Source organism: Flavobacterium sp. SLB02, assembly GCF_009664855.1.
In the GTDB taxonomy this organism is placed as follows: Bacteria; Bacteroidota; Bacteroidia; order Flavobacteriales; family Flavobacteriaceae; genus Flavobacterium.
This window is the reverse complement of sequence record NZ_CP045928.1, coordinates 2,755,426-2,986,111: the sequence shown is the minus strand read 5'-3', so window position 1 is coordinate 2,986,111 and position 230,686 is coordinate 2,755,426. Positions and strand designations below refer to the sequence as shown.

Annotated in this window: 192 protein-coding genes (2 of these 192 running past the window's edge); 114 read left to right on the top strand and 78 right to left on the bottom strand. The window is 34.7% G+C overall.

The window, feature by feature from the left end:
* From GIY83_RS11415 to GIY83_RS11395, 5 genes are all read left to right on the top strand, one after another.
* On the top strand, positions 1-1,479 hold part of the coding region annotated (locus GIY83_RS11415; RefSeq protein WP_208686984.1) for a gliding motility-associated C-terminal domain-containing protein (this coding region is incomplete at its 5' end). 605 nt of the annotated region lie to the left of the window's left edge; 1,479 of 2,084 annotated nt are visible.
* Between the two features lie 45 nt (positions 1,480-1,524).
* Positions 1,525-2,457, top strand: coding sequence for a type IX secretion system membrane protein PorP/SprF (locus tag GIY83_RS11410; protein ID WP_194616526.1), 933 nt, complete (start codon positions 1,525-1,527; stop codon positions 2,455-2,457).
* A gap of 12 nt (positions 2,458-2,469) precedes the next feature.
* A complete protein-coding gene (locus GIY83_RS11405; RefSeq protein WP_208686982.1) occupies positions 2,470-4,407 on the top strand; it encodes an OmpA family protein in 1,938 nt (645 codons plus the stop codon).
* Between the two features lie 247 nt (positions 4,408-4,654).
* The gene (gene ligA, locus GIY83_RS11400; RefSeq protein WP_208686980.1) at positions 4,655-6,661 is read left to right on the top strand and encodes an NAD-dependent DNA ligase LigA; all 2,007 of its coding nucleotides are present in this window, start codon (positions 4,655-4,657) and stop codon (positions 6,659-6,661) included.
* Positions 6,648-7,343 (top strand): lysoplasmalogenase family protein, encoded by a 696-nt coding sequence (locus GIY83_RS11395; protein WP_208686978.1) that lies wholly within the window; start codon positions 6,648-6,650, stop codon positions 7,341-7,343. The genes ligA and GIY83_RS11395 overlap by 14 nt, the downstream gene beginning before the upstream one ends.
* Here GIY83_RS11395 and GIY83_RS11390 read toward each other — a convergent pair.
* Entirely contained in the window at positions 7,329-8,240 is a 912-nt protein-coding gene (locus tag GIY83_RS11390) for a bifunctional UDP-sugar hydrolase/5'-nucleotidase (RefSeq protein WP_194616530.1), read from the bottom strand. The two genes, GIY83_RS11395 and GIY83_RS11390, sit on opposite strands and share 15 nt — an antisense overlap.
* A gap of 159 nt (positions 8,241-8,399) precedes the next feature.
* Positions 8,400-9,179 carry a 5'-nucleotidase C-terminal domain-containing protein gene (locus GIY83_RS11385; RefSeq protein ID WP_208686976.1) on the bottom strand — a complete coding sequence of 260 codons (780 nt, stop codon included), beginning with the start codon at positions 9,177-9,179 and terminating at the stop codon, positions 8,400-8,402.
* A gap of 101 nt (positions 9,180-9,280) precedes the next feature.
* On the opposite strand from GIY83_RS11385, the gene GIY83_RS11380 reads away from it, so the two are divergent.
* The 17 genes from GIY83_RS11380 to GIY83_RS11300 all read left to right on the top strand — a co-directional run bounded on the left by GIY83_RS11380 (position 9,281) and on the right by GIY83_RS11300 (position 26,067).
* On the top strand, positions 9,281-9,739 hold the full coding sequence (locus GIY83_RS11380) for a hypothetical protein (RefSeq protein ID WP_228520436.1): 459 nt from the start codon (positions 9,281-9,283) through the stop codon (positions 9,737-9,739).
* A 16-nt stretch (positions 9,740-9,755) separates the two neighbouring features.
* The gene (gene dapA / locus GIY83_RS11375; RefSeq protein WP_208686974.1) at positions 9,756-10,637 is read left to right on the top strand and encodes a 4-hydroxy-tetrahydrodipicolinate synthase; all 882 of its coding nucleotides are present in this window, start codon (positions 9,756-9,758) and stop codon (positions 10,635-10,637) included.
* A gap of 137 nt (positions 10,638-10,774) precedes the next feature.
* Positions 10,775-11,569, top strand: a complete 795-nt coding sequence (locus GIY83_RS11370) for an outer membrane protein assembly factor BamD (protein ID WP_194616534.1) — start codon at positions 10,775-10,777, stop codon at positions 11,567-11,569.
* A 9-nt stretch (positions 11,570-11,578) separates the two neighbouring features.
* Positions 11,579-11,896 (top strand): DNA-directed RNA polymerase subunit omega, encoded by a 318-nt coding sequence (locus GIY83_RS11365; protein ID WP_008463064.1) that lies wholly within the window; start codon positions 11,579-11,581, stop codon positions 11,894-11,896.
* Between the two features lie 11 nt (positions 11,897-11,907).
* On the top strand, positions 11,908-13,122 hold the full coding sequence (gene coaBC / locus GIY83_RS11360; RefSeq protein ID WP_194616535.1) for a bifunctional phosphopantothenoylcysteine decarboxylase/phosphopantothenate--cysteine ligase CoaBC: 1,215 nt from the start codon (positions 11,908-11,910) through the stop codon (positions 13,120-13,122).
* A gap of 70 nt (positions 13,123-13,192) precedes the next feature.
* Positions 13,193-14,077, top strand: coding sequence for a DUF4835 family protein (locus GIY83_RS11355; protein ID WP_194616536.1), 885 nt, complete (start codon positions 13,193-13,195; stop codon positions 14,075-14,077).
* Between the two features lie 57 nt (positions 14,078-14,134).
* Complete coding sequence (gene recN / locus GIY83_RS11350) at positions 14,135-15,787, top strand: DNA repair protein RecN (RefSeq protein WP_194616537.1); 1,653 nt, start codon at positions 14,135-14,137, stop codon at positions 15,785-15,787.
* Positions 15,788-15,894: 107 nt separating this feature from the next.
* Positions 15,895-17,085, top strand: coding sequence for an enoyl-ACP reductase FabV (gene fabV, locus GIY83_RS11345; RefSeq protein WP_194616538.1), 1,191 nt, complete (start codon positions 15,895-15,897; stop codon positions 17,083-17,085).
* 124 nt (positions 17,086-17,209) lie between these two features.
* Positions 17,210-18,208, top strand: a complete 999-nt coding sequence (locus GIY83_RS11340) for a glycosyltransferase family 2 protein (protein WP_194616539.1) — start codon at positions 17,210-17,212, stop codon at positions 18,206-18,208.
* Between the two features lies 1 nt (position 18,209).
* On the top strand, positions 18,210-18,806 hold the full coding sequence (gene coaE, locus GIY83_RS11335) for a dephospho-CoA kinase (RefSeq protein WP_194616540.1): 597 nt from the start codon (positions 18,210-18,212) through the stop codon (positions 18,804-18,806).
* A gap of 59 nt (positions 18,807-18,865) precedes the next feature.
* On the top strand, positions 18,866-20,452 hold the full coding sequence (locus tag GIY83_RS11330) for a sensor histidine kinase KdpD (protein WP_194616541.1): 1,587 nt from the start codon (positions 18,866-18,868) through the stop codon (positions 20,450-20,452).
* A 3-nt stretch (positions 20,453-20,455) separates the two neighbouring features.
* Complete coding sequence (locus tag GIY83_RS11325) at positions 20,456-21,172, top strand: response regulator transcription factor (RefSeq protein WP_026985497.1); 717 nt, start codon at positions 20,456-20,458, stop codon at positions 21,170-21,172.
* A gap of 938 nt (positions 21,173-22,110) precedes the next feature.
* Complete coding sequence (locus GIY83_RS11320; protein WP_194616542.1) at positions 22,111-22,857, top strand: hypothetical protein; 747 nt, start codon at positions 22,111-22,113, stop codon at positions 22,855-22,857.
* Positions 22,858-22,860: 3 nt separating this feature from the next.
* Positions 22,861-24,252, top strand: coding sequence for an RtcB family protein (locus GIY83_RS11315; protein ID WP_194616543.1), 1,392 nt, complete (start codon positions 22,861-22,863; stop codon positions 24,250-24,252).
* A gap of 12 nt (positions 24,253-24,264) precedes the next feature.
* Entirely contained in the window at positions 24,265-24,876 is a 612-nt protein-coding gene (locus GIY83_RS11310; protein WP_194616544.1) for a hypothetical protein, read from the top strand.
* Positions 24,864-25,553: a peptide chain release factor H gene (gene prfH / locus GIY83_RS11305; RefSeq protein WP_194616545.1), complete on the top strand. Its 690-nt coding sequence runs from the start codon at positions 24,864-24,866 to the stop codon at positions 25,551-25,553. Before GIY83_RS11310 ends, prfH begins: the two co-directional genes overlap by 13 nt.
* Positions 25,540-26,067, top strand: a complete 528-nt coding sequence (locus GIY83_RS11300) for a hypothetical protein (protein WP_194616546.1) — start codon at positions 25,540-25,542, stop codon at positions 26,065-26,067. The genes prfH and GIY83_RS11300 overlap by 14 nt, the downstream gene beginning before the upstream one ends.
* 601 nt (positions 26,068-26,668) lie before the next feature.
* Here GIY83_RS11300 and GIY83_RS11295 read toward each other — a convergent pair.
* The 7 genes from GIY83_RS11295 to GIY83_RS11265 form a co-directional block, all read right to left on the bottom strand.
* Positions 26,669-27,412, bottom strand: coding sequence for an acyl-[acyl-carrier-protein] thioesterase (locus GIY83_RS11295; protein WP_194616547.1), 744 nt, complete (start codon positions 27,410-27,412; stop codon positions 26,669-26,671).
* A gap of 76 nt (positions 27,413-27,488) precedes the next feature.
* Positions 27,489-28,409 (bottom strand): tRNA (adenosine(37)-N6)-dimethylallyltransferase MiaA, encoded by a 921-nt coding sequence (gene miaA / locus GIY83_RS11290; protein ID WP_208686972.1) that lies wholly within the window; start codon positions 28,407-28,409, stop codon positions 27,489-27,491.
* Between the two features lie 152 nt (positions 28,410-28,561).
* Positions 28,562-29,401: an ion transporter gene (locus tag GIY83_RS11285; protein WP_208686970.1), complete on the bottom strand. Its 840-nt coding sequence runs from the start codon at positions 29,399-29,401 to the stop codon at positions 28,562-28,564.
* 29 nt (positions 29,402-29,430) lie between these two features.
* On the bottom strand, positions 29,431-30,792 hold the full coding sequence (locus GIY83_RS11280) for an exonuclease domain-containing protein (protein WP_208686968.1): 1,362 nt from the start codon (positions 30,790-30,792) through the stop codon (positions 29,431-29,433).
* 82 nt (positions 30,793-30,874) lie between these two features.
* Entirely contained in the window at positions 30,875-31,534 is a 660-nt protein-coding gene (locus tag GIY83_RS11275; RefSeq protein ID WP_194616551.1) for a YggS family pyridoxal phosphate-dependent enzyme, read from the bottom strand.
* 12 nt (positions 31,535-31,546) lie between these two features.
* Positions 31,547-32,440 (bottom strand): 3-hydroxyacyl-CoA dehydrogenase family protein, encoded by an 894-nt coding sequence (locus GIY83_RS11270; protein ID WP_194616552.1) that lies wholly within the window; start codon positions 32,438-32,440, stop codon positions 31,547-31,549.
* Between the two features lie 89 nt (positions 32,441-32,529).
* A complete protein-coding gene (locus tag GIY83_RS11265; RefSeq protein ID WP_208686966.1) occupies positions 32,530-33,495 on the bottom strand; it encodes a Gfo/Idh/MocA family protein in 966 nt (321 codons plus the stop codon).
* Positions 33,496-33,638: 143 nt separating this feature from the next.
* On the opposite strand from GIY83_RS11265, the gene GIY83_RS11260 reads away from it, so the two are divergent.
* Positions 33,639-34,280, top strand: a complete 642-nt coding sequence (locus tag GIY83_RS11260; RefSeq protein WP_194616554.1) for a protein-L-isoaspartate(D-aspartate) O-methyltransferase — start codon at positions 33,639-33,641, stop codon at positions 34,278-34,280.
* A 120-nt stretch (positions 34,281-34,400) separates the two neighbouring features.
* Here the strand turns inward: GIY83_RS11260 and GIY83_RS11255 are convergent, their stop codons facing one another.
* The 3 genes from GIY83_RS11255 to smpB form a co-directional block, all read right to left on the bottom strand.
* On the bottom strand, positions 34,401-35,450 hold the full coding sequence (locus GIY83_RS11255) for a Fic family protein (protein WP_208686964.1): 1,050 nt from the start codon (positions 35,448-35,450) through the stop codon (positions 34,401-34,403).
* A gap of 88 nt (positions 35,451-35,538) precedes the next feature.
* On the bottom strand, positions 35,539-36,189 hold the full coding sequence (locus GIY83_RS11250; RefSeq protein WP_194616556.1) for a membrane lipoprotein lipid attachment site-containing protein: 651 nt from the start codon (positions 36,187-36,189) through the stop codon (positions 35,539-35,541).
* Between the two features lie 81 nt (positions 36,190-36,270).
* Positions 36,271-36,726, bottom strand: coding sequence for an SsrA-binding protein SmpB (gene smpB, locus GIY83_RS11245; protein ID WP_042564375.1), 456 nt, complete (start codon positions 36,724-36,726; stop codon positions 36,271-36,273).
* Positions 36,727-36,796: 70 nt separating this feature from the next.
* Between smpB and GIY83_RS11240 the strand changes: the two genes are divergently transcribed.
* Complete coding sequence (locus GIY83_RS11240) at positions 36,797-37,027, top strand: VF530 family DNA-binding protein (protein ID WP_194616557.1); 231 nt, start codon at positions 36,797-36,799, stop codon at positions 37,025-37,027.
* Here the strand turns inward: GIY83_RS11240 and GIY83_RS11235 are convergent, their stop codons facing one another.
* From GIY83_RS11235 to GIY83_RS11225, 3 genes are all read right to left on the bottom strand, one after another.
* Entirely contained in the window at positions 37,028-37,582 is a 555-nt protein-coding gene (locus tag GIY83_RS11235) for a DUF3575 domain-containing protein (RefSeq protein ID WP_208686962.1), read from the bottom strand.
* Between the two features lie 132 nt (positions 37,583-37,714).
* Positions 37,715-38,266: a GNAT family N-acetyltransferase gene (locus tag GIY83_RS11230; RefSeq protein WP_208686960.1), complete on the bottom strand. Its 552-nt coding sequence runs from the start codon at positions 38,264-38,266 to the stop codon at positions 37,715-37,717.
* Between the two features lie 10 nt (positions 38,267-38,276).
* Entirely contained in the window at positions 38,277-39,128 is an 852-nt protein-coding gene (locus GIY83_RS11225) for an aldose 1-epimerase family protein (protein ID WP_208686958.1), read from the bottom strand.
* Between the two features lie 186 nt (positions 39,129-39,314).
* On the opposite strand from GIY83_RS11225, the gene GIY83_RS11220 reads away from it, so the two are divergent.
* The 11 genes from GIY83_RS11220 (at position 39,315) to argH (ending at position 53,138) form a co-directional block, all read left to right on the top strand.
* Complete coding sequence (locus GIY83_RS11220) at positions 39,315-41,585, top strand: M1 family metallopeptidase (protein WP_194616561.1); 2,271 nt, start codon at positions 39,315-39,317, stop codon at positions 41,583-41,585.
* 563 nt (positions 41,586-42,148) lie between these two features.
* Positions 42,149-42,790 (top strand): GNAT family N-acetyltransferase, encoded by a 642-nt coding sequence (locus GIY83_RS11215; RefSeq protein WP_065449613.1) that lies wholly within the window; start codon positions 42,149-42,151, stop codon positions 42,788-42,790.
* 65 nt (positions 42,791-42,855) lie between these two features.
* Entirely contained in the window at positions 42,856-44,049 is a 1,194-nt protein-coding gene (locus GIY83_RS11210) for an argininosuccinate synthase (RefSeq protein ID WP_116754117.1), read from the top strand.
* Positions 44,042-45,019: an N-acetyl-gamma-glutamyl-phosphate reductase gene (gene argC / locus GIY83_RS11205; protein WP_208686956.1), complete on the top strand. Its 978-nt coding sequence runs from the start codon at positions 44,042-44,044 to the stop codon at positions 45,017-45,019. Before GIY83_RS11210 ends, argC begins: the two co-directional genes overlap by 8 nt.
* A gap of 79 nt (positions 45,020-45,098) precedes the next feature.
* The gene (locus tag GIY83_RS11200) at positions 45,099-46,238 is read left to right on the top strand and encodes an aspartate aminotransferase family protein (protein ID WP_194616563.1); all 1,140 of its coding nucleotides are present in this window, start codon (positions 45,099-45,101) and stop codon (positions 46,236-46,238) included.
* A gap of 86 nt (positions 46,239-46,324) precedes the next feature.
* Positions 46,325-47,518, top strand: coding sequence for a glutamate-5-semialdehyde dehydrogenase (locus tag GIY83_RS11195; RefSeq protein WP_194616564.1), 1,194 nt, complete (start codon positions 46,325-46,327; stop codon positions 47,516-47,518).
* Between the two features lie 234 nt (positions 47,519-47,752).
* Positions 47,753-48,514 carry a glutamate 5-kinase gene (gene proB, locus GIY83_RS11190; protein WP_194616565.1) on the top strand — a complete coding sequence of 254 codons (762 nt, stop codon included), beginning with the start codon at positions 47,753-47,755 and terminating at the stop codon, positions 48,512-48,514.
* Positions 48,515-48,601: 87 nt separating this feature from the next.
* The gene (locus tag GIY83_RS11185; protein WP_194616566.1) at positions 48,602-49,549 is read left to right on the top strand and encodes an N-acetylornithine carbamoyltransferase; all 948 of its coding nucleotides are present in this window, start codon (positions 48,602-48,604) and stop codon (positions 49,547-49,549) included.
* 94 nt (positions 49,550-49,643) lie between these two features.
* A complete protein-coding gene (argB, locus tag GIY83_RS11180) occupies positions 49,644-50,420 on the top strand; it encodes an acetylglutamate kinase (RefSeq protein ID WP_194616567.1) in 777 nt (258 codons plus the stop codon).
* Between the two features lie 277 nt (positions 50,421-50,697).
* Positions 50,698-51,768, top strand: a complete 1,071-nt coding sequence (locus GIY83_RS11175; protein WP_194616568.1) for a M20 family metallo-hydrolase — start codon at positions 50,698-50,700, stop codon at positions 51,766-51,768.
* 89 nt (positions 51,769-51,857) lie between these two features.
* Positions 51,858-53,138 (top strand): argininosuccinate lyase, encoded by a 1,281-nt coding sequence (argH, locus tag GIY83_RS11170; RefSeq protein WP_194616569.1) that lies wholly within the window; start codon positions 51,858-51,860, stop codon positions 53,136-53,138.
* Between the two features lie 68 nt (positions 53,139-53,206).
* On the opposite strand, the gene GIY83_RS11165 is transcribed toward argH, so the two are convergent.
* Positions 53,207-54,268, bottom strand: coding sequence for a polysaccharide lyase family 1 protein (locus GIY83_RS11165; protein WP_208686954.1), 1,062 nt, complete (start codon positions 54,266-54,268; stop codon positions 53,207-53,209).
* 206 nt (positions 54,269-54,474) lie between these two features.
* Between GIY83_RS11165 and GIY83_RS11160 the strand changes: the two genes are divergently transcribed.
* On the top strand, positions 54,475-55,476 hold the full coding sequence (locus GIY83_RS11160; RefSeq protein ID WP_208686952.1) for a DUF2157 domain-containing protein: 1,002 nt from the start codon (positions 54,475-54,477) through the stop codon (positions 55,474-55,476).
* Complete coding sequence (locus tag GIY83_RS11155; RefSeq protein WP_208686950.1) at positions 55,473-56,648, top strand: hypothetical protein; 1,176 nt, start codon at positions 55,473-55,475, stop codon at positions 56,646-56,648. Before GIY83_RS11160 ends, GIY83_RS11155 begins: the two co-directional genes overlap by 4 nt.
* Before the next feature lie 75 nt (positions 56,649-56,723).
* Here the strand turns inward: GIY83_RS11155 and ytxJ are convergent, their stop codons facing one another.
* Positions 56,724-57,113 (bottom strand): bacillithiol system redox-active protein YtxJ, encoded by a 390-nt coding sequence (gene ytxJ, locus GIY83_RS11150; RefSeq protein ID WP_194616573.1) that lies wholly within the window; start codon positions 57,111-57,113, stop codon positions 56,724-56,726.
* A gap of 207 nt (positions 57,114-57,320) precedes the next feature.
* Between ytxJ and clpB the strand changes: the two genes are divergently transcribed.
* The 4 genes from clpB to GIY83_RS11130 all read left to right on the top strand — a co-directional run bounded on the left by clpB (position 57,321) and on the right by GIY83_RS11130 (position 63,135).
* A complete protein-coding gene (gene clpB / locus GIY83_RS11145) occupies positions 57,321-59,924 on the top strand; it encodes an ATP-dependent chaperone ClpB (RefSeq protein WP_208686948.1) in 2,604 nt (867 codons plus the stop codon).
* A gap of 424 nt (positions 59,925-60,348) precedes the next feature.
* The gene (locus tag GIY83_RS11140; protein WP_208686946.1) at positions 60,349-61,236 is read left to right on the top strand and encodes a DUF808 domain-containing protein; all 888 of its coding nucleotides are present in this window, start codon (positions 60,349-60,351) and stop codon (positions 61,234-61,236) included.
* A gap of 354 nt (positions 61,237-61,590) precedes the next feature.
* Entirely contained in the window at positions 61,591-62,004 is a 414-nt protein-coding gene (locus GIY83_RS11135; RefSeq protein ID WP_194616576.1) for a hypothetical protein, read from the top strand.
* A 243-nt stretch (positions 62,005-62,247) separates the two neighbouring features.
* A complete protein-coding gene (locus GIY83_RS11130) occupies positions 62,248-63,135 on the top strand; it encodes a carbon-nitrogen hydrolase (RefSeq protein WP_194616577.1) in 888 nt (295 codons plus the stop codon).
* Positions 63,136-63,267: 132 nt separating this feature from the next.
* Here the strand turns inward: GIY83_RS11130 and GIY83_RS11125 are convergent, their stop codons facing one another.
* Both GIY83_RS11125 and GIY83_RS11120 read right to left on the bottom strand, forming a co-directional pair.
* Positions 63,268-64,533, bottom strand: coding sequence for an OmpA family protein (locus tag GIY83_RS11125; protein ID WP_194616578.1), 1,266 nt, complete (start codon positions 64,531-64,533; stop codon positions 63,268-63,270).
* 218 nt (positions 64,534-64,751) lie between these two features.
* Positions 64,752-66,278 carry a choice-of-anchor I family protein gene (locus GIY83_RS11120; RefSeq protein ID WP_194616579.1) on the bottom strand — a complete coding sequence of 509 codons (1,527 nt, stop codon included), beginning with the start codon at positions 66,276-66,278 and terminating at the stop codon, positions 64,752-64,754.
* A 186-nt stretch (positions 66,279-66,464) separates the two neighbouring features.
* On the opposite strand from GIY83_RS11120, the gene GIY83_RS11115 reads away from it, so the two are divergent.
* Positions 66,465-67,505 carry an agmatine/peptidylarginine deiminase gene (locus tag GIY83_RS11115; protein WP_194616580.1) on the top strand — a complete coding sequence of 347 codons (1,041 nt, stop codon included), beginning with the start codon at positions 66,465-66,467 and terminating at the stop codon, positions 67,503-67,505.
* Between the two features lie 377 nt (positions 67,506-67,882).
* Here GIY83_RS11115 and fahA read toward each other — a convergent pair whose 3' ends face one another.
* Positions 67,883-69,166: a fumarylacetoacetase gene (gene fahA, locus GIY83_RS11110; RefSeq protein ID WP_194616581.1), complete on the bottom strand. Its 1,284-nt coding sequence runs from the start codon at positions 69,164-69,166 to the stop codon at positions 67,883-67,885.
* A 108-nt stretch (positions 69,167-69,274) separates the two neighbouring features.
* On the opposite strand from fahA, the gene glyA reads away from it, so the two are divergent.
* The 5 genes from glyA to GIY83_RS11085 all read left to right on the top strand — a co-directional run bounded on the left by glyA (position 69,275) and on the right by GIY83_RS11085 (position 74,117).
* A complete protein-coding gene (gene glyA, locus GIY83_RS11105) occupies positions 69,275-70,549 on the top strand; it encodes a serine hydroxymethyltransferase (protein ID WP_194616582.1) in 1,275 nt (424 codons plus the stop codon).
* 102 nt (positions 70,550-70,651) lie between these two features.
* Positions 70,652-71,245 carry a tRNA-(ms[2]io[6]A)-hydroxylase gene (locus GIY83_RS11100; protein ID WP_055097892.1) on the top strand — a complete coding sequence of 198 codons (594 nt, stop codon included), beginning with the start codon at positions 70,652-70,654 and terminating at the stop codon, positions 71,243-71,245.
* A 253-nt stretch (positions 71,246-71,498) separates the two neighbouring features.
* Positions 71,499-72,539 carry a GMP reductase gene (locus GIY83_RS11095; RefSeq protein ID WP_194616583.1) on the top strand — a complete coding sequence of 347 codons (1,041 nt, stop codon included), beginning with the start codon at positions 71,499-71,501 and terminating at the stop codon, positions 72,537-72,539.
* Between the two features lie 23 nt (positions 72,540-72,562).
* Positions 72,563-73,060, top strand: coding sequence for a GNAT family N-acetyltransferase (locus GIY83_RS11090; RefSeq protein ID WP_194616584.1), 498 nt, complete (start codon positions 72,563-72,565; stop codon positions 73,058-73,060).
* A gap of 82 nt (positions 73,061-73,142) precedes the next feature.
* Positions 73,143-74,117, top strand: a complete 975-nt coding sequence (locus GIY83_RS11085) for a hypothetical protein (RefSeq protein WP_194616585.1) — start codon at positions 73,143-73,145, stop codon at positions 74,115-74,117.
* Positions 74,118-74,194: 77 nt separating this feature from the next.
* Here the strand turns inward: GIY83_RS11085 and GIY83_RS11080 are convergent, their stop codons facing one another.
* Positions 74,195-74,773, bottom strand: coding sequence for a pentapeptide repeat-containing protein (locus tag GIY83_RS11080; RefSeq protein ID WP_194616586.1), 579 nt, complete (start codon positions 74,771-74,773; stop codon positions 74,195-74,197).
* Between the two features lie 332 nt (positions 74,774-75,105).
* Here GIY83_RS11080 and aspA point away from each other — a divergent pair, with 332 nt between their 5' ends.
* The 8 genes from aspA (at position 75,106) to GIY83_RS11045 (ending at position 82,735) form a co-directional block, all read left to right on the top strand.
* Positions 75,106-76,515: an aspartate ammonia-lyase gene (gene aspA, locus GIY83_RS11075; RefSeq protein ID WP_194616587.1), complete on the top strand. Its 1,410-nt coding sequence runs from the start codon at positions 75,106-75,108 to the stop codon at positions 76,513-76,515.
* A 160-nt stretch (positions 76,516-76,675) separates the two neighbouring features.
* A complete protein-coding gene (locus GIY83_RS11070) occupies positions 76,676-77,941 on the top strand; it encodes a BamA/TamA family outer membrane protein (protein ID WP_208686944.1) in 1,266 nt (421 codons plus the stop codon).
* A 165-nt stretch (positions 77,942-78,106) separates the two neighbouring features.
* Positions 78,107-78,526 (top strand): hypothetical protein, encoded by a 420-nt coding sequence (locus GIY83_RS11065; RefSeq protein ID WP_229029298.1) that lies wholly within the window; start codon positions 78,107-78,109, stop codon positions 78,524-78,526.
* Between the two features lie 36 nt (positions 78,527-78,562).
* The gene (locus tag GIY83_RS25100) at positions 78,563-78,688 is read left to right on the top strand and encodes a hypothetical protein (protein WP_255474397.1); all 126 of its coding nucleotides are present in this window, start codon (positions 78,563-78,565) and stop codon (positions 78,686-78,688) included.
* Between the two features lie 171 nt (positions 78,689-78,859).
* The gene (locus GIY83_RS11060; RefSeq protein ID WP_194616589.1) at positions 78,860-79,534 is read left to right on the top strand and encodes a response regulator transcription factor; all 675 of its coding nucleotides are present in this window, start codon (positions 78,860-78,862) and stop codon (positions 79,532-79,534) included.
* A 1-nt stretch (position 79,535) separates the two neighbouring features.
* Positions 79,536-80,939: a HAMP domain-containing sensor histidine kinase gene (locus tag GIY83_RS11055; protein ID WP_194616590.1), complete on the top strand. Its 1,404-nt coding sequence runs from the start codon at positions 79,536-79,538 to the stop codon at positions 80,937-80,939.
* A gap of 77 nt (positions 80,940-81,016) precedes the next feature.
* Positions 81,017-81,739, top strand: coding sequence for a hypothetical protein (locus tag GIY83_RS11050; RefSeq protein ID WP_194616591.1), 723 nt, complete (start codon positions 81,017-81,019; stop codon positions 81,737-81,739).
* 48 nt (positions 81,740-81,787) lie between these two features.
* A complete protein-coding gene (locus tag GIY83_RS11045; RefSeq protein WP_194616592.1) occupies positions 81,788-82,735 on the top strand; it encodes a bestrophin family protein in 948 nt (315 codons plus the stop codon).
* A gap of 224 nt (positions 82,736-82,959) precedes the next feature.
* Here GIY83_RS11045 and GIY83_RS11040 read toward each other — a convergent pair whose 3' ends face one another.
* Positions 82,960-84,378, bottom strand: coding sequence for a PLP-dependent aminotransferase family protein (locus GIY83_RS11040; RefSeq protein WP_194616593.1), 1,419 nt, complete (start codon positions 84,376-84,378; stop codon positions 82,960-82,962).
* A gap of 390 nt (positions 84,379-84,768) precedes the next feature.
* On the opposite strand from GIY83_RS11040, the gene GIY83_RS11035 reads away from it, so the two are divergent.
* A complete protein-coding gene (locus tag GIY83_RS11035) occupies positions 84,769-85,692 on the top strand; it encodes an EamA family transporter (protein ID WP_194616594.1) in 924 nt (307 codons plus the stop codon).
* A 320-nt stretch (positions 85,693-86,012) separates the two neighbouring features.
* On the top strand, positions 86,013-88,274 hold the full coding sequence (locus GIY83_RS11030) for an acyl-CoA dehydrogenase (protein WP_208686942.1): 2,262 nt from the start codon (positions 86,013-86,015) through the stop codon (positions 88,272-88,274).
* A 364-nt stretch (positions 88,275-88,638) separates the two neighbouring features.
* Here GIY83_RS11030 and GIY83_RS11025 read toward each other — a convergent pair whose 3' ends face one another.
* Positions 88,639-88,983: a 5-carboxymethyl-2-hydroxymuconate Delta-isomerase gene (locus GIY83_RS11025; protein WP_194616596.1), complete on the bottom strand. Its 345-nt coding sequence runs from the start codon at positions 88,981-88,983 to the stop codon at positions 88,639-88,641.
* Between the two features lie 207 nt (positions 88,984-89,190).
* Between GIY83_RS11025 and GIY83_RS11020 the strand changes: the two genes are divergently transcribed.
* The 3 genes from GIY83_RS11020 to GIY83_RS11010 all read left to right on the top strand — a co-directional run bounded on the left by GIY83_RS11020 (position 89,191) and on the right by GIY83_RS11010 (position 94,724).
* A complete protein-coding gene (locus GIY83_RS11020; protein WP_194616597.1) occupies positions 89,191-90,834 on the top strand; it encodes a DUF6377 domain-containing protein in 1,644 nt (547 codons plus the stop codon).
* Positions 90,835-91,046: 212 nt separating this feature from the next.
* A complete protein-coding gene (locus tag GIY83_RS11015) occupies positions 91,047-93,263 on the top strand; it encodes a glycoside hydrolase family 3 C-terminal domain-containing protein (protein ID WP_208686940.1) in 2,217 nt (738 codons plus the stop codon).
* Positions 93,264-93,590: 327 nt separating this feature from the next.
* On the top strand, positions 93,591-94,724 hold the full coding sequence (locus GIY83_RS11010; protein WP_194616599.1) for an acyltransferase: 1,134 nt from the start codon (positions 93,591-93,593) through the stop codon (positions 94,722-94,724).
* A gap of 394 nt (positions 94,725-95,118) precedes the next feature.
* Here GIY83_RS11010 and GIY83_RS11005 read toward each other — a convergent pair whose 3' ends face one another.
* Together GIY83_RS11005 and GIY83_RS11000 are read right to left on the bottom strand one after the other, a co-directional pair.
* Complete coding sequence (locus GIY83_RS11005) at positions 95,119-96,225, bottom strand: NADH:flavin oxidoreductase (RefSeq protein WP_194616600.1); 1,107 nt, start codon at positions 96,223-96,225, stop codon at positions 95,119-95,121.
* 6 nt (positions 96,226-96,231) lie between these two features.
* Positions 96,232-96,534: a helix-turn-helix transcriptional regulator gene (locus GIY83_RS11000; RefSeq protein WP_055097872.1), complete on the bottom strand. Its 303-nt coding sequence runs from the start codon at positions 96,532-96,534 to the stop codon at positions 96,232-96,234.
* Between the two features lie 264 nt (positions 96,535-96,798).
* On the opposite strand from GIY83_RS11000, the gene GIY83_RS10995 reads away from it, so the two are divergent.
* The 3 genes from GIY83_RS10995 to GIY83_RS10985 are packed head-to-tail and all read left to right on the top strand — an operon-like array spanning position 96,799 to position 98,270.
* Positions 96,799-97,293 (top strand): TlpA disulfide reductase family protein, encoded by a 495-nt coding sequence (locus tag GIY83_RS10995; protein WP_208686938.1) that lies wholly within the window; start codon positions 96,799-96,801, stop codon positions 97,291-97,293.
* Positions 97,294-97,342: 49 nt separating this feature from the next.
* On the top strand, positions 97,343-97,774 hold the full coding sequence (locus tag GIY83_RS10990) for a lysozyme inhibitor LprI family protein (protein WP_208686936.1): 432 nt from the start codon (positions 97,343-97,345) through the stop codon (positions 97,772-97,774).
* Between the two features lie 22 nt (positions 97,775-97,796).
* On the top strand, positions 97,797-98,270 hold the full coding sequence (locus GIY83_RS10985) for a hypothetical protein (RefSeq protein ID WP_208686935.1): 474 nt from the start codon (positions 97,797-97,799) through the stop codon (positions 98,268-98,270).
* A 321-nt stretch (positions 98,271-98,591) separates the two neighbouring features.
* Here GIY83_RS10985 and GIY83_RS10980 read toward each other — a convergent pair whose 3' ends face one another.
* From GIY83_RS10980 to GIY83_RS10960, 5 genes are all read right to left on the bottom strand, one after another.
* Positions 98,592-99,347 (bottom strand): SDR family oxidoreductase, encoded by a 756-nt coding sequence (locus GIY83_RS10980; protein ID WP_194616604.1) that lies wholly within the window; start codon positions 99,345-99,347, stop codon positions 98,592-98,594.
* A gap of 199 nt (positions 99,348-99,546) precedes the next feature.
* Positions 99,547-100,953: a dihydrolipoyl dehydrogenase gene (gene lpdA, locus GIY83_RS10975; RefSeq protein ID WP_194616605.1), complete on the bottom strand. Its 1,407-nt coding sequence runs from the start codon at positions 100,951-100,953 to the stop codon at positions 99,547-99,549.
* A 170-nt stretch (positions 100,954-101,123) separates the two neighbouring features.
* On the bottom strand, positions 101,124-101,624 hold the full coding sequence (locus tag GIY83_RS10970; RefSeq protein ID WP_194616606.1) for a hypothetical protein: 501 nt from the start codon (positions 101,622-101,624) through the stop codon (positions 101,124-101,126).
* 58 nt (positions 101,625-101,682) lie between these two features.
* A complete protein-coding gene (locus tag GIY83_RS10965; protein WP_208686933.1) occupies positions 101,683-102,549 on the bottom strand; it encodes a chromate resistance protein ChrB domain-containing protein in 867 nt (288 codons plus the stop codon).
* Positions 102,550-102,572: 23 nt separating this feature from the next.
* A complete protein-coding gene (locus tag GIY83_RS10960) occupies positions 102,573-102,962 on the bottom strand; it encodes a hypothetical protein (protein ID WP_194616608.1) in 390 nt (129 codons plus the stop codon).
* 211 nt (positions 102,963-103,173) lie between these two features.
* Between GIY83_RS10960 and galA the strand changes: the two genes are divergently transcribed.
* Positions 103,174-106,008, top strand: a complete 2,835-nt coding sequence (galA, locus tag GIY83_RS10955) for a beta-galactosidase GalA (RefSeq protein WP_194616609.1) — start codon at positions 103,174-103,176, stop codon at positions 106,006-106,008.
* Positions 106,009-106,139: 131 nt separating this feature from the next.
* Here galA and GIY83_RS10950 read toward each other — a convergent pair whose 3' ends face one another.
* From GIY83_RS10950 to GIY83_RS10940, 3 genes are all read right to left on the bottom strand, one after another.
* Positions 106,140-107,690, bottom strand: a complete 1,551-nt coding sequence (locus GIY83_RS10950; protein WP_208686931.1) for a DHA2 family efflux MFS transporter permease subunit — start codon at positions 107,688-107,690, stop codon at positions 106,140-106,142.
* Between the two features lie 356 nt (positions 107,691-108,046).
* The gene (locus GIY83_RS10945) at positions 108,047-108,496 is read right to left on the bottom strand and encodes a PaaI family thioesterase (RefSeq protein WP_194616611.1); all 450 of its coding nucleotides are present in this window, start codon (positions 108,494-108,496) and stop codon (positions 108,047-108,049) included.
* A gap of 72 nt (positions 108,497-108,568) precedes the next feature.
* Positions 108,569-109,159, bottom strand: coding sequence for a TetR/AcrR family transcriptional regulator (locus GIY83_RS10940; protein WP_194616612.1), 591 nt, complete (start codon positions 109,157-109,159; stop codon positions 108,569-108,571).
* A gap of 172 nt (positions 109,160-109,331) precedes the next feature.
* Between GIY83_RS10940 and GIY83_RS10935 the strand changes: the two genes are divergently transcribed.
* From GIY83_RS10935 to GIY83_RS10910, 6 genes are all read left to right on the top strand, one after another.
* Positions 109,332-110,204 carry an AraC family transcriptional regulator gene (locus GIY83_RS10935; protein WP_194616613.1) on the top strand — a complete coding sequence of 291 codons (873 nt, stop codon included), beginning with the start codon at positions 109,332-109,334 and terminating at the stop codon, positions 110,202-110,204.
* 189 nt (positions 110,205-110,393) lie between these two features.
* Positions 110,394-110,810, top strand: coding sequence for a cupin domain-containing protein (locus GIY83_RS10930; RefSeq protein ID WP_208686929.1), 417 nt, complete (start codon positions 110,394-110,396; stop codon positions 110,808-110,810).
* Between the two features lie 96 nt (positions 110,811-110,906).
* Positions 110,907-111,311 (top strand): cupin domain-containing protein, encoded by a 405-nt coding sequence (locus GIY83_RS10925; RefSeq protein WP_194616615.1) that lies wholly within the window; start codon positions 110,907-110,909, stop codon positions 111,309-111,311.
* A 257-nt stretch (positions 111,312-111,568) separates the two neighbouring features.
* Positions 111,569-112,621 (top strand): NAD(P)-dependent alcohol dehydrogenase, encoded by a 1,053-nt coding sequence (locus tag GIY83_RS10920; protein ID WP_194616616.1) that lies wholly within the window; start codon positions 111,569-111,571, stop codon positions 112,619-112,621.
* A gap of 381 nt (positions 112,622-113,002) precedes the next feature.
* Positions 113,003-113,851, top strand: coding sequence for an AraC family transcriptional regulator (locus GIY83_RS10915; protein WP_194616617.1), 849 nt, complete (start codon positions 113,003-113,005; stop codon positions 113,849-113,851).
* A gap of 138 nt (positions 113,852-113,989) precedes the next feature.
* Complete coding sequence (locus GIY83_RS10910) at positions 113,990-115,351, top strand: amidohydrolase (protein ID WP_208686927.1); 1,362 nt, start codon at positions 113,990-113,992, stop codon at positions 115,349-115,351.
* Between the two features lie 225 nt (positions 115,352-115,576).
* Here the strand turns inward: GIY83_RS10910 and GIY83_RS10905 are convergent, their stop codons facing one another.
* Positions 115,577-116,164, bottom strand: coding sequence for a DUF4142 domain-containing protein (locus GIY83_RS10905; RefSeq protein ID WP_194616619.1), 588 nt, complete (start codon positions 116,162-116,164; stop codon positions 115,577-115,579).
* Positions 116,165-116,338: 174 nt separating this feature from the next.
* Here GIY83_RS10905 and GIY83_RS10900 point away from each other — a divergent pair, with 174 nt between their 5' ends.
* The 4 genes from GIY83_RS10900 (at position 116,339) to GIY83_RS10885 (ending at position 119,668) form a co-directional block, all read left to right on the top strand.
* Positions 116,339-117,043, top strand: a complete 705-nt coding sequence (locus GIY83_RS10900) for a hypothetical protein (protein ID WP_194616620.1) — start codon at positions 116,339-116,341, stop codon at positions 117,041-117,043.
* Positions 117,044-117,388: 345 nt separating this feature from the next.
* The gene (locus GIY83_RS10895; RefSeq protein ID WP_208686925.1) at positions 117,389-118,261 is read left to right on the top strand and encodes a hypothetical protein; all 873 of its coding nucleotides are present in this window, start codon (positions 117,389-117,391) and stop codon (positions 118,259-118,261) included.
* Between the two features lie 733 nt (positions 118,262-118,994).
* Positions 118,995-119,312 carry a hypothetical protein gene (locus GIY83_RS10890; RefSeq protein WP_194616622.1) on the top strand — a complete coding sequence of 106 codons (318 nt, stop codon included), beginning with the start codon at positions 118,995-118,997 and terminating at the stop codon, positions 119,310-119,312.
* A 110-nt stretch (positions 119,313-119,422) separates the two neighbouring features.
* Positions 119,423-119,668 (top strand): hypothetical protein, encoded by a 246-nt coding sequence (locus tag GIY83_RS10885; RefSeq protein ID WP_194616623.1) that lies wholly within the window; start codon positions 119,423-119,425, stop codon positions 119,666-119,668.
* 101 nt (positions 119,669-119,769) lie between these two features.
* Here the strand turns inward: GIY83_RS10885 and GIY83_RS10880 are convergent, their stop codons facing one another.
* The gene (locus tag GIY83_RS10880) at positions 119,770-119,967 is read right to left on the bottom strand and encodes a hypothetical protein (RefSeq protein WP_347349825.1); all 198 of its coding nucleotides are present in this window, start codon (positions 119,965-119,967) and stop codon (positions 119,770-119,772) included.
* A gap of 414 nt (positions 119,968-120,381) precedes the next feature.
* Between GIY83_RS10880 and GIY83_RS10875 the strand changes: the two genes are divergently transcribed.
* From GIY83_RS10875 to GIY83_RS10860, 4 genes are all read left to right on the top strand, one after another.
* On the top strand, positions 120,382-120,621 hold the full coding sequence (locus GIY83_RS10875) for a Rho termination factor (RefSeq protein WP_208686923.1): 240 nt from the start codon (positions 120,382-120,384) through the stop codon (positions 120,619-120,621).
* Between the two features lie 119 nt (positions 120,622-120,740).
* On the top strand, positions 120,741-121,826 hold the full coding sequence (locus GIY83_RS10870) for a DNA topoisomerase IB (RefSeq protein ID WP_208687182.1): 1,086 nt from the start codon (positions 120,741-120,743) through the stop codon (positions 121,824-121,826).
* Between the two features lie 109 nt (positions 121,827-121,935).
* Positions 121,936-122,097 (top strand): DUF1328 family protein, encoded by a 162-nt coding sequence (locus GIY83_RS10865; RefSeq protein ID WP_194616626.1) that lies wholly within the window; start codon positions 121,936-121,938, stop codon positions 122,095-122,097.
* An 89-nt stretch (positions 122,098-122,186) separates the two neighbouring features.
* On the top strand, positions 122,187-122,834 hold the full coding sequence (locus tag GIY83_RS10860; protein ID WP_194616627.1) for a DUF5661 family protein: 648 nt from the start codon (positions 122,187-122,189) through the stop codon (positions 122,832-122,834).
* A gap of 207 nt (positions 122,835-123,041) precedes the next feature.
* Here GIY83_RS10860 and GIY83_RS10855 read toward each other — a convergent pair whose 3' ends face one another.
* Both GIY83_RS10855 and GIY83_RS10850 read right to left on the bottom strand, forming a co-directional pair.
* Complete coding sequence (locus tag GIY83_RS10855) at positions 123,042-123,560, bottom strand: hypothetical protein (protein ID WP_194616628.1); 519 nt, start codon at positions 123,558-123,560, stop codon at positions 123,042-123,044.
* A gap of 189 nt (positions 123,561-123,749) precedes the next feature.
* Positions 123,750-124,061 (bottom strand): hypothetical protein, encoded by a 312-nt coding sequence (locus tag GIY83_RS10850; RefSeq protein ID WP_208686921.1) that lies wholly within the window; start codon positions 124,059-124,061, stop codon positions 123,750-123,752.
* A gap of 190 nt (positions 124,062-124,251) precedes the next feature.
* On the opposite strand from GIY83_RS10850, the gene GIY83_RS10845 reads away from it, so the two are divergent.
* The 3 genes from GIY83_RS10845 to GIY83_RS10835 all read left to right on the top strand — a co-directional run bounded on the left by GIY83_RS10845 (position 124,252) and on the right by GIY83_RS10835 (position 126,342).
* Complete coding sequence (locus GIY83_RS10845) at positions 124,252-124,824, top strand: ferritin-like domain-containing protein (RefSeq protein ID WP_194616630.1); 573 nt, start codon at positions 124,252-124,254, stop codon at positions 124,822-124,824.
* A gap of 76 nt (positions 124,825-124,900) precedes the next feature.
* Positions 124,901-125,632: a DNA-formamidopyrimidine glycosylase family protein gene (locus tag GIY83_RS10840; protein WP_208686919.1), complete on the top strand. Its 732-nt coding sequence runs from the start codon at positions 124,901-124,903 to the stop codon at positions 125,630-125,632.
* Positions 125,629-126,342 (top strand): DUF72 domain-containing protein, encoded by a 714-nt coding sequence (locus GIY83_RS10835; RefSeq protein WP_194616632.1) that lies wholly within the window; start codon positions 125,629-125,631, stop codon positions 126,340-126,342. The genes GIY83_RS10840 and GIY83_RS10835 overlap by 4 nt, the downstream gene beginning before the upstream one ends.
* A 237-nt stretch (positions 126,343-126,579) precedes the next feature.
* On the opposite strand, the gene GIY83_RS10830 is transcribed toward GIY83_RS10835, so the two are convergent.
* Positions 126,580-127,080, bottom strand: a complete 501-nt coding sequence (locus GIY83_RS10830) for a pyridoxamine 5'-phosphate oxidase family protein (RefSeq protein WP_194616633.1) — start codon at positions 127,078-127,080, stop codon at positions 126,580-126,582.
* A gap of 255 nt (positions 127,081-127,335) precedes the next feature.
* On the opposite strand from GIY83_RS10830, the gene GIY83_RS10825 reads away from it, so the two are divergent.
* Positions 127,336-127,767: a response regulator gene (locus GIY83_RS10825; protein WP_194616634.1), complete on the top strand. Its 432-nt coding sequence runs from the start codon at positions 127,336-127,338 to the stop codon at positions 127,765-127,767.
* An 8-nt stretch (positions 127,768-127,775) separates the two neighbouring features.
* Here the strand turns inward: GIY83_RS10825 and GIY83_RS10820 are convergent, their stop codons facing one another.
* Positions 127,776-130,979, bottom strand: a complete 3,204-nt coding sequence (locus GIY83_RS10820) for a PAS domain S-box protein (RefSeq protein WP_208686917.1) — start codon at positions 130,977-130,979, stop codon at positions 127,776-127,778.
* Between the two features lie 228 nt (positions 130,980-131,207).
* Here GIY83_RS10820 and GIY83_RS10815 point away from each other — a divergent pair, with 228 nt between their 5' ends.
* Together GIY83_RS10815 and GIY83_RS10810 are read left to right on the top strand one after the other, a co-directional pair.
* Entirely contained in the window at positions 131,208-131,546 is a 339-nt protein-coding gene (locus GIY83_RS10815; RefSeq protein WP_194616636.1) for a hypothetical protein, read from the top strand.
* 483 nt (positions 131,547-132,029) lie between these two features.
* Positions 132,030-132,860 carry a hypothetical protein gene (locus GIY83_RS10810; protein WP_208686915.1) on the top strand — a complete coding sequence of 277 codons (831 nt, stop codon included), beginning with the start codon at positions 132,030-132,032 and terminating at the stop codon, positions 132,858-132,860.
* 338 nt (positions 132,861-133,198) lie between these two features.
* On the opposite strand, the gene GIY83_RS10805 is transcribed toward GIY83_RS10810, so the two are convergent.
* Both GIY83_RS10805 and GIY83_RS10800 read right to left on the bottom strand, forming a co-directional pair.
* Complete coding sequence (locus GIY83_RS10805) at positions 133,199-133,462, bottom strand: SemiSWEET family sugar transporter (protein WP_194616638.1); 264 nt, start codon at positions 133,460-133,462, stop codon at positions 133,199-133,201.
* A 229-nt stretch (positions 133,463-133,691) separates the two neighbouring features.
* Positions 133,692-134,540 (bottom strand): SDR family oxidoreductase, encoded by an 849-nt coding sequence (locus GIY83_RS10800; protein ID WP_208686913.1) that lies wholly within the window; start codon positions 134,538-134,540, stop codon positions 133,692-133,694.
* A gap of 301 nt (positions 134,541-134,841) precedes the next feature.
* Here GIY83_RS10800 and GIY83_RS10795 point away from each other — a divergent pair, with 301 nt between their 5' ends.
* The 5 genes from GIY83_RS10795 to GIY83_RS10775 all read left to right on the top strand — a co-directional run bounded on the left by GIY83_RS10795 (position 134,842) and on the right by GIY83_RS10775 (position 141,669).
* Positions 134,842-136,056 (top strand): response regulator, encoded by a 1,215-nt coding sequence (locus GIY83_RS10795; RefSeq protein ID WP_208686911.1) that lies wholly within the window; start codon positions 134,842-134,844, stop codon positions 136,054-136,056.
* 49 nt (positions 136,057-136,105) lie between these two features.
* A complete protein-coding gene (locus GIY83_RS10790) occupies positions 136,106-139,675 on the top strand; it encodes a response regulator (protein ID WP_194616641.1) in 3,570 nt (1,189 codons plus the stop codon).
* A 246-nt stretch (positions 139,676-139,921) separates the two neighbouring features.
* The gene (locus GIY83_RS10785) at positions 139,922-140,287 is read left to right on the top strand and encodes a response regulator (RefSeq protein ID WP_194616642.1); all 366 of its coding nucleotides are present in this window, start codon (positions 139,922-139,924) and stop codon (positions 140,285-140,287) included.
* Between the two features lie 6 nt (positions 140,288-140,293).
* Positions 140,294-141,103 carry a protein-glutamate O-methyltransferase CheR gene (locus tag GIY83_RS10780; RefSeq protein ID WP_208686909.1) on the top strand — a complete coding sequence of 270 codons (810 nt, stop codon included), beginning with the start codon at positions 140,294-140,296 and terminating at the stop codon, positions 141,101-141,103.
* Positions 141,085-141,669, top strand: coding sequence for a chemotaxis protein CheB (locus GIY83_RS10775; protein ID WP_208686907.1), 585 nt, complete (start codon positions 141,085-141,087; stop codon positions 141,667-141,669). Before GIY83_RS10780 ends, GIY83_RS10775 begins: the two co-directional genes overlap by 19 nt.
* Positions 141,670-141,860: 191 nt before the next feature.
* Here GIY83_RS10775 and GIY83_RS10770 read toward each other — a convergent pair whose 3' ends face one another.
* Together GIY83_RS10770 and GIY83_RS24915 are read right to left on the bottom strand one after the other, a co-directional pair.
* A complete protein-coding gene (locus tag GIY83_RS10770; protein ID WP_229029297.1) occupies positions 141,861-142,367 on the bottom strand; it encodes an outer membrane beta-barrel protein in 507 nt (168 codons plus the stop codon).
* 48 nt (positions 142,368-142,415) lie between these two features.
* Positions 142,416-142,553: a hypothetical protein gene (locus tag GIY83_RS24915; RefSeq protein ID WP_229029296.1), complete on the bottom strand. Its 138-nt coding sequence runs from the start codon at positions 142,551-142,553 to the stop codon at positions 142,416-142,418.
* Between the two features lie 101 nt (positions 142,554-142,654).
* Between GIY83_RS24915 and GIY83_RS10765 the strand changes: the two genes are divergently transcribed.
* From GIY83_RS10765 to GIY83_RS10745, 5 genes are all read left to right on the top strand, one after another.
* Positions 142,655-142,978 (top strand): DUF6660 family protein, encoded by a 324-nt coding sequence (locus tag GIY83_RS10765; RefSeq protein WP_229029294.1) that lies wholly within the window; start codon positions 142,655-142,657, stop codon positions 142,976-142,978.
* 97 nt (positions 142,979-143,075) lie between these two features.
* Positions 143,076-146,228: an efflux RND transporter permease subunit gene (locus GIY83_RS10760; RefSeq protein ID WP_208686905.1), complete on the top strand. Its 3,153-nt coding sequence runs from the start codon at positions 143,076-143,078 to the stop codon at positions 146,226-146,228.
* 133 nt (positions 146,229-146,361) lie between these two features.
* A complete protein-coding gene (locus tag GIY83_RS10755; RefSeq protein ID WP_208686903.1) occupies positions 146,362-147,612 on the top strand; it encodes a TolC family protein in 1,251 nt (416 codons plus the stop codon).
* A gap of 1 nt (position 147,613) precedes the next feature.
* On the top strand, positions 147,614-148,885 hold the full coding sequence (locus tag GIY83_RS10750) for an efflux RND transporter periplasmic adaptor subunit (protein ID WP_194616647.1): 1,272 nt from the start codon (positions 147,614-147,616) through the stop codon (positions 148,883-148,885).
* A 277-nt stretch (positions 148,886-149,162) separates the two neighbouring features.
* Positions 149,163-151,187 carry a heavy metal translocating P-type ATPase gene (locus tag GIY83_RS10745; RefSeq protein ID WP_208686901.1) on the top strand — a complete coding sequence of 675 codons (2,025 nt, stop codon included), beginning with the start codon at positions 149,163-149,165 and terminating at the stop codon, positions 151,185-151,187.
* 260 nt (positions 151,188-151,447) lie between these two features.
* On the opposite strand, the gene GIY83_RS10740 is transcribed toward GIY83_RS10745, so the two are convergent.
* The 8 genes from GIY83_RS10740 to GIY83_RS10705 all read right to left on the bottom strand — a co-directional run bounded on the left by GIY83_RS10740 (position 151,448) and on the right by GIY83_RS10705 (position 162,265).
* A complete protein-coding gene (locus GIY83_RS10740) occupies positions 151,448-151,846 on the bottom strand; it encodes a tautomerase family protein (protein ID WP_194616649.1) in 399 nt (132 codons plus the stop codon).
* Positions 151,847-151,909: 63 nt separating this feature from the next.
* On the bottom strand, positions 151,910-152,560 hold the full coding sequence (locus GIY83_RS10735; RefSeq protein ID WP_194616650.1) for a VOC family protein: 651 nt from the start codon (positions 152,558-152,560) through the stop codon (positions 151,910-151,912).
* Positions 152,561-152,946: 386 nt separating this feature from the next.
* On the bottom strand, positions 152,947-154,089 hold the full coding sequence (locus tag GIY83_RS10730; protein ID WP_208686899.1) for a cytochrome-c peroxidase: 1,143 nt from the start codon (positions 154,087-154,089) through the stop codon (positions 152,947-152,949).
* A gap of 123 nt (positions 154,090-154,212) precedes the next feature.
* Entirely contained in the window at positions 154,213-155,676 is a 1,464-nt protein-coding gene (locus GIY83_RS10725) for a hypothetical protein (protein ID WP_208686897.1), read from the bottom strand.
* Positions 155,663-157,120, bottom strand: a complete 1,458-nt coding sequence (locus GIY83_RS10720) for a RagB/SusD family nutrient uptake outer membrane protein (RefSeq protein WP_228520439.1) — start codon at positions 157,118-157,120, stop codon at positions 155,663-155,665. The genes GIY83_RS10725 and GIY83_RS10720 overlap by 14 nt, the downstream gene beginning before the upstream one ends.
* A 4-nt stretch (positions 157,121-157,124) precedes the next feature.
* The gene (locus tag GIY83_RS10715) at positions 157,125-160,484 is read right to left on the bottom strand and encodes a SusC/RagA family TonB-linked outer membrane protein (protein WP_208686895.1); all 3,360 of its coding nucleotides are present in this window, start codon (positions 160,482-160,484) and stop codon (positions 157,125-157,127) included.
* A 10-nt stretch (positions 160,485-160,494) separates the two neighbouring features.
* A complete protein-coding gene (locus GIY83_RS10710; RefSeq protein ID WP_208686893.1) occupies positions 160,495-161,598 on the bottom strand; it encodes a FecR family protein in 1,104 nt (367 codons plus the stop codon).
* A gap of 67 nt (positions 161,599-161,665) precedes the next feature.
* Positions 161,666-162,265 (bottom strand): RNA polymerase sigma-70 factor, encoded by a 600-nt coding sequence (locus GIY83_RS10705; protein WP_208686890.1) that lies wholly within the window; start codon positions 162,263-162,265, stop codon positions 161,666-161,668.
* Positions 162,266-162,914: 649 nt separating this feature from the next.
* Here GIY83_RS10705 and GIY83_RS10700 point away from each other — a divergent pair.
* The 10 genes from GIY83_RS10700 (at position 162,915) to GIY83_RS10655 (ending at position 185,519) form a co-directional block, all read left to right on the top strand.
* On the top strand, positions 162,915-164,870 hold the full coding sequence (locus tag GIY83_RS10700) for an alpha-galactosidase (RefSeq protein WP_229029292.1): 1,956 nt from the start codon (positions 162,915-162,917) through the stop codon (positions 164,868-164,870).
* A 10-nt stretch (positions 164,871-164,880) separates the two neighbouring features.
* Positions 164,881-166,851 carry a sialate O-acetylesterase gene (locus GIY83_RS10695; RefSeq protein ID WP_208686887.1) on the top strand — a complete coding sequence of 657 codons (1,971 nt, stop codon included), beginning with the start codon at positions 164,881-164,883 and terminating at the stop codon, positions 166,849-166,851.
* 18 nt (positions 166,852-166,869) lie between these two features.
* Entirely contained in the window at positions 166,870-169,074 is a 2,205-nt protein-coding gene (locus GIY83_RS10690) for an alpha-galactosidase (protein WP_208686885.1), read from the top strand.
* A 62-nt stretch (positions 169,075-169,136) separates the two neighbouring features.
* Positions 169,137-170,153: a GntR family transcriptional regulator gene (locus GIY83_RS10685; protein WP_194616660.1), complete on the top strand. Its 1,017-nt coding sequence runs from the start codon at positions 169,137-169,139 to the stop codon at positions 170,151-170,153.
* Between the two features lie 3 nt (positions 170,154-170,156).
* On the top strand, positions 170,157-171,749 hold the full coding sequence (locus tag GIY83_RS10680) for a solute:sodium symporter family transporter (protein ID WP_208686883.1): 1,593 nt from the start codon (positions 170,157-170,159) through the stop codon (positions 171,747-171,749).
* Positions 171,750-172,892: 1,143 nt separating this feature from the next.
* Entirely contained in the window at positions 172,893-175,919 is a 3,027-nt protein-coding gene (locus GIY83_RS10675; RefSeq protein ID WP_208686881.1) for a TonB-dependent receptor, read from the top strand.
* Positions 175,920-175,944: 25 nt separating this feature from the next.
* Positions 175,945-177,477 carry a RagB/SusD family nutrient uptake outer membrane protein gene (locus GIY83_RS10670; RefSeq protein ID WP_194616663.1) on the top strand — a complete coding sequence of 511 codons (1,533 nt, stop codon included), beginning with the start codon at positions 175,945-175,947 and terminating at the stop codon, positions 177,475-177,477.
* Between the two features lie 192 nt (positions 177,478-177,669).
* The gene (locus tag GIY83_RS10665) at positions 177,670-180,609 is read left to right on the top strand and encodes a discoidin domain-containing protein (protein ID WP_194616664.1); all 2,940 of its coding nucleotides are present in this window, start codon (positions 177,670-177,672) and stop codon (positions 180,607-180,609) included.
* Positions 180,610-180,675: 66 nt separating this feature from the next.
* Positions 180,676-183,015, top strand: a complete 2,340-nt coding sequence (locus tag GIY83_RS10660; protein ID WP_208686879.1) for a glycoside hydrolase N-terminal domain-containing protein — start codon at positions 180,676-180,678, stop codon at positions 183,013-183,015.
* A gap of 236 nt (positions 183,016-183,251) precedes the next feature.
* Entirely contained in the window at positions 183,252-185,519 is a 2,268-nt protein-coding gene (locus tag GIY83_RS10655) for a GH92 family glycosyl hydrolase (RefSeq protein ID WP_194616666.1), read from the top strand.
* A gap of 374 nt (positions 185,520-185,893) precedes the next feature.
* On the opposite strand, the gene GIY83_RS10650 is transcribed toward GIY83_RS10655, so the two are convergent.
* From GIY83_RS10650 to GIY83_RS10640, 3 genes are all read right to left on the bottom strand, one after another.
* Positions 185,894-189,205, bottom strand: coding sequence for a DUF5107 domain-containing protein (locus tag GIY83_RS10650; RefSeq protein WP_208686876.1), 3,312 nt, complete (start codon positions 189,203-189,205; stop codon positions 185,894-185,896).
* An 18-nt stretch (positions 189,206-189,223) separates the two neighbouring features.
* Positions 189,224-190,633 carry a sugar porter family MFS transporter gene (locus GIY83_RS10645; protein ID WP_194616668.1) on the bottom strand — a complete coding sequence of 470 codons (1,410 nt, stop codon included), beginning with the start codon at positions 190,631-190,633 and terminating at the stop codon, positions 189,224-189,226.
* A 128-nt stretch (positions 190,634-190,761) separates the two neighbouring features.
* Positions 190,762-191,670, bottom strand: a complete 909-nt coding sequence (locus tag GIY83_RS10640) for an AraC family transcriptional regulator (RefSeq protein ID WP_194616669.1) — start codon at positions 191,668-191,670, stop codon at positions 190,762-190,764.
* A 137-nt stretch (positions 191,671-191,807) separates the two neighbouring features.
* Between GIY83_RS10640 and GIY83_RS10635 the strand changes: the two genes are divergently transcribed.
* Positions 191,808-192,857, top strand: a complete 1,050-nt coding sequence (locus tag GIY83_RS10635; protein ID WP_194616670.1) for an aldose epimerase family protein — start codon at positions 191,808-191,810, stop codon at positions 192,855-192,857.
* 211 nt (positions 192,858-193,068) lie between these two features.
* Positions 193,069-194,997, top strand: a complete 1,929-nt coding sequence (locus GIY83_RS10630) for a glycoside hydrolase family 97 protein (RefSeq protein WP_194616671.1) — start codon at positions 193,069-193,071, stop codon at positions 194,995-194,997.
* A 129-nt stretch (positions 194,998-195,126) separates the two neighbouring features.
* Here the strand turns inward: GIY83_RS10630 and GIY83_RS10625 are convergent, their stop codons facing one another.
* From GIY83_RS10625 to GIY83_RS10600, 6 genes are all read right to left on the bottom strand, one after another.
* Positions 195,127-196,473 (bottom strand): DUF3526 domain-containing protein, encoded by a 1,347-nt coding sequence (locus GIY83_RS10625; RefSeq protein ID WP_194616672.1) that lies wholly within the window; start codon positions 196,471-196,473, stop codon positions 195,127-195,129.
* Position 196,474: 1 nt separating this feature from the next.
* Positions 196,475-197,926 (bottom strand): DUF3526 domain-containing protein, encoded by a 1,452-nt coding sequence (locus tag GIY83_RS10620; protein WP_194616673.1) that lies wholly within the window; start codon positions 197,924-197,926, stop codon positions 196,475-196,477.
* A 5-nt stretch (positions 197,927-197,931) separates the two neighbouring features.
* Positions 197,932-200,226 carry a TonB-dependent siderophore receptor gene (locus GIY83_RS10615; RefSeq protein WP_208686874.1) on the bottom strand — a complete coding sequence of 765 codons (2,295 nt, stop codon included), beginning with the start codon at positions 200,224-200,226 and terminating at the stop codon, positions 197,932-197,934.
* Positions 200,227-200,255: 29 nt separating this feature from the next.
* Complete coding sequence (locus tag GIY83_RS10610; RefSeq protein WP_208686872.1) at positions 200,256-200,951, bottom strand: ABC transporter ATP-binding protein; 696 nt, start codon at positions 200,949-200,951, stop codon at positions 200,256-200,258.
* A gap of 279 nt (positions 200,952-201,230) precedes the next feature.
* Positions 201,231-201,581 carry a hypothetical protein gene (locus tag GIY83_RS10605; protein ID WP_194616676.1) on the bottom strand — a complete coding sequence of 117 codons (351 nt, stop codon included), beginning with the start codon at positions 201,579-201,581 and terminating at the stop codon, positions 201,231-201,233.
* Between the two features lie 148 nt (positions 201,582-201,729).
* Positions 201,730-202,164, bottom strand: a complete 435-nt coding sequence (locus GIY83_RS10600; RefSeq protein ID WP_208686870.1) for a DUF1810 domain-containing protein — start codon at positions 202,162-202,164, stop codon at positions 201,730-201,732.
* Between the two features lie 683 nt (positions 202,165-202,847).
* Between GIY83_RS10600 and GIY83_RS10595 the strand changes: the two genes are divergently transcribed.
* On the top strand, positions 202,848-203,597 hold the full coding sequence (locus GIY83_RS10595; protein WP_208686868.1) for a 4-hydroxy-tetrahydrodipicolinate reductase: 750 nt from the start codon (positions 202,848-202,850) through the stop codon (positions 203,595-203,597).
* An 85-nt stretch (positions 203,598-203,682) separates the two neighbouring features.
* Here the strand turns inward: GIY83_RS10595 and GIY83_RS10590 are convergent, their stop codons facing one another.
* Positions 203,683-204,081, bottom strand: coding sequence for a hypothetical protein (locus GIY83_RS10590; RefSeq protein WP_208686866.1), 399 nt, complete (start codon positions 204,079-204,081; stop codon positions 203,683-203,685).
* 109 nt (positions 204,082-204,190) lie between these two features.
* Complete coding sequence (locus GIY83_RS10585) at positions 204,191-205,045, bottom strand: AraC family transcriptional regulator (RefSeq protein WP_208686864.1); 855 nt, start codon at positions 205,043-205,045, stop codon at positions 204,191-204,193.
* A 584-nt stretch (positions 205,046-205,629) separates the two neighbouring features.
* Between GIY83_RS10585 and GIY83_RS10580 the strand changes: the two genes are divergently transcribed.
* From GIY83_RS10580 to GIY83_RS10570, 3 genes are read left to right on the top strand one after another with little or no spacing between them, the layout of a single operon-like run.
* Positions 205,630-205,794 carry a hypothetical protein gene (locus tag GIY83_RS10580; RefSeq protein ID WP_208686862.1) on the top strand — a complete coding sequence of 55 codons (165 nt, stop codon included), beginning with the start codon at positions 205,630-205,632 and terminating at the stop codon, positions 205,792-205,794.
* Positions 205,795-205,854: 60 nt separating this feature from the next.
* A complete protein-coding gene (locus GIY83_RS10575) occupies positions 205,855-206,070 on the top strand; it encodes a MarR family winged helix-turn-helix transcriptional regulator (RefSeq protein ID WP_208686860.1) in 216 nt (71 codons plus the stop codon).
* A 3-nt stretch (positions 206,071-206,073) separates the two neighbouring features.
* Positions 206,074-207,405 carry a S41 family peptidase gene (locus GIY83_RS10570; protein ID WP_208686858.1) on the top strand — a complete coding sequence of 444 codons (1,332 nt, stop codon included), beginning with the start codon at positions 206,074-206,076 and terminating at the stop codon, positions 207,403-207,405.
* Between the two features lie 173 nt (positions 207,406-207,578).
* Here the strand turns inward: GIY83_RS10570 and GIY83_RS10565 are convergent, their stop codons facing one another.
* The 5 genes from GIY83_RS10565 to GIY83_RS10545 all read right to left on the bottom strand — a co-directional run bounded on the left by GIY83_RS10565 (position 207,579) and on the right by GIY83_RS10545 (position 215,380).
* The gene (locus GIY83_RS10565) at positions 207,579-208,325 is read right to left on the bottom strand and encodes a succinate dehydrogenase/fumarate reductase iron-sulfur subunit (RefSeq protein ID WP_208686856.1); all 747 of its coding nucleotides are present in this window, start codon (positions 208,323-208,325) and stop codon (positions 207,579-207,581) included.
* A gap of 102 nt (positions 208,326-208,427) precedes the next feature.
* On the bottom strand, positions 208,428-210,338 hold the full coding sequence (locus GIY83_RS10560) for a fumarate reductase/succinate dehydrogenase flavoprotein subunit (protein ID WP_208686854.1): 1,911 nt from the start codon (positions 210,336-210,338) through the stop codon (positions 208,428-208,430).
* A 347-nt stretch (positions 210,339-210,685) separates the two neighbouring features.
* A complete protein-coding gene (locus tag GIY83_RS10555) occupies positions 210,686-213,607 on the bottom strand; it encodes a PQQ-dependent sugar dehydrogenase (protein ID WP_208686852.1) in 2,922 nt (973 codons plus the stop codon).
* A 308-nt stretch (positions 213,608-213,915) separates the two neighbouring features.
* On the bottom strand, positions 213,916-214,866 hold the full coding sequence (locus GIY83_RS10550) for a hypothetical protein (protein ID WP_194616683.1): 951 nt from the start codon (positions 214,864-214,866) through the stop codon (positions 213,916-213,918).
* Between the two features lie 136 nt (positions 214,867-215,002).
* Positions 215,003-215,380: a helix-turn-helix domain-containing protein gene (locus tag GIY83_RS10545; RefSeq protein ID WP_228520441.1), complete on the bottom strand. Its 378-nt coding sequence runs from the start codon at positions 215,378-215,380 to the stop codon at positions 215,003-215,005.
* Between the two features lie 108 nt (positions 215,381-215,488).
* Between GIY83_RS10545 and GIY83_RS10540 the strand changes: the two genes are divergently transcribed.
* Entirely contained in the window at positions 215,489-216,100 is a 612-nt protein-coding gene (locus GIY83_RS10540; RefSeq protein ID WP_208686850.1) for an FMN-dependent NADH-azoreductase, read from the top strand.
* 248 nt (positions 216,101-216,348) lie between these two features.
* On the opposite strand, the gene GIY83_RS10535 is transcribed toward GIY83_RS10540, so the two are convergent.
* On the bottom strand, positions 216,349-217,629 hold the full coding sequence (locus GIY83_RS10535) for an acetyl-CoA C-acetyltransferase (RefSeq protein ID WP_208686848.1): 1,281 nt from the start codon (positions 217,627-217,629) through the stop codon (positions 216,349-216,351).
* A 302-nt stretch (positions 217,630-217,931) separates the two neighbouring features.
* Here GIY83_RS10535 and GIY83_RS10530 point away from each other — a divergent pair, with 302 nt between their 5' ends.
* Complete coding sequence (locus tag GIY83_RS10530) at positions 217,932-220,322, top strand: TonB-dependent receptor (protein WP_208686846.1); 2,391 nt, start codon at positions 217,932-217,934, stop codon at positions 220,320-220,322.
* 257 nt (positions 220,323-220,579) lie between these two features.
* Here the strand turns inward: GIY83_RS10530 and GIY83_RS10525 are convergent, their stop codons facing one another.
* Complete coding sequence (locus GIY83_RS10525) at positions 220,580-221,602, bottom strand: LLM class flavin-dependent oxidoreductase (RefSeq protein ID WP_208687180.1); 1,023 nt, start codon at positions 221,600-221,602, stop codon at positions 220,580-220,582.
* Between the two features lie 329 nt (positions 221,603-221,931).
* On the opposite strand from GIY83_RS10525, the gene GIY83_RS10520 reads away from it, so the two are divergent.
* Together GIY83_RS10520 and GIY83_RS10515 are read left to right on the top strand one after the other, a co-directional pair.
* On the top strand, positions 221,932-222,315 hold the full coding sequence (locus GIY83_RS10520; RefSeq protein ID WP_208686844.1) for a hypothetical protein: 384 nt from the start codon (positions 221,932-221,934) through the stop codon (positions 222,313-222,315).
* A 63-nt stretch (positions 222,316-222,378) separates the two neighbouring features.
* Entirely contained in the window at positions 222,379-223,794 is a 1,416-nt protein-coding gene (locus GIY83_RS10515; protein ID WP_194616688.1) for a PLP-dependent aminotransferase family protein, read from the top strand.
* Between the two features lie 185 nt (positions 223,795-223,979).
* On the opposite strand, the gene GIY83_RS10510 is transcribed toward GIY83_RS10515, so the two are convergent.
* From GIY83_RS10510 to GIY83_RS10475, 9 genes are all read right to left on the bottom strand, one after another.
* Entirely contained in the window at positions 223,980-224,369 is a 390-nt protein-coding gene (locus tag GIY83_RS10510) for a DUF1634 domain-containing protein (protein WP_228520443.1), read from the bottom strand.
* Positions 224,370-224,373: 4 nt separating this feature from the next.
* Positions 224,374-225,210, bottom strand: a complete 837-nt coding sequence (locus GIY83_RS10505; RefSeq protein WP_121319401.1) for a sulfite exporter TauE/SafE family protein — start codon at positions 225,208-225,210, stop codon at positions 224,374-224,376.
* Between the two features lie 673 nt (positions 225,211-225,883).
* The gene (locus tag GIY83_RS10500) at positions 225,884-226,099 is read right to left on the bottom strand and encodes a hypothetical protein (RefSeq protein ID WP_208686841.1); all 216 of its coding nucleotides are present in this window, start codon (positions 226,097-226,099) and stop codon (positions 225,884-225,886) included.
* A 267-nt stretch (positions 226,100-226,366) separates the two neighbouring features.
* The gene (locus tag GIY83_RS25095) at positions 226,367-226,501 is read right to left on the bottom strand and encodes a hypothetical protein (RefSeq protein ID WP_255474396.1); all 135 of its coding nucleotides are present in this window, start codon (positions 226,499-226,501) and stop codon (positions 226,367-226,369) included.
* A 14-nt stretch (positions 226,502-226,515) separates the two neighbouring features.
* A complete protein-coding gene (locus GIY83_RS10495; protein ID WP_229029289.1) occupies positions 226,516-226,797 on the bottom strand; it encodes a hypothetical protein in 282 nt (93 codons plus the stop codon).
* Between the two features lie 80 nt (positions 226,798-226,877).
* A complete protein-coding gene (locus GIY83_RS10490; protein ID WP_208686839.1) occupies positions 226,878-227,909 on the bottom strand; it encodes a hypothetical protein in 1,032 nt (343 codons plus the stop codon).
* Positions 227,906-229,186, bottom strand: coding sequence for a glutamate decarboxylase (locus GIY83_RS10485; protein WP_208686837.1), 1,281 nt, complete (start codon positions 229,184-229,186; stop codon positions 227,906-227,908). The genes GIY83_RS10490 and GIY83_RS10485 overlap by 4 nt, the downstream gene beginning before the upstream one ends.
* 73 nt (positions 229,187-229,259) lie before the next feature.
* Positions 229,260-230,366 carry a hypothetical protein gene (locus GIY83_RS10480; protein WP_208686835.1) on the bottom strand — a complete coding sequence of 369 codons (1,107 nt, stop codon included), beginning with the start codon at positions 230,364-230,366 and terminating at the stop codon, positions 229,260-229,262.
* A 60-nt stretch (positions 230,367-230,426) separates the two neighbouring features.
* Positions 230,427-230,686, bottom strand: partial view of a hypothetical protein gene (locus GIY83_RS10475; protein WP_208686833.1) — the end only. 559 nt of this gene lie beyond the right edge of the window; the window shows 260 of its 819 coding nt (coding positions 560-819); its start codon lies beyond the right edge, outside the window; it ends in the stop codon at positions 230,427-230,429.

Genomic DNA, 230,686 nt, shown 5'->3' with positions numbered 1-230,686 from the left:
CCATTAACAACAGCTTTAACTTCTGGTATTTATTATGGAGAAATCACAAATCCTTTAACCGGATGTAAAAGTGCAACCCGCTTACCAGTTACAATTACTATAGTTAATCCAATGCCAACACCTACAACAGGTTCATTAACACAAAACTTCTGTTCAGTAAATGCACCAAAAGTTTCGAATATTCAGGTCAACGAATCAAACGTAATTTGGTACAATAGTGCAACCGGAGGAACAGCGATTCCTGCAACAACAGCTTTAGCTAGCGGTACTTATTATGGTGTTGTGGCGAGCGGTTCAAATTGCGAGAATCCGGTAAGATTGCAGGTTATAGTAAATGTAAATACACCAGGAATTGTTACTACTCCAAGAACAAGTCAGACATTCTGCTTGTCAGCAGCTCCTACAATCGAAAGTATTGTTGTAAATGAGGCAAATGTAGTATGGTATACTTCTGCAAATGGTGGAACGCCACTTGCCGCAAATACACCACTTACAGCGACAACATATTATGCTGCAGCACTTAACAATACAACGAATGGTTGTGAGGGTGCAACAAGATTAGGAGTAGCAGTTTCTTTTGAAAATGATGCACTGGTTCCAATCACTACTACAGATGATACACCATGTGTTTTCCAGGGAATAACGTATTCTATTGCCAACGGAAAATCAGATTATCTCTGGACAGTTGAAAACGGTACAATTACTTCTGGAGGAGGAAACGCTGACGGAACTGTAACTATCTCATGGTCTGACATCGGACCAGGAAAAGTAAGTGTTGTTTACATCAATACGTGTAATGAAAGAACAACTAAATCATTAAATGTAAATGTAGCTACTTGTTCTGATCTAACGATAACAAATACAGTGAGTAATCCTACACCTAATTTTGGTGAGCAGATCACATTTACCGTAACAGTAAACAATGTTGGTCAGGGTAACTTTATCAATACGATAGTAAGCGAATTATTACCAAGCGGATTTGATTTAGTAAGCGCTAGTACAACTGCAGGGACATATGATCTAACTACACAGCTTTGGACAATTCCAGCTTTAAATGCAGGACAAAGCGTAGTACTTACAATTGTTGCAGAAGTATTGCCAAGTGGTAACTATACAAACGTTGCAACTGTCGAAATTTCGACTCCTTTAGATGTTGATGCATCAAATAACTCGGCTTCAGTGACTGTTGTGCCAGTTTGTTTGACAGTGTACAATGAATTTACTCCAAATAATGACGGAGCGAATGATCTTTTCAGAATTGATTGTATCGAATCATATCCAAACAACGAGTTGAAAGTATATAACAGATACGGTTCATTAGTATATAGTAAACAACATTATGAAAATGATTGGGACGGAACGGCCAATGTGTCCGGAGTTATTAATAGAGGAGATATGCTGCCAACTGGTACTTATTTTTATGTGATAACCATCGGAGATGGAACGGTTAAGAAAGGCTGGTTATCTATAATGAGATAATCACTGTATTAATCATCTAATTAATTAAACTTAATAAGTATCGTTATGAAACTATATATAAAATCATTAGAAACGTATTTCATTCTAATATGTTCTTTTATTACATTTTGTGCCAGTGGACAACAAGATCCGCAGTACACACAATACATGTACAACACAATGTCGGTAAATCCTGCTTATACTGGATCTACCGGAACATTAGAAGCAACACTTTTGGGCCGTTCTCAATGGGTAGGAATTGATGGAGCGCCAGAAACACAATCATTTTCTATTCACTCACCGCTTCGAAACGAGAATATTGGTTTAGGACTAAGTATCGTAAATGACAAAATTGGTCCATCAAACGAATTGTATCTTGACGGTAACTTTGCGTATTCAATTCCATTAGGATATGATAAAAGATTAGCATTTGGTCTTAAAGCAGGTATGCGAATGTTGAATATAGATTGGTCTAAGGGTAGATTTTACAATAATAATGATGTTTTGCTAAATCAAAATATTGATAATCAAATGAAATTGGCTGTTGGAGCAGGGATTTACTATTATACTGATAAATGGTATTTAGGATTCTCGATTCCAAGTTTTATTCAAAGTAATTATTACGACGATGTTCAGGAATCTATAGATTATGATCGTTTACATTATTATTTAATGGGAGGTTATGTTTTTGATTTGAATCCGAATTTAAAGTTTAAACCCGCATTTTTAGTAAAAGCAGTAAATGGAGCGCCACTTACTGCTGATATATCAGCGAATTTTATGATTGCAGAGAAATTTGTAATTGGCGGATCTTATCGAACAGATGATTCTGTAAGTATACTGGCAGGTTTTCAAATATCCAGAAGTTTTTATGCCGGATATGCTTTTGATTACACGGTTAGTGATTTGAATAAATACAATGACGGAACGCATGAAATCATCTTGCGTTATCAATTCATGAAAAATCAAAGCAAAATCAAATCCCCTCGATTCTTCTAAATATAAAACCCTATGAAAAAATTATATATCCTTAGTTTGCTATTGAGTTTTACATTTGGTTTTGCTCAAAAGACTAATTTAAAAAAGGCCGATGCATTGTTTAAAAACTATTCTTATGTAGATGCTTCTAAAGCTTACGAAGAATGTTTGCAAAATATCGAAAATCCATCGGCTCAAACGTTAAAAAATGCCGCAGACTCTTATTACTTTATTTCTGATGCCAGAAATGCTTTAAAATGGTATAAAAGATTGTACGAAGTGCAAGGCAATAATTTAACAGATATCTATTACCTGCGTTATATCCAGTCAATGAAAGCCGTGATGGATTATGATGACGCAGATAAAATCACGAAGGAATATCTAAACAAAAAAGGAGATCAGAAAGAAATCAACAGATATGTTGCTCAAAAAAAGCAGCTGGATAGCCTGGCGAAAGCAAAGTCTCTTTATTCGATTAAAAATTTAGACATCAATACCAGTAAATCAGATTTTGGGGCTACTTTCTATCAGGATCGAATCGTTTTTACATCAGCCAGGGATACAACAAGATTTGCTGATAAATTGTATAACTGGAACAATCAGCCCTTTCTGAATTTGTATGTAGCTGATAGAAATCCAGCTGACGGAAGTTTGTTTAATGATGCATTGTTTATACCCAATATAATGACCAAATATCATGAAGCAACAGCAAGTTTTGATGCCAACGGAAAAACAATTTACTACTCCTCGAATATTGTCAAGAAAAACAAATTAGTTACGGATGGAAATAGCGTAAATAATTTTCAAATACTTAAAGGTTCAATAGTAGATGGGAAAGTAGAAAATCCGCAAAAAGTTTTCTTTGATAATGAGGATTATTCTGTTGGGCATCCAAGTTTAAGCGATGATGGACAATTACTTTTCTTTGCATCAGATATGCCGGGAGGGTATGGCGAAACCGATTTGTATGTAGTGAAAATTGCAGATGACGGAACAATGAGTTCACCTCAAAATCTGGGACCAAAAATCAATACAATGGGTAATGATCTTTTTCCATTTTTTCGTAACGGAATACTTTATTTTTCTTCAGACGGACATTATGGTTTAGGAGATCTTGATGTATATGAAAGTGCATTTTTATCAGATGGAAGTTTCTCTACACCAAAAAATTTAGGTGCTCCTATCAACAGTAACAAAGACGATTTTACTTTTGTTATTGATAAAACGGGTACTTATGGGTATGTCTCTTCTAACAGAGCAGGCGGTAAGGGCGATGATGATATTTATTTTTTTGTAAAAGGAGAACCGGTTTGCAACCAGAATATTTCAGGAAAAGCAATCGATCACAAGTCACAATTACCAATAACAGATGTTACCGTTGTAGCTTACAATTCGTACAATGAAATTCTGGCAGAGACAAAAACAAACTACGACGGAAAATATGCTGTAACAGTACCTTGTAATAAAACAGTTCGACTAGTCGCTACAAAAACAAATTATAGCAACGACGAAAAAACGGTAGAAACTACAAAGGAAAATGAAGCAGAAATTACCGATGTCAATTTCGAATTAAGTAATTACGATGATCTTGTAGTTAAAAAGAAAGGAGTAGAAAAAGTAGATGTTAACCCCATTTACTTTGACTATAACAAATTTGATATAACACCTTTAGCTGTTGAGGAATTGGCCAAAGTAGTTTTTATTATGCGAAAGTTTCCTAATATTCGTATCAAAATCGAGTCTCATACAGATTCAAGAGGAAAAGATGCGTATAACCTTAAGCTTTCTGATAACAGAGCAAAATCGACACGTGATTATATTGTTGCGCAAGGTATTGATGCTTCGAGAATAGAAAGTGCAATTGGTTATGGCGAAAGCCGATTAATTAATAAATGTAAAAATGGAGTAAAATGTACTGAAGAAGAACATTTATTAAACAGACGCTCGGACTTTATCATTATTCAGAAATAGTTTTATGGTTGTATTCTTGTAATTTGGGGATTATTAGAATAAAATATAAAACGAAGAAACCATTTGGAAGTTGGTTTTGTTTAATTCTTTTTAAGAATAATGGGCAAGAAGAAAATCAAGTTGCATCGTTTTGCAACTTGATTTTTGATTTTATAAAAGTTTCATTTTTTGCTGTTTTTCAACAAAAATAATCCTAATTTTGATGTTCAGTTATTCTAAAACACAACCTCCAGTATTTTAATATTATATGAGTATTCAAGAAACAATTCAGACTTTAAGAGACGAACTTAATCAGCACAACTACAATTATTATGTGTTAGATAATGCCACAATTTCTGATTACGATTTTGATATAAAACTAAAAGAACTTCTGGATTTAGAAAATAAACATCCGGAATTTTTTGACGAGCATTCTCCAACACAGCGGGTAGGAGGAATGGTGACCAAGAATTTCAAAACCATAGCACATCAATACCGTATGTATTCTTTGGATAATTCTTATTCGAAAGAAGATTTGCTGGATTGGGAAAATCGAATTCAGAAAGTTCTCGGAAACGTGAATCTGCAATATACCTGCGAATTAAAATACGACGGAGCCTCGATAAGTATTACTTACGAAAATGGAAAATTGGTACAAGCCCTAACTCGTGGTGATGGTTTTCAAGGCGATGAGGTTACCAACAACATCAAAACAATACGTTCAATTCCGTTACAGTTAAAAGGAAATTATCCGGAAAGATTCGATATTCGTGGCGAAATTATTTTGCCATTTGCCGGTTTCGAAAAAATGAATCAGGAATTAATAGAAATAGGAGAAACGCCATATTCAAACCCAAGAAATACAGCATCAGGAAGTTTAAAATTACAAGACAGTGCCGAGGTTGCAAAACGCCCCTTAGAATGTTTATTGTATTTTGTAACAGGTAATAATTTGCCTTTTTCGTCTCAATATGAAGGATTAGAATCGGCCCGAAAATGGGGATTCAAAGTGCCAACCGAAGCGAAACTAGTCAATAATATGGAGGAAGTTTTTGACTTCATTGATTATTGGGATGTGCACCGCCATAATTTACCTTATGAAACAGATGGAGTTGTTGTAAAAGTAAACAGCATTCAATACCAGGAAGAATTAGGATATACTGCAAAATCGCCTCGTTGGGCCATTGCTTATAAATTCAAATCAGAACAGGTTTCGACCCAATTAAATTCTATTACCTATCAGGTCGGACGTACAGGAGCGATAACGCCTGTGGCCAATTTAGCACCGGTACAATTGGCCGGAACAATTGTAAAAAGAGCTTCTTTGCACAACGCAGATCAAATAGAGAAATTGGATATTAGGATAAATGATACCGTTTTTGTTGAAAAAGGAGGCGAAATTATTCCTAAAATTATTGCCGTAGATTTATCAAAACGTCCTGAAAACTCAGAACCAACACTTTATATCACCCATTGTCCGGAATGCCAGACCGAGTTGGTCAGAAACGCCGGAGAAGCCAATCATTACTGTCCTAATTTTTACGGATGCCCTCCGCAGATTATAGGTAGAATCCAGCATTATATTTCAAGAAAAGCAATGGATATTGAAGGATTGGGAGGTGAGACAGTAGCTTTGCTTTTCAAAAATGGTCTGGTACACAATTACGCCGATTTATACGAATTAAAAGTAGAAGATATTTTGCACCTGGAAAGAATGGCAAAAAAATCTGCTGAAAATCTGGTAAATGGTGTAGAGAAATCTAAAGAAATTCCGTTCGAAAGCGTATTGTTTGCTCTCGGAATTCGTTTTGTTGGAGAAACCGTAGCCAAAAAATTAGCCAAACATTATAAAAATATAGATGCACTTAGCAAGGCTTCTTTAATGGATTTGATTTTGGTAGATGAAATCGGTGAAAGAATTGCCAGAAGTGTCATTGAGTTCTTTGAAAACGAAGAAAATCAAAAAATTATTGAATGTTTAAAAAGTTATGGCGTCCAATTTGAAATTGTTGAAAAAATCAACCCAAATGCTACTGTAAAATTCGTTGGAAAAACATTCGTTGTTTCTGGTGTTTTTACTCAATTTTCGAGAGATGAACTTAAAAAAGCCATCGAAGATAATGGAGGTAAAGTAGGAAGTTCAATTTCTGCAAAAACTGATTTTGTAGTAGCCGGCGATAACATGGGCCCTGCAAAATTAGAAAAGGCGAATAAATTAAATATCCCTATCTTGTCTGAGGAAGATTTTATAAACAAATTAAATGAAAGCGAATAAGCCGTCTTTGATTTTATTCTTTTTAGCCTTACTGTGCGCAATTATATTTGATTGTACACAACAAGATATTTTTACGCTCTATGCAAAAGCAGTTGTTCTTCCGGCAATATTCATTTATTTTTTAATAAGCAGCGAGTTTAAAATAAGTAAAACTGAAGGTTTAATTTTTCTGTTTTGCTTTGTAGGTCAGGTTTTTGATTTAATGGATGTTGAGGTTTCTGAAATTGGCGGAGTAATATGTTTTTTAGCAGTTTACCTCTTATTAGTAATGATTTTTATAAAAGAACACGAAAAAATAAAATTAGCAAAAAAAGATATTCTACCCGTATCTATAGTAATTATATTTATAGTCTATTTGCTTGTTTCTGTTTTGAGTTTACAGTTCGATAATCTAAAGAAATTCAATATCATCTATGCTTTTTACGGAGTTGTGCTAAGCGTTTTAAGTTACTTTGCATTTGTAAGCTATATAACAAAAGGAACGCATTTAGCATTGTTAATGTCACTCATGGCTATTAGTTACATCTTTTCGGATATATTCTACATCTTCAATGAATACTTTTCGTACTCAATTGTCCTTGTTTTAATTCGTGACATTACACAAATTTTGGCTTATTTCTTTATGGTGGAGTACTTTCTTGAAAAAGCCAAAATTCATAAAAAGATATTATACAATAATTGATCTGCCCTGATTGGTGTGTGCTTTATCTTTATCGAAATAAAAGTCAATTCGGCCTAAATTTATTCCGTAACAACCCACCTGATTAACCAATACATCTTGTCCTGCCTTATTTTTTACAATCGTAGGTTTGTCAAGAAAAGTATGCGTGTGCCCGCCAATAATTAAATCAATATCCTGAGTTTGTGCGGCAAATTTCAAATCAGAAATTTTAGATTCGTCGTCTTTGTATTTATAACCTAAATGCGAAAGGCAAATAACCAAATCACATTTTTCTTCTTTTTTTAATAATTGCGTCATATCCTGCGCAATTTCTACAGGATTGTTGTAAATAGTTTCCTTGTACATTTGTTTGTCTACCAAACCTGCAAGTTCAATTCCTACGCCAAAAACCCCAACTTTAATTCCGTTTTTATTAAATATTTTATACGGTTTTACAAGGCCGTTCATTACGGTATTCTTAAAATCATAATTTGAATTGATAAATTCAAAAGTAGCATGAGGCATTTGTGCATATAAACCATCCAGACCATTATCAAAATCATGATTTCCAATAGTCGATGCATCATATTTCATCATACTCATCAACTTAAATTCAAGTTCCCCGCCATAATAATTAAAGTACGGAGTTCCCTGAAAAATATCTCCTGCGTCTAATAAAAGAACATTTGGATTTTCCCTGCGAATTGTTTCTATAAGAGCAGCTCTTCGTGATACACCACCTTTGTTTGGGTTACGAGGATCATCAGCCGGAAACGGATCGATGTGGCTGTGAACATCATTAGTATGTAGAATCGTTAAGTGCTTAATATCGTTAGTTTCAAAACTGCTTAATGATAAACCTAAACTTAATAAGGCAGTACCTGCAGCTGTTTTTTCGATAAATTCTCTTCTTTTCATTTTGTATATTTTTTTGCGGAAACGATATTTTATTTTGCTATTTTTTTGCCACTGATTAAAAAGATTTGCGCAGATCTTTAATCTTTTAATCTGTGGCTAAAACTTTTTACGCGCACAGAAATGATTTGTTTTTTTATTCTAAATTTGCGCTTGGTCTTTTTATTCTTCAGTAATTCGGATATTCTTTGCTAGCGGAATTGTATCAACTTCTTTAAAATAGTCAATCAACACATTTCGAAGTTTATAATTCAAATCAAATTTTTCAACCCCTTTAGCGAAAAAAGTCATGCTGTCTCCACCATTGGCTAAGTAATCATTTGTAGCTGCATAATACACTTTGTTAACGTCAAGAGGTTTTCCCTGAATCAGGATGTTCTTCGCTTTATTATCTTTTGTAATTGTAAAGGTCATTCCGGATAAAGGCTGAGGTTTTTTCTCCTTAATAATATAAGCGGCAATTTCAAGAATTTGATCTCCCTTTAAAGCGATAACAACCAGATTGTTTTCAAAAGGCATAATTTCAAAAGCAGTTCTTGTAGTTACATTTCCTTTTGGTAAAATAGCGCGAATTCCACCGTGATTTAAAAGACATAAGTCAATGCTTTTCTTTTCTCGTGCCTTAAAAACAAGATTCCCTCTTTCTACACAAACATCGGCTAATAAACTGCCAATACTGGTTTGCCATTTTCCGGTACTCTTATCCAAAGTTTCCGGGCAGTATGCCAAAACGCTGTCTAAATCTTTATTAATATGATCGCGATAAGGTTTAATGAAATTTTCAATTGCTGGAGTTTCAGCGTTTTTTTCAGTGACCGGAATTTGTTTTCCTTCTATCTTCGTCAGGTTGTAATTTTTCTGACTGCAAGAAGTTATAAAAAAAAGTGTTAAGAATATAACAAAAAGTTTTAAAAATCCGTTATACTTTTTTAGTTTTACCATCTTAAATGCGACTTAAATAATTAATTTTGTAATCTGGCAAAAGTACTATGTTTTTAAATTATATAAAGGAATTTTTTGTAAAAAAAACATTAAATAAAAACTTGAATAATTTCAAAAATGAAGTTTTTACCAGTAATATACAAACAATTGGTTTACTGATCGATGAAAGCGATTTTGTTCATTCAAAAGAATTGGTTGATGAGCTTATTCTGCAGGACATCGCTCCTCAGAACATAAAAGTTGTGGCGTATAGAAGTAAATTTAAGGAAAAAGAAACGTATTTGATCCCTACATTTGGTAGCAAACATATCAATTGGAAGGGAGAAATTACCGAAGTTTTTCTGAATGAATTTATAGCAACAGAATTTGATCTTTTGATTAGTTATTATGATATCGAAACTGCAATTTTGATGACGATAACCAACCAGTCCAAAGCCAGGTTTAAAGTGGGATTTGCATCTGTAGATAAAAGATTAAATCGATGGATGATAGATACCACGATACAAAATTATAAACTTTTCGTTTTCGAATTGTTCAAGTATTTAAAGAGTATAAAATAAAATTATAAATTAGAATATGCAATCATTAATAGGAACTGGTGTTGCCCTTGTAACTCCATTTAAAAAAGACTTTTCAATTGATATCGAAGCTTTACAGCGTATCGTTAACTTTTCTATTGATGGAGGGGTTGAATATCTTGTGGTTATGGGAACAACAGCAGAAAATGCTACCCTGACACAAGCCGAAAAAGAATTGGTTATTACTACTGTAATCAATACTAATAAAGGAAGATTACCACTAGTTCTTGGAGTTGGAGGTAATAATACAATGCAAATTGTAGAGGAGTTAAAGACAGGGGATTTCTCGGCTTTTGAAGCTATTCTTTCTGTTTCTCCTTATTATAATAAACCAACACAGGAAGGTATTTATCAGCATTTTAAAGCCATTGCAGAAGCTTCGCCAATTCCGGTAATCTTATACAATGTTCCCGGAAGAACTTCTAGTAATATGTTGCCGTCTACAGTAATTCGTTTAGCAAATGATTTTGAGAATGTTGTAGCTATAAAAGAAGCTGCGGGTGATGTGGTACAGGCCATGCAGATAATTAAAAATGCACCAAAAGATTTTCTTGTAATTTCAGGAGATGATATGATTGCTTTGCCAATTGTTTTAGCTGGTGGAGCAGGTGTAATTTCGGTTATTGGGCAAGGTTTTCCAAAAGAATTTTCAGAAATGATTCGATTAGGACTAAATAAAAAGGTAAATGAAGCGTTTAAAACACAATACTTTTTGTCAGATTGTATTGATATGATTTTTGAGCAGGGAAATCCTGCCGGAATCAAACAAGTCTTTCAAGCCCTTGGTATTGCTGAGAACACAGTGCGTTTACCATTAGTAAGCGTTGATGAATCGTTAGCAAACCGATTGAATGAATTTGTAAAAAACAGCATAAAATAAGAGTGAGATTGCCGGTATTTTAATATACCAAAAAAATATTTTGTAGTAGCTAAATTAATAACTAAATTTGCCACCGGAACTTCGGTGTGATTTTGCTTTGGCATAATTGTCTAAGAAATCATAATAAAAGTAAGAAAATGAAAAAAATAGTATCTCTATTAATTGTTGTTGTCCTTTTTTGTTCTTGTAGTGAATATCAAAAAGCATTAAAAAATGAAGATGTTGCAGCTAAATTTGAAGTGGCAACGAAGATGTACGAGGCAGGAAAGTATTCAAAAGCAATTCGTCTTTTTGAACAATTAGCGCCTTCTTACAGAGGGAAACCTCAGGCAGAGAAACTTTTTTATATGTTTTCGCAATCTTATTATAAATCAAAACAGTACTATTTAGCAGGGTATCAGTTTGAAAGTTTTGTTTCAGGCTATCCACGAAGCGAAAAAGTACAGGAAGCTGCTTTTTTAGGAGCTTTCAGTTATTCAAAATTAGCACCTGTTTATAGTTTAGACCAAACAGATACTCAAAAAGCATTAGAAAAATTACAAGCATTTATCGATAATTATCCAAACTCGGAATACATCGCACAGGCAAATGAGGCTGTGAAAATTTTGAATGGAAAATTGGAGAAAAAAGCATACGAAAATGCAAAAGGATACAATACAATTTCAGATTATAAATCAGCATTAATTGCATTTGATAATTTTATAGCTGATTTTCCTGGAACACCTTTTAAAGAAGATGCCCTTTTTTACAAATACGATTCGGCATATAAATTAGCAATAAACAGTATTCCTGCAAAAATGGAAGAACGTTTAAATGTGGCAAAAGTAGCGTACAATAACTTAATTAAGTTTAATGCTGCTACTAAATACAAAGAACAGGCAGATGAAATGAATGCCAGAGTTGAAACAGATTTACAAAAATTTACTAAATAAAAAAAAGTCATGGATTTAAAAAAGACGAATGCTCCTGTAAATACAATAACTTACAATAAAACAGTTATTGAAGAGCCAACAGGAAATGTGTATGAAGCAATTACCATTATGGCTAAAAGAGCAAATCAAATTAATTCTGAAATTAAAAAAGAATTAACTGAGAAATTAGAAGAGTTTGCTACATATAATGACAGTCTTGAAGAAGTTTTTGAAAATAAAGAGCAAATTGAAGTTTCTAAATTTTACGAAAAATTACCAAAACCACACGCTTTAGCAGTTCAGGAGTGGTTAGACGGTAAAACTTACCACAGAAGTTCAAATAAATAATATATAGTATAATGTCAGTTTTAAACGGGAAGAAAATTTTACTGGGTGTTTCTGGTGGAATTGCAGCCTATAAAACAGCCTCATTAGTACGACTTTTTATAAAAGCAGGTGCACATGTCCAAGTGATAATGACACCTGCTTCTAAGGATTTTGTAACTCCACTTACGTTATCTACGTTATCAAAAAATCCTGTATATTCCAATTTCTTTAATCAGGATGATGAAGATGCTGTATGGAACAATCACGTTGATTTGGCACTTTGGGCTGATTTGATGATAATTGCTCCTGCAACAGCAAATACCTTGTCTAAAATGACAACAGGAAACTGTGATAATCTTTTAATTGCTACTTATTTATCGGCTAAATGTCCTGTCTATTTTGCTCCGGCAATGGATTTGGATATGTATAAACACCCTTCAACATTATCTAGTTTTGCCGCTTTAAAACAGTTTGGCAATTTAATGATTCCTGCTGAAAACGGAGAACTGGCAAGCGGATTATCCGGTGAAGGCAGAATGGCTGAACCTGAGAATATTGTAGCTTTTCTTGAAGCTGATTTAGAAAGCAAGTTACCCTTAAAAGGAAAAAAAATACTAATTACTGCCGGGCCAACATACGAAGCGATAGATCCTGTACGTTTTATAGGAAATCATTCCTCAGGAAAAATGGGTTTTGATATTGCTCATGAAGCAGCTAGTCTTGGAGCGCAGGTTATTCTGGTTTCGGGACCAACACATTATAAGGTTAAAAACAGCTTAGTTAAAGTTGTTGATGTAATTTCGGCCCAGCATATGTACGATGCGTGTCATTTGTATTTTAATGATGTTGATGTTGCTATTGCAGCAGCAGCTGTTGCTGATTACAGGCCTAAAGTTGTAGCTTTACAAAAGATAAAAAAAGCATCAGAAGATTTTTCGATCGAACTCGAAAAAACAAAAGATATTTTAGCATCGCTGGGAGCAATAAAAAAGAATCAGTTTTTAATTGGCTTTGCTTTAGAGACTGAAAATGAAATTGAAAATGCTAAGTTGAAAATTCAGAAAAAAAACTTAGATTTGATTGTTTTAAATTCCTTACAAGATGAAGGCGCAGGTTTTAAAAAAGAAACCAATAAAGTAACTTTTATTGATCATAATTTTGAAATCGAACCTATGGAATTAAAATCAAAAGAATCTGTTGCGGTTGATATTTTAAACAAAGTGATTTTGCATTTTTCGAAGTCATAATGATTTATAATAAAAACGAATGGCAGAAATAGTAAATCTATTGTAGCTACAACCAAATATTATCTTTCAAATGAATAAAATAGTTACCCTTTTAGTATTTTTAATTTTTGGCTTTACACAAGCGCAACAGCTAAATTGTACTGTGACTATTAATACAGAAAGGCTGCCCAATCCCAATCAGCAAGTTTTTAAAACACTTCAAACCTCTTTGTCTGAATTTGTGAATAAAACAGACTGGACAGGATCAGTTTTAAAGCAAAATGAGAGAATCAATTGTTCGATGTATATCACATTGTCTTCAGGAGGTTCAAATCAATTTACAGGTACAATTCAGGTACAGTCTTCAAGATTGATTTTTAATTCTACTTATTCATCACCTGTTTTAAATTACAACGACAAAGACTTTAATTTTCAATATACAGAGTACGAGCCTTTGCTTTTTAACCCTGCCACTTTTGAATCTAATTTAGTATCTGTAGTATCTTTTTACAGTTATGTGATTTTGGGAATGGATGCTGATACTTTTCAAATGGGAGCAGGAAATCAATATTTTGAAACTGCTCAGAATATTGCGAGTGTTGCGCAGCAAGGCGGATCTAAAGGCTGGACTCAGTCTGATGGGCTTCAAAACCGTTATTATTTAATAAATGATCTGAATTCGCCAATGTATAGTGATTTACGTCAGACTATGTATGCATATCATACTGGTTTAGACGGAATGAGTCTGGACTTAAAAGCATCAAAAGAGAAAATCAAGAATGCAATAATGCTCATAGGGAAATTGAATTCGGTTAAACCAAATGCCTTTTTAACGCGAGTATTTTTTGATGCAAAATCAGATGAAATCGTTTCTATCTTTTCAGGAGGGCCGAGTATTCCGGTTGGGGATTTAACAGATGTGCTGAACAAAGTATCGCCTTTGAATTCTACTAAATGGTCTCAGATTAAATTTTAATTGAATTTCTTTTTCAATTTACTATCTTACTAACTTTTATACTTATACAATTTCTTTATGATAACGTCCTTGTCAATTAAAAACTATGCCCTGATTGAAAAACTCACTATCGATTTTTCTAGAGGTTTTTCTATAATTACAGGTGAAACGGGTGCTGGTAAATCTATTATATTAGGAGCAATAGGATTGGTTCTAGGTAAAAGAGCTGATTTAACATCATTAAAAAATAAAGAAGAAAAGTGTGTTATCGAGGCACATTTTGAAATATCTAAATACAATCTGAAAGAATTTTTTGAAGTAAATGATCTCGATTATGAAGACGAAACCATAATTAGAAGAGAAATTCTGCCATCAGGAAAATCTCGTGCATTTATAAATGATAGTCCTGTAAATCTTCAGGAATTACAAGATTTAAGTTTGTTTTTGATTGATATTCATTCGCAACAGCAAACTCAGGAACTTTCGGATGAAGGAGTTCAGTTTAAAATCATTGATGCGATTGCAAATAATTTTGATACTATTCAGTCCTATCAAAAAGCATTAAAATCATACAAAGCAGATAAATCTAAATTGAATGCTTTATTGAAAAAACAAAGTGATTCTGGAAAAGAGCAGGAGTACAATACTTTTTTACTAAATGAATTAGTATCGGCTAAATTAAAATCCGGCGAACAAGAAGAATTAGAAACGGATTACGAAAAATTAAATAACGTTGAGATTATAAAAGAGGCTATTGATAAATCTCTTGTAATTGCTAACGAAGAGCAATTTGGCGTTTTTCATAATCTGAATGAAATTAAAACCTCATTACAAAAAATTGCACTTTTCTCACCTGAATATCAAAACATATTCGAGAGAATTACAAGTCTGGCAATTGAATTTGATGATGTTTCGAGAGAATTGCAAAATGCTTCTGAGAAATTATTGAATGATCCGGTGCAATTAGAATTTGTGAGTCAAAAATTGCAATTGATTTATAATTTACAAAAGAAACATCAGGTAAATACTGTTGATGAATTGATCGGAATTCAGTCGAATTTAGGTAATACATTATTAGAACTTGATAATATCGAAGAAGAAATCGCTTTGTTGTCAAAAGCAATCGATCAAAAAACAATTGAGTTAGATGCTTTTTCAGCAACGATTCATCAAAACAGAACAAAAGCAATTCCGGTTTTATCTCAAAAACTAATTTCGATTTTAGAAACTTTAGGAATGCCGAATGTTCGTTTTAATATGGAACTTTTACCGTCAGAAACCTATTTCCAGAATGGTAAAGATGAACTTCAGTTTTTATTTTCTGCCAATAAAGGAACTGATTTTGGTTTACTGAAAAAAGTAGCATCAGGAGGGGAGATGTCCCGTATTATGTTGGCTGTTAAAGCAATTTTAGCACAATATTCAAAACTGCCTACTTTAATTTTTGATGAGATAGATACTGGAGTTTCAGGAGAAATTGCCATTAGAATGGGTGAGATTATGAAAGAAATGAGTGCAACAATGCAAATTTTTGCCATTACGCACTTGCCTCAAATAGCAGCAAAAGGAGATTCTCATTTCAAAGTATTCAAATCTACAGTAGACGATGATACGCAATCAGAATTGAAGCTATTGTCTCAGGACGAAAGAGTTATGGAGATTGCTCAGATGTTATCAGGAGCTGTTGTTTCTGATTCCGCTTTAAATCATGCTAAAGCCTTGTTGAACTAAAGAAATAATTTATATTTGTCAACTCAAAGCTAATTAAACAAACGTAAATAAGTTAGTCATTTATCTTAATGATAAGATTAGCCCAATCAACGAATAAATACAAAAATATGATTATAGAACCTAGAATGAGAGGATTTATTTGCTTGACTGCACACCCAAAAGGCAGCGAGCAAAATGTTAAAAATCAAATAGAATATATAAAATCAAAAGGTCCAATTGACGGTGCTAAAAAAGTATTAGTTATTGGTGCTTCAACAGGTTTTGGATTAGCTTCAAGAATCACAAGTGCTTTTGGATCTGATGCTGCAACTATTGGAGTATTTTTTGAAAAACCGCCAGTTGAAGGTAAAACAGCTTCACCGGGTTGGTATAATTCTGCTGCATTTGAAACAGAAGCTCACAAAGCAGGTTTATATGCAAAAAGTATCAATGGAGATGCTTTTTCAAACGAAATAAAAAGACAGACTTTAGATTTAATCAAAGCTGATTTAGGTCAGATTGATCTTGTAATCTATAGTTTAGCATCACCGGTTCGTCAACATCCGGTTACAGGAGTGTTACACCGTTCGGTTTTGAAACCAATCGGACAAACTTTTACCAACAAAACTGTAGATTTTCATACAGGAAACGTAACGGAAGTTTCTATTGCTCCGGCAAATGAAGAAGATATTGCAAATACTGTAGCAGTAATGGGTGGAGAAGACTGGACAATGTGGATTGATGCCTTAAAAGCTGAAAATTTATTGGCAGATGGAGCGACAACAGTGGCTTATTCATATATTGGGCCATCATTGACAGAAGCAGTTTACCGTAAAGGTACAATTGGCCGTGCAAAAGATGATTTAGAAGCTACAGCATTCTCTATTACAGATAGTTTAAAATCAATAGGAGGAAAAGCATATGTTTCTGTAAACAAAGCATTAGTAACACAAGCAAGTTCTGCAATTCCGGTAATCCCGTTGTATATCTCTCTTTTATATAAAATTATGAAAGAAGAAGGGATTCATGAAGGTTGTATCGAGCAAATTCAGCGTTTGTTTAAGGACAGATTATACAATGGATCTGAAGTTCCTGTAGATGAAAAAGGAAGAATCAGAATCGACGATTGGGAAATGCGTGATGATGTTCAGGAAAAAGTGGCTAAACTTTGGTTAGAAGCAACAACTGAAACATTACCTGCAATTGGAGATTTAGCTGGATATAGAAATGATTTCTTAAATCTTTTCGGGTTTGAATTTGCCGGAGTAGATTACAAAGCAGATGCAAATGAAGTTGTTGAAATCGAAAGTATCAAGTAGATAAAAAATATAATAAATGAAAAAACCATCAACCAAAAGTTGGTGGTTTTTTTATGAATATACCATATCTTTGTTAAAATTTTGAAGTTTAAAAAATTGCCACTTTAATACAGCACATCCCGTTATGATTTTTTCTTTAATTATACCCGTGTATAATCGCCCAGATGAAGTTGATGAACTTTTAGAAAGTCTGTCTAAATCTGATTATAATGAAGCTTTTGAAATTGTTCTTGTAGAAGATGGATCATCAATACCGTGCAAAGATGTGGTGATGACCTATCAGGGAAAATTGAACATTTCGTATTATTTTAAGCCGAATTCAGGACCGGGAGATTCGAGAAATTTCGGAATGCAAAAGGCACGTGGAGATTATTTTATCATTTTTGATTCGGATTGTATTATTCCGGCTAATTATTTAACCGAAGTTCGAAAAGCATTAGATGCAGATTATGTAGATTGTTTTGGAGGACCTGATAAAGCATTAGACAGTTTTTCTGATATTCAAAAAGCAATTAATTTTGCTATGACTTCTTTTTTGACCACAGGAGGAATTCGTGGCGGGTCTGAAAAGATCAATAAATTTCAGCCAAGAAGTTTCAATATGGGAATTTCAAAAAAAGCATTTGAGGCATCAAAAGGCTTCGGAAACATTCATCCCGGCGAAGATCCGGACCTTTCTATCCGTTTATGGAACCTGGGATTCGAAACCAGACTGTTTCCTGAGGCATATGTTTATCACAAACGTAGGATAGATTGGGAAAAATTTTCTGTTCAGGTAAATAAATTTGGTATTGCAAGACCTATATTAAATAGTTGGTATCCAGAGCATAATAAACTAACATTCTTCTTTCCATCTGTTTTTATACTCGGATTATTATTAGCTTTTTTACTATTAATTTTCAATATCGACATATTATTACAATTATATTTTGTATATTTCGTTATTATTTTTCTTACATCAAGTATTCAGAATAAAAGCATTAAAATTGGATACTTATCTGTAATTGCAGTTTGGAAGCAGTTTTATGGTTATGGAACAGGATTTTTAAAGTCGTTCATAAAAATCATTCTTTTAAAGAAAAAACCACAAGAAGCTTTTCCTCGTATGTTTTTTAAAGTATAATATGACTAAAGTTATTGGTTTAACAGGCGGAATAGGAAGTGGCAAAACCACTATTGCAAACTATTTTGCGACAATGGGAGTTCCTGTTTATATTGCAGATGATGCTGCCAAAAAAGTAATGCAGTCTGACAATATAATACAACAAATAAAAACGACATTTGGCGATTCTATTTTTGAAAATAAAATTTTAAACAGGGCAAAGCTGGCTGAAATTGTCTTTAATAATGCCGATAAATTAGCACAACTAAATGCTATTGTTCATCCCGCCGTAAAAAGCGATTTTGAATTATGGCTACAAGAAAATAAAAAGTACGACTACGTAATTTATGAAGCTGCAATTTTGTTCGAAAGTGGTCGTTATAAAGAATGTGATGTAATTATAACCGTTACTGCACCGGAAGAAATTAGAATCGAAAGAGTTGTGAAGCGAGATAATACCACACGCGAACAAGTTTTAAGCAGAATGAAAATGCAATGGAATGACGAAAAAAGAATTTCTTTGAGCAATTTTGTAATTAATAACAGTAATCTTAAAATTGCTAAAGAAGAAGTTGTTAAAATTCTTAAAATTTTAAATATAAAACAAAATCAGTCTTAAATGTTAATATTTGGTTAATGTATTATTTAGTATATTGTTAAAATATTAATTTTGTTTCGATGAATAAATTATTTTTTAGAATACTTGTTTTACTGATGAGTTTGTCCTTAATAGGGATTATTCTGGTGCAGGTATATTGGTTCAACTCTTCATTTAAAAACAATGATGAGCAGTTTAAATACCACGTGACACAAGTAATTGGTAATGTCGCTGATAAACTTGAACAACAAGAGGAATACAGTTTCTATGACAAATACAACCGTATAAAAGACAGTACAGGTAAAACTCCAAAAAAAGAAGATTTATTAGAAGTTCTCTATGTTCAGAGAAATACAAAAACAAATAAAACAATTGTATACTCTAATACCCTTACATCTGAAGATTACGATATAAATGGTTCACTATTCAATAAAAAATTTAGTAGTGAAAGATTTAAAAACTTTAGTTCGAAAAGAGTAACTGAAGTTTACAATAACAATAACGGAATCGATAATAGCAATTTAGGCCAAAGTATTATTCCGGATCTAAAAATAGAAAAATCAGGTAGTTTAGATATCTTAAATAAAGTACAGCAGCAAATTCAATACAAAGATATTGCTTCACTAACACCTATAGAAGGTAGAATTACAAAAGATAAGCTTCAAAAACTTTTAAAGAAAGAATTAGAAGAATACGGTGTAAAAACCAAATTTGAATACGGAGTTCTTAACAGTGGACTTGCAACAAAAGTAAAATCTGACGGATTTCATTACGATAAAGATGCAAGTTATCATGTGCCAATTTATACAGATAACGAAGGTAATAGTAAATATGAACTATTTATAACTTTCCCTCATAAAAAGAAATTTTTGTTATCTGAATTGTTAAGTATTACAATATTGTCGATAATTTTTACATTGATTATAATAGTTGCTTATACAAGTGCATTGAATCAATTGTTACGTCAAAAACATATTTCTGAAATCAAAACAGATTTTATAAATAATATGACGCATGAGTTTAAAACTCCAATTGCAACGATAAATTTAGCGCTTGATGCGATTAAGAATCCTAAAATTATTGAAGATAAAGAAAAAGTATTTCGATATCTGCAAATGATTCGGGACGAGAATAAAAGAATGCACGCTCAGGTAGAAAACGTTCTTCGTATTTCTAAATTAGAAAAAAGAGAATTAGATATTACAAAAGAGCCAACGGCAATTCACGATATAATCGATGATGCAATTGAGCACGTAAATTTAATCTTGGAAGATAGAAAAGGAAGCGTTGTAAAGCATTATAATGCCGCAAGAACAACCTCTTTAATCAACGAAGTACATTTTACAAACGTATTGGTAAATATTTTAGAAAATGCTATAAAATATTCACCTGGTATTCCTGAAATAGAAATTTTTACAGAAAATGTCAAAGACATGATTCTGATAAAAGTAAAAGATAATGGTCTTGGTATGAGTAAAATAGCTCAAAAAAGAGTTTTTGAGAAATTTTACAGAGAGCATACTGGAGATTTACATAATGTAAAAGGACACGGTTTAGGCCTTGCTTATGTAAAAAGAATAGTAGAGGATCACAATGGTCAAGTATATGTTGAAAGCGAAAAAGGAAAAGGTAGCACCTTTATAATAAAAATACCATTAATAAATTAAAATATGGAAAATAATAACAAAAGAATACTTTTAGTAGAAGATGACCTTAATTTTGGGGCAGTTCTTAAAGATTATCTAATGTTAAATGACTTTGAAGTTACTTTAGCTAAAAACGGTATGGAAGGTTTCGAGAAATTCAAGAAAGATGTATATGATTTATGTATTCTTGACGTAATGATGCCTTATAAAGATGGTTATACTTTAGCCAAAGAAATTAGAGAAAAGAACAGCGAAGTGCCAATTATATTTTTAACAGCAAAATCAATGAAAGAAGATGTGCTGAAAGGATACAAAGCTGGTGCTGATGATTATTTAAATAAACCTTTTGATTCAGAAGTTTTATTAATGAAAATCAAAGCGATTATTCAAAGAAAATCTGCAGATACTAAAGCAGAACAAGTTCAGTTTGAATTTAACATTGGTAAATTCCACCTGAATTCTAAACTGAGATTTTTAACGTTCGAAAATGACGAACCTATAAAATTATCTCCAAAAGAGAATGAATTGCTTAAAATGTTAATTCTTCATGAAAATGACTTAATGCCAAGAGAATTAGCGTTGACAAAAATCTGGAGAGATGACAACTACTTTACTTCAAGAAGTATGGACGTTTACATCGCTAAACTAAGAAAATATCTAAAAGCAGACGAAGATGTTGAGATCCTTAACATTCACGGTGAAGGTTTCAGATTAGTTGTTAAAAGCAAAGTGACAGAATAAAAAAACAAAATTCACAAAAACAAAAAGCATAAAGCTCTGAGAAATCAGGGCTTTTTTTATGCTTATACTTTTTGAAAATTGTAGTTATACTCAATCTTGTCATTTCGACGGAGGAGACCCGAGCGACAGCGAACAGGCGAAGCAAATCACACTAGTAATTCTATAAAGATTGGTGACTTTCTTTATGCTTCTCTAGTTTGATTTACTTGTTCTGTTTTCTATCACCCGATTCTCGATAAAAACTTCAATCATGTCTTTAATACGGATTAAATCTTTTTGTGTAGACGCACTGCAGTGCGTCTCTACGATTGTCGATATCCATAAAAAAAATGACCGCAATTTTCCGGAGAGATGCACTGCACTGCAGTGCATCTAACAAAAGATGAGCAAACTATAAATCTTCTCAGAGATTGGAATTTGTAATTTAATTTTTTTTGGAATTTTAATCATAAGGAGCTATTTCCTGCTGTCCGCTATATCTTTTTCTTGCTAAAAAAAGCAAGAAGAAGGATGCCGCTTTCATCAGGGCTAGGGCGTTAGTTTTCAAATAGATATTATGTTTTTTACGATTCGAAAAATATAATAATTATTTTTTACATGAATTTTCTTTAAAATAAATTTGGAAAATCAAAAAAGTATTCTGAATATTTGCACACGAAAAAAGTAATAACCCTTTAATAACGAAGAAAAATGTCTGTATTTACATTATCATTTCAGAGCTTCACATCAAACAAGTTTGGTGCAGCGCTTCTTCGTGGCTTATTTCAATCTTAGAAATTCATTTTTAGATATATAAAAAAGCCCGAAGACATTTAGCTTCGGGCTTTTTTTATTCTAGACACTTCAAATTTTCCCGAATAATCGATTTTATTATTTATCCTCACGGGTAAAATGCTATGGCCTGTTTTGGCTATTAATTTAATGCACTATAATTTTTTATGGAAAATTATACAGCAGAAGAGTATGCTTTGTGCTCTCGCTTTAAAAATAAAAGAACAAAGAAAAGATTAGTAAAAGAAGATTTTGAAAAACAATTAATTCAGTTAAGAAAGCTTGAAATTGAACTCTGGAAAAAACGACAAAATTTACCATTGGTTCCCTTAGCAACGCCTTATCAAAAAGGTTGGGAACGCAGTTTTGTACTAAGAGACGATATAGTAAGGTCAAATGAAGCTTCATTTTATAAAACATTGCTGGAAAAGATCAATACATGGCAGCATTCTCCTGAAAAATCTTTTAAGAAAAAGAAAAAAAGGAAAAGAAAACATGTGTATGTTGAAAAGCTTCAAACAGTAAAAGAGTTTTCTGAATCAGAATGGAGAAGTCCAAAACTAACATTAACTGAAAAAGAGAAAATGCATTTTTATAAAAGGGAACGATGGTGTCCTAATTGTAAACGCTATAAAATTCATTATGTATTTAATGAACCGTGGCGTTATGTATTTCGCATTAAACCGTACATGATAACGCATACTAAAATGGTTGATGCAGATTTGGAAAGTGAAATTCAGGTTCTCGACAATTACATTACTAATCTTAATTTAAGATATAAGATAAACAAATTAGTACATGGTTTTTCTTATCGTTGGAGATATTATCAAAATGAAAATCCAAGAGAGATAAACCCAATTAAAAATAAAAGTCTGCATGTATTGTATCAGCAATATGTAGACGAAATGATATAAATCATGGGAAATAAATTATCCGGAAAAGACCTGATCAAGTTAGGCTTTCCAAAAAATAATTCAATAAATATCGCCTTAGGGCAAATAAACAGATATAGAAAAAGAGAGAAAAAAGAATCTATTCTAACAGAAGCCAAAGAGGTTTTGCTTCATCCTGAAAAGTTTGAAGGACACGGAACCTGGGGTAAAGTTGCTGAAGGTTTAATAAACCCGGTTCAGGTAAGAATGCACCAATTGAAAACGACAAGAGTTCCTTTTACCATTTTTGGAGAAAATGAAATCGATGAACAGGCAAAATTTCAATTGTATGATTCTTTAAAACTGCCAATTTCGGTTGCAGGAGCCTTAATGCCAGACGCACACTCAGGTTATGGATTACCAATTGGTGGGGTATTAGCGACAGATAATGCCGTTATTCCGTATGGAGTTGGTGTTGATATTGGCTGCCGTATGAGTTTGTCGATTTTCGATTTACCAGCTTCGCATTTCAAAGGAAAAGAACATCAGTTGCAAGCGATCTTAAAAGACAATACAAAATTTGGAATGAATGAAACACATGCTGTGAAAGCAGATCATGAAGTTTTTTACAAAAGCGAGTTTCAGGATATTCCGCTATTGAAGAATCTTTTGCCAAAAGCTTACAAACAATTAGGTAGTTCTGGTGGAGGAAATCACTTTGTGGAATTTGGTGTTGCAAAAATTGACAATCCCGAGAATGAATGGAAGTTGGGTGTTGGAGAATATTTTGCTGTTTTATCGCATAGTGGTTCTCGCGGTTTAGGTGCAAACATCGCCAAACATTATACTTATCTGGCAACTAAACAATGTCCGTTGCCTAAAAATGTACAGCATTTGGCCTGGTTGGATTTAAACACGCATGATGGACAGGAATATTGGTTGGCAATGAATTTGGCCGGAGAATACGCAAAAGCTTGTCACGATGACATTCATAGGAGAATTGCCAAAGCGATAGGAAAAAGAGTAGTGGTTACAATTGAAAACCATCACAATTTTGCCTGGAAAGAAATGGTGAACGCTCAGGAATGTATCGTGCATAGAAAAGGCGCAACTCCTGCTGCTGAAGGTCAATTGGGGATCATTCCGGGTTCAATGACAGCTCCGGGATATATAGTAAAAGGAAAAGGAAATGCAGCGAGTTTAAACTCGGCTTCTCATGGAGCGGGACGTTTGTTTTCGAGAGCGAAATGCAAAGCTACTTTTACTCAAAGTGAGATCAAAAAAGTATTAAAAGCGAATGATGTAACCTTGATTGGCGGAAATATTGACGAAGCCCCAATGGCGTACAAAGACATTACAAAAGTAATGGGAAATCAAACGGATTTGGTTGAAGTTCTGGGAACTTTCACTCCTAAAATCGTTAGAATGGACCGATAAAAAACTAAAATTATGGAAAGATTTCAGGATGAAAATAAGTTTTTAGGAAGTTTTGCTAATGAGATTTTAGTAAAATGTCCTAAATGTGATTCTAAATCAGCAGTTAAAAAAGAACCTGTATCAGATTGCAAATGTGGGTATTGCCATACTAAAGTTTTTGAATGCAAACATTGTTACTATAAACTTGAAAAACCAAATTATCACTATGTAGCTTATGGCAAAGTATATTGTAGTAAGTGTTTTGAAAAATACGAATTTGAGTCTCAGTCATTAAAAGAGAAACCGGAAAAATACAAAGCAAAATGTCCGCATTGTAATTTTCAGGAAGAGTGGAAACCGAAAATTGAAGAGTTTTTGCAGAATTCGAAAGCTGATGATGGGTTGGTCAAAGAGCCGTATTATGATTTATCACTTTGGTTTCAAAAAGAAATGAACGGAGATATTTTTTGGGCATTTAATCAAGATCATATTGATTATCTGGAGAGATATATCAAAGCTGACTTAAGAGAAAGAAATAATACAGGAAGTTCTAACGCAACTATGGTTTCAAGACTTCCAAAATTTGTAAAAGAAGCAAAGAATAGAGAAAAGCTTCTTAAAATAATAGAAAAATGGAAAAAATAATTCAGATAACAGCAGGGCGAGGACCTGCAGAATGCACTTGGGTAGTTGCCCAAGTGCTTAAAAAAGTTTTAGACGAAGCACAGGAGCAGGGTTTAGAAGCTACTTTGCTTCAAAGGGAAGTGGGGCAGGAAAACGGAACGGTTGAAACAGCAACAGTTGCTGTAAAGGGAAATAATGCTGAGAAATTCGCGAATTCATGGATTGGAACCATTCAATGGATTGGTCAGAGTCAATTTAGGAAAATGCACAAACGCAAGAACTGGTTTATTGGCATTTTTGAAATTGAAGCACAAAAAAATGCATCGATTTCAGAAAATGATATTCAGTATCAGGCGATGCGAAGTTCGGGTGCGGGCGGACAACATGTTAACAAAGTGAGTTCGGCCATTCGTGCAACACATATTCCAACAGGAATTGCGGTAGTTTCTATGGATAGCCGCTCGCAGCATCAAAACAAAAAACTGGCCACAGAAAGATTATTAAAAAAACTAGAAGACGAAACTTTGCAACAGCTTAAAAATCATGTTGGAAAACAATGGGAAAATCAGCTGAATATTCAGCGTGGCAATCCTGTGAGGGTTTTTGCAGGATCTGACTTTAAAAAGAATAAAGTTGAGAAAAGTTACAAAGGAACTCGTCAGAAATTGAAAACAGATTTACGAAATGAAAGCAATTGATAAATACCTATTTCAGGCTTTGGATAATTATCCGTATTCGCTTGAAGAAACTATAGAATCCTTAGACTATGCTTTTTCTTATGATGCAAAAAATACGATGGTTTTGTGTTTGTACGGAAGAATTCAGGCGGAGCAATTATGGAATTATGAAGAGGCGAAATCTTATTTTCAGGAAGCTTTGGCTATAAACATTCATGCTCTTGAAGTATATCCGTATTACATTCAGACTTTAATATTGAATGAAGACTATGAAGAAGCCCAAAAACTGATTGATTTTGCTTTGACTATAAAAGGGGGAAACAAATCTGAAATCTATGTCAAAAAAGCTATTCTTTTTGAGGCACAGCTTCGATTTAAAGAGGCGTTGACGTCAATTAAAAATGCGAAACTTTACACACTGCAATTTGCTTTTGAATCTGATATTACGGAAGTAGAAAAAAGAATAAAAGGTAAAATTGATTTGTTGAAGAATAAAAAAAAATCTAAAAAAGGTTCTAAAAAGAAATCAAAATAATTTTAATTAAAACTAAAAACGATGCAATTCAAGAGATGAAATGCATCGTTTTTTTTTTTTGGTTGAATCTGAGAAAATGGTCATGTAAAATCCCTACTGATGATGTCATTAAGTTAAGAGATTTTTGAATGTAAAATTAACTATTTCTATATAAATAACTCTATCAGAATCCGCAATCTTGTCATCGCGACGAAGGAGAGATCACAAAGAAACTTGACAAAGATTGGCGAATATCTCAACGGAAATACTAGTGTGATCTCTCCTTCGTCGAGATGACAAACTTTGTGGTTACTTCTCTCTCTATTAAGTTAATGACATTACAATACGGGACATTTTTATTGTGGTGTAATCTTTTTCTACCAACATTTAACTCTAACGGAGTACTGTGTAAAAGTTCGAAAGACATTTTTTTAAATATCTCGTAGAGATTACATGTTGGTAGAATTTTTATCAATAAAATATAATATTTGTCCCGTAGGGACTACACCAATTTTAAAGAGATTTATTATTATTATTATTTAAGCTACAAATTAGCACGAATTAAAAATAAAATAAATCGGTGTAAACCCGTTCGATCCGTTTAAATCTCTGGGTCAAATAATTACTTCCAATGCAATTCTAAAGCAAAACAGGTTTTTTCGCCTTTTGTAATACTAAATCTTGCTGTACTTTGACCATCTTCGCTTTCATGAATTACCACCTGATCTTTTAATGACAGTTCTTTCATGAAATTCATTTCGAAGTTTTTGACTTCTTGTTTTAGAATTCTTTTTGGCTCAACATGATCCAGACACCATTCCAGATATTTTACGTTATTTACGTGATTTACAATATCTAAATCGGATAAATAAACTGTTTTTTCAAAGACAGCCTCTTTTTCGTGATTGATATTTATTTTAGAGAAACCCTCTTCTGTTGCTCTGTTTTCAGGGAATAATTCGAAATGTTTATACGGAATTGCCAAAGGTTCCGGACGGCGTGATTGGGTATTAAAAACAGCCCAATACGTTTCGCACCCTACAATTTTCTTTCCATTAACATACATTTCAAGTGCACGAACGGAACGCGAATTTTCAAGACTGTTGATCCATGTTTTTACAGTTACAACATCCTGCCACTGAGGCAATGCATGCACTTCTACGCGCATTCTGCTTAAAACCCATGCTTGATGAAATTCCTGCATGTCCTGAAAACTGATGCCTCCAACTTCGGCGTGCGATCCTGCGGTTAATTGTAGAATATTACATAAATCTGTATATTTTAAAAAACCAGCCGGTGTGCATTGTGTAAAATTGATTTCCCAGTCTTTACTATAAACTGATGTGAAATTTGGTGATATTGGCATTTTTTAATTTTTGATTGTAAATTTTTGATTTTAGATTGATTTGGAAAATAGAGTAAAGAATAAAGAAAAAAGACTTTTACTTTAATGAATTTTCTATATAATCTATAATTTCTTTTCTATCTGTCGCATAATCAAACCATTTTGTGGCTTCATTTCTTTTGAACCAGGTAAGTTGTCTTTTGGAAAAACGGCGGGTATTTTTCTTGATTTCTTCGATGGCAAAAGGCAAGGAGAAATCTCTGTCAAAATAACTAAATAATTCTCTATATCCGACGGTTTGAAGCGCATTTAACGCTTTGTTAGGATAAAGTTTTTTTGCTTCTTCCAGCAAACCTTCGTTCATCATAATATCAACACGCTGATTGATTCGGTCGTAAATGATTTGTCTATCGGCGTCTAAACCAATTAAAATAGGAGTGAAGTTTCTGTTGTTTTTCTTCTGATTTAGAAAAGAAGAATATGGTTTTTGACTGCCAATACAAACTTCTACAAAACGCATCATTCGCTGTGGGTTTTGGAGGGTTTGTGGATTTTCTATTGTAATTTTTTGATAATAATCCGTATCCAGGTTTTTTAATTGTTCCTGAAGATATTCGATTCCGAGTTTGTCGTAGTTTGAATTTACCTCAGAACGTATTTCGGGATTGATTTCTGGAAATTCGTCGAAACCTTTTAAGATTGCGTCAACATATAATCCTGAACCTCCAATAAGAATAGCAAAATCGTTGGTTTGAAATAATTCTTCTATTTTAAGAAGGGCTTCTTTCTCATAATCGCCAACGGTGTAATTTTCGAAAATAGATTTATTTTGAATGAAATGATGTTTTGCTGCCTGTAATTCTTCGGGATTGGGAACTGCGGTGCCAATGGTCATTTCTTTAAAGAACTGACGGCTGTCGCAAGATATTATCTCGCATTTGAAATGTTGCGCCAGAGCAATGCTTAAGGCTGTTTTGCCTATAGCTGTTGGTCCGACAATGGTAATTAAGTGTTTCATATTTTTTAGCCCAGATGGGAGTGAAAACCCCGGACTTATAGTTGTTAGTTTTTTTTGGGATAAAAGAGCAACTTTAGAAGCTCCTTTTATGTCTTAAAAAAACAACAAATATAAGGAGGAGTTGTAACGTACAGCTGGAATAGCTCCTTAAATTAAATATTAGGTAATTCGGTTCCGCATTCGTAACAATATTTGGCACTGTCAAAATGTACTTGTGAATGGCAATTTGTACATGTTTTTCTTGTTCCAACAGCCGTATTCTTTAAACTGCTTTTTGCAAATTCGGCAGTTACGATTCCGGTAGGGACAGCTATAATTCCGTAACCTAAAATCATTACTAAAGCTGCAATAAACTGACCTAGTGGTGTCTGCGGAGAAATGTCTCCGTATCCTACTGTTGTTAAAGTTACAATTGTCCAGTAAATACCCATAGGAATACTGGTGAAACCTGATTCTTTGCCTTCGACCAAATACATGATCGATCCGATTATTATGGTGCTGATCAGAACAAAATATATAAAAACGAGAATTTTTTCTTTACTGGCTTCAATGGCTTCACGAAGCTGAATAGATTGATGTGAAATTTGGGGAATGTGCAATATTTTGAATAATCTAAAGAAACGTAACGCTCTCACAATAGAAAGAATGCTTGCTCCAGGGAAAAATATAGACAAATACATGGGTAATACGGCAAGCAAATCTATGATTCCGTAAAAGCTAAATACGTATCGAACAGGTTTTTGAATTGAAATTATTCTTAAAATATATTCAATTGTAAAAAATATAGTGATAACCCATTCGCAAATAATTAGTTGAGTGTGATATTTTTGATTGATACCTTGTACGGTTTCCATCATAATTAAGAGCACGCTCAATAAAATCAATCCCAATAGAACAAGGTCAAACATTCGCCCTAAAATGGTATTAGTGCCATATAGAATGATTTTAATTTGTTCTCTGAAGATTTCGTATTTTGATTTTACTTTTCTCATATCGCGAAGATAATGAAAGTTTTGTATTGTTAAAAAAGAAGAATTTTAAGCGATTTGCTTTTACAGATGTAATTTTGGATAATATTTTTTACATCACGATTGTGGTCCATTGGAATAAGGATATTTTTTAGAATTTCGATATTCGTAATCTGATAATTTAAATCGTAGAAAGCATATCCCTGATAAATTCCGTTTTCGATTAATATCGCACTTCTTTCGTTTACATTTCGACCTCTGTCAATCAGGATCATGCTTTTGTTATCGAAGCTGTTTTCAGAGATGAATTGTTGTACTCTGGCATTGTATATTTCAGGAGTGATTTCTCCGATACAAGCGCCATCACACTCTTTTATTTTATATTGAAAACACTCTTTTTTGCTTTGATACAATCCTGTTAGCTTTTGGCACAAATGGTATTTTGCCGTGAATTTGAAAAGTGCATTTTTGCCTTCTTGCAAGGTAGCAAAAGATGTAATTTCTTTTTTACGACCGTCGGCTTTTTCAAGTTTTAGGTTGATGTAGCCATTAGCATCTTTTTCGGGATATAAGGCATATTGAAAAATCGTTTTTCGCCCAGAACGATTGTATCTTGGTCGGTTTATTTTTATTTCCTGACTTTCTTTCAATAAGGCTATTAATTCGCTTCCGGTTTCGTCATAGGTTATGGTGAAAACTTCGGCCTGAATTTTTTTGCTTTTGGTTGTTATTCCGGTAAAATGCTGATTAACTCTTTTTTTAATATTTTGGCTTTTGCCAATATAAATTAGCGTTCCTCCTTCTTTATAAATATAATAAACACCAGTTTTAGTTGGCATTTGGGATAAAAGATCGAAAAATTTTGGTGCAATACCTTTTTCTACTTCTAGTTTTATAAAGTCTTTTACGATTGTTTTTTCTATATCTTTTTCGAGAAGCATTTTGAATAACTTAGTCGTTGCCATGGCATCTCCGCTGGCGCGATGTCTGTCTGCCATTGGAATTCCCAGTGCGCGAACGAGTTTTCCTAAGCTATAAGAAGGCTGTTCCGGAATTAGTTTTTTGGCCAGTTCAACCGTACAAAGTGTTCTGGCTTCGAAATCGTAACCTAAACGTTTGAACTCGGTACGTAAGATTCTATAATCGAAAGAGGCGTTGTGTGCTACGATGATGCAATCTGAAGTGATTTCGATTATTCTTTTGGCAACTTCAAAAAACTTAGGTGCCGAACGCAACATAGCATTATTGATCCCGGTTAATTTCACCACAAAAGGCTGAATCGGAATTTCGGGATTAACAAGGCTAATGAATTGGTCGACTACTTCATGGCCATCAAATTTATAAATGGCGATTTCGGTAATTCCTTCTTCGTTAAACTGGCCTCCAGTGGTTTCTATGTCTAGTATTGCGTACAAATTCAGTATTCAGTCTCGGTTTTTAGTATTCAGTTTTCTGTAGAGACGCACCGCAGTGCATCTACGATATGTGGCTTAAAAATTAACGGCCGCCAAAAATGCTGCTGCCAATTCGAACCATTGTGCTTCCGCATTCTATGGCAAGTTGGTAATCTCCTGACATTCCCATTGAAATGATATTCAGATTGCAGTTTTCAAATTGTAATGATTTAATGGAATCAAAAATAGATTTTAAATGCGTAAATTCTTTTATAATCTGGTTTCGGTCTTCTGTAAATGTTGCCATTCCCATTAATCCTAAGATACGAATATTTTTCATCTCTTTGAATTCTGATGAAGATAATAATTCGTTTAATTCATTTTTATCTAAACCAAATTTAGATTCTTCTTCGGCAATATATATTTGAAGCAAACAATCGATAATTCTATTGTTTTTTAAAGCATGTTTATTGATTTCCTGCAATAATTTTAAACTATCAACACCGTGAATCAAACTCACAAATGGTGCCATAAATTTTACTTTATTCGATTGCACGTGACCAATCATGTGCCATTGAATGTCTTTAGGCATTTCTTCGTACTTGTCAGTCATTTCCTGGATTTTGTTTTCTCCAAAAATGCGCTGACCAGCTTCATAAGCTTCCATTAAATTAGAAACAGGTTTCGTTTTAGAAACGGCAACGAGAGTTACATGCTCCGGTAAACTTGTTTTGATTGTATTTAAATTCGATTGTATCGACATGGTATTTCTTTTTTATGAAAGGATAAACTGCTTAGAGATTTTCTCTGCTTTTTTACTTTCACTGTAATCATAAAAACCTTCTCCGGATTTCACGCCCAATTTTCCGGCTCTAACCATATTTACTAATAATGGGCAAGGGGCATATTTTGGGTTTTTGAAGCCTTCGTACATTACATTCAAGATCGCAAGGCAAACATCAAGACCAATAAAATCAGCTAATTGAAGTGGGCCCATAGGGTGTCCCATTCCTAATTTCATTACAGTATCAATTTCATAAACACCGGCTACTTTATTGTATAACGTTTCGATTGCTTCATTTAGCATAGGCATCAGGATTCTGTTGGCCACAAAACCTGGATAATCGTTTACTTCAACAGGAGTTTTTCCTAATTTTTCAGATAAGTCCATGATGATTTTAGTGACTTCATCGCTGGTGTTGTATCCGCGAATGATTTCGACCAATTTCATAATTGGCACCGGATTCATAAAGTGCATCCCGATAACACGTTCAGGATGTGCTACAACAGCTCCGATTTGTGTAATAGATATGGAAGAAGTATTGGTTGCTAAAATGGTATTATGAGAACAAGTTTCGTTTAATTGTTTAAAGATATTTAGTTTTAGTTCTACATTTTCTGTAGCGGCTTCAACTACTAAATCAACCCCTACAACACCGTCCTTAATATCAGTATAGGTAATAATATTGGTGATTGTTTTAGCAACATCTTCCTGCGTAATGGTTCCTTTAGACAACATTCGGTCTAAGTTTGCGGCAATAGTCGCCATTCCTTTGTCTAATGATTTTTCAGAAACGTCAATTAGTTTTACAGTAAAACCACTTTGTGCAAATGTATGAGCAATTCCGTTACCCATTGTTCCTGCACCAATTACAGCTATAGTCTTCATTTTATCTTAGATATTATATTTATGATTTAGCCACGAATTCACCAATTGGTTCGTGAATTCGTGGCTATTTTTATTTTTTAAACTTTCAATTATTTTTGGAAACAATCAATGATTTGATACGCTACTCTTAGGGCATCAGTTGCTTGTTCAAGTGTTACAACAGGAGTTGTATCTGTTTTTATGGCGTTTGCAAAAGATTCTAATTCGTCAAGAATGGCATTGTTTTGCTCGACATCAGGATTGGTAAAATAGATTTGCTTTTTCACGCCTTCGGCATTTTGCAAAATCATATCAAAATCTCCAGGGATTTCCGGGGCGTCTTTCATACGGACTACTTCGCATTTTTTCTCCAGAAAGTCTACAGAAATGTAAGCATCTTTTTGGAAGAAACGTGTCTTGCGCATGTTTTTCAACGAAATTCTGCTGGCTGTTAAATTTGCAACACATCCGTTTTCGAACTCAATTCTGGCATTTGCAATATCCGGAGTATCACTGATTACCGAAACTCCACTGGCGTGAATATCTTTTACTTTTGAATTTACTACACTTAAGATAGCATCAATATCATGAATCATTAAATCCAGAACTACAGGAACATCTGTACCACGCGGATTAAATTCTGCCAAACGGTGCGTTTCTATAAACATTGGATTTTCGATCATGTTTTTTGTAGCAATAAACGCTGGATTAAAGCGTTCAACATGACCAACCTGACCTTTTACGTTATATTCTTTGGCCAAAGCAATAATTTCTTTGGCTTCTTCAACGGTATTGGCAATAGGTTTTTCTATAAAGATATGTTTTCCTGATTTTATGGCTACCTTAGCACATTTATAATGGGAAAGTGTTGGAGTGACAATATCAATAACATCCACAGCGTGGATTAATTTAGCAATAGTACTGAAGTTTTTATAGCCAAATTCTTTTGATATTCGTTCGGCATTTTCCTGATTTTCGTCGTAAAATCCAACTAGTTCGTATTTGTCAGATTGTTGTAATAAGCGTAAATGTATTTTACCAAGATGACCAGCACCTAAAACTCCTACTTTTAACATGAGAATGTATTTTAAACAAAAATATAATTTATTTGTTGAAAGTAAAAGTGAATGCAATAAAGATTTAGCGATTTAATAATTAAAAATCAATATTTGATTTCCTATTTACTTTCTTATTTTTGCAAAAATTAAACCTACCTATTTTGAAAGACACTGCCAAACATCAAGGACTTCGTAATCAATTAGTAAGCACTTTAGAACATAAAGGAATTACCGATAGAGCAGTTTTGGATGCGATAAAAAAAATCCCAAGACACCTTTTTTTGAATTCAAGTTTTGAAGATTATGCTTATCAGGATAAGGCTTTTCCTATAGGAGCCGGTCAAACTATTTCGCAGCCGTACACCGTTGCTTTTCAATCGCAATTATTAGAAGTTAAAAAAGAACACAAAATTCTTGAAATTGGTACCGGTTCAGGTTACCAAACTGCAGTTTTATGTATGTTGGGCGCTAAGGTTTTTAGTGTAGAAAGACAAAATGAATTGTTTAAAACAACTTCAAATTTGTTTCCAAAATTAAACATCCGCCCTAAACATTTATCTTTTGGTGATGGTTATAAAGGGTTGCCAAGTTATGCACCGTTTGATAGTATTATTGTTACTGCCGGAGCTCCGTTTATTCCTCAGCCTTTAATGGCGCAATTAAAAATAGGAGGAAGGCTGGTTATTCCGTTAGGAGAAGATGTTCAGATTATGACCTTATTGATTCGTAAAAACGAAACACAATTCGAAAAACATGAGTTTGGAGAGTTTCGATTTGTTCCTTTATTAGAAGATAAAAATTAAAAATAACTATAAATTTTAAAGACTAATTTCACAAATTACCACTAGTTGTTTTTTGAAATTAAATTCACAAACGCAATTGATTATTTAATTTGTGTAAATTAGTGAAATTCGTGTTTTGTTTTATTGCGTAATAATACCAATATATCGTTCTAAGTTTTCTTTTTCAGTTTTAGCTACAAAAAGTAAAAAGTCTTCTTTATCGTTTTTTGTCTGAGCAGTTTCTAAAGTCTGATAATATTGCATGCGGCTTTCATAATCTCCTTTAATATTAGCAATTATATATCCCTTTTGTAATAAAATTAAATTCATAATTAAGCGGGACGTTCTTCCGTTTCCATCTATAAAAGGATGAATTGTGATTAATCTTTCATGCATTTCGGCTGCCAAAATAACGGGATGCAGTTTATTTTTATTAGTTTCATACCAAATAAAATAATCTTCCATTTCTTTGGCAACCATAAATGGTTGTGGTGGCATATGTGTGTTTTCTTTTATCATAACTTGTACTTTACGGTAACGACCTGCGTCTTCTGGAATTATCCCACGCAGAATTAAATTATGGATTGATAAAAGATCGCGTTCGTTTAATGAAACATTTCTTTGCATTAAATCTTTGATAAAACCAATCGCTTCCTTATGATTAATGGCCTCCAGATGCTCACGCATACTTTTTCCGGAAATTGTAAGACCTTCATTAATGACCATGTCAGTTTCACGAAGTGTCATTGTGTTTCCTTCAATTCTATTACTTTCAAAAGTATATTCTAATTCTAATGCCTGAGTAATTCTAAAGCTGTCATATTGGTCATAACTGTCTAATTTTGCTTTTAATAGATCAATCTCCTTTAAAAGATTTTCTAAAGTTTTGGAAATTTTTAATTTCGAAACAGTTTTATTGTATTTAATTTCCTGTTCTGCTACTATTAATGCTTTTAAGGCAAATTCATCATCTCCAATTTCGTATAGAATTTTTTCCTTGAGCCAGGCAATCATTAAAGTTTCAAAGTCAATCTCTAAAAGCTGAGAAAGTTTCGAAATTTGTTCTCTGGTTGGTTTTCTTGATCCTGATTCAAATTTACTTATTAATGCCTGATCAATACCTAGAATTTGCGCCACTTCTCTAGTTTTTAATCCTTTAAGTTCTCTTGCATTTTTAAGAAGTTTTTTCATATTTGTAAAGAAGTTTTAAATTGTCATGACGAATTCAGTCATTTTTAATAAAAATAAAAAAGCAATATTGAATATTGCTTTTCTAAAATTATATTTTACTTTTTGGAGGAAGAGAACCATCTTTTCTCATTTCCTGAACTACAGTCTGCATAATAGCATCAACGGTTTGACCTAAATCAGTAACATAATCTGATTTTGTAGTTCCGGTCCAGATTAGTTTATTTTCTTTTAATGAAAAAACATTCGTTTCTACCATATAAGATGTAGTTTCCTGATAGTATCCCGGATCATAAAAGTTAGGAGAATACATTCCGTACCAGTTTCCAAAACCGTATCCATACATACCTGTATACATGCCGTCGAATCCGCCGTAGTACATACCGGTATAAGTTCCCGGAACATAAGTTGTTTCTTTTTCTTTACTTACTAAACGCAATGTAATAACTCCGTCAAAATTCTCATCCTGCAATATTTTTAATTTTTGCTCTTTAGTAAGATCTTTGGTTGTTTCGTTTAAATATTGGTAAGATGTTTTGAAGATTTCATTACTGGCAGCAATTCTGTTTTCAGTAACTCTTCTGGAAGCTTCGTCTTTTAATAAGGCTACAACCAAAACTTTTTTAAAATTTTCCTGAGCGACTGTTATTTTTGGATCTCTCCAGCTATTAACGATAGAGGTATTACTACCACATCCTGAAAGCGCAAGAACAGCGATTACTAAAAATAAGTATTTTTTCATATTACAATTTTTTATAATGATTGTAGTAAAAATACGTATAAAAGAGAAATAAACACTATTCTTGTAATTAAAAAATAACTTTTAATTATAAGCTTTTTTTATTCGGTCCAGATCGCGTTTTGTGTCTTGTTCTTTTAAAGATTCACGCTTGTCGTAGTTTTTCTTTCCTTTGCAAAGACCAATTTGCAGTTTTGCAAGTCCTTTTTCATTAGTAAATAATTTCAAAGGAACAATAGTAAGTCCTTTTGCCTGAACACTTTTATGAAGACTTTTTAATTCTTTTTTATTCAAAAGCAATTTTCTTTCACTTCTTGATTTGTGATTGAATTGATTTCCGAATGTATATTCTTCGATATAAGTATTGATTGCAAAAAGCTCCAGATTGCTAAATTCGCAAAAACTTTCGGTGATATTTGCTTTTCCTAATCGTATCGATTTGATTTCAGTTCCAGATAAAACAATTCCAGCAGTATAGGTATCGATTATCTCATAATCAAATCGAGCTCTTTTATTTAGTATATTGACTGTTTTTAACATAGGTTGACAAATTTAGTAACAAATAAATGAAACAGCAATTGTTTTTGCATAAATGATATAAATTTGCATCATGGAAAAACAACAATCAAAAGATCCGTTACACGGAATCACGCTTCAAAAAATAGTAGAAGCTTTAGTAGATCATTATGGTTTTGATACTTTGGCAGAAATAATTCCTGTAAAATGTTTTACTTCAAACCCAAGTGTAAAATCTAGTTTGACTTTTTTAAGAAAAACCGACTGGGCGAGAAAGAAAGTAGAAGATTTATATGTAAAATCTCTGCCTAAATTTGTGAAGTGATTATAATTTATAAGAAATCATAACACCACCGCGATATGGTAACCATTCGCCGCTTTTGTTCCAGTTTGGTGCTTTTTCATATCTTCCCGGAGTTCCGTCATTGTAATATCCTTTATAAAATCCTTGGTGCCATCCACCTCCGGCAAAAATATCCAATACAAATTTGTCGCTTAATTTGATATTGTATCCCACAGTAACACCTAAGCGGTATCCAAAGCCATGTTCGTATTTATTGGTATCCCAATAATTCCATTTTTGTAATTCGTAAACATCCGGACCGGCATGAGCACCTACATAAAATCCGTTATACTTTTCTTTAAAATGGTAACGAACTTCAGGTGTTAAGGTGTAAAATTTCATTGGACTATGCCCATTAAAAGATTCCCAGAAAGAAGCCATTACATCAACACTAAAAGTCATTTTTTCTCCTATACTGGTTTCAATACCAACATTAGGTATTGCAACTATTGCAGTTGCGGCATTGAATTTAATAAAAGTTTGACTTTGAGACTGAATCGAAAAGAAAAGAACAAGTAGGGTTAAGAATTTTTTCATAAATTGGGTTTTCGCGATATTAAAACAAAGCTTTGTCGCTTATTTCGGGTGCAAATATAACGCAAACCATTAATTACTATTATGTAAATGTTTTAATTTAACAAGAATATTTTTTTTAATAAGTAGGTTATATTACTTAGATTCTAGTAATGAGTAAATTACATTGTCTAGGAAACGACCTTCATAAAATTCAGATTCTTTTAGATGTGCCTCTTTAACAAAACCGCATTTTTGTAAAACCTTTTCAGAGGCATAATTTTCAGGATCAATCAAAGCTTCAATAGAATGTAATTTTAATTCCTTAAAGCCATAAGTAATTAATCGGTTTACAGCTTCGGGAATAATTCCTTTGCCCTGAAATTCAGGTAATAAGATATAGCCAATTTCAGCACGGAAATTTTGAGGTTGCATTCTGTAATAACCAATAATACCAAGAAGTTTTGGGCTTCCTTTTAGAGTTATACCCCAATTGATACCAACGTTTGTTACGATTTTTTCTTCAATCATAGCAATATGCTCCAGCGCATCTTCATTGTTTTTTACCAATGGTCTTGGAATGTATTTCATGGTCTCAGGATTCGAACGTAATTCGAAAACTTCATTTACATCATCATTCGTTATTCTTCTTAAAAGCAAACGTTCTGTTTCTAAGACGGGAAATGGGGTGAAGTTAAATTCTAACATTTTTCTTGAATTATAATATTGTAATACTAAATTTTGACTGGAAGGTTTGATTGTTATCCAAAACTAAAATTCCTTCTTTCTCAAACAAATCTCCAGAGTTTTCAGCAGTATCTGAATAACCTAGCCAGGGTTCAACACAGATAAAAGGCGCCTGATCTTTAGTCCAAAGTCCTAAGCTTGGAAAATCTTCAAAAGCAACTTTTATATAAGGCTTTGAATTTTCAAGAATACTTAATGATTTTGATTCTAATGTTTTAAAAATCAAGGCATCGTTCTCGAATAATTTATAATTTAAAGGAACAATATTGTTAGTGGTTTCTAAAACTTTTGTTTTGTTAGAAATTAAATCATTTTCTAAAAGATGATATTTTAAAACTTCTTTTTTTTCGAATTCAAAAGCATAGTTTTCAAAATTTTTAGGTAATGCTATTGCCGGATGAGCCCCAATAGAGAAAGGCAATTTTTTACCACTTTTATTAATGACTTTATATCCTATATGTAATGAAGCTTCTTTAAGTGTATAAATAAGCTGTAGTTCAAATTCAAAAGGATATTTTGTAAGTGTTTCTGTTGTCGATTCTAACGAAAAAGTAGCACTGTTTTCGGTTTTATGAATCAATTGAAACTCCATATCACGTGCAAAACCATGTCTTGGTAATTGATATTCTTTTCCTTCAATTGTATAAGTATTGTTTTTTAAAGTTCCTACAATAGGAAAAAGAACAGGAGAGTGCTTTCCCCAAAAATCAGGATTGCCTTCCCAGATGTACTCTTTGTTTTGATTGCTTTTTAATGAAAATAATTCGGCTCCGGCATGTTTTATAGAGGCACTTATTGTTGAATTTGAAATAGTTGTATTCAAAGTGTTTAGTGTTGAAATGAATGAAATTTATATTGATGTAAATATATTTTATAAATTTTAGTTTTTTAGGAAAATGCTTCAAATTATTTTTTTGATAAAATTTTGCTAAAATTCAATTTAAGCTTCATGCTTTCTCTGTAAATAGCTTTTTTTTTCATTAATTTGCTACATAAACAGCTAAAAAATATGAAAATACAATCTTCGAGAGCCTTATTAACCATGGCTTTGTTTGTTGGGATTTCTTCTGTTTGGGCACAACAAAAGCCTGCAACAGCAGTAGTAACTCCAGTTAATAATTATAGTTATCATGATGCGTTTTCGCCCAATTTTTATACAAAAAACGGGACTTCGACTCGTTCTGCAAGTGGTCAGCCGGGAGTTGAATATTGGCAAAACAGGGCCGATTATCAGATAACGGCAAAATTAAATGCGACTACAAATGAAATTATTGGTACAGATGAAATCACGTATACCAATAATAGTCCTGATAAATTAGGATTTGTATGGTTGAATTTAGATCAGAATTTATTCAAAGAAGATTCAAGAGGAAATGCAGTTGTGCCTTTAACGGGAAGCCGTAACGGTGCTCAGGGGCAGGTTTTTGATGGAGGAAATAAAATTAAATCAGTTAAAGTAATTTCTGTTGGAAAGAAAAAAACTGATGTTGAAGCAAAATATGTAATTACAGACACCAGAATGCAAATATTTCTTCCTGAAGAATTAGCATCAAAAGGAGGTACAGTAAAAATTAAAATCGAATTTGCGTTCACAGCTCCTTTTGAAGGATCAGACAGAATGGGAGTTTTAGAAACTAAAAATGGTAAAATTTTCACCATTGCACAATGGTATCCCCGTATGTGTGTGTATGATGATGTAAGAGGCTGGAACACGCATCCGTATTTAGGAGCTTCTGAGTTTTACTTAGAATACGGTAATTTTGATGTAAAACTTACCGTTCCTGCCAATCATTATGTTGTAGGTTCAGGAGAATTGATAAACGGGGCAGAAGTATTGCCTGCGGAGGTTTTTAAACGTTATAAAGAAGCTGGTCAAAGCGATAAAACAGTTACAATTCGTTCTGCCGAAGAAGTTGCTGCAACAGCAAATACAAATGCTACTGGTGAAAAAACATGGCATTATCAGATCAAAAATGCTCGTGATTTTTCTTGGGCGTCATCTCCTGCTTTTGTTTTGGACGGAGCAAAAATTAATTTGCCAAGTGGTAAAAAATCGTTGGCCTTATCTGCTTATCCGGTAGAAAGTGCAGGACAGGGAGCTTATGGCCGTTCTACAGAATATGTAAAAGCAGCGATAGAGCATTACTCTAAAACATGGTTTGAATATCCTTATCCTGCAGCGACAAACGTAGCAGGAAATGAAGGCGGAATGGAATATCCTGGAATCGTTTTTTGCAGCTGGGAATCAAAAGGCCAGGATTTATGGGGAGTTACAGATCATGAATTTGGTCATATCTGGTTTCCTATGATTGTTGGTTCAAATGAAAGATTGTTTGCCTGGATGGATGAAGGTTTTAATACTTTTATCAATTCGTTAAGCACTGCGGAATTTAATAAAGGTGAATATGTAGAAGCACCAACAGATTTACATAAAGCTGCAGAATCTTTTACCAGACCTAGCTTAGAAACTATAATGAGTTCGCCTGATAATATGAAGGAAGCTAATATTGGTATGTTATGCTATTTTAAACCAAGTTCTGGATTGGTTATTTTAAGAGAACAAATATTAGGAAAAGAGCGTTTTGATAATGCTTTCCGTACTTATATAGAGCGTTGGGCTTACAAACATCCTCAACCGGATGACTTTTTCAGATCTATGGAAAATGTAGCTGGTGAAGATTTAAGCTGGTTCTGGAGAAGCTGGTACGTAAACAACTGGCGTTTTGATCAGGGAATTAATTCAATAAAATATGTAAAAAATGATCCGTCAAAAGGAGTTATAATTACAGTAGAGAATTTTGATAAAATGCCAATGCCGATTATTTTAGATGTGAAAACAAAAAGCGGGAAGGTTACAAGAGTTAAATTGCCTGTAGAAATTTGGCAACGTAATACTGTATGGTCTTTTAAACATAATTCTACAGAAGAAATCGAAAGTATTACTCTTGATCCTGATCATGTTTTTCCGGATAATAACGAAGCAAACAACGTGTGGACATCGGGAAACGGTAAAATAGAGAAAGATGTAATTTTAGATGGTTATTTAGGAACATATTCAACTTCAAGAGCACCTTTGAAAATTGATTTTACCGAAAAGAACAGCACATTAAATGTTGAAATTACAAACTTTCCTAAGTTTACTGTAGCTCCTGTAGAAAACGAAAAAGACACATTTCAATCTACAAGTGCCGGATTAAAATTTAAGTTTAATGAAGCTAAAACAGGTTTCGATATGATTATTTTAGGTAACGGAGAAACAATTCCGTTTACTAAAAAATAAAAATAAAATAAAATTATAAAATTCTTAAAACCCGATAGTTACAGTAGCTATCGGGTTTTCTTTTGGTTTTGATTTCCAGTTGTAAGCTCACCAAGTTTTGTTTAGATCATCATTTTAGCAAAGATTCAGAACCTTAGTAACTTAGAATTCTAGCATCTTATAAAAATAACATTTCATTAAAAAAATGTTAGAATTTTGATTTTTTGTTTTGGAAATAAAAAAATAGTGTATTTTTGCACCGATGAATAAAATAAGTTTACATATAACTTCTTTGTCACGGACAAACTCACCTGTAACTTCTCCCGAAGTACGGATACTATCTCTATAGTATTCACAGAGTTTTTCGCCGCATATTTATTTATATTCATTTTTCATTTTGAAATCACACAATTTGTCCATTGGACAAACATATCCTAAAAATATATTTAATTTTTTAAATTTTCTTAATCAAGTTTTTGATTTTGAGAATGTTACTTCTGTTATGTCTATTTTTGTTGGATCGATTTCTGGATTTCAAACTAAACAACACGTTTTAATTTTTAACTCTAACTTCAACTATTGAAATGAAAATCTCTATTGTTGTTACTCAGGAAGAACACTTCAAATTCGCACAGGAAATTTGCGATACAATAGAATCATCTGCCTTGTTAAGAGGTACAGGGATTGCTAAAAGAACTCCTGAATACATTCAGAAAAAAATGTCGAACGGTGATGCGATGATTGCTCTGGCAGACGGAAAATTTGCAGGTTTTTGTTATATCGAAAGTTGGCAACACGGAAAATTCGTGGCACATTCTGGTTTAATTGTACATCCGGATTACAGAAGTTTAGGTTTGGCGAAAAAAATCAAATCAAAAGTATTTGATTATTCTCTAAAAAGATACCCTGACGCTAAGATATTTGGTATTACAACCGGCTTGGCTGTAATGAAAATCAACTCTGATTTAGGTTATAAACCAGTTCCTTTCTCTGAACTTACAACAGATCCAAGTTTTTGGTCAGGATGTAAAACCTGTACCAACTATGAAATTCTGAAAAGCAAAGAAAACAAGATGTGCCTTTGTACCGGAATGCTGTACGACCCAAAAGAAAAACAAAAAGATCCGCCAAGACATCCTTTTAATGAGGCTGTTCTAAGCAGATTAAAAAAAATAAAACAAGCTTTATTCCTGAATAAAATACTGTCTTTCGGTTTTTTATCTTAAGAATTAAATTAAAAAAGAAATCTCAAACTTGCTACATACGAAAGTATTAGCCTAAATTATAAAAAATGAAAAAAGTTGTATTAGCTTATAGTGGAGGATTAGATACCTCGTATTGTTTGAAATATTTAAAAAATGAAAAAGGATACGAAGTTCACACCGTACTTGTAGATACAGGAGGATTTGATGCTGAAGAATTATCGGCAATCGAAAAAAGAGCTTACGAATTAGGAAGCGCGCAACACGCCAACCTAACCATCGTAGATAAATATTATGATAAAGCTATTAAATATTTGATTTTTGGAAACGTATTAAAAAACAATACATATCCATTATCAGTAAGTGCAGAGCGTGTTTTTCAGGCAATTGAAGCCATTAAATATGCTAAAAAAGTTGGAGCAAGCGCCATCGCACACGGAAGCACAGGTGCAGGAAATGACCAGATTCGTTTTGATTTGATTTTCCAAACCATCGCTCCTGAAATTGAAATCATTACACCAATTAGAGATTTAAAATTATCAAGACAAGAAGAAGTTGATTATTTATCTAAAAATGGAGTTCACTATTCTTGGGAAAAAGCACAATATTCGATCAATAAAGGACTTTGGGGAACAAGCGTTGGAGGAAAAGAAACGCTGACTTCAAGCCAGCCATTGCCAGGTGACGCTTATCCTTCACAATTGAAAAAAGAAGGAGAAGAAAAAGTAAGATTGCATTTTGAACAAGGAGAATTAGTTGGAATAAATGGTCAATTAGATAAACCATCAAATAATATTGTAGCCCTTGAAAAACTGGCAAATGCTTTTGCAATTGGTAGAGATATTCACGTAGGTGATACAATTATCGGAATTAAAGGAAGAGTTGGTTTTGAAGCTGCTGCGCCATTAATCATCATTAAAGCACACCATTTATTAGAGAAACATACTCTTGGTAAATGGCAACAATACTGGAAAGAACAATTAGGAAACTGGTACGGAATGTTATTTCATGAAGGTCAGTTTTTAGATCCGGTTATGAGAAACATCGAAACATTCTTGCAAGACACACAAAAAACAGTAAATGGTGTTGTAACCGTTTCTTTAAAACCATATCATTTTTCGCTTGACGGAATTGAATCAGATAATGATTTGATGAATACAGGTTTTGGTCAGTACGGAGAAATGAACAACGCATGGACATCTGACGATGCAAAAGGGTTTATTAAGATTTTAGGAAATGCACAAAACATATTTTCATCTGTAAATCATTTAGATCATGATTAATATCGGAATAATTGGTGGTTCGGGTTATACAGCCGGAGAACTTATCAGAATCTTGATGTATCATCCCAATGTAAACATTGACTTTGTTTACAGTACGACAAATGCTGGAAAACCACTTTCTGTGGCACACCACGATTTGATGGGAGATATTGAAATGAATTTTACTGATGTTGTAAATCCTGACGTAAATGTTGTTTTTTTATGTCTGGGCCACGGTAAATCGATTTCATTTTTACAAGAAAATAAGTTCGCTGGTCACACTAAAATCATCGATTTAGGAAATGATTTCAGATTAACGAAAGACGCTAATTTTGACGGAAAAGAATTCGTTTACGGATTGCCTGAATTGAATAAAGCTGCAATTAAAAAAGCAAATTTTATTGCAAATCCAGGTTGTTTTGCTACAGCGATTCAATTGGCTTTATTACCATTAGCTAAAAATAATCTGCTTAAAAATGATGTTCATATTAATGCAACTACAGGAAGTACAGGTGCAGGCGTAAGTCTTGCCGAAACTTCTCATTTTAGTTGGAGAAACAATAATATGTCGCATTATAAAGCTTTTGAACACCAGCATTTGGGAGAAATCAACCAAAGCGTAAATCAATTGCAGGCTGATTACTCAGATGAATTAATTTTTGTTCCGAATAGAGGCGATTTTACAAGAGGAATTTTTGCAACATTATATACAGATTCTGATGAAAGCTTAGAAGATTTAGTTGCTAAATACAAGGATTTCTATAAAAATGAACCTTTTGTAACGGTTACAACGACAAACATCAACATGAAACAAGTCGTTCAAACCAACAAATGTATCATCAGTTTATTGAAAAAAGGAAACCGGATTTTAATTACTTCAATCATTGATAACTTAACCAAAGGTGCTTCAGGACAAGCGATTCAAAACATGAATTTAATGTTCGGATTAGAAGAAACTACAGGTTTACATTTGAAACCAAGCGGATTTTAAATTGTTGTCAAAACGGTTAATCGTTTATTCGGTTAATCGATTAAACAAATGAACGGTTAAACAATTAAACAGCAAGAAAATGAATTTATTTAACGTATACCCACTTTATGATATCACTCCTGTAAAAGCGCTAGACTGCACAATTACAGATAAGAACGGAGTGGAATATTTAGACTTATATAGCGGACATGGTGTAATCTCAATTGGCCATACACAACCAGATTATGTTGAAAAACTAAAAAATCAATTAGATCATTTAGGATTTTATTCAAATGCTATTCAAAATCCTTTGCAGGTAGAATTGGCTCAAAAATTAGGAAAACTTTCAGGATTAGAAGATTATGAATTGTTTTTATGCAGTTCGGGAGCTGAAGCAAACGAAAATGCTTTAAAATTAGCCTCTTTCCATAACGGAAAATCAAGAGTTGTAGCTTTTCATAATTCTTTTCACGGAAGAACTTCTGCGGCCGTTGCTGTTACAGATAATAAGAAAATAGTAGCACCAATCAATGCACAACAAGTAGTTACTTTTTTACCTTTAAATCAAATCGAATTAGTTGAAGCAGAACTGGCAAAAGGTGATGTTTCGGCTGTAATTATCGAAGGAATTCAGGGAGTGGGAGGTTTAGACGAAGGAACAACCGAGTTTTTTCAGGCTCTAGAAAAAGCATGTAAAAAACACGATGTGGTTTTAATTTTAGACGAAGTACAATCAGGATACGGAAGAAGCGGTAAGTTTTTCGCATTCCAACACCACGCAATCAATGCTGATATTATTTCAGTTGCAAAAGGAATGGGGAATGGATTTCCGGTTGGAGCTATTTTAATTTCTCCAAAATTTGAAGCGAGTTTCGGATTATTAGGAACTACTTTCGGTGGAAGCCACTTGTCTTGTGCTGCAGGAATCGCGGTTCTGGATGTAATTGAAAAACTTGATTTACAGAAGAATGTAAATGAAGTATATGAGTATTTCTTAGAAAAAATCAGAGAAGTTCCAGGAATCAAGCAAGTAAAAGGAAAAGGATTAATGCTTGGCGTTGAATTCGATTTTGATGTAGCTGCTTTAAGAAAGAAATTAATCATCGAAAAACATATTTTTACAGGAAGTGCTAACAACAAAAATCTGTTAAGAATTTTACCGCCATTAACGGTGAAAAAATCAGATATAGATACGTTTATTGTAGCTTTAAAAGAAAGTTTAGAAGAGCTTAATAATTAGTTTGCCTATAACTGTTAATTCGTTTAATCGTTTAACTGGTTAATCGATTAAACGAATTAACGATTAACCAATTAAAACAAAAAAAAATGAATCCATTATCAATTGAAAAACGCAATCTGGTTTTGCGCTCCATGGCAAAGCTGGTCGAGCAAGAGCGGAGTCAAATAATACTCACCAATCAGGAGGATTTATTAGCTTACGATGGCTCTGATTTAGCGATGGAAGAACGCCTAAAAGTAGATGGTAAAAAAGTCGACGAGATGATTTTATCTTTGAATCAACTAGCTTCACAAGAAGATCCGGTTGGAGTAGAGCGTTTTCATTTTACTCATGATAATGGAATAAGAGTCATTAATAAAACAGCAGCTTTTGGTACGATTTTAATCATTTACGAATCTCGTCCTGACGTTACCATTGAAGCAGGAGGAATTGCTTTTAAATCCGGAAATAAGATTTTATTAAAAGGAGGAAAAGAAGCTTTAAAATCCAATTTAAAAATTGTTGATCTATGGCATCAGGCTTTAGAAGAAAACGGAGTTTCAAAAGATTGGGTAGAGTATTTAAATTATAATCGGTCAGAAACTCAGGCTTTTTTAGAAAAACCAACTCAAAAAGTAGATTTAATTGTTCCAAGAGGAGGAGAAAAATTAATTGAGTTTGTCAAGCAACACGCGACTTGCCCAGTAATTGTAAGCGGACGTGGAAATAATTTTGTTTACGTTCATCAATATGCAGATACAGATTTGGCCTTAAAAGTAATTTTAAATGCCAAAACTTCTAAAATCTCAGCTTGTAACGCAGTTGATAAAGTTTTGATAGATTCTAAATTGCCAAATTTTGAAGGTTTTACAGCTATTTTAATCGAAACATTAAAAGAATCGAATGTAGAAGTAATTGTCGATGAATCTTTAAAAAGCTTCGAAGATACAGAAACACTTCAAAACGAAGATATCTGGTACGAAGAGTTTTTAGATTATAAAATTGTCATCGGAACTATTGATTCTGAGGAAAATGCAATCGAAAAAATAAATAAATATTGTGGAGGCCATTCTGCGGTAATCATTACCAAAGATGACAAAGCAGCACAAAAATTTATGGATGCCGTTGATACAGCAGCCGTTTATCAAAACGCCTCAACACGTTTTACTGACGGAGGACAATTTGGTTTAGGAGGAGAATTAGCGATAAGCACCGATAAATTACATCAAAGAGGACCAATTGGCTTACAGCATCTTGTAACAAACAAATGGTATGTATACGGGGATGGACAGATTCGATAGAATTTTAGATTGTTGATTTCAGATTTTAGATTGAGGATTAACGAGTTCTGATTTCAGATTTTTTGAATTTTTATTACTCACAAAGTAGGAATTAGAATTTGGACTCGAGCGATAGCGAACAGGCGAAGCAATTTAAAAAATTGGAATTTATTGAAAGATAACCTTGCGAGCTTAGCGTTTGTAAACACAAACAGAATAAAAAACCTTGCGCCCTTTGCGGAAAAAAAATACAGCATGTCAAAAAAGCGGATTTTATTAAAAATAGGAAGTAATACTTTAACCAAAGAAACCAATCATATTTCGCGAGGAAAGATCGAAGATATTGGTATGCAAATCGCCGCTCTTAACAAAGATTACGAATTTGTAATCGTAAGTTCAGGAGCCATTGCCGCAGCCAAGCAATTTGTAAAGCTCGAGAGCAAAGGCAAAGAAATTGCATTAAAACAAGCTTTGGCCTCAATTGGGCAACCCCATTTAATGCGGATTTTCCATGAGAATTTCAGCGATTTAGGATTATTGACATCACAGTGTTTATTGTCTTATTCAGATTTCGAAAAAGACCAGTCAAAAGTAAACATTGTCAATACGATTAATGTTTTGGTCGAGAATAATTACATTCCGATTATTAATGAAAATGATACCGTTGCTACAGATGAGATTCGGTTTGGAGATAATGATAAATTAGCGGCGCTAACAGCGGTCCTTTTAAATGTTGATATTCTGATAATTGCGACGAATACAAACGGAATTTATACGAAAGATTCCATTCACGATGAAAATCCTGAAACGATTCAATTAGTAAAAGATTTAAAAGTATTAGAAAAGGAAATCGGAGAATCAAAATCATCACACGGAACAGGCGGAATGCAATCTAAAATAGAAGCAGCGGGAATTGCAAAAGCCGCCAACATAGAAACCTGGATCGTCAACGGATTAAATGATAATTTTATTCTAAAAGCATTAGAAGGAGAAATTCCTTTTACGAAAATTGTGTAGAAATGTTTATTTGTTTAATCGTTAATTCGGTTAATCGATCGGGCAAATAAATAGTTAAACAAATTAACGATTAAACAAGAAAAAGACATGAACTATATTTCAATACAAGATATCGACTCATTATCAAAATGGGTAAAAAGTGCGTTAAAAATCAAAAAGAACCCACTTAAAAATCAAGACTTAGGTAAAAATAAAACCTTAGGAATGTTATTCTTCAACCCAAGTTTAAGAACGCGTTTGAGTACTCAAAAAGCTGCTATAAACCTAGGAATGAACGTTATGGTGATGAATTTTACCAACGAAGGCTGGACATTAGAATTCGAAGACGGAGCTATTATGAATTCAGGTGCTTCAGAACATATTAAAGAAGCGGCAGAGGTAGTGTCTCAATATTGTGATATTATCGCAATCCGTGCCTTTGCAGGCTTGGTTGACAAAGAAAAGGACTATGCTGAAACTGTAATTTCAGGATTTTTGAAACATGCTACTGTGCCAATTGTAAACATGGAAAGCGCTGTGCGTCACCCAATGCAGTCTTTGGCAGATGCTATTACGATGGAAGAATACAAAACAAAACACAAACCAAAAGTAGTTTTGTCCTGGGCACCGCACCCAAAAGCGTTGCCTCAGGCAGTTGCAAACTCGTTTGTAGAAATGATGCAAATGCAAAAAGATATGGATTTTGTAATTACACATCCGGAAGGTTACGAATTAAGCCCTGAAATTACAAAAGATTGCAAAATCGAATACGACCAAAACAAAGCGTTTGAAAATGCCGATTTCGTTTACGTAAAAAACTGGAGTAACTTCAATGATTACGGAAAAGTAACCAATCTAGATCCAAATTGGACGGTTACAGCCGAAAAAATGGCATTGACCAATAACGGAAAATTCATGCACTGTTTACCAGTTCGTCGTAACGTAATTGTCACTGACGAAGTAATCGACAGCGAGAATTCAATTGTAATTCAGCAAGCGAATAACAGAACGTATTCGGCACAATTAGTTTTACAAAAGATTTTGAAGAAATTGTAAATTAAGGTACAAAGGCACAAAGTTGCAAAGGTTCAGAGGTTTTTACACACTGAATCTAAACTTTGTCCCTTTGTTCCTCTGAACATTGAACCTCATGAAAAAAGTTACAGTAATAAAAATAGGTGGAAACATCATTGACAACCCAACCGAGTTAGAACAATTCTTAACCGATTTTTCTAAAATCGAAGGACATAAAGTTTTAGTTCACGGAGGAGGAAAATCGGCTACAAAAATGGCTCAAAGTATTGGTTTAGTTCCTCAAATGATTGACGGACGCAGAATTACTGATGCGCCAATGCTTGATGTTGTCGTAATGATTTACGCAGGACAAATCAATAAACATATAGTAGCGCAATTACAGGCCAAAAATAATAACGCAATTGGTTTTTCAGGAGCTGACGGAAATTTGATTCAGTCCACAAAACGAAATCACCCCACAATTGATTATGGTTTTGTAGGCGATGTAAACCAAGTCAATACAAAGTTATTGGCAACTCTACTTGAAGCCGGAATCGTTCCTGTTTTCTGCGCTATTACACACGACAAAAACGGACAATTGTTAAACACAAACGCTGATACGATTGCAAGTGAATTATCAATTGCATTGTCTGAAGTTTTTGATGTTACACTTACTTATTGTTTTGAAAAACAAGGTGTTTTGCAAGATTCAGAAGATGATAATTCTGTAATTACAGCAATCAACGAGGTATTATACAATAAACTAAAAGAAGAAAAAGTAATCCATTCCGGAATGATTCCAAAACTGGATAATTGCTTCAATAGTTTATCAAGAGGCGTTCAGAAAATCAAAATTGGACATCATAAAATGCTTCAAAATCCTGACGTTGTGCATACAACGATTACTTTATAAATAGATTGCCACGCACTACACAAATTGACACTAATTTTTTCTGTTTAAAGACAAAATAATTTTAGACGTACAGAAAAAAGTTTATTTTGATTTTAAATGTGTGGCAAAAAGATAATTTGTGAAAATCAGTGTAATTAGTGGCAAAAAAACAGAGCTTCACAGTACTTTTAAATTTTAATTTAAGAAATTTGCGCAAATTAAAAATGTCACAGATTTAATTAAAACTTCGTGACTTTGTCCCGATAGTTATCGGGATAACGGCAAAGAAAACATAACTATGAAAAATATTGCAACGCTTACCAAGGAAGCAATTAATTTATTAAAAAGCCTTATCGAAACCCCTTCTTTTTCAAGCGAAGAAGATAAAACGGCACTTTTAATAGAAAATTGGTTCAATCAAAACGAGATTCCCTTTAAAAGAGAAAATAATAATGTTTGGGCTTTCAATAAATATTTCGACGAAAACAAACCAACACTTTTACTGAATTCACACCACGATACTGTAAAGCCAAACCAAGCTTATACCAACGATCCATTTAAGGCCATCGAAAAAGATGGCAAATTATTTGGTTTAGGAAGTAATGACGCTGGAGGATGTCTGGTTTCGTTATTAGCAACTTTTGTTCATTTTTATCAGAATCAAAATTTATCTCATAATCTTGTAATCGTAGCTTCGGCCGAAGAAGAAAGCAGTGGAAAAAATGGTTTAAACAGCGTTTTAAAGCATTTGCCAGAGCTGGATTGCGCCATTGTGGGCGAACCAACTTTAATGCAATTGGCTGTAGCTGAGAAAGGTTTGTTGGTTCTTGATGTAAAAGTAAAAGGAACCGCAAGCCACGCCGCACATCAAAACGACGATAACTCATTATACAAATCAATTCCGGTAATGGAATGGTTTAAAAACTATAAATTCGATAAGATCTCTGATGTTTTAGGTCCCGTAAAAATGACCGTAACGCAAATCAGTGCAGGAAAACAGCACAATGTCGTGCCGTCAGAATGTGATTTAGTGGTTGACATTCGGGTAACCGATCGTTATACAAATGCAGAGATTCTAGAAACAGTAAAAGCAAATGTAAATGCCGAAGTAACACCAAGATCAATGCATTTAAATGCTTCATCGATTCCAGTCTCACACGGTTTAGTACAAGCCGGAATCGCTTTAGGAAGAACCACTTATGGTTCGCCAACACTTTCAGATCAATCTGTTCTAAGCTGTCAGTCATTAAAATTAGGGCCAGGAGAAACGTTACGTTCACATTCAGCAGACGAATTTATTTTCATCAACGAAATCGAAGAGGGAGTCGATTTGTATATCAAAATACTAACCGATTTCTTTAAATTATAAAAAAGAAAAACCGCCACGAATTCACGAATTTATATCTTCAAAGATTATCAAAAATAATTCGTGAATTCGTGGCGAAAAAAATATCATCTATGAAACTTTGGGAAAAAGGAATACCAACAGACAAACAAATCGAACATTTCACAGTAGGAAACGATCGTGAACTTGATTTGGTTCTCGCAAAATACGATGCTTTAGGTTCTATTGCACATGCCAAAATGCTTGGGCAAATAGGGTTATTAACTCAGGAAGAAACCACATCTTTAGTTGATGCCTTAAACGAAATCATTGCAGATGTTGTAATAGGTAATTTCGAAATCGAAGACAGTTTCGAAGACGTACATTCTAAAATAGAATATTTATTGACCGTAAAATTGGGCGATGCCGGAAAGAAAATCCATACGGCACGTTCTCGTAACGATCAGGTTTTGGTAGATGTTCATTTGTATCTGAAAGACGAACTAAAAGCCTTAAAAGAACAGGTAAAAACATTGTTTGATTTGTTAATGGAATCGGCAGAAAAACACCAAAATGTTTTATTGCCAGGATATACGCATTTGCAAATCGCCATGCCATCCTCATTCGGAATGTGGTTTTCTGCTTACGCCGAAAGTTTTATTGACGATATTACGATGTTAAATGCAGCTTCAAAAATCGTTGATCAAAACCCGTTAGGATCTGCTGCAGGTTATGGAAGCTCGTTCCCAATCAACAGAACATTTACAACACAGGAATTAGGATTTGAAACTTTAAAATTCAACGCTGTTGCAGCCCAAATGAGCCGTGGTAAAGCAGAGAAAACCGTTGCCTTTGCGATGGCAAGTGTTGCGGGGACTTTATCAAAATTCGCTATGGATGTTTGTTTGTACATGAGTCAAAACTTTGACTTTATTGGTCTTCCGGCGCATCTTACAACAGGATCGAGCATTATGCCTCACAAGAAAAATCCGGATGTATTCGAATTAATCAGAGGAAAATGCAACAAGATTCAGGCACTTCCGTACGAAATCACCTTAATCACTAATAATTTACCAAGCGGATATCACAGAGATTTACAGCTTTTAAAAGAAGGTTTGTTCCCGGCGCTTCAAAACCTAAAAGCATGTTTAGATATTGCGATTTTCTCTGTAAAAGACATTACAGTAAAAGACAATATTTTAAAAGATAAAAAATACGATTATCTGTTTACAGTAGATACTTTAAACGAAATGGTGGTTGAAGGAATGCCTTTCAGAGATGCATACAAAGCCGTTGCTGAACAATTAGAAGCAGGAACGTATCAATCTCCAAAAGAAACAAAACACACGCACGAAGGCAGTATCAATAATTTATGTCTGGAAGCGATTAAAGATAAAATGAAAGCCGCTTTTTAAAACTTTCTTCCAATAAAAAAAGCCGATTTGTATCCAATACAAATCGGCTTTTTTATTTAATATTTTGATTAGCTTTTATTAGTGCAAGTTGTAGAGATTACTCCCCCTGAAGTTATCTGAAGCGTTGCTCCGGCACCACATGTTTTGTTCGTTACATATTGTTCCACTTTTCCAAGAGGAATCGTAGTGTAAGAATAAGAAGGTTTACTCACTTTAGTGCCAAAATCCATTGGTCCTTTGCGACAACGATCAAATACAATCCCAACTGTTCCGCCATCTGTGCTTATGTACTCTTTAAAAACTTTTTCTACTTTTGCAAAATCAGTTCCTTCAACATAACAAGTTGAGTTTTTAATTCCTCCACCTAAACCAATAGCCAAAGGACCAGATTCTGATGTGCTGTAATAACAATTCAGGATATGAAGTTCGGCATTTCTGCCACGAGGCATACGCTGTTTACAGCCTTCAGCCCAATAACAATTCTTAAAAGTTATACTATAATGTCCGTCAGCAGGAGAATCATTTTTGTTCGAACCAATAAGATTACTAAACCTATGATCATCAGCTCCACCTGAACCGCCTGATTTTGGTGCTTTTAGATAAGTAAATTTGCACCACGAAATCGTGACGTTATCTGTTTTTCCTTTATTATCATAATTTCCGTCCTGACCGTCCTGAAATTCACAATGATCTATCCAAAGATTGGTGCAATCGGCAGTCAAATTATCCTGACCATCAATATCATAAGCGCCTGGACCAATGAAAACAAGATTTCTGATTATTACATCATTAGATCCGGGTTTTAAATTTAAAATACCTGCTCCGGGGTTCGATTGGGTTTCGTTTACAAGTTTTGCGCCTGGAAGCCCTATTAATGTTTTGTTCGTTACAACTTCATGGATAGGTTTACCACTGGGAATAGTAATTACTCCTGAAACTAAAATCACTGCCGGAGATTTTGATTTAATTTTTGATAATAATTCATTATAAGTCGTTACTGTAACAGGAGTAGAGTTTCCGCCTCCTGTAGTGGAGGCACCAAATCCTTCAGGAGATTCCATATAATATTTTTGTGCAAAAAGAGAAGACATACTCAATAAGAAAAAGAGTAAAAGCAGATTTTGTTTCATTTTATAATGATGTTTTTATTTGTGGTTTCTTTAATTGACTTGTTAAATGTAATCGATTATACAGATTTAAATGATTAATCTTTATGATTAACTATTTTACGGAAAATATTAACGATTTAGATTATTTAAAATTTATAAGTATTTTTTTACTAACTAAATATTCAATCAAAAAGACTATTTTTGATTGGTATGTATAAAAGTAAATTATGAATAAGTTTGATGACCAGGCTACAAAATCACTTTTGGATAAAAATCTAATAACCGAGAATCAATATCAGGAAATTAGTGCGTATCGCAATTTGAATATTTTCTCGCTAAATGCAGAGCTAAAATTGTTTCTCTATTTATCTGTTTTATTATTCACTTCAGGAATCGGAATTTTAATTTATAACAATATAGACAGTATAGGTCATATTGCGATCCTTTCATTATTATTAATTGTTATTGGAGTTTGTTTTTATTACTGTTTTAAAAATTCAAAAGGATTCCAAAAACAGGAAACTACTTTTGAACATCCAGTTGTGGAGTATCTGGCTTTAGCTGCCAGTATTTTGACTTGTATTTTTATAGGGTACCTACAATTTCAGTACAAACCTTTCGGCACTCACCACGGACTAGCTACATTAATACCAACAGTTGTGAGTTTCTTTTGTGCATATTATTTCGATAACAAAAGTGTCTTAACAATTGCCATTACAGGTTTGGCGGCTTATGTGGGGCTTTCAGTAACACCTCAGGATTTATTAAATAATATTAATTTTCACCAAGATCAAACCTTAAGTTATTCAGCAATTACTTTAGGTGTTTTATTGATCTTGTGGACAATTTACAGTAAAAGAATCCAATTGAAAACGCATTTCAGTATCATCTATTTCACATTTGCTTTGCATATTATAAGTATTGCGACAATTAGTAGTTTACTGGATTATTTTGAAAACGGAATTTGGTTTCTTTTTCTTGTTGTTTTGGCGGCTTCTTCTTTTTATTTTTATAAGATTAGCCATGAACTTAAGGCGATTTCATTATATGTTTTTATGATTATTTACGCTTATATTGGTGTAAATATATTTCTGATTAGAATTTTGGATAAAATTAATTTTTCAGATGTTTGGGTGTTATTAATTATGATTCTTCCAATATATTTTATAGGATCGATAATACTGTTTATAAAATTGATTAAAACCTTCAATAAAGAAATTGCAGCATGATAGTATACGATAAAAATTTATTAAACAATTTAGCATTGGTCGAAGAAGCTAATTCACTTGAATTTGCTGGATTTATTAGTAAAGAGCAAAAGAATTTAATTAAAAAAGAATTACCAGCTTTTAAAAGGCAAAGTAATATTTTGGTCCGTTTGGGATTCTTTTTGTTAGGAGCTTTTTTGTATTTGTCTTTATGTGGCGTAATTGCATTAATGGGATTGACCGGCTCTAATTCTGAACGTACTTTTTTTAATATTTGCTGTTATATTTTTGCAGCAATCGGTTTTGCAGGAGCAGAATTTTTGGCCAATCAAAAGTATTACGGACACGGTTTAGACGATGCTTTTATTTTAGGGGCAATTTTAAATATAGGATTTGCTATTGCCATAACAACTGAAGCCTATGAAATACAAATCGCGATTTTTGTAGCAGTAGCTTCTTTTTTTATGTACAGGAGGTATTTGCACTTATTATCATTGTTGGTTTTCTGTTTGGCAGCTTCGGCAGTTTTGTTTTATGGAATGTTTGAGTTTGGCGATACCGGAAAATCGATTTTGCCATTTATAGCCATGTTAGCTTCAGCAGCATTTTACTTTTTTACTAAAAGAATGCTTAATAAACTCACCATACGTTATTACTATAATGGTTTATTATTAGCCAATAGCTTTTGTTTGGTATTGTTCTACCTTTCATGTAATTATTTGGTAGTTAGAGAACTTTCTGTAGCGCTTTTAGGTAACGAAGTAATACCAGCAGAGGATATTCCGTTTGCAATTTTCTTTTATGCTTTTACTTTTATCATTCCTGTTGTTTATTTGGTTCAGGCCTTAAGAACAAAAGATAGGATTATGCTTTGGATTAGCTTTTTAACTATCGGATTTTCAATTTATACGATAAGATTCTACTATTCAGTTTTACCAATAGAAATAGCGCTAACTCTTGGTGGATTAATGTTATTTGCAATAGTCTATTTTTCGATTAAAAAACTAAAAGATAATGAAGTTGGATTGACGTTTAAACCGGATAGAATCAATAATTCAAATGCGATTTTAAATGCCGAAGCTTTAATAGTGGCCTCAACTTTTGGAATGAAACCAGAAGCAAAAGTTCCGGATTCCCCAATGGATTTTGGAGGAGGAGGTTTTAGTGGAGGAGGTTCAGAAGGAACTTTTTAAATTAAGTTGCCACAGATTAAAAGATTAAATTGATTAAAAAATCTATAAAATCATTTTAATCTGTGGCAAAAAATATTACACCTTAGCTTTCAAAGCAACAGCATCAATATCGCTGTGAGAAACATCATAAACAGCTTTTCCGTTTTTGATTAAGATTAATTGCGGAGATTCGTGATAGACATTATACCTGCTGGCAATTTCATTAGAGATATCTCTATGCGCAATTAGATCTAAAAAATAAGCATCAACGCTATCATTTAAATCGTATTCTCGTTCAAATTGTTTCAAAGCCATACGGCTAATGCTGCATCTTGTACTGTGTTTAAAAATCACAACAGGCTTCTCGTTCGAGATCGCTGTTACTTCTAATAATTGTGCTATATCGGTTAATTCTATCCAGTTTACATTACTTTTTGGAGAGTCTGTATTCTCTGAACTTCCGAAGATTGAATTTAAAAAACTCATATTTGACGTGTTTTATGACTTTTTGACGTTTAAAAATGATAAAAATCAGTTTTTTAATGTCATTTTGTCTGTATTTTTAGTATGGAATATATTTTGAATGATCCAAAGCAAAGTTATATCATTTAAAGTTAAAAATGTAATCCAATAAATTGTAATTTTAATGGTATCGAACTTTATAACTAAAAATCAAACCTAAAACGTATACATATGAACATAAATAAATTTACAATTAAGTCGCAGGAAGCCATACAGTTATCGCAACAATTGGCACAACGCAACGGACAGCAGCAAATAGAAAACGAACACATTTTTAAAGCTATTTTTGAAGTAGACGAAAATGTAGCGCCGTTTATTTTGAAGAAACTCAATGTAAATGTTCCGTTGTTTTTACAAATATTAGATAGTACGATTCAGAGCTTTCCAAAGGTTTCAGGAGGTGATATTTTGCTTTCCAGAGATGCTAATAAAGCCTTGAATGAAGCGGAGATTATCGCTCAAAAAATGAACGATGAGTATGTTTCTATTGAGCATTTGATTTTGGCAATTTTCGACTCAAAAAGCAAAGTTTCTCAGATTTTAAAAGATCAGGGAGTTACAGGAAAAGGTCTTAAAGCAGCGATTGAAGAACTTCGTAAAGGAGAAAGGGTGACATCTGCTTCGGCCGAAGAGAACTATAATTCCTTAAATAAATACGCTAAAAACCTAAACGAATTAGCACGTAACGGAAAACTGGATCCGGTTATTGGCCGTGACGAAGAAATCCGTCGTGTATTACAGATTTTAACGCGTAGAACAAAAAATAACCCAATGCTAATAGGAGAGCCAGGAGTTGGTAAAACTGCTATTGCTGAAGGATTGGCACACCGAATCGTTGATGGTGACGTGCCTGAAAACTTAAAAGATAAAATCGTTTTCTCACTGGATATGGGAGCGCTGATTGCCGGAGCTAAATTTAAAGGAGAATTCGAAGAACGATTAAAAGCCGTTGTAAAAGAGGTTACAGCCGCCGAAGGTGATATCGTTTTATTTATCGATGAGATTCATACGCTTGTAGGCGCCGGTGGAGGAGAAGGAGCAATGGATGCGGCCAATATCCTTAAACCAGCTTTGGCTCGTGGAGAGTTAAGAGCGATTGGTGCAACAACATTAGACGAATATCAAAAATATTTTGAGAAAGATAAAGCGCTGGAGCGTCGTTTTCAAAAAATCTTAATTGATGAACCGGATACTGAAAGTGCGATTTCTATTTTACGTGGAATCAAAGAAAAGTACGAAACGCATCATAAAGTTCAAATTAAGGATGAGGCGATTATTGCAGCAGTTGAACTTTCGCAACGTTATATTACGAACCGTTTCTTACCGGACAAAGCCATCGATTTAATGGACGAAGCAGCTTCTAAACTGCGTATGGAAATCAATTCAAAACCGGAGGAATTAGATGTTTTGGATCGTAAAATCATGCAGCTTGAAATTGAGATCGAAGCCATTAAACGTGAAAAAGAAGAAAGCAAACTTAAAATCCTGCGCATGGATTTGGCGAACTTGAAAGAAGAACGCAACGAAATTTATGCAAAATGGAAATCAGAAAAAGATGTTGTTGACGGAATTCAAACTGTAAAACAGGAAATAGAAGACTTTAAATACGAAGCTGAACGTGCAGAACGTGAGGGTGATTACGGAAAAGTAGCTGAAATTCGTTACGGAAAAATTAAAGAAGCGCAAGAACGTCTTGATGTTTTACAAAAACAATTGCAGGAATATCAATCCGGAACTTCTTTGATTAAAGAAGAAGTAACCCGCGAAGATATCGCAGAAGTGGTAGCAAAATGGACAGGAATTCCTGTGATGAAAATGCTTCAGACAGAACGCGAAAAACTATTGCATCTTGAAGACGAATTACATAAACGTGTAGTAGGGCAGGAAGAGGCCATTGAAGCCGTGAGTGATGCCGTTCGTAGAAGCCGTGCAGGTTTACAGGACATGAAAAAACCAGTTGGAACTTTCTTATTTTTAGGAACAACCGGAGTGGGTAAAACCGAGCTTGCAAAAGCCCTGGCCGAATATCTTTTTGATGATGAAAACGCCATGACGCGTATCGATATGAGTGAATATCAGGAGCGTCACAGCGTGAGTCGTTTGGTAGGTGCGCCTCCAGGATATGTAGGTTATGACGAAGGTGGTCAGTTGACGGAAGCCGTACGTAGAAAACCATATTCTGTAATTTTGTTAGACGAGATCGAAAAAGCGCATCCGGATACGTTTAATATTCTATTGCAAGTTTTAGATGAAGGTCGTTTAACAGATAACAAAGGACGTCTGGCTGATTTTAAAAATACAATTATCATCATGACATCCAATATGGGAAGTCATATCATACAAGAGAAATTTGAGAACTTAAAAGGTGGTGTTGAAGCGGCTACAGAAGCTGCAAAAACAGAAGTCTTAGGATTGTTGAAACAAACCGTTCGTCCGGAGTTTATAAACCGTATCGACGAAATCGTAATGTTTACACCTCTAACAGTAGAGAATATTTCTAAAATTGTGAGTTTACAGCTTAAGAGCGTTACAAAAATGTTGGCTTTACAAGGTATTGCTATGGATGCAACTCCGGAAGCGATTAAGTATTTATCTGATAAAGGTTACGACCCGCAGTTTGGTGCAAGACCAGTAAAACGTGTCGTGCAAAGAGAAGTGCTGAATCAATTGTCGAAAGAAATTTTGGCAGGAAACATCACTACAGACAGCATTATTTTATTAGATGCTTTCGATGGGCAATTGGTCTTTAGAAACCAAACCCATGTTGAAAAATAATGTTTTTTGATTTTAATATTTTTGAAAAAGCATCAGTCGAAAGACTGGTGCTTTTTTTTATAAAAATATCAAATCCGTAAATCATGAAACTTTTTTTTAAAGTCATATAAATAGATTCAGGGATTAAAGTGAGAACTTTACGTTCGCAAATTTATTTACAAATCATAAAAAAATAAACACTATGAACAATATTTTCAGAGGATTACTAGCAGGTTACGGAGCAAAAAAATTAGGCGGAGGATGTTTTGGTACTATTTTCGTTTTTATAATTATTTGGGTGCTTTTAGGGCAATGTAGTTAATTTTAGACTAAAAAATAAACAAAAAAAGTCTTAGATTAGCGCCTATAAATAACCAAACGTGTGCATTAAATTGAATACTCAATGTCAATGAATTACACAGTTTTTAAAACCAAATAAAATATAATGGCATCAGGTTTTTTCGTACTATTAGATGATATTGCAGCAATTATGGATGATGTTGCAGTAATGAGTAAAATTGCAGCAAAAAAAACGGCCGGAATTTTAGGTGATGATTTGGCAGTAAATGCTGAAAAAGCTTCTGGCTTTGCCTCATCACGAGAGCTTCCGGTATTGTGGGCAATCAGTAAAGGTTCGCTCCTTAATAAAATAATTATTTTACCAATAGCCTTTTTATTAAGTGCATTTTTGCCAGTTGCAATCATTGTCATTCTTGTACTTGGAGGATTATTTTTGGCCTATGAAGGAGCCGAAAAAATCTATGAATTCATATTTCCGCACAGCCATGAAGAATCAGCAGGTATAACAGCCGAAACTTTAACCGAAGAAGAAATTCTGGAAGCAGAAAAAGGAAAAGTAAAATCAGCTATCATTACCGATTTTATTTTATCTGTAGAGATTGTAATTATTGCCCTGGGTACAGTAATTGAGGAGCCGCTTATACAGCAAATCATTGTAACATCGATAATTGCCTTAATTGCAACTATTGGTGTATATGGTATTGTTGCTCTTATTGTTAGAATGGATGAAGCAGGTTATAGACTAATTAAATTTAGTAAAAGCGAAAAAAGTATATCAAATTTTATTGGTAATATATTAGTAAAAGCCCTTCCAATAGTCATTAAAAGTTTATCTGTAATTGGTACCATAGCTTTAATTCTGGTAGCAGGCGGAATCTTTGTGCATTATATCCCATTTTTTCATCATTTAATGCCAAAAATTAATATTCCTTCTATTATAAAAGAGTTTGTAATTGGTCTGGCATTAGGAATTGTAGTTTTAGGATTTGTAAACCTACTCAAAAAAATATTTAAAAAGAAAGAAATCGCATAACAGCTCCTAAATATATAAATATCAAAACACTATTCGTCGCGGCGAATGGTGTTTTTTTTTTTTTTTTTTTTAGAAGCAAAAAATAATTATTTTAAAAACACCACTTGTCCCGTTATACACTATATCTTTTTAGCCGTTAAAAAACGGATAAAAAGGATACCTTTTCTATCGGGGTTATACCCGGAAATTTAATTTTCATCAGAAATAACTGTTGTTTTGTGAATTTTTTTATTCTGTTAAGTTTTTGATATTTAATTGTTTATTATTTTTATGTAATTATTTAACAAATTACTAAAGCAACCAATGCAACTCTTTTGCATCTTCATAGTAATTAACAATTAATTATTATTTTATATGAAAAATTTTAAATTCAAATCAGTATTTGTAGTATTATTTCTAGCAACAGTATTGATATCTTGCAGTAATGATGATGATAAACCAAGCGGACCTAACCCGGTTGTAAAAGTAGCATCTGTAACAGAAATAACCGGTCCTGCAACTGGAAAAATAAACGAAGAATTGAGTTATGATATCACTTTTGTAGCAGACAATGCTTGCGCAGAATTCAGTAAATTTAGTGAGACATACATAAATGATGTAAAAGGATTACAAGTTGAGGTAAAGGACCCGTCGGAAGTTTGCACACTACAAGTTCCGAATCCTAAGAAAACTGTTTACAAATTCAAATCAGCAGTAAAAGGAACTTTTGAATTTAAATTCAAAAAATCAGATAAGGAATTCGTAACTAAAAAAGTGGTTATCGAATAATTAGGCTATTTAGAGATAAATTTTTGGTTAGAAACCATTTTACAAATATTTGTAAAATGGTTTTTTTTATTTATGAAAGTCTCGTTATGATTGATAATATAAATCGGGTGAAATTAAGAAGTAATAAATTTTATGAATTACGAAGCAAACATCGGGACTCATTCTTTGGCAAACTTTTCGGTTAATAACAACCCTTTGCCATTCCTTTAAAAATTACTATTTTTGCACTCTAAATTTTATGTCATGCCGAAAAGAAAATATAAAATCGCCGTTATTCAGTTAAATCTTAACGACGTTGCTGAAAATAATCTTAAAAAATGTATCAGCTGGGTAAAAGATGCTGCCAGTAAAGGAGCAGAAGTAATCTTGTTGCCTGAATTATATAGCAGTCATTATTTTTGCCAAAGCGAAGATGTAGACAATTTTGCATTAGCAGAGCCACTTTACAGCACTTCCTTTATTGCTTTTAGCGAATTGGCAAAAGAATTAGGAGTAGTGATCATCGTTCCTTTCTTCGAAAAAAGAATGGCTGGAATTTACCACAATAGTGCCTATATCATTGATACTGATGGAACAGAAGCTGGACTATACCGTAAAATGCATATTCCGGATGATCCTCATTTCTATGAGAAATTCTATTTTACTCCGGGTGATTTAGGTTTTCAGGCAATCGAAACTAAAAAAGGAAAAATTGGAACCCTTATTTGTTGGGATCAATGGTATCCGGAAGCAGCACGTATTACAGCATTAAAAGGAGCAGAGGTATTGTTTTACCCAACTGCAATTGGATGGCATCCAAAAGAAAAAGAACAATATGGAGAAAACCAATACGGTGCCTGGATGAACGTAATGAAAGGTCACGCTGTAGCAAACGGAGTTTTTGTTGCCGCTGCAAACAGAATTGGTTTAGAAAAATATATCGAAGGAACAGAAGGAATTCAGTTTTGGGGAGCTTCATTTATTGCAGGGCCACAAGGTGAAATTTTAGCACAGGCTTCTCACGATCAGGAAGAAATTCTAATTGCTGAGGTTGATTTGGATCTACAGGAAAATGTACGTCAGAACTGGCCATTTTTCAGAGACAGAAGAATCGATGCTTTTGGTGATATCACAAAAAGAGCGATTGACTAATTAAGAGTGATCTTTATAAAAAAAACAGAAAAGGACGAAATCTACATTTCGTCCTTTTTTTTATTCTTAAAGCAAAAAAAAATCCGCTTGAGAAATTTCCCAAGCAGATTTTTTAGAAATATATAATTAAGATTATTTTACTTTAAAAGTAACTCTTCTTACGATTTGACGAGCTTCTTTAGAATCTTTGTTCACAGAAGTATCTTCACCGTTAGCAATTACATTTAATCTTGATGCATCAATTCCAGCATTTTGAGCTACTTTTTTCACAGCTTCAGCTCTTTTTCTTGATAATTCAGTGTTGTAGCTTGAACTTCCAATTTCGTCAGCATATCCTACGATATCAGCAGATTTTCCTGGATTGTTTTTCAAGTATTTCACTAAGAAGTCAACACCAGATAAAGAAGCATTTGTTGGTTTAGAAGAGTTAAAGTCAAAATAAACATTAACATATCCTCCATTGATCAATTCTTCAACAGTATTGTTTGTTGCAGTTTGGCTACCTTGTCTAACATAAGTTTTGTCTAAGTAACTTTCTAATTCATCCGGAACACCATTTTGGTTAGTATCAATAGATTGTCCTTTAGTATTTACAGCAACTCCGGAAACAGTATTAGGCTCTAAATCGTATAGATCTGCAACACCATCTTTATCAGTATCAATAAGACCAGTTTCGATTGTAGTAACTCTGTTTTCTAATTGGTTTAATCTTTCATTTTCTTCAGAATACCAGTCAGCATGTTTTTCGTTTTTACCTAAGTAGAAAGTCAAACCAACAGAAGCATTTAATAATACACCATCTAATGAACCAGTAGTTGGAACTCCGTGACCATCAAAATTGTGATTTTGTCTTCCGTTAACAATACCTGTAAGATCTCCTGTCAAAGCGATTCTGTTACTTAATCTAACTTGTCCAGTTAATCCCATGATTCCATGAGCCATGTAATCTTTTCCGTCAAAACCGTCATCATTGCTTAATTGAGAAACACCAAAACCACCATGTGCTAATAAACCAAAAGTGTTTGTCCAGGTTTCAAAGTTTAAAGCTCTACCAAGGTTAATTACCCCTTGTAAACTTGCTCTGTAATATTTGCTATCGAATTCAGGCGTGTTGTCGCGTTCCTGAAATTGATCATATCCAACATCCAGTTTCAAACCAAATTTAGGATTAAACATATATCTTACACCTAAATCTGCGTGAAACGGACTAGCAGTTTCTGTAGAGTAACCAGGAGTTATTGCTCTAAGAGGTTTGTTTAAACCACCATTTAATTCTAAAGACCATTTATTGTAAGCAGGTTTTTCAATTGTAGGTTGAGCTGATGTCGTTGCCATATTTTGTGCACCCGCAGCAAATGTTAGTAGTAAAAGTGATACTGAAGCTAATTTCTTTTTCATGATATCCAAATTTTAATTTAATTGATTATTATAAGTTTTTCTTTTTAAACTCAGGACAAAATTATACTACGAGTTCTAGAATGTGTTCTATTTGGTCTTACATAATTCCCACCTTTTGGGTTTTATTTATGTAAATACGTTAAAAGAAACAAAAATTTGGGGCAAAAAAAAGAGCTAAATATAAATTTAGCTCCCTTTTAAAATTGTAAATGTGAAAGTTATTTTAATGCTGGCTGGTAGATTTTTACCGTTCCATCTCCCTCACTACTAACGACTAACAAACTTCTCTTATTTGGACTTTTAGAAGCCGGAATGAATAATATTCCTTCAGGAGCATCACCTGTTTTTACTGTTTGCAAATATTGTGGCGACGCAGGATTGGTTACATCATAAGTCATGAAAACATCTGATCTTTCTAAGCCAACAAACAGAATATTCTGACTTCCCATCTTAACTGCTACGACAGCTTCCGGTTCTGAGCCTTTATCATCACTGCGTTTATTGTCATAAGTTCCAAAATCATTTGATTTTTTATCAAGATCATTTTTACTGTCGTAAACAATTTTTCCGGTATTTCCGTTCCAGATCGAGAAAGAACGCGCTCCAAAAGCTACCATTTCGTCAAGATCTCCGTCGCCATCAGTATCACCCGTATCGGTAATTAGATTTAATCTTCCTAAATTGGTTTCTAGTTTTAAAGTTGCAGCATCAGGAAAAACAGTTGGATCAAGCTTCATGTCTTTCATTCTTTTAATATCACTATAAGCTGTATATTCTCTGGCATCACCTTCGTTTGCTGTAACAAAATAAGGGACGTTATTGGCAGAAAAATGACTAATTCCGTCTGGCATATACATACCTTTTACTTTCCATGGACTAAAAACAGCTGTTTCATTTTTGTCACTTACAGCAATAGCATTTTCTGCAGTATTAAAATCTTTAAAACCTAAAGGATAAATAGCTGTAATAGTTTTAGAAGTTAAATCTACTTTTGCTACACCATTATTTTCCTGCAATGTTACCCATGCAGTTTTAGAATCATCAGAAATGGTTACATATTCAGGTTCAATATCCTGAGCAAAACTTTTAGCGAATTTAGAAACTCTAAAACCTTCTTTTTGCAAAGCAGCAGACTGACTGGCAAAAGAGGCAAAATCTAAAGTTGTAACGGCATAATTATTAGCAATTTCGATAATAGAAATCGTTCCGTTTGGATCTTGCAAATAATCTGTACTTGGTTCACCTTCATTAGCGGTCATAATATATTTTCCGTCAGGTGAAAAAGTAATCATATCCGGCAATGCGCCAACAGTGATTTGTTTGATTAAACTATAATCAGTAGTATTAAAAACAACAACCTTTCCGTTTCCTTGTTTGTTTACTGTAGATTCTAAGGCCACGGCTAATTTTCCGTCAAATACAGCAACACTATTAGAAGCGCCTTCATAAGGAGTTAAGTCGATTTTTCCAATTTTAGTTGGTTTTGTCGGATCAGATAAATCAATTACATCAATTTGGTTGGTTCCGCTATTATTTACTGTAAAAAGTTTTTTTGTTTTTTCATCGAAAGCTGTAATCTCTGCAGCTCCTTCGCCGCCAATAGTGATAGAGCCTATTTCTTTAAAAGATGCCGGATTTTCATTTACAACAACTTCAGGTTCCGGGTTGCTTGAATTCTCATCATTATTATTACAGCTCACCATTATAGATAAAGCGGCTAATAATGTAATACTTAGTTTCTTCATTTTTGTGTTTTTTAGTTTTGCCAAATGTAATTAGCAGATATTGGTCGTATATTAAGGCTGTATTATTTAATCTTTAACTTAATTTTTATCAGGTAATTTATCTAAAATTAATATCATTTTGCGTCTGCTATTTTATAATCCTTCCGAATGCTTATCTTTGTACACTTTCAAAATTAGAACCTCTTTATGTCAACAAATAATAGAAGATTTCCAGCAGAATGGGAAAAACAACAAGGAATCGTATTGTGTTTTCCACATAATGGTAACGACTGGCCAGGAAAATACGAAGCTGTTCAATGGGCTTTTGTAGAATTTATTAAAAAAGTAGCCACTTTTGAAACTGTTTTTTTGGTCGTAGCCGACGAAAAACTAAAAGAAAAAGTAGCTGAAATGCTTGAAAGAGCGCGTGTAAATATTGCCAATGTATCTTTCATCATTCATAAAACCAACAGAAGCTGGATGCGTGATTCAGGGCCAATTGTAGTAAAAAATGGTTCGAAAAGAGAAGCGTTGAATTTTAATTTTAATGGTTGGGCGAAATACAAAAACTATCAGTTAGATAAATTTGTTCCAGGTAAAATTGCCGATTTTATAGATGTTCCGTTAACTCAGGTGATCTATAAAGGAAAACCGGTAATAGTAGAAGGCGGTGCAATTGATGTAAATGGAAGAGGAACTTTGTTGACTTCTGAAGAATGTTTGATGCATCCATCTATTCAGGTTCGAAATAAAAATTTCACCAAAGAAGATTACGAAGCGGTATTTAAAGAATATCTTGGAGTTACCAACGTAATCTGGCTTGGAGACGGAATAGAAGGAGATGATACTCACGGACACATTGACGATTTATGCCGATTTGTAAATGAAGATACAATTGTAACGATTGTTGAAACGGATAAAAATGACGCTAATTATAAACCATTACAAGATAATCTGAAACGTTTGCAAAATGCAAAATTAGAAGACGGGAAATCTCCAACAATTGTAGCATTGCCAATGCCAAAACGTGTAGATTTTGAAGATTTAAGATTACCGGCAAGTTATGCAAACTTCTTAATTTTGAATAATTGTGTTTTAGTACCAACATTTAATGACAGCAACGACAGAGCTGCACTAAACATATTATCAGAATGTTTCCCTGACAGAGAAGTAATCGGTATTAGTTGTATCGATTTTATCTGGGGATTTGGAACTTTACATTGTTTGAGTCAGCAGATCCCGGCATAGGTTTAGCCGCGAAGGCACAAAGACACTAAGTTTTTTTGTTTTGCGTAAAAAATAATCTCGGCAAAGTCGCAGAGGTGCAAAGTTTTAAAATTTATTAAATAGCCTCCAGTCTTAACTGGAGGAAAGTAAAGTCAATCTGCAAGGCTTTAGCCAAATAAGAATTTGGCTAAAGCCTTTTTATACTTAAAATTATGCTCCAGCTAAAATGAAGCAATTCAAATAAAACTTTGCGAATTGGTTCCCAATAACTACCAGGATTGTAGGATCCAAAAATGAGAAAAAATCATTTTAATCCTTTTAATCTGTGGCAAAAAAAAAACAAAAAACCTCGAAAGTGATTTCGAGGTTTTGTATTATTCAGCTATTTTATCTGCTCTTCATGGTCTGATAAATGGTGGTAAAAGTTGGCTGGCAACTTCTCCAAAACCAAGACGTACTTCGGCATTTTCGCAAAAACCTCTGATAATTACCGTATCATTATCTTCGATAAATTTACGTTCGCTTCCGTCATTTAATTTCAAAGGATTTTTTCCTCCCCAGGTTAATTCCAGCATAGAACCAAAACTATCCGGAGTTGGACCAGATATAGTACCTGAACCCATCATATCACCAGAATTCACACGACACCCATTAGAAGTATGATGTGCTAATTGTTGGCTCATGGACCAGTATAAATATTTAAAGTTTGATTTAGAAACTACCGTTTCTTCTGCATCTTCAGGTTTAATAGAAACTTCAAGATGAATATCAAAAGCTTTTTTCCCTTTAGTCTGTAAATAAGGTAATGGCGAAGGATCTTGTTTAGGGCCTTTGGTTCTAAAAGGTTCAAGAGCATCCATTGTTACAATCCACGGAGATATTGATGTTGCGAAGTTTTTAGCTAAGAATGGTCCTAGCGGCACATATTCCCATTTCTGGATATCGCGTGCGCTCCAGTCATTCAGTAAAACCATCCCAAAGATATAATCCTCGGCTTCGTAAGTTGGGATATTTTCTCCCATTATATTCACATCGGTTGTAATAAAAGCAGTTTCCAATTCAAAATCTACCAATCGAGAAGGTCCAAAAACAGGATATTTTTCTCCGGCCGGTAAAGTTTGTCCCATTGGTCGGTGAACCGGAATCCCGGACGGAACAATAGTAGAACTTCTACCGTGATAACCTACAGGTATATGCAACCAGTTTGGTAATAAAGCATTTTCAGGATCGCGGAACATTTTTCCAACGTTCGTAGCGTGTTCTTTACTAGAGTAAAAGTCCGTATAATCACCTATTAATACAGGTAATTGCATCTCTACATCGTCGATTTTAAAAATAACAATATCGCGATCTTTTGTTGAATCTCTTAGTTGTGGATTAGTTTCGTCGAAAATATCAGCAATGCGATTTCGAACTAAACGCCATGTCTTTTTTCCGTCAGAAATAAAATCATTAAGCGTATCCTGCATGAACATATCATCAGTTAAATCTATTCCTGAAAAATAGTTTAATTGTTGTAGAGCCCCTAAATCTATAGCGTGGTCGCCAATTCGTGTTCCTACTGTAACGACATTTTCTTTGGTAAGAAATACACCGAAAGGAATATTTTGAATAGGGAAGTCGCTATTTTCTGGCACTTCTAACCATGATTTTCTTTTGGTATCGTTAGCGGTTATTGGCATGTGAATGTTAATTATTTGTTGAAAAATTCTATGTCAAATATATCATAATCTAGCAGTTTGACAAACGTTTTTTTGTATTTTTGCAGGAAATTAACGAAAAACGAAAAAATGCAACGCGACGAACAAATTTTTGACCTTATACTAGAGGAACAAGACAGACAAATTCACGGATTAGAACTTATCGCTTCAGAGAATTTTGTAAGTGATGAGGTAATGGAAGCAGCTGGTTCTGTTTTAACTAACAAATATGCCGAAGGATATCCTGGCAAAAGATACTACGGAGGTTGTGAAGTAGTTGACGTTATTGAGCAAATTGCAATCGACAGAGCTAAAGAATTATTTGGTGCTGAATATGCAAACGTTCAGCCTCACTCAGGATCTCAGGCCAATACAGCAGTTTACCATGCGTGTTTAAATCCTGGTGATACTATATTAGGTTTCGACTTATCTCACGGTGGTCACCTGACTCACGGTTCTCCTGTAAACTTTTCAGGTCGTTTATACCGTCCAGTTTTTTATGGTGTAGATGCTGAGACTGGTCGTTTAGACTACGATAAAATTCAGGAAATTGCAACTAAAGAGCAGCCAAAATTAATCATCGCAGGAGCATCAGCGTATTCTCGTGATATGGATTTTGAGCGTTTCAGAGTAATTGCTGACAGCGTTGGAGCTATTTTGTTTGCTGATATTTCACATCCTGCAGGTCTTATTGCGAAAGGATTAATGAATGACCCAATTCCTCATTGTCATATTGTTTCTACAACAACTCATAAAACTTTGCGCGGACCACGTGGAGGTTTGATCTTGATGGGTAAAGATTTCGAAAACCCACAAGGATTAAAAACTCCAAAAGGAGAAATCAGAATGATGTCATCTTTATTAGATCTTGCTGTTTTCCCTGGAAACCAAGGAGGACCTTTAATGCACATTATCGCTGCTAAAGCGGTTGCTTTTGGTGAAGCATTAAAAGATGAGTTCTTTACTTATGCTATGCAATTGCAAAAAAATGCAAACGCTATGGCAGATGCTTTTGTAAAAAGAGGATACCAAATTATTTCTGGCGGAACTGATAACCATATGATGCTTATTGACTTAAGAAATAAAAATATTTCTGGTAAAGAAGCTGAAAATGCATTAGTAAAAGCAGAAATCACTGTAAATAAAAATATGGTTCCATTTGATGATAAATCACCATTTGTAACTTCAGGAATTCGTGTAGGAACAGCTGCAATCACAACTCGTGGTTTAGTTGAAGAAGACATGGAAACTATCGTAGCACTTATCGATAAAGTATTAGCTGATCATACAAATGAAGCAGTTATTGAAGAAGTAGCTAACGAAGTAAACGAAATGATGAGCGAAAGACCGATTTTCGTATATTAATTAAGATAAGTCTTAAAGTTTTAAAATCGAAAGTCAAAAGTCTTATTTTGACTTTCGATTTTTGCTTTTATAACTCATAACTTTTAACTCATAACTTTAGAAATGGGCGTATTAAGATTACAATTGCCAACAGACCCAAGATGGGTAAATATAGTAGAAAAAAATATTGAAGAAATACTGACAGATCACGCTTGGTGCGAACAAAAAGCAGCAACAAACGCGATTACTATTATTACCAATAACTCTGAACATCAGGATTTGGTAAAAGATTTATTGGCTTTAGCCAAAGAAGAAATCGATCATTTTGAGCAGGTTCACAATATCATCATCAAAAGAGGATTAAAACTAGGCCGCGAACGCAAAGACGATTATGTAAATGAATTGTATTTATATATGAAGAAAAGCGGAGATGGCAGCAGAGTCTCAGGTTTAGTCGAAAGATTACTCTTTTCAGCAATGATCGAAGCCAGAAGCTGCGAACGTTTCAAAGTTTTATCTGAAAATATTCAGGACGAAGAATTAGCTGTTTTTTATAGAGAATTAATGGAAAGCGAAGCAGGACATTACACTACTTTCATCACTTACGCCAGAAAATACGGAGTAGGAATCGATGTTGAAAAACGTTGGAGAGAATGGTTAGCCTATGAAGAATCGATCATTACCAATTACGGAAAAGGAGAAACGATTCATGGATAGTGAAATTAAAATTCCAATTTTTAAAATTCCAAATTCCAAAATTAAAGAAAGCTTTGTGAATCTCAGTGCATTCTCGGTGAATCTCTGTGAAATAAAAAAGTAGAGGAAATAAAAATCCGTATCAATCCGTGTTTTCGCGATAGCGAATCCGTGTTATCCGTGGCCAAAATTAAGCGCAAAGTTTTAATAATCTAAAATCCAAAATCAGCAATCTAAAATTCCTTATATTTGAGAGTAACCAAAACTTAAAGCCATGAGAATTGAAACAGATCTGAAATTAGGGTTTAAAGATGTAATGATTCGACCAAAAAGATCTACACTAAAAAGCAGATCTGAAGTCTCGCTGGAGCGAAATTTTAAATTTTTGCATTCTACCACAATCTGGACAGGAATTCCTATTATAGCAGCCAATATGGATACGGTGGGGACTTTTGAAATGGCACAGGTTCTGGCTAAAGAAAAGCTTTTTACAGCAATTCATAAGCATTATTCATTAGAAGAATGGAATGATTTCCTGAAAAATGTCACACCTGATTTTTACGATTATATCGCTATTAGTACAGGAACAGGAAAAGAAGATTTTGCTAAAATCAGCCAAATTATAACTGCAAATCCTTTGCTTAAATTTATTTGTATTGATGTAGCAAACGGTTATTCAGAACATTTTGTTCAGTTTTTAAAACAAACCCGAAAACAATTTCCTGATAAAGTCATTATTGCCGGAAATGTTGTGACAGGGGAAATGGTCGAAGAACTATTATTGGCTGGAGCCGATATCGTAAAAGTGGGAATTGGTCCTGGTTCAGTTTGTACAACGCGTGTAAAAACAGGCGTAGGATATCCGCAACTTTCGGCGATTATAGAATGCGCCGATGCTGCGCATGGATTAGGCGGACATATTATAAGCGATGGCGGATGTAAAACTCCCGGAGATGTTGCTAAAGCTTTTGGTGCAGGCTCAGATTTTGTTATGTTGGGCGGAATGCTTGCAGGGCATACTGAAAGTGGAGGAGAACTGATCGAAATAAACGGCGAAAAATTCAAACAATTTTACGGAATGAGTTCTACAACGGCAATGGATAAATATGTTGGAGGAGTTGCAGAATACAGAGCCAGCGAAGGAAAAACAGTTCAGGTTCCTTATAAAGGTCAGGCTATTAATACAGTTTTAGACATTTTAGGAGGTTTACGAAGCACATGTACTTATGTAGGCGCTTCGAGATTAAAAGAATTGACAAAACGAACGACTTTTATCCGCGTAAGCGAACAGGAAAATCAAATTTTTACTAAATAATAAAAAGCATTTTACATAGAATTATGATTACGATTACAGCAGCAACCATAAACGATATTAAGCAAATTCAGAATATAGTAAATATTACATGGCCAATTACTTACGGTGAAATCCTATCAAAAGAACAATTGGATTATATGTTGGGTCTTTTTTATTCTACTGAAGCTTTAAACGAACAATACAATAAAAAAATACAATTATTTTATATGATTGATGAAGATGAAACTAATATAGGTTTTGTCGGAATTGAACATCATTATAACGAAGAAGCAATAACTAAAATCCATAAAATATATCTTTTGCCGGAAACACAAGGAAAAGGAATTGGTAAAAAAGTTATTGACAAAATTGGAAAATTAGCTTTGGAAAATAATTCAACAGCCTTATTCTTAAATGTAAATCGATTTAATTCGGCTCTGGGTTTTTATAAAAAAATAGGCTTTGAAATCATTGATGAAGTAAATATCAATATTGGAAATGGTTATTTGATGGAAGATTATGTAATGAAGAAAAAGCTGTGATTTTTTAATTTTTTATGTGTTCGATTCGTTTGTAGATTTGGCGTTGAATAGATTTAAAAAGTTAAAAATAAATACAAAATAAATGAGGTATATCGCAATAGTATTTTTGTTCATAATTTCAATTTTTAGTTGTGAAAGTTCAGCGCAATCAATAAATATTCCTGATCAAATTAAAGTTTCAAACATTGAAAATAAAGTAAATGTAAAAGGCACAAAAATATTGATAAATGAATCTAAAGATTATATATATTATAATGAGTTAAAAAGATTTCAAAAAGATTCGAAAAATTATTTTCAAGTTATTGAAATTCCAAACCAAGACTATCATAAGTCTGTTATTAAAATAAGTAATAAAATTGATGAGCTAGAAAAGCAAGGCGGAAGAACAAGAGTAAAGAAAGAATTAAAATTAGGACTTTATGATGCTTATTTTGTTCTTGCTCCTCAAAATAATGATTCAGAGCAAATAATTCTTGCCTTTGGAGATACTTCTTTTTCAGTTTTAGTTATGGGAGTTTTTCCAAATGATGAAAAAGAAAGAAAGGAAATAACAGATTTAGTTTTAAGTACATATTATGATAAGAATATCAAAGTAAATATTAGTGATAATTTATTTTATGATGTTGATTTAAAAAAATCAGAATTTGAGTTATTAAATGTCATGAGTAATTTTGGTACATATACTATTGGTAAAGAACAATTAGTTGGTAATGGGATCTACATAAATAATTTTTTAATTGGAGTTTTACCCAATAATCTTAATGGCTTTGATTTAAAAACTTACAGTGATAAATTGATATATAAATATGGAAATAATATTTATAAAGAGAAAAATATTAAAATAAAGGTGATCTCTGAAGAAAAATGTAAAGAAGGTGTAAATGAAATTATAAAAGTTGAAATGTCTGGGGTTTTTGAAGGAAAAGAATTAAAAATGTATCAGTATATAAAGCAAACACCAAAAGGTATAATTCAATTTTTAGGAACTGACATATCAAAAAAATATACTCATTTTAGTGAGTACACAAAAATCGCTGAAAGTATAAAGATAAAATAGTACAATAAATAGGATAAATTTCCCAAGTAAAAAATATTAATCAAGAGTCAGTTTTATAACTGGCTTTTTTTATTTTTTTAACTCACAATCACATCATGCTTAAACAGTAAACCTTTTAATTCTTTCAAAGCAAAAACAGCTTTTTTTAGTTTAGTTTTTGATGGATCAATGGTGTAGTTATAACTCGTTTTAAAATCGGCTTTGTTAGCGATGGCTTTATCAAATTCTGAGCGGTATAAATCGCAATGATCAAAAAAAACGCTTGTAAGATCTGTAGCCATAAAATCCACTGCAATTAAGCTACAATTGGTAAACGTAGTTCCTTTGATCTTTAAGGTATAAAACTTCGAAAAATCCAGAATGCAATCATAAAAATGAACTTCAAAAATGAGTTTGTCGCACATGGCAAAATTCACTTCTTTGATTTCGCATCGGTTAAAAGTTGCTGTTCTAAAAGAGACATAATTTATTTTAGCCTCATTAAAAATACAATCGTTAAAAACACAATCAATAAAAGTAACGGCTAAAAAAGTACAGGCCGAAAAATTACAATTATTGAAAACGCAACATTCAAAATCCTTAAAATTCACATCATCTCTACCATAAGTAATGGTATCGTATTCTTTATCAAGGAAATATTCAGACTCTTTTTTCAAGGTAATTTTTGATGATTATTTGAGGGTGAAAAGATAATAATTACGTTGCATTAATTATCTACAAAATGGTGTTAATTTTTTAGTTTTAAAGAGGAATTTTTTTCAGGAAAACAGGCCGGTTAAGATTGTATTTGTTCTAAATTAAGACGGTTTTTACTCATGGTTTTTTTATGAATATGATATTTTTAAGGATTTAAAATGATAAGTGTTTAATTTTAAGGTTTTATTTTTGTAAAAAATTATTGATTTTTAATTTGAAATGTTTTATTATAATAGTATTTCGCAGTAGCTTTACAGTGATTTTTTAAGTTAAAACGTAACACATATATTATATGGGATCAACAAGAAAAGAACATGATTTTTTAGGAGAATTAGATATTCCGAATCATTTGTATTATGGTATCCAAACTTTCAGGGCTGTAGAGAATTTTAATATTACAGGAATTCCAATTTCGAAAGAACCTTTATTTATTAAAGCTTTAGGCTATGTAAAAAAAGCAGCAGCTTTGGCTAATAAAGATTGTGGTGCACTTGATCCAAAAATTGCCGAAGCCATCTGTTACGGAAGTGATCAGGTTATTGCTGGTAAATTCGATCAGGAATTTGTGAGCGATTTAATTCAGGGTGGCGCAGGAACCTCGGTAAATATGAATGTAAATGAGGTAATTGCCAATATTGGTCTGGAATATCTGGGACATAAAAAAGGAGATTACAATTTTTTGCACCCCAATAATCATGTCAATTGTTCCCAATCTACAAACGATGCTTATCCATCGGCATTTAGAATTGCGCTTTATATGAAAATGGAAAGCTTTATTAAAACATTAGAAGGTTTAGAAGTTGCTTTTGCTGCAAAAGGACAAGAATTTAAAAGCGTTCTTAAAATGGGAAGAACCCAATTGCAAGATGCAGTTCCGATGACTTTAGGGCAAGAATTTAAATCGTATGCCACTACAATAGGCGAAGATGTTAGAAGATTAAAAGAAGCTCAGAGTTTGGTTCTCGAAATCAATATGGGAGCAACCGCAATTGGTACAAGAGTAAACGCACCTGAAGGATATCCTGAAATTTGCGTGAACTATTTAGCCAAAGAAGTTGGTATTCCGTTGACACTTTCTCCTGATTTAATCGAAGCTACAGTAGATACAGGAGCTTACGTTCAAATTATGGGAACATTAAAAAGAACAGCAGTAAAAATTTCTAAAATCTGCAACGATTTACGATTATTGAGCTCGGGACCAAGAACAGGTTTCAACGAAATCAATTTGCCTGCACGTCAGCCAGGATCTTCTATCATGCCGGGAAAAGTAAATCCTGTAATTCCAGAGGTAGTAAACCAGACTTGTTTTTATGTAATAGGTCAGGATTTAACGGTTACTATGGCGGCTGAAGCGGGACAATTGCAGTTGAACGTAATGGAGCCTGTAATCGCTTTTGCGATGTTTACTTCATTAGATTATCTTTCGAACGCGATTCAGACTTTGATTGATAAATGTATCATTGGAATTACCGCAAATACAGATCATTGTTACAATTTGGTAATGAACAGCATTGGGATTGTAACACAATTGAATCCAATTTTAGGTTACGAAGTAAGTGCCAGTATCGCGGGAGAAGCTTTAAAAATGAATAAAAGTGTTCATGACATTGTTGTAGTAGAGAGAAAACTAATCACACAGGAAAAATGGGATGAAATTTACTCACTAGATAACCTTATCAATCCAAAATTTATCACGAAATAAGAAAAAAGACTTATAAGTTTATAAGGCTGTCAATTGTATTGACGGCTTTTTTTATGTTTTAGAATTTTGTTTTTTATTAAAATTGAATTGTAAAACGTTGGAAATAAGATGTATATTTACGTGAGGATTGAATGTTATTTCGAAAAATTAAAACTTTCAGATGATAAAATTTTTAAAAAATAATTATTTTCATCATTATAAAATCTTAGGGTTAGTCTTTTTTATTTCATTTAAAACGATAGCACAAACAGAAAATGTTAATCCGAAATTATGTCCCACAAGAACCATTTTAGAAATCTTCAAAAAGAAAGATTCTGCATCTGTAGCTAAACCTTCAAAAAACAACTTTTTTCTTGTTATTCCGGCAATTGGCTCTCAGCCTGCAACCGGATTTTTTTTTGGTGCAGTAGCGCAATATACTTTCAAAGGAAAACTAGAATCAGATAAATACTCCATCGCAAATCTGGGGATAACCTATACCACAAAGAAACAATGGCTGGTAAATGTCAAGAATAATATCTTGCTCAATAACAACAAGATTTTTTTAAGCGGAGATTATCGTCTATATATTTTTTCTCAGCCAAATTACGGGCTAGGAACAGATATAATCCCACACCACAGCAAGGAGAACAATTTTAGCATCGATTCGCTAGCGCAGCCTATGGATTATGATTATTTTAAGTTTCACCAAACCGTTTCTTTTGAAGTGTATAAAAATTTTTATGTAGGCGGAGGAATAAATCTCGACTGGTATGCCAGTATAAAAGATAAAGATCTGGATGTAGAAAATGGAAAATATACTTATCATTATAATTACAGTCAAAAACACGGATTTAATGATTTAGAATATTTTTTAAGTGGTGTGAGCCTCAATTTAGTATACGATTCCAGAGACAATCAGGTAAATTCTACCCGCGGTTGGTTTGCTAATATCAATTATCGTTTTAATCCTGTTTTGTTTAATAATCAGGAATATAGTAATGTTTTATACGCTGAATATCGCCATTTCATACCCCTTTCGAGCAAAAATGAAAGATACATTTTAGCACTTTGGGCTTACGGACAATTTATAACCAGAGGAAAAGTTCCGTACCTGAATTTGCCTGCAATAGGCTGGGATCAGCGAAGTCGAAGCGGAGAAGGTTATACACAAGGATTATTTCGAGGAAACGGTTTAGTCTATCTTTCAACCGAATTCAGGTTTCCAATTACCTGTGACCAGATGATAAGCGGTACCGTTTTTACCAACTTTGTTACGGCAAGTAATGTAGATAATAATATTTCCTTATTCAAGTCAATTCAGCCAGCGGCGGGTCTTGGCTTGCGCATTTTGATCGATAAAAAAACACGAACCAATTTGATTGTAGATTATGCCTGGGGGAATAATTCAAAAGGATTTTATCTAAATGCTGGCGAAACATTTTAAATTGTAAATTGATGTATGTTACATTGTTGTGAGTTCTATGTACGAATTTTATCTTAAAAAAAAACATTAATTTTTATAAGGGAAAAACTTAAATTTGGAATTCATTTAACTTTCAAAAACAAACATTATGAAACAGTACGTTTTTTTTTGGTTCTTTTCCCGTCGGTGATAGGAGCGAACGCACAATATGCAAGGTCTTTTTCTCTTAATTTGTATGGTGGTTATAACTTTTCAGATAAGTTAGATTATGACGGTTATTCTGCAACGATTGAAGATGGTTTTCAATACGGTGCAGGATTTGAGTATTTCTGTTCGACAAATAACTCAGTTGAGTTAAAGTATTTAAGAACAGATGTCAAAATACCATTAGATGACCCCTTAGGAAATCAGTTAAATGCAGGTAAAGACAAAGGAGCATTTAACTTTATCCTTGCAGATTTCACCCATTATTTTGATACAGGATCAAATTTATTGCCTTATCTGGGGGCTGGTGCCAGGGTTAGTATTCTCGAAACGCCTCAGAGCGGCAGTGGAACTTATTTTGCCTGGGATATAAAAGGTGGCGTAAAAATCAAAACTGCTTAATCAGTTTCTGTAAATATCAATGCTTATTTACAATCGATGTCAGCAGCCGTTGGAGATAGTTACTATTGGTCCTATTATTTTGGTCCGGTTGCAGTTCAGGATCATGTAAGTACATATCAGTTTGGTTTAGGTGCTGTGTTGAGTTTTAACTTTAAAAACTAATTTAATCCCCCTATAAATCATCCTTAAAAATATAAAAGCATTCACTATTTGTGAGTGCTTTTTTTATGGTTGCTAAAAGCTATTGTTCATAATTAAATCATAATTTATAACTATTGTGATTTATATTTTTAAACTCAATCCCTATTTTTGTTTTTCATACCACTTAATAATATGAAATTACTTATAGTCGAAGACGAACCAAATCTTTTATCTATTTTACGTAAAGGATTTGCTGAAAACAACAACGAAGTTAGTGTCGCAATGGATGGGAAAACAGCCCTGGAAATGCTTCATAATTATAATTTTGATGTTGTAATCTTAGACGTAATGTTACCGGATATTAACGGAATTGAAATTTGCAGACGACTGCGTGCCAGCAAGAATTTTGTGCCTGTTTTGCTTTTAACAGCTCTTGGAACTTCAGAAAATATTGTAACCGGACTTAACGCCGGTGCCGATGATTATTTGGTTAAGCCTTTTAAATTTGGGGAACTTGACGCAAGGGTAAATGCATTGCACAGAAGAGCACATCAGGAAACAGAAAGGATCGACAGTATTACGGTAGGCGATTTAGAAATAAATGCCCGCGCTAAAACGGTAAAAAGAGAGGGAGAATCTATTGTTTTAACTGCCAAAGAGTTTAAATTACTGTATTATTTAGCTAAAAATAGCGGTCAGATTGTTTCGCGTGATCAAATCTTAGATAATGTCTGGGATATTAATTTTGATATGAATACCAATGTTGTTGACGTGTATATTACCTATCTGCGCAAAAAAATAGATAAACCTTTTGCCACCAAACTTATTCATACCATGAAAGGTTTGGGTTATGTTATAAAACCATAAAATGGATATAAGAAAAAAAATTACTTTTACTTATGTAGCTCTTTCCAGCTTTAGTACACTATTGTTGTGTATTATTGTCTTTGTCTTGTTTCAGGATAACAATCGTTATCATTTCTTAAAACGATTAGAAGACAGGGCCAAAATTGTAGCTTCAATTCATTTTCAAAATGATCCTGAAAAAATCAAGTATTATAAAAACCTGAAAAAAGACGGACTGGAAGAACTTATAGAAGAAGAAGAATTTGTTCTTAAAATAAACAGCGCCAATAGTTTTGATTACAATACCAACTTAAATTTACCCAATGAATTTTATACCAATGTTCTAAAATCAGGAGAAGATTATTTTGAAAAAGATAACAAATATTATTTAGGACAGGTTTTTACAGAAAGAAGTCAAAGATACATTGTAATTGTGGGAGCAAGGGATCAAAAAGGCCCTACAACGACAATTTATATTGTAAAAATCATGCTTTTTGGCGGTATCGGATTTATATTTCTGGCTTTTTTCTTAGGGCGCTTTCTTGCAAAACGAGTAATTAATCCCGTAGCAAGAATTACCAAAGAAGTAAATAGAATTAGTGCTTCTAATCTTCATAACCGATTGCCGGAAGTAAAAAACTCAGACGAAATCTCAGATCTTACTGAAACATTCAATGATATGCTGGACCGTTTAGAAACCTCTTTTGAGATTCAGGCCAATTTTATCAACAACGCTTCGCACGAATTAAAAACGCCAATAACCACCATTATTGCTGAGTCTGAAATTATGCTTCTTAAAGAACGCGAAGTATCAGAATATATTCAGTCATTAGAAAATATTTACAGCCAGGCTTCAAAATTAGGAAACCTTACAGAAAGCCTGCTAAAACTTACTCAAACCGGTTACGACGGTAAAAAGCAAGTATTGGATATCGCGAGAATCGACGAATTATTAATGGATGTAAAATCAGATTTAGATAAAATTTATCCTGATAATCGTGTGAGTATGAAATTTAATTTCGCTCCAAACGATTCTAATCTATTATTAATTCCGTGCAATAAACCTCTTTTAGAACTGGCAATTAATAATATTGTTACCAATGGCGTGAAGTATTCTGATAATAATGAAGTCTTTGTAACGCTTTCTGCCAATCAGGAAATGATTAAAATAGCGATTAACGATATTGGTATTGGTATTCCTCCCGAAGATATTCCGCATTTGTATGAGCCTTTCTTTAGAGGAAAAATAGCCACTAAATATATAGGGTATGGTTTAGGGCTTCCTTTGGCCTCAAAAATCATTCGCATGCACGATGGTGAAATACAAGTACAGTCAGAACAAAATAAAGGGACTATTGTAACTATTGTTTTTAATAAATCAAAAATCAAAAAGAACAACATTAAAAATTCTAATGTTGAATCTTAGAAAGTTCTAATTTTATATTAAGTCCTTTCTAATTTTAGGGAAGTTATTTTGTATGTATAAACTAAACGATTATACTTATGAAAAATTTCCTTATACCTACGACTTTAAAAGATGATACTATTTGCGCTGTAAAATCAGCAGTAAGCCAGGCAAAATCATCAGGTTGCGAAATCATTTTAATGATGGTTGCTGATGCCCCGGATACTTTTTCTTCTTCAGGCTATTTGCGCGAAATGCGTACCGGACTTACACCTAGTCAGGAAATAGTACTTGATACTTGTCGCTATATTATCGAGCATACTCCAAATTGTAAAATAAAAGTACAAAACCAGTACGGCCTTTCATCTCCAATTTTCAAACGCATTATAGATGTTTTCTCTGTAAAATTGGTCATTCTTACACACTCTTATAAACAAGAAACAAAACGAATTCACCAATATTTGATTCAGTTGGCAGCCAACCAAAAATGTCCAATATTGCATTTAGGAACAGAGCAATACAAAGAAGACTTTAATAAAGCGCTTTATATCGAAAATGCCCGTGCCAATATGCATGTAAAAGATGTTCAGCAATTTTTGAATGAGAACTTTTCATTTGAAATTGTAAGCCAGACAGCCAACTTCGATGACAACTACGAAAAATTCGCTCCTTATTTATCCGAAGCAATCTCAAAATACGATATCGATTTGCTGGTAGAAACCCGTAAAGGAGAGAAAATCAAATTCAAAAAAGTAAAAAAAGAAGATATGAACGAGAGATTAGGACTTCCGGTTTTATCTCTTTACGAAGAAATGGCGTAAGACCAATTGCCGTCGAAAAATATATAAGTTTAATTTAAAACCGAAAATATGTTATTAAAGAAAAGAATACCAATGAAGTACGTTCTCGGGAAAATTAAAGTAGAAATTAGTTTAGTATTGGCTTATACCATACTATTTGAAGTTTTTCACAATTATTTCATCAACCTTCCTGTAGATATCCCAATTGCAATTCCAACAATGATTGGAACCATTATATCCTTATTATTGGCTTTCAAGTCGAATCAGGCTTATGACAGATGGTGGGAAGCCCGAATTGTTTGGGGAGCGATTGTAAATGATTCCAGAACATTGATCAGGCAAGTACTGACCTTTTATAAAGACCCTAATTTTTCTGTAGAAGCAAATGAGTTCAAAGAAAATTTTGCCAAACGACAAATCGCATGGTGTTATAGTTTAGGCGAGTCTTTACGAAATAAAGATGCCATAAAACCGCTTGAAGGTTTGATAAGCGACGAAGAATTGCGCTTTGTAAAGAACCATCAAAACATACCTAATGCCATTTTATTGTTGCACGCAAGAGATCTTCGAAATGCAAAAAATGATAAACGTATCAATATGTATCAGCAGGTGGAAATTGATAATACTTTGTCAAGATTATGTGATGAAATGGGGAAATGCGAGAGGATCAAAAACACCATTTTCCCAACGACTTACAGCATGTACATCAGATTGACATTGTGTTTGTTTATTTTATTACTGCCTTTTGGATTAATTAGTGTATTGAGCTGGTTTGCAATTCCGTTAATTACAGCTATCGCAGCCGCTTTCTTTTTGATCGAAAGAATGGCGATTCATTTGCAGGATCCATTCGAAAACAGAGCTACAGATACCCCTGTAACCACTATTGCCAATACTATTGAAAGAAATATAACTCAGATGATGAATGAATACCAAAGCGAATTTGATATTATCAACGAGTTTCATCTTCAGCCTGAGCCTAAAAAAGCGGAAAACAACGCTTATTTTGTTTTATAATTAAAATTGATTTTGGTTTCTCAATTTGTTAGCTGGACAACGTTTCATACCCGTTGTCCGGCTTTTTTTATGGGGTATTTGGATTTCTTTAAACTAAACTTCTTGTATGATCCTTCGTTGAGGATAACAAAACAAAAAATCTGTGTAGATCTGTGTTTTTGCGAAGCAAATCCTTGCAATCAGTGTACCATCACAAAGATTGTCGAGTTTCGTGTAGTTTATTATCATCGATGAAGCAGTCTTCCTAAAATTTGTATAGATTCTCTCAATTCATAAGTCCACACCAATCCGAAACTCAATCGCATACAATTCGAAAATTGATCCTGAAAAGAGAAAATTCTTCCCGGTGCGATACTAATCTTGTGTTGCATCGCCAAATGATAAAAAGCCGCCGTATCAACACTTTTATCCAACTCGATCCAAAGAAAAAATCCCCCTTGTGGCTGACTCACCTTGGTTCCTTTCGGGAAAGATTCCAAAACCGTATTGATATAATTATTACAATTATGATTCAGGATCTGACGTATTTTACGAAGATGGTTTTCATAACGTCCATTTTTCAGAAAATCCCCCACAACCTGATGCGTAATAGTAGGAGAGGAGAGCGTATGGTAAATTTTGTTGCGTAATATTTCTTTTTTAAATTTTCCCGGCGAAACCCAGCCCACACGATAACCCGGCGCCAGCGTTTTAGAAACCGAACTGCAGCAAAGTACAATACCACTTTCGTCATAGGTTTTACAATTCGTTGGTCGGCTTGTGCCAAAGTACAAATCGCCGTGAATATCATCTTCGATTAGGGGAATATTATAAAACTCCATCAACTTAACGACTTCTATTTTATGTTCCGCCGGCATCATACTCCCTGACGGATTACTAAAATTACTCATTAATAGACAAAGCTTCACTTTTTTAGATGAAAGCGCTTTTTTCAATGCTTCCAGTTCTATTCCGGTTGTCATATTGGTAGGTAATTCCATAATGTACAATCCTAATGATTTGGCCAGTTGCAAAATACCAAAATAAGCAGGACTTTCAGTAATAATGGTATCTCCAGGTTGGGTCAGTGTCATCAAACAATGCGAAATCGCACTTGTGCATCCCGGCATGGTAATAATATCTTCTTCAGATAATGATCCGCCCCAGGTAAAAGACCATCGAGCAATTTCCCGTCTTAAATTCGGATTACCTTTTACCTGTTCGTAACTAGTGCCGCTATTAGGAAGTTGTCGCATTGCCTGAACCATTCCCTTATTTAACTTCGCAATAGGAAGAAGCTCATTCGACGGAAAACCCAAAGAAAGCATCGTAATATCAGGATCCGTCATATTACCATACACCTGATCGATTAAATCTTCGCGGTCAACATTGACACATTTTAAAATAGGACTGCTTGGTGAAGGCTCAGGAATCGCTCTGGCGGAAATATTGCTCACATAATAACCGGATTGCGGTCGCGATTCAATCAACGATCTGCTTTCGATTTCGTAATACGCTTTACTTACTGTGCTCATGCTGTAACCTGTTTCGGCGCAGACTTCGCGTATCGATGGGAGTTTGTCACCAACATTCAAAACGCCGGATTTTATTTGCTTCTCAATACGGTCCGCATATTGCATGTATAAGTAATTTGAATTTTTCATTAGCAGATGATAATATTTGTTTTTTAGCGGAATATGGTATTCTTCATTTCAGTTTATTTAGTATCAAATGCGAATCAAGAGTTGGATGTGCCGTTAGGCACTATATGTTGGTAGAAAACAGAATTAAGAATAATTTTAGCGTGCCGTAGGTACGCAATAGTTATCATTTTGTTGCATACCTACGGCACGCCAAGGTATTCCGAAACTAATTTCTATCAATATTTAGTGCTTAACGGAATGAATTACAGGCTTTCATCCCCCGTGATTGGCCGCTCAAAACAATTTCATGAAAAAAAAACTGTTATGGTGCAATTTACAAAAACTGTATCTGTATTGCTGTTTTATTTTTTAGAAATTTGCTTTAATAGAAAATTAAACAAAAAGAACTTCGTGAAAACAACAAAATACTACATAGCTGCCATTACTTGTTTTGTAATCTGGGGATTTTTTAGTTTGGTTTTAAAGCCAATACATGACTATGCCTCGTTGGACATTTTATTCTATCGTGTTTTTAGCTGTAGTATTCTAATGTTGTTGATTGCTTTTGTTTTTAAAAGAAAAAAAATAAAAGAAGCAGTCGAAACTTTTAAATTAATGCCAAAATATGAGAAACGAAAAACATTATTATTAAATATTGGCGGAAGCGTATTTCTAATGGCAAATTGGTTTACATTTATTTATGTTATGAACCACGTTAGCGTAAAAGCGACCTCTTTAGCATATTTGGTTTGTCCTATTTTAACCACTTTATTGGCTTATTTTATTTTACATGAAAAATTAAGCAAAACCCAATGGATTGCTGTTGGATTGAGTATTTCTGGTTGTTTACTTTTATCATATGCCAACATTATGGATATGCTTTTTAGCATTATTATAGGTTCTACATATGCATCTTATCTGGTAAGTCAAAGAGTTAATAAAGGTTTTGATAAATTTATAATTCTAACATTTCATATTACTTTGGCGGCATTGTTTTTATTGCCTTTTTACCCAATTTACAGCGGGCCCGTTCCAACCGAGTTTAAATTCTATTTCTGTATAGAAACCATTGCGATTTTATTCACGATTTTTCCGCTATTTCTTAATTTATATGCACTTTCAGGGATTAATTCTTCAACCGTAGGAATGCTTTTAAATATTAACCCCATGATTGCTTTTCTATTGGCTATGTTTCTGTACAAAGAACAGTTCGGATTAATACAGATTATAGCGTACGGAATTGTTTTTCTGGCCGTTTTGGTTTTCAATTCACATCATATTTTTGCCATGAAGCAAAAGTTTGTCACAATATCCAAAGATTCTAAAATAACGTGAGGTTTTTTATATTTTTTATTGGTTTAAAATATAAATTACCAGAATCTTAACAGGATGTTTAAACAGGAATGACTATTTTCATTCCTGTTTTTTTATGCAATAAAATGGATAAAAAAAAATGCCACAGATTTCACAGATTAAAAGGATTAGTTTCTGTGTCTTAAAAATAGCCACGAGGCGAGCGATAGCGAACAGGCGAAGCAATTCACATTTTTTTAAATCCATTTACGCAATCATTGTGAATTCGTGGCTAAAAAAAAACTTTTTAATCTGTGAAATCTGTGGCAAAAAAACAAATACAAACTGAACAAACTATTTATATGAAAAATACCAAACTCCAAGCCTTTATTCCGTTATTTTATTTAGTGTGGTCTGATGATTTACTGACTCAAAAAGAGTTTACTACGATTCAGAAATTTATCAACGACCTGACCTGGCTTTCGCCCGAAGAAAAACAACAATTAGTCTCAAGATTAGATATTTCGAATCCGCCTTCGCGAAATGAACTCACCCAATGGAAACTGGATATCGAAAACAGCATCCAGAATAAAGCCGATATAAAATCCATTTTTGACATTGCAGTGGCCCTTTCAGAAAAAGATGTAGATATTTCGAAGCTGCAATCTGATTTTATAAAATTAGAGAACGATCTCGGAATTCTGGGCGAAGAAGCACTTCAGAACTTTAAAATAAAATCAGGTTCATTTACCGCTAATTCCCAAACCAATGCCGATTTCGATATTCAGAAAATAACGGACATTTTAAATGGTAAAGAAGCGGCTATTATCAATAAAGTAAAATCGGTGATTTCAAGGCCTGAATTTGCTTATGAAACTTCTACAGATATCAATGTATACCGCCAAACCGTATACAATTGGTGTAAAATCCTGGCCGATGAAAATCTTGGAAATATGGCCTATCCAAAACAATATGGAGGAGGAGAAAACATAGCCGATTATTTTGCGATTATGGAAACGCTAAGTTACCACGATTTGAGTTTAGTAATCAAATTTGGCGTTCAGTTTGGACTCTGGGGAATGAGCGTTCAGTCGTTAGGGACCGATAAACATTACGCTAAATACTTAAAAGATATTGGAACTTTAAAAATTCCAGGTTGTTTCGCGATGACCGAAACACATCACGGTTCGAATGTAAAAGGTCTTGAAACTACAGCAACCTATAATCATAACGACCAAACTTTTACGATTCATACGCCTAATAAAAATGCCCAAAAAGAATATATTGGTAACGCAGCAGTTCACGGCCAAATGGCCACTGTTTTCGCTAAACTAATTATTGACGGACATGATTATGGCGTAAATGCTTTTGTGGTTCCGCTAAGAGACACCAACGGAAATATCTTAAACGGAATTACCATTGGCGATTGTGGACACAAAATGGGATTAAACGGAGTCGATAACGGAACAATTAGTTTTGACAATGTAGTGATTCCGAAAGAAAATATGCTGGATCGTTTTGCTTCTGTAAATGACAAAGGCGAATTCGAAAGCCCAATTCCGAGTGATAACAGACGTTTTTTTACGATGTTAGGTACTTTGGTTGGAGGCCGAATAGGGATTCCGCGTTCTGCTTTGGCTTCAGCCAAATCCGGATTAACCATTGCCATTCGCTACAGCGATCAACGCCGACAATTTGGACCAGAAGGCGGATCAGAAGTTCCGATTTTAAATTACAGAATGCATCAGCGAAGAATGATTCCGCCTTTGGCTAAAACTTACGCTGTTCATTTTGCTTTGCAATACCTTACGAATCGCTTCCTGAATAAAACCGAAGCCGAAATGCAGGAAATCGAAGCTCTTGCAGCAGGAATGAAATCCTATTCGACCTGGAGTACAAGAGATATTCTGCAGGAATGCCGTGAAGCCATTGGAGGAAAAGGATATTTGTCTGAAAACCGAATCGATGCCTTAAAAAATGACACCGAAATCTATACTACTTTCGAAGGTGATAATACTGTTTTGATGCAATTGGTGGCTAAAAACCGTTTAGCTGAATTCAGAAAATCGTTTGGCGAAATGGGTTCTTTGGGAATCATTAATTATGTATACGAAAATGCAAAAACGGCATTAACAGAGAAAAATCCAATTGCAACCCGAAGAACAGATGATGAACATTTACTGGATTCTGAATTTCATTTACAGGCTTTTATTCATAGAGAAAAAACAATTTTGGCTTCGGCAGCGCGACGCATCAAAAAATTAGTCGACGGAGGTTTAGAGCCTTATGATGCTTTTAATGTTGTACAACATCAAATGATAGATGTCGCTCAGGCGTATTTAGAAAGAGTGGTTTTAGAACAATTTCAACTCGCTATAAAAGACGTAAAAGACATTAAAACAAAAGAAATACTAACCAAACTGAATCAGTTATACGCGCTTTCACAAATAGAAAAAAACAAAGGCTGGTATCTTGAAGACGGTTATATGGAAGCCGTGAAAACCAAAGCAATCCGTAAGATAGTCAATCAGTTGTGTTGGGATATTCGTCCGGATGCCGTTTCATTGGTCAATGCTTTTGATATTCCGGAAAGTTGTTTGGCGGCGCCAATTGCTGTTCGATAAAAAGTAAAGAGTAAAAAGTAAAAAGTAAAGAGTAAAGAGTAAAGAGTAAAGAGTAAAGAGTAAAGAGTAAAGAGTAAAGAGTAAAGAGTAAAGAGAATAGATCTTTGCGGGAACTTTGACAAAGTTTATGGAGGCATTTTGTCATCCCGAGGAACGAGGGATCTCCGCAAGCAGCTCTACAAAGATAAGTATTTTGCATGAAGAGTTACTTGTGGAGATCTCTCGTTCCTAGGCATGCCAATGATTTTGCTCATTTTCAAACCAGAAAAAAAATCCTTTCTAATCCTTTTTAATTTGTGGCAAAAAAAAGCAAAACCACAAAATGATATAAGTATTTTTATATCATTAATAAAATAAATTATAACTACAGCATCGTTTTATTAAAATAACTTGCCTTCTCAAAATCTTTTATATTGATAGAAATTACTGAAACTTCAGGAAGTACTCTATTGAGTTTAGAAACAATTACTTTCGAAAGATTTGCTTTTTGTTCTGTATTTCGACCTTCCATGATATATCCAAAAACATGAATAAAATCTTTTAGGGATTTTCCGTTGTTATAATACGAAAACGGATTAATACGAACCTTAATTTCAGATTCATCAAAAAGACCAGTTGATAATGCTGCATTAAAAACATCCTGCATAATTTCGTCTGCAGACTTTAACCGTATAACGTTTTCTGAGCAATCAATAATAAAATGAGGCATTTGTGTGTGGTTTTAGATTAGAAAAATAGACTTCAACCAAATTTACAAAAATCCTTTTGAGATAATTATGTTTCTGTAGGTTAAATATTCTTTGCTAAGTTTTTACAGGATTTGGTGTTACAAAACTCAAAATTTATGACTTACTAAATAATTCATTTTTGTATCTGCACTTTCTTATATTTGTAGTTCATTATAGCTGTAATTGGTTTGAAAAATTATCTGTTGTTTTTTGTTTCCGTTCTTTTAAGTAGCCCTGTTTATTCATCAGACAGCACCGATACTATTTTAGCAAAGCTAAATGAGGCTTTAAAAAATAAAGCACACTATGTGAGGCTCAAAGAAGAGCGTATTCTGAACTTTAAAAAAATAAAATCTGATGATTTAACTAAGGAACAAGAATACAATTACAACAAAACTTTATATACAGAATACCAAAAATTCAACTCAGATTCGGCTATTTTTTATATCAAAAAGAATCTCAAAATTGCCAGCGATCTTCAAAATAACGAGTTGCTGAACTTAGCCAATCTGCAATTGGTAACCCTTTATTCTTCCTCAGGAAAATACCGCGAATCCGAAGCTATCTTAAAAAGCATTGACAAAAAAACGCTTTCAAAATCGTTACTTCAAACCTATTATATTGCTTATCGTGAGTTTTTTGAGCATTATGCTGCCAATAGTTATGATATCAAATACATTCAGAAAATACGGGAGTACCGTGATTCTTTAGTTGCTGTTTTAGATCCTAATACATTAAATTATCAGATCAATAAAATTCAGCAGGGGATGTCCCAAAAAAAGCTAAAAGTGGCAGAACAACAGTTACTGCAATTATTTGCAAATATTAAGGAAGATAATCCTCAATATGCCATGATTACCTATCTTTTAGGCAGTATTTATGAGGCAAGACATCGGTTAGAACCAAGAAAAAAGTTTTATGCGCTTTCGGCTACTTCGGATCTGAAAAACGCCAATAAAGACAATGCATCACTTCAGGAATTGGCATTGGTTTTTTATGAAATTGGCGATGTAGATATGGCATATAAACTCACACAATCGGCTATCGAAGACGCACTTTATTGCAATGTTCAGTTTCGTACGCTTTTAATGTCAGAAGTTTATTCGATTATCAATACCGTTTATTTAGAGAAAGAAGCCAAGAGAAAAACCGAACTGCAGCTGTATTTGTTATGCATCAGTTTGCTTTCGGCATTTTTGATTGTAGCCGTTATTTACGTTTACAAACAAATGAAAAAAGTATCCAGAATACGTGGAGAACTTTATGAAACGAGTCAAAAATTAGCCGAATTAAACAAAGATATTACAGAAACCAATAATCAGTTGCAGGAACGTAATGCACAGTTATCAGAATCGAATCATATTAAAGAGGAATATATCGCGCATTTTTTCAGTCTTTGCTCGACTTACATCAATAAATTAGAAAATTATCGCATTATACTCAACAAAAAAGCCACAGCCAAACAGTTTGATGAGATTTATAAAATGCTAAAATCAACGACTCTTGTTGATAATGAACTGGAGGAATTGTACAAGAATTTCGATATCATCTTCCTGAATTTGTATCCCACTTTCGTGAAAGATTTCAACGCACTTTTGATTAAGGAAGAACAAATCGTTTTAAAACAAGGAGAATTGCTGAATACTGAACTTCGCATTTTTGCACTAATTCGTTTAGGAATTACCGACAGTGTAAAAATTGCAGCATTCCTTCGTTACTCTTTAAGCACAATTTATAATTATCGAACCAGAGCTCGAAATAAAGCGGCAGTTTCGCGAAATGATTTTGAAGAAATGGTCATGAAAATTGGTTTAATTTCATTGAAAGTATAATTATTTATTTTAAAACCACTACTTTTTTTAGGGGGTGTTTTTGTACAAGTATTTGTAAATCAAATATTTATTTTTTTGTTTCACTACTTTTTTTCATTTGAAAATTAAAAACGAACTATAACGTTTTAGCTTTACAATATTATTAAAAGGTAATAATGACCTTATTACTGCCTTTTAGATTGTACATTAAATGCTTTAATAAATTAATAGTTATGTTTAAAAACGTTAAAACAATTGTTGTTTTACTTTTGTTGAGCTCTATCGGTGTAAACGCACAGAGTAAAATTCCGGTTTATCTAGATGATAAAAAGCCAATTAATGAGCGTGTAGAAGACGCTCTTAAAAGAATGACCACAGAAGAAAAAATTGCCATGATTCATGCGCAGTCAAAATTCAGTTCGCCAGGAGTACCACGTTTAGGAATTCCGGAAAACTGGATGACTGACGGACCTCACGGAATTCGTACCGAAGTAAAATGGGACGAATGGGATCAGGCAGGCTGGACAAACGATTCTTGTATTGCATTTCCGGCTCTTACAGCACTTTCTGCAACCTGGAACAAAGAGTTGTCTTCTTTATATGGTAAATCGATAGGAGAAGAAGCGCGTTACCGTAATAAAAATGTATTGTTAGGACCTGGAGTAAATATCTACAGAACGCCACTAAACGGTCGTAACTTCGAATATATGGGAGAAGATCCTTTTCTTGCTGCCAAGATGGTTGTTCCTTATATTAAAGGTGTACAAGCAAACGGAGTTGCAGCCTGTGTAAAACACTTCGCTTTAAACAATCAGGAAACAAAACGTAACTCAGTAAACGTAGTGGTTGATGACCGTGCTTTATACGAAATCTATTTACCTGCTTTTAAAGCTGCAGTTCAGGAAGGTGATGCCTGGGCCATTATGGGATCTTATAATAAATACAAAGGACAGCAATGTTGTCATAATGAATTTTTATTGAATGATATTCTTCGCGGAGAATGGGGATTCAAAGGTGTTGTAGTTTCAGATTGGGGTGGAGTTAACGATACCAAACAATCTATTTTTAATGGTCTTGATATGGAGTTTGGTTCTTGGACTAACGGACTTTCATGGGGAACCAGTAATGCATACGATAACTATTTCTTAGCGAAACCATATTCTGAAATGATTAGAAAAGGGGAAGTTGGAACTAAAGAATTAGACGAAAAAATACGTCGTATTTTACGTTTATCTTTCCTTACTACAATGGATAGAAACCGTCCGTTTGGATCTTTTGGAACACAAGAGCACGCAGATGCAGGTCGTAAAATTGCCGAAGAAGGAATTGTATTGCTTCAAAACAATAATAACATTTTACCAATCAATCTTTCTAACACAAAGAAAATTGTGGTTGTTGGAGAAAATGCGATCAAAATGATGACTGTAGGTGGAGGAAGTTCTTCGCTTAAAGCAAGATACGAAATTACACCTCTTGAAGGATTAAAGAAAAGAATTGGAAACCAGGCTGAAATCGTTTATGCGCGTGGTTATGTTGGAGATCCCAAAAGTGAATATAACGGAGTAGTAGCAAAAGTAAGTCTGGAAGACAAACGTTCTCCGGCAGAATTGACTGCTGAGGCTGTTAAAGTAGCTAAAGATGCTGATATCGTTCTTTTTATTGGAGGATTAAACAAAAGTGACAATCAGGATGCAGAAGGACATGATCGTAAAGAATTAGGCTTACCATATGGTCAGGATAAATTAATTACTGAATTGGTTAAAGTAAATAAAAATGTGGTTTTTGTAAATATTTCAGGAAACGCTGTGGCAATGCCGTGGGTAAAAGAAGTTCCGGGAATTGTACAAGGATGGTTTTTAGGTACAGAAGCAGGAAATGCACTGGCTAATGTTTTGGTTGGAGATGTAAACCCTTCAGGAAAATTATCTTTTACTTTCCCTGTAAAATTAGCGGATAACGGCGCTCATGCTTTAGGAGAATTTCCTGGTGGAGACGAAGTAAAATATAATGAAAGCATTTTTGTAGGTTACCGCTGGGCAGATAAACAAAAAGCGAAACCATTATTCTCTTTTGGTCACGGTTTAAGCTACACGACTTTTGCATACGGAAAAGTAACAGCAGATAAAAAACAAATGTCAAGCAGCGACAAGATTACATTCTCAGTTAATGTAAAAAATACAGGATCAAGAGAAGGTTCTGAGGTTGTTCAGCTTTATATCAGCGATTTAAAATCTTCATTGCCACGTCCAATTAAAGAATTAAAAGGATTTGAGAAAATTTCGCTTAAAGCGGGAGAAGAAAAAACAGTAACTTTTACAGTAGACAAAACAGCTTTAAGCTTTTTTGATGATAAAAAACACGACTGGGTTGCTGAACCGGGAGCTTTTGAAGCAATCGTTGGAGCTTCTTCTACAGATATAAAATCTAAAGTGGGATTCTCACTTCAATAATTTCATTATTTCTAAATTGGTTGGTTGTAAAGCTGCAAGTGTAAAAATTTGCAGCTTTACTTTTAAAATGATTTCACCGTTTGAGAGTTTTACCATTAAGATAGTAAGAAAATTAAGCTTTACGGAACTTTTAAGTTTTACTATTAAGGAAATTAAGTAATGTGTGTAATATGTATTGTGGAATTAAACTCTTCTTTGTTTGCCCTGCGATAAACTTTGAGAACTTTTCGATTATCTATTTAAAGAAAACTATGACTGTTTAGAAAAAATATTATTTTAGCTTACACCAAAAAATAAGAACTAACCTTTAACCACCAAAATATTTTTATGAGCTCAGTTTCTATTGATATTAAACCTAAAAAACATTATGAAATTCTGGACGGCTTGCGAGGGGTTGCAGCGATTTTAGTAGTGATTTTTCACATTTTTGAAGCCCATAACGGAGGGAGCCGCTTTGCACAAATTATCAATCACGGTTATCTCGCCGTAGATTTCTTTTTCCTTTTATCAGGATTTGTTGTAGCATATGCTTACGACGATCGTTGGGGAAAAATGACCCAATGGGAATTTTATAAGCGACGTTTAATTCGTTTACAACCTATGGTTATTATGGGAATGATCATTGGAGCTATTTTCTACTATTTTCAGGCATCCAATCTTTTTCCGTTAATTGCCGGAATGGAAGTTTGGAAAGTGATCCTAACCATGGTAATTGGGTTTACATTACTTCCAATTCCGCCATCATTAGAAATTAGAGGCTGGGGCGAAATGCATCCGCTTAACGGGCCGGCATGGTCATTATTCTTCGAATATATTGCCAATATTTTATATGCTGTATTATTTCGTAAATTTTCGAATAAAGTCCTGGGAATCTTGGTTTTTATATTCGCAGCAATGCTAATTAACTATACTGTTTTTGGACCAAATGGAGATGTAATTGGAGGCTGGTCTTTAAATCTGCAGCAAATGAATGTTGGTTTTACCCGTTTATTATATCCGTTTTTTGCCGGAGTTTTACTTTCAAGATTAGGAAAGTTAATTCACTTAAAAGGCGCTTTCTGGATTTGCAGTATTCTAATTGTGGTTATTTTTTCGATACCAAGAATTGGCGATGAAAATACTTTATGGATGAATGGTTTATACGAATCAGTTGTTATTATTCTTTTCTTTCCTTTAATTGTTGCTATTGGAGCAGGAGGACAGATCAAAAATGCAATTTCTATTAAAATATGCAAAGCTCTTGGCGATATTTCATATCCAATTTATATTATACATTATCCTTTAATTTACTGGTATACTGCCTGGGTAATAGATAATAAAGTTTCTTTGAAAAACGGTTATATGGTGGGAATCGGAGTTTTGGTTTCAAGCATTGTAATTGCCATTTTATGTTTGAAATTCTACGATGAACCCGTACGCAATTGGCTTCAGAATAAATTTCAAAAAAGAAAAGTTTCTTAATAGAGAAGGGACAAAGGTTCAAAGGCTTAGAGGGACAAAGGGGAAACTTTACTACTTTGAACCTTGTAACTCTGAACCTGTATAAAGATCTTGAATTTCTTAATTTTGTTAGTTATAGATATTCAAAAAAGGGATGGAATTTCATGTTTTCATCCCTTTGTTTTTTTTAAAGGGACATAGGTTCAAAGTTACAAAGGTTCAAAGGGGAAAGTCCTAAACACGAAAAATTTTGTCGTTTGAATGTTTGTATTTTTGCATCTCCAAATTTTAATTATCTTATAGATATAAAAAAAGGGATGAAACTTTAAAGTTTCATCCCTTTTGTATTTAGACCACTCTAGAAAAACTTTGTCCCTCTGAGCCTTTGAACCTTTGTCCCTTTTTTTTAAAAAACTTATTCTAAAACCAAAGCTCCCAAAGCTTCTTTGCTAAAACCTTTCAATTCATCCGTTTTACCCGCTTTGATTTTAGCCACCCAATTCGGGTCAGATAAAAGAGGTCTTCCTACAGCAACTAAATCAAAATCGCCTCTGTCGAAACGTCTGTTTAATTCCTCCAGAGAAGTTGGTTGAGAACTTTCTCCTGCAAATGCACCAAAGAAATCACCAGAAAGACCAACAGAACCTACTGTAATAGTTGGCGCTCCGGTTACTTTTTTAGCCCAGCCCGCAAAGTTCAAATCAGATTCTTCGAATTCAGGTTCCCAGAAACGACGTTGAGAACAATGTAAAATATCAACACCAGCATCAACAAAAGGTGTTAACCATGCTTCTAATTCCTGTGGATTTTTAGCCAGTTTATAATTATAATCAGAAGGTTTAAATTGAGAAAAACGCATGATTACAGCAAAATCATTCCCTACTTGTTTTCTGATTTCTTTTACTACTTCAATAGCAAAACGGTTACGTTCCGGAAGTGTTTTTCCACCGTAAATATCCTCACGTAAATTCGTTTCGGCTCTAAAGAACTGATCGATCAAATAACCGTGAGCTCCGTGAATTTCGATCGTATCAAAACCTAATCTTTTAGCATCGGCTGCAGCCTGACCAAAAGCAAGAATGGTATCTTCGATATCTTTTTCAGTCATGGAAACACCATTTCTAAAATCAGGACGGTTTAATCCCGACGGACCTTCAAAAGGAACCGGTGGCACCCATCCAGAATGGTGATTGTCCATAATTCCCATATGCCAAATTTGTGGTCCCATAGCACCTCCGGCAGCGTGAACTTCGTCGATCACTTTTTTCCATCCGTTTAAAGCTAAGTCCCCATGAAAATGCGGCACATTAGCATCATTAGATGATGAAGCTCTGTTGATAACAGTTCCTTCAGATAATATTAAACCAACTTCGCCTTCGGCTCTTTTTTGGTAGTAAGAAGCTACTTCGTCAGTTGGAACTCCGTTTGGAGAAAATGAGCGCGTCATTGGCGCCATTACGATTCTATTTTTAAGATTTAACGTTTTTAAGTTAAATGGCGAAAACAGGTTGTTTGTACTCATAGTAATTTACAAATTAGATTGAATTAAGTTACTGAGTGCTTCAAAGGCACCTTCGTTGCGTTTATAGTAAGTCCATTGTCCAACACGTTTAGATTCTATAAATCCGGCGCGTTGTAAAATAGAGAGATATTCAGAAACAGTCGATTGCGTTAGCCCAGCCTTGGCTTGTATTTGTCCAACGCAAACTCCGTGCTCAAATCCAGCATGCTGGAGCTGATCCGGAAAATTGATTTCAGGCTCTTTTAACCATTCCAGCATTTGCAATCTGGATTTGTTGGAGAGCGCTTTAAAGATTTCTATTGGTTCCATGGCGCAAATATATCGACTTTTCCCGATATACCAATTAAGGAGATAATTATTTAGCAAAAAATTAAGATGGAGAAAAGGAAGTTGTATGAAACAGTGGAGGATTTTAATAAAGAAAAATTATATTTGCTTGTGAAAATTAATCTCACAAAGGCTAACCACAAACTTGTCATTTCGATGGGATAGAAATCACACGCGTGATTCTGCAAATGAGAAAATTGCGAGATAAAAAAAAACAAATCCCCAAATAAATAACTTAATCAAACTATGAAGAAAATTTTACTTATTCTAGGACTTTTATTGTGTATCACAACGACGTCAAAAGCTCAGGTAGTAGGAACAGATGTTGGAGATATTGCTCCTGAAATCGATCTTCCGGATACAAAAGGAAATAATGTGGCACTTTCCTCTTTAAGAGGAGATTTGGTTTTAGTAGACTTTTGGGCATCATGGTGCGGGCCTTGTATCAAAGAACAGCCGCAATTAATAAAATTGAACAATATCTATGCGGGCAAGTTTTCTATTTACAGCGTTTCTATGGATACTAAAAAGCCGCTTTGGCTGGCCGCTATCGCAAAGCAAAAATTGACATGGACACAAGTAAGTGATTTGAAATACTGGAATTCTCCTGTTGTGGGCGATTATATGCTTCAATCTGTACCATTGAACTTTTTAATAGACAAAAACGGAATTATTCTGGCTAAAAATATTCACGGAAAAGCTTTGGAAGAGATGCTTAAAAGTTTGTTGACAGCGCAGTAAAAAAACTGCAAGTAATCAAAACTTTGAGTATATTGCTATTTCAAAAAAAGTGATAACAATAAATGACGATATAATCATGATTCAAAAATCAGCACTACTATTCTTTATTTTGGTTGTGTTTCAGAGTAATGCACAAACAATGGAAACCGTTAATAAAGTGAAAACCTCCTATCAAAGTTGTTTAAACAACGGTAGCGGTATGAAAAATTGTGCAATTGAATATTACAATCAATCGGATAGTTTATTGAATGTGGTGTACAAGAATTTAAAACTTAAATTGAGTTCTAAAGAACAATCAAAATTAAAAAAAGAACAATTAGACTGGATAAAGAAACGCGATCTGTATTTTGAGAAAGTATATTCTGATACCAAAAAAGAAGGTCATTTTATAGAAGGAAGCAGTGATTTTGATATGGTAGTTTTTGATGAAAAAGCAAATTACGTTTTCGCGAGAGTCAAAGAACTTATAAAAAGAATATAGTTGCTTTAAATAAATAGCTTAAATGGAATCAAAACTCAGTCTGGCTGAATTTAGAACTAGATTACAAACTAACACAGAAATTGGTTCTCTAAAAGCAAACTTAAGTCTCTTTATAATATTTCCCAGATTTGGAGGTACAAAGCCTTTCTACGGACTTTTTGATGAGAAAAGTTTTCGATTGACTCTAAATTCGAGAACTTCACCAACTTATTTTATTATAAGAGGAAATTACAAGAATATCAATAATAGGGTTAACGTAAGTTATATCGTTGAACCCAACAGTAAGTTCCAGTTGATCTGGACAAGATTTTCTCCGGTAGTTTTTTTAATAATTATTAATGTATTTTTCCTTTTTTTTGGAAGAGGTCTTAGAAGAGCCACTACAATTGTGAGTTTGTTTCTTCTTATTCTTATTTTTTATTCAAGATGGAAAGAAGAAAGAAAGAGAAAAAAGTTAGAGCGTAATTTCGTCAGGATTTTTGAGATTAAGATATAAAAGGATTGGATTATTTCAGTTTTTTTGTTTCACGTTTCAAGTTTGTTTGCGCATTTTTGTTAAAGTTTTTACTTGTAAACTTGTCAGACATAGCCCGTGGTTTCAACCACGGGGTGGCATATTATCGCGCCTCGTATTGCGCTCCTGTGGTTGAAACCACGGGCTATGTTTGAAGATAGAAATTAAATTAGGTGACAACTTAGTCATTTATGAAATGACAAAAATGCGTATACCAACTTTAAAATTCGGATTTCACAAAAGTTCCTTATACTCTATGTGTAAAACTTTGACAAAGGTTGGGAAAACCTAAAACCTCAAAAATTATTTTCGATTCGCATTTATCGCCTGTAAGGCATCTTCCGGAGAAGAAAGATACAGTTTATAAAAATCAGCTGTTGCGCCAACGTGAATTTCGTAGGTTTCATTTTCGAATCCTTTTTTAAGATCTAAAGCGACTTGTTCCGGGCTTATGCCATTTTCGCCACCAATTGATTTAGAAAATTCGGTATTTACTAAAGGAGGCATCAATTCAAAAACTTTTACAAGTGGTCGTTTCTCATGTTTTTCAAGTGAAACTCTTAATACCTGAGAATAGGAGTGAAGCGCCGCTTTGCTTATCGCATAACCCGGTAGTGTATATCCGGGAGAAAAGGCAGCAATAGACGAAACATTTACAAAAGCAGCTTCGGGCTGTTTTTGAAGCAAAGGAAGCAATTTTTCGGTCAGTCTTACTATCGAAAGATAATTGGTCAGGATTTCTTCGCTGGCTTTTTCGAATGCATTGGCATTTTCATCCGTTAGTTTAAAATAGTGGGCTAAACCGGCATTGTTGATGACTATATTAAGGTTAGGAAAATCTTCATTTAATTGTTTGGTTAATTTAGTCACATCGGCTTCATTGTTAATGTCTGAAACGATTCCGGTTACATTTTTTAAACTCAAAACCGCTTTTTCCAGTTTTTCGGCATTTCTTCCTGTAATAATTATTTTGTTATCAGCAGAAAATAGTTTTGCAATTTCGTATCCAATTCCTGATCCGCCGCCAGTAATTAGAATAGTGTTGTTTGAAGTTTTCATTTTTCGTAAGAGGTGTTTTGTGAAATATAAAATGTTTTTACTTAAAATTTATTTTGAAAACGAGAGCCCTAGCCCTGATAGAAGCGGTATCCTTTTGTGGCGGTGTTCGCCACAAAAGATACAAGTGAATAGCAGGATAGCTCCTAATTCAAATCATAATTTTCATTTGAGAATCCTATTGTAATTTTAAAATTGTAATTTAAATATTAATCGCCCCTTGCCCCGATGCAATCATATAAGCTTCTTTCAGGGTTTCAGAGTAAGTGGGGTGGGCGTATGAAATTCTAAACATATCTTCGTCAGTCACTTCATATTCCATTCCTATTACGCCTTGTGCAATCAGATCTGCGGCTCGTGGGCCAATGATGTGCATGCCTAAAAGTTCGCCGTATTTAGGATCTGAAAGTACTTTCGAGAAACCATCTTTTTCTAATGCTGCTCTTGCTCTGGCACTTGCCGAAAACGGAAATTTCCCCACACGATATTCGATCCCTTTTTCTTTCAGTTCCTCTTCGGTATAGCCTACAGAAGCGACTTCCGGCCAGGTATAAACCACTCCGGGAATTAATTTGTAATTGATGTGCGGTTTTTGCCCGTTGATCGTTTCGGCAACAAATATTCCTTCTTCCTCAGCTTTATGGGCGAGCATGGCTCCGGCAACAACATCGCCAATAGCATAAATATTTTCGGATTTGGTTTGCAGCTTTTCATTCGTTACGATTCGGCCTTTCGAATCTACTTCTACTTTGGTGTTTTCTAATCCTAAACCTTCTGTATACGGTTTTCTACCCACGGCAACCAGGCAATAATCGGCAGTAATTTCTTGTGTAGCATTTGCAGTATCAAGAAAAGTAACGGTTGCATTTTTGCCATTATTTTTTGCCGATTGTACTTTATGGCTGAGTAAAATTTTGATATTTTGTTTGGTAAATATTTTTTTGAGTTCTTTGCCAAGTTCTTTATCCATTGTTGGGATCAGGCTGTCGAAATATTCGATTATAGTAACTTCAGCACCAATTCGGGCATAAATCGAAGCCATTTCTACACCAATAACGCCACCACCAATAATGACCATTGTTTTGGGTTTGTCCGGAAGCGAAAGTGCTTCTGTCGAAGTTATGATTCGTTTTTTATCGATTTCGACTCCGGGAATTGTAGCGGGTTTTGAGCCCGTTGCAATAATGTAATAAGTGGCGGAAATGGTAGAGGAAGAACCGTCTGTTGCTTTTACGCTGATTTCTTTATCGTTTAAAAAAGAAGCAAATCCTTCAAAAACCTCGATCTTATTCTTCTTCATCAAAAAGTTCAGTCCGGCAATATTTTGCTCGACAACTTCTGATTTTCTTTTGATGAATTGCGGAAAGTCCAGACTTAATTTTCCTGTTATGATTCCGTGAGTGGCAAATTTGGTGGCCGCTTCATGATAATGTTCTGTACTGTCAAGAAGCGCTTTTGTGGGTATGCATCCTACATTGGTGCAAGTGCCGCCTAAGGCTTTGTATTTTTCGACGATAGCTGTTTTATAACCCAATTGCGAACATCTGATGGCCGATGCGTAACCGCCAGGTCCGGAACCAATAACAATGATATCAAACTTTGTTTCCATAGAATAAAAAATTAGTTATGTTTCAAAAGAACTACGTAGACTTCGCAATTACTCCTGTATTATAAGTAATTGTTTGTCTTTTTTAAGTGTTTGAAATATAAGGAATTATATTTTATTACGGAAGTGAGTTTGTCTTTTTTTTGATGATTAATCAGTTGACTTAGTGATGTTTAAAAAGCAATTCCGAATTGAAAACCTACTGTAAAAGTTGCGGGATGATCGTTTCCAAATCGAACTGGAAAAGGAACCGCTACAAAATAGCTGCAATTCTCACTTTTTATAACCGTTTTATTTATAACAGGCGTAAAGCCATATCTTCCTCCGCTTTCAAAAGCAGCCCTTCCTGCAAAAGTGTAGCCTTTTCCCAAAGCGACCAAAACGCCCGGATGAAATAATATGTTGGTCACTTTATCATGACCGTCTTCGGCTTTTATATTGGGAACAATTTCAAACGAAAACCCTATTTTAGAGCTTTTCCAAATGTTTATTCCTGTTGGGAAACCTACCGCATAATAATCCCTGAAATTCAAGTTGGTTTGTTCATTACTAATCATTACAATAGGGTGAAGGATGCCAAAATAGCCGGTAATTTTGGGATAAGTAGTTTGAGCAAATGCCGCTGATTTTGATGCAATTAGAATTAAAATAAAAAGGTATTTCAATGAATTCATAATAGTTTGGTTTTAGAAAAAACAAAACTATCACGACTTTATATTGATAAATAGAATGCTATTTACCTTTTGTATCTGGATTACTTTTTAAGGCATTTTTCCGATACGAAGACGGATTTTTACCCGTATGCAATTTGAAAATTCTGGTAAAGTGACTTTGGTCTGAAAATCCCGTCATGTAGGCAATTTCGGTAAGTGTATAATTTGAGTTTTGAATTAGATTTATGGCTTTTTCAATTCGTAATTTCCGAACGTATTCACCAAAATTTAGATCTTCAAAATATTTCGAAAATTCACGTGATAAATAAGAAGGGTTTAGTTCTAAATCGCTGGAGATTTTCTTTAAATCAAAAGTAAACTGAGCGTCTATTTGATCCTGAATAATCTCTTTTAAATCTTTGACCCATGAAGGTATCTTTTTGTTTGATTTTTTTTCGTTTAAAAACTTGTTATAAACCTCATGAAGTAAACTTTCGAAAGGACTATTTTGTAAATGCTTTTGTTTGTAAAGATGCGTCGCCCAGCTGTAAAGCGCATCGTAAAGAATCATTCCGTTTTTTAATAATTCAGAATCGTCTGTAATATTGTGCGAAAGTCCGGCAGAAATTGCCCAAAGCCCGGCAGATTCTTTGGCAATATCATGTCGGTCTGTATCGGCACCTCGGACAATCCGGGACATTATTAAAATTGCGGGATCGCTAATTTGATATTTTTTAATGATATAGTCAAAAGTACATTCATCATTATAATGCGTAAATTCGACATCAGGAATATCAAACGGAATAGCTTCTAAAGTTGCCGCCTTACTTAAAACTTCATCAAACGGGACATAAATAAATTCAGCTTCAGCATCAACAAACTTTTTAATTAACCAGGGACTTGCTATTCTGTCAATTTTAGGTCGTTCTCTGGTAATCCATTTCATTGCGCTTATTTATTAAAATAGTATCAATTTAATCTCTCTTCATGATTCTTTACACCGCCAAAACTATTCTTTAGCAATTCTCTAACCTGAAACTGGGTTTTGTTTCGGGTGATATTTTGCCATTCGTTAAAATCGAAAAGGTGTATTGTTTTGGCATTTGGGTTGGTAACAAATGAAAGCCTTGCAATCGAATATTTATAATATTTTAATTCGTGCGATATATGTCTGTTTGGTACGACAACAAGTATGGTTTCCCATTTCAGGAATTCTGTTGCCGGCGGGATGTCTTCTCTTTCTGTTAAGCCAAGTGATTCAAAAAAAGCAATTATTTTTTGATCATTTAGTTTGTCAATTTTTTGGTCAATGCGCTTAATAGTATTAAGAAGCGTATTTTCGTCTTTAATAACACTCATGATAATACTTTTTTTAGTTGAAATTCAAGATAAAATTACATTAAAAGAGAATAATTTAACAAAGTATAGCCCGTAGAATGATTCTAAATTTTTTATCGCCTAATTTTCAGTTATACGTGCGAAAGTAAATACCATCAGGTTTTGATAAAATACTATTATTTTCGTAGGCTTAAAAGCGATATTTTTATCCCTGCTAGCTAACCACATTTTTATGAAAACTATTTCGTTCAGAGAAATTCTCCTGTATTTTATTGTTTTAATTTCGATTAGTTCATTCGCCCAGAACAAATCAGACCGGGAATTAATTTTAATCGATAAAGACTGGCGTTTTTCGTTGGGTCATTTGTATGATACTCAAAAGGATTTTGGCCATGCCGAAGGTTACTTCTCCTATTTGGCTAAAACCGGTTTTGGTGATGGTCCCGCAGCAACGGGTTTTGATGATCGCGCCTGGAGAAAAATTGATCTTCCGCATGATTGGGCAGTCGAGCAGGGTTTTAGCGAAAAGGCGAGTTACAGTCATGGTTTTAAAGCTTCCGGAAAAGGTTTTCCTGAAAAAAGTATTGGCTGGTATCGAAAAAAAATCAGTATTCCGCAAAGCGATCAGGGTAAAATTATATCGCTAAAATTTGATGGTGTTTTTAGAAATTCGAAAGTGTTTTTTAATGGTCATTTCCTTGGGACAGAAGAAAGTGGTTACAACGGTTTTGAATATGATATTACGGCTTATGTAAATTATGGAGGTGAAAACACCGTTGTGGTTCGTGCCGATGCTTCGATGGAAGAAGGCTGGTTTTATGAAGGCGCGGGGATTTACAGACATGTTTATCTGCAAAAAACAAATCCGTTGCACGTGATCCAAAACGGAACTTATGTAACTTCTGAAATTCAAAATGCTACTGCTGAGGTTACGGCCGAAGTTACTATTGAAAACAAAGGAAATTTTAAAAGTGCAATAGAAGTTTTACAAACGATTATTGATGCTTCGGGTAAAGAAGTAGCAACTATTACTGAAAATGCATCAGCTCCGGATTTTTATAAAACAGTAAAATTCACTTCAAAAATAAAAGTCAACAATCCTTTATTATGGGATATAGATGCGCCAAACTTATATCGTTTGCTTACGCAGATTAAACAAGAAGGGAAAATTGTAGACCGTTATGAAACGAATTTCGGAATCAGAACGATTAAGTTCGATCCTGAAAAAGGTTTTTTTCTTAACGGACAATCTGTAAAATTAAAAGGAACCAACAATCATCAGGATCATGCCGGAATTGGAAAGGCGCTACCAGACGAATTACAATATTACCGAATAAAAAAGCTCAAAGAAATGGGATCGAATGCCTATCGATGCTCACACAATCCGCCAACTCCGGAATTGCTGGATGCCTGCGATAAACTGGGAATGCTGGTAATTGATGAAACCCGTTTAATGGGAATTAACGATTATCATCTTAATGATGTAAAGCGAATGATAGAGCGCGATCGCAATCATCCGAGTATTTTTTGCTGGTCGGTTGGAAATGAAGAATGGAATATCGAAGGCGGAATCGTGGGCGAACGCATTACCAATATAATGCAGGGATTTAGTAAAAGCATCGATCCTACAAGGCCTGTAACGGTTGGAATAAGCAGTGGTTTTAAAAGCGGAATATCCTCGGTAGTCGAAATCATGGGCTATAATTATATGGGCAACGGAGATATCGATACTCATAGAAATGAATTTAAAAATCAACCCGGAATGGGAACAGAGGAAGGTTCGACTTTTGCAACCCGAGGTATTTATTTTACTGATGATGCTAAACATTATCAAAGTGCTTACGACAAGAAACCTCGCCCCACATTTTACAGTATCGAAGAGGGCTGGAAGTTTTATGCTTCAAGGCCTTATCTGGCCGGAATGTTTATCTGGACCGGTTTTGATTATCGCGGAGAACCAACGCCTTATGGATGGCCATCGGTAACGTCTTATTTCGGAATGATGGATGTCTGCGGTTTCCCGAAAGACAATGTTTTTTATCTAAAATCATGGTGGGGAAGCACACCGGTTCTGCATATTATGCCTCACTGGAACTGGAGCGGAATGGAAGGAAAGGAAATCGATGTCTGGGTACATTCTAATTGTGATGAAGTCGAACTTTTCCTGAATAAAAAGAGTTTAGGCAAAAAGAAAATGGAGCAATACGGCCATTTAGAATGGAAAGTAAAATATACGCCCGGAACTCTCGAAGCTATTGGATATAAAGAAGGAAAAAAGATTTTGACCGACATTCAAAAAACAACCGGAAATCCTGAAAACATAAAACTTTCGATCGATAAAGAAAATCCCTCAGATGCTACTGTTTCGGTTATAACAGTTGAAGTTACAGATAAAAACGGTGTTCACGTTCCAACTGCAAATAATGAAATTACATTTGCTATCAAAGGAGGGAAAATCTTAGGCGTAGGAAACGGAGATCCAATATCGTTAGAAAAAGATCAGTTTTTGGATGATATTACGCTTGTTCCTATTACTAATTTTGAAGAAAGAAAGCAGGCGTCTGTTGACAATGCAAATGAATCTGCTTTAGACGAAGCGAATGCCTGGAAAGAAGCTTTTAAAGACAGAGATTATAAAAATCAGGCGTCGGGATATATTTACAGAGGAAAATTTGAGCTGAAAAATAATTTACAATCAAATAGTGTTGATTTCTTTTATAAAAAAATAGGAACAAACGAGTCTGTTTTCGTAAACGGAAATTTAATTAATGCAAGTACAGACGATTCTCAAAAATATCATCTTGACAAAGCTGTTTTAAAAGAAGGAACCAACGTTATTACCATAAGAGCTTCGCCTTTGCAAAAAGTAAGAGACTGGGACGTTATGAATACAGATCCGGGAATTATCAGAGTAATAACCCCATCAGAACCGTGGAAACGTAAATTGTTTAATGGTTATGCACAAATTATTATTCAGAAAGAAGAGGGTGCAAATGATGTTGTTTTATCGGCTTCCGCCAAAGGACTAAAGGCAGGTGTTTTGAATGTTAATCAGAAGAAAAAATAAAGCTTTTATATTTTGCGGTAATATATGTCGCTCCGATGGAGCTTTGGCAAGGATATTTATAGAAAATTGCTAATCGCTATCATAAAACCCCAGCGGGGTGACATATAATAAAATTCACAGATTGTATTTTTTCAATGATCAGAAATAATCACATTTGTTTTTGGTTTCTTGGATTTGTTCATTACAAATAAAAGAAGCGGCAATGTCACAACAAAAAACAATCCAACAAGAAAAAAAGCATCCCGATAACTTAATAAAGAGGATTGTCTCAAAATAATATTTTCCGTCAGCTTAAGAGCTTTCAATTTGGCTTCATTATACGCAAAACCTTTGCTTTGAAAATATTTGATATAAGCATTTAGTCGATCCATCGCCAGAATATTGTATTGGTTAACATTCGATACCAATTCATTTCGATGTGCTGAAAATCTGTGCGCAACGTAAGTGTTGATGATAGAAACTCCAAAAGAACCGCCCAATTGTCGCATCATATTATTGAGTGCAGCTCCCTGACCAACATCTTTATCATTCAGAGAGGAAACAGCCAGCATGGTAAGCGGAACAGTTAGCAAAGCCATACCCAAAGCACGAAAAATAAGAGAAGTTGCTACGTCAGAAGCGCTGGTGTTTAAAGTCATTTCGGACATTCTCCAATTGAAATAAATGAATAATAGAAATCCTGACGCGATGATAATTACGGGAGAAATTCCTTTTTGCAATAATGTTCCGCAGGTTTTTAGGGCCAGCAAGGCAAATAAAGCTCCGGGAAGCAAAAGCAGTCCGGTTTGATAAGGAGAGAAACTCAAAAGACGTTGCGCCACAACCGGCGTAATATAGATAGAAATAAACATTCCGAATCCCGTTACAAAAGTCAGAATGGCGGCAATGCTCAAAGATTTACTTTTAAGCACCCGAAGATTTACAACGGGTTTATCTATCGATAATTCCCAATAAATAAAAAATAATAAGGTACTGACGGCAATAACGGTTAAAACAATAATATATCGTGTTTCGAACCAATCTTCGACTTCGCCTCTTTCCAGAACGGTTTGCAATGCGCCGACGCCAATGGCCAATAAGGCAATCCCTGTCCAGTCGACTTTGGTGATTTCCGGTTTAATGGACGGTTCGCGTAAAAGAAAATAGCAAGAAATCATTACCAGAATCCCAATTGGAACATTAATTAAAAAGATCCACGGCCAATCATGATTTTCTGTGATATAACCGCCAAGTGTCGGGCCAATTGTTGGTCCAATGAAAATTCCTGCTCCAAACAGAGCCCCTGCGGTAGATTGTTTGTCTTTTGGGAAAAGTTCAAAAACCACCACCTGAGAAATAGACAACAAAGCTCCACCGCCAATTCCCTGAAAGAATCTGAAAAATACCAGCATCCAAATGTTAGAAGAATGTCCGCACATAAAAGAACAAAACGTAAACAAAATAACCGAACCAATATAATAATTGCGTCGGCCTAAATTAGAGCTCAAAAAGTTTGTAATAGGTATAATGATCACATTGGCAATTGCATAAGCTGTAATCACCCACGAAGTATCTTCTAGCGTTGCACCAAGATTTCCGCTCATGTGAGAAAGGGCTACGTTTACGATCGATATATCAATCAGTTCCATAATAGCAGCCAGAATGACTGTAAAAATGAGCAGTTTTCGGTGTAATGGTGTCATAGTATCATTTTATACCGATTGGTATATTTTTGGTTAAAAAAAAAGGTTTAATTTATCGATATTAGCTTGAGATGCGTAAAATATTAAGCACATAGAAACATAGATTTTATAGTGATAAAAAGAATATAAAAAAGAAACACGTTTCTTTCACATAGTCGCGTCCCGAAGTTTCGGAACTGGACGAATTGATGTAAACTGAAACGCCTTTTTAAAGTTTATAAAATCTATGTTTCTATATGTTTTAAATTATGGTAACAGATGAAAAAATCCGCTCAATCTGCAAAATCTGCGTGAAAAAAATAGCCAGCACAGAGATTTAATTTAGAATTCGACAAAAACGATTCATTTAAGATCTTTTATAATTCTTTCTTAACGATATTGGTTTTAAGAAGATTAGAAGTGGCTCTTGCAATTAATCGGGTCTGATCTTTGTTCCATATTTCGCATTGTGCATTGACGATTTGTTTTCCTTTTCTAATAATGGCTGTTTTTGCAATAATAGTATCTCCAACAAAAGCAGGAGCAAAGTAATCTACAACAAGATTTATAGTTGTATAAAAAGTATCTTCATTTAGGGAAAACATCGTTGCTCCAATACAATCATCAGCAATGGCAGCGGTTACGCCTCCGTGTAAACTCTTCACCGGATTAGACATTTCTTCGCGAACCAAATATTTAAAGGTAACCGTTCCTTCTTCGGCAGCGACCACAATGGGTTTCATCCAAAGCATAAAAGGCGATGGCGAAGCTATAAATTCTCTGTCAATATGATTTTGTAATACTTGTAATCTCGTTAATTTTTCCATTAGGTTTTAGTTTATTTTTTAATACTGATCGGTATATTTTTAGTCAAAAAAAAGCAATTGTAGTGATTACTTTTATTCTAAGTCGTCTATGATTTTGTTTAGCGAAAGCATAATGTCAGATAAGTTCGAAAGATTTCCGGTGATTTTGGTAATCATGACGGCACCTTCGATAATGGCAATAATAGTCAAAGCTGTTTTTTCGGGATCAATGTCTTTGGCTTTAAATTCTCCCGCAAGGATTCCTTGTTCGATAAAGTAGACTAATTTATTTTTCCAGGCCATAATGGTGTTTTCGACTTTTTTTCTCAAAACAGGATGAGTATCGTCAGCTTCCGTTGCAGTATTAATAATAGGGCAGCCGCCTTTTGTAACCCTTAAATCGTAGTAATCTGAATATAATCTTGGGTATACCAATAATTTGTCTTTAAAAGTTGTTTGCTTTTCAATTTCTCTCGCAAAAGTGTCTTGGAGCTTTTTTACATTAAATTTAAACGCGGCAATAGCCACTTCATCTTTATTTTCGAAATTACCATAAATACTTCCTTTTGTAAGTCCGGTCGCCGCGGTAATATCACTCATCGAAGTGCCGCTGTATCCTTTCATATTAAAAAGAGGAGCAGTTTTCTCGATAATAAATTGCTTGGTTTTTTCAGCTTTACTCATGATTGGTAAAATTTAAACGCAAATATATACCGATTGGTATAATTAGGCAACATTTTTGGAATTTATTTTGTTTCAGATTTTCTCTGTGGTTAATTTTTTATTCTCATTTCAAACCTCAAACCTGAAATAAAAAAACTTCTTTATTTTTGTTTGATTTTCATAACTTTGCATCATGAAAGAGCAGTTAGATTTTCAGGCTTCTGAACTTGGTATAAACGATTTAAAGCTAAAAGGTTTTAAAGTATACGAAGTAAACGATACAATTAGTAAGATTCCGACCTATAATCGCAGGGATTTTTACAAGATTTGTATTAATACAAGTCAGAGTTTGATTCACTATGCAGATCGTGGAATAGAAACTGATGGTACTATTTTATTTTTCGGAAATCCTCATATTCCGTATTCATGGGAAATTATTTCGCCTCAATATGAAGGATATGCCTGTGTTTTTACCGAAGAGTTTTTAAAAGCAAACGATCGTTCTGAAAGTCTTCATGAATCGCCTTTGTTTAAAATTGGCGGAACACCTATTTTTACGTTATCGGCTGAGCAAAAAGTGTTTATAGATTCGTTATTTAAAAAAATGATCGAAGAACAAGATACCGATTATGTTTTTAAAGATGATTTAATTCGCAATTACATCAATTTGATTTTGCATGAATCAATGAAAATGCAGCCTTCGGAGAATTTCTTTAAACATAAAAATGCATCTTCGAGAATTACCTCTCTATTTTTAGAATTATTAGAAAGACAATTTCCTATAGAAACAAAAAATGAACCTTTGGTATTAAAAACACCACAGGATTATGCGCAAAGTTTGTCTGTACACGTCAATCACCTGAATCGTTCTGTAAAAGAAGTAACAGGAAAACCAACAACGGCGCATATTACAGAAAGAATCATTGGCGAAGCCAAAGCATTGTTGCAACACACTGATTGGAGTATTTCAGACATTGGTTATTCGCTGGGATTTGAATATCCGAGTTATTTTAATAATTACTTTAAAAGACTTACAGGAACGATTCCAAAATCGCTGCGATCGTAAATTGTTTCATATTCTTAATTTTTTGTTTGATTATTGTTATTTCTGATTGTCGTTGCTAAAGTAATTTTGCCCTCAGATAATTAGTATTAACCACTATCGGTTTTTCGCTGACTAAATATAACTTCTACAAAGCGCATTCTAGCTTTCTAATTTAGTTTCAGGCACTGATATACAAAAAGCAAAATAATTATGAAAGAATCAGAAAATCAATTAAATGAAACTATTTTCCCAAAAGGAGATTTGGCTTCAGCGGATTATTTTACAGGAAAAGCATGGGTGAAAATGTTAGTTCCAAATGATCCGGTTTTAAATACTGCAGTGGGTAATGTAGTTTTCGAAGCAGGCGCAAGAAACAATTGGCATACACATCCCGGCGGGCAAATTCTAATTGTAACACAAGGAACAGGATATTATCAGGAAGAAGGAAAACCAATTCAGTTACTTCAGGAAGGTGATGTTGTCAACATTCAGCCCGAAGTAAAACATTGGCACGGAGCTTCTGCGGATGGTCAGTTTACCCATATTGCAATTAGTACCAATACCGAAAAAGGTATTGTAGACTGGCTTGAACCAGTAACTGACGAACAATACAATAGCTTTAAATAAATTAAGTAAAAGTGTTGTTTGGCGAGATCTAACGATTAATTAACGGTTTTTGTTAGCTCTTATTTAAATAAAAATCAATCTCAAAAAATCAATTTTATGTCAACACTTTATACTTCCGCTATTGAAGAGGGACAAATCCCGAATACTTTTATGACTGGTAATGTTTCTTATAAAAAACAAACCAGCAATATTCATCCGGACAATACCATGATTAAAGAAATCTCTTTTGAGCCCGGTTCGAGATGCAAATGGCATATTAATGCAAGCTTACAATTATTTATCGCAACAGACGGAATTGGCTATTTTCAGGAAAGAGGTTCTGCGATTCGTTTGCTTCATAAAGATGAGGTAGTTACCATTTTACCTGGCGTAGAACATTGGTATGGCGCAACACCTTTTAGCCGATTCTCGCACATTAGCATTATCACAGAAATAGACAAAGGAAAAGGAATCTGGTTAGAAAGCGTAAGCGATGAAGAGTATTTTAGTTTTGGAAAATAAACTAAGTTTCTGAGTTGCTAAGGTTCTAAGTTACTAAGTAAAAAACTGAGAATCTTAAAAGCATATTATAAAAGAAAACTTTGCGACTTTGCGCGAAATGATATTTTTTTCAAGCAGATTCAAACAGATTTGAGCTAATGATTTTAAATCAAATTAAATCTGCGTGAAATTATCCACAACATAAAGCAAAAAAAGACTTTGTGTCTTAGTGCCTTCGTGGCATTTTAAAAACCTGAAATTTTAAACAAATATTTTAAATGGAAACAAAAAACATAAAAGCCTTTGGTACAGAAGCTGCCGAAGCACCGTTACAAACATTAGACATTCAGCGTAGAGCAGTACTAGCGCATGACGTAGAAATTGAAATTTTATATTGTGGAATCTGTCACTCAGATTTGCACTCAGCCAGAAACGAGTGGCATGGAACGATTTACCCAATAGTTCCGGGTCACGAAATTGTGGGACGTATAACAAAAGTAGGTGATCACGTAAAGGGGTTTAAAGTTGGCGATTTGGCCGGAGTAGGCTGTATGGTCGATTCTTGCAGAGAGTGTGAGCATTGTAAGGACGGATTAGAGCAATTTTGTGATCCTGGAAATACGCTAACGTTTAATTCTCCTGACGTTCATTTGGGCGGACAAACTTTTGGAGGATATTCTCAAAGTATTGTAGTAGATGAAAATTATGTACTACATGTTTCAGATAAATTAGATCTTGCCGGAGTTGCACCTTTATTATGTGCCGGAATTACAACGTATTCTCCACTTAAGCACTGGAATGTTGGTCCAGGACAAAAAGTAGGTATCGTTGGTATTGGTGGTTTAGGCCATATGGGAATTAAACTGGCAAAAGCAATGGGCGCTCATGTTGTTGTTTTTACCACATCATTGTCTAAAACCGAAGATGCAAAACGTTTGGGTGCAGATCAAGTAGTTTTATCTACAGATGCTGAACAAATGGCAAAACATGCAAAATCGTTAAATTTTATTTTAGATTGCGTATCGGCTCCACACGATATCGATTCTTATTTGAATTTACTTAAAGTAGACGGAACGCTTACGCTGGTTGGGGCTCCAATGGAACCACTTCCGGTAACATCATTTAGTCTTTTATTAGGAAGAAGAAGCTTTGCAGGTTCAAACATTGGCGGAATTGCCGAAACTCAGGAAATGCTGGACTTCTGTGCAGAACATAACATTACTGCTGATATCGAAATAATTGGTGTTAATGAAGTAAATGATGCTTACGAAAGATTACTAAAAGGGGATATTAAGTATCGTTTTGTAATTGATATGGCTTCTTTGAAGTAACTAAGTAACTAAGGTTCTGAGATACTGAGACAAAGTTTAAACACAATATTGTCATTTCGACGGAGGAGAAATCCTCGCGAGAAGCTCGACAAAGATTGGATTTGCGTTGTGAAGTTAATTATGGAAATTTACTTCATCTTTTTGCTAAGGCTCGAGCCTCTGTGCCGAAATGACAATCCTTTGCGATTTTACGCGAGATTTATTCGGCATAATATTATTTTTTTCTTAATTTAATGATAGTGACTGATAGCTATTGGGATTGCGAACTATAATAAATATTTAAAAGGTCTGACTCTTCAAAGTCAGACCTTTTTTTTTCTCTTTTAAAAATTGATACTATTTAATTATTAATTTTGAAATTCAATAACAAACCACTTTCTCTTGCAAAAACATTCGATTCCTATTTTATCTGTTGGCAATATACTCGGGGAAGAAACTTTGGGTATTACCTTATTTCGCCATAGTGTAAAGGGGAGAAATGAATTTGAGCAGCCACATAAACATGATTTTTACCTTGTGTTTTTTGTAGAGAAAGGTTCGGGAGTTCACAATGTCGATTTTACACAATATAATGTAAACGATTATCAGGTTTACTTTATCAGGCCGGGACAGGTACACAACTGGTCGCTTGATGTTGATACTTCCGGGTTTCAGCTGATGTTATCGGCAGATGTAATTAGTGTTTTTTCGAATTTAGGACAATTTTCGTTTTTTGAGCAAAGTGTTCCGTCTTGTCTTTCTTTAACCAAAAAAGAATTTGAGGAATTTAAAAACCATTTGCATGAAATAGAATTATTATTGTCTGATAACGATACACTTACCAAAGAAATAGTTTTGTTGCGTTTACATTTACTGCTAAAATTATTGCAAAAAGAATATTTGGTTCAATTTCCAGAGCATGATTCTTCGACTAAGCCGGAGAAAATAATAAAAGGGTTTACTATTTTAATTGACGATTATTTTAATAAAGAATCCTCGGTGAATTTTTATGCCGATAAATTAAATATTACACCAAATTACCTCAATATCCTTTCGCAGAAATATTTAAAGATTCCTGCAAGCGATGTTATAAAACAAAGAACCATTCTTGAGGCTAAACGTTTATTAACCAGTACCGATTTGTCTATAAAAGAAATTGGCTATCAGCTTGGTTTTAACGACAATACATATTTTAGTAAAGTATTTAAAAAATATGCCGGAAAAACTCCGGGCGATTTCAAAAAATTATAATTTTTACCATCTTTCTCCGTAATATTACCGTTATCATTTTGAGTTTATAACGATTTTTGCAATGCAATAAATACTATTGATTATTAGAGTGTTATTGTAAAATCGTATAACAAACTCAGAGAAGATAAAATATAATTTATGGAAGAGCATAAAATAAGCCGAAAAAAATTCTTAGGATTGGGAGCCGCAGCAACAGGCGCAGCTTTGTTTTCAGGAATTGGAGGAAATGCCGTTGCACAAGTATTGCCTGAAGAAAACAAAACAGCTTTAAGCGAATATCTTTTAATTAATGTGCGATTAGAAGATGGTTTTGAATACAATGAGAAGAATGAAGTAATTGCTACGAAAACAGCGCTTTATACAATTCATATTGCCAATGGTAAAATTAAAAGTATTACCACAGGAAAGTCGGCTTTGAAGTTGAAAACAGTTGATGCCAAAGGACTTTTGATGCTTCCGGGATTACGCGATATGCACATTCATATCGATAAAACGTATTACGGCAGCGGAACCTGGAATGCAGCGCCAAGAAAAGGATATACTGTAAAAGATATGATCACGCTGGAGCAAAAGTTAATCCCGCAATTATTACCGGATTCTCAGCATAAAGCCGAAGAAGCGATTAAACTAATGCAAAGTCAGGGAAGTTATTTTGCACGTTGCCAGTGTAATATCGATCCTGCAAGCGGACTAAAAAGTTTGGAACATTTGCAAGCGGCTTTAGATAAAAACAAAGATAGTTTTGGATCTGAAATTGTAGCTTTTCCGCAACACGGAATCCTATATTCGCAATGTGAACCTTTGTTAAGAGAAGCGGCTTCGATGGGAATTGATTTCATAGGCGGACTTGACCCGACAAACGTAGACGGAAATATGGAGAAATCCCTTGATGTCATGTTTCAAATTGCACTTGACAATAATAAAGGTGTCGACATTCATTTGCATGAATCGATACCGTCTGGTAAAGAGGCGATCCAATACATGATTAAAAAGACCGAAGAAAACAAACAGCTACAAGGAAAAACCTATATAAGCCACGGTTTTGCACTTGCGAAAATGGACCCAAAAGATTTGGAAAAAATCGCCGAGCAAATGGGAAATCTTGGGATAGGAGTAGTGTCAGGAATTCCGATTGGGAAAACGATAATGCCAATTCCAACTTTAAAAAAATATGGTGTAAAATTAATGACAGGAACCGATAGTATTGTCGATCACTGGCAGCCTTTCGGGACTTGCGATATGCTCGAAAAAGCAAAATTATGTGCACAATTGTATGGCTGGACGGATGAATATAATCTAAGCAGAGCTTTACACATCGCAACAAAAGATGAAATATTACCGCTTAACGATTCCGGAACCCGTGTTTGGCCAGCAGTAGATAACGAAGCCAATTTTATCTTAGTAAAAGCAAGCTGTTCCGCCGAAGCTGTAGCGCGTTTACCTAAAAGAGAAGGAGTTTTTTATAAAGGAAAAATTATTGCTGGCGCAATAGGTTCATAGGTGCAAAGGTTCAAAGGGAAAAAGGTTGAATGCGTTGTGTTGAAAATTATCTAGCAGTTCCGGAGGAACGAAACATATTGTAGGGATGGATTTTAATTCATTCTACATGGTTATTAAAACCTTTGTCCCTTTGCACCTCTGAACCTTTGTCCCTGAAAAAAAAGAAAAACCCCTCAAGCAATTCAACTCTTGAGGGGTTTTTAAAATAAATAATAACCAATTAAATTATTTTTTATCTAGTCCTTGTTTTAGCAATTTCGCGTGCTCCAAATGAGCCGTAAGCGGTGCTATATTATTTGATGCCCAAAGCTTAACATCTTCATCTTTTGCATCTTTAGTTGCTTTTTGCAACTTATCAATCGCTTTTTCGTGTCCATCGATCATCATATCAACGAACTTTTTATCAAAGTCAAGACCAGATTTTTCATTCAGTTTTTTATATTCCTCCTGACCATCTTCGGTAAGCGAAGTAGGTAAGGTGAAGTTTTTAGCTTTAGCCAAAGCACTTACTTCAGAAGCCGATTTGGTATGCTCATCAACAAGCATTTTTCCAAATTTCTTAACCTCAGGATTGGTACTTTTAGTTTGAGCCAGTTTTCCGATTTCGATTTCAGCAAGATTCACTTCTGCGATATCTACTAAAAATTCCGAATCATCTTTTTTATCATCAATTGAGTCAAATTTGGCTTCGTTACTATCTTCAGCAACTTCTTTTGGATCTTCTTGTTTTGTTTCGTTTTTACAAGAATTCAGGGAAACGATTAATAATCCTGCTCCTAAAATTACTTTTCCGGCTAATAATATTTTTTTCATGATTTATAAGTTTAAATGTTATGATGTAAAATTATTCAGATTGTGTGAAGAATGTCTTACAGTATTTTTGGATAATGTTACAGGATTTGGATTTATGAAAGATTAATATGTAATACAAATAGTATTATATTAGCACAAGAAAATCGCTTTTTGAACCATTACTTATTAAGGATTATGATAAAACCATTGCAAGTGCCTTTACTTATTATGATATTTCTATTTATAAGTTGTCAAAAAAAGATTAGCGATCTGGAATTTGAAAAAAATGTAATGACGGAAATTTTTCCAGATTTGATTGATTCTATTTGTATTGATTACAGAACGGTACTTAATCCGCTTCCTATTTATGGATTACTTACTTATGATGAAAATGGTCATCGTATAAGAGTTGATTCAACAATGGGTATGGAAGAGCAAAAACAAAGAATGGCTAAGTGGGAGCATAATCAAGAAGTAATCGAAAAAGATACTTCAAAATTAATTGTAGCATTCAATCCTAAAATAAAAAGTAATAATAAGGATTTAAAAGAATATTTAGAAGAGCATTTTAAAGTTACGGAAGTTTTTTATCCAAAAATAGAAGGAGATTCTATATACACTATAGATTTTAAAAATATCCCACTTAAAGGGAAATTTGAACTGAGAGACATTTCTGAGTTTCCAAAAGACAGACATGAATTTTGGAGAAAAAAGTATGATTTTGTTTTTTCGGGTGCAGTTTATTTTACAGGAATCCAATTTGACAAAAAGAGAAAATTTGGAGTCTTAGACGGTGGTTTTTCTTGTGGCAGACATTGCGGAATTGGCGTGAGGATTTATATCAAAAAAGTAAATGAAAAATGGATAATTGATAAAATAGATAACACTTCGGTTTCATGATAGTACTAAAAAAAGATTATAGGTCTGTTGGTTATTTTTATTGGAGGAATATTATTCATTGCGACATATGGAACTTTGTTGCAAGCAGTGATAAACTATATAAAAGCATCGACGAATAAAGATTTGAATTATCTATTAGCTTTCGCTGTAATAGTTTTTTTTTCTCGCTATAGCCATAATATTTATGATAAGATTTGGTTTGAAATTAATTAAATCACAAGCTGTTTTAGAAGATTCTATTGATGATATTGGATCTTGAAATAACGTAGAATAAAAAGCATTAAATTTAAAGAGTACTTTAATTTTAAAAACAACAACAAACATATAATCGATCTCAACTCTACAATGCAGCAGAAAATTTTAATAGCATTACTTTTTTTAGCTTCAATTCAATTAGCGGCACAAACAACTTATACAGGATTCATAGATAAGTATCCTATAGAATTGCTAACTGATATTGATTCAGATAGTTCAGGAAATGCCATTTATGCGTATTCTAATTATGATACTCCTATAGAGATAAGCGGAACTCTAAAAAATAAAGTCCTGACTTTTTATGAAAAAGATAAAACAGGTAAGAATACTTCTAAAATGACTTTTGAAAATTTTAATCCGAAAAGCAAGAAAGTAGAGGGAACATGGACAGACTTAAATACAAAGAAAGAACTTAAAATAACTTTGTCAAAAACATTTGAAATTGAATATGGCGATGCAGCAGAATGGGAAAATGTAGAAATTTTGCAACCGGTTTCTCTAGAAGGGAAATACTTTAAACTGATTATTTCAAGACCTAAAGGAGGATTTACGAAAGTAACAGGAGTTAAAATTCTGGAGAAAAAGACAGATAAGCTGATTCAGCAAATTGATTTAAAATGCGAGCTTTGGGGACTGAAAAATATAAATATCGGAGATTATAATTTTGATGGTATTGAAGATTTCTCTGTTTTCGAATCGAGTTATGCAGGGCCTAATACTTCAAGATTATATTTTTTGTATAATCCAAAGACTGGTAAATATTTCCAAAGTAGTTTTAGTGGTACCTCGTTGCAATTTGATAGTAAAACCAAAAGAATTGCTGAGCATAACCAGTGTTGTGCAGGTAGAATCGTTAATACTGCAGAATATAAAGTAGTAAACGATAAGATGGTTTTAATAAAACAAACTTGTATGGAATATGACGATAAAACGGGAGATTATAAAAAGGTAAAATGCGATTAAGTTTGTTTTTAATTTATAGAATAAAAATGAGAAGAAATTTATTGTTATGTTTAACTTTTATTGCATTGAATTCCTCTGAACAGTTAAAAGAATATAAGAGCCTTTATAGAGAGGATTTAATAAAAAACAGTTTTCCGAAGCATTCATTTATCAGATTCGTTGATTAGAAATTCTCATGAACCCGCTCTGAAAGAGCTATGGAACTAGTATGGTGCGAAGCACTATGACCAATATAATTTTTGTTTTTAAGCCCTGAAAAGGCGAAAGCTTATTAGCAAAGTAAAAGCTCATTATATTATTTGTGTAATAAAGTAAACAGTTTTTTGATAAATGTACAATAGATTTGCTTTTGCCCTTTCAGGGCGATAATCCCGCTTAACGCAGTTCGCAGTGCGTTGCACTGCGCTGCTTCTTTTGGGCCTTCAGTCCTTTTTGAGCTTTTAAGCAACTTCCTCATTGTCTCGTCCTTAAAATTTTTTACATATTTAAACTTAATCCTACAATAGATTTATAATTCAAATTGTTTCCAAACATAGGTATTGAAAACCTGTTGCTCTGAAAGAGCTTTAGCAATAGCATGGTGCGAAGCACTATGAGTGAGAGACAATTGTTGTTTTAGCCCTGAAAGGGCGAAAGCCTAATGGCAATGAATTTATAGAGATTTTATCAAAAGTTTTGTTCAATATTATATATTTATAAAAAACTAAATATTTAATAACCAAAATAGCCAGGAATGATTAATATAGATTTTAAAAAGGAGAAAGGTAAAATTGATAAAATTATAAATAAAGCCTTAGCCGATTATCAAAATGAAATAGATCTGATTAATATTGATGACTGGACTTTAAAGTCTAAAGAATTATTTATAGACAGATCGTATAATGGTTATAGTTCGCAAAGTACTCAGTTCATTAATACTAGTTTTCCAGATATTAGCAGTCTTGTAGATAGCAATGCCAGATTAATATTATACCTTTATACATCAGAGAGAGATTTTGAATTTGACTTGATTAAAAAACAATTAATTGCAAAAATTAAGAAATCTTTATAATGTTTGAACATCACATTTTAGGATTAATTAATCTTTTGGCGCGTTTTGCTTGAACCTAAAATTTTAAGGTGTTGTTTTATATATTAAGATTTAAAAATAATTAAATAAAGATGCCGAATATAGAATTCATAACAGGAATGAAGGTTTCTCTAGGAAACGAATTTGGACTTGTGATAGTATCACAAGCCGATCAGCCTGATTTTTGCGGAATAATTCGATGGGATACAATTAATGAAAATGATTTTGAAGATTGGAGAGGTCAATTTGGAACTTTTATCCAACTTGGAGGAAGAATTTTAAGTGAAGATTATAATTTTAGATTTATTAATTATGATGGTTCTAAAAAGTATTCTTAAATAAAAAAAGCCTCGATTCTTTAAAATCAAGGCTTTTTTGTTGTTATTAAAATCTAATTATAAACGTTACTCTACATCTAAATAAGGATTTAAAATTTCGGCTAATTCGTTGAGCAATAAAAACTGTTTTCTAATTTGATGATTTCCCGTTGAAGGGTTTCGTCTTTTCTGATAATTCCTAAGGCCAGTATGTAATTGGCCTGCCTTAGTGCTTTTTTCATTTCATTTGGATCAATGGTGGTGTTAAAGAAATTCATTATCCTGGTTTCGGCTTCTTTCGAAAGGGTGTTTGTACTCATATCTTAACATTTTACTGAATAAAAATCCTGTAGATAAAGTAGCTTGCTATTTTAAACGTTTATTGTTTTCCAATAATGCCACCATACCATAAGGGTTAAATTAATAATTCTTAATGTGAAGATTTAAGAATTGAAAATGTAGTAAAAATCTTTATTTTTTTTTAATAATTTTCTTATGAAAACGTATCTAGCCCTGATGGGAGCGGCATCGTTTTTATGGTGGGGTTCACCATAAAAAATACAGCGGACAGCAGGAAACAGCTCCTGAAAAATATAATGGTTTTTATTATAATCGATCTCTCATAGAGTTAATTATGAAAATAAATCGAAGAATTATATAACAGAGAATTCCTGCTTTTTGAAGAATTTTGATATAAGATATTTCTAAATCATTAATCTTTAAATTTTTCAGTCATGCCAGATGCAAGAATTCAAAACGAAAAACAATACCAAGCTCTTTTAGAAATAGGCTATAGCAAAGAAAAGGCAGCTCGAATTGCTAATACGCCAGATGCAGGTGAAAAAGGAGGAAGGGCAAAACCTTATGATGAATGGTCAAAAGCCGAATTGTACCAACAGGCCATAAAAGTTGGAATTCCGGGACGTTCTTATATGAATAAAAAGAATCTCGTTAAGGCATTAAGAAATAATTAAAAGCATTAAAAATAATAAAGCCACAGAGGATAGATAAACATGATATATCGGAAATAAATCTTTTTACATCCTTATCCCGATAATCATCGGGAGTGGCTAATATAAAAAACGAAACGACCATGAATGCAGCTGCAAAAACCGAAAAACTAATGAATCAATTGATCAAAACACCGCATTTGGTGATCGAAAAATTAGATTTAGTTTACATCAATAATCAAAGGCTGCCCATAGAGCGATGCGAAGGAGAGGATGGTTTTATTTATAAAAAAAATGGTCGTTGCATTAAGCAAAAAAGCGAATTGAAACGTTTTAGCAGTCTGGTGCTTCCGCCGGCATGGGTAAACGTTCAGATTTCGGATTTGCCAAACGGACATTTGCAAGCGGTGGGTCTGGATGTTAAAAACCGAAAACAATACCGCTATCACCCAAAATGGAATTTGATTCGCAACCAAACCAAGTTTTATAAAATAGCCGAATTTGGAAGCAAATTGCCTTTGATTCGAAAACAAGTCGATGAGGATCTGGAAAAGAAAGAATGGTCGAAAGAAAAAGTGGTCGCCCTGGTGATCAGGTTAATGGAAGAAACGCATATTAGAATTGGAAATGAAAAATACGCCAAAGACAATAAATCGTACGGACTTTCGACTTTAAGAAAACGCCACATCAACATCAATAAAAATTCGCTTCGGTTTGAATTTACAGGAAAAAAAGGGGTACAGCATACGATTACAACCCGTAATAAAAAATTGATAAAACTGGTAAGTCGCTGTGAGGAAATTCCGGGTTGGGAAGTTTTTAAGTATTATGATAAAAACGGCGAAAGAAAGGTTTTGGACAGTCATATGGTCAATGAATATTTGCATGAAATTTCAGGAGAATATTTTAGTGCCAAAGATTTTAGAACCTGGGCCGCATCAATCGTGTTTTTTGAAACCTTAATGGAAATTGGAACGACAAGCGAGGAAAAAGAAATCAAAAAGAATATCCTGACCGCTTTTGACACAACGGCCCAAGCTTTGGGAAATACGAGAAATGTATGCAAGAATTATTATGTTCACCCTTTGCTGGTTTCGACTTACGAAGACGGTTCGATTGAACAATATTTTGAAAGTGCCAAAAAATGTCGAAGCAACAGAGAGCACTTTTCGCATAGCGAAATTGCTTTTTCAGAATTAATACAAAACTATCAGATTAATTTATTGTAAATCAGGTTTGATAGGGCTAAGAAAATATTTTTCAGAGTTAATACATCTCTTTAAAAAGTATGAAATTTGAGTAACAAACAAAATCATTATTAACTAAAATCACAAGCTTATGTTACGTTATACAGTCATTTTTGTCATTCTTGCTATTATAGCCGGAATATTTGGCTTTGGTGGAATTGCCGCCGGAGCTGCAAGTATCGCTAAAGTTTTATTCTTCATATTTTTAGTCTTATTCGTTATATCTCTAATTAGCGGAAGAAAAAGTATTTAGTCAGCAAATAAATAACAATTAAAAAACGACACATATATCTCGGTAAATGTGTCGTTTGCATTTTTAAAAAAAACATAAAAAAAAGAATTATGGGAACTAAAAGCGGTGCTTACCAGGATGTCTACATCAAAAGAGAAGATGAGATGGTAAGCTTAAAAAACGATGTGACAGATTTCTGTGAAAAATATATAAAACCTGTACATCCTGAAAATTGGGATTGGTCGACACGCGATTTCGAAAATCCTGACAATGATCCCACAGTTGCCGAAGCAAGAGCAATAGGAAATGTTGTTTTTAACGATTTAAACGATCAAAAAGAAACAGACGTCGATTTGTCTACGATGAACAATGTGGAGTCGATTAAGGCTTATTTAGATCCAAAAAGCAAATACGAGGCTTTTAATATGGAAGAATTTGCTTTTGCGTTGAAAGTGGAACTCGAGCATGGAAAAATAAAAGATGTGAATGTAACCAATAATCATCCGTTTTTGACCGCGATGATTGCATTGGCGCACATGACCGAAAGTCTGACGTATTACAAAAGATTGAAAGTAATGGAAGCCGAAGGCGAAATCTACGAAATCATGCGTAAAATTGATAAAGTCACCATAGGAAAAGAGAAATTGCTTGAAGAGCTCATCAAAGCCGAAGAAGAACTAAAAGAGGCAAGGGCAGGACTAGCCGAACGCCTGGAAAAAATGGATGATATTCCGGTTTTGGAAATTATTGGAGATTAGTTTCTTTTAAGGTTCAAAGTTGCAAAGGTTTAAAGGGACAGAGGTTTTTTTTTGAGGGACAAAGTTGCAAAGGAACAAAGGTTTTTTAGGTTCATCGATATAAAGTGACAAGGTTCAAAGAATGCAAACGACAAAGTAATTAAACTCTGAACCTGCAACTCTGAACCTTTGTTACTTTTTTTAAACTTTGAACCTTTGTTCCTTTCTTTAGAATTTTCTTGGGTCATTATCAGGATATTCTACATTTTCTTCTTCCTGAACATCATCTTCGATGTATTCACTTTCCTCTTCCTCTTCTTCGTCATCGATATCTTCGAGAACATCTTCGGTTTCATTGAAATCTTCTTCTTCTCTTTCCAGTGAAGCATCAGACGGATTGTCTAATTCGTCGTTTACGTCGTCGATATTGTTCCCGTTTTGATCCAGTTCTTCTTCATACAAATCATCTGTGTTAGAGTTGAGGTCATTTTCGCTATGAAAATCATCGGTTAGATCGTCTTCATCATCTGTAAGTTCATCCGGATTAGGAGTGTCAGGATTATGACCGTTTCTAACGGTGTAACCACGCTCGGCTATTTCGCGATTATCAGTATCGCTTTCTTTCATATCGTCAATATAGTATAATTCTTCGTTTGTAAGATTATTTCTATCGGCTGTATTTGGATTCTGATTTCCGGGAACTCTATTCCCTTTTATCATGCTGTTTTTTTGATCTGTAGTATTCATGACATTTCGTTTTTAATATTACTAGATACAAATCTAATCAGGAAGAGAAACAATTGCATTATAGAATTATGACGTGTAATTGTATAATTAACAGATGGTTATGTTGAGGTTTGAGTTTTAGGCAAAAAAAAAAAAAGACCATTACCCAGTAATAGTCTTTTGTATTTCGCTTTTCAGATTTTCAAATCATTAATTATCGTTTCTTTCTAAATCGTCATCATCAAAGTGATCTTCGTCTTCGATATGCTCTTCTTCGTCAAGATCCTCGGCATCAATGATTTCGAATTCCTCATCCGGATTATTACTGATATAATCATCTTCATTAACAACCTGCTCTTCGTTAGGGATATTTTCGTTTCTAGTGATATTATCTTTTTTAAGAAGTTGATCAATTGCATTATCAATCAAAATTGCAGTGTCGATATCTAAATGTCCTCTTTGATATTTTTGTTGAAAATAAAGTTCGGCTTCCTGATACGTATGGTCTATATATGTTTCCATTATAATGTGTTTTTTAAAATTGTCCAGTTACAAATCTATCTCTCAAACCAAAAAAATATCTTACAGAATTCTAAAATCTCGTTGTATAATATGAAGGTGTTTAGAATACAACTTTAATAAAAAATAATATAACCTGACTGATAATCAAGATACTAATTTTATCAAATATTAATTAACAAAAATTATTACCATGAAAAGTACAGATAGTAAAAAAGAGACGGCTTCTAAACCAGAAGCAAAAAAAGGAGTGACAAAAGCAAAATCAGATGCAGCATCCGGATTGACTGAATTATTCGAAGACGGATTAAAAGACATTTACTGGGCCGAAAAAGCTTTAACTAAGGCAATACCTACCATGACCAAAAATGCGACGTCAGCGGACTTAATAGAGGCTTTAAACAGCCACTTGACCGAAACCGAAGAACATGTAAGTAGATTAGAGCAGGTTTTTAAACTAATTGGTCAAAAAGCTTCGGCAAAAAAATGCGATGCAATGGCAGGCTTAATCGAAGAAGGAAAAGGGATTATTGAAGAAACTGAAGTTGGAGTTGTACGTGATGCAGGTATTATCGCAGCAGCGCAAAAAATAGAGCATTACGAAATTGCCACTTACGGTACTTTACGTCAATTTGCCGAGACTCTAGGTTTAACCGAAGCAGCCAGTATTCTGGAGCTGACATTAGACGAAGAAAAAGGAGCCGATAAAAAATTAACAGAGGTTGCAGTAAATGCTGTAAATCTTGAAGCTGCAGAAGCAGATTAATTTTAAAGAGAAAATTTTAAAAAGTGCAGCTTTCGGGTTGCACTTTTTTTAGTTTATAATTTAAAAATTAAAGATTATGCCAGAAGGTCCGTCGATAATGACTTTAAAAGAAGAAGTGCAGCAATTTTCAGGACAAAAAATAAATGAAGTCTCTGGAAATAGTGCTATTGATATTGAACGCCTCGAGGGTAAAACCATTCTGGATTTTAAAACCTGGGGGAAACACTTTTTAATTTGTTTTGATGATTTTACGGTAAAAATTCATTTGCTCATGTTTGGAACGTATCGAATAAACGAACGCAAAGAAACCAAACCAAGATTAAGCATGATTTTTTCAAACGGAGAACTCAACTTTTATACTTGCTCTGTCAAAATTCTAGAAGGTGATATTAATCAATATTACGATTGGAGGGAGGATGTAATGAATAAAAAATGGGATCCGAAAAAAGCAAAACAAAGTCTGGATAAAAAACCGGACGAAATGATTTGCGATGCAATTCTCGATCAGAACATTTTTTCAGGAGTAGGGAACATTATCAAGAACGAAGTTTTGTACCGATGTAAAATTCACCCCGAATCTGTGGTGGGAAAAATTCCGTCAAAAGATTTAAAAAATATCATCAACGAATGTTCGATTTATAGTTTTGAATTTCTCAACTGGAAGAAAAATTATGAACTAAAAAAACATTGGCTGGCTTACACCAAAAAAGAATGTAAGCGATGTAATCTTCCCATTCATAAAAAGCAAACAGGGAAGGGAAAGCGAAGAAGTTTCTTTTGTACCAATTGTCAAAAACTACACATATGAAAAAACAGGTTTTAATAGGTTGTTCAAGCTTTAATAATCGCTTCTGGAAGGGAATTTTCTATCCTGACAACCTGTCAGTTTCGAGATGGTTTTCCTTTTATTGCCAGTATTTTAGCACCTATGAGTTCAATGGAAGCTTTTATAGGTTTCCAACGGTAAAAATATTTGAGAATTGGTACAATAAAACGCCGGAACATTTTGTTTTTTCTGTAAAAGCACCAAAAGAAATCACCCATATTAAGAAATTTGTGGATTGTGAATATCTAATAAATCAATTTTATATGATATGCCAGGCAGGCCTGAAAGACAAATTAGGCTGTATTTTATTCCAGTTTCCGCCTAGTTATCATTTTAGCGCTGACAGATTGCACCAAATCATAGGAAGTTTAGATTTAAAGTTTAAAAACGTCATCGAATTTCGCCACGAAAGTTGGTGGAATCAGGAAGTCTGGAATGCCTTCAAGGATAACAATATTATCTTTTGCAGTGTAAGCCATCCGCAATTACCCAATACTATTTTTACAGATTCGACCCTGATTTTCATAAGGCTTCACGGAACACCCAAGATGTTTTACTCGAGTTATTCACCTGAAGAATTACTTTATATAAAAGATGTAATTGTTTCAAAGTCAGCATTTGTGTATTTTAATAACACTGCAAGCGAAGCAGGGATTTTGAATGCTTTAGAGTTAAAACATATGTTGGAATAAGGTTTTTAAGGTTTAACCGCTAAGAGCGCAAGGATTTACGCAAAAGTCCGCAAAGTTTTTTAGCCACAGATTAAAAAGATTAAAAGGATTTTTAAAATCTATATAATCATTTTAATCTGTGGTTTATTTTTAACTTGTTGCTAACTTTGCGGCCCAAAAAAAGCCCGCAAAGAAATAATTCCTAGCGGGCTTTGCGTAAATCTTAGTGCTCTTAGAAGTTAAATTATCCTTATAAAACTACAATTTCAAGTTACCTTCAATTCCGTCATCCATTGTTTTTCCTGTTACAAAAGCAGTGGCCATTTTAGCAATTGCGACCATTTTTCCGTTTTTGTTATTCCAGTAATAACCATCTTCGGGAACTACTTTTATCACGCTTAAATTTGGGTCATCTTCGCCTTCCGGCATCCATATTTTTACAATAGGATCCCATAATTCTTTTATCGTTTCCCTGTCGTACGAGATACTTGCGGTTCCGTGTAAGGTTAGAAATTTATCATGTGGTTCAGAGAAAAATAACTCAACCTGAGGGTTAAGGCTAATCTCTGCATTGTGGCTGCTGTTTCGGTCTGATAAAAACCAAAGCTGGCCTAAATCATCAATTTTTTGCACAGACATTGGTCGCGATTGTAGTCTGTATTCATTATAAGTACAAAACATACATGTTTTAATGTTTTCTGCAAGATCTTTTATTTTATCTACAGCAAATTCGTTCGTAAGGTCTTTATGATCTCCCATGACTTTATTTTTTATAATTTATTAAATAATTTTTCGATTAAAGTTCTCATTTACTGAGTACTATGGTATTTTTTAATTTAAAACTTCATTATAGTAAAGTTGCTGATTTTATGACTTTTGAGCTTACACAATTAGATTTAAAAATTATGAGATTTCAATTACTAATTATCCGGATGATAATCTAAAAGACATTGATTTATCTATAAATTTGGTTATCTTTGAAGAAGAAAAATACCCAATTTTACAAAATACCATATGACTGATTTTACTATATTTTATACTGATGATGATGAAGACGATTTGAGCATTTTTACCGATGCAGTAGAATCATTACCAAAAAAAATACAGCTTCAGACATATTCTGGAGGCGAAAAATTATTGAATGCGATCTACAACCCGCCGCCAGTACCACATGTAGTTTTTCTGGATTTGAATATGCCGGGTAAAAACGGATTTGATGTTCTTACGGAACTTAGAAATTCTAAACTGCAAAATGATATTCCGGTAATTATTTTCTCGACTTCAAACGAGCCAAGTATAATCGAAAGATGTCGTAACTTGGGAGCTAATTACTTCATTACAAAGCCTGTTTTGATGAAAGATATTATAAAATCTATCGAACACGCACTGGAAATCGATTGGAAAAAATTCAATCCAACCGATAAAAACTTTGTTTATAAATCTTAGTGAAACTATTATAATTCAGGAATGTAAATATCAAAAGTGGCGCCTTGACCTTTTTCGCCACTTGCCGTGATAATTCCTTTGTGGTTTTCTACAATCTTTTTTACAATTGCAAGACCAATTCCGGTTCCTGCAAATTCATTTTCCGTATTCAGACGTTTAAAAACCTCAAAAATACGCTCCTTGTATTCGGCTTCAAAACCAATTCCGTTATCCGAAATTTTAAGATGATAATAGATCTTTTCAGGATAATTTAGCTCATGATTAATGCTTTTTCCTTTAATTCTTTCCGCACTAATCTCAATTACAGGAGTAAGATTCTTTTTAGAGAATTTTAATGCATTTCCGACCAGATTATGCAGCAATTGCCTAAACTGAAACGGGATAATAGTGGCTTCACCCAAAGGATGGAAATTAACAAAAGCATTCTTTTCTTCAATTCGGTCTGAGAAATCACTTAATATTTCCTCTGCAATATCATCTAAATTCGTTTTCACAAAGATTCTTTCAGCAGAGTTGGTTCTTGAATATTCTAAAAGATCCTGAATTAAGGTTTGCATTCTTTTGGCTGAAACTTCAATTCGGCTTAAATAAATTTTGGCTTTCGCCGAAATATTCTGCTCATCTAAATCAGACAATCGACTGGCAAAAGTCTGAATTTTTCGTAGCGGTTCCTGCAAGTCATGGCTTGAGATATAAGCGAAAGACTGCAGTTCGATATTCATATTAATCAGGTCCTTATTTTTAAGTTCCAGTTGTGCCGTACGTTCCTGAACCTCTTTTTCAAGTTTAGAGGTAAAATCTTTTTGATCCTGAATATCAGTACTGGTACCAACCCACATTTGAATTTTTCCCTGTTCGTCTTTCTGGGCAATTGCCCTGCTTAATTGCCACCTGTATTCGCCATCATAACGACGAAAACGATGCTCTAATAAAAAGTTATTTCCGGTTTTTATGGCTTCCATCCAGGTATTTACATTGGCTTCCCGATCTTCAGGATGTACAATCTGCAGCCAGCCTTTTTTCTCAATTTCATCAACTGGTATTCCGGAATACGTATAAACAGATTCATTAAAATAATTCAAATTCCCCAGTGCATCACTTGTCCAGATATGCTGAGGCATAGAGTCGGCAAGGAGTCTGAATTTTTCTTCGCTTTTGATTAAAGTTTGCTGGCTGTTTTTTTCGTCTGTAATATCCATTATGGTACCCAGCATTTTTACAGGATTTTTATCTTCGTCAAAAAAGATCTTACCATGTGCTTTTATCCAGCTTATGGAATGATCGGGTTTAATAACGCGGGCTTCATATTTGTAAATACTGGTTCTAAGTGCCACTTTATAAGCTTCTTCCAAAACAGGCTGATCGTCAGGATGAATTTGATTTCGAATTTCAGGGCGTGTTATTTTTACTGTTTTATCATGCCCAAAAATAGTAGCAAGGTTTTCTGAATATATTAAATCCTGAGTGATAAGATTGACGTCCCAGGTAGCAATTTCGGCAATTTCAACAGCTAATCTTGCGCGTTCTTCGGCATCTTCAACCTTTTTACGCGCTTCTACTTTTGAGGTTACATCATTTACGTTAACCATAACGCCCGAAGCTTCTCCTTCTTTTTCGAGTAACGGAGTATACTGATAATCAAGATAAAATTTCTTGAGTTTTCCCTTCACATTTACATAAGCAAGCGCTTCGTTTTCGCGAACAATTTTCTTGTTCAGTATAACCTGATCCAGTAATTCCGGATATTTTTGTTCTAATAATTCAGGGAAGACCTCAATGATAGGTTTTCCAATAGTTTCTTTTTTCTTTTTCTGCCAGATGGTTTTCATCATGGTATTATTCGCCATTTCGATAATATGGTCTTTCCCTCTAAAAATAGCCATTGCAATAGGAGAGTCCATTACTAAATTTCTAAAAGCTTTTTCGCTTTGTGTCAATAAATAACGCGCTTTTACGGCTTCAGTAACTTCGTGGGTTACTATAATAACACCCACAGTATTGTTTTCTTCTTTTAAAGGATGAAAAACAAGATTAAAATAACAAACTTCCTGTTTGCCGTAACGATTTAAAGTAACCTCCAATTCATTTGAATAATAAGGAATTCCATCTTCATACACTTTTGAAAGCAACGGATAAACTGTATCCTTAGTTTCGGGAACAGTAGCAAAAACGGGTTTATCCAGAATATCGTCTTCTGTTTTATCGATAATCTGAAGATACGTAGCATTGGCCATTTCGACAATCAGATCAGTGCCTTTAAGAATGGCAATCCCAAGTGGAAGCTGCTTTACGGTATTTCTAAATCGCTTTTCGCTTTCTTCAACAGCCGTTCTGGCAATTACCTGTATTGTAACATCATTAGCAATGGCAACAATCCCTGAAATAGACCCATCTGATTCTTTTAGTGCTTCGTAAACGACATTAATAAACGTGTTTACAATCTTACCTTTTCGGGTTAATTTTACGGGAAGTTCATAAGCAGTAAATCGTTCTCCTGTAGCATAAACGTTAAGTAAAACACCTTCTAAACCCTGACCGGCAACTTCCGGCAGCGCTTCAAAAACAGGTCTGTTGATAACTTCTTCTATTTTTCGGTCCCAAATTTCGAGCATCAGTTCGTTTGCAATTTCTACAACATAATCTTTTCCCCTAAAAATGCACATGGCATTAGGAGTTTGCAATATATTATTACGATAACGTTCGTTACTGTTTTCCAGATTTTTACGAATATTGACTTTGTTGGTCGTTTCATCGCAAATAACAAGAACACCATTTATTTTTCCCTCATCATTATTTACTGGACTATAACTAAAGGTCCAGTAAACGTCTTCCATTTTTCCGTTTCTGTATATGGGTAAAAGTTGGTCTTCGTGCCAGGTTGCCTCGCCCTCAGTAAGAACCTGATCGATTAGAGGTTTAATAAAATCCCAGATTTCAGGCCAGTATTCGGCGCCTTTTTGTCCTAATATAGCAGGATGTTTTCCGTCATTCCCGAGGCTGGGACGATAAGCGTCATTATAAAAACAAATATGATCCGGTCCCCAAAATAAGAACATGGGAAACTTTGAGTTCAAAAGTATTCCTAAAGTAGTACGCAAACTCTGCGGCCATGATTCAACAGGACCTATAGAAGATTTGCTCCAGTCTTTAGCACGTGTAAGCGCGCCCATTTCGCCTCCTTTGGCAAGAAAATCATGATTCTTAGTACTCATTAAAGTCATTTTTGTTTCTGGTTAAAACAAGAAAGTATTGGTAAAAAAGTTATAATTTCTAAAGTTGGTCTTTTTATAGAATTGTTAAAATTAGTAAATTAATTATTGATTTGTTTTTTGATTTTTTGAATGAGGTAATTTTTAAATCTATTGAGTTAATTTTATTTGTAATCAATGATGAAATTTGAATTAACAATAGATTTGAAAAAATCTTAATACAATGAAGTCATGAAAAAAGAGCAAAAACACGAAACCGATTATATCAAAAAATATCAGGACGAAGGATATACTTCTAATTTTTTATTCGAAGCGGGAACTTTATTAGACTCTGAAACGAAATATGCTTATCAGCCCAATGAAATTTTTATCGTAGCGCATCACCGTTATGAAGGAATGAGTGATCCTGATGATATGTCTATTTTGTATATAATCGAAACAAAAGACCAGATAAAAGGAACACATTTAATAGGTTATGGCCCAACAGCAGACCTTGAAGAAGCCGAATTTTTTAAAGATATCCCAAAGGCAAACTATTCGAAAAACGCCGATATCAATGAACTTACATAAGAAAAGAAAATAGATTAGTATTTTTTTATTTTGCTGGGGAGCAGTTGTTCCGGATTTATCCGGGGCAGCTGCTTTTGTTTTTTTATAAGTTTCTGATTTTCTGAGTTGTTAAGCTGCTAAGGTTCTAAGTTTTTTTTCTTACCACTAAGGCATAAAGAATTTAATTAATGTTTAATAGATAATCGCGCAAAGACGCAGAGTCGCAAAGAAAAGAGATTAAATCTTTGCGACTCTGCGTCTTTACGTGAAATTTTAATAATCCTGTTCAAAAAACTTTGTGTCTTAGTGTCTTCGCGGCAAAAAAAACAAACTGTCTTAGTAGTAAAAACAACCCTTGTAATAATTATGAAATATCTGATTGAAATTGTATAAAGGTTTGATTAACAATATTTCTGAAATTTGAATTATCAAAATAAGATAAAAAACCAAAGTTGGGTTTTGTACGTAAATAAGTACGAACCATTTTATAAAAACCAGAACATTATGAAAAAACTATACTTAAATACAGGAGGATTTAATGCTATTTTTAATAACCTTAAAGATAGTTTTAACGCCGAATTGATTACCAATAATAACGAATACAATTTGATTATTAAATCGAAATGGGCAAAAGGAACTATTAGCGGCGTTTGTTTTGAAAATAAAATGTCTCATATGCATTTTGACCTTGTATTTAATGAGGATATTACCTTAAGTGTAGAAGCTTTTAAATCTGCTCCGATACTTTTTGCGTATTGCGAAAACGGAAACTTAGCCCATAGTTTTGGTGCTAATGGCGAGAAAAAAAGCATTAAAAAAAATCAAACTGGAGTTTTAAGCAATACATCGGTTATCAATAGTGTTTTGTATTTTGAAAGTCATAAGCACATTCAGTTCTCTTTAATTGGAATGCCAACAACGGGGGGAGAAGGGGATCAGAATTTTGAAATGATTACCCAATTAAAGAAAAGATTCATGAACGAATCGGGAAATTATATTTATACAGGATCAGAGAGCTTAAAAGTAATTCAGAAATGGCAGGAGTTAAAAACACTTCCGCAACAAGGAATTGTTAGAAACCTGATTAAAAAACTGATACTAAAAGAGATTATCGAGATGGAGATAGCCCAACATAGTTACAATTACATGAGTACGTTTGATCCTATCGTAAATCTGGCAGCAAGACAAATTAACGAGATTAAAAGAATTTCACACATGAATATTTCTGAAGTTATAAATGCTGCAGGATTAGCCAGCCGACACTATTTGCCACGTATTTTTAAAGAAAAATATCATTTATCATATAAGCCATTCAATCAAAAATTAGCTAGCTAATAAGCATTATATATACTACTTCTTTACGAAAAAACAGCTTTTCTACGAGCTGTTTTTTTATGGGATGTCGTTAAGCATTGCGCTTAAGATAGTCCTCGGATGATACTGATTCGCTTTGCGAAAACGCGGGTTTTTATGATGAAACTTAAAAGCTTTGTGCCTTAGTGCCTTCGTGGCAAAAAAAAGCTTGTGTCTTTATGGCTAAGATTGCCCGCGGATGATACTGATTCGCTTAGCGAAAGCGCAGATTTTCGCGGATTTCAATAATAAACTTAAAAAAACTTTGCGCCTTTACGTCTTTACGAGATTAAAAAACTCAGCAACTTAGCAATTCAGTACTAGCTCTCCTTCTCATAATAAATAATAAAATACACCATAATCAAATTCAGGCATAACGAGACGCTGTTGGTAATTATTATAGGCAGATCATTTTTTAAAATGCCGTAAATAATCCAAACCAAAATTCCGAAAGTGAGGATGCTAAAGGTTTTAAGTGATATTTGTTTCACTTTTTTAGTTTTCCAGACTTTTATAATCTGCGGAATCACTGATATTGTAACACAGGTTCCGGCGAAGAGTCCAACAATATCTATTAAGTTCATTTTTTTTAAAGTTACTGAGTTACTAAGTGGCTGATTTTTTTAATCTCGCGAAGGCGCAAAGGCGCATTTTTTTAAGTTACTGAGTTGCTAAGTCTCTAAGTGGCTGAGTTTTTTGCTCTCGCAATCCCAATAGCTATGGGGAGCAAAGTTGTTTTTTAAGTGCATTAATTTATTTAAGAATAAAGCTTAGTAACTTAGAGACTTAGCAACTTAGCATCTTAAAAAAAAACTATCCTCCAATCATTTCACCGCCATTAATATGTATAAATTGTCCGGTGATATAACTGCTGTCTTCGCCGGCCAGGAATACGTATGCGGGAGCAACTTCTGAGGGTTGACCGGCTCGTTCCATTGGATTGTCTTTTCCAAAATCAGATAATGTATCGAAACTCGCTACTATAAGCGGAGTCCATATTGGGCCTGGAGCGACTCCGTTTACACGGATTTTTTTCTTGGCAAGCATGGTAGATAATGATCTGGTAAAACTTACGATGGCACCTTTTGTACTGGCGTAATCTGCAAGATGTTCGCTGCCGCGATACGCCGTGACTGAACTTGTATTAATTATGGTATCACCTTCTTTTAGCAATGATAGAGCAGCCTTTGTAATATAAAAGTACGGATAAATATTGGTTTCGAATGTTTTATGAAGCTGCGCTGCGGTTATATCTTCCAATTCGGTTTGAGGGAACTGTACTGCAGCATTATTCACCACAATATTTATTTTTTTAAAATGAGTATGGCATTTTTTTACGGCACTTTTGCAAAATTTCTCCTCCTTCAAATCTCCGCTAATAATCAAACATTGTCGGCCTTCTTTTTCAATTAAGGCTTGTGTATCTTTAGCATCTTTATCTTCTTTGAGGTAAACAATAGCAATATCAGCTCCTTCTCTGGCAAAATGTACGGCAACACTTCGGCCAATACCACTGTCTCCACCGGTTATAAAAGCTACTTTTCCTAAAAGTTTTCCGCTTCCTGTGTAGTTTTCTCGTATAATTTCAGGTTCCGGACGCATTAGGTGTTCGTTGCCTGGAAGGTTTTGTTTTTGTTCTGGAAATGTTTTCATCTTTTTCATAACATGTCATTTTGAAGCAATTAATCTGACTCTAAAATAGTTAATGATAATTCAATGTATTAACCGAAAGAAATTTAAGATTATCGCAATAAAAAAGCCTTACATATTTTTAATGTTCAACATGGGAATTATGTAACTAATTAAATTTTCAATAAAAGTGCTGTCTTCTTTTTTTTTATAAATTTGAAGGTTTGACTAACGTTATCTAAAAATAGGATCAGCTATTTTTTATGACATTTTTCAAAGTGATTTTCAAACTAAAAACAAATTTTAATTCATAGAACTTTACTCCCCAACCAGTATGGTATTAATCGTTGACGATATAAAGGCAAATATTATTGCTTTGAAGAAAACATTAGAGCTACATGACATTGATGTGGATACTGCCGAGTCTGGTGAAGAAGCCCTGAAAAAGATTTTAAAGACAGATTATTGCCTGATTATCATGGATGTTCAGATGCCTGGACTTGACGGTTTTGAAGTTGTAAAAATTCTCTCGGGTAATAAACGAACCAAAGACATTCCTGTTATTTTTCTATCAGCGCTTAACATCGAAAAAAAGTATATTTTTAAAGGATATGAAACCGGTGCTGTCGAATATATTACCAAACCTGTTGACAGTGATTTGCTGATTTTAAAAGTAAAAACCTTTTTAAAACTATACGAACAGCAAAGAGAATTAAAAGGAATGAAAGAACTTCTTTCTAAAGAAATCATCATTAGAAAAGAAGCTCAGGATAATCTCGAAATTAAGATCGCCGAAAGAACCAGGGAACTGGTTTTGAAAAACGAAGAATTAGAGATGAAAAATCACGAACTCCAACAATTTTCCTGGGTAGTTTCGCACGATTTAAATGAACCTATACGAAAGATTCAGATCTTTATAAAAATCATCAAAGAGCTTTATCTGGCCGATGATGCAAAAGCAGTTGATTATGTAAATCGTACCATAAAATCGGCAGAAAGAATGCAGACTTTAATTACCGATTTATTGGCGTATTCGAGATTATCATCCCAGGTAAAACCCGAAGTAACAGATTTGAATGTGGTGCTGCAGGAAGTTTTATCTGATTTTGATTATTTGATCGAAAGAAAAAACGCCACTATAAAATCGAATGAACTTCCTACGATAGATAGTATCCCGAGTCAGTTGCGACAAGTTTTCCAGAATTTGATCGGGAATGCCTTAAAATTCTCCGGAAACTCTCAACATCCCTTAATCGAAATTACTTCGGAAATCATTTCTGATAAATCGTTTGAGAGTCCAACTTCCCCGGAAGGGAAATTTTGCAGAATTACAGTAAAGGATAACGGAATTGGTTTTGATGAAATTTATCTCGACAGGATATTTATTATTTTCCAGAGTCTAAACGATCGCCAGTCCTACGAAGGAACCGGAATTGGATTGGCAATTGCAAAAAAAATCATCGAAAAACACAATGGATTAATTACAGCAAAAAGTCAGGTAGGACAGGGCGCAAGCTTTATTATTATCCTGCCTCTAAAATACGAGTAAACAAAAGTATATTTTCCCTTTAAAATACCAATAATTATAACCAAAAAACATGAAGAGTAATTTTAAAAGAAATTTGTTAATCAGTTCGTTAGTCTCATTGTTGGTACTAATGATCAGTTCTACAGCTTCATTTCTTAGTATAAAAAGCTTATTAGACAGTAATTCGTGGGTAAACCATACTCAGGAAGTTATTTATAACCTGAACGAAGGTTCGGCTATAATTACTGAGGCACAAACCAGTATGCGAGGCTATTTGATTACGGGCGACGAACAATTTGTAGACCGATACAATGATGCCGAAGCAAAATCGAAAGTTTTCTTTGATAAGGTAACTGAACTTACGGTTGATAATCCGTCGCAACAAATGCAGTTAAAGGAGCTAAAAGTGCAACGTGAAAACTTTTTTAAATACTTAAACAATCAAATTGTAAAGAAACGTCTCGGAAAAAACTCCGCTACATTTGATCTTGCCGAAGGTCGAAATATGATGAGTGATTTGCGTGCACAAATAAAAACTGTTGAAAATACAGAACAAAACCTTTTAAAAGTACGCAACGAAAACTCAGAACGTTACGGTACTTATAGCATTGTCCTGATTATTGTCGCTTTTATAATTGCTTTCGTTATTTCGATTGTCTTTTTGATCCGAATTTTGAAAGATTTCAACGAGCGTGCTTTACTTCAGAATGAATTAGAGAAAAAAGACCGCGAAACAGCGCAAAGAATCGAAGCCATAAGTTCTATTGCCAGTAATATTTCGAACGGAAACTATGATATCAGGGTAGACGATAACAAGGCTGATGCTTTAGGAAATGTAGGAGAATCTCTAAATAGTATGGGAGTTTCTTTAAAAAATTCTTTCGATTTATTATCTCAAAAAGAATGGCTTCAAACCGGAATTGCAAATCTTAATAATGTAATGCTGGGTGATAAAACGATGCAGAAATTATCAAAAGATGTGATCGAATTTGTGTGCCAATATACCAATAGCAGTGCGGGAGTTTTATATATTTTAGAAGATAATGAACTTTTTGTTTCAGGAGGTTACAGTTATATACCAGGCAAAAATCGTGAACGCATTCAAAAAGGAGAAGGTTTAATTGGTCAGGCCATTGTTTCAGGAAAAATTCTGGAATTAAAATCTTTATCTCCAGATGATATCCAGATTAATTATGCTTTGGGACAAATAAAACCAACACATATTGTAGCAGTTCCGTTATTAGATACGAGAGTTGAAGGTGCTATAGAGTTGGCGAGTATTTACGGATTTTCGGACCTGCATTTAGAATTTTTGAAAAGCGTTGCAAACAACATAGGAATTGCCATTAAATCGACTCAAAACAGAAAACGAGTGATGGAATTGCTGGAAGAAACCAAATCTCAGTCTGAGGAACTTCAGGTACAGCATAGCGAATTAGAAGCAATTAATGCCGAGTTAGAAGCGCAAACAGAGAAACTTCAGGCTTCTGAAGAAGAGTTACGTGTACAACAGGAAGAGTTAGAGCAGACCAACGAAGAATTGTCTGAAAGAAGTGTTTTATTAGAAGAAAAAAACAATGAAATTCAGAAAAAATCTGAAGCTTTAGAACTTACAACTCGTTATAAGTCAGAGTTTTTGGCGAATATGTCGCACGAATTGAGAACACCTTTAAACTCGATTTTACTTTTAAGCCGTTTGTTATCTGAAAATAATAACAAAAGCATGGTCGAAGAAGAAATTGAGTTTGCCAAAGTAATCCAGAGTTCTGGAAATAGTTTGTTAGGACTGATTGATGAAATTCTTGATTTGTCTAAAATTGAAGCCGGTAAAATGGAGCTTGAATTCCTGGACGTTTCAACCAAAGAAATCACAGATACTTTATGGAACTTGTTTAATCAGGTGGCAAAAGAAAAAGGAATTAAGTTTGAAATTATCTCTAAAGATGCACCAATTGTTATCAAGACAGACAAAATGCGTTTAGAGCAAATTTTGAAAAACCTGATTTCGAATGCGATTAAATTTACCGAAAAAGGAACGGTTAGTGTAGAAATTAAAATCAATACCGACGATGATAAAATCATTTGCTTTATTGTAAAAGATACCGGAATCGGAATCCCGTTAGAGAAACAGCCTTTAATTTTCGAAGCGTTTCAACAAGCCGATGGTTCTACCAAACGTAAATATGGCGGAACCGGTTTAGGATTGTCGATTAGCCGTGAATTGGCAAAACTGCTTCGTGGAGAAATTATATTGCATAGTAAGGAGAACGAAGGTAGTTCGTTTACTTTATGTCTGCCTGTTTTTGGATCTGCTGTTCATAAAATTAATGTAGAGAAGATTCCGCCAACAGAATTTACAGAAGTAGAACCGGATGAAAAAGCGCCGCCAAAGAAAAAATACATAAGCGAAACTATTCCTGCCGAAATTGAAGACGACAGAGATTCAATTTTACCTAGCGATAAGGTAATTATGATTGTAGAGGACGATATTAATTTTGCCAAATCGCTTCTAACCTTCACCAGAAAAAAAGGCTATAAAGGAGTTGTTTCCGTGCGAGGCGATTATGCTTTAAATTTTGCATTGCTTTACAATCCGGTTGGTGTTTTATTAGATATAGAGTTACCAATAAAAAGCGGTTGGGAAGTTTTAGAAGAATTAAAAAATCACTCAGCAACCAAACATATTCCGGTTCATATTATGTCATCGCACAAATTAAAACAGGAAAGTTTACTAAAAGGAGCAGTAGACTTCTTAGACAAACCGGTCGCTTTCGAGAAAATTCCGGATGTATTTTTACGAATCGAGCATATCATTAATAAAGAAGCACAAAAAGTTTTAATCATCGAGGATAATCCAAAACATGCTAAAGCGCTGGCTTATTTCTTAGAAACTTATAATATTAATTCAGAAATAAAAAGCGAAGTTTCGCAAGGATTAGAAGCTTTGAATAAGACAGAAGTAGATTGTGTTATTCTTGATATGGGAATTCCGGACAAACACGCTTATCAAATTCTTGATGGTGTAAAGAAATCTCCGGGATTAGAAAACTTGCCAGTAATTGTCTTTACAGGAAAAAGTTTATCGATGAAAGAAGAAGTAAAAATTAAAAAATACGCCGATTCGATTATTGTAAAAACAGCGCATTCGTACCAAAGAATGTTAGACGAAGTTTCCCTATTTCTGCATTTGGTCGAAGATAAAAAAGAAGGAAAAGACAATAAAGAAAGCTATAAAAAGCTAAATTTACTAAATAATATCCTGCACGATAAAAAGGTATTAATTGTAGATGACGATGTTCGTAATATTTATTCGTTGACAAAAGCCTTAGAAGTTTTTAAAATGAATGTTATTACCGCTTTTGATGGTAAAGAAGCCATCAAAATCCTGGAAGAACACGACGATACTGATATTGTTTTACTGGATATGATGATGCCTAATATGGACGGTTATGAAACAGCCGAAAAAATTCGTAGCATGCCTAAGTTTTTAAATTTACCTTTAATAGCCGTTACAGCCAAAGCAATGACAGGCGACAGAGAAAAATGTATCAAAGCAGGAGCATCAGATTATATTACCAAACCGGTCGATATTGATCAGCTGCTTTCGTTATTGCGAGTGTGGCTGTATGATAAGATATAAATAGATTACAAAGAAAAAGTTAGCCAGAGATTAAAATAACTCAGGCAGATTATTTGATGCTAATTTCACGCAGATTTAAAAAGATTCAAGCAGATGTGCACAGATTATTTAATAAAATCTAAAATTAAATCTGCTTTAATCTTTTTAAATCTGCGTGAAACAAAAAAGTTTTAATCTTTGAAATAAAAAACTTTACAAAAAAAATAATTCGTTACAAAAAAACAAACCAAATAAAAAGTGGGCGAAATGAATAAAAAAAGACTTTTAATTATTGATGATGACTCTAGAAATATTTTTGCTTTAGAACACACTTTACGTGCGAAATCATTTGATTGCTTGTCTTGTTTAAGTGCTGAAGAAGCATTAAAATTATTGAGTACTGATGAACACATCGATGCTGTCCTGATCGATATGATGATGCCCGAAATGGATGGTTATGATGCTATTCCGTTAATAAAAGCATTGCCTAACAGGAGATCGACGTTTGTTGTAGCAGTAACGGCGCAGGCGATGGTAGGAGATAAAGAAAAATGTTTAGAGGCTGGGGCAGATGCGTATATATCTAAACCGGTAGATGTAGATAAATTACTGCTTATTTTAGGCAAAATTTAATGGAATATGATTGAGGATATTGAGTTAGAAACGCTTATTAATGAGATATATGAATATTATGGTTTTGACTTTAGTAGTTATTCACGCGCTTCTCTAAAAAGACGTGTAAACAGACTAATTCATCTTGACGGATTTATGCATTTTCATGAATTTCTTTCCAGGGTTCGTTATGATCCTGAATATTATAAACGAATGATCGACGAAATCACGGTCAATGTTACCGAGATGTTTCGTGATCCTTCCTTTTATGCCGTAGTTCGAAATCAAATATTACCCTTATTAGGTACAAAACCATTTATTAGATTATGGCACGCAGGATGTTCTACGGGCGAAGAAGTGTACTCGATGGCTATTATGCTAAAAGAAGCCGGTTTGCTGCATAAATCCTTAATTTATGCAACAGACATTAATGCAACGGTTTTAGAAACAGCCAAAAAAGGAATCTTCCCTTTAAGGATGATGAAAGAATACTCAGAAAACTATCGCGATGCAGGCGGACAGGAAGATTTTTCGAATTATTATATTGCCAATTATGGTATTGCCAAGTTTAATGAAGAACTGGCCGAAAAAATGGTCTTCTCACAGCATAATTTAGTTTCAGATACTTCATTTAATGAGTTTGACCTTATTTTATGCCGTAATGTTTTAATTTATTTTGATAATGATCTTCAAAAAAGAGTCATTAATTTATTCGATGAAAGTCTGTCTGTTTTAGGTTTCCTGGCACTTGGAACCAAAGAAACTATAAAATATTCTATTCCTATGAATAAATACAAACAGTTGGATAAAGAAAAAATATGGAGGAAAATAAAATAATATCAGGCTGTAAAGTAGTAATAATAGGCGGATCTGCAGGAAGTTTAAACGCTTTAATGCAAATTTTGCCTGATCTATCACAATTAAATGGTTTTGCCATCGTAATTGTTTTACACAGAAAAAGCACAGATGATCAGACTTTAGAGGAATTAATTGCCCTGAAATCGAATATTACTGTAAAAATAGTCGAGGATAAAGTGCCCCTTGTGCCAGGATACATCTATGTCGCGCCATCTAATTATCATTTATTATTCGAAAGAAACGATACCCTTTCGTTAGATATATCAGAGAAAATTAATTATAGCCGTCCAAGTATCGATGTTTCGTTTGAATCAGCATCAGAGATTTACAGAGAAGCTTTAATTGGAATTTTATTGTCAGGTTCTAATACCGATGGGACTTATGGTTTAAAAGCCATTAAAGCCGCAGGAGGAACCATTGTCGTACAAAACCCAACCGTAGCAGAGATGCCTTTTATGCCTCATAATGCTATTTTAAACACCAGTCCCGATTTTGTTTTAAACAATCAGGAAATATTAGAGTTTATCAGTGCTATTAATACTTAATAATCCAAATAAAGAGTTGGATGTGCAGTTAGGCTACATATGGTAGAAATTTAGTTTATGATATGCTGGCGTGCCGTAGGTACGCAATAAAGCGATTGATATGGTGTACCTACGGCACGCTAAATCTGTTCCTACATCTGATTTTCTACCAAGATTTTGTGCCTGACGGCACGAATTGTAGACTTTTAATACTATTTTTTAGGTTTAGGCGCTTCATCTTCCGGAAGGACAACCTTATTCAATTCAGCCTCTTTTTCAGCCCTTCTTTGTGCCGCTCTACCTTTACCTATAGGTATTCCAGCCGTTAAATACAAAGATCTGTTGTATACATTTGGCCTGTCGCCTTTCATTACCGGAACCAGACCATAATAATATTGAACTGTTATGTTTAAACCGTTACCCACATTCATATGATAACCCGCACCAAGTGCCACACCCGCATCAATAACCCGTATCTGATCGCGGATATTCTTTTTATAAATCACATCGTCTTTACCGTATTCTTGTTTAAATTCATCAAAAGTTTTGGCTAATAAACCAAACTGAGGCCCTGTTTTAAGATATATTCTATTTTTAAACTGATATTTAATTAAAATAGGCACATTAAAATACCTGAATTCGCGATTCACACTTCCGCCAGCAAAAGTATTATCCAGATTCGCATCGTTTAAAGAATAAACCGGAATTCCGTGTGCCACCCATAGGCGATTTTACTATTACCCCGTATTGATCATCCAGGCAGGATTTTATTTAGATCGAATGTCAAAATAAAAACTAAGATTAAACCCAACATTCGTTCCCGAAGATTCAAGACCCGAAACGTCAGAGAAATTCGCGCCGCCTTCGAGCCCAAACTCCAAAAAAGGAGAATTTAATTTATCCACAAAAATTAAAGAAATTAAAACACTTTTATCTTTTTTTTTTTACGAATATCATTTTCAAACATTTAGATTTTTATAATAGAAATAAATGTTACTTTTGTGTTGTGAAATGGATAAACATCATATTGTCGATTTATTTAATGGCACTTTCCAGTATGCCCTGTGCAGATATGGAAGTAAATAGTGCTGCTCATAAAACGGCCCAGTTTTCATCAGAAGCCAATCATACTCATGATAAAGACAATGATTTGTGTTCTCCGTTTTGCGCTTGTAATTGCTGTGGTGCTCAGGTTTTAAGTTATCAGACTGCTGTAAGTTTTGAATTTCCTGTAGCATATTCCATTATTTCAATTCCATTACCCAATTATACCTCAGTTGCTGCTTCTAATTTCTACGGAAGTATTTGGCAACCCCCTCAAATAGCATAATGATTGCCTGATTAAGTTCGGGTTAGAGAGTTGTGGATTTTCCACAGAAGTAATAGGCAAAACTTTGTCTAATTTCTCATGTCATTATACCCTTAAAATGTTAGATAAAATTATACAGTTTAGTATAAAGAATAAGTTCGTTATACTACTATTTACCCTTATATTAATAGCTTGGGGAAGCTATTCGCTCAAACACTTACCACTGGATGCTTTGCCGGATATTACCAATAATCAGGTACAAATTATCACGACAGCACCCACTTTGGCCAGTCAGGAAGTTGAGCAATTAATAACCTATCCGCTGGAGCAAGCCGTAAAAACGGTTCCGGATATTATAGAACTCCGTAGTATTTCGCGTTTCGGATTATCAGTTGTTACCGTTGTTTTCGAAGACGATGTCGATATTTATTGGGCAAGGGAACAAATATTTCAACGCCTAAAACAAGCCGAAGAAAATATTCCCGATTATGCAGGAACTCCTGAATTAGCACCTATTTCGACAGGTTTAGGAGAAATTTACCAATATGATGTATATGCCAAAAAAGGCTACGAAAACAAATACGATGCAGTAAAACTTAGAACCATTCAGGACTGGATTATTATTCCGCAATTGCAGGGCGTCAAAGGCGTTGCAGATGTAAGTACCTGGGGCGGGAAATTAAAACAATACGAAATTGCTGTGAACCCCAATACCCTAAATAGTTTAGGCGTTACAATTACTGAAATTTTTGATGCTTTAGAAAAAAACAACCAAAATACCGGAGGCGCTTATATCGAAAAGGATCAATTAGCCTATTTTATTCGCGGTGTCGGAATGGCAAAAGGAACAAAAGACCTTGGAAATGTCGTGGTAAAAAACCGAAACGGTTCGCCCGTTTTAGTCCGTGATGTTGCCGAAGTTCGTGAAGGCGTTGCCCTGCGTTACGGAGCATCAACCAAAGACGGAAAAGGAGAAATTGTTTCCGGAATGGTTTTGATGTTAAAAGGTGAAAACTCCAGCGCCGTTGTAGACAGAATCAAAGAAAGAATGATTCAGATCAATAAAAGTTTACCCGAAGGTGTTGTTGCCGAAGCTTTTATAGACAGAGGAAAACTAGTCGATAACGCGATCGGAACTGTTACAAAAAACTTATTAGAAGGAGCTTTGATCGTGATTTTTGTCCTGATCTTATTCCTTGGTAATCTTCGTGCGGGTTTAATCGTTGCCTCGGTAATTCCGTTAGCGATGCTTTTTGCTATTATATTAATGAATGCCTTTGGTGTAAGTGGAAACTTAATGAGTCTGGGAGCAATCGATTTTGGAATCATTGTCGACGGAGCTGTAATTATTGTCGAAGCCACAATGCATCATTTGCAGCAATTGAAACGGAAAAAAGAATTATCGCAAGGCGAAATGGATGTTGAAGTTTACAATTCGGCTTCGAAAATCAGAAACAGTGCGGCCTTTGGAGAAATCATCATTTTGATTGTTTATCTGCCTATCCTGGCTTTGGTAGGAACCGAAGGTAAAATGTTCAAACCCATGGCAATGACTGTTGGTTTTGCTGTTGCCGGAGCATTTATCCTTTCGTTGACTTATGTGCCTATGATGAGCGCTTTATTCTTATCTAAAAAGACAGAACACAAAGAAAATTTCAGCGACAGAATGATGGCTTGTTTAGAGGCATTTTATACTCCATTATTAGAAAAAGCACTGCAATTTAAAAAGATTGTTTTAGGAATTGCATTGGGTCTATTTGCCTTGGGATTAATTGTTTTTAATAGTATGGGAGGAGAATTTATCCCGACTATCGAAGAAGGAGATTTAGCCATAAACGCCACTATTATGACCGGAAGTTCGCTTACGCAGATGGTAGAAACTACCACGAAATACGAGCAAATATTAAAAGCAAAATTTCCGGAGATAAAAACAATAGTAACCAAAATAGGAAGTGGGGAAATCCCCACAGATCCTATGCCTATTGAAAGTGGCGATTTGATTATTGTTCTAAAGGACAAAAAAGAATGGGGACGAAAATATCACAATTGGGAAGAACTGGCTAATGCCATGAAAGAAGAAATGGAAGTCATTCCGGGAGCCAATATTGAGATTTCACAGCCTATACAAATGCGTTTCAATGAATTAATGACCGGAAGCCGAAGCGATATCGCCATCAAAATTTTTGGTGATGATCTGGAAATTCTGGATGCCAAAGCAACCGAGTTAATTTCGAAGATAAAAAGCATCGAAGGAATTGGAGATTTAAAAGCGGATAAAGTAACGGGTTTACCTCAAATTACCATCAAATATGATTACAATAAAATCGCTTTATACGGTTTGAATATTTCAGATATCAATAGAATTATCCGTTCATCATTTGCCGGAGAAAGCGCCGGAAAAATCTACGACGAAAGCAAAAGATTTGATGTTGTAGTGAGAATGAACGAAGGCAATCGCGCTGATATTACCGATGTGAGTAATTTGTTTATTCCTTTACCAAACGGGCAGCAAGTACCACTTTCGCAAGTTGCAACGGTTGATTATGAGCAAGGCCCTGTACAAGTAGTTCGTGAAGACGGAAAACGCAGAATCACCGTTGGATTAAACGTTCGCGGCCGCGACATAAAAAGTGTAGTAGAGGAAATTCAGCAAAAACTGGATAAAAACTTTAAACTTCCTGCGGGTTATTACGTGACCTATGGCGGTCAGTTCGAGAATTTAATCGAAGCCACCAAACGACTTTCGATCGCTTTGCCAATCGCTTTAGGATTAATATTAGTATTGCTTTATTTCACTTTTAAAAGTTTCAAACAAGCAGGACTAATTTTTACTGCAATTCCGTTATCAGCCATCGGTGGTGTTTTTGCGCTCTGGATGCGCGGAATGCCGTTTAGTATTTCGGCAGGAATTGGTTTTATAGCCCTCTTCGGAATCGCGGTTCTAAACGGAATCGTATTGATCTCGTATTTCAATCAACTAAAAACCGAAGGAATATCAGATCCGCTGCAAAGAGTTTTAATAGGAACCAAAACGAGATTACGCCCTGTTTTAATGACGGCTGCCGTAGCCTCTTTAGGATTTTTACCAATGGCATTGTCAACGAGTGGAGGAGCAGAGGTGCAAAAACCTTTAGCAACCGTAGTAATTGGCGGTTTATTCTCAGCCACATTATTGACGCTGATTGTTTTACCGATTTTGTATTTGCTGTTGGAAAGTAGGTTTAAACGCAAAGAGCGCGAGGATTTACGCGAAGAACGCAATGAAATTTAAAAATAGGAAAAAATGTTTCACGCAGATTATGCAGATTGAAGCAGATTTAAATTAAAATATTATAAAAAATAATCTGCGCATATCAGCTTAAATTTTTTAAAAATCTGCGTGAAACAAAAATTACAAGAGAAAAATGAAAAGTATAAAATATAATATAAACACAAACACCTTTGCGAACTTTGCGAAAAACCTTTTGCGAACTTTGCGGTTAGGTACGTTCCTATTGACAAGTACAGTATCATCAGCACAAGAAAAAATCACTCTTGAAAAAGCCATAGAACTTGCCAAATCAAACAACATCGATTTAAAAATTGCCGATAAGGAAATAGAAAGACAAACCGTTCTGAAAAAGACCGCATTTCAGCCGGAACCGCTACAAGTGCAATATCAGGGCGGACAATTCAATAGTGTGGATTATGACCACAACGTTTCGGTGCAGCAGTTTTTTCCACTGGGAAGCATCACCAAAGCCAATCGTCAATTGCAGGAGGAATTGGTAAAACTGGCCGAAAAACGTAAAGCCTTATCTTCTTATGAAATCGAAAAAGCCGTAACCTTGGCCTATTATCAATATTTGTATGGTGTTTCGATTCAGAAATTAAACTCGGAACTCAATGATATTTATACCAAATTCTTAAAGAATGCAGAACTCCGTTTTCAAACCGGAGAAAGCGGAAACATTGAAGTTATTAGTGCTAAAGCGAAAGTAAAAGAGATCGAAACGCAAAAAGCACAATTAGAATTTGATTTGGCAATTTACCAAAAGCAATTGCAGTTTTTTGTTCAGACTGATGAAAATATTGTTCCCGATGATAAAACAGCATTACAATATACTATTATAAAAGAAGAAGGAAATTCGAAAGCAGAAAACTTAATGAGCGATTATTACCAGCAGCAAATTTCGGTTTCTCAAAAAGAAGCCAATACGTATAAAGCCATGCGAATTCCGAAAATAGGAATAGGTTATTTTGCGCAAACAATCGACACCAAATCATTGTATCAGGGATTTACTGCCGGATTGCAAATTCCGTTGTTTGGAGGCGTGAATACAGCCAGAGCACAGGCTTCGGCGATTAGTATTTCGCAATCGAAATTGGCTTTAGATAAAAATAAACTAACGCTGAATCTGCAAAGACAAGAGTTACAAAACAATTATGCAAAACAGCAAAAAGCATTAGATTATTTCCAGAAAGAAGGATTGCAATATGCAGATCAGATTATCACTACTGCGCAAAAAAGTTATGCCAATGGCGATATGAGTTATTGGGCGTACATCAGTTTTTTGAATCAGGCAATTGATATTAAAAAACAATATACAGAGGCGACTCATAATTTTAATCAAAGTGCCATCGAGCTTCAATTTCCAACCATCAAAAACAATTAAAATGAAAAATATATTTAATTATCTAACCGCAAAGAACGCTAAGGTTGTATCGCAAAGGTCGCAAAGTTTAATTTCCTTACGTGCTTCGCGCTTTTTCTTTGGGTGCATTGCGGTTATATCTTTCGCATCTTGTAATGAAAAGAAAGCAGAAGAGCCACAAGAAGAAGAAAAATCGCAAACAGAAGTAGCTCTAAATGAATCGCAATACAAAACCGTCGGCATCGAAACAGGATTTGTAGAAAACAGAAACCTGAACAAAGTCATAAAAGCCAACGGTTATACTACAGTTCCGCCACAAAATTCTGCCGAAGTTTCGACTTTGATAGGAGGAACCGTGAAGGATATTTTTGTTTTGGAAGGTACTTATGTCAACAAAGGAAAGGTTTTGGCAACGATTCAGAATCTGGAAGTGATTGAAATGCAGGAAGATTATCATTCGGCTACAGCCAATATCGAATACTTGCAATTAGAATACAACCGTCAGAAAACCTTAAGCGATGAAAATGTAAACCCAAGGAAAGTTTTTCAGGAAGTAAAATCAAAACTGGCAGCAGAAAGAGCCAGAGCACAGGCAGCAAAAAATAAATTAGATGCCTTGCACGTGAGTACAAAAGGCAGTACTTCGTTAGTGCCAATTGTAGCGCCAATAAGCGGTTATGTTGGGAATATAAAAATTGCAAAAGGAGCCTACGCACAAACCGGAGTAACATTGTTTGAAGTTGTTGATAATACTCAAATGCACTTAGACTTAAATGTGTATGAGAAAGATTTAGGCTCTATTTCGATCGGACAGATAATTGATTTTGTATTGACCAATCAGTCGAACAAATCGATAAAAGGAAAAATCTTCGGGATCAATAAATCTTTTTCTAACGAAAGTAAAACCGTTGCCGTTCATGCCAAAATCGAATCAGATGACGCAAAAGGACTGATTCCGGGAATGTACGTTTCGGCGAATATCAACATTACCAATGCGACTGTTCCTGCTGTACCAAAAGATGCTGTGGTTCGAAATGCAGATAAGTATTTTGTCTATATTCAGGAAGACGAACACGAAGAACATGAGAAACACGAAGAAAATAAAGGTGAAACAGAAACGCCTCATGAAAAAGAAATTCATTTTAAAGCCATCGAAGTGATTCCCGGAACAACAGACTTAGGTTTTACAGAAATAAAGTTTGTAGATGAAATTCCTGCCAATGCAAAAATTGTAACAAAAGGCGCTTTTTATTTGCTTTCGGCAATGAAAGGCGGAGGGGAGCATAGTCACTAATTTTTTTTAGTTGCTAAGTTGCTGAGTTACTAAGATGCTAAGTTTTTTAGCTGGTGTAGAATTTGCTCGCAAAGTCGCAGAGCCGCAAATTTTTTCTTGTATTATGTTTTTAAGTTTTATGAGAGAAAATCAAATAAACTTAAAAAACTTTGCGGCTCTGCGACTTTGCGAGATTAAATAAAACGCTGCCTATAGACAATTCGCTCAAAATCCGTAAATTTAGAACATATTTAAACAAAGTTTAAACTTTAAACAAATAACATTTGAGACTCATTTTATGGAACATATACATACAGAAGAAAAAATAACAAAAAAGAAACCAAAACAATCTACCTGCTGTTGTTCACATGACGAACCCGTTCATTCTAATAATGACGGACACGATCACGGAGATGGAGACGGTCACGATCATGAACACAACGCTGAGGGCGGTTTGTTTAAAATATTTTTACCGGCGATAATCTCATTGGTATTACTGCTTATTGGGATTGGTCTGGATAATTATTTTCCGCAAACCTGGTTTACGGGTTATGTTAGAATTGCCTGGTATATCGTGGCTTATTTGCCTGTTGGACTTCCGGTTTTGAGAGAAGCTTACGAAAGCATCATGAAAGGTGATGTTTTCTCAGAGTTTTTCCTGATGTGTATTGCGACAATTGGTGCTTTTGCCATTGACGAATATCCCGAAGGTGTTGCTGTAATGCTGTTTTACACCATTGGAGAAAACTTTCAGGGATTGGCCGTAAGCCGTGCAAAATCGAATATAAAAAGCCTGTTGGATCAGCGCCCTGACGAAGTAAATGTTTTAGAAAATAACGTTGCTACAAAAGTAAAAGCGGCAGATGTTACGATAGGATCTGTAATTCAGCTTAAAGCAGGAGAAAAATTAGGTCTGGATGGCGAATTACTATCAGATTCTGCTTCGTTTAATACCGCAGCATTAACGGGTGAAAGCAAACCGGATACCAAGGTAAAAGGAGAAACTGTTCTGGCCGGAATGATCAACGGAAACACGATTGCTTTAGTAAAAGTAACAACGGCTTATAAAGACAGCAAGCTTTCTAAGATCTTGGAAATGGTACAAAATGCCACGACCAAAAAAGCTCCAGCCGAATTATTTATCAGAAAATTTGCTAAGATTTATACGCCAATCGTGGTGTATCTGGCAATTGCGATTTGTGTATTGCCATGGCTTTTTGTAGACAATTATGTCTTTAGTGACTGGCTGTACAGAGCTTTGGTATTCCTTGTAATTTCATGTCCTTGTGCATTGGTAATTAGTATTCCGTTAGGATATTTTGGCGGAATTGGCGCTGCAAGTAAAAACGGAATCCTGTTTAAAGGAAGTAATTTTTTGGATAGCATTTCAACCATTCAGAATGTGGTGATGGATAAAACCGGAACCATGACCGAAGGTGTTTTTAAAGTTCAGGAAGTTATTATTCAGGAAGGTTTTGATAAAGCTGAGATTCTGAAACTCGTTAATGTTCTGGAAAGCCAAAGTACGCATCCTGTGGCAACGGCCATTCACAATCATGTGGGACAGATTGATGCTTCAATTGAATTGAAAAATGTAGAAGAAATTTCCGGACATGGTTTAAAAGCCGAAATCAACGGAAAAGAATTGCATGTTGGGAATTTCAAACTGATGGATAAATTCAAGATTCAATATGATATCGATCCAAATTCAGTGGTGTATACTACGATTGCCATTGCCTACGATAATAAATTCGCAGGATATTTGACTATTGCCGATGAAATAAAAGAAGATGCTCAGGAAGCAGTAAGCAAACTAAAAGCATTAGGCGTTAAGGTAACCATGCTGAGTGGTGATAAAACAAATGTGGTACAATTTGTTGCTGATAAATTAGGAATCGCAAATGCTTTTGGAGATTTACTTCCGGAAGATAAAGTGAATAAACTCAACGAGATTAAAGCCAAAAACGAAACGGTAGCTTTTGTGGGCGATGGTGTAAATGATGCACCTGTAATAGCCTTAAGCACCGTAGGAATTGCAATGGGAGGTTTAGGAAGCGATGCCACGATCGAAACTGCCGATGTGGTGATTCAGGACGATAGACCAAGCAAGATTGCAATGGCGATCAATATTGGGAAACAAACCAAAAAAATCGTTTGGCAGAATATTACTTTGGCTTTTGTAGTAAAAGCTTTTGTATTAATTCTGGGTGCGGGCGGACTTGCCACGATGTGGGAAGCTGTTTTTGCTGATGTTGGAGTGGCTTTGTTAGCGATATTAAATGCCGTGAGAATTCAGAAAATGAAGTTTAATAATTTCACTTAAATAAAAAAATCCCAATTCATTCGTTTGAATTGGGATTTTCTATTTATTACAATTAAACTGTTGGTTGTAATTCAAAAAAAAAAATAAAAACATAGAAACATAGGTTTTAGATGTTTAAAGAGTGCGAAAAAAAGAAACTAGTTTCTTCACACATAGTCCCGATAGCTAGCGGGATTAGTTAATGTGAGTGAAACGCCTTTTATAATTTTACATAATCTATGGTTCTATGTGTTTTAAAAAAAGGATCCAAGGGTTTACAATTACTTCTTCAAATGTTTTTGTTCCTGAATTTCTCCATTACCGAAAGACCAATTCTCTAAACCATTATTTTCTAATAAAACAATGATCACATTATTGATCAAAATTTCGGTTGAAGTTGAAATTCTCGAAGCAATTTGATGGTATAATTTTTTCTTTTGTTCTAATGTTCTTCCTTGTCCGGCCGTGATTTGCACATAAACAATATCTTCAGAATGTGAAATACCAAGATAACTTTCAGGATATTTTATCTGATGTGGTTCCAATTCTTCAATGACATGAAAATAATCGTCCTTTGGGATATTAAATTCTGTTATCAAAGATTGATGAATCGATTCTGAAATAGTATTTTTTGTTTCTAATGAAAGCTTTTTAGGAAGGCTGATTCTAACGAATGGCATTTTGTTTTTATTTAAGTTTTTATAAAAATAAGGAATTGTAAGCGATGAAAAATAAGAATCGGATTAAAATTTTAATTCAATTTTAGTTCCTTTATTTTCAATTTTAACTTTGGTAATATTACTTTCAGAAGGTGTTTGCGTAGGATACCAGTTTCTATTCGGTTTAACCATAATCAACAAACCTTCATCATTACCAACGGCAGCAAAAAGTTCACTATTGGCATTTTTAGAAAAGAATGCTAAACCGTGTTCTGCAATTAGTTGTTTTCCTAATTCTAAAGGATTTTCATTCACAATTCCTATTTCGCTTATATTTAGAATAGCTTTAGAACTGAATGCTTCTGTTTGTGCATTATCAAGATCATGTCGGGCAATGAATTCTAATAAATTGCCATTATTATCATAGAAATAAACAGCATTGGCATTCCAGTTTTCGAAATTGGTAATGACTTTTTGATCTTCAATAAAAATTAGATCTACTTTACTTTTACACCATTCGATAGCTTCGTCTAATTTGTTTTCCGGGATATTAAAAGCAAAATGATAGATAGATTTAAACTCTGGATTTTCAACGAATTCCAAAACCGAATTACCTGCCTGAATACTCACAAAGTCTTTGGTTTTTTCTATAATAGGAAGATCAAGAATGTTTTTATAAAAAGTGGCAGTTTGTTCTATATTGTTGGATTGAATTTGAATGTGTGCTAACTTCATGGTGGTATTTTTTCAAGAAGGAAAAGCTTCCTTTCGTTTCAAACAAATTTAAGAAAAGATCGAAGTATTACGATCAGCAGACTATTTTATACTTCGATGAAAGAATAGTAAATTATGATAAGAGTTTCTCCTATTATAATACGTAATTTTTTAAACACATAGGATCATAGATTTTGTAAAATTATAAAAGGCGTTTCACTCACATTAACTAATCCCGATAGCTATCGGGACTATGTGTGAAGAAACTAGTTTCTTTTTTTTATATCCTTTTAAACATCTAAAACCTATGTTTCTATGTGTGTAAAATAGAAAAGCCCATTTCAATTATGAAATAGGCTTTCCGGATTTGAAAAATTTGGGGCAATTTACAAATCGTTTAATGTAATTTATTTTGGCATTTCCGGTACCATAATTCTTCGTGTTGGCGTGCTTAATGTTTCTATAAATGCCAAAAGATCGTTGACTTCTTCTTTATTTAAATCTAATTTTCGAAGCATTGGATCTACTTTTGGAATTAATGAATCTCTTGCAGTTCCCAGATATTTTTTCTGAACTGGCGATGGATTTCCTAAATTGTACAATTCGACAACATCCAGCAAAGAAGGAAAATGCCCGTGATGCATCCAGGGTTTTGTATTGGCCACTTCACGCAATGTTGGCGTTCTGAATTTACCAATGTCTTTTACATCTTTGGTCACATTATATCTCCCGAAATCTTCATTTTTTGTTCCGAATAAAGTCTGTCCGTCATTATGAAACTGATTGTCGCTAAAATAAGGTGTATTATGGCAATTGATGCATTGCGCTTTGGTTCTGAACAAATGCAGACCTTTTACCTGCGAATCGGTATAAGCATCAGATTTTCCGCTTACAAACTGATCAAATTTACTTTTTGGACTATTAATAGATCTTTCGAAAGTAGCAATCGCATATTGTATTCTTTGCAATGAAACCTTTTTGTCTCCAAAAGCAGCTTCAAAAAGCGGTTTATACCCTTTTATTTTGGCAATTTTATCAACTGCAATTGTCAGTTTTTCATTCATCTCGAGAGGATCTCCAATCGGGAATTGCGCCTGATCTTCAAGACTTGAAGCACGACCATCCCAAAATAAAGAAGTAGCATACGCCGAGTTAAGAATCGTCATCGAATTACGTTTTCCGGTTTGACGATCATGGCCAAAAGAACGCGTTAAATTATCTGTCCACCCCAATTCAGGATTATGGCAGGAAGCGCATGCAATTTGTCCGCTTGTAGATAATCTGGGATCAAAAAACAGTATTTTACCCAGACTTTCTTTTTCCTTAGAATACGGATTATAAGACGGATAGGGAACAGCAGGGAGCACACCAATATCCTGAAATTGAGATTTATCGACATTTTTGTGTAATTCCGCCGCCGGCCATTTCGTAGCATCTCCGCCGGAATACAGTTTTCGCAATTCCTGAATGTCAATGTAATCAGGCTGTTCAACGCTTTTGTAGGCCGTTAAACTCACGAGGAATAGGATAGGGACGATTAGTTTTTTCAATTCTTTTGTTTTTGTATGATTTGTTTCAGGTTTTAGGTTTCAGTTTTCAGTTTCAGTTCGTTTTTCAGAAAACTTTGTCAAAGTTGTAAACTTTGACAAAGTTACTGCGACTGCGACTAAAATCTAAAGCGCAACTTCCTTAGGACATTCAATGCTTAAAGCAGCCGGTTTTGGATATGTTTTGTTATTGTACATTCTGTATTGTGTCGAAACAGTTCCTCCAAAAAGTGCTTCGTTTGTAAGTTTCAGTTCGAAAGAAATTTCAAATAAACCTGCACTGATTTCTTGGTAAGTACCTTCTCCGGCGATTTCGATATTATGACTGTTTTTATTGGTTCCTGCAATGGTAATATATTGCGGAATCACCAATACTTTCCCCTGAGTTTTACTGTTTCCGTTCTCTGGGAAAAATTCTAATGCTGAGGTAATATTGAATCCTGGAGAGCTTGCTGCAGCTACTGCTTCATTACTAAACCATCTTTTTAAATTAAAGGAATTGGTTGTTGAGGTACCTGTTACAACATTAAATCCAATTTTGAATGCATCATGATAAACATCATCATTAGGATTGGCCGTTCCTTTATCGCTATATAAAATGGCATTTTCATTGTCTTTTGTTACTACAACAGGAAACGTAAAGGCATTATAAGCCTGCCACGCACAAGTACCGCTTCTATCAAACCAGGTTTCGCCATAAGTCAGGTAAAACTGACTGGATAAATCGTAAAATTTAGATGCCGGATTTGCATTAACATCTCTGGGTGATCGTGTAGGTTTTATGATCTGCAATACCGTATTTCCTGTAGCAACATAATTGGGCGTATTGGTTAATGTTAATTTGGTTTCATAACGCACATCCGGATTTTGGATATCTTCTAATAGAGTTAAATGATAGTTGATGGAGCTTCTGTTATCTCCAAAATCATCATGCGTTAACGAGTAATCAAAGCCATCAAGAAATTTAAAGATACTGGCATTTTCGATTTCAGACGGAATAAATCCGTTAGGAAAATTTACTTTAAAATCGATTTTTTCGCCCACTTCTCCTTTAATCAAATATTGGCCCACAGGAAATGTATAAGCTGTACTTATTTCGCCCAGGGTAATGGTAAAAGTATCATTTGGATATTCAGTATTCAGGTTTCCAATATGAATTTCAGGATCAGATACCGTTTCCAATTTTAAAGAAATACTTTGATTTGCTGCCCATCTTTTATCGAATGAAACAAAAACAGTATCCGTTAATTTACTTCCTTCAAATACTAACTGATTCACCGGATTTACGGTAAAACTTTCATTATCATTTGTTGATGAAACAGCACTAAAATTGACCGTTACAGCACTTTTTAAATAACGGGTAGTTAAAGCAACCGGTATTTTCAACGTTTTTACGGAACTGTTTAGATAAGTAGATCGAGGTGCCAGACTTCCGTTTACAGCAGGATATTCTAAGGGTACGTTATCCTTTGTTAAAAAATTAAATCTGACAAAAGGATCTATCTCAGAACCTAATTTATAATCGTCTTTTGAGCAAGAAGTTATTAGTAAGGTTATAAACAATATGCTAAATATCTTAATACGAGTCATTTTGTTGTAAGTTAGGGTTAAGATTAGTGTTGAATGTTGGTATTGGCAGAACAAATTTTAAAGAAGGATATGTCATACTGCAGCTAGTAGAAATACAACCGTCATTTCTGGAAATATTTTTATGATTGCGCACGAGATCAAAGAACAAATGACCTTCAAAACAAAGTTCTTTTCTTCTTTCTAAAAGAATATTCTCTTTAAGATTAGCTGTATTGGTTAGCAAGGTCGCATTTGCACGGGCACGAATAGTATTAATATCTGCCATTGCTTCACTTGCTTTATTGGTTTCCAAAGCTGCTTCGGCACGGATTAAATACATTTCGCTTAATCTAAAAGCTACATAACCGGCATTATTTTGGAATTTTTTAGTAAAGTTGTAATTCATAGGCGTAAGAACGCCATTTACTAATGTTTGAAGTGATTGTGTAAGAAATAGTTGTTTTCTTAAATCTGTATTTTCATAAAGAGTAACCAAATCATCAGAAGCAACATATTTATTGTAACTGGTTGCCGAAGTATATCCAAAATAACTTGACATAGAATTGCCGGCAATACCTTCTGAATCTCTTGGAATCGAAAATTCTAATAAAATTTCAGAAACCGGAAGATCTGTTTTTGCCCATTCTGCAAGGTAATTTTCTTTCTCTGTTAACCTAACCCCGGAATTTATGATGACATCATTTGCAGTTTCGTAAGCATTTGTCCAGTCATTTTTTTGCAGATAAACTCTGGCAAGCAGTGCTTTTGCACTATTAACGTTGAAATAAGAGTAAACGGGACCTGAAAGTACCAAAACAGAGTAATTATCAATTGCTGTTTTTAGATCGGTTATAATTAAATTATACGTATTGGCTACAGTTTCTCTTTCGGGATATTCTATTCCTGCTTTTATTGATTTTGTGTTGTAAACAATCCCTAAATGAGAAGCATCTGAGGTATAACTGTAATTTTGGCTGTAAACCTGCGATAAAAGAAAATGTGCATAAGCTCTTATGGTCAATGCTTCTGCTTTAATTTGTTTCTTTTCTTCGTCAGTCGCATCGGTTAGGGCGGGAGTATATTCTAAAATTAAGTTAGCCTGATTGATGATATCATAACTTCCGTCATAAAATGATTTGTAATTACTGGTAAGCGCCAGATCATCAAAAGAATAAACCTGCTCAATATTCCCTGATGGAGAAATTTGCCCTCTGCTGCTTCCGGAAGCCGTTGGGGTAAATTTTAAATTTCCTCCTTGCAAATCAGCATAAACAGCAAAACGGTCATTTTTTACATTGGCTTCAAGCTCTGTATAAAGTCCGGTTAAAGCAGTTACTACTCCTTGCTTGTTTTGCAAAAGCTCATCGATAGAGGTTTGAGTTCCGGGTTCCTGTTCTAAGAAATCACTGCAGCTTTGTAGTGAGAATATCAGGAAAAAAAGTGTGATGTATTTTGAATATTTCATTTCTTTAAAATTTAGCATTAACTCCCAGCGAGATTGTTCTGGCCTGAGGATATATAAAACTGTATTCTCGTATTCCGTTCATTCCTTTCGGACTTTTTTCCTTATACCAATACGCCACATTCGAAGCATCTGCAAAAACAGACAGAGCATCCAGAAAAGTATTTTTTAGGGGTACATTATAACTTAAATTAATATTGCTGATTCGTACATAAGTACCGTCATATATGTACTTACTTAAATTAGGAATAATAGGTGAAGATGTTACTGCTGACTGTGAAACATTATCACCTGGATTTCTCCAGTAATCGTACGCATTTACAGAAAGATTTCTATTTAAAGTATTAGAATACTTGTCGATATAAACATCACCCACAAAGACATCGCCTCCTAGTTGAAAATCACCTCTTACAGATAAGGTTAGATTGTTATAAAATGTAAAACTGTTATAAAAACCTCCGTAGGCATCTGCCTGGGTATCGCCAATTGGTACCCAGTCTGCAACAGTATGAGAATCATTATACGTTTTCGTATCGTATATTTTTCCATCTTTTTCTACGAGATCTCTACCTGTAGCGGGATCCACTCCAATCCATTTTATTCCCCATAAAGTAGTTGTGCTGTAGCCTATTTTTTGTGCTAAGGCAAGATTTCCTAAAGCATAGTCACTTCCTAAACCTTTTAGATCAGTTACTTTACTTTCAACAGTAGAAATATTGAATGTTGTAGTCCATTTAAAAGCATTACTTTTTATCCATTTAATTCTGGTAGTCAATTCAAAACCTTTATTATACATGCTCGACGCGTTTAACTGAACAGAATTATATCCGGTTTCTGTTGGGATATCTCTTGTCGTAATTAAATCGGTTTTGTTGTCATAATAATATTCTAAAGTCAATTCGATTCGTTTAAAAATATTAAAATCAAAACCAACATTAAATTTTGTGTTTTTTTCCCAGCTTAAATTCCCGTTTGGAGCAGCACCGGTCGTTGCTCCGATGTACCCGTTATAGTCGTTTTGAGTAATATTATATAAACCTTTTGCTCTATAAGAACCAATTCTTGAATTTCCTGTAGAACCGTAACTCACTTTAAATTTTAGAAAATCAATCCATGTATTTGACTGTAAGAAATTTTCATTGCTTGTAATCCAACTCAAACCTGCGCCGCCATTAAGAGCAACGTTTGTATCATCTCCAAAAACAGAGCTTTCGTCGCGTCTTAAATTCGCTAAAACATAATAACGTTTTTTATAGTTATAATTCACCTGAGATAGAAATGAAACTCTCGAATTATAGCTAATTTCACCTCTGGAACTCTGACCGACTTTAGATTCATCAACCAAAGCAGTTGCAGGATTATCATCTCTGACAGCATCACTGATTTTATTAATTTGATACGGATTGACAAATCCTACTCCGGATTTAAAATTAAAATCTGTTTTATCTTCAGATAATTCAAAACCTGCGACACCATCAATTTCATGATTTTCGTTTAATTGTTTATTAAATAAAACTTGTCCCTGCCAGTTCCATTTTGTCGAATTTCGTTGATTTAAAATTCGTCTTCCCCATGCAGGATACAAAATTCCGTTAAGTGTAAAAGATCCATTAAACTGACCACTTTCATTTGCAGCAGAAAAATAACGATCCTGCTCTTTATCTGTATAGTCCATCCCGAAAAGCGTCGAAAATTTTATAGCCTTACTAAGCTGATACGATAAATTTAAACTTCCAAGAAGACCAAATGTCTGCGACTGATTTTTATTTTGTTCAATAGCAGCCAGCGGATTTCCTCTTGTGATACCGCTTACTCCCAAATCTGCATAAGAACCATCTGCATTGTAAACTGCTAGCGTTGGCAAATAAGCAAAACTAGAAAAGATATTTGGAGCATCTTTTTGTACGTAACTTGGATTCAGCATTAAGTTAGCACTCCATTTTCCTGAATTGAATCCTAAATTAATTCCTGCGTTTAATTGTTTGGTATCATTGCCTAGTTGAGCTTCATTAATTTTTAAATAGCTTACGTTTGTACGATAGGAGAATTTTGAAGTTGATCCCGAAACATTGAAATTATATTTATTATAAATTCCGCTTCTGTTTAAAACCTCGAACCAATCTGTATTTATACCATTATAAGCGACAGGAGTATAGCCTGTTGTGGTATTTTTCATGTAATCATTTCTAAGTTCAGTAAATTGTTCTCCACTTAGATATTTAATTCTGTTAATAGCAGAAGAAATTCCCAATTGGTTAGAGAAACCAAATTGTGTTTTTCCTTTTTTTCCTTTTTTGGTCGTAATTAAAATTACGCCATTTGCACCATCAGCACCATAAATCCCCACTGCGGCACCATCTTTTAAAACGGATATCGTCTCAATATTTTCAGGTGCAATTTTCATTAGCGGGTTGGCTAAATCTTCGGAAGTATCACCACTCCCGTTAAAAGAGATAGCGTCAATCGCATATTCTTCACTCATTACAACACCATCAATAATAATTAACGGCTGCGTAGAAGTTCCGGTTTTTGCTCCGGTTAAAGAAGATAATGTTCCTTGTCCACGAATATTGATTTTTACCGGACCGCCAACACCAGAAGTATTTTCGACCATAACACCTGCAATTTGCCCCGTAATCATTTTATCGATACTTTCTGAAGCTTGTTCTACAGCTATATCTTTTGCATTTAAAGTCGAAATACTACCTACAATCTCTTCTTTTAGTTTTGTAGTACCATAAGAAGACGTAATCACAACCGGATTTAACTCGTCTGTAAATTCTTCAAGATAAAAAGTAAATTCTTTTTTATTATCTGCTTTTACAGTTTGAGAAATCATTCCTAAAAAGCCAACTTCAAGCACCATATCGTTAATGTTGTTTCCTTTTAGCTGGTAAACAAACTTTCCGCTAAAATCAGTTATAGCGCCCATTCCGGTTCCTTTTACACGAATTGTTGCGCCGGGAAGTGGCTGTTTGTCATTGGCATTATAAACCGTTCCGCTAATGAATCGCTCTTTTTCATCAGAAGATATATTAGATGTTAGAGCAGGAGCAGCGTTCGTTAATAAAACCTGTTTTTTCTGGATATAAAACGAAATATTTTTGCCGGCAAATAATTGCGTTAAAGCAGTTTCTAAACTTACATTCTGAACATTAAGATCGGCCAGTTGATCCGCATCAATTTTTCGGGCGTTATAAATAATCCTAAAATCGGTTTGTTCTTCAATAGCTTTAATAATCAGACTGATAGGTTTGTTTTTGAGCTGTAATGTAACGCCTTTATTCTGAGTAAAACCTTTAAAACAGGATATGAATAGGGCTAGGAAAAATAGAATTTTCCTTAAATCGTGTATCGTAAAAGTCATGTTTATTTAGTTATGGAAGATTGGTAATGGTTATCATATTTCCTTTAACGGAATAATTAAATGGCGTGTCACGTTTTAGAAGTTCTAAAATGTTTTCGACACTGGATTCGCTAATTTTAATAGTTCCCGTAAAATTCTGTCTAGCCAAAACAGTATTTTCGTTAATAATTTCGACGTCGTAGGTACGCTGAATTATTTTAGCGATGGTGGAGAATGGGGTATCTTTAAAAGCAAGTTCACCTTTTGTCCATGCCGAATAAAAGCTAGGGTCAACTTCTTTTGTTATAATTTTTTTGGAGTTATTGTTCCAGGTTGCCATTTGATTGGGTTGAAGTAAAACAGCATTTAGTTTGTTTTCGGCTTCATACATCTGAATGCTTCCTTCAACCAAAGTACCATTTACACTTGGATTTTCAGGATAAGCACTTACGTTGAACCTGGTTCCCAAAACTTCAATATCGACCTGATTAGCGTTGACAATAAAAGGATGTTCTTTGTCTTTGACAACTTCAAAAAAAGCTTCACCGGTTAAGTACACATTTCTTTTTCCGTTGATGCCAAATTGCTCCGGATATTTTAAAGTTGTTCCTGAATTTAAATTGACCACCGTTCCGTCAGAAAGTGTAAGTTTAAACTTTTTTCCGTAAGGAACTTTTAGCGTATTGTAAACCACTTCCTGATCCTGAACTTTACCAAAATAAATGATTTGATTTGGCAATTTCTTCGCAATCAGATCGCCTTTGTCGTTTACTAATTTCGTTTGGTTGTCTTTCGTAATATATTCAGAGCGGCCATCGGCTAATTCTAAAACAATCTCTTTTGATGATTTTGTTTTCTGGGTAAAGTCGAAAGCTAATTTTCCTAAACCAAATAAAACCAGAAATACAGCGGCATATTTCAGGAACTGAATTGCTTTCTTTTTAGGCTGAATTGAGACTACCGGAGTTGATGCTGTAGAAATATCTTCAGAAAGCGCTGTTAACGCCCAGGTTTTCTTTAAGGTGATAAAATGCCCTTTATTTTCTTCCGAAGCATTAATCCATTCAAAAAGCATTTGAACTTCTTGTTCTGAAGCTTCGTTCGAAAGGTATTTATAAATGATTTCCGATGTCATATTTAAGTTTTTGAACTTCTCGTTTTAGTAAGTACACTTCAGAAATAAAATACCCTACCTTTTATTTTTAATTATTACAAATAAGGATAAAAATTAAGAACAAATAATCTGATAGTTTAGTTTTTAAAATCTTCAAAGCCTTTGTCATGTGGGCTTCTACAGCTTTTAATGTTACTTGCATTTCTTCGGCGATTTCTGCATTTTTTTTATTTTCGAAACGCTTTTTTATAAAAACTTCGCGGGTTTTAGGTGGAAGATCGCTTATCGATTCCTGAATTAAACGTTCAAGTTCAGTTAATTCTAAAGTATCAAACTGCACCGAATTTAAGATTTCGATATCCAGTCCTCTTTCCTTTTGGTTTAAAACTTCACTTTTGAATTTATCCTTTACCTTATTATGTCGAATCATGTTCAGGCATTTCGATTTGGCATACGTATATAAAAAAGACTGGATACCGTTTATCGATTCGACAGTTTCCCTGTTTTGCCATAAATGCAGGAAAGCTTCCTGAGCCAGATTCTCAGCTTCATCTTTATCATAAATAAACTGAACGCTAAATGCGGTGATTCTGCGAAAGTATTTATCGTAAAAATAAGTGAAAGCAGTTTCGTCTCCTTCTTTGAAAGATTCAAAATGATGTAATTCGAAACTGGTATTATTATTCATTATAAGAAAATCACTTTTTTAGAAAGCAATAAAGGCAATTTAATAAAAAGACCTTTTTTGCACAGAAAGCGGCAAATATAAAAGTTTATTTATATTAATTCTAAATAAAATTCAAATAAACATCGTTTCAAAAAATATTATTCAGAATAAGTGTAAAAAATGCGTTTATCTTATAAGTTATAAGTAAGTTTAGTACCGCTGCGTGTGTTTATTAAACCATATAAGTTATATAAGTAAATACAAGCTCGGTGTTTTTTGACTGTAAAAATCATATAAGCAACTTTAATATGAACTTATATAAGTTATATGGTGAAACGCTTTTTATAAATCCTTTTTATTCAAAGTAAAAATTATACGCACCAACTTTAATATGAACTTATATAACTTATATGGTGAAATGTTTTTTATAAATCTCTTTTATTCAAAGTATAAAATTGTGCGAAAGACCTTTAATATGTATTTATATAATAAAAAATTTTGCACTCAAATATTGGTAAATTAATTTTAATTTGTATCATTGTAGTATAGAATAGTATAATAACCTAGAATTTGTTTAATGAGACAGTATCCTTTCCTACTAAAAAACCTCTTTTTTTCCGTTTTATTGGTGGCACTTTGTACGCCTGCTTTCGCCCAAAAAAGCATTAAAATGACTTTTGGCAAAAGTGGTATTATAACTTATGATGCCAAAGAAAAAACAATTGCAGTAAGTCAATCTGGCAAAACTATTTTTAGCGGAGCAAAAGCTTCGGTTTTGGTTAATAGTAAAACAATTGCGGCAAACGATTATCCGGATGCAGTTTTTGCAAAAGAAGCTATTAGCGATGATTTAGGAAAAGGTCTAAAATACACACTTACTTATAAAGAAAAAAGTAAGCCTACTCTAATCCAAAGTTTCTACATTTATAACAATAAGGACTATTTTATAACTCAATTAGAAATTTTAGGCAACGGACAGCAAATTGCCACCAATTATATTGCACCGTTAGATTTAGGAAAAATTGCTTTTGATAAAATAGAAAATCTGCATACCGTTTTTGTTCCTTATGATAATGATGCATTCATTAGTTATAATTCTAAAAAATTAGATACGATTTCTCATAACAATAGTGCCGAAGTTGGAATTATATTCAATAATGCATCCCGTAACGGTTTTATTGTAGGTTCGCTTGAACATACCATTTGGAAAAGTGCCGTAAAAACAAACAATCAAAATAAACAAGCTTCATTTTCTGCCTGGGCAGGATATTCAGAAAAAGAAAATACACGCGATAGTATTGCGCATGGTATTGTAAAAGGAGATAAAGTAGCTTCTCCAAAATTTTTCGTGGGTTATTACTCAGACTGGAGAAACGGAATGGAACAATATGCTAAAACCAATCGTATCGTAGAGAAACCTTATGTTTTTGCGTGGGACAAACCAACTCCGGTAGGCTGGAACAGCTGGGGAGTTTTGATGGAAAAAATCAATTTTGAGAATACTACCAAAGTAGCTGATTTCTTTGCCAATTCGGTTCCAGAATTTCGTGTTGGTAATACCGCTTATATCGATCTTGATTCGTTTTGGGACAATATGGTAAAAGGTGGTTTTACAGGAGATTTCAGCAAACTAAAAGAATTCGCTGATTATTGCAAAAAGAAAGGTTTAGAACCGGGAGCGTATTGGGCACCGTTTACAGATTGGGGCTGGAAAGATGGTCCAGATCGTAAAGCGGAAGGAAGTGATTATACTTTTGGACAAATGTGGACCAAAACCGGAAATAATTATTTTGATTTTGATGGTGCCCGTGCCATCGATCCTACACATCCGGGAACGCTAAAACGCGTTGATTATGTGATTAATAAACTAAAAGAATGCGGTTTTAAAATGATCAAAATTGACTTTTTGGGTCACGCTGCTGCGGAATCTACTTCGTTTTATGATCAAAATGTAACAACAGGAATGCATGCTTATAGAGTAGGGATGGAACATTTAGTAAATGCGCTTGACGGGAAAATGCTAATTTATGCTGCGATTTCTCCTAATATGGCCACTTCCCGTTACGCACACGTTCGTCGTATTGCGTGCGATGCCTGGAAAACTATTGAGCAAACACAATATACCTTAAATAGTGTAAACTATGGTTGGTGGCAAACGTACTCATACGATTATATCGATGCAGATCACGTGGTTTTTGCCGATGTGACCGAAGGAGAAAACCGTGCAAGATTAATTTCGTCTGTAATTACAGGAACCTTAATTACCGGAGACGATTACAGCAAAGACGGAATCTGGAGCAAACGTGCTAAAGAATGGTTGCAGAATAAAGAACTACTTAAAATTGTAGAAAACGGTTTAGCATTTCGCCCGCTGGAAGGAAATACAGGAAAATTAACCACCGAAGTTTTCGAACAAAAAATAGGAAACAATTGGTATATCGCTGTTTTGAATTACGGAAATATGCCTAAAAACTATGCACTTCCTTTACAAAGATTAGGTGTAAAAAATGGGAGCTATAAATTGCAGGATGTTTTTACTGCTCAAAATAGCGAAGTAAAAAACAACAGTATAAATGTAAGTATTGGTTCTAAAGATGCCCGTTTGTTTAAAATTGTAAATCGTTAACTGAATGCTTATGAAAAAACAGTTTTTTAAGAAAACGATGCTACTATTGACGTTACTAATCCTTTCGTCAAATGCAGTTAATGCGACAGTATCATTGCCTTCTTTCTTTACCGATAATATGGTACTGCAACAAAAAAGTGCCGTTCCGTTTTGGGGAGAAAGTGATGCGAAATCAGTAAGTATTACCACTTCATGGGATAAAAAAACATACAAAACCAATGTCGAAAATGGCAAATGGAAAGTAGTTTTTAAAACTCCCGTTTATGGAGGGCCGTACACGATTACTATAAATGACGGAACGGATAGAACGCTCAACAATATTTTAATTGGTGAAGTTTGGTTGTGTTCCGGACAGAGTAATATGGAAATGCCTCTTGAAGGCTGGGGAAAAATTGACAATTATAAACAAGAAATAGCAAACGCCAATTATCCTAATATACGATTATTACAGGCAGAACATATAGAAAGCACTTTACCATTAAACACACTAAAAGTACAACACGACGGATGGAATGTTTGCAGTCCTAAAACCATTGCTGATTTTAGCGCAACGGCCTATTTTTTTGCCAGAAAGATTTACAAAGAAAAAAATATCCCAATTGGGTTGATTCATTCTTCCTGGGGAGGAACATTAATTGAAGCCTGGACAAGTTCCGGAGCGTTATCGACCATTCATGATTTTGATGCCGAAATTCAGGCGATGAAATCAGAAGTTGATCAGGAGGCTTTAATGAAAAAATACAATGCCGATATGGCCGTATGGGAAAAGAAACTCACAGATTCGGATAAAGGATTTGGGGCAGGAAAAGCGATTTGGGCAACAGCCAATTTTGATGATACATCATGGAAAACAATGCCATTGCCGGCATTTTTTGAAAATAAAGGATTAGCCAATTTTGATGGCGTAGTATGGTTTCGAAAAAAAGTAACTATTGCTGCAAACAATGCAGAATTTACCCTAAGTTATTTGGCAGATGATGACGATATGATTTGGGTAAACGGAAATTATATTGGCAAAACCAAAGGATATAATGTAGAACGCCATTATACAATTCCGTCAAAGTTTCTCAAAAAAGGAGAGAACATTATAACGATACGAGTTTTTGACGGAGCAGGAAACGGAGGAGTTTATGGAGATGAAAACTTCTCATTACAATCAGGAAAACAATCAATTTCATTAGCCGGAGACTGGAAATATAATATTGGCGCAGATATCAAAGATTTGCCTGCAAAACCGTATTTGGCTCAAGGCCAAAACAGACCAAGCGCGATATATAATGCCATGATTGCACCTTTGATTGATTATAAAATAAAAGGAGTAATCTGGTATCAGGGAGAAAGTAATGCTGAAAGAGCGCATCAATACCAGACATTATTTCCATTATTGATAAACGATTGGAGAGAAAAATTTAAAGATAAAAATTTGCCTTTTTTCTTTGTTCAATTAGCCAATTACAAACAACAAAAACAGCAACCGGGAGATTCTGATTGGGCAGAGTTGAGAGAAGCACAATTTAAAGCTTTAAAACTATCCAACACCGGAATGGCGGTTACAACCGATATTGGGAACGGAGAAGACATTCACCCAAAAAACAAGCAAGATGTAGGAGGTCGTTTGGCCAGTATTGCTTTGGCAAAGGTGTATAATGTCAAAATTGATTATTCGGGACCGTTGTATAAATCGTATGATATCAAAGGAAGTACAGTTACTATAGATTTTGATTTTAATAAAAACATAAAAGCCAGAGACGATACGCTTAAAGGATTTAGCATTGCGGGATCAGACCAAAAGTTTTATTGGGCTGAGGCTAAAGTAGTCAACGATAAAGTCGAGGTATATTCTCACGAAGTTCCAAATCCGGTAGCCGTTCGCTACAATTGGGCTGATAATCCTGACGGAAATTTAACGAATGTATCGGGATTACCGGCATCTTCTTTTAGAACAGATGTCTGGGCAGGAATTACACAAGAAAAGAAATAGAAATAAAATATAATAAAAATGAAAAAACACATTACCAATTTAAGGCAATCTTTTGGGATCGCATTTTTTATGCTGGCGAGTTATTGCAGCCCGGTTTCGGCGCAACAAATTATCTCAGTAAAAACAAAAAGTAATGCGCTTGTTTTGCAAGTTACTCCTGGAAAAGAAGTAAACACTATTTACTTAGGAGAAAAATTAGCCAATGATTTTGATTATGTAAAAATACAAGGTCAGTTCAAACAAGGAACAGATTATTCAGGAATTTACAATGCAGCCTATACGCCATCTGGTTCTAAAAACTTACTGGAACCAGCAATTGCAGTAACGCACGCTGACGGAAATACTTCACTAGATTTATTATATGTAGACCATAAAACAACAACGGTAAGCACAGGAGTTTCTCAAACAGAAATTACACTTAAGGATAATGTTTACCCAATCGAGGTTCATTTGTTTATTCAGTCGTATTATGATACTGATGTTATCGAGCAATGGACAACTATTAAACACGCAGAAAAAGGAAATATTACTTTAAACAAATATGCTTCGGCTAATTTATACCTTAAAGGATACAAGAACTTTTACCTGAATCAATATCATGGTGACTGGGCAAAAGAAATGCAGCCTGAAGAAACCAAACTGACTCACGGAATTAAGGTTTTGGATACAAAATTAGGTTCACGTGCCAACTTGTTTCAACCATCTGTATTTATGGTTTCTCTGGACAAACCTGCTACAGAAGACGAAGGAAAAGTTTTATTTGCAGGTTTAGAATGGTCAGGAAATTTCCGTACAGATTTAGAATTAGATCCGTTGAATAATCTTCGTGTTATTTCGGGTATTAATAATGCAGCGGCAGCGTATTCATTGGCAAAAAACACTGTTTTTACAACGCCTAAATTTTGGTACACTTTATCTTCTAAAGGAAAAGGAACTGCCAGCCGTAATTTGCACGACTGGTCAAGAATTTATAAAATATTAGACGGAAAAGGAAGCCGTTTGACATTGCTAAATAACTGGGAAGCGACTTATTTTAATTTTGATGAAGATAAACTAAAAGTACTTATCGCAGATAGTAAAAAATTAGGCGTTGATATGTTTTTATTAGACGACGGATGGTTTGGAAACAATTTCCCTCGTAACAATGATGACGCAGCTCTTGGAGACTGGGACGTAAACAAAAAGAAATTACCAAACGGAATTGGAACTTTGGTAAAAACAGCCAAAGACAATCAGGTAAAATTCGGAATCTGGATTGAGCCAGAAATGGTAAACCCGGCGAGCGATTTATACAAAAAACACCCGGAATGGATCATCAAACAACCGGGAAGAGCAGAACATTATTTCCGTAACCAATTGGTTTTAGATTTATCAAACCCTAAAGTTCAGGATTTTGTTTATGGAGTGGTAGACAATCTTTTTACAGAAAATCCGGAATTGGCGTATATCAAATGGGATTGTAATGCAGTAATTTACAATGCCTATTCAAGCAATTTAAAAGACAAACAATCTAATTTTTATACGGATTATGTAACAGGATTGTATAAAGTTCTGGAACGTATTCGTGTAAAATACCCTAAAGTACCAATGATGCTTTGCTCAGGTGGTGGAGGTAGAGTAGATTATGCTGCCCTAAAATATTTTACAGAATTCTGGCCAAGTGATAATACAGATCCTTTAGAAAGAGTGTATATGCAATGGGAATACTCGTATTTTTACCCTGCATTGACAATCGCAGCGCACGTAACAGATTGGGGGAAACAACCTATAAAATACCGTACAGATGTTGCCATGATGGGAAGATTAGGTTTTGATATTGTAGTAAAAGATCTAAACGAAAAAGATTTGGCTTTTGCTCAACAATCCATCAAAAATTATAATGCATTGAGTAATACAATCTGGCAGGGAGACCAATATCGTTTGCAAAATCCTTGGGGTAATGATGCTGCATCTGTAATGTTTGTAAACAAAAACGGTAACGAAGCAGTAGTTTTTAGTTATTCGGTTAATTCCCGTTACGAAGCAGGAACGCATTTACCAATTAAATTAAAAGGATTACAAGCAGGACAAAACTACAAAGTAGAGGAAATCAACGTGTATCCAGATAAAAAGCCAGTGGTAGAAACCGCCACATATTCAGGCGATTTTTTAATGCAGGTTGGTATCAACCCGAATGTGAATTCTACTAATACGAGCGTTGTTTTAAAAATTACAAAGACCTAAATCTCAAACATTAGTATATATTTGTACTATCATTTCTAAATAAATACCTATTAAAACGTTTTATGAAGCAAATTATTCAGCAGATAAAAAATCTTGAATCTATAAATTCCTTCTCTAAACATGAACAATTGGTTCAGGGAATAATTAATGCCATCGATGAAAAAGTGGTTACAAAAGGAGATTTGCTTCCGTCTGTAAATACTTTTATCAGCGAATTGGGTTTTGCAAGAGAAACCATTGCAAAAGCGTATAAAGAACTTGTGCACAGAGGAATTATCGAATCAAAAAACCGATTGGGTTATTTTGTTGCGACCAATGATGTAAAGCAAGAACTAAAAGTGGCATTGCTAATATTTGCATTTGATATTTTTCAGGAAACGTTTTATGAGAACTTCAGAAAAGGTCTTGGAAAGAATATTCAGCTGGATATCTTTTTTCATCACAATAATTTTGATACGTTCGAAAGTATTGTTCAGAATATAAAAGGAAAATACGGAATGTTTGTTATTGCTCCAATTCCGAGTAAAAAAACACCGGCTGTTTTAAAGCAATTGCCTACCAACAGAGTTTTATTGGTAGACCGTTTTATAGAAACAGATGAAGATTATAATTATGTTGCACAAGAGTTTGGAGATTCGTCTTACAATGCTTTTGTGCAGCTTAAAGATAAAATTAAAAAATACGATGAGATTATTTTCTTCTTTAAACCCTCATCTGCAGAACCTGACGAAATTTTAAATTCCTTTAAAAGATTCATGAAGGATCATGATATTAAAGGAGTTATAAAAGAAGAGTATGTATCAGGGTCTCTTGAAAAAGGGAAAGTATATTTTACAATTCACAATCTCGAGCTTTGGGAAATGCTTAAAGACTCCAAAATCAAAGGACTTAAAATAGGTACAGACATTGGTTTTATTTCGCACAATGATGATATCGTAAAAGAGATCATCTTTGATGGCGTGACCACATTCTCTACAGATTTCTCTGAAATGGGAAAAAAAGCAGCCAACTTTGTCCTTCATCGTAAAAAGATTCAGGAGATTATTCCAACAATTTTGGTCGACAGAAATTCGCTGTAGTTTATGAGTGTAATGTCTATTATTAGTTTTTTGCTTATTACAGGTTTTATCGCCTTATTTTCAGCTTTAAAAACACGTAAAAAAAAGGTCCAAACTACAAATGGACTTTTTTTTGCAGATCATAACAACAACTTTTTTATAGTAGGAGGAGCATTATTATTAAGTAATATTAGTGCAAATCAATTTATAGGCGAAAACGAATCGATATACACCAACAATATGAGCGTTATGGCATGGGGCGTAAGTTCTGTGTTGGCGATGTTGCTTGTGGCGGAATTCTTTTTGCCTATTTATTTTCGTACCGGTGCTATGACAATTCCGGATTATCTGGGAAAACGTTACGACAATTCGACTAAAAGATTAGTTTCAATTGTCTTTTTGTGCAGTTACGTCGTGAATCTTTTACCAGCCGTTTTATATGGCGGGGCAGTCGCTCTTACCGGAATGTTCAATTTTTTATTGCCTTTGCAATTAACTTATTGGCAAAACATCTGGATTATGGTTTGGGTGATAGGGCTAACAGGTTGTGCTTATTCGGTTTTAGGCGGATTAAGGGCGATATCGATAAGTGATACCATTTTAAGTATCGGCTTATTGACCATCGGGATTGCTTTTCCGTACTTCGGATTTAAATTTCTGGGCAATGGCGACTGGTTTAAAGGATTTCATATCCTGCTGTCTCAGCATACAGAACATCTAAACGCTATTGGGGGGCCAAAAGACGAAATTCCGTTAAGTACTATTTTTACAGGAATGTTTATCATGAACCTGTATTATTGGGGAATGGAACAGTTTATTGTTCAGCAGGCACTTTCGGCAAAGAGTTTATCGCACAGCCAGAAAGGGATGGGGTTGGCTTGTTTAGGAAAATTGTTATGTCCGTTTATTATAAATATTCCGGGATTAGTTGGGGTACATTTGTATAGTAATCTCGAAAATACCGCTGAGGTTTTTCCTCTAGTTGTAAAAGATACTTTACCGGGTATTATGATTGGTCTTACAGCTGCTGTTGTTCTGGGCGCTGCAATTAGTACTTTTAATGCCGGTTTAAATAGTAGTAGTACCTTGTTTGTGCTTAATCTTTACAAACCGTGGTTAGAGAAAAGAAATAAAGAAATTACCGAGAAACATTTGGTTTACACAGGACGTAAATTCGAAATCATTGTTTCGGCTTTGGCCATGTTTTCCGCGCCATTTATCATGTTTAGCAAAGCAGGATTTTATACCTATTTGCAACAATTGGGCGGAATGTTTTGCGTGCCTATTTTTACGATTATTCTCGTTGGTTTTGTCTCTAAAAAAGTACCCCCACAAGCCGCTAAAATCGGAATGATATTCTTCATTTTTAGTTACATTGTCTTTAATTATATACTAGATATCAAGCTGCATTATTTGCATATGCTGGCGTTGTTATTTATTTTTACTACAATATGTATGTTGGTAGTTGCTAAGTTTTATCCTAATTATCATTACACCGAAATCAAAATCGAATCTGTCGAATTATCGCCTTGGAAAAACCGTTATTGGTATTTCGCTTTACTTTTGATGGGTATGGTTAGTATTTTTGTTCTGTTCTCGAAATGGGGGATAGCTTAGGTTTCGAGGCTCAAAGGAACAAAGGTTCAAAGGTTTTAATATAGGGACGCACGCTTGTGCGTCCTTTTTTTTTGTTCAAGATAGACCAGACCCGACAGGTTTTTAAAACCTGTCGGGTCTAACAACGACAAATCTATGAATGATGCTTTATCGTAGAGACACACGGCAGTGCGTCTAACCACAGAAATTTACACATAGTTTAAAACCAGTCGTGTAAGGTACTTGTTCTTAAACTTTGACAAAGTTTTTTTACTTGTAACCTTGTCAGACATAGCCCGTGGTTTCAACCACGGGGTGCAATATTATCACGCCTCTTATTGTGTTCCCATGGTTGAAACCACGGGCTATGTTTGAAGAAAAAAATTAAATTAGGTTACAACTTTGTCATTTATGATGATAAAAATGCGCATACCAACTTTAAAATTTGGCTTTCAAAAAAGTTCCTTAAACCCCTGGTTTAAAACTTAACAAAGGTTTACGCAATCTTTGTAGAGCTGCTTACGGAGATCCCTCGTTCCTCGAGATGACAAGATTGCTTTGTAAACTAAGACTGAAAACTGAGACTGCAATCTGCGACTGAAAACTGTAAACTGCGTAAGCACGGCCTAATATTTAAAATTCTGCAATAAATATTGGCGAATATTCGATGATAAAATGCCTTTTTGATGTTAAAAATAACTGGCTGTGCGTCGTTTTTACACAAAGAAATCAGGGGGTTATTTGGTGATTTTGTGCCTTTAATTGGGATTTTTTTATAATGTTTTTAGTAATAATTTTTTAGGAATTTCACTTTTATTGCCATAATTGATTAACAAAATTAATGTAGCCGAAATCGTTGTAAAGTGGTTATTTTCTTTGTTTAAAAGTATGAATTGAGAGGTTTTTGTGTGAGATTTCTTTATTTTATTGCTTTATTTTTTTTCTTTTTCCTTTTTAAAGGTTGTTATTTATGGTAAAGCCGAAATAAAAGGCCGAAAAAAATAACAAATTCTTAAAACATAAATTTGGTTGTTATGAAAATATTTGTATGTTTGTATTGTTGTAGTATAGTATAGTATAAGTCAATTCGTTTTCTCGTATTTTAAATGCTCAATAATTCAAAAAAACCAACTCAATATTTTATTAACTAAAAACCAAATCATTATGAGAATTGCAATAAGATACTTATGCTTCTTAGTAGTTATGATGTCCGCCGGTACACTTTATTCCCAAACCATCACCGGTAAAGTTACAGATAATGAAAATTTACCCTTGCCTGGCGCTACAGTTGTAGTAAAGGGTACACAGAACTCAACTGTAACTGACATTGACGGAAGTTACAAATTAGCCAATGTTAAAACTGGATCTACTTTAGAATTTAGTTTCATAGGATTTAATACTCAAAGTGTTTCGGCCAATAACGCGGTTGTAAATGCGTCTCTAAAACCAAGCTCTCAGGAATTAAATGAAGTTGTAATAGTTGGAGCTGTAATGAAAAAAGGAGATCTGACAGGTGCTGTAAGTAGTGTTTCTGGTGATAAACTTAGAGAGGTTCCTACGCCAAACGTAGTGCAGGCGCTACAAGGGCGCGCTTCAGGTGTATATGTACAACAAAGCGCTGTACCTGGTCAGTCAGGCTCCATAAGAATTAGGGGAAATAATTCTCTAAACTTTGGCGGTAACCCAATATTTGTAATAGATGGTTTGATTACCGACAGCAATTTTGAAAACATTAACCCTGACGATGTTGCGAGTATGGAAGTTCTTAAAGATGCTTCGGCTACTGCATTATATGGTTCAAGAGCTGCTAATGGAGTAATTGTAATTACGACAAAAAAAGGTTCAAGATCGGGAGAAGCAAAAATACAGTATGATACATGGACAGGGGTGTCTGAATTTGCAAGAACTATCCCGTTGATGAATGGCCAACAATTATTTGATCTTAGGGTTGATGCTTACGCGAATCGTTATATGGATGAGAATCCTGGGGCTGATCGTGCTGCTTATGTTAATCAAATTAAGTCAAATGGCTCGACTGTATTTGCGCCTTATGAATTGGAATCTTACAGAACAGGTAAAAGTTACAACTGGCTAGATCAGGTAACACGTTCAGGTTTTCAAACGAATCATAATTTAAGTTTTAGCGGAGGTGGAGAAAAAGGGACTTATTTTGTAAGTTTTAATTATGTTAATCAGGAGGGACTTCTTAAAAACTCTGATTTTAAAAGATATAATGGAAAAATTAACCTTACGCAGGATTTAAAATCATGGCTGCAGTTTGGTACCAATACTACTTTTTCAAGAAGCAAGAGCAATTATCAGGAAGGTAGCGCCTTTGGTGTGGCATTGGGAGCAAATCCGCTATTGCCTATAGACCCTAAGGCTACTTATCTTAGATATGGTGAAGTGTTTGACCAGAATCTTTATAACCCAATAAGAAGTCTTGATATTATAAATTCAAGCTCACGTAACAGACTTACAAGTAGTAATTTTTTAAGTGCAAAACCACTAAAAGGACTTGATATCAGAACTACTTTGTCTGTAGATATTGCAGATCAGGCAAACTTTGATTATGTGCCAAGTTACACAGGACAGTCACTTAGAAATTCTATGAATGGGGAAGCGCATCATTATAGATATTCACAATTCAATTATCAGTGGGACAATACCGTTAGTTATAGTAAAGTTTTTGCTGCAAAGCATGACGTGAGTGTTATGGGAGGATTTTCTGTAATGAGTAATTCAGGTAATAGTACTGATGTAAGAGCTCGCGGATTTGTTAGTGATGATTTGACCTATATGGCATTATCAGGTGCATATCAAAAAGATAATGCGCAGTTAAGCTCGAATTTTACAGATTATTCTAACCAATCGTATTTCGCAAGAGCTAATTATACTTATGATGGTAAATACACTATTACCGGTACAGTAAGAAGAGATGGTTCTTCTAAATTTGGTCCTAATAACAAATGGGGAACGTTTCCTTCAATAGCAGGAAGTTGGGATATTGCTAAAGAAAATTTCCTTTCAGGATTTGAAAAATTAGATCAGCTTAAATTTCGTGTAGGTTATGGTATGGTGGGGAATCAAAATGTAGATGCTTACAGGTATTTTGCATTATACAATGCACAAGTTAGTAATAATTCAGGGACTTATGTGTCTGATAATTATATTGATAATTTTGATTTAAGATGGGAAAAACAAAAGCAATTTAATGTTGGATTAGATACTGGTTTCTTTCAAAACAGGCTGACTGCAAGTGCTAATTATTTTCATATAAATAATGACGACCTTTTAATGTTGCGTAATATGCCGGTTTCATCAGGATATAAATATAAGCTGGATAATATTGGTGCTACCACTAATGAAGGTATAGAATTAGAACTTAGAGGTGACATTATCAGAAACAAGGACTTTAAGTGGAATGTTTCTGCCAACATATCATCGGCAAAAAATAAGGTTACAAAACTTTATGGAGATGCTACAGAGATATACAATTTAGGTGGTTACAGTAACAATGAGATCCAACGTACAGGGAACTTTTTCTTAGGCAAATCGGTAAACACAGTTTATGTGTTTGAATATGATGGTATAGCTCAACAGGGGGAAAACCTTACTGGAGTAAATTACGGAAGTAGAACTGTTCAGGCTGGGGATATTAAAATTAAAGATCGTAATGGCGATGGTGTAATAAACGATCAGGACAGATATGTGGTTGGTGATTTGAATCCTGACTATTACGGAGGTTTTTCTACAGATCTTAACTATAAAGGTTTTGCATTAAACGCAGTGTTCTCTTATTCAATAGGAGGTAAAAGACCAAGTGGTACATACGAAAGCTATATGAACTCAGGAGGAATGAGTGCAGCACATACAGATCTATTAGATCGTTGGACTCCTACCAATACCAATACAGATGTACCAAGAGCTTATTTTGGAGGAGGAAGATATACTTTAGGTGAGACAGATAAGGCAATACAAGACGCTTCATTCTTAAGATTAAATGCACTTACATTATCGTATACATTACAAGATAAGGTTGCAGAAAGTGTTTTTCTTAAAAATGTAAGGTTTTATGTAACGGGATCGAATCTATTTATTGTAACGAAATACAAAGGTTATGATCCTGAGGGAGGAGATTCTTATCCTATATCCAGAATGGTAGTTCTGGGATTAAATGTATCTCTTTAATCAAATTAATTTAAAAAATTATTTTATGAAAGCAAAAATTATAGCCTTTATGGCTCTGGCAATATTATCGACCTCCTGTTCTTCAGATTTTTTAGAGGAAGAACCTCAAAGTTCACTTACTGCTGCTCAGGCTTATGGCAGTTTAGGTAAAATTGAGCCTGTTCTTTTGGGAGCCATAACGAATTGGAGAAATATGCAAAAAGACCGTGCAGGACTTTATACCTCTCTTGGTACTGACGAAGCACAACAAGGAGCTTTGCAGGTAACGGGTGATGCTAACCAGGCTGGACTTGATTTATACAATGGCTTTCTAAGTCAGGAAAATCAGGCAATTGGGCAATTGTGGAATGACAGATGGCCAGTTATTGAAGTAGCTGCACAAACTATTAGAGCATTAGGAACCAATACCGAAGATGATAGTGCAAAACGTGATCTTTTGTTGGGTGAAGCCAGTTTTTTAAGAGCAACATTAATGTTTGAGCTTACACAATATTGGGGAGAAATACCGATTAATGATAAAGCAAAAACGGCAGAATTTGGTTTAAAACGTCAGCCGCTGCCTTTGGTTTATTCTTATATCGTTGCCGATTTAGAAAGAGCAATCGAAAAACTTCCTGCATCACAAAGCAATCCTGCATTTCCTGCAAAAGGCGTTGCTCAGGCACTTTTAGGAAAAGTATATTTATATGCTCCTGAAGCATCAGGATACCGTGATTATACTAAAGCAAAGCAATGGTTTGGAGCCGTTATTACTTCTGGTAAATATAGTTTATTGGCTAACTACGCAGATGTTTTTAGTCCGGATCACGCTAATTCTTCAGAATCGTTATACGAATGGCAGTATAATAATAACTGGCCTGATAATAACCAGATACAATGGCAGACAGGTTCAAGAGTTTTGGCAAACATAAACCAATATGCTTATTTTGGAGGTTATGATCTTATACTTCCTACTCAATATTGTTATAAAGATAAAACGGATGGCGGAATTTGGGAACCAGGTGATATGCGTAAAGACGCAAGTATTCGTTATGATTTTACTTATAAAGGAGTTAAACCAACACTTCCTGCAGGTTTTGGGGGTGATGAGTTGGATCCGCACATTAAAAAGTTTGAAGATATTCGTGTAGAAGGAAAACAGTCATTTTGGAATTCAGGTAAAAATAAAGCCTATATCAGATATTCGGATGTATTACTTAACTACGCAGAATGTTTGAATGAATTAGGAAATACAACAGAAGCAGAAGGATATGTGAATCAGGTTCGTACAAGAGCTTTTGGAGGAACATTACCAGCAGGAATGGCGTGGAGCGGACTTTCTCAAGCTCAGTTCAGAGATCAAATTCTGGATGAACGTATGCGTGAATTAGCTTTTGAAGGCTGGAGAAGAATGGACCTTATTCGTACTGGAAAAATGGTAGAATTAGTAAAAGCCCGCAACAAATGGGCAAAACAAAACGGTACAATAGCTACATTTCATAACCTTTATCCTATTCCTATCGGCGAGATTAAGCTCAACGATGAGATTGGTCCGGAAAATCAAAACCCAGGATATTAATGTTTTTGAAGGCAGTTATAATGTAATTTTTTATTTTTTGGTCATGTGATTTTGGTTAGTCACAGTTTTGATTGTAATGCCATTTTGGATTTAGGTAATAACAGTACGAAGTTTTCTGTTAGAAAAAACTTAGTCCAAAATGGCATTCTTTTTTTTAATGTTTACAAAAATGTAAACGAATCAAATAGTAATATGAAGTTCAATAATATTCACTTTTTTATATGGTTATTAGTTTTAAATGCTTTTTCGTTAAGTATTTATGCTCAAAACAAAGTCAGTTTAAACTCTTCTGATATCGTTTGGAAAGTAAAACCACAAGCAGAAATAGGGCAGGACAGTCTTAAAATATTCTCCCCAAATTATTCCGGAACCAATTGGGTAAATGCCGTTGTTCCAGGTACTATTTTCAATTCTTATGTCGTAAGCGGATTAGAGAAAGATCCTAATTACGGCGACAATATTTATCAGGTTGATAAAACAAAATACGATCGTAGTTTTTGGTACCGTTCAGAGTTTAAAGTACCTGCAAATTTTACAAAAGAAATTATCTGGCTCAATTTTGAAGGAATCAATCGTGAAGGTGATGTTTACCTTAACGGAAAAAAACTGGCCACATTAAGCGGTATGATGCAACGCGGTAAATTTGACATTACAAAATTGGTACATCGCAACGATAAAAATGTATTGGCAATTTTGGTAAGTATCCCAAAGCTGCCCTTAAATAATTACGGAAGTCCAACTTATATTTCAAGCGCCGGTTGGGATTGGATGCCTTATGTACCAGGATTAAATTCCGGTATTACAGATGATGTTTTTCTAAGCAATACAGACAAAGTAAGAATTGTAGATCCGTGGATTCACACCAACTTACCTTCGAACGCACGCGCAGATCTTGAAGTAAAAGTAGAGCTTAAAAATTCATCGGCACAAAATCAGGAAGGAGTTCTTACGGGTGTAATTATGCCCGGAAACATTACTTTTTCTAAAAAGATTAATTTAGAGGCCAACGCAATTACAAGTGTCAATTTAAGCAAAGAACAATTTCCGGAACTTTCTATTCAGAACCCGAAATTATGGTGGCCAAATGGTTACGGAGATCCTAATTTGTATACGTGTCGGTTTACTTTTAAAATAGGTGATACAGTTTCAGACGAGCAAAAAATAACTTTCGGAATTAAAAAATATACCTACGATACAGAAGGCGGTGTTTTGCATGTTTCCATAAACGGAAAACGCGTTTTTCTAAAAGGAGGAAACTGGGGAATGAGCGAATATATGCTTCGTTGCAGAGGAGAAGAATACGATCTAAAAGTAAAACTCCACAAAGAAATGAATTACAACATCATTCGTAACTGGTTAGGTTCGACTACAGATGATGAGTTTTACCAGGCCTGCGATAAATATGGAATTATGGTTTGGGATGATTTTTGGCTCAATGCAAATCCAAACCTGCCATTAGACATTCATGTTTTTAATAGCAATGTAATTGAGAAAATAAAACGAGTAAGAAATCATGCGAGTATTGCCGTTTGGTGCGGAAATAACGAAGGATTACCACAACCTCCGCTTAATGGCTGGATTGCTGAAAACATTAAAACGTTTGATAATAACGACAGATATTATCAGCCATGTTCAAACACCGGAAACCTAAGCGGTAGCGGACTTTGGGGCAATAAAGATCCGAGGTTTTATTTTACCAAATATCCTGCGGCTTATGTAGGTACGGGAGACGGACCAAGTTGGGGTTTAAGAACCGAAATTGGTACAGCTGTTTTTCCAAACATCGAAAGTTTCAAGAAATTTATTCCTGAAAAAGACTGGTGGCCAAGAAACGATATGTGGGACAAACATTTCTTTGGGCAAAAAGCCTTTAATGCATCACCGGATAATTATGATAAAAGCATCACAGAACGTTACGGAAAACCAAATAATCTCGAAGAATATACCACAAAAGGCCAGTTGTTAAATATCGAAACCAACAAAGCCATGTACGAAGGCTGGTTAGATCATATGTGGGAAGATGCATCAGGGATTATGATCTGGATGAGTCAATCCTCTTATCCTAGTATGGTTTGGCAAACGTATGATTATTATTATGATCTGACAGGAGCATATTGGGGCGTAAAATCGGCTTGTGAGCCTATGCACATTCAGTGGAATTCGGTGAATAATTCGGTTAAAGTAATTAATACTACAGGAACTGATTTCAAAAATCTAAATGCCGAAGCAACGGTTTATAATCTGGATGGAAAATCGGCAGCAAAATTCAACCAAAAGGCCGTAGTAGATTCGTATTCGAATACAGCGACAGAAAGTTTTGTGATTCCGTTTTATTCGAATCAAAAAGATCTTGCTTTTCAGAAAAATGCAACAGCTTCTTCTACAGATGGAGGAAATACCAGAGACGTTACAGATGGAGATTCTAACAGCCGTTGGGCAAGTAAATCAACAGACGACGAATGGATTTACGTTGATCTGGAAAACGAATATACCGTAAACCGAGTGGTTTTAAACTGGGAAAATGCATACGGAAAAGAATATAAAATTCAGGTAAGTACAGATGCTAAAAACTGGGCAGATGCCAGCGTTATAAAAGAGGGAAAACAAGGAATCGAAACCATTTCGTTTGATGAAATAAAAACCCGTTATGTTCGAATGTTAGGCATAAAACGCGGCTCAGGCTGGGGATATTCACTTTATGATTTTAAAGTTTTTGGTGCCGATGCCAATACTTCAGAGTTGAGTCCGGTACATTTTATTCGATTAAAATTAAAAGACGCCCAAAACAAATTAATTAGTGAGAATTTTTATTGGAGAGGAATCAACATGAAAGACTTCACCGATTTGAATACATTGCCAAAAGCAAACGTAAATGTTTCCAGTAAAGTCGTAAAGCAAAATGGGAAATATTTTGTAAAAGCTAAAGTTTCAAGTCCGTCAGGAATTGCATTTGGAGTGCACATTCAGGCATTAAATGATAAAACCGGAGCTCAGATTTTACCAGCAATTGTAAGCGATAGTTATTTTACTTTACTAAAAGGAGAAAGCAAAGAAATTACCGTAGAATTTGATGAAGCACTTTTGAAAAATGGAGAAAAACCGGTTATAAAAGCTATTCCATACAATAAATAAGAAATTATTCTAAACACAAACCTGACAGGTTTAATAAACATTGCAAAATACTTTAAAAATAGAATTATGAACATTAAAAAATTTAAAGCACTGCTTTTTATACTATTGCCCTTGTTAGGCTATTCGCAAAATAACCCACTAGAATTATGGTATAACAAACCAGCCTCTCAATGGGAAGAAACATTGCCATTAGGAAACGGACGTTTAGGAATTATGCCGGACGGCGGAGTAACAACCGAAAAATTGGTTTTGAATGAAATTACCTTATGGAGCGGAGGCCCGCAAGATGCCAACAATTACAAAGCATATTCTTTTTTGCCACAAATAAGACAATTGTTATTGGAGAATAAAAATAAGGAAGCTCAAAAACTAATCGATCAGCATTTTATCTGTACAGGAGCAGGTTCCGGAAGTGGAAATGGAGCTGATGTACCCTTTGGAGCATATCAGGTTTTGGGAGATCTGACACTGAAATTTGATTATAAAACCCAGTCAAAACCGGTTAATTACAGCAGAAATCTGGATATTCAAACCGCAGTTGCCGGAACTCAATTTATAATTGACGGCGTGACGTATAAGCGTGAATATTTTACAGGATTTGGCGACGATGCAGGTTTTATCAAATTAACTTCGAGCAAAAAAGGAAAACTAAATTTTACTATTCAGTTAGATCGACCAGAACGTTTTAAAACTGTAAATGGCTCTGATAATTCGCTGGTTATGACAGGTCAGCTTAACAACGGAACCGACGGAAAAGGAATGAAATATAAAGCAAAAGTAAAAACTCAGCAAGTAGATGGAAATGCTTTATATACTAACAATAAAATTGAAATAAAAAATGCTACAGAAGTTGTGATTTTTATTTCTGCAGGAACAGATTATAAAGATAAAAATTTCGAAATTACTACAGATAAAGTTTTGGATGCAGCGATGCAAACGAAATATCAGGATCAGAAGAAAAAACATGTTGAAAACTACCAAAAGTTATTCAATCGTTTGACTTTAAATTTCGGAAAAAGCGCAAAGAAAACATTACCAACCAATGAGCGCCTGGATATTTTTGTAAAAGAACCAGATGCAGATACAGCGCTTCCAATTTTGTTTTATCAATACGGACGTTATTTAAGTATCAGCAGCACCAGACTAGGATTGTTGCCTCCAAACTTGCAGGGATTATGGGCGAAAGATGTACAAACACCATGGAACGCCGATTATCATCTGGATGTAAATGTTCAGATGAATCACTGGGCTTTAGAAACCGCAAACTTATCAGAATTGAATCTTCCATTAAAAGATTTGACTAAAGATTTGGTACCAAATGGAGAAAAAACAGCCAAAGCTTATTACAATGCTGATGGTTGGGTTGCACACGTTATTACAAACGTTTGGGGTTTTACAGAGCCGGGAGAAAGTGCTTCATGGGGAATCACAAAATCAGGTTCAGGCTGGTTGTGCAACAATTTATGGAGCCACTATTTGTATACCAATGATCAGGCATATTTGGCTGAAATTTATCCTATTTTGAAAGGAGCAGCACAATTTTATAAAAATATGTTGGTAAAAGATCCTGAAACGGGCTGGTTAGTAACATCGCCATCAGTATCGCCGGAAAATTCATTTTTATTGCCAAATGGTGATGCGTCGCACGTTTGTATGGGACCTACAATAGACAATCAAATTATTCGCGAATTGTTTAATAACGTGATAATAGCCTCTAAAAAACTTGGTTTAGATAATGATTTGAGTATTGAATTAGACAAACAATTAAAATTATTACCGCCTCCGGGAGTTGTTAGCCCTGACGGACGAATCATGGAATGGTTGAAAGATTATAAAGAAGAAGATCCTCAACACCGTCATATTTCTCATTTATATGGTTTATACCCGGGATCTTTGATTACTCCTGAAAACAAACCAGAATTGGTTGACGCAATTAAAAAAACGCTTGAAGTAAGAGGAGATGATGGAACAAGTTGGTCAATTGCATACAAAATGCTGTTTTGGGCTCGTTTAAAAGATGGAAACAAAGCTTATAAATTATTTAAAACAATACTTAGACAAACACGCGATACCAATATTAACTATGGTCCTGGTGGCGGTGTGTATGCCAATTTACTTTCTGCAGGGCCACCATTTCAAATTGATGGAAACTTTGGTGCATCTGCCGGAATTGGTGAAATGCTAATTCAAAGTCACGCCGGATTTATAGAATTATTGCCTGCAATGCCGGATGCCTGGTTAAACAAAGGAGAAGTAAAAGGACTTAAAGCCGAAGGAAACTTTACCATAAACATTAAATGGGAAAAAGGTAAAGTAACGAAATATGAAGTTTTATCTCCTGTACCAACAAAGGTAAAAGTGAAGGTAAACGGAGAAATGAAAGAGATTACATCTTCTAAATTATAATTTGTAGAATTTAAGTAGACCTAACAGGTTTTTAAAACCTGTTAGATCTACTACATTGAATAGACTCCGTCTTTAGCTGAAGGTAATAGAAATTCATCTCAAATATGGCTTTAGCCGAAATCTTAAAGTATTTTGGCTAAAGCCATTATTATATTCAATTCTTAAAATCTCCAGCTAAAGCTGGAGCCTATTCAATAAAAGAATGAAATCATGTTTTACTAATTTAATTCTAAACAATGAATTTTACTAAAATAATGCTCTTTGGAACACTATTAAGTTCAATAGTCCTGGGAGCACAAACCACAGAAAAAATAACCTCGCACGTAAACCCTTTCATAGGTACGGGAGCAGCACATGGTTCGCCGCTTTCGGGGAATAATTATCCCGGAGCAACAGTTCCATTTGGGATGGTGCAATTGAGTCCTGACACGAGAAATACTCCGGATTGGAGCGTTGCCAGCGGTTATAATTATAACGACACCACTATTGCAGGTTTCAGTCACACCCATTTAAGCGGAACCGGAGTAGCCGAATTATTTGATGTTATGTTGATGCCATTTAGTGGCGCAATAGTCAAAGAAGAAGCCGGACAAAATGCGTATCAGTCTAAATTTTCTCATGAAAAAGAATCGGCTAAACCCGGTTATTACAGTGTAGAATTGTTAGATTATCAGATAAGAGCAAAACTTACTGCAACTACACACGCCGGTTTTCATAAATACAGTTTTCCTAAAAGTAAAGAAGCTCATATCGTGATCGATTTAGATCATTCGATGAAAAAATCAGATTGGAATACACGTATTATTGCATCACAGCTTTCATTTCCTAATGATCATACGATCGAAGGATATCGCGTTATCACGGGCTGGGCGCCAATGCGAAAAGTATTTTTTCACGCTGAATTCTCGCAACCTATAATCCGTAATCATGTTAGAGATGGCGGAAATATTTATGATAATGCTAAAATAGTCAACGGAAATGCAATTAGAGCTATTTTAGATTTTGATACCTCAAAACAACAAGAAGTTTTGGTAAAAGTTGGAATCTCTGCCACAAGTATCGAAAATGCACGTTTGAATGTTCAGGCTGAAATTCTTAATTGGGATTTTAATGCAACCGTAAATGCTGCCGATGCCGTTTGGGAAAAAGAACTCAGCAAGATAAAAATTGACGGAACACCAGAGCAAAAGCAAATTTTCTACACTGCTTTGTACCATACTTTCATCCAGCCGAATACTTTATCAGATTTGAGCGGAGATTACCCCGCAGCCGATTTTACCACCAGAAATTCATCCAAACCTTATTATTCAACATTCTCTTTATGGGATACCTATCGTGGTGCACATCCATTATACACTATAACGCAGCCAGAACGTTCGGTTGATTTTGTAAATAGTATGTTGGCATATTATAAAGTCTTTGGTTATTTACCCATCTGGCAATTGTGGGGACAGGAGAATTACTGTATGATAGGCAATCACGCCATTCCGGTTGTGGTTGATGCCGTTCTTAAAAATCTAAAAGGAATTGATACCGAAGCAGCGTTCGAAGCTGTAAAGAATTCGTCAACACGTGAACATCCGGGATCACCATTTAGTCTTTGGGAAAAGTACGGTTATATTCCTGAGAATCTAAAATCCCAGTCGGTTTCATTGACTTTAGAAATGGCTTACGATGATTGGTGCGTGGCCGAATTAGCGAAAAAACTGGGTAAAACAGATGATTACAATCATTTTACAAAACGTTCTCAATTTTATAGAAATCTATACGACAAACAAATAGGATTTTTTAGAGCCAAAGACGACAAAGGCAATTGGATTGGTCCATTTGATCCTTTAAAATACGGCGCAAATGGCGGATATCCGTTTACAGAAGGCAATGGCTGGCAATACTTTTGGTATGTTCCGCAAGATGTAAAAGGACTTGTAGGTTTAGTGGGCGGCGATTATGTTTTCACCAAAAAACTAGATACTTTTTTCACCTTAGAAGACAAACCCGAAGAAGTAAATGACAACGCTTCAGGTTTCATCGGTCAATACGCACACGGAAATGAGCCAAGTCATCATATCGCTTATTTGTATAATTACGCAGGACAACCCTGGAAAACACAACAATACGTAGCCGAAATTTTGAATAAAATGTACAATACCACTTCATCCGGTTATTCCGGTAATGACGATTGTGGAGAACTTTCGGCCTGGTATATATTTAGTGCCATTGGTTTTTATCCTGTTAATCCTGCAAGTAGTACTTATGTTATTGGATCGCCTTTACTTAAAGAAGCTTCTATTCAATTGAAAGATGGAAAGATTTTTAAAGTTATAGCCAAGAACGTTTCTGATAAAAATATTTATATCCAAAGCGCCAAACTGAATGGGAAAAGTTATAACAAAACCTTTATTAATCAAGCAGATATTGATGCCGGAGGAACTTTAGAATTTGTTATGGGAGGAAAGCCTAATAAGCAATGGGGGAGTAAATTAGAAGATAGACCGATTAAATAGATTTATATTTTGCAAAAATTGCCCACAGATTTTAATTCTATTATTTGCGCATACAGTTTGTCATCCTGAGGCACGAAGGATTACACTAGAAACTCCGCAATCTGAATCACCAATCTTTGTAGAGCTACGTGTGTGATCCTTCGTGCCTCAGGATGACAAGATTGCGAGTAGCTAATATGAAAGTAAAATAAAAAATCCGTTTTTATCCGCGTTTTCGCGAAGCGAATCCGTATCATCCGCGTACCATATTCAGTACTCAAAAAAAAACAACAAAAAAGGTTTGATGAAATTAATCATCAAACCTTTTTTTATTCCCAAAGACCCGAAATATTTTAAGCCTTTCAGGTCTAACTGTTTAAAATACCTATACTAACTTAAACAGAAACGGATTCTTCATTTTTCAATAAAGACAAATGTATGGTAACGCCTGAATGGCTTTTTTCTTCAGAAAGAACGGTTGTAAAAGTTTCTTCAGCTTCTGCTTTTTTATCCAAACCTAAAAGCCCTAATCCCTGCATGTACAAGCAGTGAATTTTATTTCGTTTGTCTAAGTCATCTTCCCAAATCATAAGATCAGGTAGTGATACCGCAAAATAATCAATCATAACATGATCGTTTAGATGTTTTTGAGCGTAAGCCACCAGCTTTTCGAAACGTTTATTGGCTTCAGCAAGATCATTTAATTTTAAGAAAGCCAGACCTTGATAGAAAATTTTATCCGGTTGCTGATCGTTGTAGAAAATCGCTGCCGTTGGATCTTCTAATCCCTGAGTGGCTTTATGCCACCAGTTATTGGCTTCTTCTTGATTGTTCTTTTTATCGAAAGCAACACCTAACCAGTAATGAATATCATTTTCCTGAGCGCCCGGTAATTTTCCTTCGCCAAGATTATCAGGATAAGTTTGCGCTTGTTCTAAAAGCTCAATGGCTTTATCATAATTGCCTTCTGAGATTTGTTGTTTGGCAATTTTAGTTAAACTGGTGAGATATTGTCCGCTTACTTTTCCTTCGCCACCTTCCCACGGATGGAAAATTCGGTTTTGTAATAAAGTTAGGGCTTTATCGTGTTTACCTAAAAGGTTGTACAAAGCCACTCTTTCTAAATAAACATCATCACGCTGAATCACCAATTCTAAATGTTTCTCTAAGAAAGCCAGTCTGAAAACCAAATCCCTGTTCAAACGTTTGTACAATTGATCCAATTCCATTAGGATTCTTGAATCTTCTAAATCTAATGAGAATGCTTTCTCTAAACTGGCAAGCGCTTTTTGTTCGTTTTCTAATTTATTGTAATACGCCAAAGCCAAATTACGATGCACAGTCGGGAAAGTATCATCGATAGCTACCGATTGTTCCCAGCAAGAAATTGCATCATCATAATATTTAGAAGCGTACCAGAAGTTTCCTAAATAATACAAAGCTTTTGCATCATTGGTTTGTTTCTCAATTACATTTTGAAGTACCAATGCAGCTTCAAGCTGATTTGGAAAACAATAATCTGGTTTTGCCTGAGACGCCATTTTGAAGCATTTTTCGGCTTGACCGAAATCATTTAATTTTTCATAGAACGAACCTGCATAATACCACGCCATTGGATACGTTTCTTCGTCTTTTAACCCTTCGGTTAATAAACTTACAGCTTCCTGATAGAAACCTGCAGCAGCATAATCTAATGCATATTCTATATACGTATGAATGTTGTTTCTGATTAATGAATTAAAATACGCAAGGTCTTTTTTGTCATTGCTTAAAATATATTTCTCGAAAAGTAATCCAAAATTGAAACAATCATTTTCTAGATAATTATTCGCAAGTTCAAGCGCTTTTTCTTTTTGGTTTAATTTTCTAAGGAAAGCGACTTGTAAATGCAACGCTTTATGATCTTCGGTGTTTTTAGAAATTGCTTTTTTGATGTGTGTTAAAGCCAATTCATAATCACCATTTAATGCGTCAAGTTGGGCTACATAGAAGTAACCTTGATTTTGCCAGGCCGCATTCCATGTTGCTTTATAAAAAGCATCATAAGCTTCTTTGTTTTTATCTTGATATTTAAGACATAAACCTAAATTGAAATAAGGTTCTCCATCATACGGATTCGGATTTCTTTGCGTCAAAGTTTTGATAGCCGCTCTAAAATAAGGTTCAGCTTCTGTAAATTTAGCTCTTCGCATAAACCATAATCCCATTGCATTATTCGAACGAACGTCGCCAGCATCACGTTTTATAGCTTCTTTGTAATACGGAATCGGACTATAAGTAGCGTGTCTGTATTGCTCTAAATGCTGCGCTGTAAGGAACAATTGCTCATTACTTTCGATAGCTTCCGGAGCAAGGGCAGGTTTTGCGGCTTCAGGAATTTCGTCTTCATTTTGTCCTTCATAAATCCAATCAACCAAAACTTTATTATCAGCATCAGTTACTGAAATCGATAATCCTTCTAAAGAAGTATTCTCAAAATCAATCGTTTCTTCGAATGAATTGTAGGGAGAAGCATCGTATTGTTTTTGGAATAAAACAGTGTCGTTATTTTTTAAAGTAACAGTAGTATTTGGGTAAACGCCCGTTGTATAGGCTTTAATCACTAATTTATTGTCGATACTTTCCAGATTAACCATTGCATTTTTGGTCGCATTTTTCACAATACCTAAATCACGGTATGGCATAAAATATTGTGTAAAATCTTTTTGTTCACCTGGCATAATCCACGTAAAATCAGGCTGATTATCCGTGTAAACTCCACACATCAATTCGATATACGGACCATCTTCATCGGTAAGGTTACGATCCCAGGCACGACCAAAATCGCCATGTCCCCAAGTCCATTGTTTTTTTCCCGGAGAAACATGGTGGTTGGCTACGTGCAATAATCCGCCTTTTGAATCATTTTCGTATCCGCCCACAAAATTATATTTAGACGCAATCGCCATGTAAGAGGTTGGAACTGGAATATTCTTATAGCGCGAAATATCAGTTCCTGGTGAATAATCTACCTTATAATATGTTCCTTTTGCAATTGGAAAAGACGAAACATCACGTTTACCGTGGTCAAAAACAGCATTTACATCCGGTGGAAAAACCGATTGATAATCGTCGTTTACTTTAACCGCAGGATTTGCCCACCATAAAAAGGTTTGTGGGAACGAAGTTCTGTTGTACAATTGCGCTTTGATTTCTAAATATGCTTTGTCAGGATATAATCTAAATCCTGCCATACCTTTGGTTCTAAACATACGTTCAACCTCGCTGCACCAAACTGTTGCGCTTCCATCTTCATGTTCTTTGATGGTAAAATCTACCGGATCAAAAGTCGTTGGTCTGTGGTGTTGCGGCCAGTTAAACTCAATTCCGCCCGAAATCCAAGGGCCTGTAAGTCCTACTAATGCTGGTTTTACAACCTGATTATAATATACAAAATGACGTTCTTTGGTCTTGTCGTACGCCATATGCACACGTCCGCCAAGTTCAGGCAAGATCATTATTTTAACAAACTCATTTTCAAGATAAACGGCCTGATATTCTTTATCGACTTTTTCGTCTGCGATTTTTTCAATAACCGGATAAGGATATACAGATCCGTTACTTCCCTGATAAACTCTTTTTTCAATGAATACAGGATTTTTTTCAGGTTTGCCCACCTCATAGGTTGGTAGGATTATTTTTTCCTTCCAAACATTTACTTTTTGCATGATGTAATGAAATTTAAATTATTGAATATTCTTTGAATTTTTATCAGAAACCATCAGTTCTTCAATCTCTTCAAGACTTTTGTTTTTGGTTTCAGGAAGTTTTCTAAATACAAACACGAATCCTAAGGCACAGATAATCCCGTACAACCAGAAAGTGCCTGATGTACCCAGATATTCATTGAAAATAGGGAAGGTTTGTACTAAAAGCGCAGAGGCGATCCAGAGTGCAAATGTGGCTACAGACATCGCAACACCTCTGATTCGGTTAGGGAAAATTTCAGATAAAATTACCCAGGTAATAGGAGCGAGGGACATTGCATAAATAGCGATGGCTAACAATACTAGTAATAATAAAGGGAAACCGGTTACATTGGTATAATAAAAATAACCCAATAAAGCATAGATTACAGCAAGTGCACCGGAACCAAAAAGCATTAGTTTTTTACGACCAATTTTGTCTACAGTTCCCATCGCAACAAGAGTAAAAATAAGGTTGATGCTTCCGGTAATGACAATATTCATGAACAAATCATTGATACTATAACCCGCTGAAACAAAGATTTCCTGAGCATAGTTGAAAATGATATTAATACCGCACCATTGCTGAAAAGCAGCTAATACAATCCCTATAACAAGTATTGGTAAAGCTTTTTTGTCCAGCAACATTCTGAAATCGGTTTTCTCGGTTTCATGCGTAAAAGTTTCTTTTATTTTTACAGAAGCTTCTTTGGCGTAGGCCAAACCTCCAATTTTTGTAAGTGTATTTTCTGCCGAATCGTAATTTCCTTTTTTAGCCAGATATCTGGGGCTTTCAGGAATTAAAAACATTAGAATAAAGAATAAAACGGCCGGGAAAAATCCTGCCCAAAACATCCATCTCCAGCCGGTTTGTCCGTTCCAGGAAGCCAAAATTTCGGCATGCGTATAACCTGCAGGAATAACCTCGGTAATCAACATATTGGTAATTTGTGCGGCAAGAATACCTATTACTACAGTAAGTTGGTTGATCGATACAAAAAGGCCTCGTGTTTCCTGCGGAGCGATTTCGGCAATATATAAGGGCGAAATTGTAGAGGCGATCCCAATCCCGATACCGCCAATAATACGCCAGATAATAAATATGGTAAAGGTTTCTGAAGCTCCGGTACCAATTGCCGATATAGAGAATAATACTGCGGCAACAATCAACATTGGGCGTCTTCCGTAGGTATCTGCCAGTTTTCCGGCAACTGCTGCTCCCGCAACACAGCCTACAAGGGCACTACTCATGGCCCAGCCTTGTAAAGCCGGAGAATCTGAAATGCCAAAATAAATTTCGTAAAATGGTTTTGCACCACCTATTACAACCCAGTCGTAACCAAAGAGTAGACCACCCAATGCTGCAACAAGGCTAATTGATAGTAAAAAGGTATAATTATAATTTTTCATAAAAAGGTTTTAATAGCTTTTGTAAAATTAGCGGAATAGGAACCTTTGATTTATGGATATTTTTTTTGAATAGATGGACTATAATACGATTTTTTGATGCTTTGGGCTAAAATACGAAAACAATTGCGTTACTGCTTGTATTCAGTACGGTATTGTATGGGTGAAGTACTCATTATTTTTTTGAATAAACGAGAGAAATACAACGGATCATTGAACCCTAAAGCAAAGCTTATTTCCTTTATACTCATAGTGGTAAAGCTGAGGTACTGACAGGCTTTCTGCATTTTTAAATAGTTGAAATAATGTATAGGAGAGTAGCCGGTTTGCTTCTTAAACAAGGTAAAAAAGTGCGATGACGAGTAGTTGAAATAAGCCGCTACATCATTGATTTTTAAGGATAAATCCAAATGTTTTTTCATATAGTCAATGGAGGACTCAATAGTATTATCCTCTGAAAATATCTTGTTTTTTTTGATGAAAAATCGCTCATATAAAAAAGCATTCAATAGTTGCCATAACGAGAGATTGGCATATTCAAGATTACTGGCACTGTAACCGTCTTCCATAACATCCAGTATATTTTCGAAAAGTTCGATACGTCTTTCTTCCAGTGATAATTGCGGCGCTGTGTCTGGAAATTCGGTGATGAATTTCTCATAGAAATGCGGTGCTTGAGGCCCGGTAAAGTGAATCCAGTAAATACTCCACGGATTTTGTTTCAAAGCATAATAGTCATGCGCCACTTCAGGAGGTATTATATAAAAGGTATTCGCTTTTAGCGTTATGGTTTTATTTTCTTTACTGATAATACCTTCGCCTTTATAACAATAAATCAGGATGTATTGTTTGCTTCCGTGTTTTCGTTTCATCGAGTGGTGGCTTGCATTAGGGAAAACGCCAATATCCGTAAAATACAAACTGGCAATAAGCGCATTCTTTTTGATGCTCGAAAGGATGTTTTTAGGGATCACGATCATGCGTTGTCCTAAAAAACCTTCTCTAACTTTTATTTTTTCCTTTTGTGATGAATTCTTCATTTGGATGAGACTATTTTTCAAATATCGTAATTTAATCCATGTTTTTAGAAAAAATGTCCATTTTGATAAAAATAATCAGGATTACATTTGAAACATTAGAATAACAATGATGTTTTCAATCCCTTTTTTAAAACAATATGAATCCTATTAATAAGATTGTATGCGAACCTTTTGGCGTATGCGATGGCAGAGAAATCTTTAAATTCAAACTAACCAATGTTCACGGAAACTACGTTGAACTACTTAACTATGGAGCCATAGTAAAGTCCATAGTAGTACCGGACAAAAACGGAAAGAAGGAAAATGTGGTTTTGGGATTTCCAACTTTAAAAGGATACATAAATGATAACTGTTATATAGGTGCAACCATCGGACGTTTCTCTAACCGAATCAATAATGCCGAATTTTCTATTGGAAATAAAATTTATCATCTGGATAAAAATGATGGCAAAAACAATAATCACAGCGGTTCAGCAGGATTCAACAGCAAAGTATTTGATTTTCTTGTAATAGATGATGACGTAATTTTTACGCTTGACAGCAAAGATGGAGAAGGAGGTTTCCCCGGAAATTTAAAAACCGAAGTTATTTATAATTGGACCAACAGAAATGAATTAAAAATCAAATATCTGGCTATTTCTGATGAAAAAACTCTACTAAATTTCACCAATCATTCGTATTTCAATTTATCAGGCTGCAGGGATAAAATACAGAACCATCATCTTACCATTCGCTCAAATTCTATATTAGAAAGTACGCCTGATTATATTCCTACAGGAGAAATTGTTGCTGCAGATAAACTTTCATTTTCAAATAAAAAGCTAGGTGAAGTCATGCAAAACAAGGGACTGAATGTTTTTTACATTTTTGATAAAGATAAAACACAACCTGATTTTGTTTGCGAATTATCAGAAGAAGAATCAGGAAGAAAAATGCGTGTACAGACTTCGTATCCCGGCGTGCAATTGTATACAGGAGACTATTTAAACAGTAAAATAATGGGAGAACATTCTAAGTTGTACAAACCTTTTGACGGAGTATGTTTAGAATGCCAATATTATCCGGATAGTCCAAATCACGAGCATTTTTCGAATACTATATTCGGATCCGGAGAATTTTATAATGAAACGATTACCTATAGTTTTGATGTCATGAATCTAAAATATGCCACCGATGATGAGGATTAAAATGATTTTTTTCACGCAGATTTACTTCGTCTGTTCGCTATCGCTCGGGTGACAGATTAGAGCAAATTTAATTTTAGATTTTTATTAAATAGATATGTACTTATCAGCTTAAATCTTTTTAAATCTGCGTGAAGAAAATAATTCGTGAATTCGTGACTAAAAAACTTTACGAAACAATAAAATTTAAAAACTAATCTCTAAAAACTATATAATGAAAAAAATGATTCTTCATCGATCTTTAAATTTGCTAATACCCGCAGTATTTTTTGTGCTGACAAGTGGTAAAGCCCAAAATACTGCACTTGACCTGAAGTCTAAGGACAATCTAAATAAGATTACTTTGTCTTTAAGTCAAGATGGAAAGTTGTCTTATACCGTTACGCGCAAGGATAAAACGATAATTCTGGATTCTCCACTTGGTTTGAGTTTGGAAAATAATGATTTTACAGCTGGTTTGTCGGTTGAAAAAGTTTCGCCTGTTGAAGAAAAGCGTGAAAAATATGAACTTAAAGTGGCTAATAATAAAGTCGCAGATCATGTCTTTAAAAGCAAAAGCGTAACATTCAAAAACAAACAAGGTGCTTTTATGACAATAGATTTAATTGCAGGCTCAGAAGGCGTTGCTTTTAGATATAAATTCACTGAAAAGGAAAATCAAAAGAGAGTTGTTACCAATGAAATTACAGGATTTCATATCGAACAAAATGCAAAAGGCTGGCTTCAACCTTATAATAAAGCAGGAGATTATACGCCAGGTTATGAGGATTTTTATGTAAATGTAAAATCCGGAGATCCAATAAGTGGTGCGCGAAATGAATCTGTGGGTTGGTGTATGCCGGCACTTTTTAATGTAAATGATACTAAAAACTGGGTGCTGATTGCAGAATCAGGAGCAGACGGTACATTCCCCGGATGTCATTTATTACCTGATTCTAAGGGCGGAATTTACAGCATAGGATTTGCTAAAAAAGACGAAAAATTTACGTTGCCTTTAGCAGATAAAGAGGTTTATCCTGAGTCAAGTTTGCCATGGACAATGCCCTGGAGAGTCATCATGATTGGCGATAAAGCAGGAGATATATTATTGTCGACTATGATTACAGATTTAGCTCCGGCCTCAAAAATTGAAGATACTTCCTGGATCATTCCCGGAAAAGCGGCATGGTCATGGTGGTCACATCCTGAAGATTTTACGCCAGAAATGTATAATAAATTCACGGATGTTTCGGCTTCATTTGGGTTTAGATATACGCTTTTTGATGCCGGATGGGAAAAAGCGAATAAAGAAGGAAAGATTATTGATTATGCATTATCAAAAGGAGTTCAACCATTAGTTTGGGGATATTCGGCGGAGTATTTTGATTCGGGAAAAAGAAAAAACAGGTTCAAAGAATTGGCTCAAATGGGCGTAAGAGGCGTTAAAATAGATTTTTGGTGCTCAGATCGCCAAGAGGTTATGGCTGCACTGCAAGGTGTTTTTGAAGATGCTGCCAAAGAACATTTGTTAGTTAATTTACATGGTACAACAATACCAAGAGGCTGGCATAGAACATGGCCGAATTTTGTAACGGCAGAAGCTATTTTAGGAACCGAAAGTTATTTTTATGAACCAAGATTCCCTGAAAAAGCAGCAGAACAAAATACAGTATTACCTTTTACAAGAAATGTAGCCGGACCTGCTGATTATACGCCCTTTGCATTGACTTTTAGAAAATACACACGTTTAAATACGGCAACACATGAGTTGGCTATGGCGATGATTTATACATCAGGAATTATCCATTTTGCCGATTCGGAAGAGGTTTTTAATTCACTTCCTGATGCGCTTAAAAATTTATTGAAAGAAATGCCGGCAACCTGGGATAGAACAGAATATATTATTGCAGATCCCGGGAAATCGATAGTTTTGGCTCGCCAAAAAGACAACCTTTCTTATATCGTAGGGATAAATGGTACAAATGCAGCAGAGCCAATTTCTATAGATCTCAAAAAATACGGCAAAGGCTTCTCAAAATTCAGAATTATCTCCGAAGGAAAAGATTCTTTAATGGAATTTAAAGTAGAAACTCATCCTATAACTTCAAAATGGCATTATAATTTAGCTCCAAAAGGTGGGTTTATTATTCAGTTTATAAAGTAAGTAAGTTTTTTTTTAACCGCAAAGCACGCAAAGTTTTTTTGTTATGCAGGGTTTTATAAAAAAGCAAAGTTCGCAAAGCTTTGCATATAGCCTTTGCGAACTTTGCGTAAACCTTTGCGTGCTTTGCGGTTAAAATACCCTGCGGTTAAAATTTCGCCACCCAAAACCCATCAATAGTAAATTGAAAAACAGTAAAGGCAAAAATGCTTTTGCAAAACTTACTTTAGATGAATCATGAAAGGTTTCCACTTTAAATTTAGACCAGTTTTCTTTGCTCACATCGGCATTGTCAAAGATTTTTGGATAGAAATACAAACGCATTTTTTCGTGAAACTGCTTAGTTTCTTTCAAAAATAAAAGCTGATTTCCTAAGTCAGATTGGGCAATTTCGTTCAGCTGTATCTGCGTATGCATCGTAGGGATAAATTGCGCGATAAGCTGACTCGCTTTATTGCGTTGCTGTAATTTATACTCCAGTTCCTGGGATTGCTTTGCCGAATCATCATCTCCCGCCTGTTGCATGGCATAATACCAAAGCCAGCTGAATTCTTTATCCGGCAAAGGATAAGTTTTAAATTGCGGATAATGATTATAGAATTTATCCATCGTTATTTTTTTATCCATATCCCATTTTTCATGATAGGCATTTCGTTGTTTTACGGTTAATTCCAGAGCTTCAGGAATTGGAAATTTATTGACAATATAAGTATTGATTGTAGCTGGTAAAATAATAATCAAAAACAACCAGATCGTCAATAAAATAACTGCATTAAAGTTTGAATTTTTCTGTAATGAAACTATAAAAAAGCTTATGGCAAACCAAAAAAGAATGTACAAAATTCCGAGACCGTAAAAGGTGAAAAGTGCTTGATTAAGTGGAATATTCAAAAATAGAATTGCTATAAAAAGTACCATTGTTAAAAGCGCAATTAAACTTAAAATTCTAATATAGAATAACTTCAGGATGTATAAAAAAGTATTCTGACTTTGTGTAGCCACAATTTTCCAGGTACCGCTTTCTTTTTCCTCTGAAACCAGATTATAAGAAAACACAACAATTAAAAGCGGAAAAAGATAAATCAATACAAAACTAAAATCGATATTTCCGGACAAAAGATTATTAGGATTATTAAGCTCTGAGTCGTATTTCTGTCCTTCCAAACCACGAATCGTAACACTTTGTATCGACGGGTTTACATCTCTCTGGCCAATTGCCAAACTATTAACTGGCAAAGTTGCATTCACCAATGAAAATTTGATGTAGTAGAGCAGAAGCCCCATTTCATCTTTATGAAAAGCGGCATTTCTGGCAATATGTTCTTTTTGATAAAGTGCCGCTTCTTGAATATTATTCTGTTGCTTTTGCTGAAATTGCTGACCAATTAAAAGGCTTATAAAACAAATTACTAAAAGGAAAATCAGTCCAATTTTGGTTCCTTTAGAGCGTATGAAATTTTTAAAAAGTAATGCTAACATATTAGATGGCTTTAAGGTTTTTAGCTGCAATTCGAATGAAAACAAAAAGCAATATTATCCAGAGAATTATAGATATAACAGAAATAATTTCGGATTTTAAAACGTCCCAAATTCCCTTTGGTTCATAATGAAATTCGGCTACATCTGCCCAGTGTTCTTTATTAATAGTCAAAGGTTTGTCGTTGGGGCCGGGCTTTTTATTACTAATATATTTTACCTGTAAACCATTCATTTTTTGCGCCATGTTGTAGCGATAATCTTCGGCTTGTTTCTGAAAATCGATGTACGAATCATAATCTGTATTCGATAATCCCATCGATAAGTTTTTCATCGCGATATATGGATTTAAGAAAGAAACCATTTTAGAAAAGCTATTTTGCTTTTGGTACACCTGAAGTAATTTTTCTAAATGCTGATTGTAAATCCTGGAACTTATTTTCTCGCCTTCGGTCATAATAAATCCGGAATAATTAAAAGGCAGTTTTTGTACTGAATCGACTTTGTAAACGCTTAAAAGGGAATCTTTAATGGCTTTATAATGCAAATCATTCGGGTTATGGCTGTCTCCCTGTTTAAGAATATCTTTTTCGATATCACTCTGAAACTGGATTTTAGACGAGGCTTCGTAAATATAAGCGCCAATTGCCTGAGTGGTTCGTGGCAGGATAATCGTAAAAACCAACCAAATCCCAATTAGCGAAATCAATGCTTTTTTAGATGTTTTGCTGGATGCAGAAACCAAAACCGCGATAACGCAAAAGAAAATCAGATAAATAAAATGAAACCCGATAAACAATAGCATTTTGATCGTTTCATCGGCAGAAATGCTAAAATTTTGCAGCAACAACCAGATAAAAACCAAAACAATAATGGTTGGGATAAAAAGCAGCATAATAACGCTGGCGACTCCCAGTATTTTACCTCTTAATAATTGTTTCCAACTGATTCCCTGACTTAAAAGCAGTTTTAAAGTTCCGTCTTCTCTTTCTGCTGCGACCGCATTAAAACCTAAGAAAAAGATCAATAAAGGCAATAAAATTTGTAAAACCATAGCAATACTGATTTCTCCAAATCGAAGCATACTATTAGAAAATCCTGCTTCAGAGAAATTAACGGTATTTTGTTTGTGTGCTTCCAGAAAAATGGCATTCCCAAAAAATTGTTCCATACCAAATTCAAAAACACTTAATGGCGTACTTTTTCTAAAGGCAAAATTTCCGTAATGTGCCATTCGGTGTGGGTTTTTATCCGGATTTTTTAGCCAGTCTTCTCTGGATTCGTGCTGGTATTTTTCGCTGGTTTCGTTTTGATTGGTATAATTTTCCCAACCTGAAAATGCCGCATAAAGTAAAATAATCCCAATAAAAAGGGTGATAATAAAAACTGCCGTATTCTTAAAAACGGAGTTCTTTAAATGTTTGGCGATTAAAATTTCTGTGTGTAGTGATTTCATACCAATTAAAATTTATAAGTTACAGTCAGGCTAAAATTTCTGGGAGCTCCGGGAAATAATCTCAGATAATTCTGAGCGCCTAACCAATATGTTTTATTGAATACGTTACCTGCATTAAGGGCGATTTGCATATTGCTTTTGTTGGGTTTGTAATAAACAGCGGCATCAAAAACGGTAAAATCAGGAAGTGTAAAAGTTCTTGTAAACCACGGCACTTTGCTGCTCTGGTATTGCATCCCGAAACCAATGGCCAAATCTTTTAAAGCCGAATCGGAATTGAAATTATAACGTGTCCATAAATTGGCGCTGTTTTTTGGCGTATTCTGCTTTCGCGCACCAATTAGCGAAGCGTCACGATCATTTGTAATTTTGGCATCGATATAACTGTACGAAGCGTTTATTTGCCAGTCGGCTGTGATATATCCTGCCAGATCAAACTCGAAACCACGGCTTCTTTCGGCACCTCTGGTGACTAATAAATCAGGATTGGCCGGATCATTGGCATTCATCAAAATATTACGCTGATTGATCTCGTAAACGGCTGCGTTAAAACTCATCGAATTATTGAAGAAAGTCGCTTTTACACCCACTTCTTTCAAATTGCTTTGAAGCGGATCAAATAAACTTCCGGCCGGTAAGGAGCCGGTTTGCGGCATTAAAGTAACTGTATTCGATTGCGGCTGATAACCTTCAAGATAAGTAGTGTAAACATTAATTTCATTGTTGACCGCATAAGTCACGCCTACACGAGGCAACAACGCCGATTTTTTAACCGTCAATTCGTTGTTTGATTCATAATTGGTAATGTCTTCAAACCATTCGTTTCGCAAACCCAGTAAAAAAGTGAATTTCTCCCACTGAATCTGATCCTGAATATAAATTGCATTTGTGGTCGTTAATGCAGATGGCAATGCCGTTCTCACATTCAGTGTATAATCATCTGCGCTTGTGATAGTATACGTTGGATTATTAAGATTGAAGTAATTGACATTGGGTTTTGGTAAAATCACACCGTCAATCGTCGTGGTTTGATAGTTGGCTGCGTTTGCCGCAACAAAAGTATTCGCAACAGTTCCGTCTTTTAGCAAATAACCTCTTGCTGCATTTTGTCCGCCGCCTTTGGTTTTATTCCAGGAACTTAAATCGTATCCGGCCAATAGCTTATGCTTGATTTTTCCGGTTTTTAAATCGAAATTAAAATACGCACTCAAATTGTCGATGTCCCAATATTGCTGGCGTTGTACAAATTGCATCATAGCCAGACTGGTTAAGGGCTGATTGTTGATATCAACCGCAAAGCCGTTTGTGGTTCTGTGTTCCTGAAGATCCTCTGTCCAGGATTGTTTCATATATTGGGCATTCAAACCAATTTTAGAACTGAATTTATGAGCAAAACTCGTCGTAAAAATCATTTCTTTCGACTTGAAAAAATCACTTGGTGCGCCCAGATTCAAACTAATTGGTGTTTTATTTAAACTGGTAACTCCTGCAACAGCACCAAAAATGGGCTGTCCGCGATCGAGAATTCCGGTCATGTTGCTCAATATCAATTCGGTATTAATGGCCGTTTTTTCATTTGGGATATAACTGAAAGACGGAGAAATCAAAAACGACTTATTACTCACTAAATCACGAAATGATTTGGCTTCCTGATACGCTCCGTTTACACGATACAAAAGAGTTTTCGATTTGTTTAGAGGTCCTGTAAAATCTAAGCTTCCGTGAAAAGTACTAAAACTCCCCACACTCAGACTTACTTCTTTTCGATCAACAGACAAAGGTTTTTTGGTTACCAGATTGATGCTTCCGCCCGGATCTACAGAAGAGAATGTGGCGCTCGACGGACCTTTAATCACTTCAACACGTTCGATATTAGTGGTTAAAGGCTGTAAAAAGTAATATTGACGGGTTCGCATTCCGTTGATGATCTGTCCTTCCTCATTTTGGCTAATACCGCGAATTGTATATTGATTGTAATAACTCGCCGGAATCACGCCACTTGCCATTTTTACGGCATCGGCAAGATAAAAAGCACCTTTATCTGCAATTAATTCTTTGGTAATTGTCGATATAGATTGCGGAATATCCTTGTTTAATGCTGCAGTTTTTGTGGCAGCAAACGAATACTCACTATTGTACTTTTTTGATGAACGCCCCACGATTTCAACGGTTTGCAATTCATTGCCTGCCATTTTTATGGAATCAGATACAATACTGTCTGTTACTTTTTTAATAACATTTTGAGATTGTGAGTATTGTGTGCCAATAATTAACAATAAAAAGGGATATATGTGTTTCATTTTTATTATGATGGAAATTATACTTCCTTTTATACCGTTTGTAAATAAAGATCTTCCAGTTCATTTGCCGAGATTTTATCAGCTTCGATCACGGTAACCAGGTTTCCTTGTTTCATAATCCCAATATGAGTAGCAACTTCGCGGGCTCTGAAAATATCATGGGTAGCCATCAATATTGCTGTTCCGTCTGCAGAAAGTTCTTTCAGGATTTGAGAAAATTCGTTTGAAGCCTTCGGATCTAATCCACTCGTAGGTTCATCTAGCAGCAAAACTTTTGCTCTTTTGGCAATTGCAATGGCAATACCTACTTTTTGACGCATTCCTTTAGAATAACCACCAAGATTTTGATCGTGTGCAGTGACTTGCAAACCTGCTTTGGTCAGGAAATAAGTCAATTCGCCGGTACAATATTTAAATCCGGCAAGAGACGAGAAGAATTTCAGGTTTTCTAAACCCGTAAGATTGGGGTAAAGCATTACCGTTTCGGGAATGTATGCAACATATTTTTTGGTTTCCTGAGCATTTTCTATAACCGATATATCGTTGATTTTCAGTTCTCCTTCTGTTGGTTCAATAAAACCCAGAAAAAGATGGATTGTAGTTGTTTTTCCGGCACCATTTTGACCTAATAGCGCAAAGATTTCACCTTCTTTAATAGTAAGGTTCAGTTTATTCAAAGCAGTATGATTGCCATATTTCTTGGTCAGGTTTTCAGCTATAAGCATAATTTTTATGTATTTGGAATGATTTAATTTTGTTTTGATCGCGGTCACAGTCGTAGTGACAGTCACAGTTTAAATTGCGAGGATAGGCATGGTTTACTATGGTTTTTTGTAGAAAGAAATTAATTAGTATTTGAAAATGAGATAACATTTTTACCTCTTATTCAATACGATTTTTGTTTGAATAGAGTGTGTCAAATGAAAATGCAATCAATTCTCCCTTTACCAATTAAAGAATAGGTAAGAGGTGTTTTATTTTTTCGAAAATAAAAATGTAGTAAACTAAACTAGGGCAGGAGGCGCTCTAAGGGCAAAAAGGCTGCCTTTAAAGAAGGTTGAAGCAACTTTTGTATAAAAGAATACATAAGAAGTTTCGGTGTTTACCTTATGAAAAGATAAAGTTTGAAATGCGTTTGGAATAAAAGTACTAAAAGCAAAGTGGCAAACATGGCAATTGCTGTCAACAGCATGGCTGTGCGTGATTTGCTTTTGCCCTTCAACATAGTGATGATCACAAGGTTTCTCTGTTAGTTGCTTGTAAATATGCTCATAAGAATGGACAGTCTGAAACAGCATTGCGAACAATACGGTTGCAGCCATAAAAAGATTAATTAATACAATTTTCTTTTTCATTCTTACTTTGGAAATCCTTTGTTTATACCGAGTACAGGAGTTGTTAACTAACGCAACTCGGTTGCAAAGATAGATATCTTAATTAAAAAAGTACTGGAATTGAGTAATAATTTAAAATTATGAATCGGAAATGTTATAATACAAGTTCTTAAAAATTACTATACAACAATTGAAGTGTATGAAAATCAGAAGATCCGTCAAAATACTTGTCCAGTACTTGTTCAAATATCGGTTCAGAATTTTGAACACTTGCAAATAAAGTCATACACGATTGTAATTTTTCATTATCATGATTTCCAAAAATATCTTCAGCTGTTTTTTCGTCTGTTTTGATTAATTCGGCAGTAATTTCGATAAGATGTTTTCCCAAAATTGGATGTTCTAAAAAAGCGATTGCTTCATCAGCATTTTTAATTTCGTAGAATTTTGAAGTATCGCAAGACCCGAGACCCTTTATCTGCGGAAAAATAAACCACATCCACGGAGACTCCTTCTTTCCTTTTTTTATTTCTGAAAGCGCAGACAGGTATAATTTATTTTGCGCGTCAAGAAAACGAACCAATTCTTTATTATTGTAAGCCATTATTTACTGATTTTATTTGGGACAATCAGGTCGTAAAACTACTGAAAATAAATAGAGTTAAGTATTCTGAAAGTTTTTTTTACATTTCTTTTTTTCTATATATTAAGAGGGAAATTATCTGTAATGTTTATCGGAAATTTTGGCTGGTTTGAGAGAAATATTTATTTTAGAATTAAAAAAAATAATCTCGCGCAAAGACGCAGAGTCGCAAAGTTTTTATTTGATTCTTTAAGTCTTTAACTTGGCGCCTTTGCGTTTTTACGCGAAATTGTAAGCGTATATATAAGGAGCTTAAAAAAAATAGTCGCGCAATCCCGATAGCTATCGGCAGCAGAGTCGCAAAGTTTTTATTTTGATTTTTAAATCATTTTAATCCTTTAATCTGTGGCAAAATAAAACCTTGCGATCTTTGCGAAAAACCTTTGCGACCTTCGCGGTTAAGAAAAATCGAATCATACTAAACTTCTAATTATATGAAATGTTTTCACATTATTATTCCTGTTAACAAACCTGTTTTTTGTTATATATTCGGGAAATGGTTAGAAATCTTGTTATAATATTTCTATTTTTACTCATAGAGTATGATTATCTGCTTAGATAATAATTGAATTTTTGATTTGACATTAGTTTCAAAAAATGTCAAATTCTGTTAACGGGCGTTCTGCCCAATAAAAAAATAAAATATGAAAATAGGATTAATCGGATTTGGAAAAACTGGAAAATCAGTAGCATCAATACTACTTGAAAATAAGAAATTTTGCCTGGAATGGGTTTTAAGACAAAGTACTGTTTTAGAACACCGATCAGTGCCTGAATTTTTTGGAATTCAGTCAGATGAACCCGGATTAATCTATTCAAGTTCTAAAACGACTATGGAAGAGTTGTTAGACAAACATCCGGTTGATGTTATTATTGATTTTTCTTCTAACGAAGGAATTTACACCTATGGAGAACTTGCCGCAAGCAGAAACATTAAAATTATCTCAGCCATTTCACATTATAAAGACAAAGAATTGCAATTATTAAAAAAACTAGCCCATAAAACCACCGTATTTTGGTCGCCGAATATTACACTGGGAGTGAATTATTTACTTTTTGCTGCTAAATTTTTGAAGAAAATTGCACCCTGGGTAGATATCGAAGTCAATGAAGAGCATTTTAAAAAGAAAGAAGGAACATCGGGAACGGCCGTAAAAATAGCCGAAGCTTTAGATATTGACAAAGAAAATATCAATTCGGTTAGGGCAGGAGGAATCGTTGGGAAACATGAGGTGATCTTTGGTTTTCCATATCAAACGGTTCGATTGATTCATGAATCTATTTCGAGAGAAGCTTTTGGAAACGGAGTCGTTTTTGTGGCCGAAAATTTAGAACACAAACAAAAAGGATTATACAATTTTGAAGATATTCTGACTCCTTATTTTGCAGTTTAGATCTTGATTAATCTGAAAATAAATTTTAACAATGATCAAATCGGAATAACACTAATTATTCCGATTTGATTTAATTATTTCTGGTTTATTCGATCATCGAGCCAATATTATGATCTTCAGGAGCACCTTGTTCAAGTCGGGTTAATTCATCGCAACTTATAATTTTTCCCTCAGCAATTCTGAATTCTGCCAATACATGAATTTTTGCAATACTGCCATCATTTTTGGTAACGATAACATCATGATTGGTAAAAACAAGTTCGTCTTCTGCAACAATATTTCTAAAATTCACAATAATGTTACTGACAATGCTTTTTTGTGCTTTCATATGCTCAATAAAACCAGAATAATCGAGTTTTACGCCATCAACATTTTGCTGATATTTCGAATGAAAAAAATCGGCAATATTTTTTTCGTCTACTATAGTGCTTTCTACTACCTGCGTAAATGCATCTTTTACTAATTGTTTGTTTTTGATATTCATTTTCTTTGTGATTATAATTGAATGCAAAGAAATGATTAGACAGAATGGTCCACAATATCATAAATAAAGTTTTGATTGGACAATTTGTAGTTCGAATCAATAATTACCTTTATTTTCTACTATTTTCCCTAAAGGAAATAGGAGTGAGACCGGTTGATTTTAAAAACAATCTTGAAAAATAGGCAGGATCTTCATAACCCAAATTAAAGGCAATTTCTTTAACTGTATAAGTTGTAAAGAACAGTAATCGTTTTGCTTCAAGGATTATTTCCTGCTGAATCCAGTAACTAAGCGGCATTCCCGTATTCTTTTTTACCACCTGATTAAGATACGCAGCCGATGTATTAAGTCTGCTGGCATAATCTTTTGGACTTTTCATAGTTCTAAATTCCTTTTGCAATAACTTTTTGAATTGATATGTCAGTGTTTCAGAATGATCAGAGTTTTCATTTTTCTGAAGTTTTTGGTCAAATATTCCAGCAAATAAACTCGCTAATGCATTAGCAAGGGATTTTATAATATTAGAATCGTATTTCTCAGATTGAGGATTTACTATCATTAAGTCCAGTAGCTGAATAGTGTTTTTTATTTTCATTGCCCAGCCATCATCAAATTCACAGGGAATATTTGTGCTATACAGCTGGTCAAAAATATTGCGAACATAATCAGGAACCAAATCACTATCTAAAGCGATAAGATATCCTTTCGATTCAAAATTAGAAATCTCATAATGCACTTGCCCGGGAAAAATACAGCATGCAACACGGTTATCAAGTTTAATTTCTTTAAAATCAATCATCAAAGAACTCGTTCCGCTTTTCTGAAAAATAAAAATATAATTTTCATCTCTATGCGCTTGTTTAACACGAGTACTAGCAATATTCCCGGACATATTTCTAATAAAGATTCCCCGTTTAGAAAACGTTTCTAGATTATATAGAGGAATATCTTTTTTTGAATGCATAAGTAAAGATTTGAAAGTATTGTAAAGATAGTTATCCAGATTAAAAAACTTAGAATTTAATTTCGCAATCCTGATGGTTATTGGGAGCAAAGGAGTAAAGTTTTAGCCATAATCTTGTCATTTCGAGGAACGAGAAATCACACTAGAAACTCCGTAAAGAAATGCCGCCAATCTTTGTCGATTTACAAGTGTGATTTCTCGTTCCGAAATGACAAACTAGACGAAAATACTGTTATGAAAATGATTTCCCTAGAGCCCCGATAGAAGTGGAAATCCTTTTGTGTCCGACGCGGCGGACACAAAAGATTGAAACGGATTGCTTCGCCAATTCGCTCTTTCAGGCTCGGGTGCGGGATTAGCTCCTGAAAAAAAAATGTTTTTATCATAGAAATCGAAATGACAAGATCGCGACGTTTTTGCACGAAATTCTCATTACAATAATAAAAAAACAAAATCAAATATTAAAGACTTCTTTATTGTAGGCGCTATTCGATATCAATAATAATAAATTAAAAAATACTTGATATATCAAATAAATAATTATATTTGATATATCAAATACATTTTAGGTTAACAGATTTTAAATGAAACAAAAAACGCCAACCGGAACGGTTCTCTACACCATAGAACAAGCTATTAAAGAATACAGGAAAGTTTGTCAAAAAAACATTCAAAAGGTTGTAAGTGATATTACAGTCGATCAGTGTTTGGTATTAATTATCCTCAACGATAATGTCAAAATTTCTTAGATAGAAATAGCCAGATTAATTTTTAAGGATAATGCATCGGTTACAAGAATCATTGAATTGATGGTTAAAAAAGATTATCTGACCAGAGAAACAGATGAATTGGATAAAAGAAAAACCAAGCTGGAAATCACTGAAAAAGGTCGCAAAACAATTGTCTTGCTGACACCTGTTTTTAAACTCAATCGGAAAACCGCAATTGACGGATTATCTCCTTACGAAATCCAATTATTAGATAAAATCTTAAACAAAATAATTTTAAACTGTAAAACTTCATAAAAAATGAAACACCTATTTGTCTTATTATTGCTAACATTTTCAATGGGTTCCTATGCCCAAAATCAGTCAGTTGCAAAAGAAGAAATTAAGCTTACTGAATTAAGTAAAAAACAAATTATTGATTCGCTGACCAAAGAACTTGACGAGTTCTATATACGACCAAATGCTGTTGGAGATATTAAAAAGAAACTGAATGAGAATTATAAAAAAGGACTTTACAAAGAAATTGTAAAACCAAATGATTTTGCCAGTAAACTAAGCTCAGATCTTATAGAGGCTAGTAAAGATTTACATTTTGCAGTACGATATGATCCGGAATGGACAGAAAATCAGCTAAAAAAAGGAGATAAAGAAGTACAGAAAAAAATTAAAGCAGAGGAACTGGCTGACGCAAAAAAGAAAAATTTCGGTTTTCAACAAGTACGAATTTTAGAAGGAAATATAGGCTATTTAAAGTTTGATTATTTTGAAGATCCTGCTATAGGAAGTGAAACTGCAGCAGCGGCTATGCAATTTTTAAGCAGTACTGATGCGCTAATTATCGATTTACGCCAAAATAATGGTGGAGCTATGGAAATGGGACAGTTTTTAAGCAGTTATTTCTATTCAGGTAAAGAATTACCTCTTTATAAATATTACACTAATGAGAAAAACAGAAAAAAAGTCGAAAGAGAAATGTGGTTATTGCCCTCTGTTCCGGGAAAACGTATGGAGGACGTTGACATTTATATCCTAACAAGTAACACTACTTTTTCTGCTGCTGAATGGATGAGTTATTCGCTTCAAAATTTAAAACGTGTTACAATTGTGGGCGAAAAAACGGCTGGAGGTGCACACCCGATCGATCGAAAAGTATTACCAAATGGTTTTTCTGTAAATATTCCTTTTGGTGAAGTTAAGGATCCTATTACGAATGCTGATTTTGAAGGAAAAGGCGTGATGCCGGATGTTTTGTGCAAAAGCGAAGAAGCGGTAAATACCTCTCACATATTGGCTTTGCAAAAGCTTTCGGCAAAAAACAAAGATTTAGGAAATAGTCTGGATTGGTATGTTCCTATTGTTAAAAACAGACAAAAAAAGGCCAATGTTGAAGCTTCAATTTTAAAGTCTTACCAAGGCAAATTTGGGAAAGTTGAACTGAAATACGAAAATGATAACTTATATTACAAATGGAATAATATAGCTACTTTGTTATTGACTCCTTTAGAACAGGATTTATTTTTGCTTGATGGAGTTGATGATTTCCGCATAAAAATTGTTTCAGAGAATAATGTTGTAACAGGATTTAAAAGAGTCTATCAGGACGGGCAGGAGAAGTTTTATAAAAAAGAGTAGAAATTAATCTCTTATTTGTTGACTAGCCTCCAGCTTTAGCTGGAGGTAATTATAATAATCATAAAAAAGGCTTTAGCCAAAAACTACATTTGGCTAAAGCCTTTCAAATAGACATTTTTTAACTCCAGCTAAAGCTGGAGGCTATTCAAAACTTTACGAATTTTTCATGTAAATCACTTCCTAAAAATCAAAGCCTTGCTATATTCTGCATTCATTTTGGCAATCGAAAGAATCGAAATCCCTTGGGGGCATTCGATTTCGCACGCTCCGGTATTCGAGCAGTTTCCAAAACCTGCTGAATCCATTTGGTCCACCATCGTTAAAACCCTTTTCGAGGCCTCGATTTTTCCTTGCGGAAGCAAAGCCAGGTGTGTTATTTTGGCACCAACAAATAAGGCCGCACTTGCATTTTTGCAGGTCGCCACACAAGCACCACAACCAATACAGGCCGCAGCATCAAAAGAAGCTTCGGCAGTTTCGTAGGAGATTGGGATACTATTGGCTTCGGGAGCCTGACCTGTCGAAGCGCCAATAAAACCACCCGCTTCAATTATGGAATCAAAAGCAGAACGGTCGATTTTTAAATCTCTTAAAACCGGAAATGCTTTGGCACGAAAAGGCTCGATATAAATGGTATCTCCGTCTTTAAAACTTCGCATATGAAGTTGACAGGTTGTGGTATTTTTTAAAGGTCCGTGCGCTCTTCCATTAATGACAACGCCGCATTGCCCACAGATTCCTTCGCGGCAATCGTGGTCAAATTCTATCACACGTTCCTTTTTCTGAATTAAAGATTCGTTCAAAAGATCGAGCATTTCCAGAAAAGACATATGTTCAGAAACCCTGTCAATTTCATAATTTACCATTTCTCCTTTCGCGGAAGCGTTAAGTTGTCGCCATATTTTAAGATATAGTTTCATAGCTAATTATTAATTATTAATTATAAATTGTTAATTATGAATTGTTTGTAAGTCGTGAAATTGGAATTTATGGATTGTTAATTAATAATTAACAATTAATAATTATTTGTAACTTCTAACTGCCAGTTCGACGGATTCGAATACCAAAGGTTCTTTGTGTAATTCCGGCCGCTGATCTTTTCCTTTCCATTCCCAGGCCGAGACATAACAAAAGTCTTCGTCATTTCGAACTGCTTCGCCGTCTGGGGTTTGGTATTCTTCACGAAAGTGTGCCCCACAGGATTCTTCCCTTTGCAGAGCGTCATGGCACATTAATTCGGCCAATTCAATATAATCTGCAATACGTCCGGCTTTTTCCAGTTCGCTGTTTAAAGTATCGTCGCCGGTAATTAGGAGGTCTTTTTCAAAAGATGCTTTTAGTAATTGGATTTCATTTAAGGCTTCTTCGAGTTTCTCTTTACTTCTGGAAAGTCCGCATTTTTCGTATAATAATCTTCCAATTTTTTTATGGAAGTAATCTGTTGAAAGCGTTCCGTTGCTATTTAAAAATTTATCTAACTGATCTCTGACTGATTTTTCGGCTTCATCAAAAGCAGGATGTGTTATATCGAGTTTTGGAGCGTTTAATTCACCGGCCAAATAATTCGGAATCGTATAAGGAGCAATAAAATAACCATCGACACAAGCCTGAAGCAAGGAATTTGCCCCCAGTCTGTTCGCGCCATGATCGGCGAAATTGGCTTCTCCCAAAGCAAATAAACCCGGAATAGTGGTCATTAATTCGTAATCGACCCAAAGACCGCCCATCGTGAAATGTGCTGAGGGTGAAATTAACATGGGTTCTTTGTACGCATTGATTCCGGTAATTTTCTCGTACATCGCAAAAAGATTGCTGTATTTGGCTTCGATCGTATCTTTTCCCTGCGCTTTAATCGCAGCCGAAAAATCAAGATAAATGGCATTTTTCATAGGACCAACGCCATGTCCGGCATCAATTTGTTCTTTTGCCGCTCTTGACGAAATGTCGCGGGGAGCCAAATTCCCAAAAGAAGGATATTTGCGTTCCAGATAATAATCGCGTTCGTCTTCCGGAATTGTATTTGGATTTCTGTCATCGGCAGCTTTTTTAGGCACCCAGATTCGCCCGTCGTTACGAAGCGATTCTGACATCAACGTAAGTTTAGATTGATTGGCGCCGTGTTGCGGAAGCGAAGTAGGGTGAAACTGAATCCAGCTCACGCCAGCCATATAAGCGCCTTTTTTATGCGCTCTCCAAATCGCCGAACTGTTACAGCCCATTGCCAAAGTAGAAAGATAATAGACTTTACCATAACCTCCTGAGGCTAAAACTACCGCATCTGCAACATGGCGTTCGAGTGCTCCCGTTTCAAGATTTCGGGCAATAATTCCTTTTGCTTTTCCGTCAATTACAACCAGTTCCAGCATTTCATGACGCGTATGCAGAGCGACTTTTCCTAAAGAAACCTGACGTAATAAACCTTGGTAAGCTCCCAGTAAAAGTTGTTGCCCCGTTTGTCCGCGGGCATAAAACGTTCTGGAAACCTGAACGCCTCCAAAAGATCTGTTATTAAGATATCCTGCATATTCCCTGGCAAACGGAACTCCTTGCGCTACAGCATGATCTATCAATGCTGCTGAACATTCCGCCAGACGGTAGACATTCGCTTCGCGGGACCTGAAATCGCCGCCTTTTATCGTGTCGTAGAACATTCGATAAGTACTGTCTCCATCATTTTTGTAGTTTTTAGCAGCATTTACACCGCCTTGTGCCGCAACAGAATGGGCTCTTCTGGCCGAATCCTGAAAACAAAACGACTGAATATTATAGCCTTGTTCGGCCAGCGATGCTGCACAGGAAGCACCTGCAAGACCGGTTCCTACCACTATGATATTGAGTTTTTTTCTGTTGGCCGGATTTACGAGTTTCGCTTTCGACTTATAATTATTCCATTTTTCGGCTAATGGGCCTTCCGGTATTTTGGAGTCTATCATTTTTGTTTATTTAAAATGAAACTGAACTTTAAGAAGCTGTAATTTACTACAAAATATTGACTTTTGGAATAGAAAACGGGAAGGATTTGGAGAAATCCACGCATTAAAATCAAATAGATTAAAAAATAAAATCTGCTCGATCTGCTAAATCTGCGCGAAAAAATATTAAACACATAGAAACATAGATTTTATGTCTGATAGAGAAGACAAAAAAGAAATACATTTCTTTGACATAGCTTTGTATGTTTTAAATAAGTGAAATGCCCCTTTTTAAGTAAACAAAAGCTATGTTTCTATGTGTTAAAATAAATTATACCCAACGAAGGGTTTTAAGGATTGATTTAATTTTATTGTTTACTAATCGAAATAGCCTTAGTAGCAGCGTTTGTTTTTACAAAATAAATTCCTGTTGGATGTTCAGAAATGGAGATTACACTTCCGGATCCTTGTTTTATTTTGATGCCTAAAGGCGAATAAACACTCCATTCCAGTTCTTTCGATAAATGAAATAAACCAGTCGACGGATTTGGATAAACAGTAATTTTACCCAATTCTTCATTCGGGTTTTGAACACCCAGATTACAGTTACGTACCGTAAAAGGGGAGTTGTTTTTTGTATTATTTCCAATGGTATTGCTAACGGTTAATGAAACTGCTTTTATTCCTTCGGTACCATAAATTACGGTATGCGGACCAGCTCCTGTTGCCGTTGCTGGTTGCGCACCTTCGCCAAAATTCCAAAGATAATTATCAACCGTGCCTATAGAAACGGAGGTAAAAATAACAGGAGTATTTAAACATCCCGTTTGTGGACTTACCTCATAATCAGCAATTGGGGCTGTTGTGCTTCCGGTTAGTACAAATTCCATTTTATTAACGTTGATGTCGCCTTCTTCAAAAAATAAAGTAATAACCCTTGTGCCTTGTGTTAAAGCAATATTAGGGAGTGTAACGGTTTGCCAATTTTGAAAACCTGTTGTGTTGGGTATATTTACCGTTCCGGTTACATTCACGCCGTCGACTTCAAGATGTACTTTTCGGTTTGCATAAGGCGATGCGATCCTTAAATTGATATTATAATTTCCGGTAGTGTTTACTTTTGCAGTGTATTTAAGCCATTCATTTTTGGCTACATAAGCAAGATTAAATCCGCCTTCATTGCAGGGTTCAGTTCCTACGCCATCGCCAGGTCTGTAAGCCGTATCTCCGCCGCCATTACTGTCAAAATAAGCACCCGGGCCAATATCATAATTTTCGGCTTCAATAACTCCGGGAATCTGTGCAATCACTCCCAAATATGGCGCATTAGGTAGTGTAGTGCCAGTATAAACGGCTGTGTAGGTTATTGTTCCGGTTGCAGGAGCTTTAAAGGTTTGGTTGGCAGCACCGCCATGATTCCAGTGATCAAAATCGTATCTAACGTTTCCAACATATTGTGGAGTAGGGGCATTTAAGGTTTGTACAGCAGCATTTGCCACAACTTGTTTCGTTGCAGGTGCTGTAACTGGTTTTTGATTGAATTCTAAGGCCAATAAAGCCGGAGAACTCGTCACAGTTACATCGACCAGATTAGGTTTGATATCTACAAAAGCAGTTCCTGTTAAGCCATTACTATCGGTTACTTTTACGGTAAATCTGTACCAAACGTTTGGCGTTTTTTCTCCTTGATTAGAGGCTGTAAAATCTCCGGATTTTACGCCTTGCGGACTTCCACCAGGATGTGAATGTCCGGCTCCGGGAACGTCTTCATGAAAAAGATCAATATTCCAGGAATACGCGCTTGCAGGTAACGTTCCGTCTTCGATATCTGTTGCTGTTGCTTCAAAATGAACGATGTCGTCAGCATTCCATTTTAAAGTGGGCAACGGAGAAACGATTGTAACGGTTGGGGTATTGTTAAAAGGCGTTACCGTTAATGTCGCGGGATTACTGGTTGCGCTTCCGGCAGTATTGGTAACGATTACTCTATAAGCGCCTGCATTTGCCGGTATAACAGCAGGAATCGTGTAACTTGCTGCAGTTGCTCCGGGAATATCTACATTATTTAATTGCCATTGATAACCAAGTCCCACACCGCTTGCCGAAACTGTAAAAGTAACAGGCGTGGTTTGCATGATTGTTTGAGATAAAGGATGATTTACGATAGTGGGAGCTGCCGTGGCGATATAATCGAGTTTGATTAAAGCTCCGTTGTTTTCGTAAGCGCAATAATAAATATAGCCGTCATTCCCTAACATCATTCCGAGAGCTTGTTTTTGTGGTGCGAAATAAAATTCGGTTGAAACCGGATCAGCAATATTGGGATCGAAAGAACGAATTTCATTTCGAACATAATCCTTGATGATAAATTTGCCATCAAGATTAGGATAACGCGGTGTAATAGGGTTGTAGAGAAGACCATTGGTCAAAGCGTTTCCGATACTTCCGGTGGCGTATGTAAATATGGGGTTGGTAAACAAATTAATCTCGGTTTGTTTTCCGTCGCCACCTTGCGGATGTCCCCAGGCGTAATTGCGAATAGCCGGATTACTGATTTCATTGATTTCTTCCCATGAAGTTCCAACATCTAAAACAAATAATTTATTGGCTATTTTATTGGCAACAAGTCTCCACGGATTTCTAAAACCGTAAACCCAGATACTTTGTTTTTGTACAGAACCACTTCCGTAGAAAGGATTTCCGGGCGCAGGCAATCCATCTTCGGTAAGACGCAGGATTTTCCCTTTGTACGTATCAAGATTCTGAGCATTGGTATTTAACTGACTGTCTCCAACTGTTACATACAAATATCCGTTAAAGAATTTTAAGTCACCACCATTATGAAATCCGTCACCAATGGGTTCCAGAAGTAAGATTTCCTGTCTGCTCACAACCTGATTGGCAGTACTGATTTGTACTTTTTCTATTCTATGTCGGATTATTGCGCCATCAACAATGGCATAAAATACATACATATAACCGTTTGTAGCAAAATCAGGATGTAGAGTTAAACCGAGTAATCCTTGTTCTTTATCTGTAATAGTATTTACAGTAAAAACATTTGAAACAGCATTGTTTTGAAACACTTTTACAATACCGGCTCTTTCGGCTATAAATATTCGTCCGTCAGGAGCTTGTTCCAGTGCTAAACCTTCTTTAATTACAGCGGTAGGAGCAATATTTTGTGTGATGTACTGGCAATTTCCCTGCCATGAAAGCAAGAGAAAAAATGTGTAGAATACATGCGAAAATTGCCTTTCTTTAAATTTTTTAAGTAGATTTTTTTTCATAATTATTAAGAATGAATTTATAATTTGGGTAACCAAATTTAAACTTTTTCTTTATAATTATTTTAGTTTCTAATATTATATTTGTTGGTTAATTTATTGATTGTTAAGTGTTAATGTGAAATTGTGTAAGGATTTGATGTATTCTTTGGCTAAAATTATTGTTTGATAAATTTTTCTACATTCGGAATTTTCTGTAATGATTTTGTGTTTTCTTCGAGAATTTTAGCAGCAGCTTCATTTATCTTTTTTGATGGAATTGCTTTCCATTTTTCTAAATCTTTTTCATATTCGTTATGAAATAATACTCTTTATAAATCTCTTATAACACAAAAGGCTGCGATCGAATGACCATTTTCGCTATCGTAATTTCCATTATTAATAAAAAATTGTATTCTTTTGTAGAGTCCTTCTGCGGAGTAAAGGGATAACTCAGTCAGTTTTCCTCTGTATTCTAAATCGGCAGAACCCACTCCTTTTAAATTGGGAAATAATTTATAATCGGCAAAATGTCTTCCTTCATGCCCAATATAACTCACTCTAAAGTTTTCTGATTTTAAATCATAGGATTTTTTTACACAAAACAAAGCTTCTTTCGTAGCCCATCCGGCAGGATAATAACGTCCTAAAGTGGCATATTCGCTCCAGCCTAAAGTTATAAAATCATCCATAAAATAAACTTTTACATGCGTTTCCTTTCCATCATAATTAAGGTTATAGATGGTGTCTTTTTCTGTTTTCCAAACCAATAAATCATAAAGGCCTCCGGTTTTTCCAAATCCTGTCGTGTGATAGCCTAAACTGGAAATGTATTTTTTTTGATAGAGATTTATGCTGTCTTCATTTACGATTAAATTTTGTGCCGGAGGAAATTTTGTTTTAAGAAAATCAGACACTTTTTTCATGATCAGGGTGTCATTTTTCTTTTCTTTATTCAGGAAAGTGAATCGCCAGTAATCCCTGTAAATTTTTAGTAATTGATCTATTTTAGATTTTCGGGTTTCTAAAAAATCACTTTTGTCTTCTTCAAATTTAAATCGGTTTTCAAAATTGGTTTTGAATTTTAAATCCTTTTGCGATATTTTTTTGGCTGGATCGATTTCTAGTAATGGCAAAGCCAATTTAGGATTGCCGTCTAATGCCAGAGAATAAATTTTGGTATAATCGAGCTTTATACTGTCATTTTGAGAGGTTTGGGCATTGATTTTCGAAAATGCAACGAAGTTAAGGATAAGTAAAGCTGTAAGTTTTAAAGTTCTCATAATAAAAAATTATCAGGTTAATGATACGGCTTTTTACTATAGAGACTTATTTTTTGATTTTGTTACAGTTTGGCGTAGCATTAAAAAAAATAAACCCGAAAGGTTTTAAAACCTGTCGGGTTTGGCGAAATCATTTTTAATGTCCTATAATTTCTTTTCTATGTAAAGTTCCCCATTCATTTAATGCCCCAATGACATTATATAACGTTTGGCTATGTTCTGTTCTGGCATATTCAACAGTGGGCGGAAAAGTATCGTAAACGGTTCTGGTAACGAGTTTGTTTAGCTCCAGATCCTTAAGTTCTTTCGAAAGCATTTTATCTGTAATTCCGTTGATATCTTTAGAAATTTCCTTAAATCGTTTCGGCCTGTTTGATAAAGCAATCAGGATAGGCAATTTCCATCTCCCGCTTAAAACTTCTAATGCATCCCGTACCGGACGCAGTGCAGCCAGACATTCTTCTTGTTGACCATCACACCCCATTTCTGCTGTTATTTCGCTCTTTGTTTTCATATTTCTAATGTTACTATCCTCAAGGATAGCGCTATCTTTGAGGATAGTACTATAAAAGAGATAGCAAATGTATATAAGTTTGTATTGTAAAACAAAATAGTAATAAAAATGAGTAAAAAGATTCTGAATATAGTAACGAGCATCAAAGGAGATGCTTCATTTAGTAATAAATTATCCAATGCAGTTCTAGAAAAACTGGCAAAGGAATATCCGGGAAGCGAAGTACAAACTTTTGATCTTTCTAAAACGCCTTTACCTTATTTGAATGAATTGCAGCTTAACGCATTTTATAGTCCTGAAGAAACGCATACAACTGCCCAGTCAGATTCGATTAAACTTTCTGATGAGGCTATACAGGATTTATTAGAAGCTGATATTATCGTTATTGGGGTGCCGATATATAATTTTGGAATTCCGGCATTATTAAAAGGATGGATTGATCAGGTGGCAAGGGCAGGAAAGACTTTCAGTTATGATGAGAATGGACCTAAAGGATTAATAACCGGCAAAAAAGTATTCTTATCAGTTGCTTCAGGAGCTGTATTTTCTGATGGGCCGTACAAAAGTTATGATTTTGCAGAGCCATATTTGCGTGTAGTTTTGGGCTTTTTAGGAATTACCGATGTCACTACTTTTCGCGTAGAAGGAACTTCAATCCCTGATTTTGCCGAAAGTGCCTTACCAAATGCTTTGGCTGCTGTAGAAGAATTCGCTTTTTAAATTGAAAACAAAGTACGGGAGTTGGACATTTTCGTATGCAATAAACCCGGCAGTTTTTATCCTTAGGATTTAGGACTGTTGGGTTTTAAACTGTTTTGTAATAGATTTTTTTTTTGACACGACCCGAGCGACAGTGAACAGGCGAAGCAATTTCAAAAATTTTCACAAATTATTTTTAAACCAATGCGATAAAAAATTAGTGGGAATTTGTGAAATTAGTGGCGAAAAAATTATAGAAATCTACGGTATTATTTCTCAATAATCATCGTAATACCCTGACCTCCGGCAGCACAAATAGAGATAAATCCTCTTCCGGAACCTTTTTCATTTAATAATTTTGCCATAACCCCAATGATTCTTCCTCCGGTTGCGGCAAAAGGATGTGCTGCGGCAAGACTGCTTCCTTTTACATTGAGTTTATTTCTGTCAATGACACCCAAAGCTTTCTTTAAACCTAATTGGGCACTAAGTTCAGGACTTTCCCAAATTTTTAGAGTGGCTAAAACCTGTGCAGCAAAAGCTTCGTGAATTTCATAATAATCAAAATCCTGCAAAGTCAATCCTGCTTTATCCAGCATTCTGCTTGCCGCAAATAAGGGCGCTAATAGGAGATTTTGTTGGTTTTTGACATATTCGATAGCAGCAACTTCGGCAAAAGTAATATAAGCCAAAACAGGAAGTCCCTGTTCTTTTGCCCATTCTTCACTGGCTAAAAGGATACAAGATGCTCCATCTGTAAGCGGAGTCGAATTTCCTGCCGTAAGTGTTCCGTTTACCTTATCAAAAGCAGGGTTTAATTTGGCCAGCTTTTCTATGGTACTGTCTTTTCTTAGATTATTATCTTTTTCAAGTCCCTGAAACGGAGTTATCATATCATCAAAAAATCCTTCGTCATACGCTTTCGCCATATTCAGGTGACTTTTAAGCGCCAGATTATCCTGATCTTCACGCGAAATCTGATAATGTTTGGCAGTAATTTCTGTATGTCCGCCCATCGAAAGTCCCGTTTGCGATTCTTCATTTCTGGGAACGAGAGGCGTTAAATCTTTTGGGCGCAATTGTAGAAAGAGTTTTATTTTTTCGCCTAAAGATTTTGCTTTTCGGGCATTTAGTAAAGTTTTTCTAAGTTTCTCGCTCACCGCAATTGGCATATCACTTATAGAATCTACACCGCCGGCAATTCCGGATTCTATTTGTCCCAAAGCAATTTTGTTGGCAATATAAATCGCGCTTTCTATCCCGGTGTCGCAGGCTTGTTGCAAATCGCAGGCGGGAGTTGCGGGATCAAGAGCTGTTTTCATGACACATTCCCTAATCAAATTACTATCGTAAGTATGTTTGATTACGGCACCGCCAGCAACTTCTCCCAATAGTTTTCCTTTTAGATTGTATTTATCGATTAGTCCGTCAAGCGCGGCCGTCATCATTTCTGTATTTCCAACTTTGGCGTAAGCTGTATTCGCTCTCGCAAACGGAATTCGGTTGTACCCAACAATGGCAACTTTTCTAATGGTAGACGTGGTATTCATAGCTATGATTTTTGTTTCCGGAAGATTTTTTCCCGATTAAAGATAAGCAGAGTTGGTTATAATTTGAATGTTTTAGATAAAAATATCCGGTTTTTAGCCGGAAACTCATTTTTATCGAAATAATTTTAAAATGATTGTATAAAGTTAATGGGCTTGAAAATTAGATGTTTATAATGCTTTAAAAATTTTGTTTAGGAAATCATAAGATTAACCTGAGTCCTTATTTAGAATAATTAAAAATAATTTTGCTTAAGAAGGATTTAGCTGTTACTTTTGCCCTCGAAATCAAAACGAGATAAAAAATGAATATATTGACTATTAAAAGGGCATTATTTTGCCTGATGTTTTTAACCTCATTGCAAATGATGGCTCAGGACGCAGGAAAAATAACAGGAAAAGTTTCTTTGAGCGGAAACGTTCCGGCAGAAAGTGTTTCTGTTGCTCTTAAAGGAACAAGATATAGTGCCGTAAGCAATGAAAACGGGCAATACGAAATTAAAAACGTTAAGCCGGCTACGTATACTATTATTATTCACGCTATGGGTATTCATCCGGTAGAAGCTCAAATTACTGTAAATGCAAAACAAACGGTAACTAAAAACTTTATGCTTTCTGAAAGTCAGGAAGATCTTGACGAAGTAGTAATTACCAAAAATAAGTACAAGCAAGACAAGCCTTCTTTGTCCTTGCGTCTTCAGACTCCGGTACTTGAAATTCCACAAAATATTCAAATTGTGAGCGCTCAGACTTTAAAAGACCAGCAAATTACAAGTATGAGTGATGGAGTGATCAGAAACGTGAGTGGTGCTGTACGTTCAGAACATTGGGGAGATTTATATACGAATATTAAAATGCGTGGTTCTCAGGTTCAGGCTTTCCGTAATGGTTTTAATGTAGTTTCTTCTTCATGGGGACCTCTTACAGAAGACATGAGCTTTGTAGATCATATTGAGTTTGTAAAAGGACCGGCAGGATTTATGCTTTCGAGCGGTGATCCAAGCGGACTTTATAATGTGGTGACTAAAAAACCAACCGGAATTACTAAAGGTGAAGCTTCTGTAATTGCGGGAAGTTATGATATTTACCGAGCAAATATTGATCTTGACGGGAAACTGGATAAAAAAGGAAAATTATTGTACCGTTTTAATGCGGCAGCACAAAATAAAGGTTCTCACAGAGCATATGAGCACAATGATCGTTATGTAATTGCTCCTGTTATTACCTATCAGGTTGATGATAAAACAAAAATTACGGCTGAATATAATTTTCAGTATGCCAACATGACTGAGGTTGGTTCTTATTATGTATTTGGTCCTAAATCTCAAGGATATGCCACTTTACCAGTTGGGTTTACTATGACACAACCAGGATTGCCGGATACTAATATACAAGATCATAGCGGATACCTTATGTTTGAGCATAAGTTTGATGAGAACTGGAAACTGACGGCACAAACTTCTTATTTTAAATATCTGCAAGAAGGATATAGTTCATGGCCAAGTGCTGTAGGTTCAGAACAAAATGCATTAGGAGTAGGCAACATTATAAGAAATGTTAGTATTTGGGATGCAGAAAGCAATATGTACTTAGGTCAGATTTTTGTAAACGGAAAATTCACTACCGGACCAATTACACATAAAGTATTGGGTGGAGTAGATTTAGGAAGTAAAGATTATATGGCAGATTGGGGACAATCTCATAAGCTTGATACTCCAGCGAATCCTTTTAATGTTTATAATCCAAATTACGGACCACCAGTAAATGGTATGCCTGCTTTTGATCGTGCAACGCCGCTTTCAGTAAGAGCTGGAGGAAAAATAACTTCAGAATATGCAGCGGCCTATATTCAGGATGAACTTGGTTTTCTTGAAAACAGATTAAGATTAACACTTGCTGCAAGATATACCTGGATTACTCAGTCAAGTTTTGGAGAAACACAGGAAGACAGCCATATTACACCACGTGTAGGAGTTAGTTTTTCTGTAACAGATGATTTGGCTGTTTACGGATTATACGATCAGGCTTTTACACCACAGTCAGGTATTGTTCAAGATGGCAAAGTGAAACCACTTACAGGAAATAATGTTGAATTTGGTATCAAAAAAGATTGGTTTGACGGTTCTTGGAATACCAGTTTATCTGCTTACAATATTTTAAAGAAAAATGAGCTTACTTCTGACCCGAATAATATTCCAGGTGGTCAGCAATATAGTGTTGTCCTTGGAGAAAAAAGAGCTCAGGGTATTGAATTTGACCTAAGAGGAAAAATCTTTGATGGCCTTAATTTAATTGCTAATTATGCTTTTACAGAATCTATTGTACTTGAATCTGACGTTACAACTATAAAAGAAGGTTCTGTTGTTGCTGGATATTCTAAACATACAGCCAATGCATGGTTAAATTATACGGTTCAAAACGGAAAACTAAAAGGTTTAGGCGCTTCTATTGGCGGTACTTATCTTGCAGGACGTGAAACGGATACCTGGAGTGTAGCATCGGAAAGATTACCAGACTATTTTAAACTTGATGGAGGTTTATCTTATGAGACAGGAAAAATAAAAATTACTGCAAATGTGTTCAATATTTTGGATAAATATCTTTACAGCGGTTCTTATTATGAGTGGCTTGAAGCGTACTACTGGCAAACAGAAGCACCAAGAAACTTTAGAGTTGGTGTAACGTATAAATTCTAATTTTTTAGCCCACGGATATCGCAGGTTTAAACAGATTTTCGCTGGTTTTTATTTTGCTTATCTTTATGTACAAAACAAAAAGCATCTGTCAATTGGCAGATGCTTTTTGTTTAGGTTCAAAGGTTTAAAGAATCAGAGTTTTATTAAAATGTTTTTTTATTTTAAATCCGAGATAAAATTATTGTAGGATTTATTCAAAATAAAAAAATCTGTGTCAATCAGTTTAAACCTGTGATATCCGTGGGCTAAAATCCTATTTATCCTTTATGAATCAACGGAATTACTTTAGATCCGATAAGTTCGATAGCGTTCATTAATTGGGTGTGTGTAAGTCCTGCATTATCCATTTGGAAGGTAAATCTCGAGATTCCGCTAAGCGATTCGCTATGACGCAGAATTTTCTCTGCTGCTCTTTCCGGACTTCCCACAATTAAAACACCCAAGTCATCGATTAATCCGTCAAATTTGTCTTTGGTTACAGGCGGCCAGCCGCGTTCTCGTCCTAGTTTGGTCCAGAGTTCGGCATAACCAGGATAATATTCTTCGATGGCTTTTTCGGTTGTGCTTCCCACAAAACCTGGGGAATGCAAGCCTACTTTTAGTTCTTCGGGTTTGTAACCTGCGGCTTTTCCGGCTTCGCGATACAAATCGACCAAAGGTTTAAAGCGATGTGTTTGTCCGCCAATTACAGCCACCATCAAAGGTAAACCCAAAGATCCTGCCCTAATAAAAGATTCCGGAGTTCCGCCAACGCCCAGCCAGATAGGTAATTTTTCCTGTAAAGCTCTGGGATATACAGGGAGATTATTCAAAGCCGGACGGAATTTTCCCGACCAGGTGATAAATTCATTAGCTCTAATTTGTAAAAGAAGTTCTAATTTTTCCCTAAAAAGGGCATCGTAATCATTGAAGCTATAGCCAAAAAGGGGATAGGCTTCAATTGCAGATCCACGGCCTACAACAATTTCGGCTCTTCCTTTTGAGATTAGATCCAGTGTAGAGAAATTTTGATACAACCGAACGGGATCAGCGGCACTTAAAACCGAAACAGCACTTGCTAACCTGATGCGTTTTGTCCGGCCAGCAGCAGCGCCTAATATTACGGCTGTAGCCGAATCTAAAAACTCCTTTTTATGATGCTCTCCAATTCCAAAAACCTCAAGTCCGGCCTGATCTGCCAGCTCGATTCTTTGCAGTAATTGTTCCATCGCATCGACACTACTCAAAGTGTTGTTGTCTCCGTACATCGCCGAAGCAAAACTGTCTATACCAATTTCTATCATATAGTAAAGGTATTAAAAATTATTTTTTCTGTTATCAAAAAAACGGCTTTAAGGAGTAGGATTCGGAATAAATATCAATCAATTTGAAACACGAATTTCACCAATTTGCACGAATTAGTTTGTGAAATTAATTTCACAAACTAAGGGTAACCAATTATGATTTGTGCAAATTCGTGAAATTCGTGTTATTTTAAACTTATCTGCGAGTTACAATTTTTAAGTCTATAATTATTTTGTCATCTGTACCCTTAAATTAAATGATTTTTGTATCTGTATCTAATCTTTTTTACTCCCTAATTTTGTTAAGAAATTAAACGACTACAGCAATGGATACCACGAAAACTACCAATATTCAATTTGATTCAATTAATATATCTTCTTTAAAATCTGTTGTAAATATTTACCAAAGTAAGGTGAAGGATAGCGAAAACAAATTTGCGAAATCATCATCCCATTTTGGTCTTCCTTTAAGTATTGCCTCTTTTGATAATCGCGTAATTGGTTATGCTTTTGTTGCAATTAATAAAGCAGGAAAACCGGAAATTAACTCATATTGGGAGCAGGAATTTTACAGCGTTGAGGTAGAGCAGGATTTAAAATTTCATGCCCAAAATGCTTTTTTTACCGCATTTAAAGATCCTGAAACACGTACCAATAAAATTCAGAATGCTGCCGAAAAATTATTCAACTGGCTGAATGTTTGCAATTAATATCATAAAGGTTACAGATTAAATTTTAGTAAATTTACAGGATACAGATAACGATCAAAAAAAATGGCAAAAGAGGTTTTATATCTAAAAATTGCAAATACTATTCAGGAACAAATTTTCTCCGAAACTTTAAAAATTGGGGATAAACTTCCGTCTATTCGTGCTTTTCAGAAATTGCACAATGTAAGTATGAATACCATAAAACAAGCATTTTTAGAATTAGAAAGTAAATCGTTGATAGAATCCCGACCAAAATCAGGTTTTTATGTTAGTAAAACTTCAAATAGAAAATTATTGCTTCCTTCAATGAATAAACTGAAGTTATCAGAACAAAAAACAACTTCTGAGGATTTGATAACAAAGGTCTTTGATAGTTTAAGTGATAAAGATATAACAAGGTTTTCGATTGGAGTTCCTGATCCGAGTTTGTTGCCTATTGCGAAGCTTAATAAAGGTCTTACAAAAGTCGTACGCAATCTGGCCGAAAGCGGAACAAGTTACGAACCTGTTCAGGGAAGCGCCAATTTGAGACGAAATGTAGCAAAATGGGCCATTGTACTAGAAGGGAAATTGACTGAAGATGATTTTGTGACTACTTCCGGAGCTATGAATGCGATTTTTAATTGTTTAATGGCCGTTACCAAACGCGGAGATACTATTGCGATTGAAAGTCCGGTTTATTTTGGAATTATTCAGATTGCCCAGAATATGGGACTTAATATTATCGAATTACCAACACATCCTACTACAGGAGTAGATTTAGAGGCTTTAAAGAAGGTGATTCATAAAGTTGATGTTTGCTGTTTTATGAGCAATTTCAGCAATCCTTTAGGGAGTTTAATGCCTGATGAACATAAAGAAGAACTGGTAAAAATGCTCACGCATCATAATATTCCTTTAATAGAAGATGATTTGTATGGCAATCTATTTTTTGGAACCGCCAGGCCAAAGCCGTGCAAGTATTATGACGAAGCAGGAATTGTCATGTGGTGCGGATCAGTTTCTAAAACATTGGCACCGGGATATCGTGTAGGATGGGTGGCACCGGGGAAATTTAAGGATAAAATCATCAGGCAAAAAATGGCTCAGACGGTTTGTATGCCTTCGTTGTATCAGGAAGTAATTGCCGATTTCTTAGAGCACGGAAGATACGATCACCATTTAAGGAACTTAAGAAGTACATTATACACCAATTCATTGCATTTTCAGCGTACCATTGAAGATCATTTTCCTGAAAATACTAAAATTTCGCAACCGCAGGGAGGTTCTTTTCTTTGGCTTGAACTGGATAAAAGTATTGATACGGCTGTTTTGTACGATACGGCAATCCAGCAAAAAATAGGTTTTGCTCCAGGCAGAATTTTTACCCAACATGATCAATACAATAATTGTATGCGGCTTAATTTTGGTTTAGAATGGAAAGAAAAAGTAGAACTGGATCTAAAACGATTAGGGCAATTAGTAAAAAATAGTCTTTAATGAACTGTGTTTTTTTAAACACATAGAGACATAGAATTTTTGAACTGATAAAAAGGCGTTTCACTTATTGAAAATTCACATAGCTAGCGCTATGTGAAAGAAATGAATTTCTTTTTGCATTCTTATTTATTAAACACATAAAACCTATGTTTCTATGTGTTTAATAAAAAATTACGAATTGTTATTTAATGCGAAAATCCAAAAGAAACACTTATCAAAATGATTACAATAACGATTAATGTAATTACTACATACAAATAATCTTTCTCTAAAAGAAAAGAAAACAGCGATAGTAAAACACGTAATACAGGCGTAAGGAAAAGTAAGATGATCCCAACAAAGATTAGCGATTCTCCATTTCCCTGAATGGCTCCATTATAGATGGTTGAAATTACTTCGAATATATTACGGTCATTTTCTTTAAAAACAGAATAGTTTTCGATATCATTACTGTGACCCATCAAATAGACGATTCCGCCAATAAAGGCTACAGATAATGAGATCCAGACGCCATAGCGCAATAAATTACCAATGATGGATTGAAAATCTTTTTCTCCAAATTTTTCGTGTTGCATTGTCTTAGATTTTTCCATTAAGTCCGTTGTATATCATGTTTACTGCAAGCACAAAAATCAGGCACGCAAAAAAGATTCTTAGTTTTTTAGGGTTGGTTTTTACAAGTACTTTTGCTCCAGCCATTGCGCCAAACAAAACACCAATAACGACCGGCATACAAATTCCAGGTTCGATATATCCTTTCTGGATATAGATTACAGAACTTGCCATTGCGGTAACACCCATCATAAAATTACTGGTTGTGGTAGAAACTTTAAAAGGAATTCTCATGATATTGTCCATGGCAATCACTTTAAAAGCGCCTGAACCAATACCTAACAAACCTGACATCATACCGGCGATTCCCATCATTCCAAAACCGCCTACTACGTTTTTGGTTCCGTAATGTACTACTTGCCCGTCATGAGTGGGATAAGTTCCTTCAAGTCGTAATTTTTTAGCCAAAGGAGATGATTCTAAAACAATATGTTCTTCTTTTTTTCGAAGTGAATTTATAGCCGAGAAAATCAAAGTAAGTCCGAATAATACGGCTATGAATGAAGTAGGAGCGATGGTCGAAAGTAAAGCTCCGCAAACGGCTCCGATTGTTGTGGCAATTTCGAGAAAAATTCCCAATCGCATGTTCGTGATTCCTTCCCTGACATAAGCTGCGGCTGAACCTGAGGAAGTTGCAATTACAGAAACCAAAGCTGCACCAATTGCATAATGAATGTCAACGCCAAGAATGACTGTTAAAAGGGGAATTATGATAATTCCGCCACCCAAGCCTGATAATGAACCAATAAAACCTGCTAAAAAAGCACCAAGAATCATAATCAAGGTAAATGTAAGTACTGTCATTGGGATAAATTTTGTTGGCGCTAATTTACGAATTGATATTTGTTCGGGAAGAATTTAGGAGCTTAAATATACCTTAAAAATGAGTTGTCTTTAATTTGTGTCAGTGTAAAAGGTTGTTAGTTAATGAGATATTGTGTTTCGTTTCGTTTTTAAATTTCTAAGAGTTCCTTCAACTATGCACAATTTTGTCATTTCGATTTCCATGATAAAACCAAATCTTTTTTTTCAGGAGCTAATCCCGGACCCGAGCCTGAAAGTGTGAATTGGCGAAGCAATCCGTTCCAATCTTTTTATTTTTTAAAGAAAAAAAATAAAAAGGTTTTGCAGAATCTATCGGGTACCTAGGGTACTCGTTTTCATAATAATATTTTCGGATAGTTTGTCATCTTGAGGAACGAAAGATTGCACGAGAAATGCTGCAAACTAAATCGCCAATCTTTGTAGAGTTCCGTGCGTGATCCTTCGTTCCTCAGGATGACAAGATTGCGGGTAGCTATCATGAGTAAAATAAAAAATCCGTGTAAATCTGCGTTTTCGCGACAGCGAATCCATATCATCCGTGCGCCATTAAAAGCAAAATACGCACAATCTAAAAAACACAAAAAAACTCCATCATTATGATGGAGTTTTTATAAAATAATAGTCTGAATCCTTTATAAAATGGGATCATGATCTATTTTTTTGCGTTTGCGATAGAATCTCTTTTTATAGCAGATGTATCCGTAGGTACAATTGCTGTGTCTATTGTAGCGTCTACACTATCAATTGTTGTTTCGGTAGAGTCAACATAGGTATTATCGACCGGAATGGTGTCGGTTTTCTTGCAGGAAAATGAAAGTCCGATTAAAATAAAAAGAAATGCGATTTTTGATTTGATTAGCGTTTTCATAATTTTATTTATTTCGTTAATAATTAATTATTTCAAAATTAGAGGTTTAGGTTTTTAATCCTTTACATGATTCTTTATTGTGTTTTATAAGATACTCATTATTAGTGTTTTGTGTGTTTTTTGATTTCTCGATATAAATCTCAGAATATTTTATGAAAATGAGTGCCCTAGCCCAGACAGGAGCGGCATCCTTTTGTGGTGGGGTTCACCACAAAAGATACAGCGGATGGCTGGATTAGCTTCTAATTATTCAACCAGAATTTTTATTTATTTGTCAAGCGCAAAAGAAGTTCTGCCAATTGTAGAAAGTAATAAAGCGCCTGCGGCACTTGTAAGCACAGAATAATCAAAAGGTGCTTTTACAGAAACCGAAATTGCCATCGTGATCGCGAAAAGGAGCATTAATCCTGCGGTTCCTAAAGCGGCATATTTAGTTTTTTGAATCCGATGATTAAGGAGAGTCCAAATGCGATTTCGAAGAATGTGGCCAAAGCGCCTAATATTCCTGCAACGGATTTACTAACGAAAGGGTTTAGGGTATGGGCGTAGGTGATAAAATTTTCCCAGTTTCCCCAGGCAACTCCGGGATCACCTGGTGCGCCCCAAAGTCCGAAACGGTCTGCAACGGCTGAAAGCATGGTGATTCCTAGCACTATTCGTAAAATTAAGCCTGCTTGTGGTATTGATATGTTTTTCATTTTTGGATGTATTTTTACGTAAATATAATAAGATGGCAAGTAACTGTATAGTCCAGTTTTTATAAACACTACAGCCCAGATTATTTTTTTTTAAAGAAAATTATATAAATGCAAATCAGGATGTAAAGAATATAAAGTAAAGGAAAAAATAATTGAAAAAAGTTATTTATTTTTAGGGTTGTACGATCGTTTTTTGAATAGGCGTAGTTGAAAATTATGGCGATTAAGGTCAGGAAAATCGAGATATAGCCGGATATTATAACGAGTTCGATAAACGTATTATAGGGCAATGTTGGCAATAATGATGAGGTAAAAAAATTGAATGTTACCATTGTAAGCATCAATGTAAAAGAGATATTGAGCTGATTTGCAAAATCTTTTACCCAGAAAACCAACCACGATGCGACAACCAGGATTGCGATTGGTAATATTATTTTCCAGATGTAATATTCTATTTTTCGTTGGGCGTAGATTTCAAAATTGCATCTGGAGAATTCTTCTCCTTTTTTGCTGGCGCTTAAGTGATTATAAACCATTTTATTGACGTAATCGCGTTGGCCTAAAATATTCCATTCTTCCATATATGAGGGATCGAGTTTTTTTGGAAAAAGCTGCGGATTGGTAAAAATGAGGTCTTCTTTTTCCATCGAGAATGATTCTAATTGTATGGTAAAACATTGTTTATCATGGGGATATTTATGAAAATCCATGACAGAGGTAAACCTTCCGTGAAAACGTTCGTTGTATATAAGGGTTTTATCAGGATTGATGATTAATCGTTTATTGATGATTTCGCGATTACCGAGAATATTGATAAATTCGAATGAGGGAACAATTATGTTTTTAGGAAATTCTTCGTTTTCGTATATGATTTTGGCTTTATTATTTTGGTAAAATAAATCCGAAATTGTGGCTTCGCGCCAGGAAAGAACCAAATAAGCATCGATCATATAGGTTTTGTTTACGGTATTGATATCATAAATTTTATTAAGATGAATGGATACGGTAACCACTAACGGATTGCTGGATTTTGGGTTTTCTTTGTACAAATTTGCCTTTAGAGAATATGTGGTGGCTAAAAAAAATAGCATTGAATAGTAAAACTTTTTCATAAACGATAATGGTTTAAGTTTTGATAAATAGCAATAAGATCATCGCATAACAGTGTTACCATTGTAGTATCGAAATTCTCTTTTACAACAATTCGCATGAGTTTATTGGGTTCGAAATTTCCGGGTGCGTTATAAACGGGAAGCATCCAGTTTCTGGCTCTTAGCTGCGATTGAAACCCGTATAGGTCGATTGCATTTGTAGTGTTTAATTTGAATACTACAATTGGTAACTGGCCTTCGTCTATTATTTCGAAATAATTGGATTCTTTGAGTCGGTCTCTGATAATTTGGGCTGTTTTGCAGCAACGGTTTATTATTTTTTTATAGCCGGAAATTCCGTTTTGAAGTATCGAAAAATATTGCGCCAGAATCATCGAAGCTCCTTTAGAATAATTTAGGGTGTAGGTGTCTATAGGTTTACCAAGATAATGCGAGGGAAAAATGAGTTCTTTGGGTAAAAAGAAAGCATCTCTAAAAAGCAGCCAGCCAATTCCGGGATATACCAACCCGAATTTATGTCCGGACAGATTGATGCTTCGAACCAAAGGCAAACGGAAATCCCATTGCAGGTTTTGTTCTTTTAGAAACGGAAGCACAAAGCCGCCAATGGCCGCATCTACATGAATACCAACATCCCAATTGTTTGTGGAATTGATTTCGAGGATTTTGTTATTAAGTTCTTCGATAGGATCAATACTGCCGGTATAGGTGTTTCCTGCAATGGCGCCTACGCAAATGGTATTTTGGTCTATGTTTTTTATAATTTCTTCTAAAGGATATTGATGGAAAGAAGAAATGGCAATTTTTCTGGGTTCAACATCAAAATACAATGCAAATTTGTCCCAGCAAACATGGGCATTGCTGCTGTAAACGATATTGGGTTTGGTTGTATCGAGCTGTAAGGATTGTTGTCTTTTTTTCCAATTCCATTTATGCGAAAGCAGGGCCAGATGTATCGCTTCTGAAGATCCCAAAGTAGAAGTTCCTTTTATTGAATGAGGATCCGGTACATTTAGCAATCCTGAAAGTAAGGCAACGATTCTATCATGGATTTTTTTGCTTTGCGCGTATTCGCCATAATCGATAAAATTTTTTCCTAATTGTTCTGTAATCAATTTATTTGCATAGGGATGCATTTTGGTAGTACTAAAACTGCCCAGATCCAGATGCACGTCTCCATCCATAGCAAGTTCTGAGCAAATCGCGTTGTAAACTTTTGCTGCTTTGTTTCCTTTTTCGGGAAAGGTATCTGGTAAATGGTTGCGATTCTTTTTCATGAGAATATGGGGTTTTGATCTTAAAAAGAAAAATATCCCTAAAAGGGTAGGATAGGGATATTTTTGATAAACTTTATAGGCCTAAATACCTGTTGTTCTTTTTATTAATTTTAGCGGAATTGTTTTTTGCACGATTTCTAATAATTTGTTCTAGAGATTCTCCGGAATAAAGAATTTTTTCAGCCTTAATTTCTAATGGATATGAATCCTTTGTGGTTCTTTCTGTTAATTTTAAGTTTTTGATATTTGAAACCAAAGCCAATACATCATTTTCTGTTTTTATAATGCCTTCCTGAATTGCATTAAGATCACTATTGGAAATTTCTAGTTCGTGATATACGATTTCTTTCAATAAATTGGTAGGACAATTGATTTCATCGTATAGTTCACTAATTTCTTCAGTTTTATTGACCATTGCCGAATGCCTAAATCCACCTATATAAAATTTAGTTTCAATGACAGGTTTGTCATTTTTAGGATTCACAATGTTTAAATTCTTGCATTGGTTTTCATAAAAGTCAAGCCAATATTGATCAGCTTTGAATTCGTTTCTCATATCAAACCGGGCTGGATAATAGATTACTTTGAATAAGTTTGGTTTTTTGCTGCGAGTTGCAATAAAATCCAATGCCGTTTTAATTTTATTTTCGCCTCCTATTGTTTCAAAACCCAATAGATCGTTTTTTGAACCTAAAGCCGATGAGCCTAGAACTTTTGACGAACCCGGAACAGGATCAACAGCAATGAATGTAATTTTTTTTATTGAACTGTTTTCGAATGAACTAAGCCTACACGTTTCGTATAAGGATGCGATAAGTCCCAGGATACCAACAGCAGCACCGCGACTATGACCGCCAATGATGAGTTCGACTTCTTCATCAGAATTTGTATTTTCTGTAATTTTAAAAAAATGTTCAATTTGAGCCACTTGATCATGCTCTTGTGCTCCTTTGGCTCTAGTATATAGTTTGTAAATATAATTAGTAAATTTATTAATGAGCCCAGGTTCATTTGCTGCATCATTATTTTGCAATGTATTGGTTTTAGAGATGTTTCCCTCTGTTCCCAGACCATTTATGTATTCAACTTTAATAGTATCTGTTTCTGTGATATTAAAAAAATTACGCATACTTTCGGCTGTGGTATCCGTTCCTGAATACCATAAAAATAGTTTTTTCATGATTGTAGTTTTTGTGATTAAAAATTAGATCTTAGGCTTCGAAACCCGATTTGGCTGAAGCTATAGTTGTGCAATTGCCTGAATGTTGCCATAGAGAATATCGGCCACAAAACCACAAGCTAACGCAATAAAAAGGTTGTGGAGGAGGGTATCATCTATAAGATACGGGGCAAATACTTTTGTGTTGATCAATAATATCGCGCTTAGACTGCCAAGTAAAATGGCCATCCAGTAAAACGGAATTTTATGTGCTGTTAAAGTGCTTCCGTCTAATTGTTTGATGAGCTTTGGAAAGAAGTATAACATTACCCCCAAAAATG

Bases quoted from the DNA above. Each gene is read 5' to 3' on its own strand.
- GIY83_RS11085 (WP_194616585.1), top strand. From the start codon at position 73,143: ATGAGGTATATCGCAATAGTATTTTTGTTCATAATTTCAATTTTTAGT.
- GIY83_RS11315 (WP_194616543.1), top strand. From the start codon at position 22,861: ATGGGAAATAAATTATCCGGAAAAGACCTGATCAAGTTAGGCTTTCCA.
- GIY83_RS10505 (WP_121319401.1), bottom strand. From the start codon at position 225,210: ATGACAGTACTTACATTTACCTTGATTATGATTCTTGGTGCTTTTTTA.
- GIY83_RS11200 (WP_194616563.1), top strand. From the start codon at position 45,099: ATGAATTTATTTAACGTATACCCACTTTATGATATCACTCCTGTAAAA.
- GIY83_RS10480 (WP_208686835.1), bottom strand. From the start codon at position 230,366: ATGAAAAAACTATTTTTATGGTATTCAGGAACGGATACCACAGCCGAA.
- GIY83_RS11355 (WP_194616536.1), top strand. From the start codon at position 13,193: ATGAATAAAATAGTTACCCTTTTAGTATTTTTAATTTTTGGCTTTACA.
- GIY83_RS10575 (WP_208686860.1), top strand. From the start codon at position 205,855: ATGGTTAAAAAAGATTATCTGACCAGAGAAACAGATGAATTGGATAAA.
- dapA (WP_208686974.1), top strand. From the start codon at position 9,756: ATGCAATCATTAATAGGAACTGGTGTTGCCCTTGTAACTCCATTTAAA.
- GIY83_RS10820 (WP_208686917.1), bottom strand. From the start codon at position 130,979: ATGAGTACTAAGAATCATGATTTTCTTGCCAAAGGAGGCGAAATGGGC.
- GIY83_RS10720 (WP_228520439.1), bottom strand. From the start codon at position 157,120: ATGAAATATTCAAAATACATCACACTTTTTTTCCTGATATTCTCACTA.
- GIY83_RS10590 (WP_208686866.1), bottom strand. From the start codon at position 204,081: ATGAATATCAAAAACAAACAATTAGTAAAAGATGCATTTACGCAGGTA.
- GIY83_RS10945 (WP_194616611.1), bottom strand. From the start codon at position 108,496: ATGGAAAAATTAACGAGATTACAAGTATTACAAAATCATATTGACAGA.
- GIY83_RS11100 (WP_055097892.1), top strand. From the start codon at position 70,652: ATGGGCGTATTAAGATTACAATTGCCAACAGACCCAAGATGGGTAAAT.
- GIY83_RS11255 (WP_208686964.1), bottom strand. From the start codon at position 35,450: ATGAAAAAACTTCTTAAAAATGCAAGAGAACTTAAAGGATTAAAAACT.
- GIY83_RS10815 (WP_194616636.1), top strand. From the start codon at position 131,208: ATGAAAAAAGAGCAAAAACACGAAACCGATTATATCAAAAAATATCAG.
- GIY83_RS10500 (WP_208686841.1), bottom strand. From the start codon at position 226,099: ATGAAAACGCTAATCAAATCAAAAATCGCATTTCTTTTTATTTTAATC.
- GIY83_RS11000 (WP_055097872.1), bottom strand. From the start codon at position 96,534: ATGGAACCAATAGAAATCTTTAAAGCGCTCTCCAACAAATCCAGATTG.
- GIY83_RS11045 (WP_194616592.1), top strand. From the start codon at position 81,788: ATGTTATTAAAGAAAAGAATACCAATGAAGTACGTTCTCGGGAAAATT.
- GIY83_RS10745 (WP_208686901.1), top strand. From the start codon at position 149,163: ATGGAACATATACATACAGAAGAAAAAATAACAAAAAAGAAACCAAAA.
- argC (WP_208686956.1), top strand. From the start codon at position 44,042: ATGATTAATATCGGAATAATTGGTGGTTCGGGTTATACAGCCGGAGAA.
- GIY83_RS10805 (WP_194616638.1), bottom strand. From the start codon at position 133,462: ATGAACTTAATAGATATTGTTGGACTCTTCGCCGGAACCTGTGTTACA.
- GIY83_RS10635 (WP_194616670.1), top strand. From the start codon at position 191,808: ATGAATCCTATTAATAAGATTGTATGCGAACCTTTTGGCGTATGCGAT.
- GIY83_RS10600 (WP_208686870.1), bottom strand. From the start codon at position 202,164: ATGGCTTACAATAATAAAGAATTGGTTCGTTTTCTTGACGCGCAAAAT.
- GIY83_RS11125 (WP_194616578.1), bottom strand. From the start codon at position 64,533: ATGAAAAAGAAATTAGCTTCAGTATCACTTTTACTACTAACATTTGCT.
- GIY83_RS11130 (WP_194616577.1), top strand. From the start codon at position 62,248: ATGCCGAAAAGAAAATATAAAATCGCCGTTATTCAGTTAAATCTTAAC.
- GIY83_RS11090 (WP_194616584.1), top strand. From the start codon at position 72,563: ATGATTACGATTACAGCAGCAACCATAAACGATATTAAGCAAATTCAG.
- GIY83_RS11005 (WP_194616600.1), bottom strand. From the start codon at position 96,225: ATGAGTACAAACAACCTGTTTTCGCCATTTAACTTAAAAACGTTAAAT.
- GIY83_RS10705 (WP_208686890.1), bottom strand. From the start codon at position 162,265: ATGAATAATAATACCAGTTTCGAATTACATCATTTTGAATCTTTCAAA.
- GIY83_RS10740 (WP_194616649.1), bottom strand. From the start codon at position 151,846: ATGCCATTCGTTAGAATCAGCCTTCCTAAAAAGCTTTCATTAGAAACA.
- GIY83_RS10830 (WP_194616633.1), bottom strand. From the start codon at position 127,080: ATGGGAGATCATAAAGACCTTACGAACGAATTTGCTGTAGATAAAATA.
- GIY83_RS10735 (WP_194616650.1), bottom strand. From the start codon at position 152,560: ATGAAGTTAGCACACATTCAAATTCAATCCAACAATATAGAACAAACT.
- GIY83_RS10880 (WP_347349825.1), bottom strand. From the start codon at position 119,967: ATGAGTACAAACACCCTTTCGAAAGAAGCCGAAACCAGGATAATGAAT.
- GIY83_RS10685 (WP_194616660.1), top strand. From the start codon at position 169,137: ATGAAGCAAATTATTCAGCAGATAAAAAATCTTGAATCTATAAATTCC.
- GIY83_RS11140 (WP_208686946.1), top strand. From the start codon at position 60,349: ATGGCATCAGGTTTTTTCGTACTATTAGATGATATTGCAGCAATTATG.
- GIY83_RS10855 (WP_194616628.1), bottom strand. From the start codon at position 123,560: ATGAATACTACAGATCAAAAAAACAGCATGATAAAAGGGAATAGAGTT.
- aspA (WP_194616587.1), top strand. From the start codon at position 75,106: ATGGGATCAACAAGAAAAGAACATGATTTTTTAGGAGAATTAGATATT.
- glyA (WP_194616582.1), top strand. From the start codon at position 69,275: ATGCAACGCGACGAACAAATTTTTGACCTTATACTAGAGGAACAAGAC.
- GIY83_RS10535 (WP_208686848.1), bottom strand. From the start codon at position 217,629: ATGAATACCACGTCTACCATTAGAAAAGTTGCCATTGTTGGGTACAAC.
- GIY83_RS10670 (WP_194616663.1), top strand. From the start codon at position 175,945: ATGAAAGCAAAAATTATAGCCTTTATGGCTCTGGCAATATTATCGACC.
- GIY83_RS10570 (WP_208686858.1), top strand. From the start codon at position 206,074: ATGAAACACCTATTTGTCTTATTATTGCTAACATTTTCAATGGGTTCC.
- GIY83_RS10870 (WP_208687182.1), top strand. From the start codon at position 120,741: ATGAATGCAGCTGCAAAAACCGAAAAACTAATGAATCAATTGATCAAA.
- GIY83_RS10580 (WP_208686862.1), top strand. From the start codon at position 205,630: ATGAAACAAAAAACGCCAACCGGAACGGTTCTCTACACCATAGAACAA.
- GIY83_RS11215 (WP_065449613.1), top strand. From the start codon at position 42,149: ATGAAAATCTCTATTGTTGTTACTCAGGAAGAACACTTCAAATTCGCA.
- GIY83_RS11220 (WP_194616561.1), top strand. From the start codon at position 39,315: ATGAAAATACAATCTTCGAGAGCCTTATTAACCATGGCTTTGTTTGTT.
- GIY83_RS11230 (WP_208686960.1), bottom strand. From the start codon at position 38,266: ATGTTAGAATTTAACTTCACCCCATTTCCCGTCTTAGAAACAGAACGT.
- GIY83_RS11195 (WP_194616564.1), top strand. From the start codon at position 46,325: ATGAATCCATTATCAATTGAAAAACGCAATCTGGTTTTGCGCTCCATG.
- proB (WP_194616565.1), top strand. From the start codon at position 47,753: ATGTCAAAAAAGCGGATTTTATTAAAAATAGGAAGTAATACTTTAACC.
- GIY83_RS10605 (WP_194616676.1), bottom strand. From the start codon at position 201,581: ATGAAAAAGAAAATTGTATTAATTAATCTTTTTATGGCTGCAACCGTA.
- GIY83_RS10495 (WP_229029289.1), bottom strand. From the start codon at position 226,797: ATGAAAAACATATCAATACCACAAGCAGGCTTAATTTTACGAATAGTG.
- GIY83_RS10995 (WP_208686938.1), top strand. From the start codon at position 96,799: ATGAAGAAAATTTTACTTATTCTAGGACTTTTATTGTGTATCACAACG.
- miaA (WP_208686972.1), bottom strand. From the start codon at position 28,409: ATGAAACACTTAATTACCATTGTCGGACCAACAGCTATAGGCAAAACA.
- GIY83_RS10760 (WP_208686905.1), top strand. From the start codon at position 143,076: ATGTTAGATAAAATTATACAGTTTAGTATAAAGAATAAGTTCGTTATA.
- lpdA (WP_194616605.1), bottom strand. From the start codon at position 100,953: ATGGAAACAAAGTTTGATATCATTGTTATTGGTTCCGGACCTGGCGGT.
- smpB (WP_042564375.1), bottom strand. From the start codon at position 36,726: ATGTTAAAAACAGTCAATATACTAAATAAAAGAGCTCGATTTGATTAT.
- GIY83_RS10695 (WP_208686887.1), top strand. From the start codon at position 164,881: ATGAAAAAACAGTTTTTTAAGAAAACGATGCTACTATTGACGTTACTA.
- GIY83_RS10895 (WP_208686925.1), top strand. From the start codon at position 117,389: ATGCAGCAGAAAATTTTAATAGCATTACTTTTTTTAGCTTCAATTCAA.
- GIY83_RS10620 (WP_194616673.1), bottom strand. From the start codon at position 197,926: ATGAAATCACTACACACAGAAATTTTAATCGCCAAACATTTAAAGAAC.
- GIY83_RS10860 (WP_194616627.1), top strand. From the start codon at position 122,187: ATGGGAACTAAAAGCGGTGCTTACCAGGATGTCTACATCAAAAGAGAA.
- GIY83_RS11295 (WP_194616547.1), bottom strand. From the start codon at position 27,412: ATGCCAATATCACCAAATTTCACATCAGTTTATAGTAAAGACTGGGAA.
- GIY83_RS11390 (WP_194616530.1), bottom strand. From the start codon at position 8,240: ATGAAAAGAAGAGAATTTATCGAAAAAACAGCTGCAGGTACTGCCTTA.
- GIY83_RS10930 (WP_208686929.1), top strand. From the start codon at position 110,394: ATGAAAGAATCAGAAAATCAATTAAATGAAACTATTTTCCCAAAAGGA.
- GIY83_RS10690 (WP_208686885.1), top strand. From the start codon at position 166,870: ATGAAAAAACACATTACCAATTTAAGGCAATCTTTTGGGATCGCATTT.
- GIY83_RS10940 (WP_194616612.1), bottom strand. From the start codon at position 109,159: ATGAGTAAAGCTGAAAAAACCAAGCAATTTATTATCGAGAAAACTGCT.
- GIY83_RS11320 (WP_194616542.1), top strand. From the start codon at position 22,111: ATGGAAAATTATACAGCAGAAGAGTATGCTTTGTGCTCTCGCTTTAAA.
- GIY83_RS11250 (WP_194616556.1), bottom strand. From the start codon at position 36,189: ATGAAAAAATACTTATTTTTAGTAATCGCTGTTCTTGCGCTTTCAGGA.
- GIY83_RS11030 (WP_208686942.1), top strand. From the start codon at position 86,013: ATGAAAAATACCAAACTCCAAGCCTTTATTCCGTTATTTTATTTAGTG.
- GIY83_RS10640 (WP_194616669.1), bottom strand. From the start codon at position 191,670: ATGAAGAATTCATCACAAAAGGAAAAAATAAAAGTTAGAGAAGGTTTT.
- GIY83_RS10755 (WP_208686903.1), top strand. From the start codon at position 146,362: ATGAAAAGTATAAAATATAATATAAACACAAACACCTTTGCGAACTTT.
- GIY83_RS10950 (WP_208686931.1), bottom strand. From the start codon at position 107,690: ATGACACCATTACACCGAAAACTGCTCATTTTTACAGTCATTCTGGCT.
- GIY83_RS11060 (WP_194616589.1), top strand. From the start codon at position 78,860: ATGAAATTACTTATAGTCGAAGACGAACCAAATCTTTTATCTATTTTA.
- coaE (WP_194616540.1), top strand. From the start codon at position 18,210: ATGACTAAAGTTATTGGTTTAACAGGCGGAATAGGAAGTGGCAAAACC.
- GIY83_RS10835 (WP_194616632.1), top strand. From the start codon at position 125,629: ATGAAAAAACAGGTTTTAATAGGTTGTTCAAGCTTTAATAATCGCTTC.
- GIY83_RS11370 (WP_194616534.1), top strand. From the start codon at position 10,775: ATGAAAAAAATAGTATCTCTATTAATTGTTGTTGTCCTTTTTTGTTCT.
- GIY83_RS10725 (WP_208686897.1), bottom strand. From the start codon at position 155,676: ATGACTCGTATTAAGATATTTAGCATATTGTTTATAACCTTACTAATA.
- GIY83_RS10610 (WP_208686872.1), bottom strand. From the start codon at position 200,951: ATGCTTATAGCTGAAAACCTGACCAAGAAATATGGCAATCATACTGCT.
- GIY83_RS10875 (WP_208686923.1), top strand. From the start codon at position 120,382: ATGCCAGATGCAAGAATTCAAAACGAAAAACAATACCAAGCTCTTTTA.
- GIY83_RS10785 (WP_194616642.1), top strand. From the start codon at position 139,922: ATGAATAAAAAAAGACTTTTAATTATTGATGATGACTCTAGAAATATT.
- GIY83_RS10700 (WP_229029292.1), top strand. From the start codon at position 162,915: ATGACTTTTGGCAAAAGTGGTATTATAACTTATGATGCCAAAGAAAAA.
- GIY83_RS10795 (WP_208686911.1), top strand. From the start codon at position 134,842: ATGGTATTAATCGTTGACGATATAAAGGCAAATATTATTGCTTTGAAG.
- argH (WP_194616569.1), top strand. From the start codon at position 51,858: ATGAAACTTTGGGAAAAAGGAATACCAACAGACAAACAAATCGAACAT.
- argB (WP_194616567.1), top strand. From the start codon at position 49,644: ATGAAAAAAGTTACAGTAATAAAAATAGGTGGAAACATCATTGACAAC.
- GIY83_RS10935 (WP_194616613.1), top strand. From the start codon at position 109,332: ATGAAAGAGCAGTTAGATTTTCAGGCTTCTGAACTTGGTATAAACGAT.
- GIY83_RS11285 (WP_208686970.1), bottom strand. From the start codon at position 29,401: ATGAGAAAAGTAAAATCAAAATACGAAATCTTCAGAGAACAAATTAAA.
- fabV (WP_194616538.1), top strand. From the start codon at position 15,895: ATGATTATAGAACCTAGAATGAGAGGATTTATTTGCTTGACTGCACAC.
- GIY83_RS11395 (WP_208686978.1), top strand. From the start codon at position 6,648: ATGAAAGCGAATAAGCCGTCTTTGATTTTATTCTTTTTAGCCTTACTG.
- GIY83_RS11310 (WP_194616544.1), top strand. From the start codon at position 24,265: ATGGAAAGATTTCAGGATGAAAATAAGTTTTTAGGAAGTTTTGCTAAT.
- GIY83_RS11120 (WP_194616579.1), bottom strand. From the start codon at position 66,278: ATGAAGAAACTAAGTATTACATTATTAGCCGCTTTATCTATAATGGTG.
- GIY83_RS10840 (WP_208686919.1), top strand. From the start codon at position 124,901: ATGCCAGAAGGTCCGTCGATAATGACTTTAAAAGAAGAAGTGCAGCAA.
- GIY83_RS10565 (WP_208686856.1), bottom strand. From the start codon at position 208,325: ATGAAACTATATCTTAAAATATGGCGACAACTTAACGCTTCCGCGAAA.
- GIY83_RS10550 (WP_194616683.1), bottom strand. From the start codon at position 214,866: ATGAGAACTTTAAAACTTACAGCTTTACTTATCCTTAACTTCGTTGCA.
- GIY83_RS10825 (WP_194616634.1), top strand. From the start codon at position 127,336: ATGACTGATTTTACTATATTTTATACTGATGATGATGAAGACGATTTG.
- recN (WP_194616537.1), top strand. From the start codon at position 14,135: ATGATAACGTCCTTGTCAATTAAAAACTATGCCCTGATTGAAAAACTC.
- GIY83_RS10920 (WP_194616616.1), top strand. From the start codon at position 111,569: ATGGAAACAAAAAACATAAAAGCCTTTGGTACAGAAGCTGCCGAAGCA.
- GIY83_RS10970 (WP_194616606.1), bottom strand. From the start codon at position 101,624: ATGAATTCATTGAAATACCTTTTTATTTTAATTCTAATTGCATCAAAA.
- GIY83_RS10810 (WP_208686915.1), top strand. From the start codon at position 132,030: ATGAAAAAACTATACTTAAATACAGGAGGATTTAATGCTATTTTTAAT.
- coaBC (WP_194616535.1), top strand. From the start codon at position 11,908: ATGTCAGTTTTAAACGGGAAGAAAATTTTACTGGGTGTTTCTGGTGGA.
- GIY83_RS10960 (WP_194616608.1), bottom strand. From the start codon at position 102,962: ATGAGTGTTATTAAAGACGAAAATACGCTTCTTAATACTATTAAGCGC.
- GIY83_RS10800 (WP_208686913.1), bottom strand. From the start codon at position 134,540: ATGAAAAAGATGAAAACATTTCCAGAACAAAAACAAAACCTTCCAGGC.
- GIY83_RS10665 (WP_194616664.1), top strand. From the start codon at position 177,670: ATGAAGTTCAATAATATTCACTTTTTTATATGGTTATTAGTTTTAAAT.
- GIY83_RS11165 (WP_208686954.1), bottom strand. From the start codon at position 54,268: ATGAAACAAAATCTGCTTTTACTCTTTTTCTTATTGAGTATGTCTTCT.
- GIY83_RS11235 (WP_208686962.1), bottom strand. From the start codon at position 37,582: ATGAAAAAATTCTTAACCCTACTTGTTCTTTTCTTTTCGATTCAGTCT.
- GIY83_RS10715 (WP_208686895.1), bottom strand. From the start codon at position 160,484: ATGACTTTTACGATACACGATTTAAGGAAAATTCTATTTTTCCTAGCC.
- GIY83_RS10560 (WP_208686854.1), bottom strand. From the start codon at position 210,338: ATGATAGACTCCAAAATACCGGAAGGCCCATTAGCCGAAAAATGGAAT.
- GIY83_RS11270 (WP_194616552.1), bottom strand. From the start codon at position 32,440: ATGAAGACTATAGCTGTAATTGGTGCAGGAACAATGGGTAACGGAATT.
- GIY83_RS11265 (WP_208686966.1), bottom strand. From the start codon at position 33,495: ATGTTAAAAGTAGGAGTTTTAGGTGCTGGTCATCTTGGTAAAATACAT.
- GIY83_RS11385 (WP_208686976.1), bottom strand. From the start codon at position 9,179: ATGGTAAAACTAAAAAAGTATAACGGATTTTTAAAACTTTTTGTTATA.
- GIY83_RS11365 (WP_008463064.1), top strand. From the start codon at position 11,579: ATGGATTTAAAAAAGACGAATGCTCCTGTAAATACAATAACTTACAAT.
- GIY83_RS11155 (WP_208686950.1), top strand. From the start codon at position 55,473: ATGATAGTATACGATAAAAATTTATTAAACAATTTAGCATTGGTCGAA.
- GIY83_RS25100 (WP_255474397.1), top strand. From the start codon at position 78,563: ATGTCAGCAGCCGTTGGAGATAGTTACTATTGGTCCTATTATTTTGGT.
- GIY83_RS10625 (WP_194616672.1), bottom strand. From the start codon at position 196,473: ATGTTAGCATTACTTTTTAAAAATTTCATACGCTCTAAAGGAACCAAA.
- GIY83_RS10775 (WP_208686907.1), top strand. From the start codon at position 141,085: ATGGAGGAAAATAAAATAATATCAGGCTGTAAAGTAGTAATAATAGGC.
- GIY83_RS10595 (WP_208686868.1), top strand. From the start codon at position 202,848: ATGAAAATAGGATTAATCGGATTTGGAAAAACTGGAAAATCAGTAGCA.
- GIY83_RS11340 (WP_194616539.1), top strand. From the start codon at position 17,210: ATGATTTTTTCTTTAATTATACCCGTGTATAATCGCCCAGATGAAGTT.
- GIY83_RS10965 (WP_208686933.1), bottom strand. From the start codon at position 102,549: ATGAAATGGATTACCAGAGAACGACCTAAAATTGACAGAATAGCAAGT.
- GIY83_RS11095 (WP_194616583.1), top strand. From the start codon at position 71,499: ATGAGAATTGAAACAGATCTGAAATTAGGGTTTAAAGATGTAATGATT.
- GIY83_RS10680 (WP_208686883.1), top strand. From the start codon at position 170,157: ATGAGTGTAATGTCTATTATTAGTTTTTTGCTTATTACAGGTTTTATC.
- GIY83_RS11050 (WP_194616591.1), top strand. From the start codon at position 81,017: ATGAAAAATTTCCTTATACCTACGACTTTAAAAGATGATACTATTTGC.
- GIY83_RS10645 (WP_194616668.1), bottom strand. From the start codon at position 190,633: ATGAAAAATTATAATTATACCTTTTTACTATCAATTAGCCTTGTTGCA.
- GIY83_RS11115 (WP_194616580.1), top strand. From the start codon at position 66,465: ATGTCAACAAATAATAGAAGATTTCCAGCAGAATGGGAAAAACAACAA.
- GIY83_RS10530 (WP_208686846.1), top strand. From the start codon at position 217,932: ATGAATATATTGACTATTAAAAGGGCATTATTTTGCCTGATGTTTTTA.
- GIY83_RS11330 (WP_194616541.1), top strand. From the start codon at position 18,866: ATGAATAAATTATTTTTTAGAATACTTGTTTTACTGATGAGTTTGTCC.
- GIY83_RS11275 (WP_194616551.1), bottom strand. From the start codon at position 31,534: ATGTCGATACAATCGAATTTAAATACAATCAAAACAAGTTTACCGGAG.
- GIY83_RS10985 (WP_208686935.1), top strand. From the start codon at position 97,797: ATGGAATCAAAACTCAGTCTGGCTGAATTTAGAACTAGATTACAAACT.
- GIY83_RS11055 (WP_194616590.1), top strand. From the start codon at position 79,536: ATGGATATAAGAAAAAAAATTACTTTTACTTATGTAGCTCTTTCCAGC.
- GIY83_RS10900 (WP_194616620.1), top strand. From the start codon at position 116,339: ATGATAAAACCATTGCAAGTGCCTTTACTTATTATGATATTTCTATTT.
- GIY83_RS11405 (WP_208686982.1), top strand. From the start codon at position 2,470: ATGAAAAAATTATATATCCTTAGTTTGCTATTGAGTTTTACATTTGGT.
- GIY83_RS10540 (WP_208686850.1), top strand. From the start codon at position 215,489: ATGAGTAAAAAGATTCTGAATATAGTAACGAGCATCAAAGGAGATGCT.
- GIY83_RS10980 (WP_194616604.1), bottom strand. From the start codon at position 99,347: ATGAAAACTTCAAACAACACTATTCTAATTACTGGCGGCGGATCAGGA.
- GIY83_RS11010 (WP_194616599.1), top strand. From the start codon at position 93,591: ATGAGCTCAGTTTCTATTGATATTAAACCTAAAAAACATTATGAAATT.
- GIY83_RS10510 (WP_228520443.1), bottom strand. From the start codon at position 224,369: ATGCAACACGAAAAATTTGGAGAAAAAGATTTTCAATCCATCATTGGT.
- GIY83_RS11025 (WP_194616596.1), bottom strand. From the start codon at position 88,983: ATGCCTCATTTTATTATTGATTGCTCAGAAAACGTTATACGGTTAAAG.
- GIY83_RS10630 (WP_194616671.1), top strand. From the start codon at position 193,069: ATGAAAAAAATGATTCTTCATCGATCTTTAAATTTGCTAATACCCGCA.
- galA (WP_194616609.1), top strand. From the start codon at position 103,174: ATGAAAACTATTTCGTTCAGAGAAATTCTCCTGTATTTTATTGTTTTA.
- fahA (WP_194616581.1), bottom strand. From the start codon at position 69,166: ATGCCAATAACCGCTAACGATACCAAAAGAAAATCATGGTTAGAAGTG.
- GIY83_RS10865 (WP_194616626.1), top strand. From the start codon at position 121,936: ATGTTACGTTATACAGTCATTTTTGTCATTCTTGCTATTATAGCCGGA.
- GIY83_RS10490 (WP_208686839.1), bottom strand. From the start codon at position 227,909: ATGAAAAAGTTTTACTATTCAATGCTATTTTTTTTAGCCACCACATAT.
- GIY83_RS10845 (WP_194616630.1), top strand. From the start codon at position 124,252: ATGAAAAGTACAGATAGTAAAAAAGAGACGGCTTCTAAACCAGAAGCA.
- GIY83_RS11210 (WP_116754117.1), top strand. From the start codon at position 42,856: ATGAAAAAAGTTGTATTAGCTTATAGTGGAGGATTAGATACCTCGTAT.
- GIY83_RS11040 (WP_194616593.1), bottom strand. From the start codon at position 84,378: ATGAAAAATTCAAATTACTTATACATGCAATATGCGGACCGTATTGAG.
- GIY83_RS10710 (WP_208686893.1), bottom strand. From the start codon at position 161,598: ATGACATCGGAAATCATTTATAAATACCTTTCGAACGAAGCTTCAGAA.
- GIY83_RS10545 (WP_228520441.1), bottom strand. From the start codon at position 215,380: ATGAAAACAAAGAGCGAAATAACAGCAGAAATGGGGTGTGATGGTCAA.
- GIY83_RS10910 (WP_208686927.1), top strand. From the start codon at position 113,990: ATGGAAGAGCATAAAATAAGCCGAAAAAAATTCTTAGGATTGGGAGCC.
- GIY83_RS10790 (WP_194616641.1), top strand. From the start codon at position 136,106: ATGAAGAGTAATTTTAAAAGAAATTTGTTAATCAGTTCGTTAGTCTCA.
- GIY83_RS10485 (WP_208686837.1), bottom strand. From the start codon at position 229,186: ATGAAAAAGAATCGCAACCATTTACCAGATACCTTTCCCGAAAAAGGA.
- GIY83_RS10585 (WP_208686864.1), bottom strand. From the start codon at position 205,045: ATGCATTCAAAAAAAGATATTCCTCTATATAATCTAGAAACGTTTTCT.
- GIY83_RS10515 (WP_194616688.1), top strand. From the start codon at position 222,379: ATGGCAAAAGAGGTTTTATATCTAAAAATTGCAAATACTATTCAGGAA.
- GIY83_RS10615 (WP_208686874.1), bottom strand. From the start codon at position 200,226: ATGAAACACATATATCCCTTTTTATTGTTAATTATTGGCACACAATAC.
- ligA (WP_208686980.1), top strand. From the start codon at position 4,655: ATGAGTATTCAAGAAACAATTCAGACTTTAAGAGACGAACTTAATCAG.
- GIY83_RS11410 (WP_194616526.1), top strand. From the start codon at position 1,525: ATGAAACTATATATAAAATCATTAGAAACGTATTTCATTCTAATATGT.
- GIY83_RS11240 (WP_194616557.1), top strand. From the start codon at position 36,797: ATGGAAAAACAACAATCAAAAGATCCGTTACACGGAATCACGCTTCAA.
- clpB (WP_208686948.1), top strand. From the start codon at position 57,321: ATGAACATAAATAAATTTACAATTAAGTCGCAGGAAGCCATACAGTTA.
- GIY83_RS10925 (WP_194616615.1), top strand. From the start codon at position 110,907: ATGTCAACACTTTATACTTCCGCTATTGAAGAGGGACAAATCCCGAAT.
- GIY83_RS11160 (WP_208686952.1), top strand. From the start codon at position 54,475: ATGAATAAGTTTGATGACCAGGCTACAAAATCACTTTTGGATAAAAAT.
- GIY83_RS10555 (WP_208686852.1), bottom strand. From the start codon at position 213,607: ATGAAAAAAAATCTACTTAAAAAATTTAAAGAAAGGCAATTTTCGCAT.
- GIY83_RS11135 (WP_194616576.1), top strand. From the start codon at position 61,591: ATGAAAAATTTTAAATTCAAATCAGTATTTGTAGTATTATTTCTAGCA.
- GIY83_RS10750 (WP_194616647.1), top strand. From the start codon at position 147,614: ATGAAAAATATATTTAATTATCTAACCGCAAAGAACGCTAAGGTTGTA.
- GIY83_RS11300 (WP_194616546.1), top strand. From the start codon at position 25,540: ATGAAAGCAATTGATAAATACCTATTTCAGGCTTTGGATAATTATCCG.
- GIY83_RS11070 (WP_208686944.1), top strand. From the start codon at position 76,676: ATGATAAAATTTTTAAAAAATAATTATTTTCATCATTATAAAATCTTA.
- GIY83_RS25095 (WP_255474396.1), bottom strand. From the start codon at position 226,501: ATGCTCCTTTTCGCGATCACGATGGCAATTTCGGTTTCTGTAAAAGCA.
- ytxJ (WP_194616573.1), bottom strand. From the start codon at position 57,113: ATGAGTTTTTTAAATTCAATCTTCGGAAGTTCAGAGAATACAGACTCT.
- GIY83_RS11185 (WP_194616566.1), top strand. From the start codon at position 48,602: ATGAACTATATTTCAATACAAGATATCGACTCATTATCAAAATGGGTA.
- GIY83_RS11175 (WP_194616568.1), top strand. From the start codon at position 50,698: ATGAAAAATATTGCAACGCTTACCAAGGAAGCAATTAATTTATTAAAA.
- GIY83_RS10885 (WP_194616623.1), top strand. From the start codon at position 119,423: ATGCCGAATATAGAATTCATAACAGGAATGAAGGTTTCTCTAGGAAAC.
- GIY83_RS10675 (WP_208686881.1), top strand. From the start codon at position 172,893: ATGAGAATTGCAATAAGATACTTATGCTTCTTAGTAGTTATGATGTCC.
- GIY83_RS10650 (WP_208686876.1), bottom strand. From the start codon at position 189,205: ATGCAAAAAGTAAATGTTTGGAAGGAAAAAATAATCCTACCAACCTAT.
- GIY83_RS10660 (WP_208686879.1), top strand. From the start codon at position 180,676: ATGAACATTAAAAAATTTAAAGCACTGCTTTTTATACTATTGCCCTTG.
- GIY83_RS10520 (WP_208686844.1), top strand. From the start codon at position 221,932: ATGGATACCACGAAAACTACCAATATTCAATTTGATTCAATTAATATA.
- GIY83_RS10890 (WP_194616622.1), top strand. From the start codon at position 118,995: ATGATTAATATAGATTTTAAAAAGGAGAAAGGTAAAATTGATAAAATT.
- GIY83_RS10780 (WP_208686909.1), top strand. From the start codon at position 140,294: ATGATTGAGGATATTGAGTTAGAAACGCTTATTAATGAGATATATGAA.
- GIY83_RS11325 (WP_026985497.1), top strand. From the start codon at position 20,456: ATGGAAAATAATAACAAAAGAATACTTTTAGTAGAAGATGACCTTAAT.
- GIY83_RS10850 (WP_208686921.1), bottom strand. From the start codon at position 124,061: ATGGAAACATATATAGACCATACGTATCAGGAAGCCGAACTTTATTTT.
- prfH (WP_194616545.1), top strand. From the start codon at position 24,864: ATGGAAAAAATAATTCAGATAACAGCAGGGCGAGGACCTGCAGAATGC.
- GIY83_RS11015 (WP_208686940.1), top strand. From the start codon at position 91,047: ATGTTTAAAAACGTTAAAACAATTGTTGTTTTACTTTTGTTGAGCTCT.
- GIY83_RS10905 (WP_194616619.1), bottom strand. From the start codon at position 116,164: ATGAAAAAAATATTATTAGCCGGAAAAGTAATTTTAGGAGCAGGATTA.
- GIY83_RS10655 (WP_194616666.1), top strand. From the start codon at position 183,252: ATGAATTTTACTAAAATAATGCTCTTTGGAACACTATTAAGTTCAATA.